Below are 227,104 nucleotides of genomic sequence, written 5' to 3' on the forward strand. Positions count from 1 at the left end.
ACAGCCCGGACTCCCGTGACTGGCGGGATCTGGAAGAGGTCTGCTGACTCCTGGCCGTAGGCTGTACCGGCACTATCTCTTGTGGGTTCCCAGGAAGGCGTACGTCGGACAATGGCGCAGGACACTGAGCAGCAGGCCTCGGGCGGGGTCCTCCCCGTAGACGACGAGGGCTTCGTCATCGACACGGAGGACTGCGACGAGCGGGAGACGGCCCACCGCGAGCGCGGCACGTCCCGGCCCATCACGGTCGTCGGCAACCCTGTGCTGCACAAGGAGTGCAAGGACGTCACCGCCTTCGACGACGAGCTCGCGCAGCTCGTCGCCGACATGTTCGCCAGCCAGCGGACCGCCGAGGGCGTGGGCCTGGCCGCCAACCAGATCGGCGTCGACCTGAAGGTCTTCGTCTACGACTGCATGGACGACGAGGGCCGCCGCCACGTCGGCGCGGTCTGCAACCCCGTGCTGCGCGAGGTCCCCGCCGCCCGCCGCCAGCTGGACGAGTCGAACGAGGGCTGCCTCTCCGTGCCCACGGCCTACGCCGAGCTGGCCCGCCCGGACTACGCCGAGGTGACCGGCCAGGACGAGAAGGGCAACCCCATCAAGGTGCGGGGCACCGGCTACTTCTCGCGCTGCCTGCAGCACGAGACGGACCACCTGTACGGCTACCTCTACATCGACCGCCTGTCCAAGCGTGACCGCAAGGACGCGCTGCGGCAGATGGAAGAGGGCACACCGCGCTACCCCGTCGTGCCGAACGACTGAGTCGACTCCAGGCACGCGCGCACCGCGAGCCACCTGCGGCCCCTGGCCGGGAACTCCTTCCCGGCCAGGGGCCGTTCGCATGAACCGGTCAGCTGTGCGAGCAGAACAGGCTTCTGATGATCCAGATTCGGTCACGTAAGTGGATTTTCTCGGCACCGGGGGGTAGTGAATGGCGCAAATCTGTTCCCTGAACGGTCAGTTGTGGTGCTGAATGGAAAGCGCGGGGATACGCAACGGCGCGCGCCTGGTACGGCGGGAGGGGCGCGCGTCCCCAGGCGGCTGAGAGGGGCTTGTTCGTGCCTGCATATTCATATGGCACTTCACCGACGCAGCCACAGACACCGGCGGTATCCGTACCACCGGCTCTGGCGCTCCCGGTGATCGAGGCAGATTTTCCACGACGACTGCATCCGTATTGGCCGGAGCTTCAGGAGAAGTCCAGGACATGGCTGCGTGAAATGCGCCTGATGCCCCCGGACAAGGTCGAGCGGTACGCCGACAGCCTGTGCTACACCGACCTGGTCGCCGGCTACTACATTGGCGCCCCCGATGAGTTGCTCAGCGCGATAGCCGACCTCAGCAGTTGGTTCTTCGCCTGGGACGACCGGCACGACCGCGACTCGGTGCACGGCAGGGCGGCGCAGTGGCGCCGGCTGTGCCGCGGTCTCCACGAGACGCTCCGGGCGCCCCGGCAGCAGCTGCACCACCGCGACCCCCTGGTCGCGGGGTTCGCGGACTGCGTCCTGCGGCTGTACTCGCACCTCGGGGCCAGCTGGAACGCCCGGTTCGCCCGGCACTTCCACAGCGTGATCGAGGCGTACGACCTCGAGTTCAGGAACCGCAGGACCGGGACGGTCCCGACGGTCGAGGCCTACATTGAGTTGCGAAGGCTGACCTTCGCCCACTGGGCGTGGATCGACCTGCTCGAACCCACGGCGCGCCACGAACTGCCGCGGGAGGTGCGGAAGCATCCGGCGTATCGGCGGGCGGCGCTCGCCACGCAGGATTTCTCCGCCTGGTACAACGACCTGTGCTCACTCCCCAAGGAACTCGCGGGAGATGAATTGCACAATCTCGGAATCAGTCTGATCCAGCACGAGGGACTGTCCCTCGAAGAAGCCGTGGCGGAAGTCCACCGGCGGGTCTCCGGTTGCATATCTGATTTCCTCGTGGCGGAGGAAGAAGTACTGCGCCTCGCCAGGAAATTGGACGACGGAAGTGCGCGCGGACGGAAGCTCTCGGACGCGGTGGAATCCTGCGTCTTCAACATGCGGAACTGGTTCTCATCGGTGTACTGGTTCCACCATGAATCCGGCCGCTATCGGGTGGACAGCTGGGACGACAGGTCCATTCCCCCGTATGTGAGCGACGCAGGAATGAGCGACTTGGCCGAAACTGAATTGGTTGGTGAGGAATGAGCGTCGAATCCGCGATACCCGCGACACCCGCGACAACCCCACCGCTCGTCGGCGGCGGCGCCCCGCTCATCGGGCACGCCTGGAACCTGGTGCGCGACCCGCTCGGCTTCCTCGCCGCGCTGCGCGACCATGGTGATCTCGTACGCATCAGGCTGGGACCCAAGACGGCGTACGCGGTCTGCGACCCGGAGCTGGTCGGACGGCTCCTGCGGAGCCCCGACTACATCGTCGGCGGGCCGCTCTGGGACACCCTGGAAATCCTCCTCGGCAAGGGCGTGGCGACCAGCAACGGCAAGCTGCACCGGCGGCAGAGGCGCATGATGCAGCCCGCCTTCCGGCCCGAGCGCATCGCCGACTACGCCAAGGTGATGGAGGAGGAGGCGCGCGCCACGGCCGCGCGCTGGCGGCCGGGCGACACGGTCGACGTCGGTGCGGAGATGTTCCGCGCGGCCGTGCGCATCGTGTCCCGCTCGCTCCTGGAGGTCGACGCGATCGGCGAGAAGGCGGACCGCATCGCCGAGGCGCTGCACACCGTCTTCGAGGGCCTCTACCGCAGGATGGTCCTCTCGGTCGGGCCGCTGTACCGCGTGCCGACCCAGGGAAACCGCCGCTTCCAGAGCGCGCTCGCCGATCTGCACGCGGTGGTCGACGAGATTGTCGCCGCGGGCAGGAAGGCGGATGCGAGCAAGGACGACCTGCTGGCCGAAATGCTGCGGGCGCGCGATGAGTCGGGGCAGCCGCTCAGCGACCAGGAGATCCATGACCACGTGATCTCGCTAGTCGTGGCGGGCGCCGAGAATATCGCGTCGACCCTGGCGTGGACGTTCCATCTGCTGGCCGAACACCCCGAGCAGGAAAGGCGATTGGTTGAAGAGGTAAATTCCGTCGCGCAGGGCCGGGAGATCACATTCGCCGACCTCAAGGACCTGTCGCACACCCGGAATGTGGTCACCGAGGCCATGCGTATACAACCGGCCGCCTGGATATTCACCCGCCGGTCGGTGGGAGAAACCAACCTGGGTGGCTACCGCATTCCGGCCAACGCCGACATCGTCTACAGCGTGTACGCGATGCAGCGAGATCCGCGTTCCTTCGAGCAGCACCTGCGGTTCGACCCGGACCGCTGGAATCCGGAACGTGCTTCGGACGTACCGGAGTTCGCGATGATGCCGTTCGGCACCGGTAACCGCAAGTGTCCGGGCGACCACTTCAGTCTGGCCGAACTCGCCATCATCCTGGCGACGGTGGCCCCGAAGTGGCACCTGGCGCCGGTCCCGGAGACCGACGCCGACACGAAGATCGGCATCACGCTGCAGCCGAAGAAGCTCGTCCTTCGGGTCGAGAGGCGCTGACGGCGGGGCCGCGGAACGTGCGGCGGTAGGCGTTCGGCGTGGTGCCGAGCGCCCGCAGGAACTGGTGACGCATCGCCGCGGCGTTGCCGAAACCGGCACGCCCGGCGATGGCGTCCACCGTCTCGTCCGACCCTTCCAGCAACTCCTGCGCCAGAAGCACCCGTTGGCGCAGGAGCCAGCGGTAGGGCGTGGTGCCGGTCTCCTGCTGGAAGCGGCGCGCGAAGGTGCGCGGCGACATGTGTGCGCGCTCGGCGAGCTTCTCGACGGTGATGTCGGTGTCCAGATGGCGCTCCATCCAGGCGAGCACCCCGCCCACGGTGTCGCACGCCGTGCGCGGCAGCGGGCGCGCGACGAACTGGGCCTGGCCGCCGTCGCGATGGGGCGGTACGACCATGCGCCGGGCGATGGCGTTGGCGACCTCGGTGCCGTGTGCCTGGCGCACGATGTGCAGACAGGCGTCTATGCCGGCGGCGGTGCCCGCCGATGTGATCACCGGGCTCTCGTCCACGTACAGGACGTCGGGCTCGACGCGGGCGCGTGGATAGCGCACCGCGAGCTCCGTGGCGTGCTGCCAGTGCACGGCGCAGCGGCGGCCGTCGAGCAGTCCCGCGGCGCCGAGCACGAAGACACCGGAGCAGACGGACAGGACGCGGGCCCCGCGGTCCACCGCGCGGCGCAGGGCGGCGAGCAGATCCTCGGGGTAGTCGCGGTCCACGAACGACTGGCCCGCGGGCACGGCGATGAGATCGGCCTCTTCGAGCCGGTCGATGCCGTACGGAGTGGTGATGGAGAACCCCGCGTGATTGCTCAGGGGGCCGCTCTCACCGGCGACCACCGCGAAGTCGTACACGGGAAGGCCCTCGTCGCTCCGGTCGAGGCCGAACACCTCGCAGACGACGCCGAGTTCGAAGGGATTCACGCCGTCGAGCAGCACGGCGGCCACGTTCTTCAGAGTGTCTGCCTTCAGCATGTCCGCCAGTGTGCCGCAGGACTGGCAGTAAGTCGATGGTGTGTGGCAGTCCTGCCACTGACGCCACCGTCCTGCGCGCAGGACAGTGAGGACATGAACGCATTCCTGGATTACGCGACCGTCCTGACCGTCCTCCTCCTGCTGGCCGCACCCTCGCTCGTCGGGTACGTCCACGACCGCAGGATCGACCGCGAGCTGCGCGAGGCGGCGGACGCCTCCTCGCGCAGCTCCGACGGACCGGCAGGGCTAGAACTCGTCGTCGAAGGAGACCGAACCCTCGACCGCGACCTGGTAGGCCGAAGGACGCCGCTCGAAGAAGTTGGTCAGCTCCTGGACACCCTGGAGCTCCATGAACGAGAACGGGTTTGACGAGCCGTAGACCGGCGCGAAGCCCAGTCGCTGGAGCCGCTGGTCGGCGACGCACTGCAGGTACTCGCGCATGGAGTCGGTGTTCATGCCGGGCAGGCCCTCACCGCACAGGTCGCGCGCGAACTGCAGCTCGGCCTCGACGGCCTCCTTGAGCATGTCCGTGACCTGCGTCTGCAGCGCGTCGTCGAAGAGCTCGGGCTCCTCCTTGCGGACGGTGTCGACGACGTCGAAGGCGAAGCTCATGTGCATCGTCTCGTCGCGGAAGACCCAGTTCGTGCCGGTGGCGAGGCCGTGCAGCAGACCGCGCGAGCGGAACCAGTAGACGTACGCGAAGGCACCGTAGAAGAAGAGCCCCTCGATGCACGCGGCGAAGCAGATCAGGTTCAGCAGGAAGCGGCGCCGGTCGGCCTTGCTCTCCAGGCGGTCCATCTTCTCGACCGAGTCCATCCACCGGAAGCAGAACTCGGCCTTCTCGCGGATGGAGGGGATCTCCTCGACCGCGTCGAAGGCCGCCGCGCGGTCCTCCGGGTCGGGCAGATAGGTGTCGAGCAGCGTCAGATAGAACTGGACGTGCACGGCCTCCTCGAAGAGCTGGCGGCTCAAGTAGAGCCGCGCCTCGGGGGAGTTGATGTGCTTGTAGAGCGTGAGCACGAGGTTGTTGGAGACGATCGAGTCGCCGGTCGCGAAGAACGCGACCAGACGGCCGATCATGTGCTGCTCGCCGGGCGAGAGCTTGGCGAGGTCGGCGACGTCCGAGTGGAGGTCGACCTCCTCGACGGTCCAGGTGTTCTTGATCGCGTCCCGGTAGCGCTCGTAGAAGTCCGGGTAGCGCATGGGACGCAGGGTCAGCTCGAAGCCCGGGTCGAGGAGGTTCTTCTCGGCGTTGGTGGTGCTGGACATTACTGGCAGGCCTCGCAGGACTCGGGGTTTTCCAGGGAGCAGGCGACGGCGTCTTCGGCCGAGACCTGCGCGGGGACGGGGGCGGGGGTGGGCTCGGCGGCCTCGGTGCGGCCGGCCGCGGCGCGGGCGATCCGGGTCGCGGGGCGCGAGCGCAGGTAGTACGTGGTTTTCAGGCCCTGCTGCCAGGCGTACGCGTACATCGAGGAGAGCTTGCCGATGGTCGGCGTCTCCAGGAACAGGTTCAGGGACTGCGCCTGGTCCAGGAACGGCGTGCGCGCGGCGGCCATGTCGATCAGGCCGCGCTGCGGGATCTCCCACGCGGTGCGGTAGAGGTCGCGCACCTCGGCGGGGATCCAGCTGAAGCCCTGCACCGAGCCGTTGGCCTCGCGCAGCGCCTCACGGGTCTGCGCGTCCCAGACGCCGAGCCGCTTGAGCTCCTGCACCAAGTAGGCGTTGACCTGGAGGAATTCACCGCTCAGCGTCTCGCGCTTGAAGAGGTTGGAGACCTGCGGCTCGATGCACTCGTACACACCCGCGATGGACGCGATCGTGGCGGTCGGCGCGATGGCGAGAAGCAGCGAGTTGCGCATGCCGGTCACGGCGATACGTTCCCGCAGCGAGGCCCAGCGCTCCGGCCAGGTCAGCTCGACGCCGTAGTGGTCGGGGTGCAGGACGCCGCGCGCGGTGCGGGTCTTCTCCCAGGCGGGAAGCGGGCCGTTGCGCTCGGCGAGGTCGGCGGACGCCTCGTACGCGGCGAGCATGATCCGCTCGGCGATGCGCGTCGAGAGGGCGCGCGCCGCGGGCGAGTCGAAGGGCAGCTTCAGCTGGAAGAAGACGTCCTGCAGACCCATCGCGCCCAGGCCCACCGGACGCCACCTGGCGTTGGAGCGCCCGGCCTGCTCGGTCGGGTAGAAGTTGATGTCGACGACGCGGTCGAGGAACGTGACGGCGGTGCGGACGGTCTCGTCGAGCCGCTCCCAGTCGATGTCACCGGCGGCCGTGTCCACGAAGGCGCCGAGGTTCACCGAACCGAGGTTGCAGACGGCCGTCTCCCCGTCGTCCGTCACCTCCAGGATCTCCGTGCAGAGGTTGGAGGAGTGGACCGTGTGGCCGGGCTCCGCCGTCTGGTTGGCGGTGCGGTTGGCGGCGTCCTTGAACGTCATCCAGCCGTTGCCGGTCTGCGCGAGGGTGCGCATCATGCGGCCGTAGAGGTCACGGGCGGGGATGGTCTTGCGGGCGAGCCCGGCGGCCTCGGCCTTGCGGTAGGCGGCGTCGAACTCGTCGCCCCACAGGTCGACGAGCTCGGGCACGTCGGCCGGCGAGAACAGCGACCAGTCCTGGCTCGCGGCGACCCGGCGCATGAACTCGTCCGGGATCCAGTGCGCGAGGTTGAGGTTGTGCGTGCGCCGCTGGTCCTCACCCGTGTTGTCGCGCAGCTCCAGGAACTCCTCGATGTCGGAGTGCCAGGTCTCCAGGTAGACCGCGGCCGCGCCCTTGCGCCGGCCGCCCTGGTTCACGGCGGCGACGGAGGCGTCCAGGGTCTTCAGGAACGGCACGATGCCGTTGGAGTGGCCGTTCGTGCCGCGGATCAGCGAACCGCGGGCGCGGATGCGGGAGTACGAGAGGCCGATGCCGCCCGCGTGCTTGGAGAGGCGCGCCACCTGGTGGTAGCGGTCGTAGATGGAGTCCAGCTCGTCCAGCGGGGAGTCGAGGAGGTAGCAGGAGGACATCTGCGGGTGGCGGGTGCCGGAGTTGAAGAGCGTCGGCGAGGACGGCAGGTAGTCCAGGCGGCTCATCAGGCGGTACAGGGAGGCGACTTCGTCCACCGAGCGCGCGCTGTTGTCCTCGGCCAGGCCGCTCGCGACGCGCAGCATGAAGTGCTGCGGGGTCTCGACGACGTGCCGGGTGATCGGGTGGCGAAGGAGGTACCGGCTGTGCAGGGTGCGCAGGCCGAAGTAGCCGAAGCGGAAGTCGGCGCCGTCCTGAAGGGCCGCCTCCACGAGACCGTCGAGGTGCTCCGCGTGGTCGACGACGAACGCGGCGGTGCGGTCCGCGATCAGGCCCTCGCGGTGCCCCACGGCGACCGAGTCGGAGAAGGAGTGCACGCCCTGCGAAGCGGCCTCGTCACGGATGCTGAGGCTGAGCAGCCTGGCCGCGAGCTGCGAGTACGTCGGGTCCTCGGAGATGAGACCGGCGGCGGCCTCGGTCGCGAGCTCCCGCAGCTCCGCGAGGTCCGCCCTGGCCGAACGCCCGCGCAGCGCAGCGGCGGCGACGCGGCCGGGGTCGGCGTCGGGCAGGTCGGCGGTGAGTTCGGTCAGGGTACGCAGCAGCGCGGTTCCTGGGCCGTCGGCGGTCTGCTGACCGTCGGTGGTCTGCGCTGACGCAGGTTCGGCTGGCGCGATGGTCACGTGGAGCACTCCCTCGCTCGGCTCAGAGCCTTGGGGAGGGGAGGGTGACGCACGGGCGCGCCCAGGGCAGGGCTGTGCTCCGCGTCCACCAGCCCATTCCACGAGGCCCGGACGTCGTTGGCACCCGGACCGGTCGGAACGGGCGCACTGTCGACAGGTCTTCGGACTCGTGAGCACGACAAATGCGTACTCATACACCGTTGCGGGACAGTTCCGGACTTGCACCGGATTCCCCTGCGGCGACAGCGAGCACGAGCATACATCTTGTGCTGGCTCTGAGAAGCAGCCCCACATCTTGTGTCGGCGCCGCGTACCACACACACAAGCGCGGGCCGCCGGATTCCTCCGGCGGCCCGCCTGGGGTACTGATCGGTGTGGGGGAGAGGCTCAGTGCCCGCTCGGCGCCCCGGCCGTGGCCGGCGGCAGCTCCTCCACGACGCCCGGGTCGCCCGCGTCCGCGGTGTAGTCCCCGGGAGAGGTCTCGTCGATGCCGTCAGGGGCCTTCATGGCGCGCAGGACGAAGGTCATGACCACGGTGACCACCACGTTCAGGACGAACGCCGTGAGGCCGATGTAGCCGATCTCGCCGATGCCCGGAATCTCGTCGGACGAGCCGCCGAAGTGCTTCTGCGTCGGCGACGCGACGCCGTACGCGGCGACCGTGCCGTAGACCATGCCGACCGCCCAGCCCGCGAGCAGCGCCCAGCGGTGGAACCACCGCGTGAACAGGCCGCCGACGAGCGCGGGCATGGTCTGCAGGATCCAGATGCCGCCCAGGAGCTGGAAGTTGATCGCGACCGTCTTGTCCATGGTGAGGACGAAGGCGAGCGCGCCGACCTTCACGAGCAGCGAGACCAGCTTGGAGACCTTGGTCTCCTGGGCCGGTGTCGCGTCCGGCCTGATGAAGTCCTTGTAGATGTTCCTGGTGAAGAGGTTCGCGGCCGCGATGGACATGATGGCGGCCGGCACGAGCGCGCCGATGCCGATCGCCGCGAACGCGACGCCGGTGAACCAGTCCGGGAACATCGTCTCGAACAGCTGCGGGATCGCCAGCTGGCCGTTCTCCACCTTGACCCCGGCCGCGATCGCCATGAAGCCGAGCAGCGCGAGCAGGCCCAGCATCAGCGAGTAGAGCGGCAGGATCGTGGTGTTGCGGCGGATCACGTTGCGGCTCTTGGAGGAGAGCGTCGCCGTGATCGAGTGCGGGTACATGAACAGCGCGAGCGCGGAGCCGAGCGCGAGCGTGGCGTAGGTCCACTGCCCGGCATGGCCCGGCGCGAGGCCCGCGACGGGCTTGCCCGCCGCCTCGTTCGCCGACGAGAACTTGTCGTTCGCCGCCTGGAAGATCTCGTCGAAGCCGCCGAGCTTGATCGGGATGTAGATGATCGCGACGGCGATGACGAGGTAGATCAGGCCGTCCTTCACGAACGCGATCAGCGCGGGGGCGCGCAGACCCGACGAGTACGTGTACGCGGCGAGCACCGCGAACGCGATCAGGAGCGGCAGGTCCTTGATGAACCAGTTCGTGTCGGGGCCGCCGCCGACGCCCATGACGTCGAGCACGGCCTGGATGCCGACGAGCTGGAGCGCGATGTACGGCATCGTGGCGAGGATGCCGGTGACCGCGACGGCCAGCGAGAGCCCCTTGGAGCCGAAGCGGCCGCGCACGAAGTCCGAGGTGGTCACGTATCCGTGCTTGTGCGAGACGGACCACAGGCGCGGCAGGAAGGTGAAGATCAGCGGGTAGACGAGGATCGTGTACGGCACCGCGAAGAAGCCGGCCGCGCCCGCCGCGTAGATCGCCGCGGGGACGGCCACGAAGGTGTACGCCGTGTAGAGGTCGCCGCCGAGCAGGAACCACGTGACCCAGGTGCCGAACGAGCGGCCTCCCAGGCCCCATTCGTCCAGGCTCTCGGTCTCGGCCTTGCGCCAGCGCGCGGCCAGGAAGCCCATCGCCGTGACGGCGGCGAAGAAGAAGATGAAGACGGCGAGGGCTATGCCGTTGACGCCGCCCGTGTCCGCTGCGAGCTCGTTCATCGGGTCGCACCCCCCTGGGCCTGCTCGGCCTTGCGGGCGCGCTGGTCACGCTGCCACAGTTTGTACGCGATCATGGTGAGAGCGGTGGATATGAGCACCCACAGCATCTGGTACCAGTAGAAGAACGGGATGCCGATGAAGGTCGGTTCGACCTTCGCGTAGGAGCTCACCCAGAGCATCGCCACGAACGGCGCGACGAGACAGAGGGCAACGACCACGCGGACCGGCGTGATCACCGGTCTGCTCACTTCAGGCGCATCTGACACTTCGCGGCTCCGCTCCCTCGCTTATCCCACCTTTAACGTGCGGGAAATCTAAGCGAGAGGATTGATCTATGGAACCCCCGTCCGGATACCGGACGGGCTCGAAGCGCCTCTCAGCAGCAGCGGAACCCCTGCCTGGGGTCGGACTCCTGTTGATCCGTCCGCATTCGCTCGAACTCCCTCCGGGAGGGGACGGATGCCCCGGGATGCGTCTTCCGCGTGTGCACGACATAACGGTCGTACGCGGACTCGTCGGTCAACTCCCGTGCGTACCACCGCACCCAGCGCAGCCCCCGCAGCACCCACGTCATGACGGTGCCTTCGCGTCGCTGGTGACCTTCGCTTCGGCCGCGGCCAGTTCCGCCTTCTCCTCCTGGGTCGGGATGAGCCCGGCAGGCGCGGTCAGCTTCGACTCGACGTACTCCGCCTCGCTCAGCTTGGACGACTGCGGGTTGCGGACGTGCTTCACGCAGATCCGGGCCGCGTCCGCGATCACGATGACGATGAGCACGGCGAGCGCCGCCGAAAGGACGCCGTCCACCGTGGAGTTGGTGACGACGGTGTGCATGTCGTCCATGGACTTGGCGGGCGGCAGGATCTTCCCGTCGTCGATCGCGTCCTGGTAGATCGAGCGCTGCTTGAAGAAGCCGACGCGCGGATCGCTGGAGAAGACCTTCTGCCAGCTCGCGGTGAGCGTGACCGTGGCGTCCCAGGCGAGCGGGACGCCGGTGATCCAGGCCCACTTGAGGCGTCCGGACTTCACCAGGAGCGTCGTGCAGACGGCGAGCGCGACGGCGGCCAGGAGCTGGTTGGAGATGCCGAAGATCGGGAAGAGCTGGTTGATCCCGCCGAGCGGCTCGTGCACGCCCACCCACAGGAAGTAGCCCCACAGGCCGGTGACGACCGCGCTGGTGATGATGAGTCCGGGCTTCCAGCTGACCCTCTTGAAGGGCTTGTAGACGTTCCCGAGCATGTCCTGCAGCATGAAGCGGCCCACGCGCGTGCCCGCGTCGAGCGCGGTCAGGATGAACAGCGCCTCAAACATGATCGCGAAGTGGTACCAGAACGCCTTCATGGAGCCGCCGGTGACCTTCGAGAAGATCTCGGAGACACCGACCGCGAGCGTGGGCGCGCCGCCGGTGCGCGAGAGCAGCGAGGACTCCTCGACGTTCTTGGCGGCCTGCGCCAGGTCCTCGGGGGAGATGGAGTACCCGAAGCCGGCGACGGCCTGGGACGCGGCCTGGACGTTGTCCCCGATGACACCGGCGGGCGCGTTCATCGCGAAGTACAGCCCCGGATCGATGACGCTCGCCGCGACCAGCGCCATGACCGCGACCGCCGACTCCATCAGCATGGAGCCGTAGCCGATCATCCGGATCTGCGTCTCCTTCTGGACCATCTTCGGCGTCGTGCCCGAGGAGATCAGCGCGTGGAAGCCGGACAGGGCCCCGCAGGCGATGGTGATGAAGACGAACGGGAAGAGCGATCCCGCGAAGACCGGCCCGTCGCCGCGCGAGGCGAAGTCGGTCACCGGATCCATCTTCAGCGTCGGCAGCGTGACGACGACGCCGATCGCGAGCAGCAGGATCGTGCCGATCTTCATGAACGTGGAGAGGTAGTCGCGCGGCGCGAGCAGCATCCACACCGGCAGGATCGAGGCGATGAATCCGTACGCCACCAGCCAGATGACCAGCGTCGAGGGCGCGAGCGTGAAGGTCTCCGCGAGGGACGACTCGGCGACCCAGCGCCCGGCGACGAGCGCGATCAGGAGCAGCGTGATCCCGATGAGGGAGACCTCGCTGACCCGTCCTGGCCGCAGGATCCGCAGATAGAAGCCCATGAACAGCGCGATCGGAATGGTCATCGCGATGGAGAAGGTGCCCCACGGCGAGTCCGCCAGCGCGTTGACGATGACGAGCGCGAGCACCCCGAGCAGGATGATCATGATGGCGAAGGCGGCGAGCAGCGCCGCGGCCCCGCCGAAGGGGCCGATCTCCTCGCGCGCCATCTGGCCGAGCGACTTGCCGTCACGCCGTGTGGAGAAGAAGAGGACGACCATGTCCTGCACGGCGCCCGCGAAGATCACGCCGACGATGATCCAGATCGTGCCCGGCAAGTACCCCATCTGCGCGGCCAGCACGGGCCCCACCAGCGGCCCCGCGCCCGCGATCGCCGCGAAGTGGTGGCCGAGCAGGACACGGCGGTCGGTCGGGTGGAAGTCGATGCCGTTGTCCAGGCGCTCCGCGGGAGTGGCCCGGTTCTTGTCGACCTTCAGGACGCGGTTGACGATGAACTTCGAGTAGAAGCGATAGGCGATCGCGTACGAGCCGAGGGCCGCGGCCACCATCCAGGCGGCCGACACCTCCTCGTCGCGCGAGAGCGCGAGCACGGTCCAGCCCGCGGCGCCCACCAGCGCGACGAGGGTCCAGATGACGATGGATCGGGGATTCGCTGAGCGCACCGGGTCGTCCTCCCGTTCATCATGCGATGACGGGAGGAACGTAGAGCAGCACGGTGATCTGCGCCAGACCCCGGTAGGGGATCAGTGTCAGGAGTGGCGGGTCACTCCGTGGGGCGCTTGAGGCGCGCCACGAACTTGTAGCGGTCGCCGCGGTAGACCGAGCGGACCCATTCCACCGGCTGCCCGCCGCCGTCCAGCGAGTGCCGGGACAGGAGCAGCATCGGCAGGCCGACGTCCGTGCCGAGCAGGCCCGCCTCGCGCGGGGTCGCGAGCGAGGTCTCGATCGTCTCCTCGGCCTCCGCGAGATGGACGTCGTACACCTCGGCGAGTGCCGTGTAGAGCGAGGTGTACTTGACCAGTGAGCGGCGCAGCGCGGGGAAGCGCTTGGCCGAGAGATGCGTGGTCTCGATGGCCATCGCCTCGCCGTTGGCCAGGCGCAGCCGCTCGATCCTGAGCACCCGGCCGCCCGTGGAGATGTCGAGCAGTCCGGCGAGGGTGTCGTCGGCGGTGATGTACCCGATGTCCAGGAGCTGTGAGGTGGGTTCGAGACCCTGGGCCCTCATGTCCTCGGTGTACGAGGTGAGTTGGAGGGCCTGGGAGACCTTGGGCTTGGCCACGAAGGTGCCCTTGCCCTGGATCCGCTCCAGGCGGCCCTCGACGACCAGCTCCTGAAGGGCCTGGCGCACCGTCGTGCGTGAGGTGTCGAACTCGGCGGCCAGGGTGCGCTCCGGGGGGACCGGGGTGCCGGGCGGCAGCGTCTCCGTCATGTCGAGCAAGTGGCGCTTCAGGCGGTAGTACTTGGGCACGCGCGCGGTGCGGCCGACTCCCGTGGCCGCCCCGGTGTCCGTGGCCGAGGACGCGCCCGCGTCGGTTCCCGTACTGCCCGCGTCTGTGCCCATGCTCTGCCTTCCCGGCTCCTGTGCTGCTGCCGTCACCGGCTCCTCCGTCTGTCGCGGCTCACATCGTGGCACGTACCGGGCTGAGCGGACCGTGCCCGCTCAGGTGTCGGTCCGATAACGGACCTGACAGCCCTTCTTATACACCCTTGACACCCCTAAAGGTCTAGGCCAAGCTCCCCGTACTGGTCTACACCATTAAAGACCAGGTTCCAGTCCCACGGGCAGATCTCGGTCCTATTGGTCGCTGCGGGTGGGGGGTTGACTGGCATCCCTTGAGGAGGGTGACGTGAAGCGCAAGCTCATAGCGGCCATCGGTGTCGCGGGCATGTTGGTCTCGATCGCGGCCTGTGGCAGCGACGACAGCGACGACAAGAAGGCCGGGGCGGACGGCTTCAAGGGGGAGACCCTGACGCTCTGGGCGATGGACGGCTCCACGCCCGAGGGCTGGACCAAGGACGTCAAGGCCGCCTTCGAGAAGAAGACCGGCGCCAAGCTGAATCTCGAGATCCAGCAGTGGAACGGCATCCAGCAGAAGCTGACCACCGCCCTCTCCGAGGAGAACCCGCCGGACGTCTTCGAGATCGGCAACACCCAGACCGCCGCGTACGCCAAGACCGGTGGCCTCGCCGACCTCAGCGATCTCAAGGAAGGGCTCGGCGCCGACTGGACCGAGTCGATCAACAAGTCCTCGGTCGTGGACGGCAAGCAGTACGCCGCCCCGTGGTTCGTCCTCAACCGCGTCGTGATCTACAACAAGAAGGTCTGGGCCGACGCCGGCATCAAGGAGACCCCCAAGACCCGCGCCGAGTTCCTCAAGGACCTCAAGACGATCGAGTCCAAGACGGACGCCGAGCCGATCTACCTGCCGGGCCAGAACTGGTACCACTTCGTCGGCCTGACCATCGGTGAGGGCGCCGAACTGGTCAAGAAGGACGGCGACAAGTACGTCTCCAACCTGACCGACCCCAAGGTCGCCAAGGCCATGAAGACGTACAAGGAGTTCGCGGACCTCTCCAAGGCCCCCAAGAACAAGGACGAGGCCACCCCGCAGCAGGCCGAGGTCTTCGCCAAGGGCAAGACCGGCGCCTTCATCGGCATGAGCTGGGAGGCCGCGACCGCGATCGAGGCCAGCAAGGACAAGAAGTTCAAGGACAACATCGGCTACTTCACCATCCCCGGTGCCACGGCCGACAAGCCCGAGGGCGTCTTCCTCGGCGGCTCGAACCTCGCCGTCGCCGCGACCAGCAAGAAGCAGGAGCTCGCCAAGGAGTTCCTGAAGATCGCGCTGAACGACAAGTTCGAAGGTGCGCTCGCCAAGGAAGGCGGCGTCATCCCGAACAAGCAGGCCCTGGAGGCCCAGCTCAAGGGCAACCCGGCCGCCGAAGCCATGGCCCCCGCCACTGCCGGTGGTGGCACGACCCCGCTGATCCCGGAGTGGGCCGCGGTGGAGAACCCGCCGAACCCGATCAAGAACTACATGACCGCGGTGCTGAACGGTAAGTCGAACGACGCGGCCGCCAAGCAGGTCGAGGGCGAGCTCAACAAGCGCCTGTCGCAGAAGCAGTAAGGACGCGCTCCCGCCGGGGACTTCGGGCCCGGGGTGTCACCCACCCCCGGGCCCGCTGCCCCGGCACAGCGCTGCGTTCCGCGATGCCCACGAAAGAGATGGCGAGCATGACCGTGCAGACCGAACGGCCGCCCACCGGCCCGCCGGACGTCGTGAAAACGGACGGACGGCCGGGAGATCCGGGCAAGCCCCGCGAGCGTGCCCGGTCGCTCGCCCCTTATCTGCTCCTGCTTCCCGCGATCGCGGCCACGCTCGTGTTCCTCGGCTGGCCCCTGGTCAACAACGGGATGCTGTCGTTCCAGAACCTCAACATGAGGCAGTTCATCCTCCACCTCACGGAGTGGAACGGGATCGACAACTTCAAGGAAGTCCTCACCGGAGAGGACTTCTGGCGCGTCACCGGCCGCTCGATCGCGTTCACCGCGGTCAACGTCGCGCTGATCATGCTGATCGGCACCCTGGTGGGCCTGCTGCTCGCACGGCTCGGCAAGCGGATGCGGACGTTCCTCCTGGTCGGGCTCGTGCTCGCCTGGGCGATGCCGGTCATCGCGGCGACGACCGTCTACCAGTGGCTGTTCGCCCAGCGCTTCGGTGTAGTGAACTGGGTCCTGGACAAGGCCGGCTGGCACTCGATGGCCGACTTCGACTGGATGGGCAGCCAGCTCTCCACGTTCTTCGTGGTCATCTTCCTGATCGTCTGGATGTCGGTCCCCTTCGTGGCGATCAACCTGTACGCCGCGACGACGGTGATCCCCAAGGAGCTCTACGAGGCCGCGTCGCTGGACGGCGCAGGCGCCTGGAAGCGCTTCACGAACGTCACGCTGCCCTACCTGCGGCCCTTCCTCTACGCGACGACGTTCCTGGAGATCATCTGGGTCTTCAAGGCGTTCGCGCAGGTCATGGCGCTCAACGAGGGCGGCCCTGACCGGCTCACCGAGATCCTGCCCGTCTACGCCTACATCGAGGGCATGGGCAACCAGCACTTCGGCATGGGTGCCGCGATCGCGCTGCTCACCATCGTCATCCTGTTGGCCCTGACCGCCTTCTACCTGCGGATCGTGCTCAAGCAAGAGGAGGACGAGCTGTGACGCGCACTGCTTCGTCGAGGTTCCGGCGGATCTGGCCCAACGCGGTGGCCGTCGTACTCTTCATCGGCTTCGTCTTCCCGGTCTACTGGATGTTCGCCACGGCCTTCAAGCCGACCGGCGACATCATCAGCGAGAACCCGGTGTGGATCCCGACCGACGTGACGTTCGAGCACTTCAAGACGGCCGTGGACGCCGACCACTTCTGGACGATGGTCGGCAACTCCCTCACCGTCACGCTGCTCGCCGTGGTCTTCTCGCTGATCATCGGCCTCGCGTCGGCGTTCGCGCTCGCCCGGATGCGGTTCAAGGGCCGCAAGGGCTTCATCATCGGCTTCATGCTGGCCCAGATGGCGCCCTGGGAAGTCATGGTCATCGCGATCTACATGATCGTGCGTGACGCCGACATGCTGAACAGCCTGGTCCCGCTCACCCTCTTCTACATGGTGATGATCCTGCCCTTCACGCTCCTGACGCTGCGCGGCTTCGTCGCCGCGGTGCCGCGCGAGCTCGAGGAGTCGGCGATGGTGGACGGCTGTTCACGGATGCAGGCCTTCCGCCGGGTGATCCTTCCGCTGCTCGCGCCGGGCCTGATGTCAACCTCGCTCTTCGGCTTCATCACCGCCTGGAACGAATTCCCGCTCGTCCTTGTCCTCAACAAGGAGGCGGAAGCCAAGACCCTGCCGGTGTGGCTGTCCGGATTCCAGACCGCCTTCGGTGACGACTGGGGTGCCACCATGGCCGCCGCCTCGCTCTTCGCCATCCCGATCCTGGTCCTCTTCGTCTTCCTGCAGCGCAGGGCCGTCAGCGGTCTGACCGACGGCGCCGTGAAGGGATAACACGCCATATGACGACACTCACCCGCCCCACCGACACCCTGACCCGCGACGCCCTGACCGTCCTGCAGCCCGGCTTCGTCGGGACCAGCGCACCGGACTGGCTGCTCCGCAGGATCGGTGAAGGCCTCGCGTCGGTCGGCCTGTTCGGCCGCAACATCGCCTCGCCCGAACAACTGGCCGCACTGACGGCACAGTTGCGCGCGGAGCGTGACGACGTCCTGGTCGCCATCGACGAGGAGGGCGGTGACGTGACCCGCCTCGAGGTCCGCTCCGGCTCCTCCTTCCCCGGCAACCACGCGCTCGGCGCGGTCGACGACACGGCGCTGACCCGTGACGTGGCCGCCGAGCTCGGCCGCCGGCTCGCCGCGTGCGGCGTCAACCTCAACTGGGCGCCGTCCGCCGACGTCAACTCCAACCCGGACAATCCCGTCATCGGCGTACGTTCCTTCGGCGCGGATCCGCTCCTGGTGGCCCGGCACACCGCCGCGTACGTCGAGGGGCTGCAGTCCGCGGGCGTCGCCGCCTGCACCAAGCACTTCCCGGGGCACGGCGACACCGCGGTCGACTCGCACCACGACGTGCCGCGCATCGGGGTCGACCCCGAGGTCCTGCGCGCCCGCGACCTCGCGCCGTTCCGGGCCGCGATCGCCGCGGGCACGCGCGCCGTGATGAGCGCGCACATCCTCGTGCCGTCCCTGGACGCGGAGTACCCGGCGACGCTCTCGCGCCGCATCCTGACGGGCATCCTGCGCGAGGAACTGAACTTCGACGGCCTCATCGTCACGGACGGCATGGAGATGCAGGCCATCTCCGCCACGTACGGGATCGAGCGCGGCAGCGTCCTGGCCATCGCCGCGGGCGCCGACGCGATCTGCGTGGGCGGCGGCCTCGCGGACGACGAGACGGTCCTGCGCCTGCGGGACGCGCTGGTCGCCGCCGTCCGCACGGGCGAGCTCTCCGAGGAGCGCCTCGCCGACGCGGCCACGCGCGTACGGGCGCTGGCCCACTGGACCTCGGTGCCGGGCGCGGCCGACCGTTCGGGGGGCGCGCCCGGCACCGAGATCGGCCTGGTCGCGGCCCGCCGCGCCCTGACGGTCACCCGGGGCGAGTCCTACGCCGCCCCGCTCACCGAAGCCCCGTTCGTCGCCGCCTTCACCCCGATGGCCAACATCGCGGTGGGCGACGAGACCCCGTGGGGCGTGGCCGCGGAGCTGGAACGCCTGCTCCCCGGCACACAGACGGGCAGTTTCACCGGCGCGGACGCGGGCGCGCTCGCGCTGGCCGAGGCGGGGGAGCGGCGGATCGTCGCCGTCGTCCGCGACGCCCACCGCCACGCGTGGATGGCGGAGTCCCTGAACACACTCCTGTCCGCCCGCCCCGACACGATCGTGGTCGAGATGGGCGTCCCTCAGTCACCCCCGACGGGCTCCCTGCACATCGCCACACACGGCGCGGCAAGGGTCTGCGGCCTGGCGGCGGCAGAGGTCATCACGGGCGCCTAGGAGCGCCCCGTAGGGGGCGCGGGGAACTGCGCGCCAAGCCCCCACGCACCCGCAGGTGCGGCCGCGAACAAAAGGTGCCGGGGCGCCCCCGACAGGGGTCGGCCCGGCACCTTCGCCCTAGGCCCAGGGGCCCGCTTAAAGCCCCTGCCAGGCAGGCTTCGCCGCGTACGTGGCCCGGAAGTACTCCCCAAGCTTCAGCTTGGAGGCAGCCGCTTCGTCCACGACGACCGTCGCATGCCGGTGCAACTGCAGAGCCGAAGCCGGAACAACCGCGGCGACAGGCCCCTCCACCGTCGCGGCGACCGCGTCCGCCTTGCCCTCACCCGTGGCCAGCAGCACCAGATGCCGGGCCTCCAGGATCGTCCCGATCCCCTGGGTGATCACGTGGTGCGGCACCTGCTCGATGTCCCCGTCGAAGAACCGCGCGTTGTCCACCCGCGTCTGCTCCGTCAGCGTCTTGATCCGTGTACGCGAGGCGAGCGAGGAGCACGGTTCGTTGAACCCGATGTGCCCGTCCGTGCCGATCCCGAGCAGCTGGAGGTCTACACCCCCGGCCGCCGCGAGCTCCTGGTCGTACGCCTCGCAGGCCGCCTGCACGTCCTGCGCGCTGCCGTCGGGCCCCATGAAGGACTTCTCGCTGAGCCCCAGCGGCTCGACGACCTCGCGCAGCACCACGGAGCGGTAGGACTCGGGGTGCCCGGCGGGCAGCCCCACGTACTCGTCGAGCTGGCAGATCCGCGCCCGCGAGGCATCCACGGCACCGGAGCCGACCTTGGCGGCCAGGGCTTCGTAGATGGGCAGCGGGGTGGATCCGGTGGCGACACCGAGCAGGGCGTCAGGCTTACGGCGCACCAAGGCGGCCATGGCCTCCGCGATGAGCTCGCCGCCTGCCTTGGCGTCCGGGACGATGACAACTTCCACGCTGGGCCTGCCGATCTGGAGAGGGGACTCACGGGGGACAATGTGGTATAGACCAATCTAGCAGAGCTGGCCCGCCCGGACCCCAGGTTCCCGGGCTTCGGTTCACTTCGGTTCGCTTCGGTTCCGGCTTGGCTCGCTTCGGTTCCCGCGTTCCATGCTCGGCTCTCCGGCCCGCCCCCGCCCGTCGAGCAAGCCACGCCCCGAGCGGGGAAAGTGGGAGGAGGGGGCCAGGCCCTTCAGCCCGTCCTCGACCGGCTGTGCGGACGCGGCGCAGACCTCGTGGTCGTCGGCCCGAAGGCGCAGGCCAGGACCCGGACGCCCCGCGCGCCCTGGCGAAGGTGACGGAGACCCGCTGACGCGGGGCGTCACACCCCGAGCACCGAACCGCCCGTCGCGTCGATGTACTGACCGGTGATCCACCGTGCGTCGTCCGAGGCGACGAAGCTGACGATGTCCGCCACGTCCGCGGGCTGGCCTATGCGGTCGAAGGTCGAGTACCCGGCCATCTGGGAGCGCTGCGCCTCGGGAATCCCTTCCATCATCTCCGTCTCGATGATCCCCGGCGCCACCGCGTTGACCGTGATCCCGCGCGGGCCCAGGTCCTGCGCCAGGGTGTGCGTCAGGACATTCAGCGCGCCCTTCGTCATCGAGTACCCGATCGTGATCGGGAAGGCGATGCGGGTGACGCCCGAGGAGATGTTGATGATCCGGCCGCCGTCGCGCAGCCGGCCGAGGCCCTTTTGGATGACGAAGAACGGCGCCTTCACATTGACCGCGAACACCCGGTCGTAATCCGCCTCCTGGACCTCTCCCACCTGGCTGTAGAGCCCGATCCCCGCGTTGTTCACCAGGATGTCCAGGCCGTCGGCATGCCGGTCGAACTCGGCCCAGAGGGCATCGGCGTCGCCGGGGACGCCCAGCTCCGTGCCGAAGGCGAAGGCGGAGCCTCCCGCGGCCTCGATCGCCGTCACCGTCTCCTTCGCCGCCGTCTCATTGCTGCCGTAATGCACGGCGACCCGTGCGCCGTCCCGCCCGAGCCGCTCGGCGATGCCCCGCCCGATGCCGCGGCTTCCGCCCGTGACCAGTGCCGTCTTCCCCGCAAGCGTGCCCATGAGAGCCGCCCCCTATTTCTCTAGTGGTCGTTACAGAAAGAACCGTAGCCGACCCCGGGCCGTTTTTCTAGCGCCCGCTATACAATTCACTCCATGGCGACGAAACAGCGCGGGCGTCCCCGCTCCTTCGACCGGGAGACCGCACTGGAGCAGGCCCTGAGCACCTTCTGGGAGCACGGGTACGAGGCGACATCGGTCACGGACCTCACCCGGGCCATGGGCATCGGCGCCCCCAGCATGTACGCGGCCTTCGGTGACAAGCAGTCACTGTTCGAGGAGGTCGTGGTGCTGTACGGGCAGACGCACGGCTCCATCAGCGAGCGCGCCTTCGCGCAGGAGCCGACCGTCCGCGGCGGAGTCGCGCGGATGCTGCGCGAGGCCGCGGACAAGTACACGGAAGCCGGGCACCCCCGCGGCTGCCTCGTCATCTACGCCGCGACGAACTGCACGACGCCGGAGGTCGAAACCGCCCTGCGCGACCGGCGCAACGCCAACATCAGCTCCATCGAGAGCCGCATCAGGGCCGCCACCGCCACGGGCGAGCTCCCCCCGCACACGGACGCCCCCGCCCTGGCCCGCTACACCGGAGCCGTGCTCCAGGGCATGTCCCAGCAGTCCCGCGACGGCGCGAGCCGGCAGGAGCTGGAGGCGGTCGCCGAGCTGGCCATGCGGGTCTGGCCCGAGGTATAAGTCCGCAGGGGGCGGCGGGCGTCCGCCGGGCGACAAGTGAGAGAAAGAGACAACAACAAACATCTGCCGACGCGTAGACACAGGTGAATGGTCTAGTCCACAATGCGTTGGTAAAGCATCCGTCCTTCCCGCACAGGAGGACGGACCGAGGAGCCGGCACTCTCTGCCCTGACCGTGTCGGATCCTCCGATCGGCCGTCCGGTACCGCACATTCCGGTGGTCGGTGTTCCTGAAGGGCTGCGGTGCCGTGGGTGGGTTGAGGGTCCCGCCCTGGCGCCGCGGCTCGTCGGGAATCGCCCCGGGCGGACCCGCCGGACGTGCCAGGTACGCTCGCACACGTGCCCTCCATGAACGACCTCGTACGCCAGCACACCGCTCTCGGTGACTCCGATCTCGAGTGGCTGCATCTGCTGGTCTCGGAGTGGCAGCTGCTCTCCGACCTCTCCTTCGCCGACCTCGTGCTGTGGGTCCCCACTCGCGACGGCACCCGCTATGTCTCCGTGGCGCAGATGCGGCCCAACACCGGCCCCACCTCGTACCAGGACGACATGGTCGGCCACCTCGTCCCGCGCGGCCGCCGCCCGCTGCTCGACGCCGCCCTGGACGAGGGCCGCATCGTGCGCGAGGGCGACCCCGAGTGGCGTGAAGAGGTGCCGGTGCGGGTCGAGTCCATTCCCGTACGCAGGGAAGGACGCGTCCTGGGTGTCATCGCCCGCAACACGAACCTGCTCACGGTGCGTACCCCCTCGCGCCTGGAGCTGACCTACCTTCAGTCGGCGTCCGACCTGGCGCAGATGATCGCCGCCGGGTCCTTCCCGTTCCCCGGCCAGCAGGTCGACATGGACGCGTCGCCGCGCGTGGGCGACGGTCTGCTCCGCCTCGACGCCGACGGCATCGTCCAGTACGCGTCGCCGAACGCGCTCTCCGCGTACCACCGCCTCGGCCTCGCCGCCGACCTGGTCGGTCACCACCTCGGCACGGCGACCGCCGAACTCGCCCCGTCCCGCGGCCCGGTGGACGAGGCGCTCGCCAAGGTCGCCAGCGGCTGGGCGCCCCGCGAGTTCGAGATCGAGGGCGGCGACGGCGTGATCCAGCTCCGCGCGATCCCGCTCAAGCCCAAGGGCCCGCGCATCGGTTCGCTCGTACTGCTGCGCGACGTCACGGAACTGCGCCGCCGCGAGCGGGAGTTGATCACCAAGGACGCGACCATCCGGGAGATCCACCACCGGGTGAAGAACAACCTCCAGACGGTTGCCGCGCTCCTTCGCCTGCAGGCACGCCGCATCGACTCCGCCACCGGCCGCGAGGCGCTCGAAGAGGCCGTACGCCGCGTGGGGTCCATCGCCATCGTGCACGAGACGCTGTCCCAGAACCTGGACGAGCGCGTGGAGTTCGACGAGATCGCCGACCGCGTCCTCGCGATGGTGGCGGAGATCTCACCCGGCAAGGTCACCGGCCGGCGCACCGGACGCTTCGGCATCCTGGACGCCGAGGTCGCGACCCCGCTGTCGATGGTGCTCACGGAGGTGCTGCAGAACGCCCTGGAGCACGGCTTCCAGGAAGGCGACACCGGCACGGTCGAGGTCTCCGCCGTCCGCGGCGGCACCAGCAAGGACGGCCGTCTGCTCATCACCGTCCAGGACGACGGCGTCGGCCTGCCCGACGGCTTCGATCCGCACCGCTCCGGCAACCTCGGCCTGCAGATCGTCCGCACCCTGGTCGAGGGCGAGATGGGCGGCACGTTCGACATGGTGCGGGCCCCGGAGCGCGGCACGCAGGTCGTCCTCGACATCCCGGTGCGCGGCGACAAGTAGCGCGGGGGAGGGGGAAGACCACCCCTCCGGCACCGCACATGCAAAGCAGTGAGCCCCGGACCGAAGTGGTCCGGGGCTCACTGCTCACGTTGCGTTGCGCATCGGGGGTACTGCGCGGCTGCGGCTCGGGGGCGGGAGATGCGTACTCGCTGTACGCGCCGCCGGGCTCAGGCTCGTAGGGGGCGTGAGCGTCAGGCGCTTGCCTGGCGTGCACGGTTGCGAGCGGCGCGACGCTTCATTGCGCGGCGCTCGTCCTCGCTGAGGCCACCCCAGACGCCGGAGTCCTGGCCGGACTCGAGCGCCCACTGCAGGCACTGCTCCATGACGGGGCAGCGGCGGCAGACGGCCTTGGCTTCCTCGATCTGCAGCAGCGCAGGACCGGTGTTGCCGATGGGGAAGAAGAGCTCGGGGTCTTCCTCGCGGCAAACGGCGTTGTGACGCCAGTCCATGGCTGCTACCTCTCCTTGGTATTACATGCAGGTTGCTTGTGAATGTGAACGCTTTCACGAATCCCCCGACAACGGAAGGGACTTTCGTCACATACGCGACGATGTCCTATGAGTTGAGGAGGGGGTTCTGGCTCTCTGTGGGGCCGATGTTGCGGGCCGTCCCGATCGCCATGTAGAGATTCGCAAACCTCGGCGGCGGATACAACCCCTTCCGGCAAGTTTTTTTTGATTCCTCAGTGTCGGCTGGGTCACAGCCGTACTTCTATGGGGTGGACCCTGGCCTAAACGTTCGAGTGAAAGGACTTTGGGCCCTTCTACTCACACAATCACACGCAGTGCACGGCGTACGCCTGTGAACGTCACGCTCGTGCGCAGCCCCAGGTGGTCACCGTCCATCTGAAGGGGGAGCGGCACCTTCGAATGCAAGGTGAAGTCGGTGAGGTCATGGAGCGTAACCGCGTGCTTGCCGTGTGGTCCGCGATCGGGCGTCGACGTCAGGAGCTGCGTCCCGTACCGGGCCACCGCGGTGGTGGAGAGCTTCTTCAGACCGAGCACGTCAAGGCCCGTGTCGAAGGAGGCCTGCGGGGACGCGTACATCGGGCGATTGCCCAGGTAGGTGTAGGGAGAGGTGTTGCAGACTATGGAGAGCACGAGGTCGGTGACCGGGTCCTCGCCGGCCCGTTCCAGCGTGATCATTCCGTGCCTGCGGTGCGGCTCGTCGAGGAACTGACGGAACACCTGGCGCAGATACAGCGCATGGGTGGACCGCTTCCCGCGCTCCCTCTGCTGTTCGACCCGGCCCACCACTCCGGCGTCGAAGCCGAATCCGGCGGCGAAAGTGAACCAGTGCCCGGGGACGGCCTCGTCCTCCGTGCCGGGGGTGCCCGACAGGTGGCCCAGGCTCACTGTCCGTTCGCTTCCCTCACGCAACGCGTCGAGCAGGGCGCCGGTCGCCTCCACGGCGTCGTTGGGCAGACCGAGGGCGCGCGCGAAGACATTGGTGGACCCGCCGGGGACGACGGCCAGGCGGGGCAGACGGTCCGGGGCGGGGCCGTCGTGCAGCAGTCCGTTGACGACCTCGTTGACCGTGCCGTCCCCGCCGAGGGCGACGACCAGCTCGATGTCCTTGCTCTCCGCGGCCTGTCTGCCGAGGTCCCGGGCATGGCCGCGGTACTCGGTGGTGACCGCCTCGAGTTTCATCTCGCTCGCCAGCGCGTGGATCAGTACGTCACGCGTGCGCGCGCTGGTGGTGGTTGCCGCTGGGTTGACCACAAGGAGTGCACGCATGCGAAGCAGAGTACCTAGCGGTCTTTACCTGGCCTAGACCGAGGGTGCGGACCGGGGCCCGGAGCGCGGACACGCACAGCTACGCTGCAAGGGTGAGTACTGAGCGGAACCCCACCCCCGAAGCCCCGGAATCAGGCCCGCGTCCCGGACGTCTGACGGCCGCCGCGGCCCTCGCCGCACTGGAGGGCGTCGCACTCATCGCCGCCGGTGTCTACATGCTCGTGATGGGCCTCGCGGGTGACCCCGACAACCCGGAACAGGCCACGACGGGCGGCATCACGCTGATCGTCCTCGCGCTCCTGCCCCTGCTCGCGGCCCGCGGCCTCCTGCTCCGCCGCAGCTGGAGCCGGGGGCCCGCCATCATCACGCAGATCATGGCTCTTCCGGTGGCCTGGCAGCTGCTGCAGGCCGACAGCATGGCCATCCCGGCCGGCATCGCGCTCGCCGCCGTCGCGGTGGCCGCGCTCGTCCTGCTGGTCAACCCCGCCACGACCGAGGCGCTCGGCATCCGGGGCCCGGGGAACGTACAGGACGACGTGAAGTAGCCGTCCCGCACGAGACGTCCCGAAGGAGCAGGCCAGGAGGGGCGGCCTGCTCCTTCGTCACTCCTCGACGAGGAGCTTCTCGCGCAGCTGCGCGAGTGTGCGGGCGAGAAGCCGGGAGACGTGCATCTGGGAGATGCCGACTTCCTGTGCGATCTGCGACTGCGTCATGTTGCCGAAGAACCGCAGCAGCAGGATGCGCTTCTCGCGCGGTGGAAGGTCTTCCAGGAGCGGTTTGAGGGACTCCCTGTACTCGACGCCCTCCAGGGCCTCGTCCTCCGCGCCCAGGGTGTCCGCGACCGCCGGGGACTCGTCGTCCGTGTCCGGGACGTCCAGGGACAGCGTGGAGTACGCGTTGGCGGACTCCAGGCCCTCCAGGACCTCCTCCTCCGAGATGCCCAGCTTCTCGGCGAGCTCGTGCACCGTGGGGGAGCGGCCGTGCAGCTGGGACAGCTCGGCGGTCGCCGTGGTCAGGGCGAGCCGCAGCTCCTGCAGGCGCCGCGGGACCCGGACCGCCCAGCCCTTGTCGCGGAAGTGGCGCTTGATCTCGCCGACGACCGTGGGCGTCGCGTACGTGGAGAACTCCACGCCGCGCTCCGGGTCGAAGCGGTCGACGGACTTGATCAGGCCGATGGTGGCGACCTGCGTCAGGTCGTCAAGGGGCTCGCCGCGGTTGCGGAAGCGGCGGGCCAGGTGCTCGACGAGCGGCAGGTGCATGCGGACCAGCCGGTTGCGCAGCTCCGCGTACTCGGGGCTGCCGTCCTTCAGCTCGCGCAGCTCGATGAACATCGCGCGTGCACCGCTGCGGTCCTGCGGATTATGCCGGGTGTGCTGCTGCTCACCGTGTTCGCTCATGTATCCCGCCCGTTGCGCGCCGCCCCGGGCGGAGGGCTTTGCGCGCTCCTCCTGGGCGGTCGGCTCTGCCTGCTCCGACGCATCAGCCACAGTCGACGGACCCGGCTGCTCCGGGTCCTGAGGGTGCGGCCTGGCCTGCTGCTCGGGGATGCCCGTGAACGCGGGCTCCGACGGAGCCTCGCGCCCCTTCGTCGGTGTCCCTCCCCGACGACCGGACAGACCACGTGTGCCGCGCTCTTCGTCCCGCACCGGCCCCTCCCCGTCCCTCACGCCGGCCCGGGTCCCGCGCCGCGCTTCTTGTAGAGGCTGATCGAGACGGTGTTGTCCTCGGCCACGGTGGAGTCGACCTGACCCGCGAGGGCGGACAGCACAGTCCAGGCGAAGGTGTCCCGCTCCGGGGCCCGGCCATCGGTGGTCGGTGCGGAGACGGTCACCTCAAGGGAGTCGTCGACGAGCCGGAAGACGCAGCTGAGCACCGAACCGGGCACGGCCTGTTGAAGCAGGATCGCGCAGGCCTCGTCGACCGCGATGCGCAGGTCCTCGATCTCGTCGAGAGTGAAGTCCAAACGCGCCGCGAGACCGGCCGTGGCCGTACGCAGCACCGACAGGTAGGCACCCGCAGCCGGAAGGCGGACCTCGACGAAGTCCTGATTCCCGGGCTCGCCTGCGATCTGGGACACCCTCACCTCCAAGGTGGTACAAGCACTTTCGGGGCTCCAGGTCCGCCGTCCAGCGGCGGTCCGGACTGCGTCACACGGGTAACGCACCACGTAGTTCTGCGGTGACGCTACCGCGCTCCCCAATTCCGTGTCCCGGGGACCCCGCTCCGTTGCTGTCACTCATAGTAAGCCTAAGGGTACGGAGAGTGGCTAGGGGTCTCACGGTCCCAATTGGAGAGTACGGGCGTCGGGTTGACGTACCCAGGCCTCAGACGATCGAACCGTCCACGAAGCACCAACGCCAGCTCTCACCCGGTTCGAAGGTCCTCATCACCGCGTGTCCGGTGTCCTTGAAGTGTCCCGTCGCGTGCTGGAAGGGCGAGGAGTCGCAGCAGCCCACATGCCCGCAGTCCAGGCAGAGGCGCAGTTGCACCGGGTGACTGCCGACCGCCAGGCACTCGGGGCAGGTCTCGCTCAGCGGCGCCGGCTCGGGGTGAGGCAGCGCTGCGACATGCGGGCACTCGTTCATGATTGCCAGGTTACGACGGGAACGGGTATCTCGGAGGGCCGGACCGATGGACGTATTGCCCTTGGTGGCGCTGATCGCGGCGAGTGCCGCGGTGGCCGGAGCCGCGCGCTGGACGCCGGTGCCCGCACCGCTGCTGCTCGTCGCGGTCGGACTCGTCGCCGCCTACGTGCCGGGGGTCCCGGACTACCACCTGGACCCGCACATCGTGCTGCCGCTCATCCTGCCGCCCTTGCTGCACACCGCGGCCCTGGAGAGCTCGTACCTGGATCTGCGCGCCAACATCAGACCCGTGGCGCTGCTCTCGGTCGGGTACACGCTCTTCGCGACCCTCGCCGTCGGCTGGCTCGCGTATCTGCTGATCCCCGATCTGCCGCTGACCGCCGCGCTGGTCCTCGGCGCGGTGATCGCGCCGCCGGACGCGGTGGCGGCCACGGCCATCGCGCGGAAGGTGGGGCTGCCTTCGCGGATCACCACGATCCTGCAGGGCGAGTCGCTGGTGAACGACGCGACCGCGATCACCGCCTTCAAGGTCGCCCTGGCGGCGGCGGTCGGCGAGGGCGCCAGCTGGGCGGGCGGGATCAGGGAGTTCCTGATGGCCGCGGTCGGCGGGGTCGGTGTCGGGCTGATCCTCATGGTGCCGATCCACTGGCTGCGCCGGCACATGAAGGAGGCGATGCTGCAGAACACCCTCTCCTTGCTGATCCCCTTCGTCGCGTACGCCGCCGCCGAGCAGGTCGGCGCCTCCGGAGTGCTCGCCGTGGTCGTCGTCGCCCTGTTCCTGGGGCACCGCTCCTGGGAGGTCGACTTCGAGACGCGGCTGCAGGAGGCCGCTGTCTGGAAGGTGGTCGCGTTCATCCTGGAGTCGGCGGTCTTCGCGCTCATCGGCCTGCAGCTGCCGCTCGTGATCGAGGGGCTCGGTGAGTACAGCGGCGTACAGGCGGCCTGGTACGCGCTGGGGGTCTTCTTCTTCGTCGTGCTCGTGCGCTTCGTGTGGTCGTATCCGGCGACCTATCTGCCGCGGATCCTGTCGACGCGCATCAAGGAGCGGGAGAGCGACATGGACTGGCGGCGGCCGCTGATCGTCAGCTGGGCCGGGATGCGCGGTGTGGTGTCGCTGGCGATCGCCTTCTCGATCCCGCTCGTCATGGACGACGGGGAGCCGTTTCCGGCGCGCAACCTCGTGCTGTTCCTGACCTTCACCACGGTGATCGGCACGTTGGTCGTGCAGGGTCTCTCGCTGCCGTGGCTGATCCGGGTCCTGAAGCTGCCGGGGCGGGACGCGCAGGCGGAGACGCTCGCGGAGGCGCAGGCGCAGAACGCCGCCTCGCAGGCCGCGGAGCAGCGGGTGGACGAACTCATGGAGGACGAGCGCAACTGCCTCCCACAGCCCCTCCAGGACCGTCTGCGGACCGTCCTGGAGCGACGGCGCAACTCCGTGTGGGAACGGCTCGGTCAGCCCAACCCGGTGACGGGGGAGTCCGCGGACGACACCTACCGCCGGCTCGCCCGCGAGGCGATCGCCGCCGAGCGGGAGGTGTTCGTGAAGATGCGGGACGAGCGGCGCATCGACGACGAGATGATGCGGACGCTGCTGCGGAAGCTGGACCTGGAGGAGGCGGCCGCCTACCGGGAGGTCGAGGACTGAGCCGCGGGTGGCGCGGGCTCCGTGGCCGTGATCACCGCGGTGACCTCGGTGCCTGGGGGAAACGCGCCCTCTTCGGAGAGGGCTGTCAGCGCGTACAGGAGCTTGGCCACGTAGACGCGCTCCACGGGGAGGCCGTGCCGGTCCTCGAAGTCGTTTGCGAACGCGGTGAGTTCGGGTGACGTGCGGGCGTAGCCGCCGAAGTGGAAGCGTTCGTCCAGGTGCCAGTTGGTGGTGGGTGCGCCGAAGGTCCGCTGTTGCAGCGCCCGTATCTCGGGGCCGAGGAAGCCGCCCTTGAGCACCGGTATGCCGAGGGCGCGCTGGTCCGGGGCGAGGCCCGCGGCCATTCCGGCGAGGGTGCCGCCGGTGCCGCAGGCCACGGCCGCCGTGCGGGCGTGGCCGCGCAGTTCCTCGCCCAGGGCCGTGCAGCCCTGTACGGCAAGGGAGTTGCTGCCCCCTTCGGGGATGACGTAGGGATCGCCTGCGCCTGTCGCGCGCAGGAGGGCGGCCAGGACCTCCGGGTCGGTCTTCCTGCGGTACGTCGATCGGTCGATGAAGTGCAGGCGCATTCCGTCGGCGGCGCATTGCGCCAGTGACGGGTTCAGGGGGCGCTCGGCGAGTTCGTCGCCGCGGACCACGCCGATCGTGTCCATGCCGAGGAGGCGGCCCGCCGCGGCGGTCGCCCTGAGGTGGTTGGAGTAGGCGCCGCCGAAGGTCAGCAGGACCTCGTGTCCCGCTGCGACGGCGGCGTCCAGATTCGGGGAGAGCTTGCGGTATTTGTTGCCCGGCAGATCCGGGTGGATCAGGTCGTCCCGCTTGAGTACGAGGGTGAGGCCGTGCCGCGTGAACCGGTCGTCCCGGAGCTCTTGGAGCGGGGACGGGAGCCTGGGGCGCGGGCTGGTCGGCGGGGTGGTGCTCACCCCGCCATTCTGCCCGGCACCGTGCCGGCGGGCACGGCCACGGTCTGCTACTTGAGGCGTTCCTCGATGCGCTCCCGCATCGTCTTCATGGTGAAGCCCCGGGGGTCCACCTTGCCCGGCTGCCATTCGAGGTGGCCGATCACCGAGCGCTGATTCCAGCCGTGGACGCGGCAGATGGCTGCCGAGACCTTCTCGATCGCCTCCAGCTGCTCGTCGGGCCAGGGGTCCTCGCCGTCGCCGAGGTTCTCGCACTCGAAACCGTAGAAGTGGCGGTTTCCGTCGGTGTTCGCCTCGTTGTCCGGCGGGAGGGCCTTCTCGGCGATGACCGCGCGCAGGACGTCGTCGTCGCCGAGGCCCGCGTGGTTGGCGCGGCCGTACCCGACGAGGTGGACGCGGCCGTCCTTGGTGATGACGCCGTGACAGAGCGGGCCGGGCAGCGAGGCGTGACCGTCGCGGCAGATCTCCACCGTCCGCTGGCTGCCCGATGTGACCGTGTGGTGGATCATCACGCCGTGCACGGGCCCCCACGGCCCCGTGTGGTTGCGGTTGTGATGCTCCCAGTCGCCGACTTCGACGACGGTCACCCCTTCGTCCCTGAGGATGTCGAGGAACCTGCCCGCAGACATGGGTGGGGCCATGGCCGACTCCTTTGCGGAGCACGACGGCCGCCGACCGCGGACCGTCTTGTAAGCCCGCTTTTACCCGGAACCACGGTGCCCGGACCAGTCGTTCGGAACTATTCCGTCGCTGTTCGGGCACCGTGCGAGCCGATCTGGTCAGCCGCGGTGGTGGTCACCGCTGTGCAGGAACGCGTCGCCGTTCGTCGCGATGTGTGCCTCGAGCGCCTGCAGGGCCTGCTGGGTGGCCTGGGGGGTGCCCGTGCCGTGCTGCTGCGCGTAATACGCCGCGCCCAGCTTCTTCAGGAGATCGCCGCCCGTGCGCTGTGCCTGCACCTCGTCGATCTTCTGTTTGCCCTGGTTGAGTCCGCGCTGCGCCTGTTCTTTGGCGCGATCCAGGAAGCCTGCCATTGCCGTCTCCTACGGATTGGTGCGGATTGGTACATATCAGTACAGAGCGTATCCGTCGTTGTGTCCTGTTCAACGGCTGCACGGATCTTGGAGTTCCCCGCCGCCGGAGCCCCGGTTCCTGGTACGCGGGTGAGTGCCCCGTCTCGCGTGATCCATTCCCGCTCGTTTGTGTAATGGCGCCGACACGCACCGTGCTGGAAGGGTTGACGGCGCAGATCAGCGCTTGATCGGGAGGGCATTGCCAATGTCGGTAGGCGAAGAGATCCGTACGGACGAGTCCAAGCCGCAGCAGAGCTTGGGCACGTCGGCCGCACGGAACCTGGCCACCACCACCAAGTCCGCGCCGCAGATGCAGGAGATCAGCTCCCGCTGGCTCCTGCGGACGCTGCCGTGGGTGCAGGTGCAGGGCGGTACGTATCGAGTGAACCGGAGGTTGAGTTACTCGGTCGGCGACGGCCGGGTGACGTTCGTGAAGACCGGGGACCGGGTGCAGGTGATCCCCGCGGAGCTCGGCGAGCTGCCGGTCCTGCGGGATTACCAGGACCTCGAGGTCCTGGGGGAGCTGGCCCAGCGCTGCCAGCAGCGGGAGTTCGCCGCGGGCGCGGTCATCACCTCCTTCGGCAGCCAGGCCGACGAGGTGTTCCTGCTCGCGCACGGCAGGGTCGAGAAGATCGGCACCGGTCCTTACGGGGACGACACGGTCCTCGCGTCGCTCGCCGACGGCGCCTATTTCGGCGAGCAGGCCCTGCTCGACCCGGAGGCCATCTGGGAGTTCACGACGCGCGCGGTGACCGCGTGCACCGTGCTCACGCTGCCCCGCCAGGACCTGGAGCAGGTCGCGGAGCGCGCGGACTCGCTGCGCGAGCATCTGCAGCGGCTGCGGTCCATCCCGGCCCAGCGGACGAACCAGTTCGGCGAGGCGCCCATCGACCTCTCCGCGGGACACGTCGGCGAAGCCGTGCTGCCGGGCACCTATGTGGACTACGAGTCGGCACCGCGTGAGTACGAACTGAGCGTCGCCCAGACCGTTCTGCGCATCCACACGCGCGTGGCCGACCTCTACAACCAGCCGATGAACCAGACCGAGCAGCAGTTGCGGCTGACGGTCGAGGCGCTCAAGGAGCGCCAGGAGCACGAGCTGATCAACAACCGCGAGTTCGGGCTGCTCAACAACTGCGAGTACGAACAGCGGCTGCAGCCGCACGACGGCGTGCCGAGCCCGGACGACATGGACGAACTGCTCAGCCGCAGGCGCGGATCGAAGCTCTTCCTGGCCCACCCGCGCGCGATCTCCGCGTTCGGCCGCGAGCTCAACAAGCGCGGGCTCGTCCCGGAGACCATCGACATGGGGGGCAACCGCATCCCCACCTGGCGCGGCGTGCCGATCTTCCCGTGCAACAAGATCCCGGTCACCGAGGCCCGCACCACCTCGATCATCTGCATGCGTACGGGCGAGGAGGAGCAGGGTGTCGTGGGCCTGCACCAGACCGGCATCCCGGACGAGATCGAGCCGAGCCTGTCCGTGCGCTTCATGGGCATCAGCGAGCAGGCGATCATCTCGTACCTGGTGTCGACGTACTACTCGGCGGCGGTGCTCGTGCCGGACGCGCTGGGCGTCCTGGAGAACGTCGAGATCGGCCGCTGGCAGTGAGGCCGTGTCTGCGGACGCAGCTGCGGGTACACCCCTTCCGTACGCGCCCGCAGGCCCAGGAAACGCCACCGTCCGCATCCTCCCCGGGGTGAGTCCATGACGGACACGACGACGGACATGACGGATACGGCCCAGGGCCCCGCCGAACAGGGGCCCGTCGAGGAGAACGAGGGGCACGAGGCGTACGAGACGTCCGAAGCGGCGGAGATCCTGACATCGGCGCGGCTGAGCGTCGACCCGGAGCTGCGCAGGGCGATCGACTCGCTGCCCGGAGCGATGCGCCGCATCGCGCTCTACCACTTCGGCTGGGAACACGCGGACGGCTCACCGGCGGCCGGGCACGCGGGCAAGGCGATCAGGCCCGCGCTCGTGCTCGCCGCGGTGCGGGCCCTCGGCGGGGACCAGGCCATGGCCGTCCGGGCCGCCGCGGCAGTGGAGTTGACCCACAACTTCACCCTGCTGCACGACGACGTCATCGACCGCGACACCACCCGCAGGCACCGGCCCACCGCGTGGACCGTGTTCGGTGAACCCGACGCGATCCTGGCCGGTGACGCGATCCAGGCGCTGGCGCAGCGGCTGCTCGCCGAGGACCCGCACCCCGGGGCCTCGGCGGCGGCCGCCCGGCTCGCCTCCTGCGTGGTGGAGCTCTGCGAGGGGCAGCAAGCGGACTGCGCCCTCGAACAGCGCGGCCCGGACGAGGTCACGCTCGACGAGTGCCTCGCCATGGCCGAGGCCAAGACGGGGGCGCTGCTCGGCTGCGCCTGTGCGATCGGGGCGCTGTACGCGGGGGCGGGGCGCAGCGAGGTGGAGGCGCTCGACGGGTTCGGCCGTGAGGCGGGGCTCGCCTTCCAGCTCATCGACGACCTGATCGGCATCTGGGGCGATCCGGGGCACACGGGCAAGCCGGCCCGTGCCGACCTCGCGGCCCGCAAGAAGTCCCTGCCGGTGGTCGCGGCGCTGGCCTCCGGCACCCCGGCAGCCGCTGAACTGGCCGAGCTGTACGGACGCCCGTCGGGCCCGGGCGAGGACGGCGACCTGGAGCGCATGGCGCACGCCGTCGAGGCGGCGGGCGGCAGGGACTGGGCGCTCATGCACGCGGCCGACCGAATGTCCCGCGCGATCAACCAGCTGGCCCGCGCGGTGCCGGTCCCGGAGTCGGCGGGCGGCCTGCTGACGCTCGCGGAGTTCGTGACGCGGCGTACGCACTGAACATACGGAGGCGCACGGAGACGTACGGAGGCGTATGGGGCGTACGGAAATCTACGTACCGAGCGTACGGAGGCGTACGGGGATGTACGTACCGGGCATTGGAGAACTGAGCGTACGCAGGGAGGGTCTGCCGACAAGACGGCCCTGAACAGGGCGGTCGGACGAGACCGATGAGCTCCGCACTCCGCCGAGATCCGGCCGGGGTGCGGGGCTCGCCCGTGTGCCGGGACCCGATCACCTAGGCTGCCTCCGAGGCAATCGGTGGAGTGCTACACGTAGTTGAGCGTGGGCGAGGGGCAAAGGGGCGGGGCTGTGGGCGTAGTGATCCGGAGGGCCGGGGAGAGCGACAGAGCGGACGTGGTCCGGTTGCTCGACGAGGCGTTCCGGGACGATCCGGTGAGCAGCTGGGTCTTCCCCGTCGAGGAGCACCGCCGTCGCAGGCACGGTGCCCTGATGGAAGCTTTCCTCGACCTCTCGCTGAGCCAGGGCTTCGTCGACATCACGGAGGACGGCACGGCCGTCGCGCTGTGGTGGTCCGTCCCCGCGGGCGAGCAGGAGGGCGGCGAGGAGGGGCCCGCGCAGCTCCAGGCGGCCGTCGACCCGGACAACGCGCGCATAGAGGAGATCGGGCGGCTGACAGGTGAGGCGCACCCGACCGACCGGCCCCACCAGTATCTGCACATGATCGGCGTGAGCCCCGAGCGGCAGGGCGAGGGACTCGGCTCGGAGCTGATCGGCGCCGTGCTCGACCGGTGCGACCGCGAGGGGCTGCACGCCTATCTGGAGGCGAGCAGCAGCCGCAGCCGTGCGCTGTACACACGGCTCGGATTCGAGTTCACCGGACATGCCATCGCGCTGCCGGACGGCCCGCACCTCTGGCCGATGTGGCGGGAGCCGCGGTCTTCCGCCATGAACGGTGGCGACCCGGGCCGCTTCGCTTAAAGTCGTTGCTGCACCGCTGTGTTGTCCTTGGACACAACGAAGGGGGACGATCCGTATGTCCCACGAACTGACCCGTCCGGTGTCCGGTGACACGTCCCGCGAACGACTTCTGGCGGAGGCGTTCGTGGAGGTGGCTGACTCCTTGACCGACGATTTCGACGTCGTCACCTTCCTGCAGAGCCTGGCCGTGCGCTGCGTGGAACTGATCGGAGTATCGGCGGCGGGCATCCTGCTGGCGGAGCCCCAGGGCGGGTTGCGGCTCGTCGCCGCGTCCGGCGAGCACACCTGGGTGCTCGATCTGTTCACCCAGCAGCAGGCAGAGGGGCCGTGCCTGGACTGCTACCGCTCCGGCACGGCGCACACGAACATCGCCCTCGGGGGCCTGGAAGCGATCGGCGCCTGGCCGCAGTTCACGACGCGTGCGCTGGAGGCCGGCTACGAGATGGCGCAGGCGCTGCCCCTGCGAAGGGGCGACCAGGTCCTCGGCACGCTGAGTCTGCTCCAGGCGAAGCCGGTGGTCCTCGGCCCGGACGAGATCGCGCTCGCACAGGCCCTCGCGGATGTCGCGATGATCGCGATCCTTCAGCGGCGTTCCCTGGAGCAGAGCGAGTCCGAGCGCGGCCAGTTGCAGGATGCCCTCACCAGCCGGATCGCCATCGAGCAGGCGAAGGGCGTACTCGCCGAGCGCTGGCAGTGCACGGTCGACGAGGCGTTCGTGGAGCTGCGGCAGCATGCGCGGGCGAACCGGCTGCGGCTCGCGGAGTGCGCGCGGCGGGTGGTGGAGGGGGAGCTCGACACGGAGGGAATTCGCCGCGTGTGAAGCAGCGGTTTCGCCCTCCCTTCCTCCTCTGTGCTCCCCTTTCTCCCCGAGGGCGACATGTTCTCCCCGAGAACGACATACGGAAGCAATCCAAAGCAATCGGAAGCAATCCGAAGCAATCCAGGTCTGGAGACGCCTTGCGAAAGCTCATCTACTTCGTCGCCGTGTCGATCGACGGCTTCATCGGTGACCGGAGTGGCGACGGGGAATCCTTCATGCGCTTCGTGGACGAGGAGTTCCTGGAGTTCCTCAAGACGGAATATCCGGAGACGATTCCCGTCGAGGGCCGCCGTCTCCTCGGCCTCGAAGGCCTGGAGAACAAGCGCTTCGACACGGTCGTCCAGGGCAGGGGAAGCTATCGCCTCGCCCTGGACACCGACGTCACGAGCCCGTACGGGCATCTGCGCGAGTACGTGGCGTCCCGCACCCTCGACAAGTCGCCCGACCCGAACGTCGAGATCATCTCCGGCGACGTGGTCGGCAAGATCCGCGAACTCAAGCAGGAGGACAGCGAGTTCGACATCTGGCTGTGCGGTGGCTCGAAGATCGCGGGGGAGCTGCGGGACGAGGTCGACGAGCTGATCGTCAAGACCTACCCCGTGCTTCTGGGGACCGGCATGCCGATGTTCGACGGGGGCGCGGGTGCGGAGAGCGTGGTCAGTGAGTTCGCGCTCGACGCGTCCCGGGTCTTCGGGAACGGCGTAGTCGTGCGTACGTACCGCAGGACGAGCTGACGACTGGCGGCGGCCGGGCGGCGCCTGGGCTTTCCGGTCCGCGCCGCCAGCCATATTCTGGACGTATGGGCAGCGATGGGAGCCGGTCCGGCCCCCGCCCGCAGAGCGAGCCGGTGTGCGCGAGCTGCGGACGGCCTGTCGGTACGGCCATCAAGCGGCGCAAGGTGCTCGGGGTGTTCGTCCCTGTGTGGGGCCCCGGCCCGTGCCACAACCCGCAGTGCACAGCGTGCGTCGACGAACGCGAAGAGCGCGAGGAGCGCGAAGAGCCCGGCGAACCTGAACCGGTCCCAGGCCAGGTCCAGGTCGAGGTCGAGCCCGCGCCCGCGCGCTCCGGCGACGACTGAGGCACGGGGATCGGAACAGGGACCGTAACAGGGATCGGTACGGGGATCGGCACGGGGATCGGCACAAGGGTCGAGTCGGCGCGCTTCCGTACGCCTTCATTGTTCTACTAGGATGCGAATAATGGAGGTTTTCATGACCCGTACATCCGGTGGTTCCCGCGTCGCGCTGCTCGCCGCGCTCCCCTTCGCGCTAGGTCTGGTCGCGGATCTGGCGGTGTACGCGACCGTCCGTGATCAACTGCCCGACCGGCTGGCCCGGCACTTCGGTGCCGACGGGGAAGCGGACGGCTATGTCGGGCACGGCGGTTTCCTCGCCATGCTCGTCGCGGTGTTCGCCGTGCTCGGCGCGGTCGGCGTCCTCCTCGTGCTCCGGAGCGACTTCGCCACCTACCGGCGCGGGCTCCGGGGGGTGCTCGCCGTCGTGTACGCGACGTCCGCGCTCCTGGCCTGGCCGATGGGCGCGAGCCTCGTGGCCAACCGCGGCACCGCCGACGGCGCGGCGGCGGTGCTCCCCCTGTGGCACCTCGCCGTCGCGGTAGGTGTCGCCGTGCTCGCGGCGGGCGCCGGGGCGGGGCTCGCGCGGTGTGTGCCGCTGCCCGAGGCGCGCTCGTCCCTCGGTGCGGAGGCTCAAGGCGCCGCGGACCGGATCGACTTGGGGCACGACGAGATCGCCGGCTGGGTGCGGCGGACGGGCTCCTGGATGCTGAGCGGGACGGGCGTCGCGCTGGCGGTCGCGGGCATCGTCACCGTGTGGCTGGCGGACGGCGGCTGGCTGACGCCGCTGTCCCTGCTCGTCCCCGGGCTCCTGATCGCAGCCTTCGCGCGGGCCTGCGTCACCGTGGACCGGCGCGGGCTCACGGTGTCGCCGGGGCTTGTGCCGTGGCCGCGCATCCGGCTGCCGCTCGACCGCATCGAGAGCGCGGGCACCCGCCGGATCAACGCCTTCGCGGACTACGGGGGTTGGGGCTACCGCATCGTCCCTGGACGCTCCGGCGTCATCATGCGGTCGGGCGAGGCGCTGGTCGTCCGGCGGTCGAACGGCAAGGACTTCGCCGTCACCGTCGAGGACTCCGCGACGGCCGCCGCGCTCCTCAACACGCTGGTGGACCGGGTGGGCCAGGTAGGTCAGGTGGACCGGGTGGGCCAGGCGGATGAGGCGGCCCGTGGCACCGCACCCCAGGACGGGCGGCGCTGACGGCATGCTGTTCCGGATCGATACGACGTCGTCGGTGCCGCTCGCCGACCAGATCGCCGCATGCGCGCGCCGCGCGGTCGCCGACGGCTCGGTGCGGCCGGGCGAGCGGCTGCCCGCAGCGCGGATGCTCGCCGACTCCCTCGGGGTCAACGTCCATACGGTGCTGCGTGGTTACCAGCGGCTGCGCGAGGAGGGCCTGATCGAGCTCAGGCGGGGACGCGGTGCGACCGTCGTGGACGGCGCCGTGGCGCAGGCGCGGGCCCAGCTGGGTGAGCGGGTCAGGGCATTCGTCGCCGACGCGCTGCGGCTCGGCCTCTCCGAGGACGAGGTGCGGTCCCTGGTGGACACGGAACTGAGGGCGTGAACGCGATGCGTACGGAGACCCCGTGGGGGCCCTGGGAACCGGCCACACCCGCCGAAGTCGCCGCCCTGTTAGCGCAGTTGCGCGTCCCGTGGTGGATCGCCGGTGGCTACGCGGTGGAGCTGGCCGTCGGTCACGCCTTCCGGGGGCACGTGGACATCGACGTATCTCTGCTGCGCCGCGACCAGCTCACCGTGCAGGAGGCGCTGCCGTCGTGGGAGTGGTGGGCCGCCGATCCGCCGGGGACGCTGCGGCCGTGGCTGCCGGGGGAGGTGCTTCCGTCCGGCGTGCACGACATCTGGTGCAGGCCCGGCGAGGGGGAGCCATGGCGCATTCAGTTCATGCTGGAGGAGTCCGAGGGCCCTGTCTGGGTGTCGGGCCGTGACCGGCGGGTGCGCCGGCCTGTCGAGGAGATCGGCCTGGTCGGCCCGGACGGCATCCCCCGCCTGGCGCCGGAGATCCAGCTCCTCTACAAGGCGAAGTCGCCCCGCCCGAAGGACGAACGGGACTTCGACGCGCTCCTGCCTGTGCTGTCCGCGCCCCAACGGGACTGGCTGGCATGGGCTGTTGAGATCGCGTACGGTCCGCACCCCTGGGTCACCCGGCTGCGGGGGTGATGGGGGCGGGCGGGATGGTCCGACGGTTCCGGTACGTGAGCCGCCCGGGGAGGGGACGGACTGAGAGGGGACGGACTGAGAGGGGACGGACTGATGGGACTGCGGGGCATGGCCCGGTCGGCCGTCGCGGGTCTTGTGGCGGTGGGGCTCGCGGGGTGCGGGTCGCCGTCGTCCGGGGGAGACTCGGGCGACCCCGGTGTGCCCTCCGTGAAGGCGGAGAAGGACCTCCCTGAACTGCCGCTCGACCGCTACGAGTTCACTTCGCGTGACAGCCGACGCCAGGCGGAGGCACAGGCCCGCATGACCCGGAGCTGCATGCGCAAGCTCGGCTTCGAGGACTTTCCCCTCCATCCGAAGCAGCCGACGAGCATGAAGTCGAGGGCGCTGATCGCGGTGTCGATGACGTCGTCCCCGTACGGGCCGCTCGACCTCGACAGCGCCCGCCGCTGGGGCTACGGCTGGGACCCGGACCGGTCCCCGGCCGATGCCGCGCGGCGCGACGGGCGCGCCATGACACAGGCCGAGTACGACGCGATGTACGGCCTGCACCGCGAGCCCGCCGGGTCGTCGGCCAAGCCCGCCGAGCGCGGCGGCTGCGCGAGCAGCGGCGCCGAGCGCCTCGTCGAAGGTGTGCGGGACAAGACGCGCATGTGGACGTACATCCCCCGGCGGAGCCAGCGCCTGGACGAGGCGGTCGCCAGGGACAAGCGGGTGCGCAAGGCCCTCGGCACCTGGTCCGACTGCGTGGTGAGCAAGGGCGTCAAGCGCTACAAGACCCCGAGCGACGCCTTCCAGGACAAGGCGTGGGGCCGCGGGAACGACCACGGCGGCAACACCGACCGGACGCACGAGGAGCTGGCCACGGCGACCGCCGACGTCGAGTGCAAGCGGGAGCACAACACGGCCGGTGTCTGGTGGGCGGTGCGCGAGGAGAAGCAGCGCGCCGATGTGGCCCGCCACAAGGACACGTACGAGGCGGTGCGCGCGGACCAGAGCCGGGTGCGGGCCAATGTGCGGCGGGTGCTCGACGAGAACCACAGGACGTACGAGAAGTAGCGGCATCCACGGCGCGAGCGTTGGGGCACCTCGGCATCACCCGCAGCACCGGCCATCTGCATCATGGGCCCATGGACATGACCGAGCTTGATGGATCGCGCGCGCAGCAGAGCGAAGGGCCCGGCGATGCGCCCCGCGTCCGCCACGCCCGCCCCGCCGACCTCCCCCGCATCGTGGAGCTCGTCGCCGAGCACGCGGCCTACGAGAAGGGCACGCCGCCCGCCCCCGGCCTGGAGCAGCGCCTGGACGCCCTCCTCTTCGGGGTGCCGGACCCGCGCCTGCGCTGCCTGGTGGCCGAGCTGCCCGGCGGCGATGTCGTCGGCTACGCGACGTGCGCGCCGGAGATCTCCACGTGGGACGGCACCGAGTACCTCCACATGGACTGCCTCTTCCTGCGTGACGGACACCGGGGGCTCGGCATCGGCGAGCTCCTGACGGACGCGGTGGCGGCCCAGGCTCGTGCGCTCGGTCTCACCGAGGTCCAGTGGCAGACCCCCGCGTGGAACGAGGGCGCGATCCGCTTCTACGGTCGGATCGGCGCCGACGCCAAGGAGAAGCTGCGCTTCGCCTGGCAGGTGCCGCCGCGGGCGTTCGACGCCGTGCTCTGCGACCTGGACGGCGTGATCCGCTTCTACGACATGTCGGGGATCGAGGAGATGGAGCGTGCCGCCGGTCTGCCCCACGGCAGCACCGCCGAGATCGCCTTCGCGCCCGAGACCGATCTGCCGCTGATGCTCGGGCGCACCGGCAGGGCGGAGTGGGTGGAGGCGATCGCACGCGGCCTCGCGGACCGGGTGCCGTACGAGCGCGGGCAAGCCCTGGGCGCCGCGCTCGCCGACGCCGGGTTCTCCGCCGACGCCACCGTGGTCGACCTGCTCAGGCGGGCCCGCGCGCACCTGCACGTGGCGCTGGTGACGAACGCGACCCCCTGGCTCGACGACGACCTGGCCGAGCTCGGCATCGCCGACCTCGCGCACACCGTGGTCAGCAGCGCAGGCGTCGGCATCGTCAAGCCCGACCGCCGGATCTACGAGATCGCCGTGGAGCGGGCCGGGGTCCCGGCCGAGCGCTGCCTGTTCGTGGACGACCGCAAGGAGAACGTGGACGCCGCGGTCGCGCTCGGCATGGTGGGGCTCCACTACACCGGCCCCGACGACCTGCGCGAGGCGCTGGCACCGGTGCTCGGCCACAGCTGACCACCGGCCCCACCGCCCGCGCCCGCCCGGCTCACCGCACCGTCCACCGCCCGCCCAGCATCAGCTCCCGGCCCTCCAGCTCGTCGGCCTCGCGCCAGGCCTGGACGCGCTGGGGGGTGATGCGGAAGTAGGTGTAGGCGGTCTTGAGCCCGCTCGGGTCGAAGCCCGTCTTCGTGGCGAAGGCCTCACACAGCTCGGCGGTCAACTCGGCCCCGTCGAGGGCGCGTACGGCACCTTCGACGAGGACGAGGTCGCGGGTCGGCCCGATGCCGACCCGCGCCTTGCCGGTCGCCCGGAGATTGCGGCCGGTGACGCTGGCTTCCGGAGTGGCCACCAGCAGGCTCTCGCCGTCCCAGAGGAAGGACAGCGGGATGAGATACGGGGTCCCGCTCTCCGCGTCCGCCGTCGCCACCCACGCGTCGATGTCGTGGTCGAGGCGGTGCAGGGCGTCCCGCTTGCGCTGCTCGGGCGCGCGGGGTGCGGTCGTCCCGGTGCTCATGCGCCCTGTCCCGACGGCCGGCGCGAGATGCGGGTGGCCGGTATGGCGTACGCGTTCATTACTGTTCTCCTCCAAGTGCGCTGGAACGGTGGTCACTTCTATGACGGATCACGACGGGGGAATGTGACAGATGGACCATGACGAAGCATCGGCGGCCCGGAGCGCAGCATCCGCGGACCGGAGCGAAGCGCTGGCGGCCCGCTTCGAGGAGCACCGGCCGCATCTGAAGGCGGTCGCCTATCGCATGCTCGGTTCGCTCAGCGAGTCCGAGGACGCGGTCCAGGAGTCCTGGATCCGGCTCAGCCGCTCCGACACCGGCGATGTGGCGAACCTGGGCGGCTGGCTGACGACCGTCGTCGGCCGGATCTGCCTCGACATGCTGCGTACGCGGCAGTCGCGACGCGAGGACTCCCTGTCGCTCTCGATGGACACGCACGTGCCCGACCCGGTCGTGAGCTGGGGTGATGTCGTCGACCCCGAGCAGGAGGTGCTGCTCGCCGACTCGGTCGGCCTCGCGCTGCTCGTCGTCCTGGAGACGCTCGCGCCCGCCGAGCGCCTCGCCTTCGTGCTGCACGACATGTTCGCCGTGCCTTTCGACGAGGTCGCCCCCATCGTGGAGCGCACCCCGGCCGCGACCCGGCAGCTCGCGAGCCGGGCCCGTCGCCGGGTGCAGGGTTCGGCGCCCAGGCCCGACAACGACCCCGTGCGTCAGCGCGAGGTCGTCGGCGCCTTCCTCGCCGCCGCGCGGGGTGGCGAGTTCGACGCGCTGCTCGAACTGCTCGACCCGGATGTGGTGTTGCGCGCCGACACGGGTGAACTCGCTTCCGGGCTCTCGAAGTTGGTGCGGGGTGCGACCGTGGTGGCCGGGCAGGCCGCGATGTTCTCGAAGGCGGCGCCGAGCACCGAGCTGGCCTTCGTCAACGGCCGTGTCGGTGTGGTCGGGGTGCCGCAGGGCGAGGTCGTCTCGGTCATGGAGTTCACGATCACGAACGGCAGGATCGTGGAACTCAACCTCCTCGTCGACCCCGCCCGCGTACGAGGACTCGGCCTCCCGCGGTTCCGCGCCTGACCCGGTCCCGGTCCCGGAACCGACCCTGGGCCCGGTCCCGGACTCAGCGCCGGACACCCGCCACCTCCCGCAGATACTCCTTGCGGCACAGCGGATTGCGGTCGGTGCGCGGCCGGTCAGGGGCCTCGCCCCGGACCGGCTGGTACCGCTCGAAGGCGGACTCCAGCTCGCCCTCGCCGCGCGTCAGCGAGGGCAGCAGCTGCTCCAGCTCGTGCACGCGGGCGGCGGGGATCTCTCCCTCGACCACGTACGCGGCTCCGCGCGCCGTCTGGGTGTGCGGGACCGCACGCAGCCGGGAGAGCGCGGGCAGGAGCGTCCCGAACACGTCGTCCGGGACGCTGAGCCGGAAGTGGTGCAGCGGCTCGTGCACCGCGGTGCCGGCCCGCCGCAGCGCGCTCAGCAGGACCAGTGGGGTCAGCTGCCGGAAGTCCCCGGCCGTGCTCGACATGCTCTTGTCGAAGGTGCCGTGCGCGTGGCTCTGGCGGGGCCAGTAGCCGGAGTGCGTCATGGTGACGACGCAGTCGTCGACCTGCCACCCGTGGACCCCCTGGAGCAGCGTCTCCCGCACGGTCTCCTCGACGGCGCGGAAGAACGCGTACGGCATCGAACCGAGCTCGATCCCCAGGCGGAACTCCACGCCGGAATCCGGCGGACCGGGTTCGACGCGCAGTCCGACGGTGGCCAGGAAGGGGTTGGATTCCGTGTCGATGATCTCGTACGCGGACCCGCTTCCGGTCACGCGCTCCACGCAGATGGTCGTGGTCTCGCGGAACGCGACGTCGATTTCGTACTCGTCGAGGAGAGTCGCCTGGATGACTTCCTTCTGGACCTCGCCGTACAGCGACACGTACACCTCCTGGCGGAGATCGTCCTGCCGGAGGTTGATCAGCGGGTCCTGCTCGGCGAGCTGGGCGAGTGCGAGATGCAGGGCGCCTCTGTCGCCGGGGCGGGCGGGGACGACGACGGTTTCCAGGGTGGGCGGCGAGAAGTGGTGCCGCCCGGCTCCGCCCGTCCTCCCGCCGGCGCGCGGCACGCCGACGGCATCGCCGATCCGGATGTCGCCGAGCCCCCACAACTTCCCGATCTGCCCTGCGGAGACGCCCTCACGCGGGTCCGCGGACCCGCGGTCGAAGACGCTGACCGCGGTGACCTTGCCCTCGCGCCCGTCGCCGAACGGCAGCCGGTCGCGCGTGCGCACCGTCCCCGCGAACATCCGCACGTACGCGACCTTCTCCCCGGCGTCCCCGCGCTCGACCTTGAAGACGGTGCCGGACACGGGGTCGTCGGCGCGCGGGCCGCCGTCCTCGGAGGGCAGCAACTCCCGGATGCCCGCGATGAGTTCGCCGACGCCCGCGCCGGTGGCGGCCGAGCCAAAGAACACCGGGTGCACCAGCGCCCGCTCGGTCTGCGCGGCGAGTTCGGCGCGCAGCCGCCGGTGGGAGAGCCCCGCCTCGTCGTCGACGTACGCGGAGAGCAGGGCGTCGTCGTGCGCGGCGAGCACGTCGACGAGGCGGCCGGTGAAGGCGGGGTCGTTCGCGCCGAAGGGAACGTACGAGGCGTCACGGCCGCCGAGGCCGCGGACCGTCCCCATGGGCACGACGTCCGGGACGAGCCGCTCCGCGATGCTGCGCAGCAGATCCTCCTCGCGCGCCCCGCGCCGGTCGATCTTGTTCACGAAGACGAGCGTGGGGATGCGGAGCCGCCGCAGCGTCCGCATGAGCACGCGGGTCTGCGCCTGGACGCCTTCGACGGCGGAGACGACGAGCACGGCGCCGTCGAGCACGCTCAGGACCCGTTCCACCTCGGCGATGAAGTCCGGGTGGCCGGGGGTGTCGATGAGATTGACGGTGACGTCGTCGACCGCGAACGAGACGACGGCGGATTTGATCGTGATGCCGCGCTGCCGCTCCAGGGCCAGCGAATCGGTCTGGGTGCTGCCCGCATCGACGCGACCGATCTCGTCGATGACACCGGCGGCGTGCAGAAGCCGCTCGGTCAGGCTGGTCTTCCCGGCGTCAACATGCGCCAGGATCCCCAGGTTCAGGGTGTTGGACGTGCTGGACGTATGCACGGAGTGTCATGTCCTCTGGGTCGATGGCGATTCCCTTCTGGCTGGACATGAACAAACGGCGCATTGCGTCTCCTTGACGGGTCGGGGCGTACGGCAAGTGCAGCAGGGGCGGTGCGGGGCGGCAACCGATTTATGGGGCGGCGCGGCGACGGGATGCGGATCCGGGTGGGGCGCGGGACCCTTGGAAGGAGGAGTGAGTGCCATGAGGGTCATGTTGAGAGCGCGTCTGGACACCCAGATCTCGAACGAGGCGATCAAGAACGGCACACTGCCGAAGCTGATGCAGGCGGTGTCGGAACAGATCAAGCCGGAGGCCGCGTACTTCGGGCCCAGTGGCGGCGGGCGGGCCGCCACCTTCGTCTTCGACATGCAGGACAGCTCGCAGATGCCGTCCATCGCCGAGCCGTTCTTCCTGGAGCTCGGTGCGGAGATCGAGATCTACCCGGTGATGAACGCGGAGGATCTGCGGAAGGGCCTTTCCTCGCTTCAGGGCTGACCGCTGCAGAGCAGGAATGCCGAAAGCACCCGGCTCCGCGCGGATGCCGGGTGCTTTCGTGTGACCAGATGGCCTGGTGACCTTGTGGGGTCAGGCCTTCTTGGTCTCCCAGAAGATCTTGTCGATCTGGGCGATGTAGTCCAGCGCCTTCTGGCCCGTGGCCGGGTCCGACGAGCCCTTGGCGGCCGAGAGGGCCTTGAGGGTGTCGTTGACCAGCTGGTGCAGCTCCGGGTACTTCTCGAAGTGCGGGGGCTTGAAGTAGTCGCTCCAGAGCACCGACACGTGGTGCTTCGCGAGCTCCGCGCGCTGCTCCTTGATGCCGATGGCGCGCGTCTGGAACTGCGCGTCGTCGTTGGCGGCCATCTTCTCCTGCACGGCCTTGACCGACTCCGCCTCGATGCGGGCCTGGGCCGGGTCGTACACGCCGCAGGGCAGGTCGCAGTGGGCGCTGACCTTTACCTTGGGGGCAAACAGGCGGGAAAGCATGCAGCTGTCCTTCCTCGTGATCGTCTTCTCAGGTGGGACATTACTCCGTGAGAGACGGGTTTTCGCGAGTGCCCCCTTGGGCTTAGGACAAAAGTCCAGGGTGAGACTGGGACTCGTGGAGGATAGGACCGGGGAGGTGCGGTGATGCCGGAGCTGTCGCAGGAGAGCGAACGGAGAAGGGCCATCCTGCCGTTGGGTGCGGCCGAGGTGACGGGCCCTTCGATGGTGCCCACGCTTTACCACGGGGACCGCCTGGTGGTGCAGTGGGGCGCACGGGTCCGAGCGGGTGACGTGGTGGTGCTCCGTCATCCGTTCCAGCAGGACCTGTTGGTCGTCAAGCGTGCCGCCGAGCGGCGCGAGGGCGGCTGGTGGGTGCGCGGGGACAACGTGTACGCGGGAGGGGACAGCACGGACTACGGCACGGTGCCCGAGGAACTCGTCCTGGGGAAGGTGTGGTTCCGCTACCGCCCGCCCCAGTTCAGGTCCGGTCAGCGCTCGCCGTTCGCGCTGGTGCGCTGGGCCGTCTCGGCGGCGCGCCCCGTGCTCGCCGACCGGTCCGTCTCCAGGCGTTTGCGGGCGCGGTAGGCGGCGACATTGGCGCGGGTCGCGCAGCGGTCCGAGCAGTAGCGTCGGGAACGGTTTGTCGACGTGTCGAGATAGGCGTTGCGGCAGGGCGCTGCCTCGCACAGGCCGAGGCGGTCCACGCCGTGCTCGGTGAGATGGAAGGCGAGGCCCATCGCGGCGATCGCCGCGTACCCGGACGTGGCGTTCGACGGGTGGTCCGCCAAGTGCATGTGCCACAGCGGGTTGCCCTCGTCGTCACGGTCGTCGTGGCCCGAGATCTGCGGGCTGACCGGGAACTCCATGAGCAGTGAGTTCAGCAGGTCGACCGCGAGGGTCTCGTCGCCGCCGTCGGCCGCCTCGAAGACCGCCCTGAGCCTGGCCCGCACGGAGCGGAAGCGGGTGACATCGGAGTCCGTGGCACGACGTGCCGCCTGCGAGCTGCCTCCGAACAGCTCGCGGATCGCCTCGACCGACGTCAGCGTGTCCTTGTTGCGACCCGGCTCCTCGCTGTTGACCAGACGTACGGCGTAGTCCGAGTAATAGGCCAGTTCCACTTGTAGTCCTTACCGGGGCGGGCTATCTTCATCACGTGCGTGAGTAACGGTTGCGCGTGCTTCGAGGGTATTACGAGAGCGTATTACGTACAGGAGGACCTCCGATGACGGAAACGGTGTCGGGAACAGACTGGCGCGCCTGGCAGGACAGCTGGGACCGGCAGCAGGAGTGGTATCTGCCCGACCGCGAGGAGCGGTTCCGGGTCATGCTCGACATGGTCGAAGCCGTCGTCGGCACCGAGCCGCGCGTCCTCGACCTCGCGTGCGGTACGGGGAGTATTACGGACCGGCTGCTCAAGAGGTTCCCGGACGCGGTCAGCACGGGCGTCGACCTCGACCCCGCGCTCCTGGCCATCGCCGAGGGCACCTTCGCCGGGGACGACCGGGTCACCTTCGTGACCGCGGACCTCAAGGACCCCCAGTGGACGGCGCAGCTGCCCTACGACGCGTACGACGCGGTCCTCACCGCCACCGCCCTGCACTGGCTGCACAGCGAACCCCTGACCACCCTCTACGGCCAGCTCGCGGGTCTCGTCCGGGACGGCGGCGTCTTCCTGAACGCCGACCACATGCCCGACCCCGCGACGCCCCGCCTGAACGACGCCGACCGGGCCCAGCGGCACGCCCGCATGGAGCAGGCGAAGGCGGCCGGCGCCGTGGACTGGAGGGACTGGTGGCAGCTCGCCGCCAAGGACCCGGTCCTCGCCGGGCCCACCGCCAAGCGCTTCGAGATCTACGGCGAGCACGCGGACGGCGACACCCCCTCGCCCGAGTGGCACGCGCGGACGCTGCGTGAGGCGGGCTTCGGCGAGGCGCGGACGGTGTGGTCATCGCCCTCGGACGCGATGGTCCTGGGGCTCAAGTAGCGCAGCACGAAGGGGCGGTACGGATCGTGGATCCGTACCGCCCCTTCTCTGTGTACGCGTTACAGGACCTTCGACAGGAACGACTGCGTCCGCTCGTGCTGCGGGTTGGTCAGGACGTCGCGCGGGTGGCCGGACTCGACCACCACGCCCTCGTCCATGAAGACGAGGCTGTCGCCGACCTCACGCGCGAAGCCCATCTCGTGCGTGACGACGATCATCGTCATGCCGGACTGGGCGAGGTCGCGCATGACGTCGAGCACGTCACCGACCAGCTCCGGGTCGAGCGCGGACGTCGGCTCGTCGAAGAGCATCAGCTTCGGCTCCATCGCGAGCGCGCGGGCGATGGCCACACGCTGCTGCTGGCCGCCCGAGAGCTGCGAGGGGTAGCTCTTGGCCTTGTCGGCCAGGCCGACCCGCTCCAGAAGCTGCTCGGCACGCGCCTTCGCCGCCGTCTTCGTCTCACCCTTGACCTGGACCGGCGCCTCCATGACGTTCTCGAGGGCCGTCATGTGCGGGAAGAGGTTGAAGCGCTGGAAGACCATGCCGATGTCCCGGCGCTTCAGGGCGACTTCGCTGTCCTTGAGCTCGTACAGCTTGTCTCCCTTCTGCCGGTAGCCCACCAGCTCGCCGTCGACGTAGAGCCGCCCGGCGTTGATCTTCTCCAGGTGGTTGATGCAGCGCAGGAACGTCGACTTGCCGGAGCCGGACGGGCCGATGAGGCAGAAGACCTCGCCCGACTTGACCTCCAGGTCGATGCCCTTGAGGACCTCGACGTGGCCGAAGGACTTGTGGACGCCTTCGGACTTCACCATGGCGGTCGTCATCAGTGACCAACTCCCGAGCGGTTGCCCAGCGACAACATATTGGCCTTGATCTTCTGGAACGGCGTGTCCGGCAGGGAGCGCGACGAACCGCGCGCGTAGTAGCGCTCCAGGTAGTACTGACCGACGCTGAGGATCGACGTCATGATCAGGTACCAGCACGCGGCGAGCAGCAGGGTCTCCACCGTCGCGCCCGACGAGGTGCCGATGTCCTGGGCGTACCGCAGGAGCTCGTAGTACTGGACGGCGGCGACCAGCGAGGTCGTCTTCAGCATGTTGATGACTTCGTTGCCCGTCGGCGGCACGACCACGCGCATCGCCTGCGGGAGCACGACACGGCGCAGCGTCTTGCCGTGGCTCATGCCCAGCGCGTGCGAGGCCTCGGTCTGGCCCTCGTCGACCGAGAGCAGGCCGGCGCGGCAGATCTCCGCCATGTACGCGGCCTCGTTGAGACCCAGGCCGAGCAGCGCCGTCAGGAACGGCGTCATGAAGTCCGACCACTCGTCCTTGTAGACAGGGCCGAGGTTCACGTAGTCGAAGACGAAGCCGAGGTTGAACCAGACGAAGAGCTGGACCAGGACCGGCGTACCCCGGAAGAACCAGATGTAGAACCAGGCGATCGACGAGGTGACCGGGTTCCTCGACATCCGCATCACGGAGAGCAGGACGCCGCCGACCACGCCGATGAGCATCGAGAGGACGGTCAGGATCAGGGTCTCGCGGACGCCCTTGAGGATGCGCTCGTCGAAGAAGTTGTCAGGAATCGCGTTCCAGTTGATGTCGCCCTGGGAGAACGCGTAGACGATCGCTGCGAGCGCGCCGATGGCGACGATCGCGGCGACGTACCGGCCGTAGTGCCGGACCGGGATGGCCTTGATGGCCTCGGGACGGGAGGACGGGGGTGTGTCCTCCGGTCCCTTCTTGGTGATGTCGGTAGTCACGGGAGTGGCCTTTCAGCGGCGAGACGGGTGCGGGGTCACTTGCCGCCGTTGATCTTGGCTTCCTTGACCGCGCCGTCCTCGACGCCCCACTTCGAGATGATCTTGTCGTAGTCGCCGTTCTTGATGATCGCGTCGAGCGCGGCCTTGATCGCGTCGCGCAGCTCGGGGTTCTTCTTGGAGATCGCGATGCCGTACGGAGCGGCCTCGACCTGCTCGCCGACCAGCTCGAAGTCCTTGCCGCCGCCCGAGGTCTTCACCGCGTACGCGGCGACCGGGAAGTCGGACGAGCCCGCGTCCGCGCCGCCGGAGCGCAGTCGGGTCTGGGCCTGCTGGTCGTTGTCGAAGGACTCGATGGCGATCTTCTTGCCGCCCTTGCACTTCTTCGACTCGGCCTTGGCGAGGTCGTGCGAGACGGTGCCGCGCTGGACGACGATCTTCTTGCCGCAGAGGTCGGCCCAGGTCTTGATGCCCTGGTCGTCGCCCTTCTTGGTGTAGATCGAGACGCCCGCCGTGAAGTAGTCGACGAAGTCGACGCCGTCGCCGATCTTCTTGCCGGTCTCCTCGTCGACGCCTTCCTGGCGGTTCTTGGTGTCGGTCATGGCCGACATCGCGAGGTCGTAGCGCTTGGAGCGCAGGCCGCCGAGCAGGGTGTCGAAGGTGCCGTTGTCGAACTGGAACTCCACGCCGAGCTGCTTGCCGAGCGCTTCGCCGAGGTCGGGGTCGATGCCGACCGTCTTGCCGGACTTGTCCTTGAACTCGACGGGCGGGTACGCGATGTCCGAACCGACCTTGATGACTCCGGCGTCACGGATGTCCTTGGGGAGCTTGTCGGCGAGCGGTGCGTTGCTCACCTTCTCGCCGCCCTCGTCCTTGCTCTTGGTCTGGTCGCCGCAGCCGGACAGCAGCAGCGCGCCGGCGACCGCGATCGCGCCGACCGTGGCCATCCGGGACTTCGCGGACTTACCGGCGGTGGTACGACAGATGAAGCGTGCGGTCATGAGGGTCCTCCGGCGGATGAGGGAGTTGCCGAGCGGTCGTGCACACACCTTCGGGTGTCGCGACCTCGTGTGATGACGGCATCTTGCCATTCGGACCGTCCGATTCTGGGTGCCAGAGATGTCAAAATCGGATAACGGGTGATCGCGGTACCCAGACAGGCCGGGACAACCGGGCCGTACCGGCCTGGAACGAAGTACCGCCATTTGAGATCTTCGGTGGATCTCGGGTGAATCTCGCGATGTGGACCGGCGGCGTGCGCTCCTCGGAAAATCCGGGCATGGGCCCGTCGTCCGTTCTTGTTGGACCACTACAAGGACCAGGGGCACCTCAGGTAACCAATCCCACTCGCCCGTGCCCCGCGCCGTCAGGTAGAAAGGTGCGTTACACCCCTCATCCGGGGCCCAGAGCGCGTGTGCGGCGCGCTCGCGTGTCTGTACCTCCCTCCGTCGACAGGCGGAGAACAGACGCGGTGCCCGCCCACTTCTCAACCAGGAGTGGACACCCTCAACTGATGATTTAAGACTTAAGGGGTAAGACAAGTGGCAGCGGAGATCGTCAATCCTCGCAGCGACAGCAATACGGGTCACGAAGGCGCTGAAGAGCCCTTCGATCCGGCGTTCGCGCTGCACCGTGGCGGCAAGATGGCCGTGCAGGCCACTGTGCCGGTGCGGGACAAGGACGACCTGTCCCTGGCGTACACGCCTGGCGTCGCGAAAGTGTGCACCGCGATCGCCGAGCAGCCGGAGCTGGTGAACGACTACACATGGAAGTCGAACGTCGTGGCCGTGGTCACCGACGGCACGGCCGTGCTCGGTCTCGGTGACATCGGTCCCGAGGCCTCCCTCCCCGTGATGGAGGGCAAGGCCATTCTGTTCAAGCAGTTCGGCGGCGTGGACGCGGTTCCGATCGCGCTCGCGACGACGGACGCGGACGAGATCGTCGAGACCGTGGTGCGTATGGCGCCGTCCTTCGGCGGCGTGAACCTCGAAGACATCTCGGCGCCGCGCTGCTTCGAGATCGAGCGCAAGCTCCAGGAGCGGCTCGACATTCCGGTCTTCCACGACGACCAGCACGGCACGGCGGTCGTGACGCTCGCCGCGCTGCGGAACGCGGCGCGGCTGACCGGGCGCACGCTCGGTGAGCTGCGTGCCGTGATCTCCGGCGCGGGTGCGGCCGGTGTCGCCATCGCCAAGTTCCTGCTCGAGGCGGGCCTCGGCGATGTGGCGGTCGCGGACCGCAAGGGCGTGGTGAGCCGGGACCGGGACGACCTCACCCCGGTCAAGCGTGAACTCGCGGAGATCACCAACAAGGCCGGGCTCAGTGGTTCGCTGGAGAGTGCGCTGGCGGGTGCCGATGTGTTCATCGGCGTCTCGGGCGGCACCGTCCCCGAGCCCGCGGTCGCCTCCATGGCGCCGAACTCGTTCGTGTTCGCCATGGCCAACCCGAACCCCGAGGTGCACCCGGACATCGCCCACAAGTACGCGGCGGTTGTCGCGACGGGGCGTTCGGACTACCCGAACCAGATCAACAACGTGCTCGCCTTCCCCGGCATCTTCGCGGGCGCGCTGCAGGTCCGTGCCTCGCGCATCACCGAGACGATGAAGATCGCCGCGGCCGAGGCGCTGGCCGGTGTGGTGGGCGAGGAGCTGTCCGCCGACTACGTGATCCCCTCGCCGTTCGACGAGAGGGTCGCCCCGGCGGTCACCGCGGCTGTCGCGGCGGCCGCCCGTGCGGAGGGTGTCGCCCGCCGCTGAGCGGAACACTCCATGGCGTGACCGCGCCCCTGTCTCGTACGCACACGTCGTGCACGAGGCGGGGGCGCGGTGCGTCCGGGGGTGGGGCGTCCGGGGTGGGACGGGTGCGTCCAGGGTGCGTACGAGGTGGGGGCGCGGTGGGGGCGCGGCGCGCGTCACAGTCGTGCGAGGTTACGTCCGGGTAGGCCCGCGGCCTATCGTCGCCTCATGTTCGCCGCCTACGCCGCCCGCATCGACCGTGACCAGCCGCTCAGTGGCCTTGAGTTGGGGGAGCGTCCCGCCCCCGAGGCCAGGGCCGGCTGGTCGACCGTGAACGTCCGGGCCGCCTCCCTCAACCATCACGACCTGTGGTCCCTGCGCGGGGTCGGCCTCCCCGAGGGGAGGCTGCCGATGATCCTCGGCTGTGACGCCGCGGGCATCGACGAGCACGGCAACGAGGTCGTCCTGCACTCCGTCATCGGCCAGACCGGGTACGGGGTCGGCCCCGACGAGGGCCGTTCGATCCTCACCGAGAAGTACCAGGGGACGTTCGCCGAGCAGGTCTCCGTGCCCACGTGGAATCTGCTGCCGAAGCCGAAGGAGCTTCCGTTCGCCGAGGCGGCCTGTCTGCCGACCGCGTGGCTCACCGCGTACCGCATGCTCTTCACCAACGCCGGTGTGCGTCCCGGGGATTCGGTCCTCGTCCAGGGCGCCGGTGGCGGCGTCGCCACGGCCGCGATCGTCCTCGGCAAGGCGGCCGGACTCCGGGTCTTCGCCACGAGCCGCGACGAGGCCAAGCGGAAGCGGGCCCTGGAGCTGGGCGCGGTGGAGGCCGTGGAGTCCGGCGCCCGCCTTCCGCAGCGGGTGGACGCCGTCATCGAGACGGTGGGGGCGGCGACGTGGTCGCACTCCATCAAGTCGCTCAAGCCGGGCGGCACTGTGGTGATCTCGGGCGCGACCAGTGGTGACAGGCCCTCGCACGCGGAGCTGACGCGGGTCTTCTTCCTGGAGCTGAAGATCGTCGGCTCGACGATGGGGTCCAAGGACGAGCTGGAGGACCTGCTCTCCTTCTGCGCCGCCACGGGCGTGCGCCCCGTCATCGACGAGGTGCTGCCGCTGGACCGGGCGCGTGAGGGCTTCGAGCGCATGGAGTCCGGCGAGCAGTTCGGGAAGATCGTGCTGGAGGTCTGACGCCGAAGCTGCCTCCCCCTTCACATCACCCCACCCCTCACATCACCCCACCCTTCACTTCACCCGTGTCAACTGTGGTTGACACGGCCTTCCTGTCAACGTAGGTTGACATGCATGACCGAAGCTACGGATCTCGCCGAGCGTGCGGGTGACCGTGACCCACGAGTCGGACTGCGGGCCGTCTCCGCGCTGCGGAGGCTGGTGGAGCAGTTGGAGGCCGTGCAGGTGCGCAGTGCGCGCCTGCAGGGCTGGTCGTGGCAGGGGATCGCCGCGGAGCTCGGAGTGAGCAGGCAGGCCGTGCACAAGAAGTACGGGAGGCAGTGATGTTCGAGCGGTTCACGAAGGACGCCCGCGCCGTGGTCAAGGGTGCGGTCGAGCATGCCGAGGGCGAGGGTGCGGACTCCGTCGACGACGGGCACATGCTGCTCGCGCTGCTCGACCGCGAGGCGAGCCGGGCGTCCTTCGCCCTGGCCTCGCTCGGGGCCACGCGCCGCCGGGAGTCGATCGAGGCCGCGCTGGCCGAGGCGCGGCGCCGCGGGGGCCTCTCGCAGGCCGACACCCAGGCGCTCGCCGAGCTCGGTATCGACGTGTCCGAGATCGTCTCCCGGGTCGAGGAGGCCCATGGCGTGGGCGCGTTGGCGGGCGGACGCAAGGCCGGGCGGTCCGGACGGTCCGGCCGTGGCTGGACCGGGCACCGCCCGTTCACCCGCGAGGCCAAGGACACCCTGGAGAAGTCCCTGCGCATCGCCACCGCCCGCCGGGACCGGCACATCGGCGACGAACACATCCTGTTCGCCCTGACGGTCCGCCCCGGCCCGGTCGGCGAGGTGCTCGCGGATCATGGCGTGACCCATGAGGCGGTGGAGAGGGTGCTGTACGGCGAGGGCGCCGCTTAAGCGGAGGGGTTGGCAGGGGGGGGTGGCCGTGGCGGCCTGCCCTGGCCGTGGAGGCCCGTCCTGGCCGTGGCGGCCTGCCCGGCTACTTCGGTCACTCCGGCGGGACGGTCTGCCCGGCTATCCCGGTCACCCCGGCGGGATGGCCTGCCCGGTCACTTCGGCTACTCCGGCGGGATGGCCTGCCCGGCTGCTCCGGTCACTCCGGCGGGATGGCCTGCCCGGCTACCACGGACATCCCGGCCGGGACAGCTGCCCGGCCCGCCCGGCCATCCCGGCCGGACGGCCCGCCCGGCCATCCCGGCCATCCCGGCCGGGCGGCCTCCCCGGCCGGACAGCCCGCCCGGAGGTCACGGCTTCGGCGTACGCAGTGTCGCGGCGATGTGTGCTGCCGCCGATGACAAGTGGCGTCGGGCGTCGCGGAGTTGGTCCTCTGTCACGCCCTGGTCCCGGGCCGCGTCGCGGATGTCGTCGCGGAAGCGGTCCAGGAGCCGGTCCAGGTCGCGAGCCGGATGGCCGGTGGTGTCCTCCTGGGCCCAGTCCGGGACGTACTCCGTGGGGACCTCGTCCTCGCGGGCGTCCGTGAACTTGGGCTCCTCGGCGGTGGGCCGCGCGCCCTTGCTGCCGAAGTCCTTGCCTGCGCCGCCTGTGCTGCCTGCGTTCTTGCCGAACTCGCTGAACTCCTTGGCCAGTTCCGTCAGGCCCTCGCGGACCCCCGTCGGCCAGTCGCCCCGCGTGAAGTGGTCCTGCACCTGGTCCTGGACGCGCCGTGCGATGCGCTGCACCTCCTCCTGCGCCTGGGCGCGGGCGGTCGCCTGCGCGTCCTGCGCCTGGCGGCGGGCGCGCTGGGCGTCCTCGCGGGCCCTGCGGGTCTCGTCCTTCGCCCGCCGCGCCTGCTCCTTCCACTCCTGCTTGGCGCGCTTGAACTCCTCCTTGGCCTGGCGCCAGCCCTCCTTGTCGCCCCAGGAGCCGTCGAAGAAGTCCGAGGGGTCGGGGAAGGCCTTGCCGGAGCCGGAGCCGGAGCCGTTCTTGTCCTCGGGCCGGCCGCCGGACGCGCGTGCCTCCTTGGCCGCCTCCCGCATCTCACGGCGGAGCTCACCGGCCGCGCCCCGCACGCCGTCCCGGATCTCGGCGGCGAGCTCGGCGACGGAGTCACGGATCTCCAGCTCCAGATCGGCCAGCTCACCGCTGCGGTCGGCCAGTTCGGCGCGGCCCGCGTCCGTGATGGCGTACACCTTGCGGCCGCCCTCCGTGGTGTGCGTGACCAGGCCCTCGGCCTCCAGCTTCGCCAGGCGCGGGTAGACCGTGCCGGCCGAAGGTGCGTACAGCCCTTGGAAGCGCTCCTCCAGGAGGCGGATCACCTCATAGCCGTGGCGTGGGGCCTCGTCGAGGAGCTTGAGCAGATACAGGCGCAGTCGGCCGTGGGCGAACACGGGGGCCATCTCAGAGCACCTTCTTGTCGGTCGGGGCGGTGTCGTCGGTCGGGGGAGTGTCCGTCGGGGGCGCGGCCGGTGGCACGGCCTCGTCGTACGGATCTTCCTCCGTCGGCGGCCTGCGCAGCAGGGCGATGGAGCCGGAGACCGTCGTCGCCCTGAGCTTTCCGCTGCCCGAGCCCAGGCGGCCGGTGATCTTCTTCGCGCCCCACTGGCCGCTGACCCGCAGGTCCTCGAACGCGTTGGACACCGACCCGCTCGCGGTGTTCGCCTCCACGTCCGCGTCCGTCGGGTGGGGCAGCCGGATCGCTATCTCACCGGAGACGCTCGTCAGGCCGATGTCGGCCGGGGCGCCCGTCGGGTCGATGTCCACGATCATCGAGCCGCTCACCGAATCTGCCCGAACGGAGGAGCCCGCGCCCTCGAAGACGGTCAGGTCGCCGGAGACCGAGTTGAACCGCAGGTCGCCGGTGATGCCCTGGGCCTCCACGTTGCCCGAGACCGTGTCGGCGCGGACCTGGCCCGAGAGGCCGACCAGGGTGGTGTCGCCGGTGACGCCCTTGACCTCCGTGCGGCCCTCGATCCCCGAGACCACGGCACCGGCCCCGACGACGCCGACCTCGACACGGGTGCCCGCCGGGACGGCCAGGGAGACCACGGCGCTGCGGCGCCAGCCCTTGCGGTCGAGCCACTTGAGGAAGCCCTTCCAGGGCAGGTCGTCATAGGCGACGGACAGCGTGCCGTCCGACTGCGTGACGGTCAGCGGCGGGCCCTCGATCTCGGAGACCTCGAGCCGGGCGGAAACTTCGTCGGTGCCCACGACGTTCACTGTTCCGTTGACGACGCGCACATGGAGTGTCCTCACGGGGGCGTCGAACGTGAGCTTCTGGGGCTCGGCGACGGACCACTCTGACATCGGGCTGACCTCCTCGGGCGTGCTGGACAACGGTGGGCGGGAGGGCCAGGAAGCCCGGATCACAACGCGCCATATCGCGTCTCTGAGATACACGATATATCGCGGTGACGGAAAGTCAAGACACCCTCGCTTCTCTGCGCTAAATATGGTGATTTGACCTAGCGTGGGGCCATGTCGTCCGAAGCTTTCGAGCACGCCGCCGCCGGTGCACTGCTGCTCTGCCGGGCCGAACCCGACGTGGTCGAGCCCGCCGCCCGCCTGTTGCGCGAACGGATGCTGCTCGCCGACGCGGGCCACGAGTGGAGCGTGCTCGTGCCCGAGGGCAAGCCCTGGGTGCACGGCGACGAACCGGTGGACCGGGTCCTCACGGGGTGGGCCACCGCGCTCGCCGTCGGGTCGACCTGGCCGGTGCTCGCGCTGTGGTGGGACTCCGACCGGTCCGGCTGCACCCTCGCGGCGGGCTTCCGGCGCACCGTCGAATACGTGTGGCTGGCGAACGGGACACCCGTCGGTGAGGACGAGGCGCTGCGCACCTTCGCCGCGCGGCTCGGGCTCGACCCCGTCCTGGACATGCAGTCCCTGGAGGTGCTGGGGCGCCCCGACCCTGAGGCCGACGCCCGCGCACGGCTCCTGGGCCTGCTCGCCGTTCTCGCGCGGGCGGGGGTGGCGCTGCCGACCGGCCTCGGCCCGGGTGAGCCCGCGGACCGGCTGCGCGCGGTGGCACGGGTCGTGCCGGGTGTGCGGGAGGTCGAGTGGTCGGGATGGCGGGACGCGGTGCGGGCCGAGCTCGACGTCGTCGAGCGGGGGCGCTTCGGGCCGTGGCTGCGGGGACCGCGGGCTCGCGCGCTGGCCGTGGCACAGATGGCCGCCGGTCTGCCGCTCGCCGCGTGGGCCGTGCGGCGGCGCAGCGGGGGATGGGCCGTGGCGGGGATGCTCCTGATGGTGCACGGCTCTTTGGGGTTCGCGTACGACAGGGTGCGGGCGGCTGACGCGGGGCCCGGCCGGAGCTGACGGGCTCTGGCCACGTGCGTGGATCAGCCGCCGGGCTCTGGCCGCGTGCGTGGATCGCGTCGAGGGTGAGGGTGAGCAGGCGGGGCGGCTGGTCGGGGTCCGACGTGCTGTGCGGGGTGGAGGACATCGCGGGCGGGCCGAGCCGCCGTCTGGGTCTGGTGGACGCGCTCGTCGTCTACGGAGACGTCGACGCCCTCCACGCGCGCGTGCAGGAGCACTTCGCGGCAGGCGCCGACCACGTCTGCGTACAGGTGCTGACCGATGGGCGAGCCGGGAGCGCTGCCGCTGCCACAGTGGCGTGAGCCGGCCCCGGCGCTCGTCGGGTGACGCGGACCAGGTGACCCGGACCCGGGTCGGCGAAGCGGACTACTCGTCCTCGTCCCCGTCCTCGTCGTCCAGGCGGGCCAGCCAGGTGGCGAGACGTTCCACCGGGACCTCGAAGTCCGGGTTGAGGTCCACGAAGGTCCGGAGCTGCTCGGCGAGCCACTCGAAAGTGACCTCCTCCTCGCCGCGCCGCTTCTCCAGCTCCTCGATGCCACGGTCGGTGAAGTACATGGGGCTCGTCTCCTGCGTGCGTACATGGTCGTAATGGTTCACCAAGCGTACGGAATGGCGGATCGGCCTCGGGACAACGGTTTCACAGGGCATGGTGTGCACCACACCCATCGCGGGTAACTCCCTTTTTCCGGAGGGGTGTTCGCACACCGCGTGTCCATGCGCAGGGCCCGGTCGCCGCGCATGACGCGGGAAGGAGAACCGACTTGTCCGAACTGCTCACGTCCGCCGATGCCATCGCCGCGTTCCTCAGCTCGGCCGCGCTGTCCATGGGGGCCGCCGTCGCGACCACCGCCCGTGACGAGGTGGCCCAGAGCGTCGTGGCGCGGGGCCGGACGTTCCTCGACGTCGTGCTGCGCAGGCCGCGCGGGGACGAGGACACCGCCGCCGCGGGTGCGATAGCCGGTCTGCCCGACGAGGCGCGGGGCGCCCTGGAGACCGCGGTGGGGCAGTGGCTCGCCGGCGGTGAGCTCGGCGCCGACGCCTTGCGCGGGCACATCGAGCGGGCCGCGGCCGGGGCACGGCAAGGCGGCGGCGCACACGCGTACGGCAAGCACGCGGTCGCAGTGGAGACGGTGCAGGGCGACTTCACCATCAGCTTCGACGGCGACCCGCAGAGCGGCAGATGAGCCCCCGCACGGCCCGGACCCAGCGGCCGAGCCGGTCCGAGACCCGCGCGGAGGGGAACAAGGCGGTCGCGGTCGGCCGCGTGCTCGGCGACTTCGTCATCAGTCTCGTCCTCGGCGACGGCCTGAAGAACGCCATGGGCGACGCGTCGACCTGGCGGGTGTGGAACTGGCCGCCCTTCGTCACCGTCCTCGGCCTGGGCACGACGGCCCTGGTCATCGCGCCCGAGGGGCCACAGAGCCAGTACGCGGGCGTCTATGTGCTGCTGGGGCTCGCCCTCCTGCTCGCGGGCGCCCGCATCGTCGGGATCGTCGCCCCGTCCGCGACGAAGGCCCTCGTCTCCGCGCTCTCCGTGCTCCTCGCCGTCAGTGCCCTGCTCTGGGTGGACCGGCTGACGGAGCACGGCGAGGTGGACGTGACCGGCCGGGCCGAGATCGGCCGGGGTCCTGTGGAGAACGGGGACCTGCTGTCCGTCGTGGTGGACGACGCCCCCTCGCGCACGCATCTGCGCATCGCCCTGATGGTCCGCGACGCCGTGCCCGACGCCCAGTCCTGCACTCCGGAGACCCGCCTCACCGTCGCGCTGCGGGGCGCCGGCGCGAACAGCTCGCACACCGACGTGCGCGCGGAACAGGCCGTCGACCTGCCGCTCGGCGGGGCCAGTGGAGCGCTGCGGGTCGACGTGACCGTCCACACGGACCCGGGCTGCCGGATGACCGTGTCCGTAGACGACGCCGTGCTGCACGGCTGAGGGGAGGTGATCCGGATGAGCGTGAGACCGCGCGGGACCACGGCCCTGCTGGCGTTCCTCCTCGCCTGCACGATGGTGGGCGCGAGTTCCTGCGGAGAGGAGTCGGAGCCGACCTTCCTCGGCAAGTCCCAGATCAGCGTGGAGATGCACGGGGACCTGCCCGGCGTCTCGTACGAGGACAACTACCGCCGCTCGGGCTTCGACCATCTGCTGCTCGGACAGCTGAAGGACGACCTGAAGATCAAGACGTCCAAGCCGGCGAACGTGTCCTCCGCGGACCGCGTCCCCGACCTGGTCAACGGCGACACCGACATGGTCATCGCCGCCTTCTCCATCACACCGCCCCGCATGGAGCAGATCGACTTCGTCGGCCCCTACGCCACCACCCGGCAGGGATTCCTCGTCGGCAAGGAGGGCAAGGGCGCCACGAAACGGGAGGACTTCAAGGGCAGGACGGTCTGCACCTGGGAGGGCACGACCTCCGTGGAGGCGCTCAAGGAGCTCAAGCGGGTGGGCGCCGACCTGATCACGCTCGACGACGCCTCCGACTGCGTCGACCAGCTCGTCGCCGGAGAGGCGTACGCGGTCTCCACCGACCAGATGATCCTGTACGGCTTCGCCCGGCAGCATGCCGCCGAGGGCCTGCGGGTGGTCCCCGGCCTGACCATCGGGGCGCCGCAGCACTACGGAATCGGCCTGGCCAAGGGGCACCGCGCGGACTGCGTCAGGCTGCGGGAGTTCGTGAAGGACTACGTCGACAGCAGCGCCTGGATCAAGGACTTCGAGGCATCGGTCCCGAACCTCGCCGACGAGGAACCCAACTGGATCAGCCACTACAAGCCGAGCGCGGGCTCCATCGACGCCCGCTCCTGCCGCGACAAGCCGAGCACCTGACGTACGACGAACGGGCCCGCCCCGCGGTTCACACCGCGGGGCGGGCCCGTTCACATGCCGCTGACGTGCCGACGTGCCGACGTGCTGACGTCAGCGAACGGCGCTCACGCCTCGAAGACCTCCGTGAGGAGCTGCTCCTGCTCCTGCTCGTGGCGCTTCTTCGAACCCACCGCGGGGGACGAGCCGTGCGGCCGCGAGATGCGGCGCAGGCGCTCGCCGTGCGGGATGTCCGCGCCGACCGCCAGGTCCAGGTGGTCGATGAGGTTGAGGGCGATGAAGGGCCACGCGCCCTGGTTCGCCGGCTCCTCCTGCGCCCACAGGTACTTCTCGGCGTTCGGGTACTTCGCGATCTCCGCCTGGAGCTCGGCACCCGGCAGCGGGTACAGACGCTCGATGCGGATGATCGCGGTGTCCGTGACCTCGCGCTTCTTCCGCTCGGCCTCCAGGTCGTAGTACAGCTTGCCGGAGCAGAAGACGACCTTGCGGACCGCCGACGCCTCGACCGAGTCGTCGCCGATGACCGGGCGGAAGCCACCCGTCGTGAACTCCTCCGTCTTCGAGGCCGCGGCCTTGAGGCGCAGCATCGACTTCGGCGTGAAGACCACCAGCGGCTTGTGGTGCGGGTTGTGCACCTGCCACCGCAGGAGGTGGAAGTAGTTCGACGGAAGGGTCGGCATCGCGACCGTCATGTTGTTCTGCGCGCACAGCTGGAGGAAGCGCTCGATACGGGCGGACGAGTGGTCCGGTCCCTGGCCCTCATAGCCGTGCGGAAGCAGCAGCGTGACGCCGGAGTGCTGGTTCCACTTCTGCTCGGCGGCCGAGATGTACTCGTCCACCACCGTCTGCGCGCCGTTGACGAAGTCACCGAACTGCGCTTCCCACATGACGAGGGACTCGGGACGGGCCAGCGAGTAGCCGTACTCGAAGCCCATCACCGCGTACTCGGAGAGCAGCGAGTCGTAGACGTTGTAGCGCGCCTGGTCGTCGGAGAGGTACAGGAGCGGCGTGAAGTCCTCGCCCGTCTCACGGTCGATGAGGACCGCGTGACGCTGACCGAACGTGCCACGGCGCGAGTCCTGGCCCGACAGACGGACCGGCGTGCCCTCCAGGAGCAGCGAACCGATGGCGAGGGTCTCGCCCATGCCCCAGTCGATCGTGCCTTCCTCGACCATCGACATGCGGCGCTGCAGCTGCGGCAGCAGACGCGGGTGGACGGTGACCCGGTCGGGGATGTTGACCTGGGACTCGGCGATCCGCTTGACGACCTCCTGGGAGATCGACGTGTCGACGTTCACCGGGAACTCGGCCTCGGGGGCCGGGACCTCGGCCTCGGCGGGCTGCGAGATGGCCTCGCGGACCTCCGTGAAGACCTTCTCCAGCTGCCCCTGGAAGTCCTGCAGGGCCTGCTCGGCCTCTTCCAGGGTGATGTCGCCGCGACCGATGAGGGACTCGGTGTAGAGCTTGCGCACCGAGCGCTTCTTGTCGATCAGGTCGTACATCAGCGGCTGCGTGAACGCCGGGTTGTCCGACTCGTTGTGCCCGCGGCGGCGGTAGCAGATGAGGTCGATGACCACGTCCTTGTTGAACGCCTGGCGGAACTCGAAGGCGAGGCGCGCGATGCGCACGACGGCCTCGGGGTCGTCGCCGTTCACGTGGAAGATCGGCGCCTCGATCATGCGGGCCACGTCCGTGGCGTACATGGAGGAGCGCGACGACTCCGGGGCGGCGGTGAAGCCGACCTGGTTGTTGATGACGATGTGGACCGTGCCGCCGGTGCGGTAGCCCCGCAGCTGCGACATGTTCAGCGTCTCGGCGACCACACCCTGGCCCGCGAAGGCCGCGTCACCGTGCAGGGCGACGGGCAGGACCGTGAAGTCCGTGCCGCCCTTGTTGATGATGTCCTGCTTGGCGCGGACGATGCCCTCGATGATCGGGTCGACCGTCTCCAGGTGGGACGGGTTCGCCGCGAGCGAGACCTTGATCTGCTCGCCGTCGAGGCCGGTGAAGGTGCCCTCGGCGCCCAGGTGGTACTTCACGTCGCCGGAGCCGTGCATGGACTTGGGGTCCATGTTGCCCTCGAACTCGCGGAAGATCTGGGCGTACGACTTGCCCACGATGTTCGCGAGGACGTTCAGGCGGCCGCGGTGGGCCATGCCGATGACGACCTCGTCCAGACGCGACTCGGCGGCGCTGTCGATGACGGCGTCGAGCAGCGGGATGACGGACTCGCCGCCCTCCAGGGAGAAGCGCTTCTGGCCGACGTACTTCGTCTGCAGGAACGTCTCGAAGGCCTCGGCGGCGTTCAGCCTGCGCAGGATGCGCAGCTGCTCCTCGCGCTCGGGCTTCGTGGCGTGGGTCCGCTCGATGCGGTCCTGCAGCCACTTGCGCTGCTTCGGGTCCTGGATGTGCATGAACTCGATGCCGGTGGTGCGGCAGTACGAGTCGCGCAGGACGCCGAGGACGTCGCGCAGCTTCATCATCGACTTGCCGGCGAAGCCGCCGACCGCGAACTCACGCTCCAGGTCCCACAGGGTGAGGCCGTGCTCGGTGATGTCCAGGTCGGGGTGCTTGCGCTGCTTGTACTCCAGCGGGTCCGTGTCGGCCATGACGTGGCCGCGGACGCGGTAGGAGTGGATCAGCTCGAAGACGCGGGCGGCCTTCGTGACGTCGTCGTCGTGCGAGGCGTCGATGTCCTTGAGCCAGCGGACCGGCTCGTAAGGAATGCGCAGGGCCTTGAAGATCTCGTCGTAGAACTCGTTCTCGCCGAGCAGCAGGTTCGCGACGACGCGCAGGAACTCGCCGGAGGCGGCGCCCTGGATCACCCGGTGGTCGTAGGTCGACGTGAGCGTCATGACCTTCGAGATGCCGAGCTTGTTCAGGGTGTCCTGCGACGTGCCCTGGAACTCCGCGGGGTAGTCCATCGAGCCGACGCCCATGATGACCGACTGTCCGGGCATCAGGCGGGGGACCGAGTGGACCGTGCCGAGGCCGCCGGGGTTGGTCAGCGAGACCGTGACGCCGGTGAAGTCGTCCATGCCGAGCTTGCCGTCGCGCGCACGGCGGACGATGTCCTCGTAGGCCTGCCAGAACTCGAAGAAGTTCAGGGTCTCGGCCTTCTTGATGCCCGCGACCACGAGCTGGCGGTCGCCGTTGGGCTTCACCAGGTCGATGGCGAGGCCGAAGTTGATGTGCTCCGGCTTGACCAGCGTCGGCTTGCCGTCCTTCTGCACGAAGGAGTGGTTCATCGACGGCATGGCCTTGATGGCCTGCACCATCGCGTACCCGATGAGGTGCGTGAAGGAGATCTTCCCGCCGCGGGCGCGCTTGAGGTGGTTGTTGATGACGATGCGGTTGTCGAAGAGCAGCTTCACCGGAACGGCGCGGACCGACGTGGCCGTCGGGACCTCCACCGAGGCGTTCATGTTCTTCGCAACGGCGGCGGCGGGGCCGCGCAGCGTCACGTACTCGGGTCCTGCCGGGGCCTCAGTCGCGGGCTCCGCCTTGGCGGCGGGCTTCGCGGCTGCGGGCTTCGCGGCGGGGGCCGGGGCCGCGGCGGCCGCGGGCTTCGCCGCAGGAGCGGCGGGCGCGGCCGGGGCGGCGGCGGGTGCGGCAGGAGCTGCGGGGGACGTGGTGGCCGCAGCCCCCGCGGCTGCGTCACCCGCCGGCTTGGCCGGGGCAGCGGCAGGTGACGCGCCCGCTCCCGGCTTGTAGTCGGCGAAGAAGTCCCACCAGGCTCGGTCGACCGAATTCGGGTCCTGGAGGTACTGCTGATAGATCTCGTCGACGAGCCACTCATTGGGACCGAAGGCAGCAGCAGGGCTCTTGCCTTGCCCGTCTTGGTCGGTCGAGATGCTCGAGCTACTGGGGGACTGTGACGACACGGCGGTAACCGCCCTCTTCCGCTTCACAAGGTGATGGACAGCGGAAATAAAGGCTACGCCTCCATCGCCGCCAGGTGCAGACCGGCCCCGTCATCCGTCGCGTAAGTCACACTGGATCGCTGGTTTCGGGGCTGTAAATGGCGGGAAACAAGCGAGGTTCCGGAACGCCAGATGGCCGCGCGGGCCGTGCCCAGCGCGGCGGCGTCACCCGGGCGCGCTTCCGATGCGCCCGCGAATCGCTTCCGTTTCGAACCCTACGTCAACTTCGCACTTCGGGCAGGCCCGGAAGGGTGACCTGGATGCGGCAGCCGCGAGGGGATTCGGCCACACCGATGTGCCCGCCGTGCATGTCGACCGCCCAGCGCGCGATGGCGAGGCCGAGACCGGTGCCGCCGTCGCTGCCGGGCCCGTGAGGGGTGGCGTTGGCGTGGCTGCCGCGGTTGAAGCGCTCGAAGACCCGGTGCCACTCCGACTCCGGGATGCCGGGGCCCTCGTCGAGGACCTCCAGGTCGAGGGACTCGGGGTAGAGGCCGCGCCGGGCGCGCACGGTGACGCGGCCGTGCGGCGGGCTGTGCTTGACCGCGTTGTCGATGAGGTTGGCCACGACCTGGTGCAGCCGCTCGGCGTCCGCGTGCGCGGTCAGCTCGGGCGGCGTGACGTCCAGGTGCAGATGCACGTCCGTGCGGGTGTGGCTGCCGGAGCCCGACGCGATGCCCGCGCGCGCGGAGGCCACCATGTTGGCCTCCTTCAGGACGCCCGACAGGTAGGGCCACACCTCGAAGCGGCGGGCCCGCAGCGGTACGACGCCGTTGTCCAGGCGGGAGAGGTCGAGCAGGGTCTCCACGAGACGCCCGAGCCGCTCCGTCTGCTTCAGGGCCGTGCGCATGGTCTCCGGGTCGGCGGCGGAGACTCCGTCGACGACGTTCTCCAGGACGGCGCGAAGGGCGGCGATGGGGGTGCGCAGCTCGTGCGAGACGTTGGCGACCAGCTCCTTGCGCTGCTGGTCCTGGGCCTCCAGGTCGTCCGCCATGCGGTTGATCGTGGTGGCCACGTCGCCCAGCTCGTCACGGCGGTCGGCGCCGCGCACCCGGCGCGTGTAGTCGCCGTGCGAGACGGCGCGCGCCACGGAGTTCATCTCGTCCAGGGGCGCGGTGAGGCTGTGCGCCACGAACTGCGTGATCAGCAGCGTGGCGATCACCGAGAAGACGGTGATGAAGCGCAGCTCCGTCTCCGTCTTCATCGCCACCATCAGCAGGCCTGTGGTGATGAAGACCGAGACGACCACCAGCATGCCGAGCTTGGTCTTGATGGAGAACGGCCGCAGCCCGCCGAAGGGACCGGTCATCGGACGGCTCACCTCACGGGGTCGGGGTCTCCAGGGCGTACCCGACGCCGTGCACCGTACGGATGCGCTCGGCGCCGATCTTCCGGCGCAGCGCCTTGATGTGGCTGTCGACGGTCCGGGTGCCCGACGCGTCGGCCCAGTCCCACACCTCGGCGAGCAGCTGCTCGCGCGAGAGCACCGCACGCGGGGTGTTGGCCAGGCAGACGAGCAGGTCGAACTCCGTCGGCGTCAGATGTACGTCCTCGCTGCGGACCCTGACCCGCCGCTGGGCGTGGTCGATCTCCAGCTCGCCGAGCCGCAGGATCCCGCTGCGCGGCGTGGTCGCGGCGAGCGCGGCCCGCTCGACCCTGCGCAGCAGGACGTGCACGCGGGCCGCGAGCTCCCGCATGGAGAACGGCTTGGTCATGTAGTCGTCGGCGCCGACGCCGAGCCCGACCAGCATGTCCGTCTCGTCGTCGCGCGCCGTCAGCATGAGGACGGGAACCGGCCGCTGGGCCTGCACCCGACGGCACACTTCGAGCCCGTCGAAGCCCGGCAGCATGATGTCCAGGATCAGCAGATCCGGCTGCCAGGCCTGTGCGGTGTCGACCGCCGAAGGACCGTCTCCCGCCGTTTGCACTACGAAACCCTCGGCACGTAGCCGGGCGGCGATGGCGTCGACGATCGTCGGGTCGTCCTCGACCACCAGAACCCGGCGCTGGGCGCCCGGCATCGCCGCCGTCGCACCGTTCTGGGAGGTGTGTGTCTGCTCCATCGCCCGCCCCTGACACTGATCGCTTGTGTTCGACCAGCAGGGTACGGGTCGCGAAGGCACCTCGGCTACGCAGCGCTTACGCCGAGATGAACCACGTCGGGTACGCCTCGGGCAACGGCGACCTCTTCCGTCCGTACCGACTGGAACCCGGCATTCCGTAGAGCGTCGTCGAAAGCGGACGAGGGCTGGGCGGACCACACGGCGAGCACTCCGCCGGGGTTGAGGCGAGCCTGACAGGCCGCCAGACCGGCGGGAGAGTAGAGGGAGTTGTTGCCCTCGGTCACCGTCCAGTCCGGTCCGTTGTCGATGTCCAGACAGAGCGCGTCGTACGTTTTCGGGGCGCCGTGAGACGCGTCGGTGCCGCACAGGTGCGCCACGAGGTCTGTGTGCAGGATCTCCGTGCGCGGATCGGCGAGCGCGGCCCCGGAGAGGCCGGCCAGCGGTGCATCCGCTCCCGAGCGGTGCCAGTCGATGATGGCCCGCTCGCGCTCCACGACGGTGATGGGGCCCCAGCGCGGGTCCGCTGCCGCGTGGGCGAGGGAGAAGCCGACGCCCAGGCCGCCGATGAGGAGGCTGGGCCCCGGGCGGCCGTCCAGCGCGCCGTACGCCGCGTCGACGAGCAGCCGCTCCGAGCGGCCGTCCGAAGTGTCCATGAGGAAACAGCCATTGGCGATGATCTGCAGAAGCGCACCGTGGCGCCGCAGTACGACTTCGCCGTACGGCCCCTCACGCCGGTCGATGACGACGGGGGTGGTGGTGTGGGTGTGCATGGCCGCCAGCGTATGGCGGCGGAACCGGGGCAGACTCGGGAAGCGCGGAACGGTGCGGACGCGCATTCGGCCCGCGAGGTTGATGTGATTCGTGTCTCACGTGGCGCCGGTCATAGACAGCGCCCGAAATAACGGCAAAGGGTGGACGGAACGGAAGGAGCGCCTCACCGTGAACCGGAGTGCGTCGGCTGCCCCCATGGCACCCGAGGAGACCGCCACGCCCGGCCTTGACGGCATCCCGCGGCAGCGGGAGCACGGGCCCGAGGCGTCAGTCCCCGAAACTCCGGAAACCCATGAGGCGCGTACGGCATCCCCGGCCGAGGGCGCCGAGTCCGGCCTGAACCGCCCGAGCCGCCTGAACCGTCTGAGCCGCCTGCGCCCCTGGCGCCTGCTGCCGACCCCCACGGGTACGCCCTTCACGTTCGGCTACGCCGCGGTCCTCACCCTGACGTCGCTCCTGGCGCAGTACGCGGACCCGTCCCTGATCTCGGCCCTGCACCGGCACTCCAGCACGGACGTGGCGCACCTGAGCCAGGAGCCGCTCCTCGTCCTGGTGGCCAGCGCCCTGTGGATCGCGGGCGGCATCGCGTCGCCGTACGCGATCGGCTTCCTGCTGGTCCTGACCGCCCTGGAGCGCCGCATCGGCGCGCTGCGCACGGCGGGCGTCTTCCTGCTCGGCCATGTCGTGGCCACCCTCGCGACCGAGGTCCCGGTCGGCCTCTCGGTCCTCGCGGGCCATCTGCCGGACACCTCCTTGCACCGGCTCGACTACGGCATCAGCTTCGGCGTCGCGGCGAGCGTCGGCGCCCTCGCCGGTCTGTTCAGGCCGTGGCTGCGGTGGCTGGTGCTCGCCGGGTTCGGCGGCATGCTCGTCGACGACCTGATCGCGTTCACGGACCCGATGACGAACTGGGGCCATCTCCTCGCGCTGTCGATCGGCGTCGCGACGTGGCCGCTGGTGCGGCTCTGGCGCCGACCCGCCTGACCTGTCCGACCCCGCCTGACCAGGCCACACCCCTCGCGCATCTGCGCGTATCGAAGTGATCGCTCACAGCGAACATCCCCTGGGGAACATTCATGGACTCACGAGCATTGAGTCCACATAGCTCAACTTGAATGCCGAAGGGGAGATCATGACTACTGAGTCTGCCGAGTCGAAGCCGTCCACACCGCTTACCCTGCCCGTGCTGCCGCTCGACGACGAGGTTGTCCTGCCCGGCATGGTGGTTCCGTTCGACCTGTCCGACACCGACGTGCGGGCCGCGGTGGAGGCCGCCCAGGCGGCCGCACGCTCCAGTGGGACCAGCAAGCCGCAGGTCCTTCTTGTTCCGCGCATCGACGGGACGTACGCCGCGACCGGCGTCCTCGGCACCGTCGAGCAGGTCGGCCGCCTCTCCGACGGCGACCCCGGCGCCCTCATCCGCGGCCGTGGCCGCGTGCGGATCGGTGCCGGCACGACCGGGCCGGGTGCCGCGCTCTGGGTGGAGGGGCTCAAGGTCGACGAGACCGTGCCCGACCCGCTGCCCGGCGCCCTCGCCGAGCTGGTCAAGGAGTACAAGGCGCTCGCCACCAGCTGGCTGAAGAAGCGCGGGGCCTGGCAGGTGGTCGACCGTGTCCAGGCGATCGAGGACGTCTCCGCCCTCGCCGACAACTCCGGCTACTCACCCTTCCTCTCCACCCAGCAGAAGATCCAGCTCCTGGAGACCGACGACCCGGCCGCCCGCCTGAAGCTCGCCACCGAGCAGCTGAGCGAGCACCTCGCCGAGCAGGACGTCGCCGAGTCGATCGCCAAGGACGTACAGGAAGGCGTCGACAAGCAGCAGCGCGAATTCCTGCTGCGGCGCCAGCTCGACGCCGTGCGCAAGGAACTGCGCGAGATCAACGGCGAGCAGGACGGCGAGGAGTCCGACGACTACCGCACCCGTGTCGAAGCTGCCGACCTCCCCGAGAACGTCCGCGAGGCCGCCCTCAAGGAAGTCGACAAGCTGGAGCGCTCAAGCGACCAGTCGCCCGAGGGCTCCTGGATCAGGACCTGGCTCGACACCGTCCTCGAACTCCCCTGGAACGAACGGACCGAGGACGAGTACGACATCAAGGGCGCCCAGAACATCCTCGACGCCGAGCACGCGGGCCTTCAGGACGTGAAGGAGCGCATCACCGAGTACCTCGCGGTGCGCAAGCGACGTGCCGACCGCGGCCTCGGGGTCGTCGGCGGCCGCCGTGGCGGCGCGGTGCTCGCCCTGGTCGGTCCGCCCGGCGTGGGCAAGACCTCGCTCGGCGAGTCCGTCGCGCACGCCATGGGGCGCAAGTTCGTGCGGGTCGCGCTCGGCGGCGTACGCGACGAGGCCGAGATCCGCGGACACCGTCGTACGTACGTGGGGGCGCTGCCCGGACGGATCGTGCGGGCCATCAAGGAGGCCGGGTCCATGAACCCGGTCGTGCTCCTCGACGAGATCGACAAGGTGGGCTCCGACTTCCGGGGCGACCCGGCCGCCGCCCTCCTCGAAGTCCTCGACCCGGCGCAGAACCACACCTTCCGCGACCACTACCTGGAGGTCGAGCTCGACCTGAGCGACGTCGTGTTCCTCGCGACGGCGAACGTCATCGAGGCGATCCCCGAGGCGCTGCTCGACCGCATGGAGCTGGTCAGGCTCGACGGGTACACCGAGGACGAGAAGGTCGTCATCGCCCGCGACCACCTGCTCCCGCGCCAGCTGGAGCGGGCGGGGCTGCAGACCGACGAGGTCACCCTGGACGAGAGCGCGCTGCGCAAGCTCGCGGGGGAGTACACCCGGGAAGCGGGCGTACGGAACCTGGAGCGGTCCGTCGCGCGGCTGCTCCGCAAGGTCGCCGCACAGCACGAACTGGGCGAGCAGGAGCTGCCGTTCACCGTCGGCGAGGACGATCTGCGCGCGCTCATCGGGCGCCCGCACCACGTGCCCGAGTCGGCGCAGGACCCGGCCGAGCGGCGCACGGCGGTGCCGGGCGTGGCGACCGGGCTCGCGGTCACCGGCGCGGGAGGTGACGTCCTGTTCGTCGAGGCGTCGCTCGCCGATCCGGAGACCGGCGCCGCGGGACTGACCCTGACCGGTCAGCTCGGCGACGTGATGAAGGAGTCCGCGCAGATCGCGCTCTCCTTCCTGCGCTCGCGCGGCGCCGAACTGGAGCTGCCCGTCGCCGATCTGAAGGAACGCGGCGTGCACATCCACTTCCCGGCGGGCGCGGTCCCCAAGGACGGGCCGAGCGCGGGCGTCACCATGACGACCGCCCTGGCGTCGCTGCTCAGCGGCCGTCTCGTCCGTACGGACGTGGCCATGACCGGTGAGGTCTCGCTGACCGGACGTGTCCTGCCGATCGGCGGCGTCAAGCAGAAGCTGCTGGCCGCGCACCGTGCCGGGATCACCACGGTGATCATCCCGAAGCGGAACGAGGCCGATCTGGACGACGTCCCGGCGGAGATCCTGGAAAAGCTGGACGTGCACCCGGTGACGGACGTCCGTCAGGTGCTCGAACTGGCGCTGACCGAGGCCGAGGTGAGGATTCCGGCCGCCGCGTGACGGAGGTGGCCGGTGAGTGAGGGCCCGGGACCCCGAGGGGTTCCGGGCCCTCGCGCGCGGGGCGCGCGCTCAGCCGTTGGCGAGCGCCTGGACCCGGTCCAGGGCGCCGTTGAACTTGTTGTGGTCCCCGACCGTCGGGCCGGTCGACGTGTACTGCCACATCGTCTGCACGCCCCATCCGGCAGGCAGCTCACCCGGCGAGGTGTTGTAGCGGGCGATCCAGAGCGGGTTGTTGACGGCGAAGCCGCCGTAGTTGCCGGTGCACTGCTTCCACCAGCTGGTGGCCGTGTAGATCACCGCGTGGCGCCCGGTGCGCGCCTTGTACTGGTTCAGGAAGTCACGGATCCACGTGACCATCGCGGACTGCGACTTGCCAAAGCAGGCCGCCCCGTACGGATTCCACTCGATGTCGAGCGCGCCCGGCAGCGTCTTGCCGTCGCGCGACCAGCCGCCGCCGTTGTCCACGAAGTAGTTGGCCTGGGTGGCGCCGCTCGTCGTGTCGGGCGTCGCGAAGTGGTAGGCGCCGCGGATCATGCCCACGTTGTACGAACCGTTGTACTGCTGGGCGAAGTAGGGGTTCTTGTAGTACGTCCCCTCGGTGGCCTTCACGTAGGACCACTTCACGCCGCTGTTCCAGAGCGTGGCCCAGGCGATGTTGCCCTGGTGACTGCTGACGTCGACGCCTTCGGTCTGTACGGCGTCGCCGGAGGGCGGCAGACTGCCCTGCCCGTCGTGCTCGACGACGCCCTGGCCCATGCGGGCGGAACCGCGGGCAGGGGTGTCGTCGCCGCCGACGGCCTGTGCGGCGCCCGGCAGGGTGACCAGGAGGGAGAGGGCGGAGAGGACTGAGAGCAGGATTCCGGCCGCCGACCAGCGGGAGCGGCGGGGCGTTCCGGGTCTGTGCACGGGCATGTGCGTGCCTCCGTAGGCCTCGATTGAGCTCGATGGAGCTCGTGGGGGGACCTGTCGACAGGTTCGTGGTGTGAACATGTCATGCACGACGCTACGCACGTAGACCCGTGGCTGGGAAGGGGGTCCGGTGTCTGCCGTTGGTCTACTCCAGCGGCGGTGTCCTCGGCGTGGCCTGGCGTGACGTTACGAAATACTGGTCCAGCTGCGGCGATGGGCCGACGCGGATGTCTGCCGCCGTGCGGGGCGGAAAACTGATCCGATCCGGAAAGAAAGCGTGCCATGGGTGCTGAAGTGCACGAGGGCGAGAACAAGGGCGGAGCCGACGTGAACAGAGGAGTCGGCTTGAGCAGGGGGGTCGACGTGAGCAGGGGGGTCGACCGTGAGTTCCTCTCCCTGGAGCGGGAGTTGAGCCTGCTCCTGCGCCGGGCGCGTGCCTCGTCCGGGGAGATGGCGCGCCAGGTCCACCCCGATCTGGAGCCCGCCGCGTACGGACTCCTGGTCTGCCTCGACGACTCGGGCCCGCAGCGGGCCACGGATCTCGCCGCGTACATCGGCGTCGGCAAGGCGACGATGAGCCGTCAGCTGCGCGCCCTGGAGGAGCTCGGGCTCGTCGCCCGCGAGCCCGACCCCGCCGACGGGCGGGCCTGGCTCGTCCACCTGACGGAGGAGGGCGGGACGCGGTTCCGTACGGTGCGGGCGGCCCGGCGGGAGCGGTACGTGCGGAAGCTGGCCGCGTGGGACCGTACGGAGGTGGCGGAGCTGGCCCGCCTGCTGCGCCAGCTGAACGAGTCCCCGGAGTCCTGAGGGGGCCGCGGCCGCCCGCCTGGGCCGGGACGCGGCATGTCTCCGTCTCCGTCTGCGGCTGGGGCGTGGCTGGTCGCGCGGTTCCCCGCGCCCCTACGGGGCGCACCCCCGGTCACGTCACAACTCCGCGTACACCACCGCCGCGTCGTCGTGACGCTTGCCTCGGGGGAACGCCGTGCCCTCCGGGTCCGCCCGCTCCAGCTCCCGCACCCGGTCCACCAGACGCTGCGGACCGTCCTTCCGCAGCAGCGCGAAGCAGTCGGCCCAGTCGCCCGCGCGGAACGTCTCGACCCAGCGGCCGACCCCGTCCGTCAGGGCCGCCAGCGCCGTCACCTCGGCGCGCGGCCAGGTTCCGGTGACCGCCCGCGTGGCCGCCGACGGGTCGGCGGCCGCCGTGAAGAAGCCGTCCTCCGCGTTCCGCAGGGCCTCGACCGCGGCGCCGTACGCGCGGCCCGCGACCTCGCGTTCGGCGGAGCCGCGCGGCAGCGCGCGGACCGCGTCGCGCATCGCGCGGATCCGCGGCGGCAGTTCCGTGAGGCGCTCGTCGAGCACCGGGGTGACCTGGCCGTCGGGGCCCGCCACCAGGAGTGCGGAGTCGGACAGGACGAGGTGCTCGACCCGCTCGTCGTCCCAACGCACCAGAACCACGGTGGCCTGAGGAGTGCGCGGGTGAGAAAGGTCACAGGTTTGACAATGGGCGTCCGCGGTGCGCACGATCGCCGCCGCGAGGATCTCAGTGAGCGTCATATCCCGTCGCGAAACGGACAGTTCTCCCAGTGCGCCCCCGAGTCGCGCCGTGAACCAAGGGACGGAATGCAGACAGCCGTCATCTCCGGCAGGCGGAGTCACCCCGTCCAGAAGGACGAGCGATCCGCCTTGTCCGGCCGCGGGAAGCGTCACCGCGGCATAGTCCTCGTTGGGGCGAGCGGGGTCTCCGGGCTCGGTGGCGAGTTCGATACGCATTCGGCCAGTCTGCACGAGGCCTTCACAAGGTCATCCGGAGGCCGCATTTGGGCGGGGGCTGGCCCGGACCAGCAGGTCAGACGCCGGATTTCGGTCGGAATGATCGCTTCCGGCGGCGTGTGGCGGCGCATCCTGCCAAAGCCTGCGGTCGACGTCCAACCGGCGCACCGTGGCCGAGACTTTCGGCTCCCGAGGGGACTTGCTCGCCAACTCTCCGCCGATGTTCACTCCTTCGGGTGGCCAGGCATGTGATGCACGACTGCCACCCATCGGCACTGGAAGGGTCAGGAGCCGTACCGGGGGGCGCGTGTGTTGACGGATCGTCACCCGGGCCCATGGGCAGACGAAAAACAAGAATGCGAGCACCGGTGCAGAAGATGCGGCCTGGGCGCAAGGGCAAGCAGACGGCTCCCGAAGGGGCCACGCCGGGCGCGACCACCCCTACAGAGCGCTCGTCCGAGCCCACAGCGGGAGAGAACACCGAGCACACGGCGGGAGAGCGGACGGCCCCCGGTGTGACGGCCCCCGGACCCTCGAAGCCCGTGAAGTCCGTCAACTCCAAGCCCACCAAGCGCGTGCGCAATCGGCTGATCGTCGCCGTCGCCGTCGTGGCCGCCGCGATCGCCGGGGCCGGAGCGCCCGCCATCGTCGCCGCCTCCGGTCAACTGAGCGACGCGCAGAGTCTGGTGACCCTCGCCGAGCGCACCCAGGACGCCGTCTCCCTCGGACACTCACTGGCCGACGAGCGCGACGAGGTCACCTCCTTCATCGCGGCGGGCCGTCCGCAGGGCAAGGGGCTCTCCGAGAGCCGCAGCGCCCGCGTCGACCGCCAGATCGAGGAGCTGCGCACGGCCGACGCGCCGGCCGGTCTGCGGGCGGACCTCGCCGACATCGGCGCCGTCCGCAGAGCGGCGCTCACCGGCAAGAGCACCGCTCTGGAAGCCCACACGGCGTACTCGGACGTCATCACCGAACTGCACGGCCTCACCCGCGAACTCGCCGAGCAGACCCCGCCCCGCGCGGGCTCCGGCGCCTACGCCCTCGCCGACCTCGACCACGCCGTCGAACAGGCGGCGAGCGCCCGCGGCCTCCTCCTCGCCGCTCTCGCCGTCCCGAGCTCCACCGAGACGAGCACCACCGTCGACCCCGTCACCGGCCTGCCCACCACCGTGGTCGACGAGTCCTCCGCCGACAGCAGGCGCCGCGACGGCCTCAGCGCCGCGGGCCAGCAGGCCCACCTCCGCGAGCAGGCCGCCATCGCCGACTTCCGGGACGCGACCACGGACGGCGCCCGCACGACGTACGACTCGACGGTCACCGGCCACGAGGTGACGACGGCGGAGAAGTACCTCACCCGTCTCACCGACCAGCCCACGCTTTCCACCGCCGAGCGCGGATACGACAGCAAGAAGCTCGACGCCGCGCTCTCCGCCCGCATCGAGATGATGCGCGGCGCCGAGTCCGCGCTCACGGTGCAGCGCACCAAGGACCTCGCCAAGCTCCGCGACGACGACGTGACGGCCCTTGAGATCCGCGTCGCGCTCATCGGCGTCACGCTGCTCGTCGCGGTCGGCGTCTCCATGGGCATGGCCCGCAGCCTGACCCGTCCGCTCGCCGTCCTGCGCATCGGCTCGGCCCGCCTGGCCACCGAGCCCGCGCCACAGGAGCCGATCCGCTTCACCGGCCGCGACGACGAGTTCGCCCAGGTCGTACGGTCCGTCAACGCGCTGCACGAGCACGCGGCCGCCCTCACCGAGCGCCTGACCACGCTCGAAGCCGACCGCAAGCACCTCATCGGGCAGCGCCAGTCCATGGCCGACGAGCGCGAGACGCTGCGCGCCGAACTGACCGAGGCCTCCGCCCACCTGGAGCGCGTGCGGCAGTCCATCCACGGCACCTTCGTCAATCTGGCCCTGCGCACCCTCGGCCTCGTCGAGCGGCAGCTCGCCGTCATCGAGAACCTCGAGGACCGCGAGCAGGACCCCGACCGCCTCGCCACGCTCTTCAAGCTCGACCACTTCGCCACGGTCATGCGCCGCCACAGCGAGAACCTGCTGGTCCTGGCGGGCGCCGAACACGGCCACCAGCACCCCGGCCCGGTCCCCCTGGTCGACGTCGTACGTGCCGCCGTCTCCGAGATCGAGCGGTACGAGCGCGTGCGCATCGCCACGCTGCCGCCGCACGCGCACGTCGCGGGCTTCGCCGCGGACGACATCAGCCATCTGGTCGCCGAGCTCCTGGAGAACGCGACCTCGTTCTCGCCGCCGGACGCCTCCGTCGAGGTCTCCGGCTGGCTCCTGGAGAGCGGCGAGGTCATGCTCTCCGTGCAGGACGAGGGCATAGGGGTCACACCGGACCGCATGGACGAGCTCAACTCCCGGCTCGCGGACTTCCGTCCGGACGACGCGTACGACCAGGAGAGCGGGGACGGGCTCGGGCTCGGCCTCTATGTCGTGGCCCGGCTCGCCGCGCGGCACGGGGCCCGGGTCCGCCTGCGCGAGCAGAAGCAGGGCGGGGTCGCGGCGGTCGTGGTCCTGCCGAAGTCGATCCTCGCCGCGGCGCCCGCGGTGGGGGCGCCGCCGGTCGGCGTGCCTGTTCCCGGCGGGGCGCCTGCCCTGCACCTGCCGGGCTCGGAGGCCGAGGCCAACTCCAATGTGCTGCCGGGGCGCGCGGCGTCGTCCGCTGCAGTGCCGCCCGCTGCCGCGGGGGCAGCTGCCGCGGGGGCGGCTGACGAGGATCCGCTGATCGCGGCTGCGGAGCACGCGGTGCGGGAGGCCGGCGCCGAGCCCGAGCCTGAGTCCGAGTCCGAGTCCGAGCCTGAGCCCGAAGCTTCGCCCGAGACGACCATGGAGCTGACCCCTCCGCCGGTCATCGAGGAGCCGGAAGCCGACCCGGCGCCCGCGACCGAAGCCGACCCGGCACCCGCCACCGAAGCCGACTCGGCGCCCGCCACCGAAGCCGCCCCCGCCCCCAAGTGGGAGCGCGTCACGGACAAGGGGCTTCCGAAGCGCACGCCCAAGATCAGCGCGCCCGAGCCCACCGTGCCCAAGGCGCGCAGCGGCTCCGTCGACGCCGAAGCACTGCGCAAGCGTCTGGGGGGTTTCCACCAGGGAGCCATCAGCGGACGTCGCGACGTGGAGGCCGAGCTGAACGAACGTACCGAAGAGACCGAAAACATGGGGGACACAGTCGAGGAGGCAAGTAGTTGACTGCGCCCATGCGCTCGCCCAGTTCTTCCACCGGCAGTACTTCCACCGGCAGCTCCACCGCCGGTGGCTCCGCCGCGGCGTTCGGACTGAGCAGCGAAGCACGCAACCTGCACTGGCTGCTGACGAACCTCGTCGAGGAGGTGCCGGGTCTCCTGTCGGTGGCGGTGGTCTCCTCCGACGGACTGCTCCTGCTCTCCTCGGACCCCGCGCGGAACAACGCACCCGCGGTGGACAACAGCTCGGGCCCCAAGGGGTCGAGCGGGGACCTCGCCACCATCGTCTCGGGCCTCGGCTCGCTGTGCATCGGCGCCTCCAAGCTGATGGACGCGGGACCGGTCAAGCAGACCGTCGTCGCCATGGAGGAGGGCAGCCTCTTCGTGATGTCGATCAGCGACGGCTCGCTGCTCGGCGTGCACGCCACCCCGGACTGCGACATGAGCGTCGTCGCGTACCACATGGCGCTCTTCGTCGGCCGCGCCGGGCATGTCCTCACCCCCGAACTCCGCAGTGAGCTGCGCCAGTCGATGGAGAGCGTCCGATGAGCAGTAAGCCCGGCAAGCTGCCCCAGCGCGGTGGCGACCGCAAACCCTCCCGCGTACGCCCTTACTCGCTCACCGGCGGGCGTACCCGCTTCGGCCACGTCCTGCTCGTGGAGACGTTCGTCGCCGCACTCGAAGCCCCCGAGGAGCGCCTAGAACTGCCGCAGGGCAACGCCACCGCGCGTGTCATGCCGGAGATGCGGGCCATCGTCGAGATCTGCCGCCGTATGCGTACGGTCGCCGAGATCGCCGCGCTTCTGAAGATGCCGCTCGGCGTGGTCCGCGTCCTGCTGAGCGACCTCGCAGACCAGGGAAAGATCCGCGTGTACGGAACGGGCCACGGCCCGGGACAGCCGGACCGCGCACTGCTGGAAAGGGTGCTGAGTGGCCTCCGCCGTCTCTGAACTCCACCACCCGGGCCCCGACCCGGACGAGAACCTCCAAGCCTGGCAGACGGACCGCACCCGGGCCCCGATCGCGACGAAGATCGTGGTGGCGGGCGGCTTCGGCGTGGGCAAGACGACCCTGGTCACCGCCGTCTCCGAGATCACGCCCCTCCAGACGGAGGCGCTGATGACGCAGGCGAGCGAGGACACGGACGACCTCACGTCGACCCCGGACAAGACCACGACCACGGTCGCCATGGACTTCGGCCGGATCACGCTCGACGACGACCTCGTGCTGTACCTCTTCGGTACGCCGGGGCAGCAGCGCTTCTGGTTCATGTGGGACGACCTGGTGCGCGGCGCGATCGGCGCCGTGGTCCTCGCCGACACCCGCAGGCTCTCGGACTGCTTCCCCGCGCTCGACTACTTCGAGAGCTGCGGGCTGCCGTACATCGTGGCCGTCAACCACTTCGACGGCACCGAGGAGTTCGAGCCCGCGGATGTCCGTGAGGCGCTGACGATCTCGCCGCACATACCGGTGCTGATCATGGACGCGCGGCAGCGGATCTCGGTGATCGAGTCGCTCCTCTCGCTGGTGGGCCACGCCCTGGCAGCAACCCCCGAATAACTCTTTTCAGTACCCCGTAGGAGAAGCAGCCGCATGCGGAAGATACTCGTCGTCGGAGCCGGTCAGGCCGGGCTCCAGATCGCTCTCGGACTCCAGTCGCAGGGGTACGAGGTCACCCTGATGTCCAACCGCACGGCGGACGAGGTCCGGTCCGGCCGTGTGATGTCCACACAGTGCATGTTCCACACGGCGCTGCAGCACGAGCGGGACCTGAAGGTGAACTTCTGGGAGTCCCAGGCCCCGAAGATCGAGGGCGTCGGCGTCTCGGTCGCCGGGCCCGACTCTTCCCGCGTCATCGACTGGGTCGGCAAGCTGGACGGTTACGCCCAGTCCGTCGACCAGCGCGTGAAGATGGCGGGCTGGATGGAGACGTTCGCGCAGCGGGGCGGCCAGCTGGTCATCCACGGCGCGGCGGTCTCGGACCTCGACTACTTCTCCCGTACGTACGACCTGGTCCTCGTCTCCGCGGGCAAGGGCGAGCTGGTCTCGATGTTCGAGCGCGACGCCGCTCGCTCTCCGTACGACACCCCGCAGCGCGCGCTGGCCGTCGCCTACGTCCACGGGATGGGCCCGCGGCCCGAGCACCCCGAGTTCGACGCGGTGCGGTGCAACCTGGTGCCGGGCGTGGGTGAACTCTTCGTCATGCCGACCTTCACCACGTCCGGGCGTGCGGACATCCTGTTCTGGGAGGGCGTGCCGGGCGGCCCGCTGGACGCGTTCCAGGGCATCAAGGACCCCTCGGAGCACCTGGCGCTGACCCTCGAACTCCTCGAGAAGTTCACTCCGTGGGAGTACGCGCGGGCGACCAAGGTCGAACTGACGGACGCGGGCGGCACGTTGTCCGGCCGCTACGCGCCGACGGTGCGCAAGCCGATCGGGCAGCTGCCGGGCGGCGGCCTCGTCCTGGGCGTGGCTGACGTGGTCGTCGCGAACGACCCGATCACGGGCCAGGGGTCCAACTCGGCCTCGAAGTGCGCGGCTTCGTACCTCGACTCGATCATCACGCACGGCGACAAGCCGTTCGACGCGGACTGGATGCAGTCGACGTTCGACCGGTACTGGGAGACGGCTCAGCACGTCACCAAGTGGACGAACGCGATGCTGTCGCCGCCGCCGGAGCACGTCCTGAACCTGATCGGCGCGGCGGGCCAACTCCAGCCGGCGGCAGACCGCTTCGCGAACGGCTTCAACGACCCGTCGGACTTCGAGAACTTCTTCTATGAGCCGGAGAAGACGGGCGCGTACCTGACGGGTCTGACGGGTTAGTCCACTCCCGGCGGCCTCGGGCGCCCCACCGATGCGGGGCAACCGGACCTGACCCGCCCGCCGGATCTTTCCCGCCCGCCCACCGTTCACCCCGCAGTGCCCCGCCGCACCGAACAAGCTCCTCCCACCCGCGCCCGTTGACCTGCGGGTGACCTGCGGGGCAATCGGCTGGGTGGGCGGGAAAGCCCGTTCGGTGCGGCCGAGGCTGCGGGGTGAACGGGCGGGTGGGCGGGAGAGGCCCGCGCCGAGCGACGGACACCCTGTCGCAGGGGCAGGCCCGGTTCAGGCTCCGTGCCGAGCGACCTGCGGGGGCCCGGACCGAGCGGCCTGGGGGAGAAGCCCCGGTTCAGGCCCCGCGCCCAGCGGCCGGCGCGGCAGCCCTGCCGTATCCCTTGTCCCCGCCCTTCATCGCCCCGCGAGGCAGCTTCGGCGGGACGTAGCCCTTCATGGAATCCGCCTTGGGGTCCGGGCGTACCGCTCCCAGGAGGGGGTTCGCCGCGATGGGGGAGACCTTGATCCGGGTCCCGGGGCGCGGGGCCTGGATGACCATGCCGTCGCCCAGGTACAGCGCCACATGCGTGGCCTTGGGGAAGTAGACGACCAGGTCACCCGGCCGCAGCTTGCGCAGCGAGACCCGCTTCAGCTGCGCCCACTGCTCCTGCGAGGTGCGCGGGATCTCCTTCCCCGCCGCCGCCCACGCCTGTTGGGTGAGCCCCGAGCAGTCGAAGGAGGCGGGGCCCTCCGCGCCCCACTTGTACGGCTTGCCGATCTGCCGCACGGCGTAGTCCAGCGCCTCGTCCCCTCGCCGGGACGGCGGCCGGGACGGCGCGGAGCCCGCGGAGCCCGCAGCTTTGCTCAGTGCGCCCGACGCCAGGAACTTGCGCTGCGCCGCGGCCATCCCCTCCTCCTCGGCCCGCGCCAGCTCCGCAAGCTGCTCCGTGCTCAGCGAGGCGAGCAGCTCCTCGACCTCCTTCAGCTGCCCCTTGACCGTGTCGCGAGCTTCCTTCTGCCGTGCGGCGAGGGCGACTTGGCTCTCCAGGGCGCTCCTGGCGCCGGCCGCGAGCGTGGACGCCGTCTTCTCGCCGCCGACCAGACGCTCCACGGTCGCGGCCCGCTCCGCCGCCACCCGCCCGATCACATGTCCCTGGTCGAGCGCCTGCTGCGGGTTGCGGGCGAGCAGGAGGTGCACGTAGGGGGAGATGTTCGTCCTGCCCTGGTACTGCTGGCGCGCGAAGCGGCCCGCGGCGCCCCGGCTGTCCCGCACCGAGGTCCTGGCCCGGTCCAGGCTGCCGTTCAGGCGGGTGACCTCGGCGCGCCGTTCCTTCAGCTTCTCCTCGGTCGCGTTGTACGTCTCCGTCGACTCCTCGGCCTTCCGGTACAGCTCCTGAAGGTCCGTCAGCAGTTCGGAGACCGGGCGCTCCCCGGGCCCTGACGGCTCCGGCACGGCGTACGCCGGTGAGGCCGTCGCCAGCAATGCCCCGACCGCCGCTCCCGTACCGACCCACCGCAGCAGCCTGCCTGACATGCCATCACCTCCGGCGCGCGGCGGCCCCTCCGCCCCGCACCGCGAGCATCAGCCGCCCCGGCGCGGCCCGCCTCCTGAGGGTGCGCGGGTTGGCGCAATGCGGTCACTCGTCCAGGGGCCCACGGCGCGCCGCCCTTGCCCCGGCGGCGACCGGGCGGGAGCGCGCGGAGCTCAGCCCGCTGTCCCGCCCGGCTTCGACCACGGCCACTTCAGGCCGGACCCGGCCTTGTCGCCCTCGGGGTCGTACGCGTACGTCCAGCCCTGGTGCAGCCCGAGCCGCTTCCCCGCCTTGGCCACCCTGCGGTACACGAGCACGGTCGGCGGGCCGCCCGCATCGTCCGGCACCGGGACCCGGTACACCTTCGGGGGGTGGCCGGTCGGGCCCAGCAGGACGGGCAGGACGCGGCCGTCCAGGGGGCCACCCTCGAAGGGGGTGTCTTCGCTCTTCACCCGGTCAGTGTCACAGCAGGCGGCCGACGCGCGTCACAGCAGGTGCGCCGCGTCGCTCACCACGGGCAGCACACGCCGGGCGAGCGAGCCCGCGGGGCCCTCGGCCGTCTCCATGGCCAGCGCGCCCCGTACCGCCTCCGCGGTCTGCGGGTCGCGGCCCGCGGAGGCCACCAGGACCGCCATGAACTGCTCGACCAGCCAGTCCCGCAGCTCGTCGAGCGGCGGCTGCTTCTCCTCGTCCAGCCAGATCAGGGACGCCGCCTCGACGGAGGTGATCCACATCCGCACGGTCATCCGCAGCCGCGGGCCCCTGGCCCCCACGACCTCCAGGTGGGCGAGTATGTGCTCGGCGGCCGTCCTGCGGACCTCGTCGACTATGGCTGTCGTGCGCGAGGTCTCCACGACGCTGCCGCCCTGCAGCAGCGCGCTGAACCCCGCGTCGTGCTGGTCGACGAAGGCGAGGTAGCGGTCTAGCGCGTTCGCCAGGCGCTGGGTGAGCGGGCCCTCGGGCGGCTCGGCGAAACACTGCTCCAGCTCGTCGGCGGCGGACCGCAGCGCGGCCTCGTACAACTGCTGCTTGCCGCCGGGGAAGTAGCGGTAGACGAGCGGCCGCGACACCCCGGCCGCCTCCGCCACGTCGTCGAGGGACACCTCGTCGGGTGCGCGCACGGCGAAGAGGGACAGGGCGGCCTCCTTGAGCTGCCGCTGCCGCTCTTCGACACTGAGCCGCCGGTACGCGCGGGTGGGAGCAGGCGAGGTCATGCCTCGCAGCGTAACCGCCCTTTCGAACAAGCGCCCCGGAACCCCGCGCACCCTCTTTCCTACGCAAGCAGTCCCGAGCTCTTCCACAGCCGCCGCCCGGCGCCCCTCAGTACACCGATGTCGTCCAGGAAGTCCGTCAAGCGCTTGGCTCCCGTCTGCATGATCTCGCGGCGGTGGGCGCTCGCCTTGACCTGGGCCATGGCCTCGCGCCTGTCCAGGCCGACGTTCGTGTAGACGTCGGGGTTGATGAAGGCGATGGAGAAGACGCGGGCGAACTCGCCGGAGGTGAGGCGGGTGAACTCCTGGGACCAGCGCGGCGCGGTCACCATCTGGCGGCGCAGCTCCTCACGGGCGTACCGCACATGGCGCGCCTCCTCCACGACGTGGATCCGCGTGACGCCGCGCACCAGGGTCTGGACGCGCTCGTCCGGGAACGTGAGGCGCTGCATCCAGTCGAGGATCTCCTCGCCGAGCAGCGTCGCCGTGAACGAACCCGGCGTCGTCGAGATCGTCTTGAAGAGGCGGCCGAGGTTCCGGTGCACGGCGCTGACCGGGTAGTACGGCGTGTCCCCGCGCGTGATCAGGCGCGCGAACATCTTCGAGTGCCGGCACTCGTCCTCGATCTCCGTCAGGGCGTACCGCACGTGCGCGCTCGTCGCCGGCTTGTCGTAGATGTGCCGTACGAGCAGCTGCATCAGGATCAGTTCGAACCAGATGCCGAGGGACGCGAGCGCGGCGGCCTCGTGCTGGGAGAGCGCGATGCGCTGCTCCTCGCTCATCCGCTGCCACATGGGCGTGCCGTACAGGGAGACGAGCTCCGGGGGCCAGAACCACTTGCCCTCCTCGAAGGGCGCATCCCAGTCCAGCTCCTTGTCGGGGTCGAAGGAGTGCTTGGCGGAGGAGTCGAGCAGCCGCTCGGCCACCTGCTCCCGGTCCTTGAGCAGTCCCAGCGCGTCCCGCAGCCCTTCGATCGCCGCGTCCTCCGTGATGGTCGTCATGACTCTGCCCCTGCCTCGTGGTCACAGTTACCGGCGGTCACGACTTATGAGACTGCCTGTCAGCAAGGCAGTCAATCCCTTGCGCACGACTTGTTGACCCGGCATCTACGAACGTGTGAGCCTGCCAACTACCGACTGGTACAAGGCAGTCGAAGGCCGACGACAGCAGCACGAGGCGATTACGGAGAAGCTCAAGGCCAATTCTTAGGAGCCGTCAGTGTCCACGCACGAGCTGTACACGCACGCCCCCGACGAGACCATCTGGCAGATACCGGCGAACGGCGCGGCCCGCTTCAGCTGGGAGTACGACGAGGGCCGCGCCCGGCTGCTCGCCCTCTACCAGAAGGGCAAGGACAAGCAGTGGGACGGAGCCAAGCGCATCGCCTGGGACCTTGAGGTCGACCCGTACGACCCGCTGGGCACCCCCGACGAGTCCATGTCGCTCTACGGCACCCGTCACTGGGACAAGATGACCGACCGCGACAAGGGCGAGCTGCGCAAGCACTACGCCTCCTGGCAGTTCAGCCAGTTCCTGCACGGCGAGCAGGGCGCGATGGTGTGCGCGGCGCGCATCGTGGAGTCGGTCCCCGACCTGGACGCGAAGTTCTATTCGGCGACCCAGACCATGGACGAGGCGCGGCACGCGGAGGTCTACGGCCGCTTCCTGCACGACAAGATCGGCATGCTCTACCCGATCAACGACAACCTCCAGTCGCTGCTCGGCGACACCCTGCGCGACTCCCGCTGGGACATGCCCTACCTCGGCATGCAGGTCCTGATCGAGGGCCTCGCGCTCGCCGCCTTCGGCATGATCCGCGACACGACGGACAAGCCGCTGCCGAAACAGATCCTCGCGTACGTCATGCAGGACGAGGCCCGGCACGTGGCCTTCGGGCGCATGGCCCTGCGCGACTACTACAAACAGCTCTCCGACGCGGAACTGCGCGAGCGCGAGGAATTCGTCATCGAGGGCTGCTACTTGATGCGCGACCGCCTGCGCGGCGTCGAGGTCCTGGAGAACTTCGGCATCCCGAAGGCGGAGGCCGAGGAGGCCAGCGAGAACTCCGAGTTCCTCGCCCTCTTCCGGCAGTTGCTCTTCAGCCGCATCGTGCCGTGCGTCAAGGACATCGGCCTGTGGGGCAAGCGCCTGCAGGAGGCGTACGTCGACATGGGCGTCTTCGAGATGGGCAACACCAACCTCGACCAGCTGATGGCCCAGGACGAGGAGATCGCCGAGAAGCTGGACGCGGAGCGGTTCGCGGCGGAGGAGGGCGAGCGGGTTGCCGAGGTCGAGGACATGATCGCCTCGGGCGGCGCACCGAACCCCTGACCCCTGACCCCTGACCCCAGGCCACGTGATGGAGACGGCTGTTTGCGCCCTACGATCCGTTCGCGCCCGGTCCGTCGAGCACCGCCTCCATCACCGCCTTCGCGACCGGCGCCGCGCTCCCGCCGCCGCTGATGTCACCACGGTCCGCCGCCGCGTCCTCGACCACCACCGCCACCGCCACCGACGGCTGCGCCTCACCGGACTTCTGGGCCCAGGAGATGAACCAGGCATAGGGCGTACCGGAGTTGTCGATGCCGTGCTGGGCCGTGCCCGTCTTGCCGCCCACCGTCACGTCCGGGATCGCCGCGTTCGAGCCGGTGCCCTCCTCGACCACGCCGGTCATCAGCTCCCGCAACTGCATCGCCGTCGCCGGGTTCATCGCCTGGTGGAGGGAGTGGTTGCCGGTGTTCTCCACCACGTCCCCGTCCTCCGTCGTGGTCTCGTCCACCAGGTGCGGTGACTCGACCTGGCCGCCGTTGGCCACCGCCGCCGAGACCATCGCCATCTGCAGCGGAGTCGCCCGTGTGTTGAACTGGCCGATCGAGGAGAGCGCCAGTTGCGCGTCGTCCATCGACGTGTCGAAGTTGCTCGCCGCCACCGACGACGGGATCTTCAGGCCGCTGTCGTTGAAGCCGAAGTTCCGTGCCGTGCCCAGCATGTCGCTCAGGCCGGTGTCCGCGCCCAGTTTGGCGAAGACCGTGTTGCAGGACCACTCGAAGGCATAGCGCAGGGTCGCGTTCGTACAGCCGTCGACCTCGTTCGTCAGCTGCGTACTGGTGCCGGGCAGCGTGTACGGGTTGGGTGACTTGGTGGCGGCGTCCAGGTCCGTGACCGTGCCCGCGTCCAGAGCGGCCGCCGCCGTCACCACCTTGAACGTCGAACCGGGCGGATACGTCTGGCGGATCGCGCGGTTCAGCATCGGCTTGTCGGGGCTGCCGTTCAGCGCCGCCCAGGACCGCGCCACCGACCCGCTGGTGCCCGAGAGCCGCTCGGGATCGTACGAAGGGGTGCTGACCAGGGCGAGGATCTTCCCGGTCGACGGCTCGATCGCGGCCACCGCCCCCTTCTTGCCGCCGAGCCCGGCGTACGCGGCCTGCTGCGCCGCCGCCCTGATCGTGGTCCGCACCTTGCCGCCGGGGTTCTGGGCGCGGCTGATGTCGTTCCACAGGGGGAGCGGGGCGAGCATCGGATCGGTGCCGGAGAGGATGTCGTCCTCGGCGTTCTCCACGAAGGTCGTGCCGTAGACCTGCGATGCGTAGCCGGTCACCGGGGCGTACAACGGGCCGTTCTTGTACGTCCGTTCATAGCGGAGCTGCTCCCCGGTGTCCTGGGAGCCGGTGACCGCGCGGCCGTCGACCATGATGTCGCCGCGCGGCTGGCCGAAGCGGGCGATGGCCTGGCGGCGGTTGGCGGGGTTGTCGTCGAAGTGCCCGGACTGCACGACCTGGACGCGGGTCGCGTTCACGAGCAGGGCGATGAGGAGCAGCGCGCAGAACGCGGCGGCATGGCGGATGGTGGGGGTACCCCCTGGTCGAGCGTAGCCGAGAGCTTGGGGGAGGGTCACGCGTCCTCCTTCGGTGGGCCGAGCGGCTGGCCGCGCGCCGAGTCGCTGAGCCGGATGAGCAGCGCCACGATGATCCAGTTGGTGACGACCGACGAGCCGCCCTGCGCGAGGAACGGCATCGCCATGCCGGTCAGCGGGATCAGCCCGGACACGCCGCCCGCGATCACGAACACCTGGAGCGCGACGATCGAGGCGAGCCCGACCGCGAGCAGCCGCCCGAAGGCGTCCCGCAGCGCGAGCCCCGCGCGGTAGCCGCGCTCCACCAGGAGTGCGTAGAGAAGGAAGATCGCCGTCAGGCCCGCGAGGCCCAGCTCCTCGCCCGCCGTCGCCAGGATGAAGTCGGACTTGGCGGCGAAGCCGATGAGGATGGAGTGCCCGAGGCCGAGCCCGGTGCCGAGCATCCCGCCGGCCGCGAACGCGAAGAGGGACTGGGCCAGTTGGTTGGGTCCCTCGCCCGCGTCGATGGAGGCGAAGGGGTGCAGCCAGTCCTCGACGCGGCTGTGTACGTGAGGTTCGAGCGAGCCCACGGTGTACGCCCCGACCCCGGCGAGCACCAGGCCGACCGCGATCCAGCCGGTGCGCCCGGTGGCGACGTACAGCAGGATCACGAAGAGCCCGAAGAAGAGCAGCGAGGTGCCGAGGTCCCGTTCGAGGACGAGGACCCCGACGCTCAGGAGCCAGATCGCGACGATCGGCCCGAGCACGCGGCCGGTCGGCAGCTGGAGCTTCGTCAGCTTCCAGACGGTACGGCCGGTGTAGGCCAGCGCGTTGCGGTTGGCGGACAGATAGCTGGCGAAGAAGATCGCGAGCAGGATCTTCGCGAACTCGCCCGGCTGGATGGAGAATCCGCCGATCCTGATCCAGATCCGGGCGCCGTTCACGGCGGGGAAGAAGATCGGCACGATCATCAGGACCAGCGCGGCGACGACGCAGATGTACGCGTACCGCTGGAGCACCCGGTGGTCGCGCAGGAGGACCACGACGCCGATGAAGAGCGTCACGCCGACGGTGGACCAGACGAGTTGCGTGGGCGCCGCCTCGTCCCCGGGGGTCTCCAGGTCGAGCCGGTAGATCAGGACGAGCCCCAGGCCGTTGAGGAGCACGGCGATCGGCAGGAGCAGCGGATCGGCGTACGGCGCGCGGAAGCGGACCGCGAGATGGGCCAGGAGCGCGAGCACGCCGAGCCCGGCGCCGTAACCTGCGGCGCCGGGCGGGACGGTGCCGTTCTTGGCGAGGCCGACGTCGCAGTAGCCGTAGACCGAGAGAAGGACGGCCACGACGATCAGGGCGACTTCGGTGCCACGGCGCCGGGGTACGCGAACAGCGGGGACGGACGGGGGCGCCGCTGCTGTTCGGGTCATGCCCGGAACGTAGCAAGCGATAGGCCCCAATGTCCGTTTATGTCACCGTGTACTGGTGGTGCGTCAGCACCAGCGCGGTGCGGGCCCGATGTTGGCGATGTAGTGCGCGGCGCCCCATGCCCAGGTGCCGTTGGTGAGCAGGTACCAGCGGTTGTTGCCCTGCACGTGGTCGCCGGTCGTCTTGCAGTAGATCGAGACGATCTTGCCGTACGGAACGCTGCGGATCACGTGGCTGCCCCGGGTGGGGGCGGTGCGCAGCAGCAGACCGCTCTTGGCCGTGACACGGCCCTTGTAGATGTGCGGGTGGCTGCCCGCGCCCGCGTCGTCGGCCGCGAAGGCGGGGCCGGTGACGGTGAGGGCTGCGAGTGCGCCGCCGGCGGCCAGTATGCCGAGCCGGGTCCTGGTCGCGGTGGGCCGAAGGGACATGGGGCCTCCTCTGGAGAAGGGCGGGTGTGGTGCGACCCGCCGTCCCTGAAACATGGGGCGTAGGCCGCAATTCACACTAAAATCGGCACGCTGTGCGCGCAAAAGCTCACGCGGCGTCAAACCGCCCGTCAAGCCGCCCCGTCGGAGCCTTTCGCGCCGCTCCCGGGGGACTCCTCGTAGGGCAGCGTCAGTGTCGCCACCGCACCGCCGTCCGGCGCGTTCGTGAACGTGAGCCGTGCGCCGAGCACCGCCGTCTGGCCCAGCGCGATGGTCAGACCGAGCCCGTGCCCCCGGGTCGTCCCCTCCGTGCGGAACCGCTGCGGCCCGTGTTCCACCAGGTAATCCGGGTATCCGTCGCCGTGGTCGCGCACCGAGACCACGGGCCCGTCGACGGTCAGCACGATGGGCAGCCGCCCGTGCTTGTCCGCGTTGGCGATGAGATTCCCGAGCACCCGCTCGAGGCGCCGCCGGTCGGTCACCACACAGACATCGCGTACGACGACGAGCTCGGCACCGACTCCCGAACCCCGCACCGCACGCTCGGCCAGTGGGGCGAGATGGTGGTCGTCCAGGTCGACGCGTTCGCTCTTCGCGTCGAGCCGGGAGATCTCCAGGAGGTCCTCGGTGAGGGTGCGAAGGGCGGCGACCCGGTCGCGCACCAGCTCCGTGGGGCGGCCCGGCTCAAGGAGCTCGGCCGCCGCGTGCAGACCGGTCAGCGGCGTGCGCAGCTCGTGCGCCACGTCCGCGGTGAACCGCTGCTCGCTCTGGAGCTTGCCCTGCAGCGATGACGCCATCGTGTCGAGCGCGCCCGCCACCGCCGCCACCTCGTCCTGGCGGCGCGAGGGATCGCTGGTGCGCGGGTCCCTCACGCGGGCGTCGAGGTCACCCGCGCTGATCCGGCGTGCCACCGTCGCCGTCTGGTGCAGGCGCCGCGTCACGCGTGTCACGGCGAACGCCCCGACCAGGAGCGTCGCCCCGATCGCCAGCACGGACGAGCCGAGGATCGCCCGGTCGAGTCCGTCGATGGTGCGGGCGCCCTGGGCGTAGTCGACCCGAACGGCGATGGCGCGCCCGTCCGTGGCGGGCCCCGCGGCCCACATCGTCGGCCCGGAGTCGTGCGTGTCGACCATCGTCCCGCGCTCACCGCCCACCGCGAGCGTCCGCAGCCGCTCGGGGAGGCCCTCTGGGTCGACGCCCGCGCCGGGGCCGAGTTCGTCGCCCGCCTCGAACGCCTCGGTGGCGTCGTCGAGCCGGGTGAGGGCGTGGTCGCGGGCCTGGCCCACGGTCTGGTTGGTCACCGAGACATGGACGAGCGCGCCGAGCAGCGCGGCGAGCGCGCAGCACATGACGGTGATGAAGACCGCTGCCTTCCAGGTCAGCGTCGCCGTCCAGGCGGGGAGCCGCGGCCCGCGCGGCAGCCGGTGGCTCATCGGCTCTCGTCCGGAGACGGAGACGGCGACGGCGACAACGGCGACGACGGCGGCGTGGCGCGGGCGCTCGCCGCGGGCTCGGGCTTGCGCTCGGGCTTCCTCGACGGGGCGTTCGGGGAGCGCACGATCTCGTCGGTCGTCGGCAGCATGGTCTTCTGGTGGGAGTCCCAGGACCACACGGTGCGGTACTCGTATCCCGGCATGCCGGAGACGGCGCGGACGATCACCTCGTGGCCGGCGAGCTCGACGCCGAGCACCGCGTCCCCCATCTCCATGATCTGCGTCAGGTGCTGCTTCTCCACGGCGTAGGCGCGGATGTCGAGGTTCTCGGCGTGCCCCCGTGGCAGCCGGATGCCGACGATGAGGTCGTCCTTGCCGTCGCCGGTGAGATCGCGGTAGTAGGCCTGGAGGACGGGGCACTTGTCGTCGCCCGCGTGGCTGGTGTCGCAGGTGGCCAGCTCCTGGAGGGTCTCCTTGTAGACCTCGTCCGACCGGCTGTACATCCCCGGGTTCTCGTCGAAATCGGCCTTGGCGACGCTGACCGGATTCACCTTGCGCAGGTTGCCGTCCGGTACGTCCACGCCCTTGACCGGCACGCTCTCTATCGTTCCGTAGTCCTCGGCGGGCGCGGACGGAGGCGGCAGCTTCGGCCACAGGCGCGTGGGTGCCTCGGCGGTGGGTGTCGATCCCGCGCCGCGCAGGTCGCCCGGGTCGCCGCAGCCGCCGGCCAGCAGGCCTGCGGACAGGACGAGGCCCGCGGCGAGCGCGAGACGGGTGCGGTGCACTGCACTCCTGCCTGCCGGGGGGAGCGGCCCGGGGGCTGCTCGACTGCGGCGCGAGGTTCGGTTGCGGCGCCGCAGGGTCCGGGTCCCGTTGCCCGGGTCCGGCTACGGCGCGAGGTCGGCGTAGAGAATGATGTTGTCGGTGCGGTGGCCGTCCTTGATGGGCCCGCCACAGGTCAGCAGGCGCAGCTCGGGCCGGTCGGTCGCCCCATACACCTTATGGGTGGGGAAGTTCTTTTTGTCCACCTGCTCGATCTCGCGCACCTTGAACGTCGCGGTACTCCCGTCCGCTCGCGGCACCTCGATCTCGTCCCCCATTCTCACCTTCGCCACGTTCTTCATCAGCGCGGGCCCCTTCGCGGTGTCGTAGTGCGCCACCAGAACGGCCGCCCCCTTCTCGCCCGGGGTGACACCTCCGGTCCACCAGCCGGGCTCCTCCGCCTTGTCCACGGGCGGCACCTCGAGCGCGTCGTCCGCGCCCACGCCCAGGTCGAGCATCGACGTGGCGTCGACGCCGGCCGCCGGGATCCGCAGGCCGGTGGGCCGGGACTTCTCCAGCGGGGCGTGGGGCTCGGCGGCCGGTGCGGCGGCGGCATTCCTGACCTTGACGTCGGGTGCCGGGTCGCCGGAGCCCTGGCCGCAGGCGATCAGGCCGACGCCGAGGGCGGCGGTCAGCGTGGCGGCGGCCGCGATGCGGGTGGTGTGGCGGCGCTTGGCGGGTGCGGGTGCGGGCTCGGGTACGGGGGTGGGGGCTTCTTCGGTGGGGGTGCTCACGGCGACTCCTGCGTTGCGGGTGCGTGGGGGCGGGGGCTCAGGCGTCGGTGCGGCCGCGGCGCAGCATCGCGTACCCGAGACCGGCCGCGCCGGCCGCCGCCATGGCCCCACCCGCGGCGATGAAGAGGGGGTCCCCGCCGTGGAACCCCTCGGTGCCCGCCTTGACGCCGCCCTTGGGCGCGACGGGGGCGACGGTCCGCGTGCCTTCCCGTGCGTCTACGGAGTGCGCGGGTGAGTCCGCGACCGCGGCGACGGCCGGCGTGAGGAGCGCGCCGCCGGCGACGGCGGTCACGGCGACGGTGCGGAGGAGGGAGCGGCGGCGACGGGTGCTCACGGGCGGTCCTTACGGCTGGCGGCTGATCGCTTCGGGGGAGCGAAAGAACACCTCTCAACCTAGATGTCCGCCATTGCGGCCATTCGTCGACTATGTAACAGCGGGCCATAACTGCGGAGGCGGCGCCGTTACGAGCGGCCCAACTTCCTTCGGCGTCGCCCAGGTTCTTGCCGTAGGCATGTCCTTGCTGCTCCCATGGTCGGTGGGGTGATGGTGCATGACCGGACTGCGCGTCATACCGGCCTGGCGGCACGGGCAGGAGCGGCTGTACGTCTGTCTCACGGACGGCAGGAACGTGGCGTGGTACGAGAGGGATTCGTCCCGCGTGAACCTGCTCAGCGAGGATCACAGGGAAGCCGTCCTGCGCGCCCTCGCACCCTTCCTGACCGGCGGTTTCTCGGTCGGCCCACCGCCCGTCCCCACCCCCGCAGAGCTGGCGCGCCTCGCACTCCACCCGGACGACGACCTCGCGCCGAACCGTCCAGGCGAGGCCCTCCTGATCGCCCTGGACCGCGACCCGGCGCCCGCCCGCAGGCTGCGCGCCGACCCCAGGCAACGGGCGCTCGCCGCCGAGCAGGCCATCGGCGGGGTGCTCGACGGACTCGAAGGCGCGGGCTGGCACACCCTGCACTCGGTGCCGCTGCCGGGCGGCACCCGCATTCACCACCTCCTGATCGGCCCCGGAGGTCTCTTCAGCGTCCACACGCTCACCGCCCGCAAGCAGCGGGTCCGCGTCGCCGACCCGATGGTCACGGTCGGCCGCGCGGACCCGCGTCCACTCCTGAGGGAGATCCGCGCCGACGCCGACCGGGCGTCCTTCGCGCTGACGGCCGAGATCCGCCCGGTGCTCGCCCTCTGCGGATCGACGGACCTCGACGTGAGCGCCCCGCCGCGCGAGGTGCGGATCGTGCGCGACGGGGAGGTGTCGGCCCTCGCGGGCATCGGCGGCGTACTGAAACCGGCCGATGTGGAGGCGCTGCACGCGATGGCGCGCGACCGGCGCACGTGGCTGCGGGTGTAGCTCTTCGCGGGCCTGGTGCGGCGTCGGTCAGAGGTTGTCGCCCCAGCCGCCCTGGATCATGGTCTGGAACGCCCAGGACCCGCCGCGCTTGAGCAGGATGTCGGCGTACCGCAGCTGCTGGGTCTCGCCGTTCGTGGTCATCACCGAGTCGGTGAAGACCACGGCCATGGCGGGGGAGAGGAAGACGGGCGTGCGCGTGGACTCGAAGGTGATGTCCTCGCCGCCCTCCCCCATCACGTGCGTCATGGTCGCGACGAACTGTTCCCGGTCCCACTGCGCGGAGCGTCCGTCGCCCGCGGAGTCGTCGCTGACCAGGTTGAGCGGGAACACGGCCAGATCGGCCATGCGCTCCACATCGCGCTTCGCGCTGTGCGCGTCGTACTCGGCGAACCAGGCGGCCAGGCTCGCGCGGTCCTCGTCGGTCGGGACGTATCCGGTCGCGGGCAGTACGGTCACGTCGGCCACGTGGGCTCCTAATCAAGTTTGACTATCGGGTGTGCGTAGAGAAGGTATGCTCGATCCGCTCGCTAGTCAAACTTGATTAGATGTGATGCCGGTCACGCTGTCCATGCGGGGGGGGGTCGGCCAGGGCTCAGCGGAAGCGGACGACCACCGCGGTCGCGTGCCGGGTCGTGTTCTGCCGCACCTCCACCGTGACGGGCGGCACGGACGGCAGGGCGGCATAGGTGACCTCGCCGATCCCGATGGCGATCGCGGTCCCTTCCCCCTTGGCCTCGGGCAGCGCGGCCCCGGCCGCCGTGCGCAGCGCCGGGGTGAGCGGCGACGACACCACGGGCGTGCCGTCCCCCGGCAGGACGAGCACGAGCGCCTGCGGGCGGGCCCTGCCCCCGGTGAACCCGACGACCACCGCGTCCCGGGTGTCGCTGTGCCGCAGCTTCAGCCACGCGCGCGTGCCGCCCCGGTAGGCCCCGTCGAGCCGCTTGATCACCAGGCCTTCGATGCCGGTGGCGGGCAGGGTCTCGTACCAGGTCAGGGCCAGTTCGCGGTCGGTCGTCATCGGCACGGCCTGGAGCGGCGGACCGAGCGGTTCGAGGATGCGTACGAGGCGTGCGCGCCGTTCCTCGTAGGGCAGGGCGCGGCAGTCCTCGCCCCGGTCGGCGAGCAGATCGAAGGCCGCGTACGAAGCGGGGAGCGTGCGCGCGAGGTGCGTGGCGTGGTCGCGGGTGGCGGCGGCGCGCTGCTGGACCGCGCTGAAGTCGATCCGGCCGTCGGCCCAGACGACGACCTCGCCGTCGAGCACGGTCCCGTCGGGCAGCTGCCGCGCGGCCTCGGCGAGATCGGGGAAGGCGGTGGTGACGAGGCGGCCGGAGCGGGCCTGCAGCCTCACGCGGTGGCCGTCGGCGAAGAGGATCAGGCGGTGTCCGTCGAACTTCGGCTCGTAGGCCCAGCCGGTGCCCTGCGGCAGTGCGGTGACGGATTCGGCGAGGGCGACCCGGAGGGGCGGGCTGATCATGGGCGGCGGCCTTTGCGCTCGTCCTTGCGCCCGCGCTTGGGCTCGTCCTTGGGCTCGCCCTTGGGCTTGTCCGTGCGAGGAAGGAGGGGGCGGGCGTGGGTCCGGTCGGTGAGCGGGGCCAGGAGGTCGCCGTACCGCTGGAGGCGGGGGGCGATGTCGGAGGCGAGGAAGACGAGCTGTGACGGCTCGCTGCACGCTTCGACCTCCTCCCAGGTCACGGGAGTGGAGGCCGTCGGTTCCCGGCGGGCGCGGAGGGTGTAGGGGGTGGCGGTCGTCTTGGCCGCGGCGTTCTGGCTGAAGTCGACGAAGACCTTGCCGGGGCGCAGGCTGCGCGTCATCCGGTGGACGACCAGGGCGGGCAGCTCGGCCTCGGCCTCCTGGGCGAGCTCCTTCGCGTACGCGGTGACCTGCTCGGAGGGCGTCGGTTCCAGGGGGCAGAGCAGGTGCAGGCCCTTGGAGCCCGAGGTCTTCGCGTAGGCGTGCAGGCCGTCCGCCCGGAGGCGCTCACGCAGCCAGAGGCCCGCCCGGCAGCACTCGACGATGGTGGCGGGGTCGCCGGGGTCCAGGTCGAGCACGAGCTGGTCGGCCATGGCGGGGGCGTCGGCCTGCCACTGGGGGGTGTGGAACTCGGTCACGAGGTTGGCCGCCCACATCAGGCTGGCCAGGTCGTCCACGACGATCTGCCGGGCGCTGCCGTCGGAGTGGGGCACGTCGGTGATGTGCACCCAGTCGGGGGTGCCCGGGGGCACGTTCTTGGCGAAGAAGCGCTGGCCGTCGGGTCCGTCCGGGAAGCGGAGGAAGGAGAGGGGCCGGTTGCGGAGATGGGGGAGGAGGGCCTCGGCCGTACTGGCGTAGTAGTGCAGCATCTCGCCTTTGGTGAAGCCGGGTGCGGAGGCGGATGCGGTGTAGAGGACCTTGTCGAGGTTACTGAGGGTCAGCCGCCGCCCCTCCACCTCGGTGATCGGCGTCATACGATGAGAATCCCACGAATGCGGATGAACCACCTGAAACGGGGTTGGACCGGTAGCGGTCGCCCCGAGGTGTGGCTGCTGAGAGGTGCCTGACGTGCGATCCATATGGAACGGTGCGATCTCCTTCGGCTTGGTCAGCATCCCGATCAAGCTCATGAACGCCACCGAGAACCACTCGGTCTCCTTCCGGCAGATCCATACGGAGGACGGGGGCCGGGTCCGCTATCGCAAGGTGTGCGAGCTGGAGGAGCGGGAGGTGACGTCCGCCGAGATCGGCAAGGGGTACGAGGACGCGGACGGCTCGACGATCCCGATCACGGACGAGGATCTGGCGGCCCTGCCGCTTCCGACGGCCAAGACGATCGAGATCGTCGCCTTCGTGCCGGCGGACGGGATCGACCCGATGCAGATGGACACGGCGTACTACTTGTCGGCCAACGGAGTGCCCGCGGCCAAGCCGTACACGCTGCTGCGGGAGGCACTGAAGCGGAGCGAGAAGGTGGCGATCGCCAGGTTCGCGCTGCGGGGGCGGGAGCGGCTGGGGATGCTGCGGGTGGTGGACGACGTGATCGCGATGCACGGGTTGCTCTGGCCGGACGAGATCCGTACGTCGGAAGGGGTGGCCCCGGATTCCCAGGTCAAGGTGCGGGAGGCGGAGCTCGACCTCGCGGACGCGCTGATGGACACGCTGGGGGAGGTCGACATCACCTCCCTCCACGACGACTACCGCAAGGCGGTGGAGGAACTCATCGCGGCCAAGGCCGAGGGCAAGGGCCCGGCGGAGCCTGCGGCGGAGGCGGATTCGGGTGGGGGCAAGGTGATTGACCTGATGGCGGCGTTGGAGAGCAGTGTGCGGGCGGCGAAGTCGGCGCGGGGCGGGGGCGGTGGTGGGGGCAAGGTGGCGGAGGTGACGCCGCTGGCGCGGGGCGGTGGCCGGAAGCGGGCTGCGGCGAAGACGACTTCGAAGACGACTTCGAAGACGGCTTCGAAGACGACGCCGAAGGAAGTGGGGGGCAAGAAGTCGACGGCGAAGAAGGCGACAACAAAGAAGGCCCCGACAAAGAAGAAGACGACGGCCAAGAAGCGAACGTCGGCTTAGTCCGCGGGCCCAGGCGGGTCTTGGGGGCGGGGCCGCGCCGGTATGTCCGTCCTCGCTATCGTCCGGTGGCCGCGGGGCTGCTTCGCTGCTGGAGCGCCGCGAACCGTGCTCCGGGCGGACATACCGGCACGTCCCCTCGCGTCTCGCTGCCGACTGCGGCGAATCGCCGATCGCTGCGGGGCAATCGGGTGGGTGGGCGGGAAAGCTTGTTCGGCACGGGGCGGATGCGGGGTGATCGGGTGGGCGGGCGGGAGAACCCCGTCCAAGGGCCAGACCCCCCGCCTGGCGCCTCCAGGCTCGCCGGAGCCCACCTCTCCGGTGAACCTGGGGAAATGACCCAGGACAAGAACAAGGACAGCAACTACCGCCCCGTGGTCTTCCGGGACCGCTCGGCGGGCTACGCCTTCCTCACCCGCTCCACCGCCGAGAGCGACCAGACCATCGAGTGGGACGACGGCGAGACGTACCCCCTGGTCGAAGTGGAGATCTCCTCCGAGAGCCACCCCTTCTACACGGGCCGCGCCCGCGTCGTGGACTCCGAGGGCCAGGTGGCCAAGTTCGAGCGCCGCTACGGAGATCAGGAGCCCCCGGCCACACCGGAGTGACCGCGCCACGCCGCGTAGGCGGCAGGAGTGGCAGGAGGGCCACGGCGGCCCGACGATGTCCGTAGAACCTTGATCACGAACAACGAACAACGAACAACGCACAACGCACGAGAACAACGCACAACGCACGGCGAACGACGATCGACGAACGAGCTTGATCACGAGAAGGCGGCGGGCATGACCGACGGCACGACCGATCTCCAGGCGCTGGCGGCCGAGGCGTACATCTACGGCTACCCGATGGTGTTCAACCTCGACGAAGTCGACCGCTTCTCCCGCAAGGGCATGGGCTCCCTGGCCCCCGCCCCGTTCAACGAGTTCAGCCACGCGAGCAAGCTGGCGGGCCCCGACGACCCCTTCGTCAGCGTCAACAACGACACCATCTACTCGGTGGCGCAGCTGGACCTCTCCGGCGGCGCCCTGCTCCTGACGGTGCCGGACACGGACGGCCGCTACTACGTCCTGCAGTTCGTGGACGCGTGGACCAACAACTTCGCGTACGTGGGCCGCCGAGCCACCGGCACAGGCGCCGCCAGCTACCTGCTGACGCCCCCCGGCTGGGACGAGGAGGTCCCGCTGGGCGCCACCCGGATCGCCGTGCCGACGGACGTGGCGTCGATCGTCGGCCGCTGGGCCTGCGCGGGACCGGACGACGTGGAGGCGGTGCGCGCCCTCCAGGAGGACACGCACCTGGAGCCCTACTGGACGGCATCCGGCGAGCCCCGCGGGCTGCCGACCCACACGTACATCCCCGACGGCGAACCGGAGCTCCTCTTCTACGAGAAGCTGCGGGCGAGGATGGCCGCCTTCCCGCCCGCGTCGGCCGACCTGACGTACCAACAGCAGTTCGCCCCCTTGGGGCTGTTGGACCTCCAGACTCCCTACGCGCAGCCGGAGCCCGACCTCGCCGAAGCCCTGCGCGCGGGCTTCGCCGCGGGCAAGGAGAAGGTCGAGCACGAGTCGACCCACGGCGAGAGCGCGGAGCAGAACGGCTGGAAGCTGACGTACCACGCCTTCGACTACAACGCCGACCACTTCGAGGTCGGCACGCTCAAGGATCCCCAATGGATCTACACGGACCGGGAGTTGGGCCGCATGGTCCGCGCCACATCGGCCCGCACCGCGCTCTGGGGGAACCACGCCTATGAAGCGGCGTACGCGATGGCGTGGAACGACGGCGACGGACAGCCCCTGGAGGGCGAGCAGTCGTACACCCTGCGCTTCGAGAAGCCGCCGCCGGTGGACGCGTTCTGGTCGATCACGATGTACGACCTGCCGGACTACTACCTCGTCGCCAACCCCATCGACCGCTACTCCATCGGCGACCGCACCCCGGGCCTGAGCTACGACGACGACGGCTCCCTCACCCTGTGCCTCCAGCCGCAGCGCCCCGCCGACGACAAGACGGCAGCGAACTGGCTGCCCACCCCCAGTGGCCGCTTCCGCCCGATCCTGCGGATGTACACGCCCCACGCCGCGGTCTTCGACGGGACGTACGAGCTGCCGCCGATCCGCCGGAGCTAGTCAGGGAGAGGTGGACCACCGAGGGGCGGTACGGGCCCAGGCCGCGCCCCATTGGGCGAGGTTGTGCCGCTCGATCCTGCGGTGGGCGCAGGCGTATGCGGCGGCGCCCGCGAGGGGAACGGCGATGGCGGCCAGGACGGCGTAGCCCCTGGTGTGATCGCGGACCTCCTCCTTGGTGAGGGGCGCACCGGTGAGCTCTCCCTCGTCGCTGACCCATACGGGGATGGTGTTTCCGGCGGTCAGCGCGGGTTCGAGGTCCGCTTCCGCGGTGCGGGTGTGTCCGTGGCGGTCGGTGAAGCGGACGACGACCGGGTACAGGGACTTCTTCGCCTCGGTCGACCCGGGCTCGGGGTGGCGTGGGGCGTCGTGGACGAGGACCGCGGTGGTGCGGTGCCGGGTGTCGGCCTGGTGCCGGGCGCTCTGTTCGAAGTGGCGGCGCGCCGCGTCACCGACCAGGACGACGGCGGCCGGGGTGGCGGTGAGGACGGCCAGGAACAGACCGACGGCGATCCATGCCTGTACGAGGTCGGTGCGGCGGCGCAGGGGACTGCGACGCCAGCGCCACAGCAGGGTCTGCGGAACGCGCGGCGGCTCGTCGGGCGGCCGGGGGTAGGGCGGGGGCGGCTGTGCCGGAGGGATGGGGCCGGCCACGGGGGCTCTCCTTGGGTGTGGTGGCGAGGGTGGGCCTAGTGGGGGTGTGCGGTGGCGGAGGGGTGGCCGTGGGCGGCCCGCAGGAGCTTCGCGGCGCCTCGGACCGCCGCGGTGTGCGGGGCGGCCACGGGCTGGACGGGTGCGTGCAGCTGCTCGGCGAGGCCGTGGCTGATGTCGGGGAACAGTGCACCGCCACCGGCCAGGAGTGCGCCCCGCCGGAGGGCTTGGAGGGTCCTGGGGCTGCGGTCCTGTTCGAGCATCGCGGTCACCATCGAGACGACGCAGTCGGTGATTCGGGCAGACGGGGACGGGGGTGAGAACGGCGACGGGGGCAGGGGGCGACGGTCCAGGTCGCTCGTCCCCAGGGCGGTGTGGCGGGCGTCGACCACCGCGCCGTCGGTGAGGAGGGCGACCTCGGTGAGGTGGGCCCCGATGTCGACGACGAGCAGCGGCCGGGCCAGGTCGGCGTCCGCGGCCGAGGCCACGGCCCGCGCGGTGGGGACGGTCAGCACGGCGCGCGGGCGCAGGACCTCGACGGCGACGCGGGCCTCGGCCCGGTAGGCGACTCCGCCCAGTACGGGCGCGGTCAGGATGAGCAGGGGACGGCCGAAGCGGGGCAGACGGTGGCCGAGCAGCCGGTCGAGCATCCGGGCCGTTCCGGGGGTGTCGACGATCGCCCCGCGCCGGATGGGGTACACGGTGCCGCCCCCGTGGAAGGTCACCGTGGGGACGTCGAGGATCATGCGGCGCCCGGACGTCCAGGCACGGCTCCGGGCGCTGCCCAGGTCGAGTGCGATGCCCGCGAAGAACCGGCGAGGCGGTGGCGGTGTCCGTGTGGGAGTCATCGGTCGGCCCCCTGGACCTGCTGGCAGCGGCGGCAGTAGCGGGCCTGCGGCACGATCATCAGGCGCTCGCGGTCGATGCGCCGCCGGCACAGGTGGCAGGCACCGTAGCCGCCGAGGTCCATGCGCCTCAGCGCGGCCTCGACGTCGGCCAGGACCATGCGGGCCGAGGCGGCGAGCTTGACGCGGACCTCGGTCCGGGCGGCGCTCTGCCGGTCGAGGAGCGCGTCGGCGCGGGTCATCGCGGGGGCGGAGAGCTGCTGCAGCTGTTCCCGGCGGAAGAGGAACTGCTCGTGCAGGTTCGCGCGCAGGGCGGCGAGGTCCTCGGAGGACAGACGCGGGCCGCCGGTCGTGCGGCGATCGTCGACGATCTGTTGCTGGTTCACCACTTCACCCCTAGGGCAGGGCGGGATACGCGGGATACGCGGGATACGCGGGATACGGAGGAGGGTGGGCGTGCGGCGATCAGTCGGCCTTGCGCTGGCAGGGAACGCAGAACTGCGTATAGGGCAGGATCTCCAGGCGCTCGACCGGGATGGGCCGTGAGCAGCCGGGACAGGTTCCGTAACTGCCGTCCCGGACGCGGTCGAGGGCGGCCCCGATCTCTTTGAGGACCCGTTCAAGGGTGTCTTTCTGCGCCGCCATCACCAGCTCGTCCGCCTCATGCCCGGCCTCACCGATGGCCTGCAACTGCGTCAGCCGGGAGCCACGTTCGTGCTCCAGACGCCGACGGGCCTCGCGCGGGGTCAGACGTCCGGGGCGGGCTTCGGCCGGGGGAGTGTGGGTGGGGAGCGACATGGCGGGTCCTTCTTCAGACGGCGGGGATTCGGTCTCGTACGACACCCCCACCGTGGCCGGTGGGCCGCGCGAAACCCATCGGGCGCGATACCCATCTATGCCGGGGCAAGGACCCCATCGCGGAAATGGGCATTGGACCCCATAGACGGACGGAAGGGGAGAGGGCAGGCTGGCCGGGAGGCCGATCAAGCCGATCAAGCTTCGGCAAGTGGCCGACCAGGCCCAGCAACAAGAGGAAGGCATCACCCCGTTGTCCCTGTTCTGGCGGATCTTCGCGCTCAACGCGGTGGTGCTGGGGAGTGCCACCGCCCTGCTGCTGTGGGCGCCGGTGACCGTCTCCGTGCCGGTGGTGCTGACCGAGGCGGTCATCCTGGTGGCAGGACTGGCCGTGATGCTGGTCGCCAACGCGGCGCTGCTGCGGATCGGCCTGGCCCCGCTCGACCGCCTCACCCGCCTGATGACGACGGTGGACCTGCTGCGCCCGGGACACCGCCTGCCGGAACAGGGCTACGGCGAGACCGCCGAGCTGATCCGCACCTTCAACGCGATGCTCGAACGGCTGGAGCAGGAACGGGCCGCGAGCACCGCCCGAGTCCTGCTCGCCCAGGAATCCGAACGGCGCCGCATCGCCCAGGAACTCCACGACGAGGTCGGCCAGACCATGACCGCGGTCCTGCTGTCCCTGAAGCGGGCGTCGGACGAGGCGGACGAACCCCTGCGCGGCGAGCTGCAACAGGCGCAGGAGATCACCAGGGGGAGTCTGGACGAAGTACGCCGCCTGGTGCGCAGGCTGCGCCCGGGAGTCCTGGACGACCTGGGCCTGATCAGCGCGCTCACCTCCCTGACCACGGAGTTCGCGACGCACGCGGGACTGCGCGTGGTACGCGGCTTCGACCCCGACCTGCCACCGCTGGACCCACAGGCGGAGTTGGTCCTGTACCGGGTGGCCCAGGAGGCCCTGACCAACGCGGCCCGCCATGCCGAGGCCGACCGGGTCGAACTGAGCCTGCGCCGTTCCGAAGGCGCGGTGGTGCTGTCGGTCGTGGACGACGGTCGCGGTACGGGGGTGGCCCACGAGGGCGCGGGAATCCGCGGAATGCGCGAACGGGCCCTGTTCATAGGGGCAACGCTCGACGTCACCTCAAGCCCACGGACAGGCACACAGATCAGCCTCCAGCTACCTCCGCCCCCCACCCCGGAATTCACATAGATGATTACGACCACAACGATCAGCGAGAAGCCAACGCCCAGGATCCGCATACTCCTGGCGGACGACCACGCACTGGTGCGTCGCGGGGTGAGGCTGATCCTCGACGGCGAACAGGACCTGGAGGTCGTGGCCGAGGCGGGCGACGGCGCGGAGGCGATAGCCCTGGCCCGCACGCACGAGGTCGACCTGGCGGTCCTGGACATAGCGATGCCCCGCATGACGGGCTTGCAGGCCGCACGCGAACTGGCAGCACTGAAGCCAGGCGTACGCGTACTGATGCTGACGATGCACGACAACGAGCAGTACTTCTTCCAGGCACTGAAGGCAGGCGCCAGCGGCTACGTACTGAAGTCAGTGGCAGACCGCGACCTGGTAGCAGCCTGCAGAGCGGCAATGCGGGACGAGCCCTTCCTCTACCCCGGCGCGGTGACGGCCCTGATCCGCAACTACTTGGACCGGGTCCACCACGGCGAGGAACCACCCGACCAGGTACTGACAGCACGCGAGGAGGAGGTCCTCAAACTGGTGGCGGAGGCCCACTCGTCAAAGGAAATAGCCGAGATGCTCTTCATCAGCATAAAAACGGTCCACAGACACCGAGCAAACCTCTTGCACAAACTGGGCCTACGCAACCGCCTGGAACTGACGCGCTACGCAATCAGAGCGGGCCTGATCGAACCCTGACGGCATCCGGGCCCGCTGCAGCTGAACGGCATCGGATCTAGAACACGTCGCGCAGGGTCTCCAGGAGGCGGGCGATGTTCGTCTCGTCGCGGCGGTAGTAGGTCCACTTGCCCCGCCGGGTGGCGACCACCAGCCCTGCTTGCCGCAGCATGGCGAGGTACTGCGAGGTGGTTGACTGCCCCAGACCTGCGCGCTGCTGGATGTCGGTCACGCAGACACCGATCTCGACGTCGCCGGGCTCCTGGCCGGGGAAACTCATCGGTTCCTTGAGCCACACCAGCATCTGACGGCGGGCCGGGTTGGACAGGGCCCGGAACACAGCCAGCAACTCCGCCTCCGAAAACACGCCGTGATCGTAACGCATGTACATATTGACGATTCGCGATATCTCGATCTAAGTTCGTCGCATGTCGACTTCGATGCGTGTGATGGAACTCGTCCGCTTCGGTGACGCGGACACCGCGTTCGCCGCCCGAGAGCTCCCAAGACCCACTCCCGGACCCGGGCAGTTGCTGGTGCGCGTGCTGGCCACGTCCGTGAACCCTCTCGACCTGCAAACCCGGCGCGGCGACTACCGCGACCAGGTGGCGCTGCCCACGGTGATCGGCAACGACGTGTCCGGCGTGGTGGTCGAGACCGGCCCGGGGGCAGGCGACTTCCAGCCGGGCGACGAGGTCTGGTACCTGGCGCCGATGTTCGCCGGGCAGGGCACCTACGCCGAGTTCCATGTGGTCGACCAGGCCCTGGTCACCCGCAAGCCCGCACGGTTGTCGCACGTCGAGGCCGCCGGTCTCGCGCTCGTGGGCGTGACGGTGTGGGAGGCGCTGGTCGAACGCGCCGGGGTGCGGGCCGGGGAACGGGTCCTGGTGCACGGCGGAGCGGGCGGGGTCGGCTCGGCCGCGATCCAGCTCGCCGGCGCGCTGGGAGCCGAGGTGGTGACCACCGCGCGGGAGAGGGATCACGAGTTCGTCACCGCACTGGGGGCCGACATCGCGATCGACTTCTCGGCCGGTGACTACGTGCCGCAGGTCCGCGCGCTGGGCGGGGTGGACGTCGTCCTTGACACGGTGGGTGGGGACACCCTCGCCCGCAGCCCGGAGGTCCTCGCCGACCGAGGCCGCGTGGTGTCCATCGTGGACATCCCCGAACCTCAGAACCTGCTCGCCGCGTGGGGCGTGAACGCGACCTACCACTTCCTCTTCGTCAGCCCCGGCCGGGCGAAGCTCGCGGCCCTCGGCCGGCTGGTCGACCAGGGCAGACTCCGGCCGGTGATCGGCGCCGTGCTGCCGCTGGCCGACATCGCACAGGCGCACACACTGTTGGAAGGCGGCTCCGCCACCGAGGGCCGCGGCCGCCCACGCGGCAAGATCGCCATCGCTGTGCACCCCATGGACGAGCCACCGCGCCGGACAACGCCTTTGTCCTGAGCGACTCAGTCGTCCTGGGCGACAACGACCCCGGCGAGCGGAGTCGATCACTGACCTGACGCAGTCAATCGGCAACGACAAAGAGCCGGACCCAGTGGGACTGGGTCCGGCTCTCGATGTCTGGCACTTCTAGCCCAGTGGTGTGATCACCCTGGTTGCTGCGAAGTGCCCCCGGCAGGATTCGAACCTGCGCACCCGGCTCCGGAGGCCGATGCTCTATCCCCTGAGCTACGGGGGCGTGTCAGCGCGGTGTTCGCGACGACAAGTAGAACCCTACCAGCTCCTAACGGCTCCCCATGAACAGGTATTTCCCCACCTCCGTGCCGTACTCCGTGGCCGTAGCGCCGCCGCATCCGCACCCTGCGTCCCAGGGGCCACCCTTGGTCCGCCGAACGCTCCACCGGCCGCCCGCCGCACAGTCCCCCGCACGGGGCGGAAGTGGGGAAAACCCGGACGCGGCGGTGGGCGCGGACCTACTCTCGAGTTGTGTCAGGCGTGTCCGGCCGCGTGCTTGTTGTGGACGACAACAAGGTCATCCGGCAACTGATCAGGGTCAACCTCGAGCTGGAGGGCTTCGAGGTCGTGACCGCGGCCGATGGTGCCGAGTGCCTGGATGTGGTGAACCAGGTCAGGCCCGATGTCATCACGCTCGACGTGGTGATGCCCCGCCTCGACGGGCTGCGTACCGCCGCCCGGCTGCGTTCCGATCCGCGGACCCGGGATCTGCCCGTCGTCATTGTCAGCGCCTGCACTCAGTACGAGGTGGAGAGCGGGCTTGAGGTGGGGGTGGACGCCTTCCTCGCCAAGCCCTTCGAACCCGCCGAACTGCTGGGGATCGTACGGCAGTTGATGGAGCACGGCAGCGAGCGTCGCGGGCGTGGTGCCCTCGGCAATGAGTGCGGGGCCGCCGGGGAGGCCTCCCGCGCCGGCCGTTCCGGCGGCTGACCCAGCGGCAGCCCTCGCGGCTGACCCGGCGCAGCTGCCGATCCGCTCGCCAGCCGCGTCGGGGGGGGCCACATAGCCCCCTCCCCGTCCACATCCCGGACCATCCGGGAAACCGGGTCGCGTCCCCACCCCCCTCCTCCCATACGCTTGTCCCGTGACCCCCGTCGAGCTCTCCCGCACCGTGCTGCGCGCCATGCGCCGTGCCGTCGACGACGGGGAGCTCAGCGGCCTGGACGACCTCGATGACGTGGGCACGGCCGGGAGGGTCCTCGTCGAGCGGCCCCGGCCCGGCGGCTGCGGGGATTACGCCACCAACGTCGCCCTACAGGTCGCCCGCGCCGCGGGGCGCTCGCCGCTCCAGGTGGCCGAAGTGTTGTCCCCGCGCCTCGCCCGGGAGCCCGGCATCGCGGCCATCGACATCACCGGGCCCGGTTTCCTCAACATCACTCTCGACCAGAGCGGTGACAAGAGCGGCAGGAGTGGCAGCGCCTCCGCCGGTTTCGTAAGGGACGTACTCACCCGCGGCGTCTCCTACGGGCACGTCGAGGCCACCGGCGAAGCCCGACAGCTCCGCTTCCCCCGCGAAGTCCGCGCCGCCGTGCTCGCCGACTCGCTGCGCCGGATCCTCGTATCCCAGGGCGTTCTCGCACGCCTCACCTGCGACGAAGCGCCCGACCCCGGCTGGGGCTCCCTGGGTGTCCACCTCGACGCCCAGGAAGAGCCGACCGCGCAGACGGAAACCCTCCGCCCCGTCCCCGCCCCGCAGGACCCCACCCCCCTCGGCCGCGACGCCGCCCGGTGGGCCCTCCTGTACCCCGCCGCCCACGACCGGCCCCGCATCGGTGACGAGGACGGGCATCTGGTCCAGCGCGCGAGCAACCCCCTCTTCCGCGTGCGGTACGCCCACTCCCGCACCCGCGCCCTCACCCGCAACGCCGCCGCCCTCGGCTTCGACAGCGCCCCCGGGGACATAGCCGGACCGGAGGACCAGGCCCTCCTCGACGCCCTCGCCGACCACCCCCGCGTCCTCGCCGCAGCCGCCCGCCACCGTGCCCCCGACCGCCTCGCCCGGCATCTCGTCACCACCGCCGATGCCTTCCTCGCCTTCCAGCCCGCCGTTCTGCCGCTTGGTGACGAGAAACCCTTGGCCGCTCACCGCGCCCGGCTCGCGCTCGCCGAAGCCGCCGGGACGGTGCTCGCAGGCGGCCTGTCCCTGCTCGGCATCAGTGCCCCCGAGTACTTGTGACACGTGAAGACAGACGTGAATGAAGTGAGAGAGACGACCGCGACATGAGCCGTTCCGCACACCCCGCCGGGCCCCGCCACGCCGACGTACTGCCCGAAGGGCACTACACCGCCCCGGCCGCCGATCTGAACTCCCTCGACCCCAAGGTCTGGTCGCAGACCGTCGGACGGAGCGCCGACGGCGTCGTCACCGTCGGCGGGATCGAAGTGACCCGGCTCGCCGAGGAGTTCGGCACGCCCGCCTACTTCCTCGACGAGGCCGACTTCCGTGCCCGCTGCCACGCCTGGCGCGGTGCCTTCGGCTCCGATGCCGACGTCTTCTACGCCGGGAAGGCCTTCCTCTCGCGTGCCATCGTGCGGTGGCTGCACGAGGAGGGGCTCAATCTCGACGTCTGCAGCGGCGGTGAGCTCGCCACCGCGCTCGCCGCCGGCATGCCCGCCGACCGCATCGCCTTCCACGGCAACAACAAGACCGAGGACGAGATCGAGCGGGCCATCGAAGCCGGTGTGGGACGCATCGTGCTCGACTCCTTCCAGGAGATCGCGCGTGTCGCGCACGTCGCCGACCGGCTCGGTGTCCGTCAGCGCGTGCAGATCCGCGTGACCGTCGGCGTCGAGGCCCACACGCACGAGTTCATCGCCACCGCCCACGAGGACCAGAAGTTCGGCATCGCCCTCGCCGGGGGACAGGCCGCCGAGGCCGTGCGGCGGGCGCTGCAGCTCGACGGGCTCGAGCTCATCGGCGTGCACAGCCACATCGGGTCGCAGATCTTCGACATGGCCGGGTTCGAGGTCTCCGCGCGGCGCGTGGTGCAGCTGCTCGCCGAGATCCGCGACGAGCACGGCGTCGAGCTTCCCGAGATCGACCTCGGCGGCGGGCTCGGCATCGCCTACACCTCCGAGGACGACCCCCGCGAGCCGCACGAGATCGCCAAGGCGCTCGGCGAGATCGTCACGCGTGAGTGCGAGGCCGCCGATCTGCGGACCCCTCGTATCTCCGTCGAGCCGGGACGCGCCATCGTCGGGCCCACCGCCTTCACCCTCTACGAGGTCGGCACCGTCAAGCCGCTCGAAGGACTGCGTACGTACGTCTCCGTGGACGGCGGCATGTCCGACAACATCCGTACCGCTCTCTACGACGCCGAGTACAGCGTCGCGCTCGTCTCGCGCGAGTCCGACGCCGAGCCCATGCTCGTCCGCGTCGTCGGCAAGCACTGCGAGAGTGGGGACATCGTGGTGAAGGACGCGTTCCTGCCCGCCGACCTCGCTCCCGGCGACCTGATCGCCGTGCCCGCGACCGGCGCGTACTGCCGTTCCATGGCGAGCAACTACAACCACGCCCTCCGTCCGCCGGTCGTCGCCGTGCGGGATGGTGAGGCGCGGGTCATCGTCCGGCGCGAGACGGAGGAAGATCTCCTGCGTCTGGATGTCGGCTGAGGAAAAATCGGCCGGGAAACAAGGGCCGGCAAGGTATCGGCCAGTGAAATAGATGTCTCACGATCCGGACCGTGGATAGAAACTGCGATCCGGTGGGTGAGACTGGTCCCACTGTAGATGTATGAGAAGTGAGGTCGGATGATGCGTACGCGTCCGCTGAAGGTGGCGCTGCTGGGCTGTGGGGTTGTCGGCTCAGAGGTGGCGCGCATCATGACGACGCATGCCGACGACCTCACGGCCCGGATCGGTGCCCCGGTGGAGCTCGCCGGGGTCGCCGTCCGCCGCCCGTCGAAGGTGCGGGACGGGATCGACCCCTCGCTGGTCACCACGGACGCGACCGCGCTGGTCAAACGGGGTGACATTGATGTGGTCGTCGAGGTCATCGGGGGCATCGAGCCTGCCAGGACCCTCATCACCACCGCTTTCGAGCACGGCGCGTCCGTCGTCTCCGCGAACAAGGCGCTCATCGCCCAGGACGGCGCCGCGCTGCACGCCGCCGCCCAGGAGCACGGGCGGGATCTGTACTACGAGGCCGCCGTCGCCGGTGCCATTCCGCTGATCCGGCCGCTGCGCGAGTCCCTCGTCGGTGACAAGGTCAACCGCGTCCTGGGGATCGTGAACGGGACCACCAACTTCATCCTCGATGCCATGGACACCACCGGTGCCGGCTACCAGGAAGCCCTCGACGAGGCCACCGCTCTCGGCTATGCCGAGGCCGACCCGACCGCCGACGTCGAAGGCTTCGACGCCGCCGCCAAGGCCGCGATCCTCGCCGGCATCGCCTTCCACACGCGCGTGCGTCTCGACGACGTCTACCGCGAGGGCATGACCGAGGTGACCGCCGCCGACTTCGCGTCCGCGAAGCGCATGGGCTGCACCATCAAGCTGCTCGCCATCTGTGAGCGGGCCGCCGACGGCGGCTCCGTCACCGCGCGCGTGCACCCCGCGATGATTCCGCTCAGCCATCCGCTGGCGTCGGTCCGCGAGGCGTACAACGCGGTCTTCGTGGAAGCGGAGGCCGCGGGTCAGCTCATGTTCTACGGGCCCGGCGCGGGCGGCGCGCCCACCGCGTCGGCCGTGCTCGGCGACCTCGTCGCCGTCTGCCGGAACAAGCTCGGCGAAGCCACCGGGCCCGGCGAATCCGCGTACACCCAGCTGCCCGTGAGCTCCATGGGCGAGGTCGTCACGCGCTACCACATCAGCCTCGACGTAGCCGACAAGCCGGGTGTACTCGCCCAGGTCGCGACGGTCTTCGCCGAGCACGGCGTATCGATCGATACGGTCCGTCAGACGGGCAAGGACGGCGAGGCCTCCCTCGTCGTCGTCACCCACCGCGCGCCCGACGCAGCCCTCACCGGCACCGTCGAGGCGCTGCGGAATCTCGACACCGTGCGTGGTGTCGCCAGCATCATGCGGGTTGAAGGGGAGTAAGCAGCAATGACCCACCAATGGCGCGGAATCATCGAGGAGTACCGGGACCGTCTTCCCGTCTCCGACACGACGCCGGTCGTGACGCTCCGCGAGGGCGGCACGCCGCTCGTACCCGCGCAGGTGCTCTCCGAGCGCACGGGCTGCGAGGTGCATCTCAAGGTCGAGGGCGCCAACCCGACCGGGTCCTTCAAGGACCGCGGTATGACGATGGCGATCACGAAGGCCAAGGAGGAGGGCGCGAAGGCCGTCATCTGCGCCTCCACCGGCAACACGTCGGCCTCGGCCGCCGCCTATGCCGTACGCGCGGGAATGGTCTGCGCGGTCCTCGTGCCGCAGGGCAAGATCGCGCTCGGCAAGATGGGCCAGGCGCTCGTCTACGGCTCGAAGATCCTCCAGGTCGACGGAAACTTCGACGACTGCCTGAACCTCGCCCGCGCGCTCTCCGAGAACTACCCGGTGGCGCTGGTCAATTCGGTCAACCCGTTCCGCATCGAGGGCCAGAAGACCGCGTCCTTCGAGATCGTGGACGCGCTCGGGGACGCCCCCGACATCCACGTACTGCCGGTCGGCAACGCGGGCAACATCACGGCCTACTGGAAGGGCTACAAGGAGTACGCCGCCGACTCGATCTCGACGCGCACTCCCCGCATGTGGGGCTTCCAGGCTTCCGGTTCCGCGCCCATCGTGCGCGGCGAGATCGTCAAGGACCCGTCGACGATCGCCACCGCGATTCGCATCGGCAACCCCGCGTCGTGGCAGTTCGCCCTCGACGCGCGCGACGAGTCGGACGGCTTCATCGACGAGGTGACGGACCGTGAGATCCTGCGCGCCTACAAGCTGTTGGCGTCCCAGGAGGGTGTCTTCGTCGAGCCGGCGTCGGCCGCTTCGGTCGCCGGTCTGCTGAAGGCCGCCGAGCAGGGCAAGGTCGACAAGGGGCAGCGCATCGTCTGCACCGTCACCGGAAACGGCCTCAAGGACCCGGACTGGGCCGTCGCAGGCGCGCCGCAGCCGGTCACGGTCCCGGTCGACTCGGCCGCCGCGGCCGAGCGACTCGGTCTGGCCTGATCACGCCGGTCGGCGTTATCGCAGGCGGCAGGGCGGGCATACCCGTCCGGAAAACCCGCAACTCCGCATAGGGGGTGCACAGGGGGCTTACGACACGCATCGTGCGCCTCCTGTGCGCCCTATGTCGCCACAGAACCTTCCTTCGATAGGCTGTACCTAACCCGCCCCGCCGCATATGCCGCGGTGCTGCCGCAGAGCGGCCTTCGGGTAGTGCCTCATCACGTGGCAAGTCCTCAAAAGATCGCAGCTCAAGGAGAGTCATCGAGCGATGGCCGGTCCCGCGTTCCGCGCCGCCGCCGTCCGGGTGCGCGTCCCCGCCACCAGCGCCAACCTCGGCCCGGGCTTCGACGCCCTCGGCCTGTCGCTGGGTCTGTACGACGACGTCGTCGTGCGGGTGGCCGACACCGGACTGAACATCGACATCGCAGGTGAGGGCAGCGAGACGCTCCCGCGCGACGAGTCGCATCTGCTTGTACGTTCCCTGCGTACCGCCTTCGACCTGCTCGGCGGACAGCCGCGCGGGCTCGAAATCGTCTGCGCCAACCGCATTCCGCACGGCCGGGGCCTCGGCTCCTCGTCCGCCGCCATCTGCGCGGGCATCGTCGCCGCGCGCGCCGTGACGATAGGCGGGGACGCCCGTCTCGACGACAACGCCCTGCTCGAGCTCGCCACCGAGATCGAGGGCCACCCGGACAACGTAGCCGCCTGTCTGCTCGGCGGTTTCACGCTCTCCTGGATGGACGGCGGATCGGCGCGGGCGATCAGGATGGAGCCCGCCGATTCCATCGTTCCGGTGGTTTTCGTACCGGGAAAGCCCGTCCTCACCGAGACCGCGCGCGGACTGCTCCCGCGCACCGTCCCGCACGTCGACGCGGCCGCCAACGCGGGCCGGGCCGCACTGCTCGTCGAGGCCCTGACCAGGCGCCCCGAGCTGCTGCTTCCCGCAACCGAGGACCGGCTCCACCAGGAGTACCGCGCCCCCGCCATGCCGGAGAGCGCCGCCCTGGTGGAACGCCTGCGCGCGGACGGTGTCCCGGCAATGATCTCCGGCGCGGGACCCACGGTCCTCGCGCTGGCCGATGAGAGTGCGGCGGACAAGGTCGCACGCCTTGCAGGAGAGGGCTGGGCGGCCAATCGTCTGGCGCTCGACGCGACCGGTGCGAGCGTGCTGCCGCTTGCGCCGTGACGGCTGGTAGCCGGATGAGAAGAGGGGGAATGTTTGTTGGATCCGGTAGTGTTAACCTCAAGTCTGCACCCGACCCCACCATGGCGAGGTGCTTTGTGTCCCCGTCCGGGACATCCATCCTTCCGGGAGCCTCCCAAACTGCTCTGTGCCTCGCATTGAGCAGCGCCGAGCACGCTCCGGAACCGGCGTGACCGAGCCGAGTGACACCGCACCTCAGTGGCACCTCACCGGGACTCGCCATCACCAGTGAATTCTTCCGCCGCGCGTTGGCGGACCACCGCCCCGGCACGGTCCACACACCAGAGGACCTCCGGACAGCACAACCGGTCGCCGAGCCAGACAGGCCGACGTCCGCTCCAGGGAAGGACCCTTCGTGAGCGACACCACCGATCTGATGGGCGTGACTGCCGACACGCCCGCCACGGACGCCTCTGCGGCGCCTGCCACCGGTGCTTCGGCCGGGTCCCGGCGGCGCCGCGGCACCGGCCTCGATGGCATGGTGCTGGCGGAACTGCAGCAGGTCGCATCCGGCCTCGGTATCAAGGGCACCGCGCGGATGCGCAAGAGCCAGCTGATCGAGGTCATCAAGGAGGCGCAGGCCGGCGGGGGAGCCCCCGCGAAGAGTGCCGCGCCGTCCGCGTCCGCCACGGACGCCGAGACCAAGCCCAAGCGACGCGCAACCTCGAAGGCCCGGACGGGCGAGGACACCGCGGAGAAGGCCCCCAGGGCGAGCAAGGCCGACAAGGCCGAGCAGACCGCGGGCGCCAAGGCCGAAGAGGCCACCGCCCAGCAGCAGATCGACATCCCGGGCCAGCCCGCGGGTGCCGACAAGGGCGAGCGTCGCGGCCGTCGCCGCGCGACCGCCGACGCGGGCAGCCCCGAGACGGTCACCGCCGAGGCGAAGAGCGAGCCGAAGAACGACGCCAAGAACGAGGCCAGGACGGACGCTTCGTCCGAGGCCAAGGGCGACGGCTCGGGTGATGGCGCCGACGGCCGCCGTGAGCGCCGTGACCGCGACCGTCAGGGCCGTGGCCGCGACCGCGACCGCCGTGGCAACAAGGGCGACGACCAGCAGCAGGGCGGCAACCGCCAGCAGGGCGGCGGCCGTCAGGACCGCCAGGACCGTGGCGACCGCCAGGACCGTCAGCAGCGCGACCAGCGGGACAACGGCCCGCAGGACGACTTCGACGACGAGGCGGGTGGCCGTCGTGGCCGCCGTGGCCGTTACCGCGACCGCCGTGGCCGTCGTGGCCGCGACGAGTTCGGCGGCGCCAACGAGCCGCAGGTCGCCGACGACGACGTACTGATCCCCGTCGCGGGCATCCTGGACATCCTCGACAACTACGCGTTCATCCGGACCTCGGGTTACCTCCCGGGCCCGAACGACGTGTACGTGTCGCTCGCCCAGGTCCGCAAGAACGGTCTGCGCAAGGGTGACCACGTCACCGGCGCCGTCCGTCAGCCCAAGGACGGCGAGCGCCGCGAGAAGTTCAACGCGCTCGTCCGCCTCGACTCGGCGAACGGCATGGCGGCCGAATCCGGGCGCGGGCGACCGGAGTTCAACAAGCTGACGCCCCTTTACCCGCAGGACCGGCTCCGTCTGGAGACCGACCCGGGCGTGCTCACCACCCGCATCATCGACCTCGTGTCGCCGATCGGTAAGGGCCAGCGCGGTCTGATCGTGGCCCCGCCGAAGACCGGCAAGACCATGATCATGCAGGCGGTCGCGAACGCGATCACCACGAACAGCCCCGAGTGCCACCTGATGGTCGTCCTGGTCGACGAGCGTCCGGAAGAGGTCACCGACATGCAGCGGTCGGTGAAGGGCGAGGTCATCTCCTCGACCTTCGACCGTCCCGCCGAGGACCACACCACGGTCGCCGAGCTGGCCATCGAGCGCGCCAAGCGTCTCGTGGAGCTGGGTCACGACGTGGTCGTGCTCCTCGACTCGATCACCCGTCTGGGCCGTGCGTACAACCTGGCGGCCCCGGCCTCCGGCCGCATCCTGTCCGGTGGTGTCGACTCGACCGCGCTCTACCCGCCGAAGCGCTTCTTCGGTGCGGCGCGCAACATCGAGGACGGCGGCTCGCTGACCATCCTCGCCACCGCGCTCGTCGACACCGGATCGCGCATGGACGAGGTGATCTTCGAGGAGTTCAAGGGCACCGGCAACATGGAGCTCAAGCTCGACCGGAAGCTCTCCGACAAGCGCATCTTCCCGGCGGTGGACGTCGACGCGTCCTCCACCCGCAAGGAAGAGATCCTCCTGAACGCGGAGGAGCTCGCGATCGTCTGGAAGCTGCGCCGGGTGCTGCACGCCCTCGACTCGCAGCAGGCCATCGAGCTGCTTCTCGACAAGATGAAGCAGACGAAGTCGAACGCCGAGTTCCTCATGCAGATCGCGAAGACGACCCCGACGCCGGGCAACGGCAACGACTAGTCCTCGTGTAGTCCTCGCGCGACTCGCGCACGCAAAGGGCCGCCCCCGTCATCCGACGGGGGCGGCCCTTTGCGCTGAATGACCTTGGCCACACACCTAAGAGATTCTTACGGTCACGGGCAGTAGCCCCATGACGGAAAAAACCGCAGGTGAGAAGCTGGAAGGGTGGGAAGGGAGTGCACGATGCGTCACGAGCGCGCGCCGGGGCGCCCACAAAGTGCTGTGCAACCCTTCTTTCGGTTTCCACGTCTGACTAGTGACTACAAAACGCTGACTACTGACGACAAACCGCGCCTGACCCTGAAAGCAGGGGGTAACCGACCCGACGAGGACTGAGGAGCACATGACCGACGAGAGCGCACCCGCGGATACGGCACCGAAGCGCCCCAAGGGCGGTGGCGGTCGGCGTCGCAAGCCGCGCGACAAGCGCCGGAAGGTCCTCGTCGTCACCGCGTGGACCGCGGCATCGGTGGTCGTCCTCGGCGGTGCGGGCCTCGGCTTCGTGTACTTCAAGCTCAACGGCAACATCAAGGGCGTCGACATCAACGCGGCGCTCGGCACGGACCGCCCCGAGAACGTCGACAACGGCTCGCAGGACATCCTCGTCCTCGGCTCCGACTCCCGCTCCGGCGACAACGCCAAGTACGGCAAGGACGAGGGCGCCGCCCGCTCGGACACGGCGATGGTCGTGCACGTGAACAAGGGCCACAAGACGGCCAGCGTCGTCTCGATACCCCGCGACACCCTCATATCCCGTCCCGAGTGCAAGACGGACGACGGCGAGACGGACCCGGGTGGCCAGCGGCAGATGTTCAACACGGCGTACGAGGTCGGCGGCCCCGCCTGTGCCGTCAAGACCGTGGAGAAAATGTCCGGCATCCGGATGGATCACTATGTGGAAGTCGACTTCACGGGCTTCAAGAAGCTGATCAACACCCTCGGTGGCGTCGAGATCACCACCAAGAAGGCCATCAACGACAAAGACAGCCATCTGAATCTCAAGGCCGGCAAGCACCAGCTCACCGGCGAGCAGGCCCTCGGCCTGGTCCGCACCCGGCACGGCGTCGGCGACGGCAGCGACCTCGGCCGCATCCAGCTGCAGCAGGCCTTCATCAAGGCCCTGATCAACCAGGTCAAGGACGTCGGCGTCTTCAGCAACCCGAAGAAGCTCTACGACCTGGCGAACGACGCGACCAGCGCCATCACCACCGACTCGGACCTGAACGACGTCAAGAGCCTGGCGGGCTTCGCCGGCGGCCTCAAGGGCATCGGCGCGGGCGACATGAAGATGGTGACCCTGCCCATCCAGTACGACCCCGCGGACCCCAACCGCGTCCTTCCCCTGGAGAAGGCCGACCGGCAGGTCTGGGCGGCGCTCAAGGCCGACAAGCCGATCCCCAAGTCCGCCACCGAGAAGTCCGCGGGCGACAAGGGCGACGCGAGCGATGTCGTGACGAGCGACTGACCCTTCCGCACACCCGCGGGTGACCCTTCCGGACACCCGCGGGGAATAGAACGGAACCCACCCCGGTTTGGGCAGATGCGACCGGTCCTGGCAGACTGGTACGTCGGCCCCGGTTCACGTACGAGCAATCCGCGCGTACGACCCGGCGCCCTCCCGAAACTAGGAGAAACCCTTGAAGCGCGAAATCCACCCCGAGTACGTCGAGACCCAGGTCAGCTGCACCTGTGGCGCCGAATTCACCACCCGCAGCACGATCTCCAGCGGCACCGTCCGCGCCGAGGTCTGCTCCGAGTGCCACCCGTTCTACACGGGCAAGCAGAAGATCCTCGACACCGGTGGCCGCGTGGCCCGCTTCGAGGCCCGCTTCGGCAAGGCTGCCGCCGCCAACAAGTAGCGAGCCACTGCGCCGGTCTTCGGCCGCCCCCGGGAGGGGGCGGTTGGGACCGGCGCTTTGCCGTCTGATCGCAGCAGCCATGCCGCGTCGCCATGTCGCGCAGAACCTTCGCGCAGAACCTTCGCGTAGAAAACTCAGGAGACCCCGATGTTCGAGGCGGTCGAGGAACTGATCGGCGAGCACGCCGATCTGGAGACAAAGCTCGCGGACCCCTCGGTCCACGCCGACCAGGCCAACGCGCGCAAGCTCAACAAGCGCTACGCCGAGCTGACCCCGATCGTCTCGACGTACCGCGCCTGGAAGCAGACCGGCGAGGACATCGCGACGGCCCGTGAACTGGCCGCGGAGGAACCGGAGTTCGCCGCCGAGGTCAAGGACATGGAGAAGCAGCGCGAGGAGATCACCGAGAAGCTGCGGCTTCTCCTGGTGCCCCGGGACCCCAACGACGACAAGGACGTCATCCTTGAGGTCAAGGCGGGCGCGGGCGGCGACGAGTCGGCGCTCTTCGCCGGCGACCTCCTTCGCATGTACCTGCGGTACGCGGAGCGCGTCGGCTGGAAGACCGAGATCATCGACGCCACCGAGTCCGAGCTGGGCGGCTACAAGGACGTCCAGGTCGCCGTGAAGACCAAGGGCGGCAACGGCGCGACCGAGCCCGGCCAGGGTGTCTGGGCGCGGCTGAAGTACGAGGGCGGCGTGCACCGCGTGCAGCGCGTGCCCTCGACCGAGTCGCAGGGCCGGATCCACACCTCCGCGGCCGGCGTCCTGGTGACGCCCGAGGCCGAGGAGGTCGACGTGGAGATCCACGCCAACGACCTGCGCATCGACGTGTACCGCTCGTCGGGCCCCGGCGGCCAGTCGGTCAACACCACCGACTCCGCGGTGCGCATCACGCACCTGCCCACCGGTGTCGTGGCGTCCTGCCAGAACGAGAAGAGCCAGCTGCAGAACAAGGAGCAGGCGATGCGTATCCTGCGCTCCAGGCTCCTTGCCGCGGCTCAGGAGGAAGCGGAGAAGGAGGCGGCGGACGCCCGTCGCAGCCAGGTCCGCACCGTCGACCGCTCCGAGAAGATCCGGACGTACAACTTCCCGGAAAACCGGATCTCGGACCACCGCGTCGGCTTCAAGGCGTACAACTTGGACCAGGTGCTCGACGGAGACCTCGACGCGGTCATCCAGGCCTGCGTCGACGCGGACTCCGCAGCCAAGCTCGCGGCAGCCTGAGCCACGACCGCACCCGCCCATCGCATCGCTCAGCCCCGGAGGACCAGCGTGAACCTGCTGCTCGCGGAAGTGGCCCAGGCCACCCAGCGGCTGGCCGACGCCGGCGTGCCCTCGCCGCGCAACGACGCGGAGGAGCTCGCCGCCTTCGTGCACGGCGTGAAGCGGGGCGAGCTGCACTCCGTCAAGGACTCGGACTTCGACGCCCGCTACTGGGAGACGATCGCGCGCCGTGAGGCCCGCGAGCCGCTCCAGCACATCACCGGGCGTGCCTTCTTCCGCTATCTCGAACTGCAGGTGGGCCCCGGTGTCTTCGTGCCGCGCCCCGAGACCGAGTCGGTCGTCGGCTGGGCCATAGACGCCGTGCGCGCGATGGACGTCGTCGAGCCGCTCATCGTCGATCTCTGTACGGGCTCCGGGGCCATCGCCCTGGCCATGGCGCAGGAGGTCCCGCGCTCGCGGGTGCACGCCGTGGAGCTGTCCGAGGACGCCCTGAAGTGGACGCGCAAGAACGTCGAGGGGTCCAGGGTCAAGCTCTCCCAGGGCGACGCGCGCGACGCCCTGCCGGAGCTCGACGGGCAGGTCGACCTCCTCATCTCGAACCCGCCGTACATCCCGCTCACCGAGTGGGAGTACGTCGCTCCGGAAGCCCGGGACTACGACCCGGAACTGTCGCTCTTCTCCGGCGAGGACGGCCTCGACCTGATTCGCGGCATCGAGCGCACCGCACACCGCCTCCTGCGGCCCGGTGGCGTCGTTGTCATCGAGCACGCCGACACCCAGGGCGGCCAGGTGCCGTGGATCTTCACCGAGGAGCGGGGCTGGGCCGACGCGGCCGACCACCCCGACCTCAACAACCGGCCGAGGTTCGCGACCGCCCGCAAGGCGATGCCGTGAGCACACCCACTTCAAGCCAGCAGTACGTGTACGAGGAGGCCAGCTAGATGGCACGGCGATACGACACCAATGACGCGACCGACCGTACGACCGGTCTGCGCGAGGCCGCGTCGGCCGTCCGCCGTGGCGAGCTGGTCGTCCTGCCCACCGACACCGTCTACGGCATCGGTGCCGACGCCTTCACGCCGGAGGCATGCGCCGACCTGCTCGACGCCAAGGGCCGTGGCCGCAATATGCCCACCCCTGTCCTCATCGGCTCCCCGAACACGCTGCACGGCCTGGTCACCGACTTCTCCGAGTCGGCCTGGGAGCTCGTCGACGCCTTCTGGCCCGGCGCGCTGACCCTGGTCGCCAAGCAGCAGCCCTCGCTCCAGTGGGACCTCGGGGACACCCGTGGGACCGTCGCGATCCGGATGCCGCTGCACCCCGTCGCCATCGAACTGCTCACCGAGGTCGGCCCCATGGCGGTCTCGTCGGCGAACCTCACCGGCCACCCCGCCCCGGAGGACTGTGACGCCGCGCAGGAGATGCTCGGCGACTCCGTCTCCGTGTACCTGGACGGCGGCCCGACGCCGGGCATCGTCCCCTCCTCGATCGTGGACGTCACCGGGAAGGTGCCGGTACTGCTGCGCGCGGGTGCCCTGGACGCGGAGGAGCTCCGCAAGGTGGTACCCGACCTCGAGGTGGCGAATTGACAGCCCCTGAGACGGGGCGTGGCATAGCGGCTTATTCCGGTTCGTTCCGCATCCTCCACGTCAGCACCGGCAATGTGTGCCGCTCGCCCATCACCGAGCGGCTGACCAGGCATGCCCTGGCCGACCGCCTGGGTGATCCCTTCACCGGCGGCCTGATCGTGGAGAGCGCGGGCACGTGGGGGCACGAGGGCGCCCCCATGGAGACCAACGCCGAGGCGGTGCTCGCGGACTTCGGCGCGGACGCGTCCGGCTTCAAAGGACGCGAGCTTCTCGACGAGCACGTCATCCGTGCGGACCTCGTCCTGACGGCGACCCGGGACCACCGGGCGCAGGTCATCTCGATGGGCCACTCGGCGGGCCTTCGCACGTTCACGCTCAAGGAGTTCACGCGGCTCGTGCGGGCCATAGACCCGGCGACGCTGCCCGACGTCGACGGAGGTGTCGTCGAGCGGGCCAGGGCCCTGGTACGGGCCGCAGCGGCGCTGCGTGGCTGGCTCCTGGCGCCCACGGCCGAGGCGGACGAGGTGTACGACCCCTACGGGGCGCCGCTGCCCTTCTTCCGCTCGGTGGGCGACGAGATCAACGAGGCGCTGGATCCGGTGGTGACGGCGCTGACGGGCGTGCGGGCCAAGGCGTAAACCTTTCTCTTCGCATCCCTTGGCATCTCCTCGAAAGATCGGGCGGCCGACGCCGCGCGGGCACCGTGTGGCAGGCCTACATTGGAGGGACCCTCACCCCTCGCGAGGCCCGGAGCCCAAGATGCCGGTCAGCACCGCACCCATCGCCGCCGCGACGGCGCCCGCTGACTTCGCCGCGCTCCGCGACGCGGACCCCCAGATGGCGGAGATCCTCCTGGCCGAGCAGGACCGCCAGGCTTCGTCGCTCCAGCTGATCGCCGCCGAGAACTTCACCTCACCGGCCGTCCTCGCGGCCCTGGGCTCGCCGCTGGCCAACAAATACGCAGAGGGCTACCCCGGCGCCCGTCACCACGGCGGCTGCGAGCTGGTGGACGTCGCCGAGCGCGTCGCCATCGACCGCGCCAAGGCCCTCTTCGGCGCCGAGCACGCCAATGTGCAGCCGCACTCCGGATCCTCCGCGGTCCTGGCCGCGTACGCCGCCCTGCTGCGCCCCGGAGACACCGTCCTGGCGATGGGCCTGCCGTACGGAGGCCACCTCACGCACGGCTCGCCCGCGAACTTCTCGGGGCGCTGGTTCGACTTCGTGGGCTACGGCGTCGACCCGGAGAGCGGCCTCATCGACTACGACCAGGTGCGCGTCCTGGCCCGCTCGCACCGGCCGAAGGCGATCGTCTGCGGCTCCATCGCCTACCCCCGGCACATCGACTACGCGGCCTTCCGCGACATCGCCGACGACGTAGGGGCCTACCTCATCGCCGACGCGGCCCACCCGATCGGCCTGGTCGCCGGGGGAGCGGCCCCCAACCCCGTGCCGTACGCCGACGTGGTCTGCGCCACGACCCACAAGGTGCTCCGCGGCCCGCGCGGCGGCCTGATCCTGTGCGGTGCCGAGCTCGCCTCCCGCATCGACCGGGCCGTGTTCCCCTTCACGCAGGGCGGCGCGCAGATGCACACGATCGCCGCCAAGGCCGTCGCGTTCGGCGAGGCGGAGACCCCGGCCTTCACCGCGTACGCCCATCAGGTCGTCGCCAACGCCCGCATCCTCGCCCAGGCCCTGGCCGCCGCGGGCTGCGCGATCACCACCGGCGGCACCGACACGCACCTGATCCTGGCCGACACCACGCCCCTGGGCCTCGACGCGCACACCGCCCGCGGCAGGCTCGCCGCCCGCGGCCTGGTCCTCGACACGTGCGCCCTGCCCTACGCCGATGGGCGCGGACTGCGGCTGGGCACCGCGGCCGTGACCACGCAGGGCATGGGGGACGCGGAGATGGTGCGGATCGCGGGGCTCTTCGCCGACGCCGTGCGTGAGCAGTCCCAAGAGGCGAACGACTCGAAAGTACGAGAGGAAGTGCGTGAACTGGTGGGCAGATTTCCGCCGTATACGGCCTAGGTCGGGGTAGAGGCGTCAGGGGAAGGCGCGTACTCGTGCAACCATCGTCGCTACCCGGAAGTCCCCAACCGTATGCACGCAGAGCTAGGGTGTGGGGCTGAGATGGCCAGCGATACCTGTGGGGAAGCCCGTGCGTGAATACCTGCTGACGCTCTGCATCACGGCCGCGGTGACTTACTTGCTGACCGGCCCGGTGCGGAAGTTCGCGATCGTGGCCGGCGCCATGCCGGAGATCCGCGCCCGCGACGTGCACCGGGAGCCAACGCCCCGGCTCGGCGGTATCGCGATGTTCTTCGGGCTGTGCGCCGGTCTCCTTGTCGCCGACCACCTGCCGAACCTGAACGACGTATTCGAGCGGTCCAACGAACCGCGCGCCCTGCTCTCAGGTGCCGCGCTGATCTGGCTGATCGGCGTCCTTGACGACAAGTTCGAGATCGACGCCCTGATCAAGCTGGGCGGCCAGATGATCGCCGCCGGCGTCATGGTCCTGCAGGGCCTGACGATCCTGTGGATCCCGGTCCCGGGCTACGGCATGGTCCTCCTGGACCAGGGCCAGGGCACGCTCCTGACGGTCGCGCTCGTCGTGATCACCATCAACGCGGTGAACTTCGTGGACGGCCTGGACGGCCTCGCGGCGGGCATGGTGTGCATCGCGGCGACGGCGTTCTTCCTGTACGCCTACCGCCTCTGGTACGGCTACGGCATCGAGGCCGCGGCCCCCGCGACGCTCTTCGCCGCGATCCTGATCGGCATGTGCCTGGGCTTCCTGCCGCACAACATCCATCCCGCCCGGATCTTCATGGGGGACTCGGGCTCGATGCTGATCGGCCTGGTCCTCGCCGCGGGTGCGATCTCCGCCACAGGGCAGATCGACGGCGACGCCCTGAAGCTGAACTTCGGAGGCACCCGCGATGCCACGCACGCGATGCTCCCGGTCTTCATCCCGCTCCTGATGCCGCTGACGATCATCGCGATCCCGTTCGCCGACCTGGTCCTCGCGATCGTGAGGCGTACGTGGAACGGCAAGTCGCCGTTCGCGGCCGACCGCGGACACCTTCACCACCGCCTCCTGGAGATCGGCCACTCGCACAGCCGCGCGGTGCTGATCATGTACTTCTGGTCCGCGCTGATCGGCTTCGGGACGGTGGCCTACTCGGTCCACTCGGCCAGCATGTGGATCTTGTTCGCGATCGTCGCCCTGAGCGCGGTGGGCCTCGTGCTGCTCCTGCTGCCGCGGTTCACCCCGCACATCCCGCGCTGGGCCGAGTCCTTCGTGCCGCCGCGCTACCGGCGGCGCAAGACGGCGGCCTCGACCACGCAGGCGGCCGACGAGGTGGATGCGACGGACGAGACGGATGCGGAAGCAGAGGACCGTCCTCCGGTCGGGTCAGGCGTCAACGGGGCGACGGCCGTTGGCACCCGCTCGCGCTTCGAGGATCGGCACAAGGCCGAGTCGTCGAGCTGACGGCCACCGTCAAACGTGCCCAATACCAGACAAGTTGCCTCGCTGCGTGCACAGACGCGCGGGTTAACTCTCATGTGTGACAGCGAGCACACCTAGCAGGTAAAGACCTCATCAAATAGTTTGTGATACCGTTCACGAAACCAGGGGATAGAGCCGAAGGACCGTAGTGCGACGGTCCATTGGCCCGAGGGACACTCTCGACCCCGGACTACGCTCGTCCATGACGACACCCTGCCCCCATCAGTAAGCGGAGCGCCGCCATGCCGTCTCAAGACACCCGAACTCTCCTTCAGTCCGCCGTACCCACTGCTGCCGCCGGTGCGATCGTCGCCGTCGTCAGTGGAGTGGTCGCGGGCGGCAAGGGAGCGCTCGGGGCGGTCGTCGGCACATTGGTGGTCATCGCTTTCATGGGGCTCGGGATGTTCGTACTCCAACGCACGGCGAAATCGCTTCCGCAGTTGTTCCAGGCGATGGGGCTGATGCTCTACGTCGCCCAACTCCTGCTGCTTCTTGTCTTCGTGGCTCTCTTCAAGGACACCACGTTGTTCAACCCCAAGGCATTCGCCGTGGGTCTTGTGGTCGCGACCGTCGTGTGGATGGCGTCGCAGGCCCGCGCGTTCATGAAGGCCAAGATCCTTTACGTTGAACCCGACTCCGAGCAGAAGGACAAGCCGGAGAAGTCGGGGTCCTCGACGTGAAGGGTAGGGCCGGGATAAATGCGCGTTCGAGATGCTGCTATCGTCCGGTGCCAACTGCGGCACTGCTGGCGCGGGCATCTGAGCTGACGCCTGCACGATCGCGAGGCTCGATGCCTGAACGCCGCGCCCACATCCGAAACACCAGTCTGGTGCCGAACCGCGGCTGCGCGCCGCGCCGACACGACAACGAGGTTGCCGTACCTATGCGTCACGCCGAAGGAGCCCGCGGTGAGTGCTGACCAAACTGAGCTCGCCTTTGACTGGAGCTGTCGGATCATGTCCGACAACGGCTGTGGCTTCCCGGCTCCGGGCCTGCACTCGTTCCTCTTCAAGCCGATCTTCGAGGTCGGCGGGTTCGAGTTCAACAAGGTCATGCTGCTCGCCCTGCTGACGACCCTCGTCGTGGTCAGCTTCTTCTACGCGGCGTTCGGCAAGGCCAAGGTCGTCCCGGGCAAGCTGCAGATGATCGGTGAGGCCGGCTACGACTTCGTACGCCGCGGCATCGTCTACGAGACGATGGGCAAGAAGGAGGGCGAGAAGTACGTCCCCCTGATGGTCTCGATGTTCTTCTTCATCTGGATCATGAACATCTGGTCCGTGATCCCGCTGACCCAGTTCCCGGTCTCGTCGGTCATCGCTTACCCGATCGTGCTTGCGGCCGTCGTCTACTTCATCTGGGTGCCTCTCACCTTTAAGCGCCACGGATTCGTCGGCGGCTGGAAGAACATCACCGGTTACGACAACTCGCTCGGCCCGATCAAGTGGCTCGTGTCGTTCATCGAGTTCTTCTCGAACCTGCTTGTGCGGCCGTTCACGCACGCCGTGCGACTCTTCGCCAACATGTTCGCCGGTCACCTGATGCTGGTGATGTTCACCGTCGCCTCCTGGTACCTGCTGAACAGCTGGATGATCCCCGCCGCCGGTGTCTCGTTCGTGATGACCGTCGTCATGATCCTCTTCGAACTTTTCGTGCAGGCGGTCCAGGCGTACGTCTTCGTGCTCCTCTCGGCCACCTACATTCAGGGCGCTCTCGCCGAGCACCACTGAGTAAAACCCGGCTTTCCAGCCCCCAGATCGCCCGGTGGCCAACCCCCACCGGTCCATGAAAGAGAAGGAAGTAACGGCATGTCCGCGACCCTCGAACTCGCCGCAGGCGTCTCCGGCTCCCTCGGCTCCATCGGCTACGGTCTCGCCGCGATCGGCCCCGGCATCGGCGTCGGCATCGTCTTCGGTAACGGCACCCAGGCCCTGGCCCGTCAGCCCGAGGCCGCCGGTCTGATCCGCGCCAACCAGATCCTCGGCTTCGCCTTCTGTGAGGCGCTCGCCCTCATCGGCATCGTTATGCCGTTCGTGTTCGGTAAGTAGTCACTGCTTACTGACACTTTTCGACGAAAGGCATTGATGTGATCGCCAACCTGGTTCAGCTGGCGGCCGAGGAAGAGCAGAGCCCGCTCGTCCCGCCGGGTCCTGAGCTGCTCGTCGGCGCCATCGCCTTCGCCATCGTCTTCTTCTTCTTCTGGAAGAAGCTCCTCCCGAACATCAACAAGGTTCTGGAAGAGCGCCGGGAGTCGATCGAAGGCGGTATCGAGAAGGCCGAGGCCGCTCAGACCGAGGCCCAGAGCGTTCTTGAGCAGTACAAGGCTCAGCTCGCCGAGGCCCGGCACGAGGCCGCGCGTCTGCGCCAGGAGGCGCAGGAGCAGGGCGCCCAGCTCATCGCTGAGATGCGCGCCGAAGGCCAGCGGCAGCGCGAGGAGATCGTCGCCGCCGGTCACACGCAGCTCGCTGCCGACCGCAAGGCCGCCGCGCAGTCGCTGCGCCAGGACGTGGGCCAGCTGGCCACCGACCTGGCCGGCAAGCTCGTCGGTGAGTCCCTCGAGGACTCCGCACGGCAGAGCCGCACCATCGACCGTTTCCTCGACGAGCTCGAGGAGAAGGCCGAGGCGGCTCGATGACAGCGCACGGAGCTAGCCGCGAGGCCCTGGCCGCCGCGCGCGAGCGTCTTGACGCGCTGACCGACAACACGTCGGTCGACGCCAAGCAGCTCGCGGACGAGCTGGCCCAGGTCACCGCGCTGTTCAACCGCGAGGTCTCGCTGCGCCGGGTCCTGACCGACCCGTCGCAGTCCGGTGAGGCCAAGGCCGAGCTCGCCGGGCGGCTGCTCGGCGGGCAGGTGGGCGGCGAGACCGCCGACCTGGTGGCCGGCCTGGTCCGCTCGCGCTGGTCGCAGTCGCGTGACCTGGTGGACGCCCTCGAGGAGCTCACCAACCTCGCCGAGCTGACCGGTGCGCAGAAGGCCGGCGCGCTGGACGACGTCGAGGACGAGCTGTTCCGGTTCGGCCGGATCGTCGCCTCGAACACCGGGCTCCGGTCCGCGCTGACCGACCGCGCCGCCTCCGGCGGGGCCAAGAGTGAGCTGCTGCGCAGCCTGCTCGGTGGCCGTGCCAACGAGGTGACGGAGCGGCTCGTCGAGCGCCTTGTGACCGCGCCCCGTGGACGTAGCCTGGAATCGGGACTCGAGTCCCTGTCCAAGCTGGCCGCGGACCGCCGTAACCGGATGGTCGCCGTCGTCACTTCGGCTGTGCCCCTCTCGGACCAGCAGAAGCAGCGCCTCGGTGCCGTGCTCGCGAAGGTCTACGGCCGCCAGATGCACCTGAACCTCGACGTGGACCCCGAGGTCCTCGGCGGGATCACGGTGCAGGTCGGCGACGAGATCATCAACGGCAGCATCGCGGACCGTCTCGAGGACGCGCACCGCCGCATGGCGCGCTAGCAGTAACGCAAAACGTTGTAATTACGGCCCTAGTTGGGCCGTGCAGAGGATTCACCTCTTACTTGGGGGGAGTCCCCAGACCCCCAAAGTGAAACTTCGGGCCCAACAAGGAGAGCAGGGAACCCAGATGGCGGAGCTCACGATCCGGCCGGAGGAGATCCGGGACGCACTGGAGAACTTTGTCCAGGCGTACAAGCCGGACGCGGCCTCGCGCGAGGAGGTCGGTTCGGTCACCGTTGCCGGTGACGGCATCGCGAAGGTCGAGGGCCTCCCCTCGGCCATGGCCAACGAGCTGCTGAAGTTCGAGGACGGCACCCTCGGTCTCGCCCTCAACCTTGAGGAGCGCGAGATCGGCGCCGTCGTCCTCGGCGAGTTCAGCGGCATCGAAGAGGGCCAGCCGGTCACCCGTACCGGCGAGGTCCTGTCCGTCGCGGTGGGCGAGGGCTACCTCGGCCGCGTCGTCGACCCGCTCGGCGCCCCGATCGACGGCCTCGGCGAGATCGAGACGTCCGGACGCCGCGCCCTCGAGCTGCAGGCCCCCACGGTCATGGACCGCAAGTCGGTCCACGAGCCGATGGAGACCGGCTACAAGGCCGTCGACGCGATGACCCCGATCGGCCGTGGCCAGCGTCAGCTGATCATCGGCGACCGCCAGACGGGCAAGACCGCCCTGGCCGTCGACACGATCATCAACCAGCGCGACAACTGGCGCTCGGGCGACGTGAACAAGCAGGTGCGCTGCATCTACGTCGCCGTCGGTCAGAAGGGCTCCACCATCGCCTCCGTGCGCGGTGCGCTCGAAGAGGCCGGTGCGCTCGAGTACACGACCATCGTCGCCGCCCCGGCGTCCGACCCGGCGGGCTTCAAGTACCTGGCGCCCTACACCGGTTCGGCCATCGGCCAGCAGTGGATGTACGAGGGCAAGCACGTCCTCATCATCTTCGACGACCTCTCGAAGCAGGCCGACGCCTACCGCGCCGTGTCCCTGCTGCTCCGCCGCCCGCCGGGGCGCGAGGCCTACCCGGGTGACGTCTTCTACCTGCACTCGCGTCTGCTCGAGCGCTGCGCGAAGCTCTCGGACGAGATGGGCAAGGGCTCGATGACGGGTCTGCCGATCGTCGAGACCAAGGCGAACGACGTGTCGGCGTTCATCCCGACCAACGTCATCTCCATCACCGACGGTCAGTGCTTCCTGGAGTCCGACCTGTTCAACGCCGGTCAGCGTCCGGCCCTGAACGTCGGTATCTCGGTCTCCCGTGTCGGTGGCTCCGCCCAGCACAAGGCGATCCGCCAGGTCTCCGGCCGTCTGCGCGTGGACCTCGCCCAGTACCGCGAGCTGGAGGCGTTCGCCGCCTTCGGTTCCGACCTGGACGCCGCGTCGAAGGCCTCCCTCGAGCGCGGTCAGCGGATGGTCGAGCTGCTCAAGCAGGCTCAGTACCAGCCGATGGCCACCGAGGACCAGGTCATCTCCATCTGGGCCGGCACCACGGGCCGCATGGACGAGGTACCGGTCGCCGACATCCGGCGCTTCGAGCGCGAGCTGCTCGACTACCTGCACCGCAAGGAGCAGGGCCTGATGACCTCCATCAAGGAGGGCGGCAAGATGTCCGACGACACGATCACGGCCATCACCGACGCCGTCGCCGAGTTCAAGAAGCAGTTCGAGACCTCGGACGGCAAGCTGCTCGGCGAGGACGCTCCGGCTGCCGTCGACGCGTCCAAGTGACGACGGAAGGGACCTGACTCATGGGAGCCCAGCTCCGGGTCTACAAGCGTCGCATCAAATCCGTCACCGCGACCAAGAAGATCACCAAGGCGATGGAGATGATCGCCGCCTCGCGTGTCGTCAAGGCACAGCGCAAGGTGACCGCCTCCACTCCGTACGCGACCGAGCTGACCCGCGCGGTCACCGCGGTGGCCACGGGTGCCAACGACAAGCACCCGCTGACCACCGAGGCCGAGGCTCCGACCCGGGCCGCTGTCCTGCTCCTCTCGAGCGACCGCGGCCTGGCCGGCGCCTTCAACTCCAACGCCATCAAGGGTGCGGAGAAGCTCACCAAGAAGTTGCAGGACGAGGGCAAGGAGGTCGACACGTACATCGTCGGCCGCCGTGGCATCGCGCACTACAACTTCCGTGAGCGGAAGATCTCCGGGCAGTGGACGGGCTTCACCGATGCCCCTTCCTACGCGGACGCCAAGACGATCGCGGCACCCCTGATCGAGGCCATCGAGACGGACACGGCCGAGGGCGGCGTGGATGAACTCCACATCGTCTACACCGAGTTCATCTCGATGATGACGCAGGAAGCAACCGGTGACCGGCTGCTCCCGCTCAGCCTCGACAAGGTCGCGGAGGAGGCGGGCACGACGGACGAGGCCCGCCCGCTGTACGACTTCGAGCCGTCGGCGGAGGACGTCCTGGACGCCCTTCTGCCGCGCTACGTCGAGAGCCGTATCTACAACGCGCTGCTCCAGTCGGCTGCTTCCAAGCACGCCGCCACGCGCCGCGCGATGAAGTCGGCGACCGACAACGCGGGTGACCTGATCAACGCTCTCACCCGTTCTGCCAACGCGGCCCGCCAGGCCGAAATCACCCAGGAAATCAGCGAGATCGTCGGTGGCTCCAGTGCCCTGGCCGACGCTTCTGCGGGGAGTGACAAGTAATGACGACCACTGTTGATACGGCCGTTGCCACGGGCCGCGTCGCCCGGGTGATCGGCCCGGTCGTCGACGTGGAGTTCCCCGTCGACGCGATGCCGGAGATCTACAACGCCCTGCACGTCGAGGTGGCCGACCCGGCCAAGGACGGCGAGAAGAAGACGCTGACGCTCGAGGTTGCCCAGCACCTCGGCGACGGCATCATCCGCGCCATCTCGATGCAGCCCACCGACGGTCTGGTCCGCCAGGCCGCGGTGACCGACACGGGCTCGGGCATCACCGTGCCCGTCGGTGACATCACCAAGGGCAAGGTGTTCAACACCCTCGGTGCGATCCTGAACCACCCCGAGGCCGAGGCCGACGTCACCGAGCGCTGGCCCATCCACCGCAAGGCCCCGGCCTTCGACCAGCTCGAGTCCAAGACCGAGATGTTCGAGACCGGCCTGAAGGTCGTCGACCTTCTCACCCCGTACGTCAAGGGTGGAAAGATCGGTCTGTTCGGTGGAGCGGGCGTCGGCAAGACCGTCCTCATCCAGGAAATGATCATGCGTGTGGCCAAGCTGCACGAGGGCGTTTCCGTGTTCGCCGGTGTCGGCGAGCGCACCCGTGAGGGCAACGACCTCATCGACGAGATGGAAGAGTCGGGCGTTCTGGACAAGACCGCCCTGGTCTTCGGCCAGATGGACGAGCCGCCGGGCACGCGTCTGCGTGTCGCCCTCGCCGGTCTGACCATGGCGGAGTACTTCCGCGATGTGCAGAAGCAGGACGTGCTGTTCTTCATCGACAACATCTTCCGCTTCACGCAGGCCGGTTCCGAGGTCTCGACGCTGCTCGGCCGTATGCCCTCCGCGGTGGGCTACCAGCCGAACCTCGCCGACGAGATGGGCCTCCTCCAGGAGCGCATCACCTCGACGCGTGGTCACTCGATCACCTCGATGCAGGCGATCTACGTCCCCGCGGACGACCTCACCGACCCGGCCCCGGCCACGACCTTCGCGCACCTCGACGCGACGACCGTGCTGTCGCGTCCGATCTCGGAGAAGGGCATCTACCCGGCGGTGGACCCGCTGGACTCGACGTCCCGCATCCTGGACCCGCGCTACATCGCGCAGGACCACTACGACGCCGCCATGCGCGTCAAGGGAATCCTGCAGAAGTACAAGGACCTCCAGGACATCATCGCGATCCTCGGCATCGACGAGCTCAGCGAAGAGGACAAGCTGGTCGTTCAGCGCGCCCGTCGCGTCGAGCGCTTCCTGTCGCAGAACACCCACGCCGCCAAGCAGTTCACCGGCCTGGACGGTTCGGACGTGCCGCTCGACGAGTCGATCGCCGCGTTCAACTCGATCATCGACGGTGAGTACGACCACTTCCCCGAGCAGGCGTTCTTCATGTGCGGTGGCATCGAGGACCTCAAGGCGAAGGCCAAGGAGCTCGGCGTCTCCTGAGTCCGTGACTCACGGGAGGGGTGGGCGAGTCCCGCCCCTCCCGATACGCCCACTAGAATTTGACCCAACACCCGGCGAAGCCGCCGGGTGGTGACCCGAGGAGCCACCCTTGGCTGCTGAGCTGCATGTCGAGCTGGTCGCCGCGGACCGCAGTGTCTGGTCCGGCGAGGCCACCCTGGTCGTCGCGCGCACCACGTCCGGCGACATCGGCGTCATGCCCGGTCACCAGCCGCTTCTCGGTGTGCTGGAGTCGGGCCCTGTGACCATTCGTACGAGCGACGGCAACACTGTCGTCGCCGCCGTCCACGGAGGATTCATCTCCTTCGCGGACAACAAGCTGTCACTGCTTGCCGAGATCGTCGAGCTGTCGGACGAGATCGATGTCCAGCGTGCGGAGCGGGCGCTCGAGCGCGCGAAGTCGGAGGCCGACGCCTCCGCCGAGCGTCGTGCGGACGTCCGACTGCGGGCGGTGTCGTCGCGCTGAAACCAGCGTGTCGGCGTTGACGTGACTCAGCCGCGGCCAGGTCCGGAGCAATCCGGACCGGGTCGCGGCTGAGGCAATGCGGGTGCAATTCTGTTGGTCCGTTTCGAACAGGCGAGGAGGTCGGTGCCGATGATCCTCACTCTGCTCGTGTGCGGACTCGTATTGGTCGCGCTGGTGTTGGTGGGGCTCTTCGTCTTCGGACTGCGGCGCCGGCTCATCCAGCGGTCCGGCGGCACCTTCGACTGCAGCCTGCGCTGGAACGCCCCGGAGAAGGGCGACACCTCCGGCAAGGGCTGGGGGTACGGCGTCGCCCGCTACAACGGCGACCGGATCGAGTGGTATCGAGTCTTCTCGTACGCTCCCCGCCCCCGCCGGGTCCTTGAACGCTCGGCCATCGAGGTCGTCGACCGGCGCGCTCCGGACGGCGAGGAGGAGCTCGCGCTGCTCTCCGATGCGATCGTGCTCGGCTGTCTGCACCGCGGCGTCCGCCTTGAGCTGGCGATGGGCGAGGACGCGCTCACGGGATTCCTGGCCTGGCTGGAGGCGGCGCCGCCGGGGCAACGAGTCAACGTGGCCTAGCCCCGTAAGGGGCGCGGGGAGCTGCGCGACCAGCCACATACGGCCCGCACGTGAGAAGCCGGGGTAGACAAGGGGCGTACTTGTCTACCCCGGCTTCGACTTTGGGGCGAGCTACTTCAGACCGTCATTGATGGCAGACACCAACTCACCGTTGGTGGTGTCCCCGCTGAACTCCCAGAAGAACGCGCCTCCCAGGCCCTGCTGCTTCGACCAGGCCATCTTGCTCTTGACCGTGGCCGGGGTGTCGTACGACCACCAGTTGTTGCCGCAGTGGGCGTAGGCCGTACCGGCGATGGTGCCGTTGGACGGGCAGCTGTTCTTCAGGACCTTGTAGTCCTCGATGCCCGCTTCGTACGTGCCCTGCGCCGCCCCGGTGGCCGTGCCGCCGGGCTCCTTCTGTGTGACGCCCGTCCAGCCGCGGCCGTAGAAGCCGATGCCGAGCAGGAGTTTCGCGGCGGGTACGCCCTTCGCCTTCAGCTTGGTGATCGCGTCGGCGGAGTTGAAGCCGTCCTGCGGGATGCCGGGGTAGGAGGTGAGGGGCGAGTGCGGAGCCGTCGGGCCCTTGGCCGCCCAGGCGCCGAAGAAGTCGTACGTCATCACGTTGTACCAGTCGGCGTACTGCGAGGCGCCGCCGTAGTCGGCCGCGTCGATCTTGCCGCCGCTGGAGCCGTCGGCGGTGATCGCGGCGGTGACCAGGGCGTCCTTGCCGAACTCGGTGCGGAACGCCTGCATCATGTTCTTCATGGACGCGGGACCGCTGGTGTCGCAGGTCAGACCGCAGGCGTTGGGGTACTCCCAGTCCAGGTCGATGCCGTCGAAGACGTCGGCCCAGCGCGGGTCCTCCACGAGGTCGTGGCAGGACTTGGCGAAGGCGGCCGGGTTCTTCATCGCGTCGGTGAAGCCGCCGGACCAGGTCCAGCCGCCGAAGGACCACAGGACCTTCAGGTTCGGGTGCTTGGCCTTGAGCTTGCGCAGCTGGTTGAAGTTGCCGCGCAGGGGCTGGTCCCAGGTGTCGGCCTTGCCGTCGACGGACTGGTCGGCGGTGTAGGCCTTGTCGTAGTCGGCGTAGGCGTCGCCGATGGTGCACTTGCCGCCCTGGACGTTGCCGAAGGCGTAGTTGATGTGCGTGATCTTGGAGGCGGAGGCCGAGGTGTCGATGTTCTTCACGTGGTAGTTGCGGCCGTAGACGCCCCACTGGGTGAAGTAGCCGAGCTTGACCTTGTCACCGGGTCCTGGCCCCGGGTCGCCGCCGCCCGTCGTGTGCACCTTGACGGCGCCGGACGCCGGTCCTGTCTGGTCCGCGGTGTCGCGGGCCTGGACCGTGTACGAGTAGTCGGTGCCCGCGGTCAGGCCGCTGTCGGCGTACGAGGTCCCGGTGACCGTCGCGACCTTGGAGCCGTCGCGCAGGACGTCGTAGTTCTTGACGCCCTTGTCGTCGGTGGCCGCGCTCCAGGCGATCTTCACCGAGGTGTTGGTGATGTCGGACGCGGTGGGGGTGCCCGGCGCCGAGGGAGGGTTGTCGCCCGGGACGCTGCCGCCGTCACAACTGCCGCCGTTGAGCTTGCAGTTGGAGGGCGAGCCGGGGCCCGAGCCGTTGAAGCCGAAGGAGACCGAGGCGCCGGGGGCGAGCGTCCCGTTCCAGCCGAGGTTCTTGGCGGTCCAGTGGTTGCCGGAGTTGGTGACGGTGGCGTCCCAGGCGGAGGTCACCTTGGTGCCGGTGGGGAAGTCCCACTCGACGTTCCAGGAGCTGATGGAGGTGGTGCCGGTGTTCTTGACGGTCCACTTGCCCTCGAAGCCGCTGCCCCAGTCCTGGGTCTTGGCGTACGTGGCGGTGGCCGCGGGGGCGGCTTCCGGTGCGGCTTCGGCGGGGCCGCCGAGCGCGACCAGGGTGGCGAGCGGGAGCAGCAGGGTGGTGAGGCCTGCCACGGCTCTGTGTCTGAAGCGCAAGGTGCGCAAGGTGTGCTCCTCGGGTGAGATCCGGGGGGTCATAGGGGTGGATCCCTGCGCCGCCCGTGAGCACGTGGAACACGTGGGGGAGTGCTCACCGCAGTGCGGTGAGAATAGAAAGGTCTGGACCAGCGGTCAAGAGGTCTGAACCATTGGCCGGATTGCGTCGGTCCGGCCCGCGATCTCGCGACTTACACGCCCAACTCCTGCGCCAGGACGGCGGCTTGCACCCTGCTGCGCAGCTCCAGCTTGCCGAGCAACCGGCTGACGTGGGTCTTCACCGTCGCCTCCGCCATGTCCAGACGGCTCGCGATCTCCGCGTTCGAGAGTCCTTCGCCGAGGCACGCGAGCACCTCGCGCTCGCGGCGGGTGAGGGAGTCGAGGATGGCGGGATCGGGTCCGTTCTCGCGGCGCGCGGGCCGCATGGTCTTCGGGGCCGCGAACTCGGCGATCAGCCGCCGTGTGACGGCGGGGGCGATCAGGCCCTCGCCGCGGCCGACCGCACGGACCGCCTCCAGGAGGTCCTTGGCCTCGGTGTTCTTCAGGAGGAAGCCGGAGGCGCCCGCGCGCAGCGCCCCGAAGACGTACTCGTCGAGGTCGAAGGTGGTCAGGACGAGCACGTCCGAGAGCTCCTCGGCGACGACCTGACGGGTCGCCGACACCCCGTCGAGGCGCGGCATCTGGATGTCCATGAGCACCAGATCGGGCCGCAGTTCACGGGCGAGGGCGACCGCCTCCTCGCCGTCCGACGCCTCGCCGACCACCTCTATGTCGGGCGCGCTGCGCAGGATCAGGACAAGTCCCGCCCGTACGGCGGACTGGTCCTCGGCGACGAGCACTCGGATCATTCGGTCACTCCTTCGTCTGCGGGATCGAGGTCTGAGGGGTCGACGGGCAGGGTCGCGTACACGCTCCACACCTTTTCGTCGCTGGGGGCGGCGCCGCTCTCGGGCCCCGACTCGAAGGTGCCGTCCAGGAGTTCGGTGCGCTCCCGCATGCCGACGAGGCCGGCTCCCGAGCCCGGGGCGCGAGGGCCGGAGGGGGAGCCGTAAGGGCTGGTCACGCGGATTTCGAGGGCGCGCCTTCGCTGGGTGAGCGTCACCGTCACCAGGCCGGGCGAGGCATGCTTCAGGGCGTTGGTCAGGGACTCCTGGATGATGCGGTACGCCGCGAGCTCGACCGGGGCGGGGAGCTTGGAGTCGTCAGGGCCGCGGGTGTCGTCGAGGATGACGTCCAGACCATTGGTACGAGCGCCCGCGATCAGGGCGCCGAGGCCGTCCAGGGTGGGTGCGGCCGTCGGCTCCCGGTCGTCGCTCGAATCCCGGAGGATCCCGATGAGGCGGCGCATCTCGGCCAGCCCCTCGACGCTGTTCTCGCGGATGACGGCGAGCGCGTCGCGGGTGGTCTTCGGGTCGTCGAGCGAGAGCGCGGCCGTGGAGTGGATGGCGATGGCCGAGAGGTGGTTGGCGACCATGTCGTGCAGCTCGCGGGCCATCCGGGCGCGCTCGGCGGTGATGGCCTGCACCCGGTCCATCTCGGCGAGCAGCGCGGTCTGTTCGGCCCGCAGACGGGCGGCGACGGCCGCCTCGCGGTGGGTGCGCACCAGGACACCGGTGGTCGCGGGGCCGAAGGAGACCAGGCCGGTGACGACGCCGATGAGGATCGCCTCCGGCTCCCTGAGCCAGGCCAGGAAGCCGATCGTCACCGCCACCGTGATCAGCCCCGTGGTGACCGGGATCCGCCGGGCGGCGGCCGGAGTCCCGTACACCACGGCCGCGTACATGAGGTCGGTGAACATGATGACCGAGACCAGATTCCCCGCCGTGAACTGATCGGCGATCAGCGCGAGCGTGCCGACGACCAGGGCGAACTGCGGTCTGCTCCTGCGCAGCAGCTCGAGACCGGCGAGGACGAAGAGCGGGATCAGCGCCCAGGTGCCGCCGAGCAGCCGGTCCGTCTGCATGTGGAGCCCGAGCCCCCACCACGCGAGCCCGGCGAGCACGCTGCCCACGGCGATCCGTACGTCGACGCGGTGCGGGCGGGGAAGGGACAAGGCCATGCGTCCATCCAACACGGCGCGCCGGTGCCACGCCTGATCCTGAGGGAGGAACCGCGCGCTACATCGAACGATGCAGTGCCACTTCGTCACTGGTGACGATGATCCGCGGCCGGTCCGGCGGGAGCCTGGAAAGGTGACCGAGAGGAGCGAACCGTGATCGTCACACTGATCATCATCTGCGAGGTCGGCTTCTGGCTGCTGCTGGCCGGCGGCCTGGCCCTGCGGTACTGGGCGAAGATGCCGCGAGCGAGCGTCGCCGTACTGCTGTGCGAGCCGATCCTGGAGGTCGTCCTCTTCGTCGTCACCGCGATCGACCTGAAGAACGGCGCGGAGCCCGACTGGAAGCACGGCCTGGCCGCCGTCTACATCGGCTACTCCATCGCGCTCGGCCACTACACGATCAAGTGGGTGGACGTCCGCGTCGCCCACCGCTTCGCGGGCGGCCCGCCGCCTTCGACCCCCAAGTACGGCGTGGCCCGCGCGATCCACGAGTGGAAGATCGCCGCCCGCTGGATCCTGGCGGGGCTGATCGCGATGGCGCTGCTGCAGGGCGCGGTCTGGTACGTGGGCGGCGCGGGGGACATCGGGTCGCTGCGGGCGTGGCAGCAGAGGATGCTGTGGCTGATCGGCATCAACGTGATCATCGCGGCGACGTACACGGTCTTCCCGAAGAAGGCGCCGGCCGGCGAGACCGAGCAGGACCGGCCGCGCTTCCTGAGCAAGCTCTAGCGGACCCCGCCCAACGCCGGAATACGCAAGGTGGGCCATTGGCAGGTACCCCGGCCGGCCCCACCATGCGCCTATGGCCATGGACAGCACCCTGCTCGCCGCGCTCATCGGCACGGCGGGCGCCGTCCTTGCCACGGCGGGCGGGGCGTGGCTGCGGGCGCGGACCAATGTGCGGACCGCCGCGCGGCTGATCTACGCGGAGCTCACCGCGGACAGCGTCGCCGTCGCCCACTTCCGGCTGACCGGGCACTGGGCGGTGCCGACGCTCTCCCGGGCGGCGTGGGACAGCCACGGCGAGACCATCGCGCGCCACCGCAGCAGCAAGTCCTTCGAAGTGGTCCACAACGGATACCGGGCCCTGGAGATCGTGTCGTTCATCGCCGGGGGAAGCCTCACGTCGGCCGACCGCGACCAGTGGCTGCGCAGCGAATCCGGGCAGCTCATCAAGGCGATCAAAGAGATCGGGGACATCGCGAAGGTCCCCAGGGAACGGGTGGCCGCGCGGACCAGGCTCCTCGATCTGGACGCCGAGCCGGTGCGCAGGCCCCACAGCCCGCTGCTCACCGGCATCGCCGCGCTCCCGGTCCTGGAACGGTTGGTGGACGGCTCGGCCCCGCCGCTGACGTACGACGGACCCGGCTTCGTCCTCAAGGACGGGGCCGTCGAACTGCTGCCCGGGGTGGAGGGCGCGGACCTCGTCGAGCACATCGTCTTCGACGCGCGCGGCGCGGAGGAGCTCGACGGTCTGCCGGTGGCCCGCTGGACCGGGCGGCCCGCGACGGGCGACGCCGCCGTGGACGAGACGTACGACGGCATCGAGGCGGTGTCCCGGTTCGTGCGCGAGGTCCTGGGGCGCGACACGGTGACGTACGTGGGCCGCCCGATCGGGGCGGTCGTGCACTTCGGCACGTCGTACAAGAACGCCTTCTGGAACGGCACCCTCATGGTCCTCGGGGACGGCGACAACGTCCTCTTCGGGCGGTTCAGCCGGTGCCTTGACGTCCTTGGGGCCGAGGTGTGGCGCGGGCTGCCCGAGATCTCGGACCTCTCCTACCAGGGGGAGAACGGCGCCCTTGGCACCTCGCTCTGCGATGTGTTCGGCACGCTGATCAAGCAGTACACGCTCGGCCAGACCGTCGAGGAGGCCGACTGGATCCTCGGGAGCGGTCTGCTCGCCCCCGGGGTCAGGGGCGTCGGGCTGCGATCGTTGAAGGCACCGGGCACCGCCTACGACGACGACGCCCTCGGCCGGGACCCCCAGCCCGCCCACATGGACGGCTTCGTGAGGACCGGCCGGGACAACGGCGGCATCCACATCAACGGCGGTATCCCCGGCCACGCCTTCTACCGCCTCGCGACCGCGCTCGGCGGTCGCGCGTGGGAGCGGGCCGGCCTGATCTGGTGGGACGCCCTCACCGGCGGCGAAGTCGGCGACGAGACGCTCTTCGCCGACTTCGCGCGGCTCACACTGCGGGCGGCCGAGGACCGGTACGGCGACGGGAGCGAGGAGCACCGCGCCGTCAGGGACGCCTGGTCGGCAGTGGGGCTCTAGCGCTCCCCGCCCGGCACCCACAGCACGTCGCCGACGGCCTTGTTCGCCGTGCGCGCGAGGATGAAGAGCAGGTCGGAGAGCCGGTTGAGGTACGTGGCCGTCAACGGGTTCATGACCTCTCCGTGCACCTCGAACGCCGCCCACGTGGACCGCTCCGCCCGCCGCACCACCGTGCACGCCTGGTGCAGCAGCGCCGCGCCCGGTGTGCCGCCCGGCAGGATGAAGCTGCGGAGCTTCTCCAGCTCGTCGAGGAAGCGGTCGCAGTCCTGCTCCAGCTTGTCGATGTACGACTGCTCGACGCGCAGCGGCGGGAACTTGGGCTCCGCCACGACCGGCGTGGACAGGTCGGCGCCCACGTCGAAGAGGTCGTTCTGGACCCGGACCAGGACCTTCACGACCTCTTCGTCGAGCCCGCCGAGCGCGATCGCCGTGCCGATCGCGGCGTTGGCCTCGTTGGCGTCGGCGTACGCCGAGATCCGCAGATCGGTCTTGGCGGTCCTGCTCATGTCGCCGAGGGCCGTCGTGCCCTGGTCGCCGGTCCTGGTGTAGATGCGCGTCAGATTGACCATGGGGTCAGCCTAGTTACGCGCCCGCCTTCCGGAAGACACGTGTGCCCACCGTCACGGACCCGAGCGTGAGCGCGGCCGCCATCAGGACGCCGTACAGCATCGCCGTACTCGCGTACTCGCCCACGTAGGCGGCCCGCACCGCGTCCACGAGATAGCGGAACGGCATGAAGTGCGAGAGCACGTCCAGCCAGCCAGGCGCGAGCGCCATCGGCAGCATCAGGCCGGAGAGCAGCATCGAGGGCATGCTCACCGCGTTGATGACGGGGCCGAACTCGTGCGGCTTGGAGACGAGCAGGGCGAGCGCGTACGAGAGGGAGGCGAGGACGACCGTGAGGACTCCCACGAACGCGAAGCCGATGAGGATGCCGGCCAGCGGTGCCCGCAGCCCCAGCACCACGGCCGCCAGGACCAGCAGGACCGCCTGGAAGACGAAGAGCGCGGCATCGCGGAGCACCCGCCCGAGCAGCAGCGCGAGCCGGCTGACCGGAGTCACCCGCATCCGCTCCACCACGCCGAACTGCTTCTCGATGATGATCGCGAATCCGCTGTACGAGGCGCCGAACAGGCCGAGTTGGAGCAGCAGGCCCGGCACGAGCACCTGCCAGGAGTCACCGCGCGAGCCGAGCGGCAGATCGGTCAGGAGCGGACCGAAGAAGAGCAGGTAGAGCAGGGGCATGAGGACGCCGAAGAGGATCTGGAACTTGGAGCGCAGGGTCTGACGGGCGTACCGCCCGAAGATCAGCGCGGTGTCGGAGAGAAACGCAGACATGAGTGGGGTCCTGGGGTCCGAGGGGGGGGATCGTGGGGGTTCAGACGGCGACCGGCGCCGTGTCCTTGGGAGTGAGGTCGCGCCCGGTGACAGCCAGGAACGTGTCCTGGAGCGAGGCGTCGATCGAGCCGCCGTACCGGAGCTTGAGCGCGCTCGGCGTGCCCTCGGCGACCACGACGCCCTGGTCGATGACGACCAGGCGGTCGCAGAGCGCGTCGGCCTCGTCGAGGTAGTGCGTGGTCAGGACGACGGTGGTGCCGTGGTCGTCGCGCAGCCGCCGCACGAGCGCCCACAGGTCGGCCCTGCTGCCGGGGTCGAGGCCCGTGGTCGGTTCGTCGAGGAAGAGCACCTCGGGCCGGTGCATCAGGCCCATGGCGATGTCGAGCCGTCGCCGCTGGCCGCCGGAGAGGGTCGCGCACTTGCGGTCGAGGAGGTCACTGAGGCCCAGGTCTGCGGCCAACTCCTCTGCTCGGGAGGCTGCTTGAGGTTTCGTCAGGCGATAGAGGCGGCCCTGGGTGACCAGTTCCTCGCGCACCGAGATGTTGAGGTCCACGCCACCGGACTGGGCGACGTACCCGATCCTGCGCCGCACGGCGGCCGGGTCGCCTGCCAGGTCGCAGCCCGCGACGGTGGCGGCGCCGCCGGTGGGCGCGAGGAGCGTGGTGAGCATGCGCAGGGTCGTCGTCTTGCCCGCGCCGTTCGGTCCGAGGAAGCCGAGGATCTCGCCGGGGGCGACGGTCAGGTCGATGCCGCGCACGGCTTCGACGGTGCCGCGCTTGGTCCGGAAGGTCTGGGTGAGCCCGGCCGTGCTGATGATTGCCATGGCGACCACAAAAACAGAGTCTCTTAAATTTTGCAATGACTCCAAGTTTTCAGTCGCCCTAGCCAGTGGCCGTAGGGTGGACCCATGGCTGAAGGACTCAGGGAGCGCAAGAAGCGGCAGACCAAGCAGCGGATCTCGGACATCGCGACGGGGCTCTTCCTGGAGCACGGCTTCGTCACGGTGACCGTCGCGGAGGTCGCGGAGGCCGCGGACGTCTCCGTGAACACGGTCTACAACTACTTCCCGGTCAAGGAGGACCTCTTCCTCGACCGGGGCGAGGCCGTCGTCGACCGCCTCTCCGGCTACGTACGCGGCCGTCGCGCGGGGGAGTCCGCCGCCGCCGCGGTGCTGCGGGCGCTGCGCCAGGACGTGGAGGGCGTGTCGCCCCACGTCGGCCTCTTCGCGGGCTGGGCCGACTTCATGAAGGTCATCACCGAGGCCCACCCCCTGCGCTCGCGGCTCTGGGAGATCCAGCAGCAGGCGCTCGGCCACCTCACGAAGACCCTCGCCGAGGAGGCCGGGGCCGCCGACGGCGACCCCATGCCCGGACTGATCGCGGGTCAGCTCTCGTGGGTCCACAGCACGCTCATGGCCTGGATCGGCGACGAGATGGCCAAGTGCCGCAAGCCCGCGGAGGTGTCCCGCGACGCCCTCGTCCTGCTCGACGAGATGGAGGACCTGCTGGGCGAAAAGGTCCTCAACTACGCGGTGCGCGACGCCGAATGAGGCGTACCAGTGTGATGTCCGTCATCTGAGACGTGACGCGCATCTCTTCACCGCCACAGGCGCGCTCACGACCGCTAATGTCCGCCGGAAGGGCAAACGTAAACAGCGTGTAAGCCAGGCGTGATAAGCGGTAGGGGAGTCGGAACAGTGGCACGGAAGCTCGCCGTCATCGGAGCCGGACTCATGGGGTCCGGCATCGCACAGGTCTCCGCCCAGGCGGGCTGGGACGTCGTCCTGCGCGACGTCACCGATGAGGCCCTGACCCGTGGCACCGACGGGATCAAGGCGTCGTACGACAAGTTCGTGAGCAAGGGCAAGCTCGCCGCCGAGGATGCCGAGGCGGCGCTCGGGCGCATCACGACGAGCACCGACATGGACGCCGTCGCCGACGCGGACATCGTCGTCGAGGCCGTCTTCGAGAAGCTCGAGGTCAAGCACGAGATCTTCCGTACGCTCGACAAGATCGTGCGCGAGGACGCCGTGCTCGCGTCGAACACCTCCGCCATCCCGATCACGAAGATCGCGGCCGTGACGGAGCGTCCGGAGCGTGTCGTGGGCGCGCACTTCTTCTCGCCGGTGCCGATGATGCAGCTCTGCGAACTGGTGCGCGGCTACAAGACCAGCGACGAAACCCTCGCCCGCACGCGTGAGTTCGCCGAGTCCGTCGGCAAGACCTGCATCGTCGTGAACCGCGACGTCGCCGGCTTCGTGACGACCCGTCTGATCTCGGCGCTCGTCGTCGAGGCCGCGAAGCTCTACGAGTCGGGCGTCGCCACCGCCGAGGACATCGACATCGCCTGCAAGCTCGGCTTCGGGCACGCCATGGGACCGCTCGCGACCGCCGATCTGACGGGCGTCGACATCCTGCTGCACGCCACGAGCAACATCTACACGGAGTCCCAGGACGAGAAGTTCGCACCGCCCGAGCTGATGCGCCGGATGGTTGACGCCGGTGACATCGGCCGCAAGAGCGGGCAGGGGTTCTACAAGCACTGACGTCTGCTCCCTCCCTCGCGGGGTCACCCCTCGGAGTGAATTCGGTATCGGTTCGCTTACAGACGGCAACTTCCTTGCCCATGCGGCAGTCAGTTGCAGTGACATACGCAGACGCCTTACGGAACAGACGTCACAGGAAACTCAGCACTCTCGGGGAGCGCATATGCACATCAGGGGCGACCAGGCCCAGCTGGTCGTCGGGGGACGCCTCGACGTACGCAGCGCGGCGGACGCCCGAACGGTCCTGCACTCGGCCGTCGACGACGGAGCCGGAGACCTGGTGCTCGACCTGTCCGAACTCGACTCGTGGGACGCCACGGGACTCGGCGTCATCATGGGCGCGCACCGGCGCGCGGGACGGTGCGGACGCCGCCTCGTGCTGCGCAGTGTGCCGCCCCAGATGCAGCGCCTGCTCGTGGCCACCCGGCTGCACCGGATCCTTGCCATCGAGGGCGGCATCGGAGTGGAATCGCTGCCCCGCGTGTGAGACGCATCTCGCGCACAATCCTCACGAGACTGTGACGTCTCGGACGGAGCGGTACCCCGCCCGTTCGGAGATACTGAGCGAAGGTCTAGGGTTCGGTCGCCCACCGTCATGACGAAGACAGACGCCCGAGCGGGGGCACCGGACCAGAAGCGACAGCGCAGTGTGCACAAGGCCGGAGGGGGCTGTGTACACGACGCATCTGGGGGGCTTTGACCATGGACCCGATGAACCGGGGACCGGAAGAGTACGGCCATGACGGCATCAACGACGACGATTCGGCGCGCCCCGTGCGACCACCGCGCGACCCGCTGACACCAGACTTCGGCCAGCCCGCGCCCACACTCGCCCGCACCGTCCAGCTCGTGTCGGGCGACTTCCTGCTCACCGTGAACCCCGTCGACGGCAGCGAGATCGAACCCTGCCCGCCGGGCGAGCGGCCCGCACGACCCGTCAAGCGCACCGCCGCCGAGCGGGCCGAGCTGCGCCGCGCCGCGGCCCCGCCCGTCCCGCCCGGCCCCGCGCTGCCCCGGATGCCGCTCATCGAGCGGCAGGAGGATCGCGAGCGGCTCGTGCGCCTGCTCGCACGAGGGCGCTCGGTGCGGCTCACCGGACCCGCGGGCTCGGGGCGCACGGCGCTCCTGAACGCCGTCGCCGAGGACTGCGCGGACCTCGCACCGGACGGCGTCGTCCGGCTCTCCGGGTACCACAAGACGCCCGGCGACCTGCTCCAGGACCTCTTCGGAACGGTCTACAACGCTCCGCTGAACCGCCCCGACCGCGCCCTGCTGCTCGAACTCGTCCACGACATCGGCGCGGTCGTCGTCCTGGACGACCTGGAGTTCGGCGCGGCCGCCCTGGAGGAGCTGCTCGAGGCCACGCCCGAGTGCGCCTTCCTGATCGCCGCCACGCCCGACGTCGCGGCTCCGTCACCCGATTCGCACCTCGAAGAGGTCTTCCTCGGCGGCCTCGGCCGCAGCGGCGGCCTCGAACTCCTGGAGCGCGCCGTCGGCCGTGTCCTCAACGACGACGAGGCGAGCTGGGCCGGCGACCTGTGGTTCGAGTCGGAGGGGCTCCCCCTGCGCTTCGTCCAGGCGGGCGCCCTGCTGCGCCAGCGCGACCAGCTGCGCGCCGACCCGAACGCCTTCGACGAGTACGGCTACTACACCGAAGCCCCGGTCGACGCGCCCTTCGGCGCCGAGGGCCACGACGTGCCGCTGCCCTCGCTCGCCGACGGAGCGGCGCCCGCGGTGCTGCTCGCGTCGCGGCTGAGCCCGTCGGCGCGCACCACGCTGCGGTTCGCCGTCGCGCTCGGCGGCGAGCTGCCGCACCAGGCGCATCTGCCCGCCCTCGTGGGGGACACCCACGCGGACGCGGCTCTCGCCGAGCTCGTCTCCACCGCGCTCGTCACGGCGGTCGGCTCGCACTACCGCCTCGCCGCCGGGGTGCGTACCCAGCTGGAGGCGTCCGGGTACGCGGACGACTCCGCCGAGCGCGCCCAGGGCGCCGCCCAGCACTACGCCTGGTGGGCAGGGCACCCCTCGGTCGGCCCGGAGCGGGTCGTGGCCGAGGCGGACGCGGTGCTCGCGGCGCTGGGCGTCCTGGTCGCCGGGCAGTCCGCGTCGGGGGCGTCCGTCGCCGGTGAGGAGAGCGCCGCGGTGCTGCTCGCCCGCACCGTCGCGCCCGCCTTCGCGGGAGGGCTCGACTGGGGCGCGTGGGAGCGTGCCCTGCGGTCGGGCCAGGAGGCGGCACGGATCGCGGGAGAGGTCGCCGAAGAGGCGTACTTCCACCACGAGCTCGGCATCCTCGCGCTCTGCGGCGGATCGCTCGACCGGGCCCGCGTCGAGCTGGAGGCCTCCATCGGCCTGCGTGGCGCGCTCGCCGACAAGCGGGGCATGATCGCGGGCCGCAGGGCCCTCGCCCTGGTCGCCGACCGCTCGGGCGGCGTGCTGCCCGGCACCAGCACGGCCGCGGGCGAAGAGGTGCCCGACGCGCGCTACGAGGAGTCGGCATCGCCCCCCGGCGGCGTACCGGCGGCGTTCGCGCTGCCCACACCGCCCCCGGAGCCCGAGACGCTGGTCACCCGCAAGGCCTCGCCCGCCGCGGGCGCGGGCGGCCCCGCGCCGACCCGCCGCTCCATCGTGAACGGCACCCGGCGCAATCTCGTGGCGGCGGGCGCGGGCGCCCTCCTGGCCGCCGTGCTCGGCACGGTGGTCACGCTCGGCGCGACGTCCGACGGCAACGACGACCCGCCGGACAAGGTCAAGACGGAACAGTCGGCGAGCGAGGACCAGGGCGACGACGGTCTGACCGCCGACAAGCCGGCGAAGGACTCGACGAGCCGCCCGGACAGCGACGGCCCGGACAACGTCCCCGGCACCGAGGACGACGGCACGCCGAGCGAGAGCGGTGAACCGTCGGACGAGCCGAGCGACAGCGGCAAGCCGTCCGACAAGCCCACGGACAAGCCGACGACGAAGCCGCCGACGACGAAACCGCCGACGACCAAGCCGCCGACCACGAAGCCGCCGACGACCAAGCCGCCCACGACGAAGCCGCCGACGACCCCGCCTCCGACCACTCCGCCGCCGAGCACGGACCCGACGCCGGACCCGCCGTCGTCCCCGGACACGTCGGACTCGGCGAGCGGCCCCGCGAGCAGCCCGGACACGAGCGACAGCGTGTCCGGCTCGGCGTCGACGATCTGACGTACGGGGCGGTCCGAGGCACGTACGCACGTACACGAAAGAGGGCCGGGTCCACAGGACCCGGCCCTCACGTACGTACAGAAACCTCTGGAGGCAAGAACCTCTGGAAGCAAGAACCTCTGGAGGCAAGAACCTCTAGAACAGCCGCAGCTTGTCGTCCTCGATGCCGCGCATCGCGTTGTAGTCCAGGACGGCGCAGCCGATGCCGCGGTCCGTGGCCAGCACGCGGGCCTGCGGCTTGATCTCCTGGGCGGCGAAGATGCCCTTGACGGGGGCCAGGTGCGGGTCGCGGTTCAACAGCTCGAGATAGCGGGTGAGTTGCTCGACACCGTCGATCTCGCCGCGCCGCTTGATCTCGACGGCGACGGTCTGTCCGTCGGCGTCGCGGCAGAGGATGTCCACCGGGCCGATCGCCGTCATGTACTCGCGCCGGATCAGTGAGTAGCCCTCCCCGAGCGTCTCGATCCGGTCGGCGAGCAGCTCCTGAAGGTGTGCTTCCACGCCGTCCTTGATGAGGCCGGGATCGACGCCCAATTCGTGCGAGGAGTCGTGCAGGATCTCCTCCATCGTGATGATGAGTTTCTCGCCCGCCTTGTTCACGACGGTCCAGACACCTGAGTCGTCCCCCGTCCCCTCCTTCAAGGTGCAGGGCGGGGACATCCAGTTGAGGGGTTTGTAGGCCCGGTCGTCGGCGTGGATCGAGACACTGCCGTCCGCCTTCACAAGGATCAGGCGGGGGGCCGACGGGAGATGGGCGGTGAGCCTGCCCGCGTAATCCACGGAGCATCGGGCAATGACGAGACGCATGGGGCGCAACGCTACTCGACCCCAGGTGGTGCGCGCGATTCCTCCGGCGATGAACCTGTTCGATCCTGGCCGGTTATGTTCCCAATCTCCTGGTGCAGCGCGGGTCCGGTGCTTACCGTATAAGCAGGAGGTCGTCATGCGTGCACGCTGCGTGTGCGGGCTTCTTCCCTGTCCGTAAGCCCCCGCTCCCCGGGGGCGCGAGAGGAGAACCCATGTCGCTCGACGTCTCACCGGCACTGTTGGAACAGGCCGAGCGAGGCGAGGTCGATGAAGCGGAATTCGTCGACTGCGTCCGGACCTCCCTGCCTTACGCATGGGAGATGATCAGCTCCCTGGTGGCCCAGCTGAAGGTTGACGGCGGCGAGTTCGCCGACAACCAGACGCCGCCGCCAAGCGAGCAGGCGCGCGGCCAGCTCCTGCGGGCGCTCGCGAGTGACGCGATTCGCGGCGCTCTGCAGCGCCACTTCGGAGTGCGTCTCGCATTCCAGAACTGCCACCGTGTGGCGGTGTTCCCGCTCGATGCGTCCGTGGACGACAGGCTCGCCCGGTTCACCTCGATCCGGGGGCAGCTGCTCAACCAGTCGCCCGAACTGCGGGACTGCTGACGCCTTTTGCTGCCGCTCCGTACGCGGGAGGTGTTCTAGTACCGGAGCGGCAGCTCCCCGCCCCAGCGGCTCAGCCGAGCTGGGGCAGCACTTCGGCACCCAGCCTTCGGACGTTCTCCTCCGTCGTCGCCAGGTCGCCCGAGCCCTCGACGAGCAGCGCGAAGCGTGTGATCCCGGTGCGCTCCGACGTTGCCGCGATCCGGTCCGCGCACAGTTGCGGGGTACCCACCGGATGCAGTCCGCAGAGCAGTTCGGTGTACGCGAGCGGGTCCCGCATGGACCGCGCGCGGCCGTCGACCGTGACATGAGCGTCAAGTCCCTGCTTGAGCCACCCCGGCATCGCCTTCTGCAGTGTCTCCGCCGCGTCCAGGCGCCGGTCCGCGATCTGCGCGACCCCGGCGGAGACGTGCGGCGCCCGGTGGACTTCTTCCGGCGTACGCCCCACGGCGCGCGCGTGCCTGCGCCACAACGCCACCATTTCGGCCTTCTCCTCGTCGCCGACGTGCATGCCGAGCAGCATCGGCAGACCGCGTTCCGCCGCGAGCCGCACGCTGGACGGCGAGGTGCAGGCAACGATCACCTCCGGGCCGGCGGCCGGCTCCTCGTCGTCCGTGCCCGAGCCGGTCAGCGCCTCCTGCGGCCGTGGCACCACGGCGACCTCGCGGAAGGAGAAGCGGCCCGCGTCGCTCGCGACCCGGGGCTCGCTCAGCCACCGCAGCAGCAGGTCGAGAGATTCCGGGAAGTCCTTCTCGTACGCGTCGAGACCGGACCCGAAGACCTCCAGGTCCACCCACGGACCACCGCGCCCCACGCCCAGCGAGAAGCGTCCGCCGGACGTCAGGTGCAGCAGTGCCGCCTGCTCGCCCAGGGCGACCGGATGAACGGTCGGCAGGACGCTCACGGCGGTGCCGACACGGATGTGCCGCGTACGCCCGAGAAGGAGCGCGGCGAGAGTCACGGCGGACGGACAGGTGCCGTACGGCACGAAGTGGTGCTCGGCGAGCCAGACCGAGTCCAGGCCCGCCTCCTCGGCCACCTCGGCGGACCGCACCGCTCGGTGCAGCGCCTCCCCCTGACCCTGTCCCGGGAACTGGGCGGCCAGAACAAAACTACCTACACGCATCGCTCTCCTGCCTCCTTGGCGCCGACGCAGGCACTCCCCCTACGGGCAACAACGCATGACACGTGCCAAAGGCACGGCTTGGCATGAGGATTGACGGATTTTCTGCGGAATGCAGGGGGGATCTGTGGGGGTTGGTGAAGTACGCCTACCCCTGCGCGTGCCGCGTAGGCTGGAGACACCCCTGGCCCCCGTACATCCCGTGAGGTGTCTCGTGTCCCCGCGTCGTAACCGCCCGAAGGGCGCCGGAGAAGACAGTCCGCGCCCGGACGGCGAACCGGCGGGCCGCTACGGCGGCTTCCAGTCCACCGAGAGCTGGCAGGGCGAGCAGTGGAGCCTGCGCCACGTCGCGGGCGCCAGTTCGGTCGGCAAGACCTACCGCTGCCCCGGCTGCGACCAGGAGATCCCCTCCGGCGTCGCGCACGTGGTGGCCTGGCCCGAGCACTCGGGCGTGGACGAGCGCAGGCACTGGCACAAGGCCTGCTGGAACGCGAAGGACCGCCGCACCACGCGGGTGCAGCGGTCCCGTAACGCGCCGAGGTACTGACGGCTACACGTCGCGCTTCTCCAGGAGGGCGAAGGCGCCGACGATCGCGGCCGCCGTCACGCCGACGAGCAGCAGCAGCTGCGAGGTGCCGCCGCCCGTGCCGTCCATCTCGAAGATCTTGGCGAGCGAGTTGATGGCGTTGTAGTCCAGCATCTTCTCGCCGAGCGGACGCGTGCCCTCGGAGATCATCAGGAACACCGGCAGGATCGCGGGCACCAGGACCACGCCGAGCATCGCGGTGATCGCGCCGGCGGAGTGGCGCAGCATCGATCCCGCGGCGAGCGCGAGGACGCCGAGGAGCGAGACGTAGAGCCCGCCCTTGAGGACCGTGCCCGACCAGTCGACGTCGCCCGCCTCGGGGCCGCTGTGCATCCCCGACGTCATGAGGCCCACGAGCAGGATGGAGCCCGCCGCGACGACGAAGGCGATCACGAAGAAGATCAGGATCTTGGCGGCCAGTACGCGATAGCGCTGGGGCGAGGCCGTGAACGTCGTACGGATCATGCCCGTGCCGTACTCGGACGACGTCACCAGGACGCCCAGCGTGATCAGGCAGATCTGGCCGAGCACGAGACCGAAGAAGGCCGGGATCGTGAACGGCACGTCCGCGTAGTCCCGGTCCTGCGTCTGGCCGGCCACCAGCAGGCCGATGCCGACGACCAGGAGGAAGAAGACGCCGAGGGTCCACATCGTCGAGCGGACCGACTTGATCTTCGTCCACTCGGACGCGAGGGCGTTGCCGAGGTGGGTCTTCTTGACCGGGATCGGCGAGGTGTAGGCGTTGTTCATCGCCTGCTGCCACGCGGAGGGCGGCGCGGGGGCGGCCGGCGGGGGAGCCATCGGGGCGCCCTGCGGCATCGGAGCGCCCTGCGGAACGGGAGCGCCTTGGGGCACGGGGGCACCGGCCTGTGCGTAGGCCTGCTGGGGCTGCGCCTGCGGCTGCGGAGTCGGAGGCGTGGTCATCGCTGGTCCTCGCTGTCGCGCTTGGTCATCTCGGGAGCGGGGGCGGAGGCGGGCGCCTGCGGGGCGGCGGCCGCGTACGGGTTGGGGGTGGCGCCCTGCGGTGCGCCAGGGGCCACAGGGCTTGCCTGGGGCGCGCCCTGCGGCATCGCGAACGGCTGGCCGCCCTGCTGGGGCGGCGGCGGTGCGTACCACCCGGGCTGGTCCTGACCCGGCACCGGCATCGGCTGCTGCGGCATCGCACCCGGCGGCATCTGCTGGACGGGCTGCTGCAGGCCCGCGCGCTGGTCGACCGTCGAGCGGTAGTCGACTGCGCCCTGCGTCATCCGCATGTACGCCTCTTCCAGCGAGGCCTGGTGCGGGGAGAGCTCCCACACGCGGACGTCGGCGCCGTGCGCGAGGTCGCTGATGCGGGGGAGCGGAAGGCCGGTCACGCGCAGCGCGCCGTCCTGCTCGGGCATGACCTGGCCGCCCGCCTCGGTCAGCGCGGCCGAGAGCTTCTCGCGCTGCTGCGGGTCGGTGTCCGGCGTACGCACCCGGGCGAAGTCGGCGGAGTTGTGCGAGATGAAGTCCTTGACGCTCATGTCCGCGAGCAGCTGCCCGCGGCCGATCACGATCAGGTGCTCGGCGGTGAGAGCCATCTCGCTCATCAGGTGCGAGGAGACGAAGACCGTGCGCCCCTCGGCCGCGAGCGACTTCATCAGGTTCCTGACCCAGAGGATGCCCTCGGGGTCGAGGCCGTTGACCGGCTCGTCGAAGAGCAGCACCTGCGGGTCGCCGAGCAGGGCGGCGGCGATGCCCAGGCGCTGGCCCATGCCGAGCGAGAAGCCCTTGGAGCGCTTCTTCGCGACCTCCTGGAGGCCCACGACGCCGAGCACCTCGTCCACCCGGCGGGCCGGGATGCCGGAGAGCTGGGCGAGGCACAGGAGGTGGTTGCGGGCGTGCCTGCCGCCGTGCACCGCCTTGGCGTCGAGCAGCGCGCCGACCTGGCGGGGGGCGTTGGGGAGCTTGCGGTACGGGTAGCCGCCGATCGTCACCTGGCCCGTGGTGGGTTGGTCGAGCCCGAGGATCATGCGCATGGTCGTCGACTTGCCGGAGCCGTTCGGGCCCAGGAAGCCGGTGACCGTGCCGGGTCGCACCTGAAAGGAAAGGTTGTACACGGCTGTCTTGGCGCCGTAGCGCTTCGTCAGGCCGACTGCCTCGATCATTCTCCGCACCCATCGAATGGTTCAGGACGTCGGGGCACACGCCCCCGTAAGGGTTAGGAGGATATCGGGGAGCTGACGGTTCCAGCCAAGAGCGGGTAAAAGTCTCCCCGTCAAGGGAAGCCCGGCTGCGGCAGCGCCCAGCCCGCGTCGGCGAGGGCGCGCGTCCCCAGCTCGCGCAGCGTACGGTCCCCGGCGGCCCTGCGCACCCATTCGGCGGGACCGGGCCCGAGCAGGCGCCGCAGCGCGGGCGAACCCGCCAGGAGCGAGGCGAGCAGCGCCGCCTGGTCGCCCCCGCCGGGGCGGGGTAGGCCGGTGTCAGGATCGACGAGGACGCCGTACGAACTGACGTAGATCCAGGCGCCGTCGAGCTTCTCGCCGGACGGCATGGCGAGCGCGAAGTCATCGCCCGGGATCAGCGCCCGCCGGTAGTTGGGGAACTCCGTCGCGTCGACCGCCCGGAACTGGTCCTCATCGAGCCAGCTCACGACGAGGGAGGTTTCGGCCACCGGGTCGACATACGGGGCCGCCGCCACATAACCGGCCCGCCCGATGTGCGCCGAGCAGCCGACGGCGATGCCGCGCACCCGCACCGGCACCATCGGCACGGCGGCGGAGATGCCGCGCCGCACGAGCTTGTACGAGACCTGCGCGGGCGAGGCGTTCGACCCGACGGCGATGACGGCGTGGCGGCGGCCGACGGGGGCCACGCATTGCTCGCCGAGCACCTCGTCGAGCGCCCGCCCCGCCACGTGCCACTGACCGAGCGGCAGCGGACGTACACCGAGGGGGAGGAGTTCGTCGCCGGTCAGGAGGGAGGGGTCACGGACGGGCCGCCCCGGGTAGGCCAGCGGCTGCAGGGCGGGCACGACATCGAGCCCGAGCGCGGCCAGGCTCCGGTCCTCCGCCATCACGCTCCCCCGCGGCGGGCCTAGGCATCCCGCTTCTTCAGCAGCGTATAGCCACCGATCAGTGCCACCACGACCCACACCACCATGATCGCGAGCCCGCCCCAGGGGCCGTACGGGGTGTCGTCGTCCAGCGGCGTCTTCACCTGCATGATCTTGCTTCCGGCCTGGTCGGGCAGGAAGCGGCCGATCTTCTTCGTCGCCGAGACGTTGCCCAGGATGCTGGAGATCAGGAAGAAGAACGGCATCAGGATGCCCAGCGACAGCATCGGGCTGCGCAGCATCGTCGCGACGCCCATCGAGAACATCGCGATGAGCGTCATGTAGAGCCCGCCGCCGATCACCGCGCGCAGCACGCCCGGATCGCCGATCACGGCCTTGTGCTCGCCGAGCATCGCCTGCCCCACGAAGAACGCGATGAAGCTCGTGACCAGGCCCACCACCAGACAGAGCAGGGTGGCGACCGCGACCTTGCTCGCCATGAAGGTGGCGCGCTGCGGTACCGCGGAGAGCGAGGTGCGGATCATGCCGGTGCTGTACTCGTTCGAGACGACGAGCACCCCGAAGACGATCATCGCGAGCTGGCCGAGGCTCATGCCGGCGAAGCTGGTGAAGGTCGGGTCGAAGACCCTGCGGTCCTGGGCGTTGAGGCTGTCGTAGTCGTTCTTCGCCAGAATGCTGATCAGCAGGCCGAGCCCGACCGTGACGACCACGGCGAGACCCAGCGTCCACACGGTCGACGAGACCGAGCGGATCTTGGTCCACTCCGACTTCAGTACCTGCGTCGCGGCCATCGCTCAGGACCCCTTCCTCTGCTGCTGCCAGCTCTCGCCCCAGCCCTCGACCTGCGTGGGGGGTGGCGGGGCGGCGCCGGGGGCCGCGTGGTCGGCGTGCGCGTGATACTCGACCGACTCCGCGGTGAGCTGCATGAAGGCCTCTTCGAGCGAGGCCCGCTGAGGGCTCAGTTCATGGAGTACGAGCTGATGGCGGGCGGCGAGTTCACCGAGGTCCTCGGCGGTGGTGCCGTCGACCTCAAGGGTGCCGTTGCCCGCCTCGACGGCGGTGACGCCCTCCTGGTGCAGCACGTCGAGGAGGCGCTCGCGCTGCGGGGAGCGCAGGCGTACGTAACTGCGCGAGTTCTGGTGGATGAAGTCCGCCATGGAGGTGTCGGCGAGGAGCCGTCCCTGCCCGATGACGACGAGGTGGTCGGCGGTCAGCGCCATCTCGCTCATCAGGTGGGAGGAGACGAAGACCGTACGGCCCTGCGAGGCGAGGGACTTCATCAGATTCCGGATCCAGTGGATGCCCTCGGGGTCGAGTCCGTTGACCGGCTCGTCGAACATCAGGATCTCGGGGTCGCCGAGCAGCGCGCCCGCGATGCCGAGCCGCTGGCCCATGCCGAGCGAGAAGCCCTTGGCCTTCTTCTTGGCGACCTGCGTCAGGCCCACGGTGTCGAGGACCTCGTGGACACGGGCGCGCGGGATGCCGTTGCTCTGCGCGAGGCACAGAAGGTGATTGAAGGCGCTGCGCCCGCCGTGCATGGCCTTGGCGTCGAGCAGGGCGCCGATGTACGTGAGGGGGTCCTTCAGCTGGGCGTAGCGCTTGCCGTCGATCCGCGCGGCCCCCGCCGTGGGGTTGTCGAGCCCGAGCATCATCCGCATCGTCGTGGACTTGCCCGCGCCGTTGGGCCCGAGGAAGCCGGTGACGATGCCCGGACGCACGGTGAAGGTGAGGTTGTTGACGGCAAGTTTCTCGCCGTACCGCTTGGTCAGCCCCTCGAGCTCGATCATGCGGCCACGCTAAAACGGGACAGAGCCCCCTGCCACTTGGGCAGAGGGCTCTGAAAGCGTCCCGAAGGTCAGCGGGTCTGCTGAGCCGGAACCCCACGGGAGACGGGCTCGTCCTCGGCGGGCGAACCGGCGGCAGCCACCGCCGCACCCGTGAGGGTGGCCAACATCTCGCGCACGTTGGTGAGCTGAGCGTTGATCGAGTCCCGGCGGTTGGTGAGCGCCGCGAGCTCGCGCTCGGATTCCGAACGGATCCGGTCGGCCTTGGCGTTCGCATCGGCGACGATGTCCTCGGCCTGGCGCTGAGCGGTCTCCACCGTCTGACGGGCGCGACGCTCGGCGTCCGTACGCAGCTTCTCCGCCTCGAGGCGCAGCTGCTCCGCACGGTGCTCGATCTCCGCGAGACGCTTCTCGGCCTTGGCCTGACGCGAGGCCAGGTCACGCTCCGACTGCTCGCGGCGCTTGGCGAGGTTCGTCTCGAAGTCGGCCGCGGCCTGGGCGGCCTTGGCGCGGGTCTCCTCGAAGAGGGCGTCCGCCTCCTCGCGCTTCTGCTGGGCGTCCTTCTGCGCCTCGCTGCGCAGCGTGCCCGCCTCGCCCTTGGCCTTCTCGACGATCCGGACGCCCTCGTCCTCCGCCTTGGCCTTGCGCTCGGCCGCGAACGACTCGGCGTCGTTGCGCACCTGCTGGGCCGCCGACTCGGCGAGCTCGCGGTGCTGCTCGGCTGCGCGACGGGCCTCCTCGCGCAGGTCCTTCGCCTCCTCCTCGGCGAGGCGGAGGATCTTCTCGACACGCGCGCCGAGACCCGCGTACGACGGTTCGGCGTCGGCTACCTGCGCCTGCGCGTTCTGCGTCTCGAGGTGCAGCTCTTCAATGCGCTTTTCCAGAGCAGTGATACGAGCAAGAGCGCTGTCACGGTCGGAGACGAGCTTGGAGATACGTTCGTCCACCTGAGCGCGGTCGTACCCACGCCGCACAAGCTCGAAGCCGTAGGGGGAAGTGTCGCTCATGGGGTTCCTGTCGAATGAGACCGGTGAGGTGATAGAGGGAATCCTAGGGGTCCAAGCGGCGTGTCATCGAGCAGATGCCCGTTTGATCTGGAGAATGACACCCCTTTTGAGTGGCTAACCGCCAGAGCACTTGCCAGCGACAGTGCCGAAGGTCCTTACAAAGCACGCGAGATGTTCTTTGGCTAGCCCTCAGACTGCTTGCCACCCGATCGAGTTGACCCGGCCGCCGCACCAGCCTTGACGCCACCGTCCTTCGCGCCGGGGATCGGTGGGGCCTCAAAAGACTCCAACGCCTCCAGCACGTCCTGGACACGGGAAATCTCGGCGTTGATGTCCTCACGGCGCCGGACGAGGACTTCGAGCTCGCGTTTGCCCTCGTCAACCGTACGCTTGGCTTCCGCCTCTGCCTCCGCCTTGACGCGCTCGGCGTCGCGCACCAGCTCGGCCACCTTCGTCTCGGCCTCCTTGAGCAGTGCCTCGGCCCGCTTCACGGCGGAGATCCGCACCTTGCCGGCCTCGGAACTCGCGTCCGAAACCAGCTCCTTGGCCTTCGCCTCTGCCTCGGCGAGCTGCTCCTCCGCGGCCTTCACCAGGGCGTCACAGCGCTCACCGGCGGTCTTCATCGCCTCGGCGGACTCACGGCGCGCACGCTCGTGCAGCTCCTCGATCTCGGCGGTGAGACGGTCACGCTGCTCCTCGGAGCGCTCCCTTATGGCCGTGGCGTCCCTGCGGGCACCGACGAGCAGTTCGTCCGCGTCCGTACGGGCCTTCTCCACCAGGGAGTTGCCCTCGACCGTCGCCTCGGAGACCAGGCGGTCGGCCTCCGTGCGGGCGGCGCCGACCATCGTGTCGGCCTGCGCCTCCGCCTCCGTGGTGGCCTTGAGGGCCTTCTCCTGGGCGTCCTTCGTCAGCTTGTCGGCCTCGGCGGCCGTCTCCGAGATGAGCGTGTCGACCTGCTCGGCCGCCTCGGAGCGGCGCTTGTTGGCGGCCTGGCGTGCCTCGTCCTGGGTCCGCTCGGCCTCCTCACGCGCCTGCGAGGTGAGCCGCTCGGCCTCGGCCGCCGCCTCCGCCTTGACGCGCTCGGCGTCGGAGCGGATCCGCTCGGCGTGCTGCTGGGCGGAGCCGACCGTCTCGGCGGCGTCCGCGCGAAGCCGCTCGGCGTCGCCCGTCGCGTCCGAGATGAGCTTCTCGGCCTTGGCCACCGACTCCGCGCGCACCCGCTCGGCCTCGGCGGCCGTCTCGGTCCGCAGCCGCTCGGCCTCCGCCGCCGTGTCGCTCTTGAGCCGCTCGGCCTCCGCGACCGTCTCGGTCTGCAGCCGCTCCGCCTCGCTGCGCGCCTCGCCGATCAACTGGTCGGCCTGGCTCGCCGCGTCGCTGCGGATGCGGTTGGCGTCCTCGCGGGCGTCGGCACGGGTGCGGGACGCGTCCTGCTCGGCCGAAGCGATCGCGTCCGAGGCTTCGGTGCGCGAACGCTGGGCGTGCTCGGAAGCGTCCGAACGCAGCCGCTCGGCCTCCGCGATCGCCTCCGAAACGGTGCGCTCGGCAAGCGACTTGGCGGCCTCGGCCTCTTCGTTCGCCTCGCGCCGGGTGCGGCCCGCGTCCTCGGTCGCACGCTCCCGCTCGGCATACGCGTCGGCGCGGACGCGGTCCGCCTCTTCCTGTGCCTCGGTCCGCGTGCGCTCCGCCGCGTGCTCGGCGGCGCTGCGCAGACCCGCGATCTCCTCCTGCGCGGCCTCCTGCAGGCCCGACACGGAATCCCGTACGGACTGCGCGGTCTGCTCGGCGCTGGAGACCATCTCGGTCGCCCTGCGGTCGGCCTCCTCGACGAGGCGGACGGCCTCGGCCTGGGCCTCGTCCACGCGCTTGCGGGCGGAGGCGAGGAGCTCCTCGCTCTGCTCGCGGGCCCGCTCGCGCTCCTGGTCGGCCTCACCGCGCGCGGAGCTGAGGGTCTCCTCGGCCTCCCGGCGGCGCCGCGCGGCCTCCTCCTGGGCGGCGGACAGGGCCTCGGCGGCCTCCGTGCCCACGCGCTCGGCGGCTGCCGCCGCCTCCGAGCGGAGACGGTCGGCCGACTCCTGGGCCTCGGTCTTGAGCCGCTCGGCCTCGGCGGCGGCGTCCGAACGCAGCCGCACGGCCACGTTCTCGCCCTCGGCGCGTGCCTGCGAGGCGTCGGCCGCGGCCTCGGTGCGCAGCCGCTCGGCCTCGGTCTCGGCCTGCGACTGCAGGGTGCGGATCCGCTCGGCGGACTCCGCACGCAGCCGGTCCGTCTCGTCCGACGCCTCCTTGCGCAGCCGCTCGGCCTCCGCGCGGGCGTCGGTCAGCGCCTGCTCGGCGGCGGCGACACGCTCCTCGGCCTCCGTGCGCAGGCGCGTCAGCTCGTCGGCCGCCTCGGCCTGACGCGCCGCTATGGCCCGCTCGGTCTCCTCGTGCAGGGCGCGCGCGGCGTCCTCGGCCTCGGACTTCGTGGTCTCGGCCTGCTCCGCGGCCTCCTCGCGGTGCCGCTCGGCCTCCGCGCGGGTGCGCTCCAGGGTCTCCTCGGCCTGCTTGCGCAGGCTCGTGGCGCGCTCGATCGCTTCGGTGCGGACCCGCTCGCTCTCGGCGGTCGCCGCCGTCTTCAGCTCGTCGCCGTCGGCCTTCGCCTTGGCGAGGAGCTCCTCGGCGGACTTGGCCGCCTCCTCGATCTGCTGGACGGCCTCGCGCCGGGCCTCGCTGCGGATCCGCTCGCCCTCGGAGACCGCGTCGGCCCGCAGCTGCTCGGCCTCGCCGCGCAGGCGGCGCGCCTCCTCCTGCAGCTCGACGGTCTTGGCGCGGTACTCCTTGGTGTCGTCCTTCGCCGTGCCCTTGAGCTCCTCGGCGATGTCGTGCGCCTCGGCCCGCAGCCGGTCGGCCTCGGACTCGGCCTCGGTGCGGATCCGCTCGGCCTCCTCCGTGGCGGCCTTCGTCGTCTCCTTGGCGTCCTTGGACGCCTTGTCGAGTACGTCCTCGGCGGTGCGCGCGGCCTTGGCGAGCTGGCCCGCGGTCTCCTCGGCGGTGATCGTGCGCGCCTTCTCGGCGGCTTCCTTGATCAGCTGCTCGGCCTCGGCGCGGGCGTCGGCGACGAGCTGCTCGGCCTCGGCCTTGGTGGCCTCGGCCTCCTTCGTGGCCTCGCCGACCAGGCGGGCGACCTGCTCCTTGGCGGTGCGCGTGCGCTGTTCGTTGGCGCCCTCGGCGGCCGAGAGCTGTTTGGACGCGGTGTCCTTGGCCTCGGAGAGGACCTTCTCCGCCTCCGCACGCGCCTCGCGCAGAGCCGTTTCGGCCTCCGCCATGCGCTGCTCGGCAGCCCGGCTCGCCTCGGTGGCCTGGCGGCGGGCCTGCTCGGACTCGGTGGCCGTGGTGGAGCGCAGCTGCTCCGCGTGGTCGGTGGCCTCCTGCGCCTGCGTGGAGGCGGCATTCAGGAGGCGCTCGGCGTCCGTGCGGGCCCGGCGCAGGGTCGCCTCGGCGTCGGCTCGGGCGGCCTCGGCGTCGCTCGCCAGGCGCTGGCGGGCCTCTTCGGCCACGCGCTCGGCCTCGGCGCGGGCGGCGGCCAGGGCCTGGTCGGCCTCGGCGCGCGACTCGTCGAGCAGGCGGCGCGCCTGCTGTTCCGTGCGCGCCCGCAGCTGCTCGGCCCACGCCACGTTCTCGTTGACGTGCGACTCGACGGTCTGGCGGCGCTCGGACAGCTCCTGGTCGAGCTGCTGACGGCGTGACACCGCCTCGGAGTGCAGCTCGGACTGGAGCCTGGCCTGCTGCTCGGCGTGCTCCTGGAGGATGCGCTGGGTCTGCGCACGGGCGTCGCGCAGCTCCCGCTCGGCGTCCTGGCGCAGCTGATCGGCCTGGATCTGGGCATTACGGAGCAACTGCTCGGCCTGGTAGCCGATGTCCGCGCCGTCGTAGGCAGGGCGGGACGCGAGGTTGCGGCGCGCCTCGTGAAGCTTGGCGCGCAACACCTCGACCTGGTAGCCGAGGTCTTCGGCGTGCTGAACAGCCTTCTCTCGCTCGGTCTTCAGCCGGTCCATCTCGGCCTCGAACCGCGAAAGATGGTCCGTCTCAGCCCGCGAGCTCTCTTGGCGTTCGTAGCCCCGCACTGCGCGGTCCCATCCGTCCCCTGGTCGCAAGTCTCTTCGTACGAGCCCTGTCCATCCGCCGAACGGGGCCCACGGGGAATGGTGTCAGATCAACAGCAGAGCATGGGCTGCTGCCCTGACGCTCGTCCCCCGAAACCCGGACCCCGGCAAGCGGCCGCCCAGCGTACGGACGACCGGCCGCCCAATACTTCGGACGGCCGACCCCAACCCTACCGGCCCAAGTATGCGGAGGTCAGTGCTCCGGTGACTCCTGAGCTGCCGAGGTGACGAGTTCGGTCAGTACGCCGTGGCAGTCCTTGGGGTGCAGGAAGGTGATGCGGGAGCCCATGGAGCCGATTCGGGGCTCCTGATAGAGGACGCGGACGCCCTTGTCCTTGATGGCGGCGGCGTCGCCATCCACGTCCGCGGTGCCGAAAGCGATGTGGTGCACGCCCTCGCCGTTCTTGGCCAGCCACTTGCCCACGGCGGAGTCGTCGCGCGTGGGTTCGAGGAGCTGCAGGTAGGAAGCGCCGCCGTCGCTCGTCTCGTTGATCTTGAGCATGGCCTCGCGCACCCCCTGCTCTTCATTGACTTCGGTGTGGAACACCGTGAAGCCGTACGTCTCCCGGTAGAACTCGACGGTCTTGTCGAGGTCGAAACAGGCGATCCCGATGTGATCGATTCGCGTCAGCATGTTTTAAGTCCAGCCCTTCCGGCGCTGATTACGCAACGTGCGCGCGATCACACCGAACTCCCGATGACGCCCGGCGTACCGCTCAGTACATTCAAGTAAACCCTCATTAACTTCTCCTCCCAAGGGGCCGTGGCACATGTCTGGAACGACCGGTACCACCTCAGTGATCGTCGCGGGCGCCCGAACGCCCATGGGCCGCCTGCTGGGCTCCCTCAAGTCCTTCTCCGGCGCCGACCTGGGCGGTTTCGCGATCAAGGCCGCGCTGGAGCGGGCCGGGATCGGCGGCGACCAGGTGCAGTACGTGATCATGGGGCAGGTCCTCACGGCCGGGGCAGGGCAGATCCCGGCACGTCAGGCCGCCGTCAAGGCGGGCATCCCCATGAACGTCCCCGCGCTCACCGTCAACAAGGTGTGCCTCTCCGGGCTCGACGCGATCGCGCTGGCCGACCAGCTGATCCGCGCGGGCGAGTTCGACGTCGTCGTCGCCGGCGGCCAGGAGTCGATGACCAACGCGCCGCACCTCCTCCCGAAGTCGCGCGAAGGCTTCAAGTACGGCGCCATCGAGATGCTCGACTCCATGGCGTACGACGGTCTGACCGACTCCTTCGAGAACATCGCCATGGGCGAGTCCACGGAGAAGCACAACACCCGCCTCGGCATCGCACGCCCCGAGCAGGACGCGATCGCCGCCGCCTCCCACCAGCGGGCCGCCGCGGCGCAGAAGAACGGCATCTTCGAGGCCGAGATCACCCCGGTCGAGATCCCGCAACGCAAGGGCGACCCGGTCCTGTTCTCCAAGGACGAGGGCATCCGCGCCGAGACGACCGCCGAGTCCCTCGGCAAGCTGCGCCCCGCCTTCACCAAGGACGGCACGATCACGGCGGGCACGTCCTCGCAGATCTCCGACGGTGCCGCGGCGGTCGTGGTGATGTCGAAGGCCAAGGCCGAGGAGCTCGGCCTCGACTGGATCGCGGAGATCGGGGCCCACGGCAACGTGGCGGGCCCGGACAACTCGCTCCAGTCGCAGCCGTCGAACGCGATCCAGCACGCCCTGAAGAAGGAGGGCCTCGACGTCGCGGACCTCGACCTGATCGAGATCAACGAGGCCTTCGCCGCGGTCGCGGTGCAGTCAATGAAGGACCTCGGGGTGTCCTCGGAAAAGGTGAACGTCAACGGCGGTGCCATTGCCCTGGGTCACCCGATCGGGATGTCCGGCGCGCGCGTCGTCCTGCACCTCGCCCTTGAGCTGAAGCGGCGCGGCGGCGGCGTGGGCGCGGCCGCGCTGTGCGGTGGCGGCGGGCAGGGCGACGCGCTGATCGTGAAGGTGGCGAAGGCCTGACGCGTTTCGTGCGTGCGAGTCTTCCCTACGTCTTGGAACGGAGCTGTCTGACATGCAGGACGTCCCCTCCCTGGTGGCACAGGCCCGCGAGGGCAGGCCACGGGCCGTGGCCCGGCTGATCTCACTGGTCGAGGGGGCGTCACCGCAGCTCCGCGAGGTCATGGCGGCGCTGGCTCCGCTGGCGGGCCATGCGTACGTGGTGGGCCTCACGGGATCTCCCGGTGTCGGCAAGTCGACTTCGACGTCGGCGCTGGTGTCCGCGTACCGCAGGGCGGGCAAGCGGGTCGGCGTCCTGGCCGTCGACCCTTCGTCCCCCTTCTCCGGGGGCGCGCTGCTCGGCGACCGGGTCCGGATGTCGGAGCACGCGTCCGACCCCGGGGTCTACATCCGCTCCATGGCGACGCGGGGCCACCTCGGCGGCCTCGCGTGGTCGGCCCCGCAGGCGATCCGCGTGCTCGACGCGGCGGGTTGCGACGTCATCCTGGTCGAGACGGTGGGCGTGGGCCAGTCCGAGGTGGAGATCGCCTCGCAGGCGGACACGTCGGTGGTGCTTCTCGCCCCCGGGATGGGGGACGGGATCCAGGCGGCGAAGGCCGGGATCCTGGAGATCGGCGATGTGTACGTCGTGAACAAGGCGGACCGGGACGGCGCGGACGCGACCGCGCGCGAGCTGAACCACATGCTGGGGCTCGGGGAGTCGCGCGGCGCCGGTGACTGGCGCCCGCCCATCGTGAAGACGGTGGCCGCACGGGGCGAGGGGATCGACGAGGTCGTCGAGGCCCTGGAGAAGCACCGGGCGTGGATGGAGGAGCGGGGCGTCCTCGGGGAGCGGCGCGCGGCGCGGGCGGCCCGCGAGGTGGAGACCATCGCGGTCACGGCCCTGCGGGAACGGATCGCGGACCTCCACGGGGACGCGCGGCTCTCGGCGCTGGCGGAGCGGATCGTCGCCGGGGAGCTGGACCCTTACGCGGCGGCGGACGAACTGGTGGCCAGCCTGACCTCGGGGTGAGGGCCTGGACCGGCTCGGTGATCCGGTGGGTTCACGGATCCCCCGCTTCTGGTGGCCCGCAGCCGAATGAGCCGCCGCTTCGCGGCGAATCTCTCCCGCCCACCCACCCGATTACCCCGGAGTAACGGGTGGGTGGGCGGGAAACACTCGCCGCGAAGCGGCGGCTCAGGCAGTGACGAGCCGCGCACCGGCGGTTCAGGCACACGCACGACGCGAGCCGGCCCCGCAGGATAATCCTGCGGGGCCGGCTCTCCGGGGGGACGGGGCCAATTAGTCGTCGGAGCCGTCAGCGTCGTCGTCCGAGTCGTTGTCGTCCGAGTCATGGTCGGAGTCGTCGTGGCTGTCCGACTTGTCGGCCGTGACCTTGCCCGACTGCAGGTCGACCTTCCAGTCGGACTCCGCACCCTTGGAGTTGGACGTCTCCGCGTCCCAGGCACCGGCCGTGCCGTCGTCGTCCAGGTCCACGGACGTGACCGTGCCCTTGGCCGCGGCGGCCTCAGCCGCGTCCTGCGCCGAGGTGGACGCACCGTTCAGGGCGGCGGCCACGCGCTTGGCGTCGCCGTCCTCGTCCTGCTCGGTGTGCGAGCCCAGGACCTTGCCCGTGCCGGGGTCGACCTGCACGCTGTGCCACGTGCCGCCCTTGCCGAGCACGTCGACGTCCCAGACCAGGCCGCCGTTGTCCTCGTCGTCCAGCTCGGCGGAGACCGCCGTACCCGACTGGTTCGCGAGGGCCGCCTTGATCGCGTCGGCCGCGGTCACCTTGGCGGCCTTCACCTCGGTGGTGTTCTCCTTGGCGTCGTCGCGGTCGTCGTACCGGTCGTCCCGGTCGTCGTCGCGGTCGTTGTCCCGGTCGTGGTCCTTCAGCTGGACGCTGGACTTCTTGGCCGCGGCCGACGACTCGTCGTCGCCGGTGGCGGCGAGCGCTGTCGCCGTGCCGCCCCCGATCAGGGCGATGGCCGCGACAGTGGCGATGACGATGTTGCGCTTCATAAGGGGTTCCTCCCGAGACGGTGGCTGTGCGGCCCGGGGGCCGCTGCCGTTCGCTTTCGACAAGAACCAATCTGGCTGAGCGATGCTGAAGCCAGCCTGAAGCCGCCTGAAGAACTCTTCAGGTTCGCTCTGTCACCCTGAACGCATGCGCCTGTTGATCGTGGAAGACGAAAAGCGCCTCGCGTTGTCCCTGGCCAAGGGCCTGACGGCCGAGGGCTATGCCGTGGACGTCGTCCATGACGGCGTCGACGGACTGCACCGGGCGAGCGAGGGAACGTACGACCTGGTCATCCTCGACATCATGCTGCCCGGCATGAACGGCTACCGGGTCTGCTCCACCCTGCGGGCCGCGGGACACGACGTACCGATCCTGATGCTCACGGCCAAGGACGGCGAGTACGACGAGGCGGAGGGGCTCGACACGGGCGCCGACGACTACCTCACCAAGCCGTTCTCGTACGTCGTGCTCGTTGCCCGTGTGAAGGCGCTCCTGCGCCGCCGCGGCAACGCGGGGCCGTCCCCGGTCCACACACTCGGCGACCTCAAGGTCGACACCGCGGCGCGCCGCGTCTTCCGCGGCAAGGACGGCGAGGACGGTGAGGGGAGCGAAGTGACCCTCACGGCCAAGGAGTTCGCGGTCCTGGAACAGCTCGTCCTGCGGGCGGGCGAGGTCGTCTCCAAGGGCGACATCCTCGAACACGTCTGGGACTTCGCCTACGAGGGGGATCCCAACATCGTCGAGGTGTACATCAGCGCCCTGCGGCGCAAGCTCGGAGCGCCGCTCATCAAGACCGTGCGCGGCGCCGGATACCGCCTGGAGGCCCCCCGATGAGGCGCTTCTTCAGTTCCGTACGGGCCAGGGCGACCATCGGCGCCTCCCTGGTCGTCGCCGTCGCGCTGGTCGCCGCCGGAGCCGCCGTGCTGCTCTCGCTGCGCGCCAATCTGACGGACCAGGCGAGCGGCCAGGCCGAGTCATCCGCTCGCGGGGTGGCCTCGCAGCTCGCCGCGAACACGGCGTACGGCGAGCTGGACCTGGACGACGAGGACACCCCGGTCCAGGTCGTCGACGCCGACGGGCGACTCGTCGCCGCCAGCGAGGAGCTGGAGGCCATCAGCGGCACGGGGACCGACGCCGTCAAGCCGCGGCCCGCGTCCACCACGCCGCCCGCCAAGGGCGACGACGATGACGACGGGAGCGAGGGCGACGCGCTCGAAGGCGGGGAGATCTCCGATGACCGGGCGCCCGTCACCACCGGCTCCGCCACCGTCGACGGCGAGACGGAGGACTACCGCTTCGCCGCCGTCAAGGTGGACGTCGAGAACAAGGGCGACCTCACCGTCTACGCCGGCGCCTCGCTCGCCGCCCAGCAGAGCGCGGTGTCCACGGCGCTGACGTCCATGCTCCTCGGTTTCCCGCTGCTCCTGGCCGTCATCGCCGGGGTGACCTGGCTGGTGACGCGGCGCGCACTGCGCCCGGTGGACGCGATCCGCTCCGAGATGGCGGCCATCACCGCATCCGAGGACCTCGCGCGCCGCGTGCCCGAGCCGGACACGCACGACGAGATCGCCCGCCTGGCCACGACCACGAACGAGACGCTCGCCGCCCTGCAGAGTTCGGTGGAGCGCCAGCGCCGCTTCGTGGCCGACGCCTCGCACGAACTGCGCAGCCCCATCGCCTCCTTGCGCACCCAGCTCGAAGTGGGCGCGGCCCACCCGGAGTTGCTGGATGTGGACGGTGCGGTCGAAGACACCGTACGACTTCAGGAACTGGCCGCCGACCTGCTTCTGCTGGCCCGTCTTGACGCGGGCGAGAAGCCGGGCGGGGGGCATGTGGATCTGGCGGCCCTGGCCCGTGAGGAGCTCTCGCAGCGCACACGGGACCGTGCCGATGTCCGCATGGATCTGAAGAACGTCGAAGTCACCGGCTCCCGGAGCCAGTTGGCGCGCGTGCTCGGCAACCTCGTGAACAACGCGCAGCGTCACGCGCGCTCGCACGTCACGGTCGCCACCCGCGCCGAGGGCACATGGGCGGTCCTTGAGGTCTCCGACGACGGGGACGGCGTACCGGAGAGCGAGCGCGACCGGATCTTCGAGCGCTTCGTCCGCCTCGACGACGCCCGCACCCGGGACGACGGCGGGGCGGGTCTGGGCCTCGCCATCGCGCGCGATGTCGCCGCACGCCACGGCGGGACCCTCACGGTCCAAGAGGCCCCCGGTGGGGGAGCGCTCTTCGAGCTCAGGATCCCTGCCGCTTCCCGGTGAGGGTCAGGGCTTGCCCCGCTGGGCGCGGAGGTGTTCGGCGATCGGGGTCAGGGCCTTGTGGAGTTCGCCGAGCGCCTCGGGCGAGATCAGGTCGACGAAGTGCTGGCGGACCGAGGCCACGTGGTGCGGGGCGACCCGCTGCATGGTCTCCATGCCCTCGTCCGTGAGGACGGTGTAGAGCCCGCGCCGGTCGGACTCGCAGTTCTCCCGGCGGACCAGGCCCGCGTTCTCCATGCGGGTGATCTGATGGGACAGGCGGCTCTTGGACTGCAGTGTGGCGGCCGCGAGATCGCTCATACGCATCCGCTTCTCCTCCGATTCGGAGAGATGCACGAGGATGTCGTAGTCGTTCATGGTCAGGTTGAACGGCTGGAGGTCTTTCTCGAGCTGATATGTCAGCATCCTGTTGACCTCCACGTGGGTGCGCCAGGCGCACTGTTCCTCGTTGGTCAGCCACTGCGGGGCCGTATCGGTCTCCATGGAATCGATTCTACCTAAGAAGTTGAAAGGTGAACGAATGTCGGTGTGTGACACGCGCCTCTCACCCCCCAGGTGACAGAGGGGCACAGGCGTTCGCCGTCACACTCCGCAGACTACCGCTCACAGGCCGAAGCGACGCTGGAGGTCCCCCAGTTGTCCGGGAAGGCGTGGTTGTCCCGGCTGCTGTCCGTGTTGACCCGGTGCGCCCTGGCCCCCCGGCACGCCCGCCTGCTGCGGCACCGCGCCCGTCGCCTGCTCGGCCATGAGTGCCTCCGAGGACTGCAGGAGCACCGTGCCCGCGCCCACGAACTCGAACTGGTGCTCCTCGCCCGAGGTGCCACCGATCCCGGTCAGCGCCCGTAGGCCCCCGATGACTCCGGTCAGATATCCGTGGTCGTAGTGATGGCAGGGCGAGGGGCAGTCGGCCCAGCCCACCAGGGCCTGCGGATCGACCCGGATCGGCGGCTCCATGAACACCACGGGGCCGTTCGAAGCGGCCACGAACTTTCCGGTCCCGATCAGGGTCAGAAAGCCCGGAACGATGGATTGCTTCAGCGCGAGAGTTGGCTGAAAAGCGAGGAGGTTGCCCGAGCGAATGGTGAGGTTGCCGTCTTCGAGGTCGTAAGAATTCACGTCGAAGGCCCGGTCGGCGAGGAGCATCTTGCCCTGGCCGTCGGCCACGACCCAGTCGCTCGCGTGCAGGGGCGAATGAAAACTCGTGCGCACCAGGCGGTCCAGGCGGCCGTGCCCGATGCCGTTGAACTCGATCGACCCGTAATAGGCGATCATCTTCCCCTTCTGCAGGAACCACTGGCTCCCCTTGAGCTCCACGCAGAAGGTGTACGCGTTCACGCTGTCGTCGCTCGGCAGCGTCATCGGGTCGAGGGCCGCGGGCGCTCCCACGGGCATCGAGGGGTTCCCAGCGGGGTTCACAGCTTCTCCTCCGACGCCTGGACGTACACCGCACCGCTTCCGGACAGCTCCAGCTGGAAGGCCTCGCCCGAGCCCCGCCCCACCATGTCGCGCCAGCCGAGCGCCGTGGAGAGCTTGTTGCGCACGTCGCCGTGGTGCGCCACATACGCCTGCGGGTCGACATGGACCGGGCGCTGCGGGGTGATCGGCACCTCGATGACCCCGCCGTGCGCCATGACGGCGACCGCGCCCTGGCCCTTGAGGGTGGTCGTGAAGAGGCCCTGTCCTGTGACCTGGCCGCGCACCATGCCCATGACGCCGCCCTGTGAGCCCATGAACATCGTGCCCTGCTGGAGTGTGCCGTCGAAGGCGAGCAGCCGGTCCGCCTCCACATAGAGGGTGTCCCCGGAGAGGTTGATCACCTGGATGTGGTGGCCGCCGTGCCCGAAGAGGACGGTGCCGCTGGGGGTACCTCCCTGGTCATCAAGACCTTGGGGGACTTCGACGGTCATCAGGGGAGTCGCCTCATTGGCGACCCGGCGCCCGAGCATGGAGGCCAGGCCGCCCTGCCCGCCCTGGACGTTGGGGGTGAACACGACGTCTCCCTTGTAGGCGAGCATGGCGCCGCGCTGGCTGAAGAGCCGCTGGCCCGGAAGGATGGTCGCCTCGACCATCTTCGAGTTGATCTCTCGGAAGGGCATGTCAGACGTCCCCCGCGATCGTGGTCCGCTCGCTGGGCTGGACATAGACGAGTCCCTCGCCCTCGAAGCGGATCTGGAAGGCCTCGCCGCCGCCCTCTCCGAGCAACGTACGGAAAGTGACCCCGGACTGGAGGTTCTGGCGGAGGTCTCCTTGGTGCGCGACATACGCACCCGGGTCCACCGTGAGGGGATACTGCCGGCTCACGCGAAGGACCACCGCGGGACCGTCGGACATGATCGCCGCCTGGCCCGAGCCCTCGACGGTCGTGGTGAACAGGCCGTTGCCCTGCGAGGCGCCGCGCACGCCCGTGAAGTGGGTGCCGGTGCGCAGGCCCGCGTCCGTGCACAGAAGATTGCCGGCCTCGACGAAGAGCTTCTCGCCGCGCAGCTCCACGAGGTTGATCTCCGTGGCGCGGTCGGCGAACCAGCAGGTGCCGTGCCCCTTCACCTCCATCACCGTCATCTGCTCGCCGGTGAGGCGGCGGGTCACCATGCCCCGCACGCCCTCGCCGCCGCCGGTCATCTTTTTGAAGGCCATCTGGCCGTCGTACGCGACCATCGAGCCGTTCTTCGCTTTGACGGCGTCGCCGGACATGTCCACGGCGAGCACCCTGCTGCCTTGCAGTCGGAACGTTGCCACGTATCGACGGTAGCCGTCGGATATGGGGTCGGAACAGGGCATCGGCCCCTGAGCGAACCCGGAGAACACCCCGATGTCACAATGGGGGTCGCTTGTGCGCGCATTCACAAGATCAATGCCGTCGAGCGGCCCTGCCCCTCGCTCCCGCCTCCCACCGAAGGTGATCCGTGGACATCAAGACCGCTTCCGCACTCCGCCGCCTCCGTCTGGTCTCGGCCCCCGAGGCCGTCTCCTTCCTGCTCCTGATCATCTGCTCGGTGCTCAAGCGGACCACGGACTTCAACGCCGTGCCGGTGATGGGCATGGTCCACGGCGTGCTCTTCATCCTGTACGTGCTGTTCTGGCTCGACGCCTGGAACCGCACGAAGTGGAACGTGAAGACGGCCGCGCTCTACTTCATCCTCTCCGTCCTGCCGACGGGCGGTTTCTTCGCCGAGCGGAAGCTGAAGCGTGAGGCCGAGGCCGCCGTGATCGCGTCGCGCGCCCGCCGCGAAGGTGTCGTGAGCGCATGATCGTCGCCTTCTCCGTGACGCCGCTGGGCGTCGGCGAGGACGTGGGCGAGTACGTCGCCGACGCGGTCCGCGTCGTCCGCGAATCGGGCCTGCCCAACCGGACCGACGCGATGTTCACCTCCGTCGAGGGCGAGTGGGACGAGGTGATGGACGTCGTCAAGCGCGCCGTCGCCGCGGTCGAGGCAAGGGCGCCGCGCGTCTCCGTCGTCATGAAGGCGGACATCCGTCCCGGGGTGACGGACGGGATGACGTCGAAGGTCGAGACGGTGGAGCGGCACCTCTCCGAGTAGTCGCGCGCACCAACCTCCCGTACTGCGAGAAGCCCCCGCCGGAAGCCGGCGGGGGCTTCTCCTTGTCCGCGGACTTGAGCGAGTGCTCAAAAATATCTACGATCCTCTTGAGCACTCGCTCAAAACCGCACTGACATGGGGGTATGTCGTGAGCCTGTACGTCGAAGCACGTATAGACGCCGACCTCGACGAGCTCTGGGCACGCACCCAGGAGCCGTCCCAGCACCAGCGCTGGGACCTCCGCTTCACCGAGATCGACTACCTGCCGCAGGTACCCGGCGAGCCGCAGCACTTCCGGTACGGCACGCGCGTCCTGCCCTTCCTCACCCTCGCGGGCACCGGGATCTCCGCGGGCGAGAAGCGCCGCGAGGACGGCACCAGGACGTCGGCGCTGCGTTTCTCCTCGCCGCACCCGCTCTCGCTCCTCCAGGAGGGCTCGGGTTACTGGCGTTACGTCCCCGCCCCGGACGGCGGCATCCGCTTCCTCACCGGCTACGACTACCGGCCGCGCTGGGGCCGCTTCGGCGTGCTCGCCGACCGGCTCGTCCTGCGCCCCCTGATGGGCTGGGCCACGGCCTGGTCCTTCGACCGGCTGCGCCTCTGGCTCGAACGGGGGATCACGCCCGAGCGCCAGCTGCTGCACGGTCTCGCCGAGGTGGCCGTGCGCGTCGGGTGCGTGGTCGCGGCCGTCGTCGCCGCCCCGATGACGGCACTCGCGACCCTGGCGCTCGCCTTCGTCCTGCCGCCCCTGCCGACGACACCGGCGGCGCGCCGCTGCCTGCGGAAGCCGCCGCCACGCGCGCGTGCACCGCGCGTCCTGGCGACCCTCCAGGAGCGCTGATGCAGCCGTCGATCTTCCGCACGGTGATGGGCCCCGACTTCGACCGCCTCCACCCCCAGCTGCAACGCCGCTTCTCCGTGGGCCTGGCGAGCGGCGAGGCGTGCACCGGCCGAGGCGTCATGGACCGGATCTGGCACGGCGCGGGCTTCGTGAAACCGTTCCTGGCGCTGGGCGGCACCCGCAACATCCTCGTCCCGCGCGCGGGACGCCAGGTCCCCTTCGTCATCGAGAACGTGCCGTACGCCGACACATTCGGCCGTGAGACGGTGAGCTTCGTGCGCACCTTCGATCTTCCCGGCCGCTCGCGCCGCTTCGACGCCCAGATGGTCCTCGGCCCCAAGGGGGACCGGATCCTCGACTACCTCGGCACCCACCAGCACCTCGCGAGCGACCTCCACCTCCGGGCCGAGCCGGACGGATCTCTGCTGATCCGCTCCGGGGAGCACCGGTTCCGGGAGGGGCCGGTGGATGTCAGGGTCCCCGAACTGATCGGCGGGGACGCCGAGGTGCGGGAGTCGTACGACGACTCGACGGGCCGCTTCCGTATCCGGGTCCGCGTGGTGAACCGGCACTTCGGACCGCTCTTCGGGTACGAGGGTTCCTTCACGGCGGAGTACACGGACGTCCGTGGCTGTGGCGTGCGCCCGGGGCTGCGGCCCGTCCGTGAGGAGGCGAGGGCGTGAGCGCCGATACGAAGCAGAAACTCCTCGAAGGGGCCCTGCGCACGCTGACGGAGCAGGGCATCGCGAAGACGTCCGCCCGGACGATCGCGGCTGCCGCCGGAGTCAATCAGGCGCTGGTCTTCTACCACTTCGGATCGGTCGACGAGCTCCTCGCGGCGGCCTGCCGCCACGGCTCGGAGCAGCGGGTCTCCCGCTATCGGGAGCGGCTCGACGCGGTGTCATCGCTGGCCGAACTCCTCGAATTCGGACGCGAGATGCACGAGGAGGAGCGGGCCGCGGGGCATGTGGCGGTGCTCGGCCAGCTCCTGGCCGGAGCGCAGACGCAGCCGCGCCTGGCCCCCGCGACGGCCGCGGGCCTCGCCCTGTGGATCGAGGAGATCGAGAAGGTCCTGGTCCGGGTCCTCTCGGCGACGCCGCTGGGGGAGTTCGCGGATCCCGTGGGGCTTGCGCGGGCGGTGGCGGCGTCGTTCGTGGGCATCGAGCTGTACGAGGGCGTGGACGCGCCTGGTGCGGGCAGGGCGCTGGATGCCCTGGAGCAACTGTCCGTCCTGGTGACGGCGGTTGAGGATCTGGGGCCGCTTGCGCAGCGGGCCATGCGGCATCGTCTGCGGCGGGCCAAGCACTCCTGAGCCTTCCCCTCGGGGTGCCCTCTCTCGGTGGTGCGCCCTCCGTAGGGACCTCTCCCGCCCACCTACCCGATTGCCCCGTGGTGCCAAGGGGAGGGTGCCGACGCATCCCGTGGCACGTCCCGCAACCGCAGCCAAACCGCTCACCCTAAAACCGCCCGCACGGACCACCCGGTTCGACACGCCGGAGAAACTCACCTTTTGTGTGGGTATCGGCTTGTTCGCACCTGAACCTGCCATTGCCAGATCACCCAAGACCTGGAGGGCGCTGTGCGGCCGGAGGGCTACGACTACGACACCCACAGCACACTCGCCGGACCGCTCACCGAGCCGGGCGGCGACGGCGGCAGTGATCGCTATCGGGTGCAGTACAGCAAGCTGCTCTCCCGTGAGCCCCACCGAATACGAGCCGTCATCCTCATGACGCTCGCGCCCGTCCTCACCGGCCTCCTCCTCGTCTACCTCGTCTGGCCCACCCACTGGACGGAACGCGAGGGCGCCGACCGCTGGCTCATCGGACTCGACGTCACGATGCTCGTCGCGATCGGGCTCATCGAGCTCTTCATGCTCGTCAACGTCATCTCGATCGCGCACGCGACGATGGTGGCGAGGGACCCGATACCGGTCACCCCCGAGCCCGGCACCCGCGTCGCGTTCCTCACGACGTACGTCCCCGGCAAGGAACCCCTCAGCATGGTCCGCGCCACCCTCGAAGGGGCCAAGCGGATACACCACACGGGACCCCTCGACGTCTGGCTCCTGGACGAAGGGGACAGCGAGGACGCCAAGGAACTCTGCGGCGAACTCGGCGTACTCCACTTCACCCGCAACGGCGTCCCCGAGTGGAACCGCAAGAAGGGTGTCCACAAGGCCCGCACCAAGCACGGCAACTACAACGCCTGGCTCGCGATGCACGGCGGCGACTACGACTTCTTCGCCTCGGTGGACACCGACCACGTCCCCCTCCCCAACTTCCTCGAGCGGATGATGGGTTACTTCCGGGACGAGGATGTGGCGTTCGTCGTCGGGCCCCAGGTCTACGGGAACTACGACTCACCCGTCACCAAGGCCGCCGAGTCCCAGCAGTTCCTCTTCCACGCCCTGATCCAGCGCGCAGGCAACCGCTACCGCGCGCCCATGTTCGTCGGCACCAACAACGTCGTACGCATCCAGGCGCTCCGCCAGGTCGGCGGCCTCTACGACTCCATCACCGAGGACATGGCGACCGGCTTCGAGCTGCACCGTCACAAGAACCCCCTCACCAGGAAGCACTGGCGGTCCGTCTACACCCCGGACGTGCTCGCCGTCGGTGAGGGTCCCGCCTCCTGGACGGACTTCTTCACCCAGCAGATGCGCTGGTCGCGAGGGACGTACGAGACGCTGTTCAAGCAGTACTGGAAGGCACCGTTCACGATGCCGCCCGGCCGTCTCTTCTCGTACACGATGATGCTCGTCTACTACCCCATGACGGCCGTCAACTGGCTGCTGGGTGTGCTGAGCTGCGTGCTCTTCCTGTGGTTCGGCGCGTCCGGGACCCAAGTCGCCGCCTCCGTCTGGCTGATGCTCTACAGCGACGCGGCTGCGCTCCAGGTGGGGCTCTACTTGTGGAACCGTCGCCACAACGTCTCCCCGCACGAACCGGAAGGCTCCGGAGGCCTCGCGGGCATGGCGATGTCCGCGCTCTCCGCGCCCATCTACGCCAAGTCGCTCGGCGCCGCCGTCCTGCGCCGCCCGAGCCGCTTCGTGGTCACGCCCAAGGGCGGCGACGCCAGCCCGGACAGGGTGCTCACCTTCCGGATCCATCTCTTCTGGGCGGCGGTCCTCGCCAGTTCGCTGGTCGCCTCGTTCGTGCTCGGCCACACCCACGTGGCGATGCGCACCTGGGCCGTGCTCGCGATGGTCATCTCGCTCGCCCCGATCGCGATCTGGAGCTTCACGCTGGTCAAGGAGCGCAAGGAACGCAAGGTGCACGGCGAGGCCCGTCAGAGGGCGCGGCAGCGCGGCAGGCAGGACGCGGAAGGCCTGGGCGCACCGGGCGGCGCGGACGGCGAGCCGGAGCCGGCGTTCGCCACCGGTACGACGACAGGAGGGAACTGACCCATGGCTTACCGGCCCTCTAAGCGGACCAAGAAGACGCTCCTCGGAGTCGGTGCGGGCGCGCTGCTCGTCGGACTCAACGCACCGGCGGCACTCTCCTTCGCCGAGGAGAGGTACTACGCGTACAAGATCGCCCAGCCCGGCTACAAGGCGAAGTACGGCTCCTGGAAGCAGATCGGCATCCCGGACGAGTACCGCACGAACGCCATCCACGCCGCGCTCCTGCACACCGGCAAGGTCCTGATCGTCGCGGGCTCCGGGAACGAGCAGAAGAAGTTCGACAAGGGGTCGTTCGACACGATCCTCTGGGACCCGAAGACGGACACCTTCAAGAAGGTCGCGACCCCGGAGGACTTCTTCTGCTCGGGGCACGCCCAACTCCCCGACGGGCGCCTGCTGGTGGCGGGCGGCACCGCGCGCTACGAACTTCTCGACGGCGAGATCAACCGCGCCGGCGGCGGCATGCGCGTCAAGAACGAGAGCCCCGACAAGGCCATCGTCCTCAAGAAGGGCACCCGTTTCCGCTCCCCGTCGGGCGTCGAGTACGTGAGCAAGTTCGACGTCAAGGTCCCCAAGGCCAAACGGGACTACAAGATCACGTACAACAAGGCCGGCGTGATGCAGCCCTGGAAGACGACGGTCAAGGCGAGCGAGGCCCGCGTCTTCGTCGAAGCCGCCCAGGAGGGCGAGGAGTTCGTCAACGAGAAGTCCGCGCAGTACGAGATCGAGGGCCTCACCGGCAAGGCGGCGGACAACACCTACGGGATCGCCGAGAAGATCACCATGGACAAGCAGGACTTCCAGGGGATCAAGGCGGCGTACGAGTTCGACCCGAAGGCCGAGAAGTACGTCCCCGTGGAGCCGATGGAGAAGGCCCGCTGGTACCCCACGCTCGTCGGTCTCGACGACGGCAAGGTGCTCGCCGTCTCCGGACTCGACGACGTGGGCATGATCGACCCGGGCGACAACGAGATCTACGACCCGAAGACGAAGAAGTGGACCAACGGCCCCAAGCGCTACTTCCCGACCTACCCCGCGCTCTTCCTCACCAAGGGCGGCAAGCTCTTCTACCCGGCGTCGAACGCGGGCTACGGGCCCGCCGACAAGGGGCGTGAGCCGGGCCTCTGGGACCTGAAGACCAACAAGTTCGAGAAGATCCCCGGCCTCGTCGACCTCGACCAGACCGAGACGTCCGCGTCCCTCCTGCTGCCCCCGGCGCAGGACCAGAAGGTGATGATCCTGGGCGGCGGAGGCGTCGGCGAGTCCGACAAGGCGACCCGGCGCACGGCCGTGGTGGACCTCAAGGAGGACAGCCCCGCCTTCCGGACCGGGCCCGAACTCCCGCAGGGCACCCGCTACTTGAACAGCGTGATCCTGCCGGACGACTCGGTGTTCACGTCCAACGGCTCCAAGGACTACCGGGGCCGTGGCGGCAGCAACATCCTCAAGGCCCAGTTCTACGACCCCAGGACGAACAGCTTCCGCGAGGCGGCGTCCCCCAAGGTGGGCCGCAACTACCACTCGGAGGCGCTGCTCCTGCCCGACGGACGGGTCGTCACCTTCGGCTCCGACCCGCTCTTCGACAACCAGGAGAACACCAAGCTCGGCCACTTCGAGCAGCGCATGGAGGTCTTCACGCCGCCCACGCTGCACAAGGCGGGCAACAACCGTCCGGTCCTCGGCGAGGGCCCCGAGCAGCTGGCGGCGGACGGCCGCGCGACGTTCCGCACGGAGAGCCCCGGCAAGATCGCCTCGGCCCGTCTGATGCGTCCCAGCGCGGTCACGCACACGACGGACGTCGAGCAGCGGTCGATCGCGCTCGGCCTCACCAAGGGCAAGGGCGAGGTGACGGTGGACGTGCCCAAGGGCGACACCGCTCTGGTGCCGCCCGGCTGGTACATGCTCTTCGTGACGGACCAGGACGGCACGTCGTCAGAGGCGAAGTGGATCCACGTCGGGCAGAAGTGAGCGCAGGTCAGGTGGCCTTGGCGTTGCGCGCGAGACCGAGCGCGTAGTCGGGCCACCACTGGCCGGCCGCCGGGCCGCCACGGCACGGTCCGTCCGAGTCGCCGGGCCGCTTGATCCACAGGACCGCGTCGAGCAGCGCGTCACCGGTCTTGTCCGTGGGCGGGGTGCCGAGGCCGCGGCCCGGCGGATTGCACCAGGCGTCCGCGCGGTCGCCGGCGAGCGGGCCCTTGCCGTTGCGGCTGGTGTCCATCACGAAGTGCTTGCCGCCGACGATCCCCGAGAGGCCGCGGCCGTACGCCTTGATGGTCTCGTCGCTCTGGAAGTTCGACACGTTCAGCGAGAAGCCGTCGGCCTGTGCGATCCCGGCCTGCTGGAGCGGCTGCGCGAGCTTGCCCGCCTGGCTGATCCAGCCCGGATTGCCCGCGTCCAGATAGACCTTCACCTTGGGCTGCTGCTTGAGCCGCTGGATGCCTTCGGAGAGCAGCTGATAGCGGTCGGCGTGGTACTCGGCGGGGGTGCAGCCGTCCACGATGTGCGGGATCGCGTCCGGCTCCAGGATGACGACGGCCGGGCTCTCACCGATGGCGCCCGCGAACTTGTCGATCCACTGCCGGTAGAAGTCCGAGCTGTGCGCGCCGCCCGCGGAGTGCTGGCCGCAGTCGCGGTGCGGGATGTTGTACGCGACGAGTACGGCGGTGCGGTCGGCCTGCGCGGCACCGTCGACGGCCGCCTTGATGTCCGGCACCGGGTCGTCGCCCGCGGGCCACACGGCCATGGGCTGCTCGGAGATCCGCTTCAGGGCATCGGCGTCCTGGGTGCGGCCTTCCTGCTCCCACTGCCTGACCTGCCGGGCGGCGGCGCTCTGCGGGTCGACCCAGAAGGCACTCTGCGTCTTCTTCGCGGCCTCGGTGGCGGGCCCTGCCTCGGAGGCCGCCCTCTCCCTGCCCTGGGAGCCGGAGTCGGACGAGCACCCTGCCGTGAGCCCGAGGGCCGTGAGGGCCGTGAGTGCGGTGAACGTACGGACCAGGCGGTGCATCCAGCCCCCTTGGGCGACGGTAACGACGGCAATCGTTACATAAGGGGCCAATCACCCTTGGTTACGACACCGGGCCGGACGCCGGGCGGTGTCAGATGCCGCCGCCGTTCGCCAGCGCGATGCCGAGCGGGGTGCGCTCGTAGAGCACCTGATGCCCGTACCGCCGCGAGACAAGGAGCCCGGCGCCGCGCAGGGCGCCGAGGTGCGCCGAGACGGACGAGGGGGCGAGCCCGAGGCGATGCGCGAGGGCCGAGGTGGTGGCCGGGTCGGTGAGCGCGGCCAGGACGGTCGCCCTGCCCCGCCCCAGGAGCCGTACGAGCGCCTCGGGCGTACGGTCGCTCGGCTCGGCCCAGAGGCCGCCGATCCCGCGGGCGGGATAGACCAGGGTCGGCTGCCAGGGCGGGTCGTGGCCGCCCACGACGTCGGGCCACGCGAAGACGCTGGGCATCAGGACGAGGCCCTGCCCCGCCAGCCGCCGCATGTGGTCGCCCCTGCGCGCGACCGTCAGGGTCTCCGCGTCCCAGGTGAACCTCGGGTCGAGCTCGGCGACGAGGGCGCCGAGGCCGACCTCCGCGAGCCGCCGCGAATGGAAGGCGACGTCCGCCTCAAGGAGCGCGCGGAGCCGGGGCCAGTCGGGCTCGACGAGGGTGTGCCAGGCGGCCTCCATGGCGTCGGCGAGATCCCGCACCGCGCGCGCCGGATCGGCGAGCAGTGCGCGCCCCTGCGGCGATCCGGCGGCTCCCGCGGTGCAGGCGAGCGCGCGCGTCAGCTCCTCGTGCGCGGCCTCGGGGTCGGCGGCGCGCACGGCCGCGATCTCCTCCTCGAAGGTGGCGGCGGGGCCGATGGGGGGAGGGCCGATGAAGTCGGGGGAGTAGCCGCGCTGTGGCATCAGGAGCCACAGCGCCCGGAGTTCGAGCCCGGCACTCGCGTCGCGGATCCGCCGGAGCCACTGCAGGTGGTAGCCGTGCCGGTCGGGCCGCTTGAGGGTGCGTACGGCTTCCTGGGTCTCCCACAGCGGCGAGACGGCGAACCGGCACCGCAAGAGATCGTCGGGCCCGAAGTGCAACCGGTCCGGCACGGCTCCCACCCCCTCCCGATTCGTCTGGAGCCGAAACTCTAGGGCGACCGGCGCGGGCGCGTGCAGGGTGCGGACATGTCCGACGAGCACACCTCAGACAACCGCACCTCAGACAACTGCACCTCAGACAAGCGCACGCCCTGCCGGAACACCTCAGACAAGTACACCTCAGACAAGTGCGGCTCCGAACCCCCGGGCTATCTCCACCTCTTCGGGATCCGCGAGTTCCGTGCCGTCTTCCTCGCCCACGCCCTCTCGCTGCTCGGCGTCGTCGTCAGCGAGGTCGCGCTCACCGTGCTCGTGTACGGGCTCACCGGGTCGCCGCTGCTCAGCGCGCTCACCTTCGCGTTGGGGATGCTGCCCTACCTCGTGGGCGGGACCCTGCTGTCCGGGATCGCCGACCGGTATCCGCCGCGGCGGGTGCTCGTGGTGTGCGACGTCGTGTGTGCCGCGTGCGCCGCCCTCATGGCCCTGCCCCTCACGCCCGTCTTCGGGCTGCTCGCGCTGCGGTGCGTCATCGCCGCCGTCTCGCCCGTGTTCAACGGGACGCGGATGGCGACCCTCGCCGACATCCTCGGCGACGGCGACCTGTTCGTCCTCGGGCGTTCCCTGCTGCGGATCGTCTCGCAGAGCTCCGTGCTCGTCGGCTTCGGGCTCGGCGGCGTCCTGCTCACCGTCGTGTCGCCGCGCGAGGCGCTCCTCATCACCGTGGGCACGTTCGCCGCGTCCGCGCTGCTCCTGCGGTGCGGGACGCAGCGCAGACCCGCGCGCGGGGGCGGCGGTTCCGCGCTGGTGAAGTACTCGCTGGGCGGCGCGCGGCAGGTGCTCGGCGACCGGCGGATCCGGGCGCTGCTGCTCCTCCTGTGGGCGCCGCCCATGTTCATGGTCGCCCCGGAGGCGCTCGCCGCTCCGTACGCCGACCAGATCGGCGTCGGCGTCGCGGGCGTCGGACTTCTGATGTGCGCGCTGCCGGTCGGCACGATCGCGGCGGAGCTGTACGCGGGATCCGCGCTCTCCGCGACCACGCGTGCCCGCATCGCCCTGCCGCTCGCCTCCTTCACGCTCCTGCCGCTCACGGTGTACGCCGTCACCCCGGGCCTCATGTGGGCGATGCTCGCGCTCGCGCTCGCCGGTGCGGGATCCGCGTACACGCTGGGCGTCGACCGGTGGTTCGTCGACGCCGTGCCCCAGGAGCTGCGCGGGCGGGCCATGACCGTGCACACGGCGGGGCTCATGACGATCCAGGGGGTCGGGATGGCGCTCGCCGGGCTCGCGGCGGAGTTCTTCGCGGTGAGCACCGTCGTCACGGCTTCGGGTGTGCTCGGCACGGTCTGCTGCCTCGTCCTGGCCGCCGAGGTCCGCGCCACGCACCGTACGGACGACGGAAGGGAAGAGGGTAAACCCGCCAACCTACGGGAACACGTGACCGAATCGCGAGACGGGGCTGACCACCATGTGACCGGCGGGTAAGGTCTTTGGCGTGCCGAAGCCGCTCAGCCTTCCCTTCGATCCCATCGCCCGCGCCGACGAACTCTGGAAGCAGCGCTGGGGATCCGTACCGGCCATGGGTGCGATCACCTCGATCATGCGGGCGCACCAGATCCTGCTCGCCGAGGTCGACGCCGTCGTCAAGCCGTACGGACTGACCTTCGCGCGGTACGAGGCGCTGGTCCTTCTCACGTTCTCGCAGGCGGGCGAGTTGCCGATGTCCAAGATCGGCGAGCGCCTCATGGTCCACCCCACGTCCGTCACCAACACCGTCGACCGCCTGGTCAAGTCCGGCCTCGTCGACAAGCGCCCCAACCCGAACGACGGGCGCGGCACCCTCGCCTCCATCACGGACAAGGGCCGCGAGGTCGTCGAAGCGGCCACCCGCGAGCTGATGGCCATGGACTTCGGGCTCGGGGTCTACGACGCCGAGGAGTGCGGGGAGATCTTCGCGATGCTGCGGCCGCTGCGGGTGGCGGCGGAGGACTTCGACGAGCAGTAGGCGAGCACTGGGGCGGCAGGAGCGGGCGCACGTAACCGGAAGCGGGGCCGCCGGAAGATCGCGCAAAACGGGCCGATACGCTCGTGGGCATGAAGCGAAGCGTGCTGACCCGTTACCGGGTGATGGCCTATGTCACCGCCGTCATGTTGCTCGTGCTGTGCACCTGCATGGTTTTCAAGTACGGCTTCGACAAGGGCGAGGGCCTGACGCTGGTCGTCTCCCAGGTCCACGGCGTCCTCTACATCATCTACCTGATCTTCGCCTTCGACCTGGGCTCCAAGGCGAAGTGGCCCTTCGGCAAGCTCCTGTGGGTGCTCGTCTCCGGCACCATCCCGACGGCCGCGTTCTTCGTCGAGCGCAAGGTCGTCCGCGAGGTCGAGCCGCTGATCGTCGACGGCTCACCCGCCACCGCGAAGGCCTAGCTCCACCACGGCAAACCCCGCCACGGACATACCCGTGGCGGTCAGCCATCGACATTTACTAGGACGTCCTAGTAAATTCGAGGGTATGGACGCTGACGCCATCGAGGAGGGCCGCCGTCGCTGGCAGGCCCGGTACGACACCGCGAAGAAGCGCGACGCGGATTTCACCACGCTCTCCGGCGACCCGGTCGAGCCCGTCTACGGGCCACGACCCGGGGACACCTATGAGGGATTCGAGCGGATCGGATGGCCCGGCGAGTACCCCTTCACCCGCGGACTCCACCCCACCGGCTACCGCGGCCGGACCTGGACCATCCGCCAGTTCGCAGGCTTCGGCAACGCCGAGCAGACGAACGAGCGCTACAAGATGATCCTGGCCGCCGGCGGCGGCGGCCTCTCCGTCGCCTTCGACATGCCGACCCTGATGGGCCGGGACTCCGACGAGCCCCAGTCCCTCGGCGAGGTCGGGCACTGCGGGGTCGCCATCGACTCGGCCGCCGACATGGAGGTCCTGTTCAAGGACATCCCGCTCGGTGACGTGACGACGTCGATGACGATCTCCGGACCCGCCGTCCCCGTCTTCTGCATGTATCTGGTCGCCGCCGAGCGGCAGGGCATCGACCCGGCCGTCCTGAACGGCACGCTCCAGACGGACATCTTCAAGGAGTACATCGCGCAGAAGGAGTGGCTCTTCCAGCCCGAGCCGCACCTGCGCCTCATCGGCGACCTGATGGAGCACTGCGCGCGCGACATCCCCGCGTACAAGCCCCTGTCCGTCTCCGGCTACCACATCCGCGAGGCCGGTGCGACGGCCGCGCAGGAGCTCGCGTACACGCTCGCGGACGGATTCGGGTACGTCGAGCTCGGCCTGAGCCGCGGCATGGACGTGGACGTCTTCGCGCCCGGACTCAGCTTCTTCTTCGACGCGCACCTGGACTTCTTCGAGGAGATCGCCAAGTTCCGCGCCGCGCGCCGGATCTGGGCCCGCTGGATGCGCGACGTGTACGGCGCGAAGACCGACAAGGCCCAGTGGCTGCGCTTCCACACGCAGACCGCGGGGGTCTCGCTGACGGCACAGCAGCCCTACAACAACGTCGTACGCACCGCTGTCGAGGCGCTCTCCGCGGTCCTCGGCGGCACGAACTCCCTGCACACGAACGCCCTCGACGAGACCCTCGCGCTGCCGAGCGAGCAGGCCGCCGAGATCGCGCTGCGCACGCAGCAGGTGCTCATGGAGGAGACGGGCGTCGCCAACGTGGCGGACCCGCTGGGCGGCTCCTGGTACGTCGAGCAGCTCACCGACCGCATCGAGGCCGACGCCGAGAAGATCTTCGAGCAGATCAAGGAGCGGGGGCGCCGCGCCCACCCGGACGGGCAGCACCCCATCGGGCCCATCACCTCCGGAATCCTGCGCGGCATCGAGGACGGCTGGTTCACCGGAGAGATCGCCGAGTCGGCGTTCCAGTACCAGCAGTCCCTGGAGAAGGGCGACAAGCGCGTCGTGGGCGTCAACGTCCACCACGGGTCCGTCACCGGCGACCTGGAGATCCTGCGGGTCTCTCACGAGGTCGAGCGGGAGCAGGTCAAGGTCCTCGGCGCGCGCCGCTCGGCGCGGGACGATGCGCGGGTACGGGCCTCGCTGGACGCCATGCTGGCGGCTGCGCGGGACGGGTCGAACATGATCGCCCCGATGCTGGAGGCGGTCCGCGCGGAGGCGACGCTGGGGGAGATCTGCAACGCCCTGCGGGACGAGTGGGGGATTTACACGGAGCCTCCGGGGTTCTAGTTCGGGTGCTTGGGGTGCTTGGGGTGCGTGGGGAGCTGCCGGTCCGTCGTGGCTGGTCGCGCGGTTCCCCGCGGCCCTTCGGGGCGCTCCCCGGGCGCCCGGGGAGCTCGGCCGAAAAAGGTGGGTGTCAGATGTGCGGGGCTGGGTAGGCGCGCCGCGTCGACCCGTCCTGCCCCCTGGAGTCACCCTGTGTCACCCGTGAGCCTGCCCGGCCCCACTCGTACCGCTGTGATCGCCATCGGAGCCGCCACGCTCACTCTGCTCGGTGCGCTGACGGTGTACGGCTCCGGTGAGGTGAGCGCGAGCCCGCCGGCCGAGCCGAAGGTCCAGGACACCTTCGACTCGCTGGGCCCGGAGGTGCACGCGACGAAGCTGTCGAACGGCCGGACGGCCCACTACTCCGACACCGGGAACAAGAAGGGCAAGCCCGTCCTCTTCATAGGCGGCACCGGCACGAGCGCCCGCGCGGCGCACATGACGGACTTCTTCCGCACGACCCGCGAGGACCTGGGCCTGCGCCTCATCTCCGTCGAGCGCAACGGCTTCGGCGACACGGAGTACGACGAGAAGCTCGGCAAGGCCGACTTCGCCGACGACACCCTCGAAGTCCTCGACAAGCTCGGCGTGGACGACGTGAGCGTGATCGCGATCTCCGGCGGCGGTCCGTACGCGGCGGAGCTCGCCGGACGCGCCCCCGAGCGGATCTCGGCCCTGCACCTCGCGGCGGCCCTGCCGCCCTACGGCGCGAAGCCCGCGTACTGCTCGATGTCCGACGACGAGCTCGCCGACACCGTGAAGGACTCCATCAGGGACCCGCGCAAGTGGTGGGCCTTCCCCGACGACAGCCCCGTGAAGTCGATACCGGGCTTCGCCGACACGGCGTACGAGGAAGGCGCGCGCACCTACAACCAGCGCGGCCAGCAGGCGGACCCCGCGCCGCAGGTGCACGAGCAGAAGCTGTACTGCGGACGGCCCGGCCCGGACCTGAAGAAGCTCGACGCACCCGTGTATCTCTACGGCGGCGAGAAGGACACGACGGTGCCCCCGGCGACGCTCAAGACCTGGCAGGACGCGCTGCCGGGCAAGGCGAAGGTGCGGACGTACGCGGACTCCGGGCACGACGTGCAGTACCGCCACTGGGACCAGATCCTGGTCGACCTGGCCGGACACGGTGACCGCACGGTCGTCTGCCGCGGCAAGCACAGCCGCGTCCTGCCCGCGCGGGAAGCGGACAGCCTCGTTGCCAAGGAGCGGGCCACTCTTGGCAGTTGCGCCTGGTCTCGCTAGCGGTCACCAATGTCCTCAATCGCCGGACGGGCTTAATTCTGGCCCAGCGTCAGTCTGAACAGTGCGCCCCCGCCCGGCGCCCTCTCCGCCGAGAGCTCCGCCCCGTGCGCGTGGGCGATCTGGCGGGCCATCGCGAGACCGAGGCCCGAGCCCGGCAGGGCGCGGGCCTTCTCGGCGCGGTAGAAGCGGTCGAAGACGTACGGCAGGTCCTCCTCCGCGATGCCGGGCCCGTGGTCGCGGACCGTCAGGGCGGTGGCGGTGAGGGAAGCCTCCACGGGGGTGCCCGGCGGGCTGAACTTGGCCGCGTTGTCCAGGAGGTTGGTGACGAGGCGCGAGAGGCGCGCGGGGACCCCGGGGATGCGCAGGTCCGCCGCCTCCGGCGTCACCTGGAGCGTGAAGGGCACCTGCGGCCAGTGGCCGCGCGCCGCGTCCACGACATGCGCGACCAGCGGAGCGAGCCGCACTTCCTCCAGGAGGGGCTGCGGCTCCTCGTCGCGGGCCAGCTCGATCAAGTCGTTGACCATGCCGGTGACTTCGCGCAGCTGGCGGGCGAGCGCGCCCGACGCCCGTTCGCGCTGGGTGTCGGTCAACCGGTCGGCGCGGGCGAGGAGTTCGGCGTTCGTCCGCAGTGCCGTCAGCGGAGTGCGCAGCTCGTGCGAGGCGTCGGCGACCAGGCGGCGCTGTGCGGTGACCGACTTCTCCAGCTCGGCCAGCATCGCGTTGAACGAGGCGGCCAGGCGCGTCACTTCGTCCTCGCGGCCCGGCGGCCCCGGCGGCAGCTCGATGCGGTGACGGGCGTCGCGGGTCGCCGCGATGCGCTCCGCCGTGGCGGTGAGACGGGCGACCGGGGCGAGGCCGGTGCGCGACACCCAGTAGCCGCCGAGCCCCGACAGGAGCACCCCGGCGCCGCCCACCGCGGCGAGCAGCCCGGCGGCCTGCCGCACGCCGCGCTCGGCGATGTCGGCGCGCAGGGCGACCTGGACGGCATCGCCCTTGCCGTAGTGGGTGGTGTACATCCGGGTCGGCCGCCCCTGCAGCGTGAGGCTCGTGTAGTACGGCGCCGCCTTGCCGCCCGCGACCAGCCGGGTGGAGTGGGTCACCGGCAGCAGATAGGGCTTCGACGGATCGTCGGCCGGGTCGGCCGGGACGATCTGCGAGCAGGCGGGGGCGCCGAGGAAGCGGCACTCGCCCGTCACGACGCCCGGCTCGGCGTCGTAGTTCCGCTGCTGGGCGATGAGGGTCGCCGACTGGGCGAGGTTCTGGTCGAGCTGCTGGTAGAGCTTGTAGCGGATGACGAGGAACGCGGCCACGCACACCCCGACCGCGACCAGCGCGACGGCCGCCGCCGCGGCGAGCGCGAGCCGGGTGCGCAGCGGACGCCTGCGCCGCCACCGGGCACCGAGCCTGCGCCGGGCGCTCATGGGCTGCCGAGCCGGTAGCCGACGCCGTGCACGGTGTGCACCAGGCGGGGCTCGCCGCCCGACTCCAGTTTGCGGCGCAGGTAACCGACGTACACGGCAAGGGAGTTGGAGTCGGGCCCGAAGTCGCGCCCCCAGACCGACTCCTGGATCAGCTCGCGCGGGAGCACCTGACCCGCGTTGCGCAGGAGCAGTTCGAGCAGGGCGAACTCGGTACGGCTGAACTCGACCGCGCGGTGGCCGCGGTGGCCGGTGCGGGTCGCCGGGTCCAGGACGAGATCGGCGTACGCGAGGTCGTCGCCGTCGGCGGGGGAGTGCTGCTCCGGTGCGGCGCGGCGCAGGAGGGCGCGGACACGGGCGACGAGCTCGTCGAGGGCGAAGGGCTTGACCAGATAGTCGTCGGCGCCCGCGTCGAGGCCGTCGACGCGTTCGCTGACGGAGCCGAGCGCGGTGAGGACGAGGACCGGGGTGCGGTCGCCGATGGCGCGCATCTGACGGCAGACGGCGAGGCCGTCCATCACCGGCATCATCACGTCCAGGACCACGAGGTCCGGCTCCCACCGGGCGATGGCGCCGAGCGCGCGGCTGCCGTCGGCGGCGCCCCGGACGAAGTGGCCCTCGATCGTGAGGGCGTCCTCCACCGCCGCGCGGACTTCCGGGTCGTCGTCGACCACGAGGATCTTGGGAGCGGGAGGTGTGGTCACGCCGGACCTGCCTGGGTGCGACGGGGGCGGCCTGGCTGCCCGCAGGGCGAGCTCCTCGGAGATCTCATGCTCCAAAGGTGCCAAACGCTGCTCTTAAAACCCTCTTAGACCTGCTCGTGATGCTCCATTGCCATGCGAACACCCGATATGCGATCTCCCGAGTCAGGGGCCCGTGCCCCTCTCTCCGTCGTCATCGGCGCGGGCGGCACCGGTGGACACATCTATCCCGGGCTCGCCCTCGCCGACGCCCTGCGGCGTGCCGTGCCGGGCGCGGTCGTCTCCTTCGTCGGTACGGAACGGGGGCTCGAGACCCGGCTCATACCCGACGCCGGGTACCGCCTCCACACCGTCGACATGATCCCCTTCGACCCCTCGCTCGGCGCCAAGCGGTACCTCCTTCCCGCCGCCCTGGTGAAGTCCGGCGCCCAGTGCCGGACGATCCTGCGGGCGCAGGGCGCGCAGGTCGCCGTCGGGATGGGCGGCTACCCCAGCGCTCCCGTCATCGTCGGCGCCCGCATGGCGGGGCTGCCCAGCCTGATCCACGAGTCCAACGCCGTGCCCGGCCGCGCCAACCGCTTCGCGGCCCGCCTCACCGCGAACATCGCGGTCGCCTTCGACCGCAGCCGGGAGCATCTGCCGGGCGGTGAGCGCGCGTACACCACCGGGATGCCCATCGCGGCGCCGCTCGCCGTGCTCGACCGGGGGGCGCTGCGGGCCGAGGCCCGCCGGGAGTACGGGGTGCCGGGCGGGGCCCGGATGCTGCTCTTCAACGGCGGCAGCCTCGGCGCGGCCCGGCTGACCGAGGCCGCGGTGGGGCTCGCGGCGAGCTGGCGGCACCGCTCCGACGTCCATCTGCTGATCAAGACGGGGCCCGCCGCGCTCGACGCGACGCGGCGGCGGCTCGTGGAGTCGGGCGGGGACGCGGTCGCCAAGGCCGTGCCGTATCTCGACCGGATGGACCTCGCGTACGCCGCGGCCGACCTGGTGGTCTGCCGCGCCGGTTCGGCGACCGTCGCCGAACTCGCCGCCACCGGCGTCCCGGCCGTGCTCGTCCCCTACCCGCACGCGCCCGGCGACCACCAGACCCACAACGCGCGGGTCCTCTCCGACGCGGGCGCGGGGCTCCTCCTGCCCGACGGCGAGACGACGGCTGCGCGGCTCGCTGAGCTCGTCGGGCCGCTCCTCGCCGATCCGGCGCGGCTCGCCGCGATGAGCGGGGCGGCCGATCCGGGTCCGCATGCGCGCGCCGCCGACCTGCTCGCCGAGCGGGTCATCCAACTCACCCACCACACCACGCACTTGGAGTACGCATGAGCACGAGCAGCAACGCCACCCTGGACGACGGCACCTTCGGCTGGGTAGGTCGCACCGTCCTCGTCACCGGGGCCGAGGGTTTCATCGGCTCGACGCTCGTCGATCTGCTCCTGGAGCAGGGTGCGAAGGTCCGCGCCTTCGTGCACTACAAGCCGTACGCGGAGAAGGGCCACCTCGCGCATCTCCTCGGGGACCCGCGGGTCGAGATGCTCGCGGGCGACGTCCGGGACGCGGGGCGTGTGATGGACGCGGTGGAGGGCTGTGACACGGTCTTCCACCTGGCCGCACTGATCGGGATCCCGTACTCGTACGACTCACCGGGGGCGTACGTCCAGACGAACGTCGTCGGCACGGAGAACGTGGCGGAGGCGTGCCGGCGGCATGCGGTGCGGCGGCTCGTCCACACGTCGACGAGCGAGGTGTACGGGACGGCGCTGACCGCCCCCATCTCGGAGGAGCACCCGCTCCAGCCCCAGTCCCCGTACTCCGCCTCGAAGATCGGCGCCGACATGATGGCGCTGTCGCACTGGCACGCCTTCGAGCTGCCGGTGACGGTGGTGCGCCCCTTCAACACGTACGGTCCGCGCCAGTCGGCCCGCGCGGTGATCCCCACGATCCTTGCCCAACTGCACTCCGGGGCACGGGAGATCAAGCTGGGCTCGCTCACGCCCACGCGTGACTTCACGTACGTGACGGACACCGCGCGGGGCTTCATGGCGTTGGCGGCGTGCGAGGCGGCCGTGGGGCACGCGGTGAACCTCGGGGTGGGCCAGGAGATCTCGATCGGTGATCTGGCGGAGGCGCTGATCGAGGCGTCGGGGCGGGCGGCGGAGGTGGTCGTGGACCCGGCGCGTCTGCGCCCCTCGGGCAGCGAGGTGCAGCGGCTCCTCTCGGACAACTCCCGGGCGCGGGAGTGGGCGGGGTGGACTCCGGAGGTCTCCTTGGCGGAGGGCCTGAAGCGGACGTCGGAGTGGGTCGCGGAGAACCTCCGCCTCTTTGCGGCGGATCGCTACCAGGTCTGAGGGTCACCTGCGGTGGGCTTGAGCAGTGTTTCCCTCTGCCCGGCGGCCGGATTGCACCGGGTCATCTGGGGTGGGGGGTGGGGGGTGGCTTGGCTGCTCACGTCGGCGTGTGATTCAGTTCGCCGCTGCGCGGCGGTCTTGCCCGCCCGCCCGCCCGATTGCCCGGGGTCTTGGGGGTGCGTTGCTTGGGTGGTGGTCTTGCGGTGCGGTTCTGTTCGCCGCTTCGCGGCGGTTTCCCCCGCCCGCCCGCCCGATTCCCGGTGGTGCCTGGTGCAGGTCCCGGGGAGGGCGGTGGTCGCCGTGCGTGCTGCGGGGTAATCGGGTGGGTGGGTGGGAGACATCCGCCGCGAAGCGGCGGCTCAGGGTCTGTTGGAGCCGCAGCCGCAGGCACGCCGCCCGGCAGGGTGAAGGGAAGCCGCGGCCAGGGATCAGCCGCCGGGTGAAGGGAAGCCGCGGCCAGGGTTCAGCCGCCGGGTGAGGGGAAGCCGCGGCCCGGGTTCAGCCGCAGCCGCAGCCGCAGGCGCCGCCCGGCAGGGTGAAGGGAAGCCGCAGCCCGGGGGCAGCCGCAGCCGCAGGGTGAGGGGAAGCCGTGGACCGGGGGTGGCCGTAGCCGCAGGCTTGCTGTCCCGTGGAGGGGTGGCGTCAGGGGGCGGTGGAGGCCCCGGGGCCAGCCCCTGCTGCGGCCGCCAATCCGCCCAGCAGCAGCAACGTAAAACGCGTGGCCCAGTCCTCGTCGACCGGCTCCGCGCTGACCAGGGCGCGGTGGACCACCGCTCCGGCGATCACGTCGAAGATGAGGTCGGCCGTCCGCCCGGCGGCGGCAGGGTCCGGCTCCGGAGGGAGTTCGCCCCGCTCCTGCGCCCGCTTCCGCCCCGCGAGGACAAGCCGCTTCTGGCGGTCCACGATCGACGTACGGATCCGCTCCCGCAGCGGCTCGTCCGACGTCGACTCGGCCACCACCGCCATCAGCGCCGTCTTCGTCTCGGGACGGCCGAGCAGCGCCGCGAATTGGAGCACCACACCCTCGATGTCCGCCGCGAGGCTGCCGCGGTCCGGCAGCTCAAGCTCGTCGAACAGCTCCGCGACCGCGTCCACGACCAGCTCGCTCTTGCCCGCCCAGCGGCGGTACAGAGTCGTCTTGGCGACCCCCGCGCGCGTGGCGACGTCGCCGAGCGTCAGCTTGGACCAGCCGAGTTCGACCAGGGCCCGGCGGGTCGACTCCAGGATCGCGGTGTCCGCCGCGGCGTTGCGGGGGCGGCCGCCGGTGCGGGCGTGAGGGGGGATGCGGCTCTGCATCCCGTGACCATACCGGCGAGTACGGAAGAGGCCGGAGCGGCGGCCGAGTGAGGCAGATCACCGAAGTTCGGGCAGGCCCGCCTCCCACGCGGCAGCGCACGGCAGTTACGCTACGACTCGTAGCGAAAGAGATGTGGGCGGGACGAACGGCAATTCCTCCTCGGCGCCCACGCTCCTTCGCCGAGCGGCAACCAGCGACACAGCACAGCGACACAGCACAGTGACAACCACAGCAGCAGGCATCGGCACGGGGTGGGGACCCCGCGCCACAACCATCGGTCCTCCTCGGGACCTTGGCGCCACGGCCGTCCGCGGCCCCGCAATCCGGCGGGGGGCTCCGGACGGGCGCGGTTCCCGCACGGCTTGGGGGAGGATGTACTCATGCAGCCACGGAACATGTCCATGAGCGGAGTCGTCGACCTCGCCGCCGTGAAGGCGGCCCAGGAGGCCAAGGCGAAGGCGGAGCAGGCGCGCGCCGAAGCGGCCAGGCAGGGCGGGGGCGCGGTCCCCGCGGTCTCCCCGTCGAGTCTCGTCATCGACGTCGACGAGGCGGGCTTCGAGCGCGAGGTCCTCCAGCGCTCCACCGAAGTGCCCGTCGTCATCGACTTCTGGGCCGAGTGGTGCGAGCCGTGCAAGCAGCTGAGCCCGCTGCTCGAAGGCCTGGCGCGGGAGTACAACGGCCGCTTCGTCCTCGCCAAGATCGACGTAGACGCCAATCAGATGCTGATGCAGCAGTTCGGGGTCCAGGGGATCCCGGCCGTCTTCGCGGTGGTGGCCGGACAGGCCCTGCCGCTCTTCCAGGGCGCGGCCCCGGTGGAGCAGATCCGCCAGACCCTGGACCAGCTGATCCAGGTCGGCGAGGAGCGCTTCGGTCTCACCGGCATCGTCGTCGACGCGGACGCCCAGGGCGGGGAGCAGCAGGAGGCCCCCGTCGCCGAGGTGCCCGCCGGTCCTTACGACGCTCTGCTCGAAGCCGCCGTCCAGGCGCTGGACGCGGGCGACTTGGCGGGCGCCGTGCAGGCCTACCGCAATGTGCTGAGCGACGACCCGGGCAACACGGAGGCCAAGCTCGGCCTCGCCCAGGCCGAACTGCTGCAGCGTGTCCAGGGCCTGGACGCGCAGCAGGTCCGCAAGGACGCCGCCGACCGTCCCGCCGATGTGGCCGCGCAGATCGCCGCCGCCGACCTGGACCTGGTGGGCGGTCATGTGGAGGACGCGTTCGGGCGGCTCATCGAGGCGGTCCGGCGTACGGCGGGCGAGGACCGGGACGCCGCGCGCGTGCGGCTGCTCGAACTCCTCGAGGTGGTCGGCTCGGACGACCCGCGGGTGACCGCGGCGCGCACGCAGCTCGCACGGGTGCTCTTCTGACACAGCCGTTCGGTCACTCGTGCGCCAGGCTGTTCGACCCCTCGCGAGTCGTTCGCTGACCAGTCCCTAAACGCTGGGGCTTGTGATGCCCGAGTGAAAAAATCGCTTCCAAGGCGTCACAGTGGCCGCGCTTTACCAAATCTTGGTAAACGCGGCCACTGTTACTTGGAGTAAGCCCAGGCCAGTCTTCTGTCCTGTTGTGCCCTTCAACATCCCGGTCTGTTCCTGGCTATGGGCACACCGTCTGTGGCCGACCGATACCGCGCGGTCGTGCTTCGGTTATCGCGCCGTTACTAGCCAGTAACGAACCCCCTTGTGCGGGGGCCGAGAATGCACCACGATCGGCGACGCTCGGTCCAATAACCCGCAGCCCGAAAGCCAGTCGGGAGCGGGGTTTCTGGGTCCCCACCGAGCAGGCCGGAGACACCCCGTCACCGGTCTTGGACAGGGGGGTCTCTGCCATCCGGCAGGGCCTGTCCGGCAGGTTGTGCGTGTCGCGTGCGACCAGTGGTTGTCGCTCGGGGGTGATCGCCGGTGCTGAGTGGCGCAGTTGCGCGCCTCCCATGCGGGCGCTCTCCTTCCCGAGGACGTAGCGCTTCTCCCATCCCTGCCCGACTGATCCGCCCGAACGGGAGCAGTCAGGGCCGGAGATGTACGTCCGAGAAGGAGGAAAGTCATGGAGTCCGTGGCTCGTGGCGGAACCAGATGGAAGCGGTTCGCCGTAGTCATGGTGCCGAGCGTCGCGGCGACTGCCGCGATAGGTGTGGCCCTCTCGCAGGGTGCACTTGCGGCATCGTTCAGTGTGTCCGGTCAGCAGTTCAAGGTGACTGCCGACCAGCTCGACGGTACGGGTTTCGTCCAGTACGGGGCGCTTGACAGCGGCAAGTCGGGTAACCACCCGGTCGCCGTCGTCGGCCTCAACTCGGCCAAGATCACCAACCTGTGTCAGTCCGTCGTCGTTCCGGTCCCCGTCTTCGGCGATGTGTCGATGACCCTCAAGGCCGGCGCCAAGGGCGGCCCGAGGGTAGAGGCGAAGAAGCTCTACATCGACGCCGATGACCTGAAGGCAGATGCGACGTTCACCAACGTCGACATCGGCGTCTCGGTCGACCGGACCACCAAGGGCCCCGGCCCGGCGAAGGACGACAAGTACGCCCCGGATTCGTTCGCGCAGCAGGCTGACAAGGTGCGGTTCACCGACGTCAAGCAGCGTGCGTGGGCGACCACCGCCGGCACCTTCAAGCTCTCTGGTCTGGCCATGTCGGTCAAGAAGGGCAAGCACGAGTGCTACTGAGGCAATTGATGCCTTGAGAGCGGTACTTGTTGCGCAGCACGGCCGGGCGCGGGGGCGCGACGGAATCATGACCTCACACCGTCCCCGTGCCCGAATCCGCAGCACACACAGAACCAACGCCATTCCCCGAGGAGCTGTACGACATGAGCGCCGAAGCGCAAGTGGGACTGGGCGACAAGCTCGGTCGGATGCGCCAATCGTTCCGAGGGTGGCGCGGTCAGCGCCCGTTCTGGGGTGGTCTGCTGACATTGCTCGGCGGCATCCCGATCATGTACTTCCCGTACGCGAACCTCACGCTCGGCACGATGACGATCCGGATGGCGACGACCGCCGGTGCCGGCTCGCTGATCATCGGCGTCCTGCTTGTCGTGCTCGGCCTGACCATGTGGTTCCAGCCGCATTCCCGGATCTTCGCGGGTGTCGCGGCGATTCTGCTCGCCCTGGTCTCTCTGGTGGTCTCCAACTTCGGCGGCTTCGTCATCGGCTTCCTGCTCGCCCTGCTCGGCGGTGCCCTCGGCATCTCCTGGGCGGCGGACAAGCCCGCGAAGGGATCCGCGAAGGGACGGGCCGACAGGTCCGACGACGGGGCGCCGGAGCCCGCGGCCGCGGGGGCCGCGAACGGGGTGAGCGGCACTACGGACGATCTGTCAGGAACGAGCCCGGACAACGGGACGAACGGGAGGCACCGTGCCGGCTGACGAGGTGCACCAACTGGACTCCGCGGGTGAGCCCCGCGCGAGATCCGGGCCGCGCCACGCGGCACCCAGAAAGCCGCTCCTCACCCGCCTGCACGTGCCGGCGGGCAAGGCGATAGCCATCGCGGCCATGCCGACCGCCGTCCTCATGGGCATGGGACTGACCCCCCAGCTCGCGCAGGCCAAGCCGCTGCCGAAGAACCCCTTCCAGGACGGCCCGTGCGTCACGGCGCCGGACGACGCCTCCAAGGACACCGAGAAGGAAGCCGACGAGGCTGCCGCTCAGAAGGCGGAGAAGGAGAAGGCCGAGCAGGCGGAGAAGGACGCCGCCGAGAAGGCCGACAAGAGCGGCAAGGACGACTCGGGCGAGGCCACCGCCGAGCCGACGCCCTCGCCCTCCGCAGGTGACGATGCGGGCTCGGACAGCGACAAGGCCGAGCCGGATTCGTCCGCTTCGAAGGACGGGGCCGACAAGGCCGAAGAGCCCGCTCCGGAGCCCTCCGAGACCAAGAACCCGCTGGACCCGCTGGGTGTCGGTCCCGCTCTCAAGGACCTTTTCACACCCGACGAGAAGGAATCCGCGAGCCCCACGCCGACCCCCTCCGCCTCGGAGGAGACCAAGGCCCCCGAGGACACGGCGAAGGACACGGTCGACGACGTCACCAAGCCCGTCAAGGACACCGTCGACGGAGTCACGGACGGCGTCAAGGATGGTGCCGACAAGGCCGAGGACACGGTCGACAAGGCCAAGGAAGAGGCCGAGAAGGCGGCTGAAGAAGCTGCCGACAAGGCCAAGGACAAGGCCGAGGCCGAGGACCCGATGGCACCGGACGAGAACGGCAAGAAGCCGTTCCCGTGCGTGGTCGAGAAGAAGGTCGACGGAAAGGCCGAGCAGACGCCCGCGCCGATCCCGAACCAGCCGTGGAACCTGGAAGCCAGCTCGCTGACCCTCAAGGGCGCGGACTACCAGGGCGTCGTGAACCTGACGATGCCCAACGGCCAGTCCAAGCAGGCACTGAAGTACGTCGTCCAGAACACGGACATCGGCGACCTGCACCAGATCGTCGAAGGACCGGCCGGCAAGAAGTACCACGTCCAGGCCGAGAAGGGCTCCACGTCCACGATCCGTGGCGGGGAGACGACGATGTACACCGAGTCGATCTCCGGCAAGCTCTTCGGCCTGATCCCGATCACGTTCGACCCGGAGCACCCGCCGCCCCTGAACATCCCGCTGATCTACTTCACGGATGTGAAGGTCAAGCAGGCGGGCCAGTTCGGCGGCAACCTGCACGTGCCCGGACTGAGCCAGACGATCACCGACTGACCGTCCTGCGGTCAGCGCGGCCGGTCCGCAAGGCCCGCAAGGTCCTCAAGACCCCACCGGGAGCCGCAACAAGCGCTGAGGGCGCCCCCTGAACCAGGGGGCGCCCTCAGTGTCGTACCAGGTCGTGCGGAGGACCTCAGTCGCGGTCTCCGCCGCCCAGGTGGTGCACCCGGACCATGTTGGTGGTGCCGGGGACGCCGGGGGGCGAACCGGCCGTGATGATGACGGTGTCGCCGTCGTTGAAGCGGTTGAGACGGACCAGCTCGGCGTCGACGAGCTCGACCATCGCGTCGGTGTTGTCGACGTGCGGCACGACGTACGAGTCCACGCCCCAGCTCAGGCTGAGCTGGTTGCGGGTGGCCTGGTCGGTGGTGAAGGCCAGGATCGGCTGGGCCGCGCGGTAGCGGGACAGACGGCGGGCCGTGTCACCGGACTGCGTGAAGGCGATCAGCGCCTCGCCGCCCAGGAAGTCCGCGATCTCGCACGCGGCACGGGCCACCGAACCACCCTGCGTACGCGGCTTCTTGCCGGGCACGAGCGGCTGCAGACCCTTGGAGAGCAGCTCCTCCTCGGCCGCGACGACGATCTTCGACATCGTCTTGACGGTCTCGATCGGGTAGGCACCCACGGACGACTCGGCGGACAGCATGACCGCGTCCGCGCCGTCCAGGATCGCGTTGGCGACATCCGACGCCTCGGCGCGCGTGGGGCGCGAGTTGGTGATCATCGACTCCATCATCTGGGTCGCGACGATCACCGGCTTGGCGTTGCGGCGGCACATCTCCACGAGGCGCTTCTGCACCATCGGGACCTTCTCGAGCGGGTACTCGACGGCCAGGTCACCACGGGCGACCATGACGGCGTCGAAGGCCGCGACGACGCCCTCCATGTTGTCGACGGCCTGCGGCTTCTCCACCTTGGCGATGACGGGGACCCGGCGGCCCTCCTCGTCCATCACCTTGTGGACGTCCTTGACGTCGCCGGCGTCGCGCACGAAGGAGAGGGCGACCATGTCGCAGCCCATCTTCAGGGCGAAGCGCAGGTCCTCGACGTCCTTCTCGGAGAGCGCGGGCACGTTCACGGCCGCGCCGGGCAGGTTGATGCCCTTGTGGTCGGAGATGACACCGCCCTCGACGACGATCGTCTTGACGCGCGGGCCGTCCACCTCGACGACGCGCAGCTCGACGTTGCCGTCGTTGATCAGGACCTGGTCGCCCTTGGAGACGTCCCCGGGCAGGCCCTTGTAGGTGGTGCCGCAGATGGACTTGTCACCGGGGACGTCCTCGGTGGTGATGGTGAACTCGTCACCGCGCACCAGCTCGACGGGTCCCTCGGCGAAGGTCTCCAGACGGATCTTCGGACCCTGCAGGTCGGCGAGGACGCCGACGGCACGGCCGGTCTTCTCGGCAGCGGCACGGACACGGTCGTACCGGCCCTGGTGCTCGGCGTGCGTGCCGTGGCTGAAGTTGAAGCGGGCCACATTCATGCCGGCCTCGATCAGCGAGACGAGCTGCTCTTCGGAGTCGACGGCGGGGCCCAGCGTGCAGACGATTTTGGAACGGCGCATGGGGGCGATCCTATCGGTTTGTTTCGCTTCGGAATATTCCGTCTGGTGGAATCTACAAATGGGCGGAAGTGCGCTCAGGCGTTGCGGTAATGAATTCCTGATGTATTGCGTTTATGACGGGTTTCCGACCAGTGCATAGGTCTGCCGCGCGATCTCCAGCTCCTCGTCCGTGGGGACGACGGCGACCGCGACCCGCGCGTACTCCGGCGAGATGAGCCTGGCCTCGTCGGAACGTACAGCGTTGAGCTCTCCGTCGACCGCGAGCCCCAGCTCCTCCAGACCCGCGACGGCAGCCTCCCGCACCGGCGCCGCGTTCTCACCGACCCCCGCCGTGAACGCGATGGCGTCCACCCGGCCGAGCACCGCGTAGTAGGCGCCGATGTACTTCTTCAGACGGTGGATGTAGATGTCGAAGGCGAGCGCGGCCGCCTCGTCGCCCCCGTCGATGCGGCGCCGGATCTCCCGCATGTCGTTGTCGCCGCAGAGACCGACCAGGCCGCTCTTCTTGTTGAGCAGGGTGTCGACCTCGTCGATCGACATCCCGCCGACGCGGGCCAGGTGGAAGACGACCGCGGGGTCCACGTCACCGGAACGGGTACCCATCACGAGCCCCTCGAGCGGCGTGAGCCCCATCGAGGTCTCCACGCACCTGCCGCCCCGCACGGCGCTCGCGGACGCGCCGTTGCCCAGGTGCAGCACGATGACGTTCACGTCCTCGGGCGCCTTGCCCAGCAGCCCGGCGGTCTCGCGGGACACGTACGCGTGCGACGTCCCGTGGAAGCCGTAGCGCCGCACGCGGTGCTGGTCGGCGGTGGCCACGTCGATCGCGTAGCGGGCCGCCGACTCCGGCATCGTCGTGTGGAACGCCGTGTCGAAGACGGCGACCTGGGGGAGGTCCGGGCGCAGCGCCTGGGCCGTGCGGATCCCGGTGATGTTCGCCGGGTTGTGCAGCGGAGCCACCGGGACGAGCCGCTGGATCTCCGCGAGCACCTCGTCCGTGATGACGGTCGGCGCGGTGAACTTCAGGCCGCCGTGCACCACGCGGTGGCCGATCGCGGCCAGCTCGGGGGAGTCGAGGCCGAGCCCGTCGGCGGTCAGTTCGGCGGAGACGGCCTTCAGGGCCGCCTCGTGGTCGGCGATCGGCTCCTCGCGCTCACGCTCCTGGCCGCCGCCCGTCAGCGGGGTGTGCTTGAGCCGTGAGGTCTCCTCGCCGATGCGCTCGACCAGGCCGACCGCGAGACGGGAGCTGTCGCGCATGTCGAGCAACTGGTACTTCACCGACGAGGAGCCGGAGTTGAGGACGAGGACGCGGGTGGCGGTCACAGGAGGAATGCTTTCTGTAGACGTCATACGGGAGTGCGGGACTGCTATGCGGAGGTGGCCGGGCCGCCCTGGGCCTGGATCGCGGTGATCACGACGGTGTTGACGATGTCCTGTACGAGAGCGCCGCGTGACAGGTCGTTCACCGGCTTGCGCAGGCCCTGGAGCACCGGCCCGACGGCGATCGCGCCGGCCGAGCGCTGCACGGCCTTGTACGTGTTGTTGCCGGTGTTCAGGTCCGGGAAGATCAGCACGCTGGCCTGGCCCGCGACCTCCGATTCCGGCAGCTTCGTCGCCGCGACCGAGGGCTCCACGGCGGCGTCGTACTGGATCGGCCCCTCGATCTTCAGGTCGCTGCGGCTCGCGCGCACCAGCTCGGTCGCCTCGCGCACCTTGTCGACGTCGGCGCCGGAACCGGACGTGCCCGTCGAGTACGACAGCATCGCGATCCGCGGCTCCACACCGAACTGCTCGGCGGTGGCCGCCGCCTGGACGGCGATGTCGGCGAGCTGCTCGGCGTTCGGGTCCGGGTTCACGGCGCAGTCGCCGTACACGAGCACCTTGTCGGCCAGGCACATGAAGAAGACGGAACTGACGATCGAGGCATCGGGCTTCGTCTTGATGATCTCGAAGGCGGGCCGGATGGTGGCGGCCGTGGAGTGGACGGAACCCGAGACCATGCCGTCGGCGAACCCTTCCTGCACCATCAGGGTGCCGAAGTAGTTCACGTCCGCGACGACGTCGTACGCGAGCTCGACGGTGACGCCCTTGTGGGCGCGCAGCTCGGCGTACTTGGTGGCGAACGCGTCCCGCAGCTCGGAGGTCTGCGGGTCGATGACCTGCGAGTCGGCGAGGTCGATGCCGAGGTCCGCGGCCTTCTTGCGGATCTGTTCGGCGGGTCCCAGCAGCGTCAGGTCGCAGACACCGCGGCGAAGGAGCACGTCGGCGGCGCGCAGGACGCGCTCCTCGGTGCCTTCGGGCAGGACGACGCGGCGCTTGTCGGAGCGTGCCTGCTCCAGGAGCTTGTGCTCGAACATCATCGGCGTGACGCGGTCGCTGCTGGGGGCCTGTACGCGGCTGCGCAGTCCGGCGGTGTCCACGTACCGCTCGAAGAGGCCGAGGGCCGTCTCCGCCTTGCGGGGCGTGGCGGCGTTCAACTTCCCCTCCAGGGCGAAGAGTTCGCCCGCCGTGGGGAAGGAGCCGCCGGAGACGGCGATGACCGGGGTACCGGGCGCGAGGCGGTCGGCGAGCTTCAGGATCGCCTCGCCGGGCTGTTCGTTGAGGGTGAGCAGGACGCCCGCGATGGGCGGCGTACCGGCGCTGTGTGCGGCCAGCGAGCCCACCACGAGGTCGGCGCGGTCGCCGGGGGTGACCACCAGGCAGCCCGGCGTCAGTGCGTTCAGGAAGTTCGGCAGCATCGCGCCGCCGAAGACGAAGTCGAGCGCGTCACGGGCCAGGCCCGCGTCGTCGCCGAGCACGACGCGGCCGCCGAGCGCATGGGTGATCTGCGCGACCGTGGGGGCGGCGAGGGCGGGCTCGTCGGGCAGGACGTAGCTCGGCACGGGCAGGCCGGACGCGAGTCCGTCGTGGATCTCGTCGCGGTCGGCGGGCGCCACGCGGTTGGTGACCATCGCGAGGACGTCGCAGCCCAGGGACTCGTACGCGCGGTAGGCGTTGCGCGTCTCGGCGCGGACGGACTCGGCGGTCTGGTTCTTGCCGCCGACGACGGGTATCACCGACGCCCCGAACTCGTTGGCGAGGCGGGCGTTGAGGGAGAGCTCGTCAGGGAGCTGGGTGTCGGCGAAGTCCGTGCCGAGCACGAGGACGACCTCGTAGTCCCTGGCCACCCGGTGAAAACGGTCGACGAGCTGGGAGACCAGCTCGTCGGTGCCCTGCTCGGCCTGGATCGCGGAGGCCTCGTGGTAATCCATCCCGTACCCGGAGGCGGCGTCCTGCGCGAGCCGGTAGCGGGCGCGGAGAAGATCGAAGAGGCGGTCCGGCCCGTCATGGACGAGTGGACGGAAGACCCCCACCCGGTCGACCTGACGGGTCAGGAGCTCCATGACTCCCAGCTCGATGACCTGGCGGCCGTCGCCCCGGTCGATCCCGGTCACGTACACGCTGCGCGTCACGCGTGCTCTCCCCTTCTTCGCTGCGGTGTCCCTGCGTTCCCGGGCGTTCCCGGTGGGACCGGGCGAGGTGCCTCAGGGCCGGACAAATACCCCGATATGGTTGCCGTGCCCTCTTGACAATACCTCTGCGGCTGGCTAGGTCGCCCGCCGGACGAAAGGCCTCGTGGAGCGGGCCCAAAGGCCTTCTCCCCAGGACCGGACGGAACAGCCGTGAGCGGTGTCGCTCGGTGCGACGCTTGATGTGTGAGCGGCGACCGGTTCGTGGCCATGGAACAATCAGACCGGCTCACAAGCATCAACAGCGAGCAGGAGACACAGCGCGATGCGTATCGGAATTCTCACCGCAGGCGGCGACTGCCCCGGCCTCAACGCAGTGATCCGGTCGGTCGTGCACCGCGCCGTGACGCACTACGGCGACGAGGTCATCGGCTTCGAGGACGGTTACGCCGGCCTGCTCGACGGCCGCTACCGCTCGCTAGGCCTGAACGAGGTCAGCGGCATCCTGGCCCGCGGCGGAACGATTCTCGGCTCATCCCGCCTGGAGCGCGACCGCTTCCGCGCGGCCTGCGAGGACGCTCCCGCGCTCGCCAAGGAGATCGGCTTCGACGTCCTGATCCCCATCGGCGGCGAGGGCACGCTCACGGCCGCGAAGATGCTGTCGGACGCGGGCCTGTCGGTGGTGGGCGTCCCGAAGACGATCGACAACGACATCTCGTCGACGGACCGCACCTTCGGCTTCGACACGGCGGTGGGCGTGGCCACCGAGGCGATGGACCGCCTCAAGACGACGGCCGAGTCCCACCAGCGCGTGATGGTGGTCGAGGTCATGGGCCGCCACGCGGGCTGGATCGCCCTGGAGTCCGGCATGGCGGGCGGAGCCCACGGCATCTGCCTCCCCGAGCGCCCCTTCGACCCCGCTGACCTGGTCAAACTGGTCGAGGAGCGGTTCTCGCGCGGCAAGAAGTTCGCGGTGATCTGCGTGGCCGAGGGCGCGCACCCGCAGGAGGGCACCATGAATTACGGTGTCGGCGCGATCGACCAGTTCGGCCACGAGCGCTTCCAGGGCATCGGCACGGCGCTCGCGTACGAACTGGAGACCCGCCTCGGCAAGGAGGCCAAGCCGGTCATCCTGGGCCACGTCCAGCGCGGCGGCACCCCGACGGCGTACGACCGCGTCCTGGCGACCCGCTTCGGCTGGCACGCGGTGGAGGCGGCGCACCGCGAGGACTTCGGCCGCATGACGGCGCTGCGGGGCACGGACATCACGATGGTGCCGCTTGCGGAGGCGGTCACCGAGCTGAAGACGGTGCCGAAGGACCGGATGGACGAAGCGGAGTCGGTGTTCTGACCGGGCCCGGCCAGGGACTGCGTCCGGCTGGGGACCGGGTCCGGCCAGGTACCGGGTCCGGCTAGGAGCGCCCCGTCCCCCGCACCTGGGCCCAGAAGTGCTCAAGGATCTTCTCCAGGAAGTCCTTGCCGGCACTCCCCGAGGCATCGGCCCCGGCACCGCCGCCCCAGCTGAGCGTGCGCACCATGCGGGCCTGATAGTCGGCGTGCAACTGCTGCAGCACGTCCTCAAGGTGCCGCTTCGGCACCGGCAGCATCTTGCTGACGGGCCGGACATACCCCTGCCAGCGCGAGTTCACGGCGCTGCGCAGCAGCTCGGCGAGGTCGTCGGCGCGCCCGGTGACGGTGATGAAGTCGGGGAGGGGGAGCTGCAGCACCTCGGCGAGGGCGGCGGACTGCCGCTCGTTGCCGCGCCAGGTGTTGGTCTCCTCCATGCGCAGATACGCCTGGATCTCGACCCCGGCCCCCCGGGCCACGTCGTCGGGAGCGAGCCCCCGGGCGATCCGATGCTCGCGCAGGGTGGTCGCGGCGCCCATGAGCTCCCCCGGCGAGCACCACAGCGTCCCGGCGAGGGCGGTGAGTTCGGCGGAAGTGGGCGCGGCGAGCCCGCGTTCCCAGGCGGCGATGGTCTCGGGGGTGATGTAGGAGAGCCCATAGCTCGCCCGCATCCCGTAGGCGACGTGCCCGTGCGCCATCCCAAGCGCCTCACGAAGGCGCCGGGCGGCGGGGAAGTTGAACGGGGGTGTGGGCTGGTTGGGCGGATTGGGCTGGTGCGGCGGTTGGCTCGGTTGCACGGGCACACGGTATGGGGGTGGGGGGCTGGCGACTACGGTGCGTTCATACGAGGTTGCGGATTGGTGTGAAGCTACGGGGGCTGTTGGGGGCACGGGCGGCCGACCTTCGCCCGATCGTCGCTCTATGACTGGGAATCAGTGCGAGACACCATGATTCGGCGCGTTGCGGTGTTCACGTAGTCCACTCGCACGGTGAGTGGGTCGCCGATTTCCATTTCCTTCCTCTGCGCTTCGAACTCCGAAGCGGGCAAGAGTCCCTCGATGTCTCCCTCAAGCTGGACAAAGATCCCGATGGGGGTAATTTTTGCGACAGTTCCGGCGATATTGCGGCTGAATCGCGTGCGTGCGAAATCAAGGAAAGGATCGGGCTGTAGCTCCTTGAGTGACAGCGACGCCTGCTCGCGATCCAAGTCGACGCTCAGTACACATACGGTCACCTCGTCGCCTACGCCGACAACCTCCGATGGGTGGCTGAAGTGCCGCCATGAGAGATTGGGAACAGTGATGATCCCCTTCGTGACGCCCAGGTCCACGAACACTCCGAAGTCCGTCACCGCGGAAACAGGGCCCCTGCACACCTGTCCCTGATGTAGCGATTCGAGGAATTCCCTGGCTGATTTGTCTTCACCGCTGCTCATTCAAGCCTCCCTGCCGGTGTGCATTAAATGTTGATTCCGGTCGATGGGTTTCAGTCGGGCCAGGCGTAGCCTTGGCGATAGTTCATCCACTGTACGTCTTGGATATAGGAATTGAACTTCGGAATATCTTCCTTTGGTATGACCCATTGGAATTCGTCCGGCTTGTTGTCGTGCGTTCGCCGGTAGGCAGGTTTTACGGATTCCGGGAACGCCTCCTTGAATCCTGGCTTCATTGTGAAAATGTGGTAGCCATCTTCATGCATTCCCTGTTCGGCGTATTTCTGTGCAACCCTATCCGTTTCGCCGAGATAAGCGGTTCCGGCTCCCCCCTCTGGTGTATCGGGGTGGAGAGCGGGGTCGAGCCCCTCGGCCTCTCTGGCGCGATTCCCCTTGCCCGGGGCTCGGTAAAGCTTGAACGGCTCGTCGTCCGGGCACGTCGGCGAGAGACCGAGGGGGTCAATCCAGGTATGAGGGTTGTGGACGTAGGCGCCTGAGTTGGGTGCCGGAGCGAGACCGAGTGGGTCAGGTGTGAGGTAGCGCGCGGTCTCTGGGTCGTAGTGGCGGAAGTGGTTGTAGTGGAGGCCGGTCTCGGGGTCGTGGTACTGGCCAGGGAAGCGCAGAGGGGTGTAGGCCGTGCTGGCTGTGGGCCAGGTCGTGGTGCCCCAGAGTGTGGTGCGGGCGCGCCAGGCGACTTCGCCTTGCTCATCGAGGAGCTCGGTGGGGGTCCCGACGAGGTCGGTGACGATGGCGAAGAAGCGGGAGTCGATTTCATGTTGGGGAGCGTCGGCCGCGGTGAGGCGCTCGGTCTGGGCAATGGGGTGCAGACCCTTGTGGTCCCAGGTCAGCGTGACCGGGTTCGGCAGTTCGTCGGAAGTGGTGGTCTGCTCGCAGAGCGTGTTGCCGTCCCAGGTGAAGTCGGTGCGCTCCCGTACGGTCTCTCCGTCGTCGGCCATGCGGAGTTTGGCGGTCCTTCGGCCCAACGGATCGTAGGTGTATCGCCACAGAGTGCCGTCCGGGGTGATGGTCGAGATGAGACGGTCCTCGACGTCCCAGCTGTATCGCCAGGTGTCCGGCTTCCGGGAAAGCCGGGCCTTCTGCCGCAGGATGATGCGTCCGAGATCGTCGTGCTCATAGCGGACGCTGCCGGCGCGCGTGATGCGTGTGCCTGAGTAAGCACGTGGGCCTGTCGCCTCGTTGCCGGGGTGGCTCTCAGGCCAGGTGGCATTGGTCTGATTACCTGCGGCGTCGTAGGCGTAACTTTCCGACCAATTCGATGCATGGACTGCGGTGACCCGGCCTGTGTCTTCCAGGTCGAAGCTGCGTGAGCCGGCGATCTGGTCTTCGATGCCGACGAGATGGCCATCCGCACGGTAGGTAAAGGTGCGGTGTTGGGCGGGCCGGTCCCCGTTGGTCGTGAGCGACTGGCTGACAAGGCGGCCGAGGGGGTCGAAGGTGTAGTCGAGGGTGGCGCTTGCGTCGATCTGGCGAGACAGCTCGTGGCCGGTCGAGCTGTAGGAGAAGTCGACGATGTGACCGGACGTGGTCAGCTGGGTACGGCGCCCGGCTTCGTTGTAGTTCCACGTGCTGGAGGCGCCGGTAGGGGTGATGCGTCCCGTGCGGCGGCCCAAGTGGTCATGGGTATGGGTAAGAGTCTGGCCGTTGACTGTCTCGGAGCGGAGCAGGCCGGAGTGATCCCGTGACAAGAGGAGTGAAGCATCGGGATTGGTGGCTTGAGCGAGCTGGCCGACCTGGTCGTACGTGAAGTCGGTAACGCGGCCGTCGGCATCCTTCCGGGACATCTGGCCGAGGTTGTTGTACTCGTAACGGACCGTCTGGCCGAGCGCGTTACTGCGGGAGATGAGACCGCCGGCTGCATCGTGGTCGTACGTCTGTGTCCGACCGTCGAAGTCCGTTTCGGATATCAGACGGCCTGCCGTGTCGTATGTGTAATCCCATGCGAGGCCGAGCGGGCTGGTGACCCGGGTCAGGCGCAGATCAAGGTCATGCGTGAAGTCGTAGCGTGCACCGTTGGGCTCGACACGGGCGGCCAGCAAGTCGAAATGGGTGTACTCGGAGCGGGTGACGTTTCCCATGGGGTCGGTGTGGCTGGTGCAGTTGCCTTCACCGTCGTATTCCCACGTCTCGATGGCACCGTCCGGGTTGGTGCGACGGGCCAGCTGACCCTCGACTGTCCAGATGAGGCGGGTGGTGTTCCCCTCCGGATCAGTGAAGGAGAGCGGTCGGCCAAATGCGTCCCGTTCCCAGCGGCTGGTAGCGCCCAGGGGATCGGTGACTTCCAGAGGGAGTCCTGCGGGATCGCACCGGACTGACGTTCTGTGCCCCAACGCGTTGGTGATGGAGGTGTTGTGTCCTGCCTCGCTGTAGCCGAACTCTGTGGTGGCCCCGGACCGATCGACGACGGTGGTGCGATTTCCGCGCTCATCAAATTCTTGCTGCCACGTGGTCCCGTCCTCCAGGTGAATGGAGGAAAGCAGGTTCAGGTCGTCATATGTGTAACTGATCCTCGAACCGTCTGGGCGCACCATTTCGATCGGCTGTCCCAGTGCGCTGTTCCTGAAGGTGGTGGTGTGACCGAGTGCGTCCGTCCGGGACACGACATGATGATTCGGGTCATAGCCAGTGCGCGTGAGGCTGCCCATTGGGTCGACTTCGGCGATCACTTGGCAGTCGCTGTTGATGACAAAGCGGGTGACGGCGCCGGTGGCCGTTGTGTATTCCGTGACCCGGCACCCTTGCCACTGGGGGCTGGCGATGTCATACGTGAAGCTGCCGCTCAGGTGGCCGGCCTCACCGCGTTGCGTGAGGCAACGGTCGTTCTCGTCGTAGGTGTAGGCGTAGCTGGTCTGGTTGGTGTCGGTCCACGAGGTGATGCGTCGGTGTTGGTCGTAGGCGAACCGCATAGGCGTACCTACGGAGTTACTGATGGACGTCAGGTTCCCATCGGTGTAGCCGTAGCGCTTGATGACGGTGTCTGAGCCGTCCGCATTCGAGGCCTTCAGAGCCAGTGCGCTCACACGCCCCTCGGACACTGTCAGCCGGAGGTGGTAGCCGCCAGAGTGCCGGATGGCTACTGGCGCGCCGGAGTCGTCATGGTCGAAGGTGATGGAATTGCCATTGCGGTCAGCGATGCGCTCCAGCAAGGACAAACCGTCGCTGGGCGGAGCGAACTGGTGGCTGTGCCCGGTAAACGGATTCCTGATGCGATAGCCCCCGTCGGCCAGGCTCTCCAGCGGCCAGCGGGGGCCGGCCTCGGGCAGGACGGGCGTCTCAGGATCTTCGGGATGCGCATAGGCAAGCAGCATGCCGTCTTCGGTGACGAAGACAACGCCTGCGGCATCGATCTCGAGACGTTGGTCGATCGTGGAGGCCCAAGAGGGGCCGAACCACCCACCAGTGCGGTAGCCGGAGGCGGCACGTCGGGCGAAGGAGAATGGCAGGGTTCCGGGCAGGGTGACATCGGTCTCGACCAAGAACATCTGCCCCGTGGCCACGTCGACCGGGTCACCGCAGCCCTTGATCTTGCTTTTGAGTCGGTTGTACGTGCCCTTGGCACCGTCCGTGATGGCGCTGCGGGCCGACTTCAGGCCACGGAGGCCCTTGCCCATGCCCTTGAGCCCGGCCTTGAGGCCCATCGCACCCTTGGCGAGGCCGCGGAGACTGGTCAGGCCCTTCATGCCGGGTATGCAGTCCAGGGCGGCGAAGGCGACGTCGAGCAGTCCTGCTTCCCCGTTGGCGTATTTATGGAGGGTGTCGGCGAGGACGACGAGGGCGGCGATGAGGACGATGGCGCCGAGGATCGGCCCGCCGATGATCATGGCGATGATGCCGAGTACGGCGACGACGACTTTGCAGACGGCGACGATGGTGTCCCAGTTGTCGGTGACCCAGTCGCCGACCTCCTCCCACCACTTGCGGTTCTGGATACCGGCGTCGGAGGCGTCTTCGAGTTTCTTCTTCGCCGTGCCTGCCGCGTCCTCGCGCATCTTGCGCGCGTCTTCCGCCATCTTCTTGGCGGCGTCGAGGTTGGACTTCGCGGCGGAGACATCCGACTTGGCCGCCGTCTGGGCCTTCTCGGCGGAGTTGGCGTTGCGGGTGGCGGCCTTGACCTTGTCGGGGTCGGGCTTGGGGACGTCTTTCCCGGAGTCCTTGTCGTCCTTGTACTTGTCGGCTTCCTTGCCCGCCTTGTCCATCCACGAGTCCGCCGAGGTCAGCCGGGTCTGGGCGCTGCTCAAGTCGCCTTGCGCTTCACGGCCCTTGACGAGGGCCTTGTCCGCGAGGGCCTGGGCGCGTTCGAGTTCGGGCCAGTAGGTGGAGAGGGCGTCGCCGGCCATCTCGTAGCTCTTCTTGAGCTTCTTCAGCTTGCCCGGCGCATCCTCGAACTCCGCCGTGAAGGACTCCGCCGTCTTACCGGCCCAGGTGAGGATCGCGTCCTCGCCCGCCATCCCCTTGATGTCGCGCAGCACCTTGGACACGTCGTCGGCGAAGTCATGCAGATTCTTCGCCAGATTCCGGACCCGGTCCGGATCACCCGGCGTCGGGTCCTTGTCCAGGTCCAGGACGTGCCAGTCTGCTGGGCGATTGCCCCCCACTTCGTAACCCCCGTCACGTTCAACACTTCAATCACCGTACGCGGGTGCGAATTTACCGGAAGCGGCCGACTGACGTCATGGGGATCCGATCTCGCTGCGCTTCCGGCGGACGGCTTCCACGACCACCGCTCTCCACCGGAGATGTTCCGAGTCAGGTGCGTCCCGTCTCTGCCTACGCGACGCTCAAGTCGAGCAGCAGGGACCAGGACTGTGGTGAGTGATCCCGGAACATCCCCGTCACGTTCGCACCACCGGCTATCGATTGATCGACTGGATCTCCTCGACCACCACGTCCTGATCCGCGCCGAACTCGCCGTCAGGGAGCGGCTTTTCGCCGTTGACTCCCGTGCCGGTCCAGTGGATCTTCCATGTGACCGTTGCCTTGAGCGGGTACGAGCCGTCGCCGGACGAGCGGAGGTACTTCACGCCGCACGAGGGGGTCTCCTTGGACTTGCCCTTGGCGTACGGTTCGCCGATCTTGCCGTTCTTGATGGGGCAGGCACCGGAGGCGGGGTAGGTCTCCGCGTCCTTCGTGCCCGGGTCGATCTTGAGGGAGATCGGCTCCGCGGTGGTCGTCGCCTCGATGCCGATGTCGGGGACGGACGCCGTCACCGACACCGGCTTGAACTCCGTCTCGTCCAGCCAGGCCCAGGTCGGCAGATTGACCTTCGTCTCGCCTTCAGGGGCGAGGGTCACCTTGGTGCCGGGCACGCGGATCTCGGCGTACGCGAGCTTGGAGAGCATCTCCGGAGTTATCGCTTCGGGGATGTCGGCCGGGGGCGGGTCGCCCTTGTCCACCCAGAAGGTGGGCTCGTCGCAGCCGTCCCAGCCGGGTGGGAAGCTCTTATTGGGGAAGGACGTCCACCAGAAGCCCTTGCCCGCCTTGTCCAGGTTGAAGTTCTTGTAGGGCTCGCCGTCCACGTACCGCTTCCTCTGCTCCAAGTCCCACTGGGAGCCGGTCGACTCGGCCTGCCAGATCGGCTCGACGTACTTCTTGAACTCCGCCGGCGAGTACGTGGGTGCGTACCAGCAGGCAGGCGGGGTCCAGTTCGTCGCGGGGGTCACGGCTCCGGTCTTGGGACCGGAGCCGTTCTTGGAGCGGTCGTAGACGATGCCGGATGCGGTGGCGGACAGCTCGTCGCCGTCCGCGTTGCCCGAGGCGTCGCTGTCAGATCCGGGATTCTGGGCGCCGCCGCCGATCTCGTTGTCAGCCGCCGCCGGGACGGCGCTGAGGAACATGCAGCTGAGGGCCGCGACGGTCAGTACTTTCAAGCGGATTTTCACGGTTGGCACTTGGCACTCCCCCGAGTGGAATTCAATTGTGTGGTGACCCAGACGCCCGCGTCATTCCTTTGCAGCTTGGCTGCGTAGAGAACGTAGCTGTTCTTCGTCGCGGGAGTCTTGTTGACCTTGTCCTTCTTGAGGTACTTGTCGTAGGCCTTGCTCTGGTCCTCGCAGTAGACGAGGGAGGCGAAGGCGCCATCGCCGGATACGGCCGGGTTGTAGTACCGATAGGCGCCGGTGGTGCGCGCCTTGGCGTCGACGTAGGCCTTGATGAACTTCTGCGTCTGAGCGGCGGCTTCCCCTTCGTAGTAGAAGCGGTACGCCTTGTTCGCCGGGTCCTGCTCGGCGATGGCCATGTCGACGGCCTTGATGGACTGCTCACTGTCGGCCAGGATCGCGTCATCGGCCTTCTTGCCCGTCTTCGGCCAGTCGAAGGTGTACGTCAGGTCCGCGGGCAGGTCGATCTTCGGGCGGTCTGCACTACCCGAGTCCGATGCGCTGGGCGAAGCCGATTTCTTCGCGCCGTCCTGCTCTGCCCCGGCGATCTTGTCGTTGTCCTTGGACTCGTCGCCGCTTCCGCAGGAAGTCAGCAGCAACGCTGCGGACGCGGTGAGGGCGACCGTCGCGAGACGGAGAGGGCGGTTCACTGAGCGACTCCTGGTGAGGGTGAGAGTTGGCGCGAGCTAAGCACGCTAGTGGGAGCTGATCGGTGGCACCAGAGAGATATCTGGTGAGTAATGGGGCGCGCGGGGCCTATCCCGGTGAATCCGGACGACGCTTTTCAATCCCGCGGCTCGCGAACCAGAGATGCTCGGTCTGCTCAATGCCATCGACGGCACCAACGTCGACTGCGGAGCGCCGGAGCGAGTGAGAAGTGGGGAAGGAGTGCTCATGGGGATCGGGCGGCGGAAAGGCATGGACCTTGAGGGGTATATGGAGCGGGCGCGGAACGGGCCCTGTTTCGTCTGTGCGTTCCTTGCCGGGGATCCCGGCTATCCGCATCACACCATCCATGAGGACGACGAACACGTCGCGTTCCTCGACCGGTGGCCCACTCTCCCCGGCAAGGTTCTCGTCGCGCCGAAAGCCCACGTCGAGCACGTCGTCCGTGATCTGGACGCGGCTGCGTACGGGAGGCTCATGCTCTTCTTGCGGGACGTGGCCCTCGGTGTCGAGCAGGTCTTCGACGTCGAGCGGACCTATCTCTACTCCCTCGGCAGTCAGCAGGGGAACAGTCATCTCCACTGGCACATCGCCGCCCTGCCGCCCGGAGTCCCCTACGAAGAGCAGCAGTTCCATGTCCTCATGACCGAGAACGGTGTACTGGACGTGGCGCCGGATGAGTTGGCCGATCTCGCCGTCCGGCTCCGGCGCGCCATCGTCTCGCCGTAGCCGTAGCCGTAGCCGTAGCCGTAGCCGTAGCCGTAGCCGTAGCCACTCCCCGACCCGGTACCGCTACTGCCGTGTGGGTTCGAACTTCTTGTCCACCTTGCCGATTTCGGTCCACGTGCCGTCCTCTCGGCGGTCGAACCACACCGGGCGCCCGCGAGCGGAACGGCGCTTCTCGAAGGAGACCTCGTCGAGTACTCCGTTCACGGAGACGCCCTGGATCTCGCGGTCCAGGGTGTGCCGCAGTGAGGTGGCCGAGTCCGCCGAGCCCTCGGCCGGGAGTTTCCTGAGCGCCGTCGCCAGAGCGAGGGCGCCGTCGTACAGCTCCTGGTTGCCGCGCGCCGGGAGGTTCTCGTCGGGTTCACCGGAGTAGTTGCGGGCGCGCACGACGCCGGCGGGGACGGTCTTGTCCCTCCGCTCTGCCGTGGACCGTTCCTCCGAGTCCTCGCAGACACCGTCGGGATCGCTCTGCGTCAGCACCGGTCCCTTGAAGCCGTCGGCCGTCAGCCTCTTCGCCCATACGTCGATGTCCGCCCCGGTGGGCACCACCACCGCGTCCGCCTGCGCCTTGGCCACCAACTCCGGGATCTGCGACGCCTTCACCTCGTCGGGCGACGTGTCCAGCGACTTGGTGGTCACGCCTGCCCTGCGCAGCGCGGTGCCGATGCCGTCCTCGCGGTCCGTCCAGATCTTGTCCTCGGCCACGAACACCCGGCGCGCCTTGGTCCGTGTCAGGAGGTACTCCGCCATCGCCTCGCCCTGCCGCGCCTCATCGGCCGGGATCGCGAACGCCCCTGCAGCGTGCGCGACTTCGGAGCACGTGCTGATCTCCGGCAGGAACGCCTCGTCCGTGTCGTGCACCCAGGAGAAGTCGACGGTGTCACCGATGACGGCCAGCATCTCCGGATGCTCGGCGAGGAGCTTGCGGGACGTCGTGTCCGGGTCGGCGGACACGGGGACGATGCGGAAGCGGCTGCCGCCCTTCGCGCCGAGCGTCTCGGAGAAGGCCGACTCGACGGTGCGTTTCTGCTGCGTCGTGAACTGCTTGTACTCCGACCTCTCATACTTGTCCCCGGCCCCGCCCGAGCGTTCGGCGCCGACGTGGGTGTAGCTGTGCGCGACACCGATCGTGTACACGGTCGGCGCGCCCTTGGCATCGGACGCGGACGCGGACTCCGTGTCGGGGGCGGTGAGAGAGCGTATGCCCAGGCCCGCCGGGATGCCGACCGCCAGGACGAGGGCCGTGGTCATCAATACGCGTTTGCGGGAGTGCCGTTGAGGGCCGGGCGCGGACGTGTCCGGGGGCGTGGGCTCTTTGCGTACAGCCGGAGAGTGAGGCGCGTCGGGGCGGGCGTCCTCGACGGCGGAGTCCGCCGCTGGGACGGAGTCCTGCACGTCCGGCGTCGAAGTGTCGTACGCGGCATCGGCCCTTGCCTCCTCCGTCTTCGCCCCCGCCCCTGCCCCCGCCGCCAAGATCCGCTCAAGCACCGTCGCCGCGTCCGCGGGCCGGTCGGCCGGGGCCTTGGCCAGGAGGTCGAGTACGAGGCGCTCCACCGGAGGCGTCACCTCGGCCCGTGCCCGCGAAGGCCGCAGCGGTGCGTCGTTGACGTGGTTGTACATGACGCCCGCCGCCGAGCCGGTGAACGGCGGTCTGCCGACGAGGAGTTCGTAGAGGACGCAGCCGAGCGCGTACAGGTCGGTGCGTCCGTCGCCCGCCTCCTGGCGGAACCGCTCCGGCGCCAGGTACGGCACGCTGCCGAACGGCAGTTGCCCGGTGTGTGTGAGGCGGGAGTCGTCCGCGGCGCGCTCCATGAACGTCGCGATGCCGAAGTCGACGACCTTGGCGGTGCCGTCCGGCGTGATCATGACGTTGCCGGGCTTGATGTCGCGGTGCACGATGCCCGCCGTGTGCGCCGCGTCCAGGGCGCGGCAGATGTCCGCCGCCCAGCGCAGCGCGTCCGCCACCGGCACGCGGACGCTCTCGCGCAGCACCTGGTCGAGCGAGCGGCCCTGCACGAGGGTCATCACCAGGTACGGGGTGCCGTCGTCCGTGCCGTGGTCGTGGACGGCGACGATGTACGGGCTGTCCAGCGAGGCCGCCGCGCGGGCCTCCTGCCGGAACCGGGCCAGGAGCTGCTCCTGCCCGTCCCCACCTGCTGATCCCGCCGAGCCCGTCGGCGCGAGGAGCTTCACCGCCACCTCGCGGCCCAGGCTCCGGTCGCGGGCCCGCCAGACCTGCCCCATGCCACCGGAACCGATCGGCGCCAGCAACTCGTACCGATCGTTCAGCAACCGCCCCTGCACGGCGTTCCCCCTTCGACGCCGATGATCCTAGCCATGGCCCTCCGGCGGCCTTCCGCCCCTGGGACGATTCCTCTCATGGACGAAATGGCCCTGCTCAAGCGCTCCGGCGGTCCTGTCACCCGTGGTCGGCTCACGCGTGAGCTCCTGGACCTCGGTCTGCGTGACGGTGACATCGTGATGTTCCATACCGAGATGTCGGCGATCGGGTTCGTGGCGGGCGGTCCGCCCACCCTCATCGGCGCCCTGCGCGATGTCGTCGGCGAGCACGGCACCCTCATGGTCACCTGCGGTTGGAACGACGCCCCGCCCTACGACCTCTCCGACTGGCCGCAGGCCTGGCAGGACGCCGTACGCGCGGAGCACCCCGCCTACGACCCCGTTCTCAGCGAGGCGGACCACAACTACGGGCGGCTCCCCGAGGCCCTTCGCCGCTGGCCGGGGGCCGTACGCAGCCGTCACCCCGATGCCGGCTTCGCGGCGCTCGGCCCGGCCGCGGGCGCGCTGATGGCCGATCACCCCTGGGACGACCCGCACGGCCCCGGCAGTCCGCTGGCGCACCTGGTCGCCATGGGCGGGCGGGTCCTCCTGCTGGGGGCTCCGCTGGACTCCCTCACGCTGCTGCACCACGCGGAGGCGCTCGCCGACGCGCCCGGCAAGCGGTTCGTGGGGTACGAGCAGCCGATCCTCGTGGAGGGGGAGCGGGTCTGGCGGCGCTTTCGCGACATCGACTCGTCGGACGGCGCCTTCGACTACTCCTCCGTGGTGCCGGAAGGCCAGTGGCCGTTCGAGGTCATCGCCCGGGACATGCTCGCGGCCGGGTTCGGCGGCGCAGGGGTGGTCGGGGCCGCCAACTGCCATCTCTTCGAGGCCCGGGACGTGGCGAGCTTCGGCGTCGCCTGGATCGAGGAGAAGCTGGGCGGCGGTCAGGGCGTCGAGCGGTAGTGCCCCGGACGCCCCGGACGCCCCGGACGCTCCCGGTCACCCCTTCACCGCACCCCCCAGCGCGAACCCGCCCCCCAGACGGCGCGAGATGAGGACGTACAAGAGGATCACCGGCGTCGAGTAGATGATCGAGAAGGCCGCCAACTGGCCATAGACGACCGTCCCCTTGTTGCCGAAGAAGTCGTTGATGCTGACCGACGCCGGCATCTGCTCCGGGGTCAGGAGCAGCATGAACGGGACGAAGAAGTTGCCCCACATCATGACGAACGAGAAGACCGTCACCACCGCCACCCCCGGGCCCATCAGCGGCAGCACGATACGGATCAGTGACTGGAAGGGCGACGCGCCGTCCGTCCACGCCGCCTCCTCCAGCTCCTTCGGGACTCCGTCCATGAAGTTCTTCATCAGCCAGATGGCGAAGGGGAGTTGGGACGCGGCGAAGAAGAAGATCGTGCCCTGCATCGTGTCGATCAGGTCGACCTGGACGAACAGCGCGTACACCGGGACCATGATCGCCGTGATCGGCAGGCTCGTCGCGAAGAGGATCGTCAGCATGAAGGGGCGGTTCAGGCGGGACTTGAAGCGGGACAGGGGGTACGCGGTGAGCGCCGCGCAGACCACCGTCAGGAGCGTGCCCCCGCCGCACAGCAGCAGGCTGTTGAGGAGAGGCGTGAAGGTGATCTCGGGGGTCAGGACCGCGTCGTAGTTGTCCAGGGTGATGCCGTCGGGGACCTTCACCTTGAGGTCGGCCTTGGTGTCGAGCGAGGACAGGATCACCCAGACCAGCGGCAGGACGAACGCGGCAGCGACCACGAGCAGCCCCGCGTCCGCCGCGAGACGGCGGCTGGTGCGGCGCGAACTCATGCTCCTGGCAGGCGACTTGATGGTGTTGGCGGACACTCAGACCTCCGTGCGGAGCAGGCGCATATAGACGAGGGAGAAGAGCGAGCCGACGACCAGGAGCAGAAGCGCCACCGCCGTGCCGTAGCCGATCATGCTCTTCTGGAAGGCCTGTTCGTACATGAACAGAGGGAGGGTCTGGCTGCGGTTTCCCGGGCCGCCTCGTGTCATCACCCAGATCAGGCCGAAGACGGAGAGGGTCTGGAGGGTGTTCAGCATCAGGTTCGTGCCGATGGACCTGCGGATCATCGGCAGCGTGATGTGCCACATGCGGCGCCAGCCGCCCGCGCCGTCCACCTCGGCCGCCTCGGTGATCTCCTTGGGGATCTCGTTCAGGGCCGCCGAGTAGACCAGCATCGAGAAGGCCGTCCCCCGCCAGACGTTGGCGAACGACACCGCCAGGATCGGCAGCGTGTACATCCAGTTCTGGGACGGGAGATGGAGGAAGTCGAGGACCGCGTTGAGCGTGCCCTCGCGGCGGAAGAACGCGTACAGGAGGAAGGCCGCCACCACCTCCGGAAGCACCCACGCCGTGATCACGATCGCGCCGGTGAGCGTGCGGATCGGCTTGGACGCCCGCTGCATCAGGGAGGCGAGGGCGAGGCCGATGGTGTTCTGCCCGATGAGCGAGGACACGACCGTGAAGACCAGGGTCAGCCATACCGCGTTGAGGAACGCCTCGTCGCCGAAGGCCTTACGGAAGTTGTCGAACCCGACGAAGCTCGACTCCGCCTGGCCGGTGAGCTGCAGGTCGGTGAAGGCGATGTACGCGCAGTAGCCGATCGGTCCTGCCAGGAAGAGCAGCAGCAGGATCACGGCGGGGGAGACGGGCAGTGCGCGGGACAGGGCCCGTCCCGTCGCCCTGCGGCGGGACGGTGGCCCAGCGGGGCGCGGGGCGCCGGGCCCCGGTGAGGTCTTCACGATGTCGCCGGGCCCGGCGGGGGGTGCGGTGGTCACCTCGGGGCACTCACTTCCCTTGCGTACGGACGACAACTACCGCGCGCCGGCGGTCACTTCTCGACGACCTCGCCGTCCGTCGCCGCCTTGACCTCGTCGTCGTACCCGCTCGCCGCGTCGGCCACGGAGGCGTCGCCCGTCGTGACCTTCTCCATGGCCTCCTGCACCGCGGTGGAGACCTTCGGGTACGCCGGGTACGCGGGGCGGTAGTGCGTCGAGGGCACCAGGTCGGTGAAGAACTTCAGGCCGGGCTGCGCCTTGAGGTAGGCGGGGTCGGCGGCGACGTCCTTGCGGACCGCGATGCCCGAGTTGGCCACGTACCACTTCTGGGCGTTGGCCTTGGTCTGCATCTGCTCGATGAACCTGAACGCCAGGTCCGGGTTGGACGCCTTGGTCGGGATCGCCCAGGTCCAGCCGCCGGACATGCTCACTTTGCCGGGAGCCTCGCCGTTCTGGGTGGGCATGTGGGCGAGGCCCAGCTTCTTCGACCACTCGGGCCACTCGTGACCCGCGCCCTTGCCCCAGTCCTGCGGCAGCCAGGAGCCGTCGAGGTTGATGCCGAGCTTGTCCTCGGGCAGGAGCTCGCCGCGGACCCGGGTGGCGAAGTTCGGGTCGAGGGCGTCGGTGACGTCAGGGCCGAGCTTCTCCTTGTAGACCGTCTCGACGAACTTCAGGGAGTCCTTGAAACCCTGGCTCCCGGTGACCCACTTCTTCGACTTCGGGTCGTACATCGGGTCCTGGCCCGTGCCGTACAGGAGCATCTCCATGCCCTGCATGGTGGCGGCCTCGCCCGCGGGCTTGCCCGTGTAGACGTTCAGGGGCGTGACGCCCGGGACCTTCTTCTTGATGGTCCGCGCGGTCTCGAGGATGTCGTCCCACGACTTGGGCTGCCAGTCCGCCGGCAGACCGGCCTTCTTGAAGATGCCCTTGCTGAACCAGAGACCGCGGGTGTCGGTGCCGTCGGGCACGCCGTACGTCTTGCCGTCCGCCGCCTTCGCCGCCGACTTGGACGTGCCGATGAACTGGTTCCAGTCCTCCCACTTGTCCAGATACGGATCGAGCGGCTTCAAGTACCCGCTGGTGATGTCCGAGTTGATGAGGAAGGTGTCCTCGTAGACCAGGTCGGGCGCCGTCTTCGGGGAGCGCATCATCTGCTGGAGCTTGGTGTAGTACTCGGAGTCCGGTGCCTTGATCGGCACCAGTTTCACCTTCTTGCCGGGGTTCGCCTTCTCGAACTGCTTCTTGATGTCCGCCAGATAGGTGTCCATGACCTTGACCTGGTTGTCCGTGGACTGTTTGAAGGAGACCTTCACGGTGTCCGGATCGTCGCCGGAGTCCCCGCCGCACGCGGTGAGGGTGCCGGCGGCGACCAGGGCGGTGGCGAGGAGCAGAGGGGTGGTGGGACGCACGGGCACGACCTCCTACTGGCCGACGCGGCTGGGTTACCACGCAGGGCTGCCCGGTGAACGTAAGGGCGGGCTCGGAGCAAGGTCAATGCTCGTGCATCGCCGCTCGTCATCAACGTGACAACGTTGTTATGGGAGGCCGCATCGGGCGTTAATCGGCGTACGCGGGTGGGGACTTGGGGCGTCAGGTGGCGGCAGGGGGCGCCAGGTCGTGTCAGGTGGCCGACGTCAGCCAGCGGTAGGCGTACTCGGGGCGGCCGACGTGGCCGTACTGCGGGGTGCGGGCGGCGCGGCCCGTGGTGACCAGGTGTTCCAGGTAGCGGCGCGCGGTGATGCGGGAGATCCCCACGGTCTCGGCGGCGACCGCGGCGGTGACGCCCTCGGGGGGTGCGTCGCGCAGGGTGCGGGTCACTCTCTCCAGGGTGGGGCCGCTGAGCCCTTTGGGCAGGGCGGCGGGGCTGGGCGCGCGCAGGGTGGCCAGGGCGCGGTCCACCTCGTCCTGGCCGGTGGCCTCGCCCGCTGCGGTGCGGAACTCGGCATAGCGGGTGAGGCGGTCGCGCAAGGTGGCGAAGGTGAAGGGCTTCAGTACGTACTGGACCACGCCGAGGGAGACGCCCTCGCGTACGACCGCGAGATCGCGGGCCGAGGTGACGGCGATGACGTCCGCGCGGTGGCCCGCGGCGCGCAGGGTGCGGGCCAGCTGGAGGCCGTGGCCGTCGGGGAGATGGAGGTCGAGGAGGAGCAGGTCCACCTCCGTGCGGTCCAGGGCGCGTTTCGCCTCGGCGGCGCTGTGTGCCTTGCCCACGGCGTGGAAGCCGGGGATGCGGTTCACGTACAGGACGTGGGCGTCCGCGGCGACGGGGTCGTCCTCGACGACCAGGACCCGGATCGGCTCTGTCACTTGGTGCCTCCGTCTGCTGCGTCCGGCGCACTGGACGCCTCGTGTTCGGCACCCGGCACCGGGGCCTTCGCCCGGCGGCCCGTGGCGACGGCGGCCGTGCGCAGGTGGACCTCGAACTCCGCGCCGCCCCCCGGCGCCTCCCGCACCCCGAGTGTCCCCTCGTGCTTCGTCACCGTCTGGTGGACCAGGGCCAGGCCGAGGCCACGGCCCGCCGTGGCCTTGGTCGACCAGCCGCGCTCGAAGACCGCCTCCGTGTGGGCCGGGTCGACCCCGGGGCCGGTGTCCGACACCCGCAGCGTAAGGCCCGCCTCGTCGGCCCGCGCCGTCACCGTCACGCGGGCCGCGGGTGAGCCCTGGGCCGCGTCCACCGCGTTGTCGATCAGGTTGCCGAGGACCGTCACGAGGTCGCGCGCGGGCAGATCCGCGGGCAGCATGCCGTCGTCGATGCTGCTGTCGGGGGAGACGACGAGCTCCACGCCGTGTTCGTTGGCCTGGGCCGCCTTGCCCAGGAGCAGGGCCGCGAGGACCGGTTCGCTCACCGCGGCGACCACCTGGTCCGTCAGCGTCTGTGCCAGTTCCAGCTCGGCCGTGGCGAAGTCGACCGCCTCGTCGGCGCGGCCGAGCTCGATGAGGGACACCACCGTGTGGAGCCGGTTCGCCGCCTCGTGGGCCTGCGAGCGCAGCGCCCGCGTGAAGCCGCGCTCCGAGTCAAGCTCGCCGGTCAGGGCCTGCAGCTCGGTGTGGTCGCGCAGGGTGACCACCGTGCCGCGGCGCTCACCGCTCGACACGGGGGACGTGTTGACGACGACCACGCGGTCCGCCGTCAGGTGCAGCTCGTCCACCCGCGGCTCGGCGGCGAGCAGCGCGCCCGTCAGCGGCACGGGCAGGCCCAGCTCGGCGACGTTCCGGCCGACCAGGTCGCCCGATACGCCGAGCAGCTCGCGCCCTCCGTCGTTGATGAGGGCGATCCTGCGCTGTCCGTCCAGCATCAGGAGTCCCTCACGCACCGCGTGCAGCGCCGCCTCGTGGTAGTCGTGCATGCGGCTCAGCTCGGCGGCGTTCATGCCGTGGGTGTGGCGGCGCAGGCGGGCGTTGATGACGTACGTACCGAGTCCGCCGAGGGCGAGCGCGCCGGCCGCGACCCCGAGCAGGGCGAGGAGCTGGCCGCGCGCCTTCTGGCTGATCTCCTCGATGGTGATGCCCGCGCTGACCAGGCCGGTGATGCGGCCTGTGCCGTCGTCGGCCCGGATCGGGGTGACCACGCGCACGGAGGGGCCGAGCGTTCCCGTGTACGTCTCGGTGAAGGTCTCGCCCCGCAGCGCGTCCGCCCGGTGGCCCAGGAAGCGTTCGCCGATCTGGTCCTTGTCGGGGTGCGTCCAGCGGATGCCGTCCGGGTTCATGATCGTCACGAAGTCGACCCCGGTGTGCAGCCGTACGTCGGTCGCGTACGGCTGGAGGGTCTTCGTCGGATTCTCGCCACGCGCGGCCTCACGCACCGAGGGAGAGTCCGCCACGGCCCGCGCCGCGGCCGTCGCCTGGCGGCGCGCGCCCTCCTCGGCCTGCTGCCGGTCGCTCAGGAACGTGAAGAGCGCGCATCCGGCCACCACGACGGTGACCAGCACGATCTGCATCGCGAAGAGCTGCCCGGCGAGGCTGCGCGGGCGGGGCGGACGGGCGAGGGACATGGTGCCAGTCTGCCTGGCCGTATAAGTGCGAACTAAATGAACGCAAGGGTGACCGCCCTCACAGGGCGAGAGATAGTCACCGGGATTCGCCTGCCCAGGACGTGAGCCGCACGAGACGCACGCACGGGCCGAACCAGGACGTGAGCCGCACGCACTGGCCGAAAAACGCCGACGTAGTCGTTCAAGGAGGGCCCTCGTGGCCGACACCGCCGACAGCCAGGTGGCAAAAGCACCCGCAGCCAAACGGGACCGCACCCACTATCTGTACATAGCCGTCATCATCGCCGTCGTCCTCGGTGTCGGTGTCGGCCTGCTCTTCCCCGACTTCGCCAAGGAGCTCAAGCCGGTCGGAACCGGCTTCGTGAACCTGATCAAGATGATGATCTCGCCCATCATCTTCTGCACGATCGTTCTGGGCGTCGGCTCGGTCCGCAAGGCCGCCAAGGTCGGCAAGGTCGGCGGTCTCGCGCTCGCCTACTTCGTCGCGATGTCGGTCGTCGCGCTCGCCATCGGCCTGCTCGTCGGCAACATCCTGCACCCGGGCTCGGGCATGGACATCTCCGATTCCGAGAAGGGCGCGGGCCACGACGCGGCCGAAGAGGCGGACAAGGGTCTCGTCGACTTCGCGCTCGGCATCATCCCCAAGACGCTCATCTCCGCCTTCACCGAGGGCGAGGTGCTGCAGACGCTGCTCGTCGCGCTGCTCGTGGGCTTCGCGCTGCAGGCCATGGGCCGCTCCGGTGAGCCGATCCTGCGTGGCATCGGGCACATCCAGCGGCTGGTATTCCGGGTCCTCGGCATGATCATGTGGGCCGCCCCGGTCGGCGCGTTCGGCGCGATGGCGGCGGTGGTCGGCGAGACCGGCACGGACGCCCTGAAGGCCCTCGCCACGATCATGATCGGGTTCTACGTCACCTGTGCGCTGTTCATCCTGATCGTGCTCGGCACGCTGCTGCGCCTGGTGACCGGCGTCAACCTCTTCAAGCTCCTGAAATACCTGGGCCGCGAGTTCCTGCTCATCCTCTCCACCTCCTCGTCCGAGTCCGCGCTGCCGCGGCTCATCGCGAAGATGGAGCACCTGGGCGTCAGCCGCCCGGTCGTCGGCATCACCGTCCCGACGGGCTACTCCTTCAACCTCGACGGCACGATGATCTACCTGACCATGTCGTCGCTCTTCATCGCCGAGGCGATGGACCAGCCGCTCGGCATCGGTGAGCAGATCTCCCTGCTCCTGTTCATGATGATCGCGTCCAAGGGCGCGGCCGGTGTCTCGGGCTCCGGCATCGCGGTCCTGGCCAGTGGCCTGCAGTCGCACAAGCCGGGCCTGGTGGACGGCGTCGGCCTGATCATCGGCGTCGACCGCTTCATGAGCGAGGCCCGCGCCCTGACCAACTTCGCGGGCAACGCGGTGGCGACGCTCCTGATCGGTACGTGGACCAAGGAGGTCGACCGGGAGCGGGTCGAGCTCGTGCTCGCCGGGAAGCTGCCGTTCGACGAGCGGACGCTGCTCGACGACAGCGCTCCCGATGAGGGCGACGCGGGCCAGGAGACGGTGGACGCCATCCCGCCGCAGCCGGAGGGCGCCGAGAAGGTCGGCGCCGAGAAGAAGTCCCTGACGGCTTAGCCGTCGGCGGTCGCGGCCCTTCGGCCGGCGACCCTGGTCACCAGCTCGGTGGCCTCGGAGGCGGGCAGGCCCGCCGCGGTCAGAAACGTGATCGCGGTGGACCTGCCCGCCTCTTCCGCTGGTACGACACCGTCGTTGACGGCCTCCATCACGGCGAACAGGATCCCTTCGAGCACATAGCCGAGCGCCCGCGTCGGCAGCGGCGACACGAACGTGCCCTCCTCCAGGCCACGGCGGAACATCTCCATGCCGGACTCGTGGACACGGCCGAGCCGTTCGCGGATGCCGCTCATCGTGACGCTGCGCTGGGCGAGGGAGAGCAGCAGGCGGTAGCGGTCGGCGACGTCCCACACGGCGAGCATCGAGCTCGCCACCGCCTCCGCGGGGTCCTCGACGCCCTCGCGGCCCGCCGCGTGCGCGCTCTCCACCGCCTCGACGGCCCGCTCCACGATCGCCTCGATCAGCGCGTCACGGCTGGGGAAGTGCCCGTACACCGTCCGGCGCACCACGCCCGCGGCGCGCGCGATCTGGTCCATGGACGCGTCGGGGTCGCGCAGCAGCTCGGCGACGGCGACGTCGAGGATGCGGCGGCGGTTGGCGTCGGCTCTGACGCTGCTCGCGGGGCGGGGATTCATGGCCCCATTCTGCCCACTCGCGCGCGCCCCCGGCTCACCCACTTGCACACGACTGTGCAACATCGGGTATCTTGCACATCAGTGTGTAGTTACACAAGCTTGTGCAATACGGGATGGGTGAATCCAGATGCCTCTGCTGATCAACGAACCGGTCGAACGGATGGACCGGCCGTACGCCCGCCGCTGGTGGGCCCTGGGTGTGCTCTGTCTGAGCCTCCTCATCGCCGTGATGGCGAACACCGCGCTGACCGTGGCCGCGCCCGACATGACCATGGACCTCGGCCTGTCCAGCTCCGACCTGCAGTGGGTCATCGACGCCTACACCGTCCCGTACGCCGCGCTGATGCTGCTGCTCGGCGCGATCGGCGACAAGTACAGCCGCAGGGGCGCGCTGGTGCTCGGCCTGGTGATCATGTCCGCCGGTGCCGGGGCGGGCGCGCTGGTGGACAGCTCGACGGCGGTCATCGTGGTCCGCGCCGTGATGGGCGTGGGCGCGGCGCTGATCATGCCCGCGACGCTCTCACTGCTCGCGGCGACCTTCCCGCGCGCGGAGCGGGCCAAGGCGATCACCATCTGGGCGGCCACGTCCGGCATCGCGATCGCGGCGGGACCGCTGATCGCGGGCGCGCTCCTGCGTGACAACGGCTGGCACTCGACGTTCCTGATCAACATCCCGGTGGCGGTGCTCGCGATCATCGGCGCGTTCGTCCTGGTGCCGCCCTCCAAGGCGGCGCAGCACGGCCGGATCGACTACGTGGGCGGCCTGCTCTCGGTCGTCTGGGTGGGCTCCCTGATCTTCATGATCATCGATGGCCCGCACTTCGGATGGGGCGTGCGCGCCATCTCCGCCGCCGTGGTGGCGGGCATCGGCCTGATCGCCTTCGTCGTCTGGGAGCTGAAGCACCCGCGCCCGGTCCTTGACGTACGCAAGTTCACGCAGCGTGGCTTCGCGGGCTCGAACCTGGCTGTGGCGCTCTTCTTCCTCGCGGTGTTCGGCGCCTTCTACTACCTGACGCAGCACCTCCAGTTCGTCCTCGAATACGACCCGTTGGAGACCGGCGTCCGCATGCTGCCGCTGGCCGGTGCGGTGTTCGTGGGCTCGGCGGTCACCGGGATCCTCGCGCCGCGCATCGGCGGCAAGATCATGGTGGTGGCCGGCATGGTCGGCGGCACCGTGGCGTTGGCCCTCCTGACACAGATCGAGGCGGGCTCCACGTACGGGGACTTCGTGGCACCGCTGATCATCCTCGGTCTGTCCCTGGGCTTCGCGGTCTCGCCGTGCACGGACGTCATCATGGGCGCCTTCCCCGAGTCGGAACTCGGCGTGGGCGGCGCGGTGAACGACACCTCGCTGGAGCTGGGCGGTTCGCTGGGGATCGCGGTCCTCGGCTCGGTCCTCGCGAGTTCGTACGGGTCGAAGCTGGCCGACGAGACCGCGGGCAGCAAGCTTCCCGCCTCCGCGCTCGACACGGCCCAGGACTCGGTGGGCGCGGGCAACGGCGTGGCGCAGGGCATCGCCGAGCAGGCACGCGAACTCACGGAGAAGGCCGCGGGGGCTTCATCGCCCCAGGAGGCGGCGCAGCTCAAGGCGCAGGCGCAGGAACTGGCCGGGGGTGCGCACCAGATGGCGGATGCGGTGGGCTCGGCGTTTTCTGGCGCGGTGGCCCATACCAGTCTTGTCGGTGCGGTGATTCTGGGCGTGGGGACTGTTGTGGTTGCTGTGATGCTGCCGGGGCGTCGGAAGGGGGCGGCCGTGGCGGGGGCCGAGGCTTTGGAGTCCTCGGATGCTCCGGAGGCCGTGGAGGCCGCGGAGGCCGCGGGGCGGCGGTAGCTGAGGGGGGCTCGTCCTCTTCGGGTGCGGCGCCGTTTCTGGCTGTGCCGCCGCTTCGCGGCGGATTTCTCCCGCCCACCCACCCGTTTACCCCGCAGGGCAATCGGGTGGGTGGGCGGGAAACTCTGCCGCGAAGCGGCGATGTGCCAGGGATAGCCTCTAGGCCAGGCAACAACAAACAACAGGACCACGGGCCAACGGGCCAACGGGGTAACGGGGTAACGGGGAAAGGGGGGCGGAGCTCATGGCGCCCAAGCCGATGCGAGCCGCGATCGGGGAGATGTGGATCAACTGCCAGGTCTGCAAGGGGGATCTGTTCCGTGACCGGGAGGTCAAGCTCAACAGCTCCGGCATGGAGCTCATGAACCTGGCGTGGGCGAACGAGTCCGCGACCGGACTCATCTGCTGGCGGTGCGGTTACGTCCACCTCTTCGTGAACCGCGAACTCCGCCTGTACCGGGCGGACAAGTGACGTCGGCGGGTACCGACGGCTGCTTCGCCTGCGGACTCATCGACGGCACCCGCCCGCTGCCCGGCGGCACCCTGCTGCGCACCGAGCACTGGACCGTCGAGCACTGCGTCGGCCCCCTCGGCATCGGCACCCTCGTCGTCAAGCCGCTGCGGCACATCACCGGCGTACACGAGATGAGTGCGGGCGAGGCTGTGGAGCTCGGGCCCCTGCTGAACCGGGTGTCCTCCGCCCTGCGCACGGCAGTTGGCGACGAGTGCGAGCAGGTCTACGTCTGCCTCTGGTCGCACGCCGGGCGCGTGCCCGGTCATCTTCACTTCGTCGTGCAGCCCGCCCGTACGTCCGACATCGACCGCCACGGCGGCGCGTACGGACCCGCCCTCCAGATGGCGATGTTCGCCGAGGGCGCGGAGTTGGAGCCGCGCGCCGTGGAGGAATTCTGCGCACTGATGCGCCGTGTGCTCGATGAGGGTTCCGCCATCCAGGTGGGCGTGTGCGCAAACTGTTGACTGTTATTCAAACCTGCCAGTAACTTCAGCGTTGTACCACCGAGACCCGCCAAAAGCCGCTGAAGCCTGCCCAAATCCCTTTCACAGCACGGCTGTTGGCGCCTGCGGCTTGCTTGCTCCTCTCCGGGACTGACCCCCCATCGGATTCAAAGGAGACTCCAGATGGCGATCCGCACCCGCACTCGCACCCGCACGCACACCCGCACCCACTCCCGCGCCCTGCGCCTGGCGGCCGCCCTCGCCGCCGCAGGCACCGCGACGCTCGGTCTGAGCGCACCCGCCCACGCGACCGGCGGTGACCCGCTCGACTACGTCGCCCTCGGCGACAGCTTCAGCGCCGGGTCCGGTGTCCTCCCCCTCGACCTGACCGCGCCGCTCCTCTGCGCGCGCTCGACGGCCAACTACCCGCACGTCGTGGCCCAGCGCACCGGCGCCAAGCTCACCGACGTGACCTGCGGCGGAGCCCAGACCAAGGACTTCGCCGGGTCGCAGTACCCCGGCGTCGCCCCGCAGCTCGACGCCGTCGACGCCGACACCGATGTCGTGACGCTGACCATCGGCGGCAACGACAACAACACCTTCATCGGCGCGATCGTCGCCTGCGGCTCCGCCGGGGTGCTCTCCGGCGGCAAGGGCAGCCCCTGCAAGGACGCCAACGGGGACAAGTTCACCAAGGAGATCGACGCCAGTACGTACCCGGCGCTGAAGAACGCCCTGCGAGCCGTCAAGGCCAAGGCCCCCAACGCCCGCGTCGGCATCCTCGGCTACCCGTGGATCGTCCCGGCCAAGGCCGACCCCAGCTGCTTCGCCAAGATGCCGATCGCCACCGGGGACGTCCCCTACCTGCGCGACCTGCAGGCCCACTTGAACAAGGCCGTGCAGCGCGCCGCCTCCGAGACGGGTGCCACGTTCGTCGACATGGCCGCCGCCTCGGAGGGGCACGACGCCTGCAAGCCGATGGGCACCCGCTGGATCGAGCCCGTGCTGTTCGGCACCAACTTCGTCCCGGTGCACCCGAACGCCCTCGGCGAGAAGGGGATGGCCGATCAGGCCATCGGCGTGCTCAAGTTCAACTGACCATCACAGGTCCCGTGGTGGCCGTGCGTCACGGCCGCTTGGTCCACACCGCCACGTAGTCCACCGCCATCGCCTTCCCCGGCTCGGTCTGCGCGACCGGAGTCGCCCTGCCCGCGACGCCGTCGGGGAAGGCGCCGCCCATCGCGACGTTCAGCAGGATGAAGTACCCCGCGTGGTCGGTCATGTCGGACCACGTGGCGGCGGAGAAGCGGTCCTGGGAGAGGGTGTGGAACTGCTCTCCGTCCACATACCAGCGCAGTTGGTTCGGGCTCGTCGAGCGGTCCCATTCGAAGCGGTACGTGTGGAACGCCGACTGGCAACTGGACCCAGGGCACGCTCGGTTGGCGCCCAGGCCCTGCGTCTCGTTGCAGTCGCCTCCCGGGTTCACGCCGCAGTGCAGCACGCCCCAGACCGAGTTGATGCCGTTGACGTTCTCCATCACGTCGAACTCGCCTATCGCGGGCCAGTTCTGGTAGTTGCCGCGGTAGGGCGCGCCGAGTGCCCAGAAGGCGGGCCAGTAGCCGAGCGCGCTCTCCCCGGTGATGTCCGGCATCTGGATGCGGCCCTCGATGGCGAGCGTGCCGCCGTCCGGGGCCTTGAAGTCGGAGCGCTTCGTCTCGATGCGGGCCGATGTCCAGTTTCCCGCGCCGTCCTTGCGCGGGGTGATCCGCAGGCTGCCGTTTCCGTCGAGGGCGAGGTTGTCGGGGGAGTCCGTGTACGACTGGATCTCGCCCGTTCCCCAATTGGCGGGCCCGCCCGGGTAGTTGTGGCCGAGGTCGATCTGCCAGTTGTCGGCGGAGGGGCGGGAGCCCGCGGCGCCGTTGAAGTCGTCGCTCCACTCCAGCGACCAGCCGGGCGCCGGTGGGACGTCGCCGCGAGCCGTGCCGGGCGTCATCAGGGCGCCGAGCAGACCGACGGCGGCCAGACCGGCCAGGACGGGGCCGGTGCGGGGGAATCTGGCGAAGCGGCCGATGCGAGTGCTGCGGGCAGGGTGAGTGCTGTGAGCAGCGTGAGTGGCGCGAGGAGTGTGAGTGGCGCTCATGGAACACCTCCGTGGGGGGAGTGTGCGTACCGGTGAGAGCGCTCTCAGAAGCGCTCTCCGGTTTTTGTAGTTGCAGACATGCCGGGCGTCAATGGCTCCGGAACGTCAACTTCCCGAACGCGTACGGTGGTTGGGTGACCGAGCCGCAGTACGCCGACTTCTGGTTCGACCCCGTGTGCCCGTACACCTGGCTCACCTCGCGCTGGATCCGCGAGGTCGAGCGGGTGCGGGACGTCTCCGTGCGGTGGCGGGTGATGAGCCTCTCGGTGCTGAACGAAGACCTCGACGTCGACCCCGAGGACCCGGAGGGCCAGTGGGGCGACTACATGCGCGGTCCCGGCCGCGTCTGCGCCGCCGTGGCCGGGAAGCACGGGAGCGATGCGCTGGGGAGGTACTTCGACGCACTCGGGGTGCGGCTGCACGAGCGGGGCGAGTGGGACGGTGCCGAGCGCGCCCTCGCCGACGCCGGACTGCCCGTGGAGCTCGCGGCGGTGGCCTGGACGGAGGAGTACGACGATGCCGTGCGGGCCGCGCACGAGCAGGGCGTCGCGCTGGTCGGCCCCGAGGTCGGGACGCCCGTGCTCTCCGTCCCGGGAGTCGGGGCCGTCTTCGGCCCGGTCGTGTCGCCCGCGCCGAAGGGAGAGGCGGCGGGGCGGCTGTGGGACGGGGTGGTACTGATGGCGGGGGTCCAGGACTTCTGCGAGCTGAAGCGGCCGTACGGCGAGCTCGACTTCGGCTGATCCCCGAGCCGATGTCGACGGGACGGGCGGGACTCACCCCCCTCAACTCCCCCCGCACGCTTACCTTTTCGTAAGTACCTGACTAATTAGTCGGTACTTGTGAGGCGGCGGGCGCTGGCCAAGCATGGTCATCATGACCACTCAGCAGCAGAACAAGACCTCTGTGACCGTCCTCGGCCTGGGCGCCATGGGCCAGGCCCTCGCCGGCTCCTTCCTCAAGGCCGGTCACCCCACCACCGTCTGGAACCGCACGCCCGGCAAGGGCGACGCCCTCGTGGCCGGAGGGGCCACGCGCACCACCACCGCGGCCGAGGCCGTCCGGGCGTCGGAGGTGGTGGTCGTCTGCCTCTACGACTACGACGCCTCGCAGTCCGTCCTCGACCCGATCGTCCCGGACCTGTCGGGCCGCACCCTGGTCAACCTCACGTCGGACACCCCGGAGCGTTCGCGCGAGGCCGCAGCCTGGGCCGCCGAGCACGGCATCGACTACCTGGACGGCGCCATCCTGGTGCCGGTGACCGTGATCGGCACCGCTGACGCGCTGCTCTTCCACAGCGGCCCGAGGGCTGTGTACGAGCGGCACGAGAGCACGCTCAAGGTGCTCGGCGGCAACACCGTGCACCTCGGCGATGACCACGGCCTCGCGGCCCTCTACGACAACGCCCTGCTCGACTTCTTCTGGACCACCATGTCCGGCCTCGTGCACGCCTTCGCGCTGGCCGGGGCGGACGGAGTGAAGGGCGCGGAGCTGGCCCCGTACCTGGGCGCCCTGCTGTCCATCCTCCCTCCGATCATCGAGGAGATGGGGGACGAGGTCGACTCCGGCCAGTACCCGGGCGAGGAGGCCCCGCTCGTCACGGAGGCGGTCAATGTCGATCACATCATCCACGCCTCCGCGCACCGGGGCCTGGACGTGGGCGCCCTGAGCGGCATCAAGGCCGTCCTGGACCGGGCCATCGCCAAGGGACACGGGGCGGACGGCTGGACGGCCACCATCGAGGCCGTACGCGGGGCGCGCTGAACCGGCGTACGGTGAAAGTGACCCCCGTCACAGAGCAGGAGCCGTGCGATGACTGGTGAACCGAGCTTCTTCGAGATCGGCGTCGAGGACCCGGAGCGGGGGCGCGCCTTCTACGGGGAGCTGCTCGGCTGGTCCTTCGAGCCGGGGCCGTCCGGGCAGGGGTATGTGATCTCGACCCCGGGTGTGCCCGGCGGCATGCACGGCGGCGACGCGGGGGCCGCGCCCTACCTCTTCTTCCAGGTGGACGACCTGGACACCGCGCTGGCCGCCGTCATCAAGCTGGGCGGCACGGTCGAGGCGCCCATCGGCGGCGAGAGCGAGGAGTCGGACGCCGCCTTCGGCCGGTTCCGGCTCTGCAAGGACGACCAGGGCTCCACCTTCGGCCTGCACCAGCCGCCGCCCGCCCGCTGAAGGCTGCCGATCGCCCGCTGATGCCGCAGGCCGCCCGCCGAGAAGAGGCGGGGCCGCACGCTGGCCTTGACGCCTGCGTCAAGGATTACCGTCGTACGCATGCGCATCGGCGAACTTGCGGAGCGGGCCGGCACCACCACGCGGACGCTTCGGTACTACGAGTCACGGGGGCTGCTGCCCGCCCGTCGCAGTGGCAACGGCTACCGCACCTACGACGAGGACGACGTACGGCTCCTCGAGCAGATCAGGACCCTGCAGGACTTCGGGTTCGATCTGGAGGAGACGAGGCCCTTCGTGGAGTGTCTGCGGTCGGGGCACCCGGCGGGCGACTCCTGCCCCGCGTCACTTGAGGTCTACCGCCGCAAGCTCGGTGAACTCGACGCCCTGATCAGTGAGTTGAGCGCGGTGCGCGAACAGGTCGGTGCGCAGCTCGTGCGTGCCGAGGCGGCGGTTCCGGGGGGTCCGGACCCGCAGTGCGAGCTGGCGGGCTGACGGAGAGGGAGTACAAGCATGGCGATGGTCAAGGCCGACGGTGTGGCCGAGGTGACGGACGCGGACTTCGAGGGGGAGGTGCTCAAGGCGGATCTGCCGGTGCTCGTGGAGTTCGGGGCCGAGTGGTGCGGCCCCTGCCGCCAGCTCGCGCCGGTGCTCGGCGAGATCTCGCGCGAGGAGGCGGAGCGGCTGAAGATCGTGCAGCTGGACGTGGACCACAATCCGCGGACGGCGATCGCGTACGGGATCCTCTCGGTGCCGTCCCTGCTGGTGTTCCGGGGCGGTGAGCCGGTGAAGTCCATGGTGGGCGCGCGCCCCAAGCGCAAGCTGCTCGCGGAGCTGGCCGAGGCCGAGGTGCTCTGACCTACGCGGGTGAAAAAGAAATACCCCGGACGAATTGACGTCCGGGGTATTTCTTCGCGTATATTGGATCCTTTCGCGACCCCTGGCCCATTTGGGCAGAACGGAATCGCGAGAATCTGTATAAGAGCACTGTAACTGGCGAGGGGCTGAATTGTCAACCGAGGAATTGCGGGAAGAGCAGCAATTCGTCTCCGGGCTGTACGCGCGCCTCGACGCGCTGCGCGAGGAGGCGGAAGCCGCCGTGCGGGCGTCGTTGACGCAGGTCGGCAACGGTCTGCAGGCCAGGCTTGAGCGTGACGTCCTGGTGGCGGAACGGTCCGGACTGCTGGCCGCCTTCAACGCGGGAGAGAACGGCCTCTGCTTCGGGAGGCTCGAATTCCGCGACGGCCGTGATCACCACATCGGGCGCATCGGAATCCGCGCGTCCGACATCGAACGCACCCCACTCGTGATCGATTGGCGTGCCGATGTCGCACGCCCCTTCTATCTCGCGACCGGTCATACGCCGATGGGGCTCAGGCGGCGCAGGCACATCACCACCGAGGGCCGCGACGTCACGGCCCTGCACGACGAGATCCTCGATCTCAGCGACACCACCCGCACCGGGTACGAGGGCGCGGACGCCGACGAGGTGCTGCTCGCCGCGCTCGACTCGGCCCGCACCGGCCGCATGCACGACATCGTGCAGACCATCCAGGCCGAGCAGGACCGCATCATCCGGGCCCCGCACCACGGCGTCCTCGTCGTCGAGGGCGGCCCCGGCACCGGCAAGACGGTCGTGGCGCTGCACCGTGCCGCGTTCCTCCTCTACGCCCACCGCCAGCTGCTCGCCAAGCGCGCGGTCCTGATCGTCGGCCCGAACCCCGCCTTCCTCGGCTACATCAGCGAGGTCCTGCCCGCGCTCGGCGAGACGGGCGTCCTGCTCTCGACGGTCGGCGAGCTGTTCCCCGGTGTGAGCGCCACCGGCACCGACACCCCCGAAGCCGCCGAGGTGAAGGGGCGCGCGGAGATGGCGGACGTGCTCGCCGCAGCCCTGCGCGACCGGCAGCGGACCCCCGAGCCCGGCGCCCCGGTGATCATCGAGCACGACGACGGCGACCTCGTCCTGGACTGGACGATCGCCCAGGAGGCGCGCGAGGCGGCCCGCGAGGCGGACGTCCCGCACAACCTCGGCCGGCCGCACTTCGCCTTCCGCGTCATCGACATGCTCACCGAGCAGCTCGCCGAGCGCCTGGGCGCCGACCCGTACGGCGGCCCGAACTTCCTCGGCCCCGACGACATCGCCCAGCTCGGCAAGGCGATCGCCGCGAGCCCCGAAGTGCACGCGGCCATCGAGGAGTTGTGGCCGCAGCTGACTCCGGAGGGCTTCCTCGCGGACTTCCTTCAGGAGCCGACGCCGCACCTGTCGGACGAGGAGGCCCGGATCGTCCGGCGCCCGCGCGGCGCCGCATGGACGGCCGCCGACGTCCCGCTGCTCGACGAGGCCGCCGAGCTGCTCGGCAGCGACGACAGCGCGGCACGGGCGATGGCGGAGGCCGAGCGGGCCAAGCAGATCGCTTACGCGCAGGGCGTGCTGGACGTCTCGTACGCATCCCGTACGTACGAGTTCGAGGACAAGGACGACGAGGAGTCCGAGGTCCTGCTCGCGCACGACATCATCGACGCGGAGCGCATGGCCGAGCGCCAGGAGGAGGCCGACCACCGCAGCGCCGCCGAGCGCGCGGCGGAGGACCGGACGTGGGCGTTCGGGCACATCATCGTCGACGAGGCGCAGGAACTCTCCGCCATGGCCTGGCGGTTGCTGATGCGGCGCTGCCCGACCCGCTCGATGACGCTGGTCGGCGACCCCGCGCAGACGGCG

Annotated in this window: 214 protein-coding genes, 1 tRNA gene, 3 pseudogenes and 1 riboswitch (2 of these 219 cut by a window edge); of the genes and pseudogenes, 122 read left to right on the plus strand and 96 right to left on the minus strand. The window is 69.7% G+C overall.

What is annotated here, in order from left to right; genetic code table 11:
- The 4 genes from AC07AG_RS13980 to AC07AG_RS13995 form a co-directional block, all read left to right on the plus strand.
- Window positions 1-47: the final stretch of a tetratricopeptide repeat protein gene (locus AC07AG_RS13980; RefSeq protein ID WP_344530122.1), read on the plus strand. The gene continues 934 nt to the left of window position 1, outside the view; 47 of the gene's 981 nt are visible here — the last part of the coding sequence; its start codon lies off the left edge, out of view; the stop codon is at window positions 45-47.
- Between the two features lie 64 nt (window positions 48-111).
- A complete protein-coding gene (def, locus tag AC07AG_RS13985; RefSeq protein WP_478754960.1) occupies window positions 112-762 on the plus strand; it encodes a peptide deformylase in 651 nt (216 codons plus the stop codon).
- A gap of 296 nt (window positions 763-1,058) precedes the next feature.
- Complete coding sequence (gene cyc1 / locus AC07AG_RS13990) at window positions 1,059-2,180, plus strand: epi-isozizaene synthase (RefSeq protein WP_478754962.1); 1,122 nt, start codon at window positions 1,059-1,061, stop codon at window positions 2,178-2,180.
- The gene (locus AC07AG_RS13995; RefSeq protein WP_478754964.1) at window positions 2,177-3,532 is read left to right on the plus strand and encodes a bifunctional albaflavenone monooxygenase/terpene synthase; all 1,356 of its coding nucleotides are present in this window, start codon (window positions 2,177-2,179) and stop codon (window positions 3,530-3,532) included. The genes cyc1 and AC07AG_RS13995 overlap by 4 nt, the downstream gene beginning before the upstream one ends.
- Here the strand turns inward: AC07AG_RS13995 and AC07AG_RS14000 are convergent.
- From AC07AG_RS14000 to AC07AG_RS14035, 8 genes are all read right to left on the minus strand, one after another.
- Complete coding sequence (locus AC07AG_RS14000) at window positions 3,486-4,502, minus strand: helix-turn-helix domain-containing protein (protein WP_478754966.1); 1,017 nt, start codon at window positions 4,500-4,502, stop codon at window positions 3,486-3,488. The genes AC07AG_RS13995 and AC07AG_RS14000 overlap by 47 nt on opposite strands.
- A gap of 246 nt (window positions 4,503-4,748) precedes the next feature.
- Window positions 4,749-5,771, minus strand: coding sequence for a ribonucleotide-diphosphate reductase subunit beta (locus AC07AG_RS14005; RefSeq protein WP_361833421.1), 1,023 nt, complete (start codon window positions 5,769-5,771; stop codon window positions 4,749-4,751).
- Window positions 5,771-8,179 carry a ribonucleoside-diphosphate reductase subunit alpha gene (locus tag AC07AG_RS14010; protein WP_478754968.1) on the minus strand — a complete coding sequence of 803 codons (2,409 nt, stop codon included), beginning with the start codon at window positions 8,177-8,179 and terminating at the stop codon, window positions 5,771-5,773. The genes AC07AG_RS14005 and AC07AG_RS14010 overlap by 1 nt, the downstream gene beginning before the upstream one ends.
- 135 nt (window positions 8,180-8,314) lie before the next feature.
- Window positions 8,315-8,438: riboswitch (cobalamin riboswitch) on the minus strand.
- 128 nt (window positions 8,439-8,566) lie between these two features.
- Window positions 8,567-10,216 carry a monocarboxylate uptake permease MctP gene (gene mctP / locus AC07AG_RS14015; RefSeq protein ID WP_478754970.1) on the minus strand — a complete coding sequence of 550 codons (1,650 nt, stop codon included), beginning with the start codon at window positions 10,214-10,216 and terminating at the stop codon, window positions 8,567-8,569.
- Entirely contained in the window at window positions 10,213-10,482 is a 270-nt protein-coding gene (locus AC07AG_RS14020; RefSeq protein WP_478754972.1) for a DUF3311 domain-containing protein, read from the minus strand. Before AC07AG_RS14020 ends, mctP begins: the two co-directional genes overlap by 4 nt.
- Window positions 10,483-10,592: 110 nt before the next feature.
- Entirely contained in the window at window positions 10,593-10,790 is a 198-nt protein-coding gene (locus AC07AG_RS14025) for a YbdD/YjiX family protein (protein WP_478754973.1), read from the minus strand.
- Window positions 10,787-12,940, minus strand: a complete 2,154-nt coding sequence (locus AC07AG_RS14030) for a carbon starvation CstA family protein (RefSeq protein WP_478754975.1) — start codon at window positions 12,938-12,940, stop codon at window positions 10,787-10,789. The genes AC07AG_RS14025 and AC07AG_RS14030 overlap by 4 nt, the downstream gene beginning before the upstream one ends.
- A 101-nt stretch (window positions 12,941-13,041) precedes the next feature.
- Window positions 13,042-13,839 (minus strand): GntR family transcriptional regulator, encoded by a 798-nt coding sequence (locus AC07AG_RS14035; protein ID WP_478754977.1) that lies wholly within the window; start codon window positions 13,837-13,839, stop codon window positions 13,042-13,044.
- A 286-nt stretch (window positions 13,840-14,125) separates the two neighbouring features.
- Here AC07AG_RS14035 and AC07AG_RS14040 point away from each other — a divergent pair, with 286 nt between their 5' ends.
- The 4 genes from AC07AG_RS14040 (at window position 14,126) to AC07AG_RS14055 (ending at window position 18,832) form a co-directional block, all read left to right on the plus strand.
- A complete protein-coding gene (locus AC07AG_RS14040; protein ID WP_478754979.1) occupies window positions 14,126-15,406 on the plus strand; it encodes an extracellular solute-binding protein in 1,281 nt (426 codons plus the stop codon).
- Window positions 15,407-15,513: 107 nt separating this feature from the next.
- On the plus strand, window positions 15,514-16,494 hold the full coding sequence (locus tag AC07AG_RS14045) for a carbohydrate ABC transporter permease (RefSeq protein WP_478754981.1): 981 nt from the start codon (window positions 15,514-15,516) through the stop codon (window positions 16,492-16,494).
- Window positions 16,495-16,523: 29 nt separating this feature from the next.
- On the plus strand, window positions 16,524-17,330 hold the full coding sequence (locus AC07AG_RS14050) for a carbohydrate ABC transporter permease (protein WP_478755555.1): 807 nt from the start codon (window positions 16,524-16,526) through the stop codon (window positions 17,328-17,330).
- A gap of 8 nt (window positions 17,331-17,338) precedes the next feature.
- Entirely contained in the window at window positions 17,339-18,832 is a 1,494-nt protein-coding gene (locus tag AC07AG_RS14055) for a glycoside hydrolase family 3 protein (protein ID WP_478754983.1), read from the plus strand.
- A gap of 135 nt (window positions 18,833-18,967) precedes the next feature.
- Here AC07AG_RS14055 and nagB read toward each other — a convergent pair whose 3' ends face one another.
- Window positions 18,968-19,753, minus strand: a complete 786-nt coding sequence (gene nagB, locus AC07AG_RS14060; RefSeq protein ID WP_249592844.1) for a glucosamine-6-phosphate deaminase — start codon at window positions 19,751-19,753, stop codon at window positions 18,968-18,970.
- 162 nt (window positions 19,754-19,915) lie between these two features.
- On the opposite strand from nagB, the pseudogene AC07AG_RS14065 reads away from it, so the two are divergent.
- A pseudogene (locus tag AC07AG_RS14065) lies at window positions 19,916-20,109 on the plus strand (SIS domain-containing protein); the annotation flags it as partial.
- Window positions 20,110-20,118: 9 nt separating this feature from the next.
- On the opposite strand, the gene AC07AG_RS14070 reads toward AC07AG_RS14065, so the two are convergent.
- Window positions 20,119-20,865: an SDR family oxidoreductase gene (locus AC07AG_RS14070; protein WP_478754985.1), complete on the minus strand. Its 747-nt coding sequence runs from the start codon at window positions 20,863-20,865 to the stop codon at window positions 20,119-20,121.
- A gap of 93 nt (window positions 20,866-20,958) precedes the next feature.
- On the opposite strand from AC07AG_RS14070, the gene AC07AG_RS14075 reads away from it, so the two are divergent.
- Window positions 20,959-21,555 carry a TetR/AcrR family transcriptional regulator gene (locus AC07AG_RS14075; protein ID WP_478754987.1) on the plus strand — a complete coding sequence of 199 codons (597 nt, stop codon included), beginning with the start codon at window positions 20,959-20,961 and terminating at the stop codon, window positions 21,553-21,555.
- A 347-nt stretch (window positions 21,556-21,902) separates the two neighbouring features.
- Window positions 21,903-23,369, plus strand: a complete 1,467-nt coding sequence (locus AC07AG_RS14080; protein ID WP_478755557.1) for a sensor histidine kinase — start codon at window positions 21,903-21,905, stop codon at window positions 23,367-23,369.
- A 191-nt stretch (window positions 23,370-23,560) separates the two neighbouring features.
- Here the strand turns inward: AC07AG_RS14080 and AC07AG_RS14085 are convergent, their stop codons facing one another.
- Entirely contained in the window at window positions 23,561-23,818 is a 258-nt protein-coding gene (locus tag AC07AG_RS14085; RefSeq protein WP_016639615.1) for a WhiB family transcriptional regulator, read from the minus strand.
- Window positions 23,819-24,136: 318 nt separating this feature from the next.
- Window positions 24,137-25,105: a diacylglycerol/lipid kinase family protein gene (locus tag AC07AG_RS14090; protein ID WP_478754989.1), complete on the minus strand. Its 969-nt coding sequence runs from the start codon at window positions 25,103-25,105 to the stop codon at window positions 24,137-24,139.
- 92 nt (window positions 25,106-25,197) lie between these two features.
- Between AC07AG_RS14090 and AC07AG_RS14095 the strand changes: the two genes are divergently transcribed.
- Window positions 25,198-25,650, plus strand: a complete 453-nt coding sequence (locus AC07AG_RS14095; protein WP_478754991.1) for a hypothetical protein — start codon at window positions 25,198-25,200, stop codon at window positions 25,648-25,650.
- A 57-nt stretch (window positions 25,651-25,707) separates the two neighbouring features.
- Here the strand turns inward: AC07AG_RS14095 and AC07AG_RS14100 are convergent, their stop codons facing one another.
- The 3 genes from AC07AG_RS14100 to AC07AG_RS14110 all read right to left on the minus strand — a co-directional run bounded on the left by AC07AG_RS14100 (window position 25,708) and on the right by AC07AG_RS14110 (window position 27,690).
- Window positions 25,708-26,772 carry an RNA polymerase sigma factor SigF gene (locus AC07AG_RS14100; protein ID WP_478754993.1) on the minus strand — a complete coding sequence of 355 codons (1,065 nt, stop codon included), beginning with the start codon at window positions 26,770-26,772 and terminating at the stop codon, window positions 25,708-25,710.
- Window positions 26,769-27,182, minus strand: coding sequence for an ATP-binding protein (locus tag AC07AG_RS14105; protein ID WP_030780840.1), 414 nt, complete (start codon window positions 27,180-27,182; stop codon window positions 26,769-26,771). The genes AC07AG_RS14100 and AC07AG_RS14105 overlap by 4 nt, the downstream gene beginning before the upstream one ends.
- 247 nt (window positions 27,183-27,429) lie before the next feature.
- Window positions 27,430-27,690, minus strand: coding sequence for a UBP-type zinc finger domain-containing protein (locus AC07AG_RS14110; protein ID WP_478754995.1), 261 nt, complete (start codon window positions 27,688-27,690; stop codon window positions 27,430-27,432).
- A gap of 46 nt (window positions 27,691-27,736) precedes the next feature.
- Here AC07AG_RS14110 and AC07AG_RS14115 point away from each other — a divergent pair, with 46 nt between their 5' ends.
- Entirely contained in the window at window positions 27,737-29,335 is a 1,599-nt protein-coding gene (locus AC07AG_RS14115; protein ID WP_478754997.1) for a Na+/H+ antiporter, read from the plus strand.
- On the opposite strand, the gene AC07AG_RS14120 is transcribed toward AC07AG_RS14115, so the two are convergent.
- The 3 genes from AC07AG_RS14120 to AC07AG_RS14130 all read right to left on the minus strand — a co-directional run bounded on the left by AC07AG_RS14120 (window position 29,314) and on the right by AC07AG_RS14130 (window position 31,280).
- A complete protein-coding gene (locus AC07AG_RS14120; RefSeq protein ID WP_478754998.1) occupies window positions 29,314-30,252 on the minus strand; it encodes a 1-aminocyclopropane-1-carboxylate deaminase/D-cysteine desulfhydrase in 939 nt (312 codons plus the stop codon). The genes AC07AG_RS14115 and AC07AG_RS14120 overlap by 22 nt on opposite strands.
- A 47-nt stretch (window positions 30,253-30,299) precedes the next feature.
- Entirely contained in the window at window positions 30,300-30,890 is a 591-nt protein-coding gene (locus tag AC07AG_RS14125) for an N-acetylmuramoyl-L-alanine amidase (RefSeq protein WP_478755000.1), read from the minus strand.
- 138 nt (window positions 30,891-31,028) lie between these two features.
- Window positions 31,029-31,280, minus strand: a complete 252-nt coding sequence (locus tag AC07AG_RS14130) for a hypothetical protein (protein ID WP_478755001.1) — start codon at window positions 31,278-31,280, stop codon at window positions 31,029-31,031.
- 244 nt (window positions 31,281-31,524) lie between these two features.
- Here AC07AG_RS14130 and AC07AG_RS14135 point away from each other — a divergent pair, with 244 nt between their 5' ends.
- From AC07AG_RS14135 to AC07AG_RS14185, 11 genes are all read left to right on the plus strand, one after another.
- Window positions 31,525-32,931 carry a family 2B encapsulin nanocompartment shell protein gene (locus tag AC07AG_RS14135; protein ID WP_478755003.1) on the plus strand — a complete coding sequence of 469 codons (1,407 nt, stop codon included), beginning with the start codon at window positions 31,525-31,527 and terminating at the stop codon, window positions 32,929-32,931.
- A gap of 96 nt (window positions 32,932-33,027) precedes the next feature.
- The gene (locus AC07AG_RS14140; protein ID WP_478755005.1) at window positions 33,028-34,143 is read left to right on the plus strand and encodes a family 2 encapsulin nanocompartment cargo protein polyprenyl transferase; all 1,116 of its coding nucleotides are present in this window, start codon (window positions 33,028-33,030) and stop codon (window positions 34,141-34,143) included.
- A gap of 312 nt (window positions 34,144-34,455) precedes the next feature.
- Entirely contained in the window at window positions 34,456-35,085 is a 630-nt protein-coding gene (locus AC07AG_RS14145; RefSeq protein ID WP_478755007.1) for a GNAT family N-acetyltransferase, read from the plus strand.
- A gap of 55 nt (window positions 35,086-35,140) precedes the next feature.
- A complete protein-coding gene (locus AC07AG_RS14150; RefSeq protein WP_478755009.1) occupies window positions 35,141-35,905 on the plus strand; it encodes an ANTAR domain-containing protein in 765 nt (254 codons plus the stop codon).
- Window positions 35,906-36,042: 137 nt separating this feature from the next.
- Complete coding sequence (locus AC07AG_RS14155; protein ID WP_478755011.1) at window positions 36,043-36,639, plus strand: dihydrofolate reductase family protein; 597 nt, start codon at window positions 36,043-36,045, stop codon at window positions 36,637-36,639.
- Between the two features lie 65 nt (window positions 36,640-36,704).
- Window positions 36,705-36,983, plus strand: coding sequence for a hypothetical protein (locus tag AC07AG_RS14160; RefSeq protein ID WP_478755013.1), 279 nt, complete (start codon window positions 36,705-36,707; stop codon window positions 36,981-36,983).
- 133 nt (window positions 36,984-37,116) lie between these two features.
- Window positions 37,117-38,178, plus strand: coding sequence for a DUF1648 domain-containing protein (locus AC07AG_RS14165; protein WP_478755015.1), 1,062 nt, complete (start codon window positions 37,117-37,119; stop codon window positions 38,176-38,178).
- A 4-nt stretch (window positions 38,179-38,182) separates the two neighbouring features.
- The gene (locus AC07AG_RS14170; RefSeq protein WP_478755559.1) at window positions 38,183-38,542 is read left to right on the plus strand and encodes a GntR family transcriptional regulator; all 360 of its coding nucleotides are present in this window, start codon (window positions 38,183-38,185) and stop codon (window positions 38,540-38,542) included.
- A gap of 5 nt (window positions 38,543-38,547) precedes the next feature.
- Window positions 38,548-39,156, plus strand: coding sequence for a nucleotidyltransferase domain-containing protein (locus AC07AG_RS14175; protein WP_478755561.1), 609 nt, complete (start codon window positions 38,548-38,550; stop codon window positions 39,154-39,156).
- A gap of 93 nt (window positions 39,157-39,249) precedes the next feature.
- The gene (locus AC07AG_RS14180; RefSeq protein ID WP_478755017.1) at window positions 39,250-40,212 is read left to right on the plus strand and encodes a hypothetical protein; all 963 of its coding nucleotides are present in this window, start codon (window positions 39,250-39,252) and stop codon (window positions 40,210-40,212) included.
- Between the two features lie 71 nt (window positions 40,213-40,283).
- The gene (locus AC07AG_RS14185) at window positions 40,284-41,408 is read left to right on the plus strand and encodes an HAD-IA family hydrolase (RefSeq protein ID WP_478755019.1); all 1,125 of its coding nucleotides are present in this window, start codon (window positions 40,284-40,286) and stop codon (window positions 41,406-41,408) included.
- Between the two features lie 31 nt (window positions 41,409-41,439).
- Here the strand turns inward: AC07AG_RS14185 and AC07AG_RS14190 are convergent, their stop codons facing one another.
- Entirely contained in the window at window positions 41,440-41,907 is a 468-nt protein-coding gene (locus AC07AG_RS14190; RefSeq protein WP_478755021.1) for a pyridoxamine 5'-phosphate oxidase family protein, read from the minus strand.
- Window positions 41,908-42,037: 130 nt separating this feature from the next.
- Between AC07AG_RS14190 and AC07AG_RS14195 the strand changes: the two genes are divergently transcribed.
- Complete coding sequence (locus AC07AG_RS14195) at window positions 42,038-42,976, plus strand: sigma-70 family RNA polymerase sigma factor (RefSeq protein ID WP_478755023.1); 939 nt, start codon at window positions 42,038-42,040, stop codon at window positions 42,974-42,976.
- Between the two features lie 43 nt (window positions 42,977-43,019).
- On the opposite strand, the gene AC07AG_RS14200 is transcribed toward AC07AG_RS14195, so the two are convergent.
- Window positions 43,020-45,047: a GTP-binding protein gene (locus AC07AG_RS14200; protein WP_478755025.1), complete on the minus strand. Its 2,028-nt coding sequence runs from the start codon at window positions 45,045-45,047 to the stop codon at window positions 43,020-43,022.
- A 202-nt stretch (window positions 45,048-45,249) separates the two neighbouring features.
- Here AC07AG_RS14200 and AC07AG_RS14205 point away from each other — a divergent pair, with 202 nt between their 5' ends.
- The gene (locus tag AC07AG_RS14205) at window positions 45,250-45,543 is read left to right on the plus strand and encodes a hypothetical protein (protein WP_478755026.1); all 294 of its coding nucleotides are present in this window, start codon (window positions 45,250-45,252) and stop codon (window positions 45,541-45,543) included.
- 90 nt (window positions 45,544-45,633) lie between these two features.
- Here AC07AG_RS14205 and sodN read toward each other — a convergent pair whose 3' ends face one another.
- Window positions 45,634-46,029 (minus strand): superoxide dismutase, Ni, encoded by a 396-nt coding sequence (gene sodN / locus AC07AG_RS14210; protein ID WP_160507177.1) that lies wholly within the window; start codon window positions 46,027-46,029, stop codon window positions 45,634-45,636.
- Window positions 46,030-46,173: 144 nt separating this feature from the next.
- Here sodN and sodX point away from each other — a divergent pair, with 144 nt between their 5' ends.
- The gene (sodX, locus tag AC07AG_RS14215; protein ID WP_361050209.1) at window positions 46,174-46,614 is read left to right on the plus strand and encodes a nickel-type superoxide dismutase maturation protease; all 441 of its coding nucleotides are present in this window, start codon (window positions 46,174-46,176) and stop codon (window positions 46,612-46,614) included.
- On the opposite strand, the gene AC07AG_RS14220 is transcribed toward sodX, so the two are convergent.
- Window positions 46,518-47,147: a CGNR zinc finger domain-containing protein gene (locus AC07AG_RS14220; protein WP_361050206.1), complete on the minus strand. Its 630-nt coding sequence runs from the start codon at window positions 47,145-47,147 to the stop codon at window positions 46,518-46,520. The two genes, sodX and AC07AG_RS14220, sit on opposite strands and share 97 nt — an antisense overlap.
- A gap of 104 nt (window positions 47,148-47,251) precedes the next feature.
- On the opposite strand from AC07AG_RS14220, the gene AC07AG_RS14225 reads away from it, so the two are divergent.
- Complete coding sequence (locus AC07AG_RS14225) at window positions 47,252-48,013, plus strand: class I SAM-dependent methyltransferase (protein WP_478755028.1); 762 nt, start codon at window positions 47,252-47,254, stop codon at window positions 48,011-48,013.
- A 59-nt stretch (window positions 48,014-48,072) separates the two neighbouring features.
- On the opposite strand, the gene AC07AG_RS14230 is transcribed toward AC07AG_RS14225, so the two are convergent.
- From AC07AG_RS14230 to AC07AG_RS14240, 3 genes are read right to left on the minus strand one after another with little or no spacing between them, the layout of a single operon-like run.
- Window positions 48,073-48,837 carry an amino acid ABC transporter ATP-binding protein gene (locus tag AC07AG_RS14230; protein WP_478755030.1) on the minus strand — a complete coding sequence of 255 codons (765 nt, stop codon included), beginning with the start codon at window positions 48,835-48,837 and terminating at the stop codon, window positions 48,073-48,075.
- A complete protein-coding gene (locus AC07AG_RS14235) occupies window positions 48,837-49,775 on the minus strand; it encodes an amino acid ABC transporter permease (RefSeq protein WP_478755032.1) in 939 nt (312 codons plus the stop codon). Before AC07AG_RS14235 ends, AC07AG_RS14230 begins: the two co-directional genes overlap by 1 nt.
- A gap of 35 nt (window positions 49,776-49,810) precedes the next feature.
- Window positions 49,811-50,773, minus strand: a complete 963-nt coding sequence (locus tag AC07AG_RS14240; protein ID WP_478755034.1) for an ABC transporter substrate-binding protein — start codon at window positions 50,771-50,773, stop codon at window positions 49,811-49,813.
- Between the two features lie 540 nt (window positions 50,774-51,313).
- Between AC07AG_RS14240 and AC07AG_RS14245 the strand changes: the two genes are divergently transcribed.
- The 4 genes from AC07AG_RS14245 to AC07AG_RS14260 all read left to right on the plus strand — a co-directional run bounded on the left by AC07AG_RS14245 (window position 51,314) and on the right by AC07AG_RS14260 (window position 54,594).
- Window positions 51,314-52,528 carry an NAD(P)-dependent malic enzyme gene (locus AC07AG_RS14245; RefSeq protein WP_478755035.1) on the plus strand — a complete coding sequence of 405 codons (1,215 nt, stop codon included), beginning with the start codon at window positions 51,314-51,316 and terminating at the stop codon, window positions 52,526-52,528.
- 207 nt (window positions 52,529-52,735) lie between these two features.
- Window positions 52,736-53,698, plus strand: a complete 963-nt coding sequence (locus AC07AG_RS14250) for a zinc-binding dehydrogenase (protein ID WP_478755036.1) — start codon at window positions 52,736-52,738, stop codon at window positions 53,696-53,698.
- Window positions 53,699-53,812: 114 nt separating this feature from the next.
- On the plus strand, window positions 53,813-54,022 hold the full coding sequence (locus AC07AG_RS14255) for a helix-turn-helix domain-containing protein (RefSeq protein WP_190081985.1): 210 nt from the start codon (window positions 53,813-53,815) through the stop codon (window positions 54,020-54,022).
- Window positions 54,022-54,594: a Clp protease N-terminal domain-containing protein gene (locus AC07AG_RS14260; RefSeq protein WP_478755038.1), complete on the plus strand. Its 573-nt coding sequence runs from the start codon at window positions 54,022-54,024 to the stop codon at window positions 54,592-54,594. Before AC07AG_RS14255 ends, AC07AG_RS14260 begins: the two co-directional genes overlap by 1 nt.
- A 347-nt stretch (window positions 54,595-54,941) precedes the next feature.
- Here the strand turns inward: AC07AG_RS14260 and AC07AG_RS14265 are convergent, their stop codons facing one another.
- The gene (locus AC07AG_RS14265) at window positions 54,942-56,033 is read right to left on the minus strand and encodes a PadR family transcriptional regulator (protein WP_478755040.1); all 1,092 of its coding nucleotides are present in this window, start codon (window positions 56,031-56,033) and stop codon (window positions 54,942-54,944) included.
- A gap of 1 nt (window position 56,034) precedes the next feature.
- Complete coding sequence (locus AC07AG_RS14270) at window positions 56,035-56,940, minus strand: DUF4097 family beta strand repeat-containing protein (RefSeq protein WP_478755041.1); 906 nt, start codon at window positions 56,938-56,940, stop codon at window positions 56,035-56,037.
- A 171-nt stretch (window positions 56,941-57,111) separates the two neighbouring features.
- On the opposite strand from AC07AG_RS14270, the gene AC07AG_RS14275 reads away from it, so the two are divergent.
- Window positions 57,112-57,951 carry a hypothetical protein gene (locus AC07AG_RS14275; RefSeq protein ID WP_478755043.1) on the plus strand — a complete coding sequence of 280 codons (840 nt, stop codon included), beginning with the start codon at window positions 57,112-57,114 and terminating at the stop codon, window positions 57,949-57,951.
- A gap of 71 nt (window positions 57,952-58,022) precedes the next feature.
- The gene (locus tag AC07AG_RS14280; RefSeq protein ID WP_478755045.1) at window positions 58,023-58,253 is read left to right on the plus strand and encodes a hypothetical protein; all 231 of its coding nucleotides are present in this window, start codon (window positions 58,023-58,025) and stop codon (window positions 58,251-58,253) included.
- Window positions 58,254-58,317: 64 nt separating this feature from the next.
- Here AC07AG_RS14280 and AC07AG_RS14285 read toward each other — a convergent pair whose 3' ends face one another.
- Window positions 58,318-58,506 (minus strand): DUF6104 family protein, encoded by a 189-nt coding sequence (locus AC07AG_RS14285; protein ID WP_478755047.1) that lies wholly within the window; start codon window positions 58,504-58,506, stop codon window positions 58,318-58,320.
- A 206-nt stretch (window positions 58,507-58,712) separates the two neighbouring features.
- On the opposite strand from AC07AG_RS14285, the gene AC07AG_RS14290 reads away from it, so the two are divergent.
- From AC07AG_RS14290 to AC07AG_RS14300, 3 genes are read left to right on the plus strand one after another with little or no spacing between them, the layout of a single operon-like run.
- Window positions 58,713-59,135: a hypothetical protein gene (locus AC07AG_RS14290; RefSeq protein WP_478755048.1), complete on the plus strand. Its 423-nt coding sequence runs from the start codon at window positions 58,713-58,715 to the stop codon at window positions 59,133-59,135.
- Window positions 59,132-59,884, plus strand: coding sequence for a hypothetical protein (locus tag AC07AG_RS14295; RefSeq protein WP_478755050.1), 753 nt, complete (start codon window positions 59,132-59,134; stop codon window positions 59,882-59,884). The genes AC07AG_RS14290 and AC07AG_RS14295 overlap by 4 nt, the downstream gene beginning before the upstream one ends.
- Window positions 59,885-59,899: 15 nt before the next feature.
- Window positions 59,900-60,778 carry a transporter substrate-binding domain-containing protein gene (locus AC07AG_RS14300; protein WP_478755052.1) on the plus strand — a complete coding sequence of 293 codons (879 nt, stop codon included), beginning with the start codon at window positions 59,900-59,902 and terminating at the stop codon, window positions 60,776-60,778.
- A 104-nt stretch (window positions 60,779-60,882) separates the two neighbouring features.
- Here AC07AG_RS14300 and AC07AG_RS14305 read toward each other — a convergent pair whose 3' ends face one another.
- The 4 genes from AC07AG_RS14305 to AC07AG_RS14320 form a co-directional block, all read right to left on the minus strand.
- Window positions 60,883-64,659 carry a multifunctional oxoglutarate decarboxylase/oxoglutarate dehydrogenase thiamine pyrophosphate-binding subunit/dihydrolipoyllysine-residue succinyltransferase subunit gene (locus tag AC07AG_RS14305; RefSeq protein WP_478755054.1) on the minus strand — a complete coding sequence of 1,259 codons (3,777 nt, stop codon included), beginning with the start codon at window positions 64,657-64,659 and terminating at the stop codon, window positions 60,883-60,885.
- A 259-nt stretch (window positions 64,660-64,918) separates the two neighbouring features.
- Complete coding sequence (locus AC07AG_RS14310) at window positions 64,919-66,004, minus strand: HAMP domain-containing sensor histidine kinase (RefSeq protein WP_478755056.1); 1,086 nt, start codon at window positions 66,002-66,004, stop codon at window positions 64,919-64,921.
- 13 nt (window positions 66,005-66,017) lie between these two features.
- The gene (locus AC07AG_RS14315) at window positions 66,018-66,758 is read right to left on the minus strand and encodes a response regulator transcription factor (RefSeq protein ID WP_249587795.1); all 741 of its coding nucleotides are present in this window, start codon (window positions 66,756-66,758) and stop codon (window positions 66,018-66,020) included.
- A 65-nt stretch (window positions 66,759-66,823) separates the two neighbouring features.
- Complete coding sequence (locus AC07AG_RS14320) at window positions 66,824-67,528, minus strand: spermidine synthase family protein (protein WP_478755058.1); 705 nt, start codon at window positions 67,526-67,528, stop codon at window positions 66,824-66,826.
- Between the two features lie 196 nt (window positions 67,529-67,724).
- Here AC07AG_RS14320 and AC07AG_RS14325 point away from each other — a divergent pair, with 196 nt between their 5' ends.
- Window positions 67,725-68,513 carry a rhomboid-like protein gene (locus AC07AG_RS14325; protein WP_478755059.1) on the plus strand — a complete coding sequence of 263 codons (789 nt, stop codon included), beginning with the start codon at window positions 67,725-67,727 and terminating at the stop codon, window positions 68,511-68,513.
- A 148-nt stretch (window positions 68,514-68,661) separates the two neighbouring features.
- Window positions 68,662-71,085 (plus strand): endopeptidase La, encoded by a 2,424-nt coding sequence (gene lon, locus AC07AG_RS14330; protein WP_478755061.1) that lies wholly within the window; start codon window positions 68,662-68,664, stop codon window positions 71,083-71,085.
- 69 nt (window positions 71,086-71,154) lie between these two features.
- On the opposite strand, the gene AC07AG_RS14335 is transcribed toward lon, so the two are convergent.
- On the minus strand, window positions 71,155-71,997 hold the full coding sequence (locus AC07AG_RS14335) for a lysozyme (RefSeq protein ID WP_478755063.1): 843 nt from the start codon (window positions 71,995-71,997) through the stop codon (window positions 71,155-71,157).
- Between the two features lie 291 nt (window positions 71,998-72,288).
- Between AC07AG_RS14335 and AC07AG_RS14340 the strand changes: the two genes are divergently transcribed.
- The gene (locus tag AC07AG_RS14340) at window positions 72,289-72,801 is read left to right on the plus strand and encodes a MarR family winged helix-turn-helix transcriptional regulator (RefSeq protein WP_478755563.1); all 513 of its coding nucleotides are present in this window, start codon (window positions 72,289-72,291) and stop codon (window positions 72,799-72,801) included.
- A 117-nt stretch (window positions 72,802-72,918) separates the two neighbouring features.
- Here the strand turns inward: AC07AG_RS14340 and AC07AG_RS14345 are convergent, their stop codons facing one another.
- Window positions 72,919-73,764, minus strand: coding sequence for a protein phosphatase 2C domain-containing protein (locus tag AC07AG_RS14345; protein ID WP_478755065.1), 846 nt, complete (start codon window positions 73,762-73,764; stop codon window positions 72,919-72,921).
- Between the two features lie 368 nt (window positions 73,765-74,132).
- On the opposite strand from AC07AG_RS14345, the gene AC07AG_RS14350 reads away from it, so the two are divergent.
- The 5 genes from AC07AG_RS14350 to AC07AG_RS14370 are packed head-to-tail and all read left to right on the plus strand — an operon-like array spanning window position 74,133 to window position 79,792.
- On the plus strand, window positions 74,133-76,973 hold the full coding sequence (locus tag AC07AG_RS14350) for a sensor histidine kinase (protein WP_478755067.1): 2,841 nt from the start codon (window positions 74,133-74,135) through the stop codon (window positions 76,971-76,973).
- 8 nt (window positions 76,974-76,981) lie between these two features.
- On the plus strand, window positions 76,982-77,515 hold the full coding sequence (locus AC07AG_RS14355) for a roadblock/LC7 domain-containing protein (RefSeq protein WP_478755069.1): 534 nt from the start codon (window positions 76,982-76,984) through the stop codon (window positions 77,513-77,515).
- Entirely contained in the window at window positions 77,512-77,916 is a 405-nt protein-coding gene (locus tag AC07AG_RS14360) for a DUF742 domain-containing protein (protein WP_453397900.1), read from the plus strand. Before AC07AG_RS14355 ends, AC07AG_RS14360 begins: the two co-directional genes overlap by 4 nt.
- Complete coding sequence (locus AC07AG_RS14365) at window positions 77,897-78,526, plus strand: GTP-binding protein (protein ID WP_478755072.1); 630 nt, start codon at window positions 77,897-77,899, stop codon at window positions 78,524-78,526. The genes AC07AG_RS14360 and AC07AG_RS14365 overlap by 20 nt, the downstream gene beginning before the upstream one ends.
- 33 nt (window positions 78,527-78,559) lie before the next feature.
- Window positions 78,560-79,792 carry a styrene monooxygenase/indole monooxygenase family protein gene (locus AC07AG_RS14370; RefSeq protein ID WP_478755073.1) on the plus strand — a complete coding sequence of 411 codons (1,233 nt, stop codon included), beginning with the start codon at window positions 78,560-78,562 and terminating at the stop codon, window positions 79,790-79,792.
- A gap of 346 nt (window positions 79,793-80,138) precedes the next feature.
- Here the strand turns inward: AC07AG_RS14370 and AC07AG_RS14375 are convergent, their stop codons facing one another.
- From AC07AG_RS14375 to AC07AG_RS14390, 4 genes are all read right to left on the minus strand, one after another.
- On the minus strand, window positions 80,139-81,317 hold the full coding sequence (locus AC07AG_RS14375) for a C40 family peptidase (RefSeq protein ID WP_478755075.1): 1,179 nt from the start codon (window positions 81,315-81,317) through the stop codon (window positions 80,139-80,141).
- 171 nt (window positions 81,318-81,488) lie between these two features.
- Entirely contained in the window at window positions 81,489-81,767 is a 279-nt protein-coding gene (locus AC07AG_RS14380) for a hypothetical protein (protein ID WP_478755077.1), read from the minus strand.
- Window positions 81,768-81,800: 33 nt separating this feature from the next.
- Window positions 81,801-82,529, minus strand: a complete 729-nt coding sequence (locus AC07AG_RS14385; protein ID WP_478755079.1) for a TetR/AcrR family transcriptional regulator — start codon at window positions 82,527-82,529, stop codon at window positions 81,801-81,803.
- Between the two features lie 59 nt (window positions 82,530-82,588).
- Window positions 82,589-83,527 carry an AurF N-oxygenase family protein gene (locus AC07AG_RS14390; RefSeq protein ID WP_478755081.1) on the minus strand — a complete coding sequence of 313 codons (939 nt, stop codon included), beginning with the start codon at window positions 83,525-83,527 and terminating at the stop codon, window positions 82,589-82,591.
- A gap of 217 nt (window positions 83,528-83,744) precedes the next feature.
- Here AC07AG_RS14390 and AC07AG_RS14395 point away from each other — a divergent pair, with 217 nt between their 5' ends.
- Window positions 83,745-84,857, plus strand: a complete 1,113-nt coding sequence (locus tag AC07AG_RS14395) for a ferritin-like domain-containing protein (protein WP_478755083.1) — start codon at window positions 83,745-83,747, stop codon at window positions 84,855-84,857.
- A gap of 49 nt (window positions 84,858-84,906) precedes the next feature.
- Here AC07AG_RS14395 and AC07AG_RS14400 read toward each other — a convergent pair whose 3' ends face one another.
- The 7 genes from AC07AG_RS14400 to AC07AG_RS14430 all read right to left on the minus strand — a co-directional run bounded on the left by AC07AG_RS14400 (window position 84,907) and on the right by AC07AG_RS14430 (window position 91,528).
- Window positions 84,907-86,421, minus strand: coding sequence for a penicillin-binding transpeptidase domain-containing protein (locus AC07AG_RS14400; protein WP_478755085.1), 1,515 nt, complete (start codon window positions 86,419-86,421; stop codon window positions 84,907-84,909).
- Window positions 86,418-87,782: an FtsW/RodA/SpoVE family cell cycle protein gene (locus AC07AG_RS14405; protein ID WP_478755087.1), complete on the minus strand. Its 1,365-nt coding sequence runs from the start codon at window positions 87,780-87,782 to the stop codon at window positions 86,418-86,420. Before AC07AG_RS14405 ends, AC07AG_RS14400 begins: the two co-directional genes overlap by 4 nt.
- A 63-nt stretch (window positions 87,783-87,845) precedes the next feature.
- Window positions 87,846-88,208 (minus strand): SH3 domain-containing protein, encoded by a 363-nt coding sequence (locus tag AC07AG_RS14410; protein ID WP_478755089.1) that lies wholly within the window; start codon window positions 88,206-88,208, stop codon window positions 87,846-87,848.
- A 128-nt stretch (window positions 88,209-88,336) separates the two neighbouring features.
- Window positions 88,337-89,638: an ATP-binding protein gene (locus AC07AG_RS14415; protein WP_478755091.1), complete on the minus strand. Its 1,302-nt coding sequence runs from the start codon at window positions 89,636-89,638 to the stop codon at window positions 88,337-88,339.
- Window positions 89,635-90,423, minus strand: coding sequence for a hypothetical protein (locus tag AC07AG_RS14420; protein ID WP_478755093.1), 789 nt, complete (start codon window positions 90,421-90,423; stop codon window positions 89,635-89,637). The genes AC07AG_RS14415 and AC07AG_RS14420 overlap by 4 nt, the downstream gene beginning before the upstream one ends.
- A gap of 102 nt (window positions 90,424-90,525) precedes the next feature.
- Window positions 90,526-91,194: a class F sortase gene (locus tag AC07AG_RS14425; RefSeq protein WP_478755095.1), complete on the minus strand. Its 669-nt coding sequence runs from the start codon at window positions 91,192-91,194 to the stop codon at window positions 90,526-90,528.
- Window positions 91,195-91,231: 37 nt separating this feature from the next.
- Window positions 91,232-91,528, minus strand: a complete 297-nt coding sequence (locus AC07AG_RS14430; RefSeq protein ID WP_478755097.1) for a hypothetical protein — start codon at window positions 91,526-91,528, stop codon at window positions 91,232-91,234.
- 217 nt (window positions 91,529-91,745) lie between these two features.
- Between AC07AG_RS14430 and AC07AG_RS14435 the strand changes: the two genes are divergently transcribed.
- Window positions 91,746-92,549, plus strand: coding sequence for a nuclease-related domain-containing protein (locus AC07AG_RS14435; protein ID WP_478755099.1), 804 nt, complete (start codon window positions 91,746-91,748; stop codon window positions 92,547-92,549).
- Window positions 92,550-92,576: 27 nt separating this feature from the next.
- Here the strand turns inward: AC07AG_RS14435 and AC07AG_RS14440 are convergent, their stop codons facing one another.
- The 3 genes from AC07AG_RS14440 to ligD form a co-directional block, all read right to left on the minus strand.
- Window positions 92,577-93,005, minus strand: a complete 429-nt coding sequence (locus AC07AG_RS14440) for a nuclear transport factor 2 family protein (protein WP_478755565.1) — start codon at window positions 93,003-93,005, stop codon at window positions 92,577-92,579.
- Between the two features lie 136 nt (window positions 93,006-93,141).
- On the minus strand, window positions 93,142-94,023 hold the full coding sequence (locus tag AC07AG_RS14445) for an ATP-dependent DNA ligase (protein ID WP_478755100.1): 882 nt from the start codon (window positions 94,021-94,023) through the stop codon (window positions 93,142-93,144).
- On the minus strand, window positions 94,020-94,994 hold the full coding sequence (gene ligD, locus AC07AG_RS14450; RefSeq protein WP_478755102.1) for a non-homologous end-joining DNA ligase: 975 nt from the start codon (window positions 94,992-94,994) through the stop codon (window positions 94,020-94,022). The genes AC07AG_RS14445 and ligD overlap by 4 nt, the downstream gene beginning before the upstream one ends.
- A 94-nt stretch (window positions 94,995-95,088) precedes the next feature.
- On the opposite strand from ligD, the gene ku reads away from it, so the two are divergent.
- From ku to AC07AG_RS14465, 3 genes are all read left to right on the plus strand, one after another.
- Window positions 95,089-96,093 (plus strand): non-homologous end joining protein Ku, encoded by a 1,005-nt coding sequence (ku, locus tag AC07AG_RS14455; RefSeq protein WP_478755104.1) that lies wholly within the window; start codon window positions 95,089-95,091, stop codon window positions 96,091-96,093.
- 332 nt (window positions 96,094-96,425) lie between these two features.
- Window positions 96,426-96,698, plus strand: a complete 273-nt coding sequence (locus tag AC07AG_RS14460; RefSeq protein ID WP_478755106.1) for a type B 50S ribosomal protein L31 — start codon at window positions 96,426-96,428, stop codon at window positions 96,696-96,698.
- A gap of 177 nt (window positions 96,699-96,875) precedes the next feature.
- The gene (locus tag AC07AG_RS14465; protein WP_478755108.1) at window positions 96,876-98,222 is read left to right on the plus strand and encodes a DUF1254 domain-containing protein; all 1,347 of its coding nucleotides are present in this window, start codon (window positions 96,876-96,878) and stop codon (window positions 98,220-98,222) included.
- On the opposite strand, the gene AC07AG_RS14470 is transcribed toward AC07AG_RS14465, so the two are convergent.
- The 4 genes from AC07AG_RS14470 to AC07AG_RS14485 form a co-directional block, all read right to left on the minus strand.
- Window positions 98,223-98,873, minus strand: a complete 651-nt coding sequence (locus AC07AG_RS14470) for an Rv1733c family protein (protein ID WP_478755109.1) — start codon at window positions 98,871-98,873, stop codon at window positions 98,223-98,225.
- Window positions 98,874-98,908: 35 nt separating this feature from the next.
- Complete coding sequence (locus AC07AG_RS14475) at window positions 98,909-99,718, minus strand: rod shape-determining protein (RefSeq protein ID WP_478755111.1); 810 nt, start codon at window positions 99,716-99,718, stop codon at window positions 98,909-98,911.
- Window positions 99,715-100,104, minus strand: a complete 390-nt coding sequence (locus AC07AG_RS14480) for a TraR/DksA family transcriptional regulator (RefSeq protein WP_478755112.1) — start codon at window positions 100,102-100,104, stop codon at window positions 99,715-99,717. Before AC07AG_RS14480 ends, AC07AG_RS14475 begins: the two co-directional genes overlap by 4 nt.
- A gap of 76 nt (window positions 100,105-100,180) precedes the next feature.
- On the minus strand, window positions 100,181-100,513 hold the full coding sequence (locus tag AC07AG_RS14485; RefSeq protein WP_478755114.1) for a TraR/DksA family transcriptional regulator: 333 nt from the start codon (window positions 100,511-100,513) through the stop codon (window positions 100,181-100,183).
- Window positions 100,514-100,763: 250 nt separating this feature from the next.
- On the opposite strand from AC07AG_RS14485, the gene AC07AG_RS14490 reads away from it, so the two are divergent.
- Window positions 100,764-101,723, plus strand: a complete 960-nt coding sequence (locus tag AC07AG_RS14490; RefSeq protein WP_478755567.1) for a HAMP domain-containing sensor histidine kinase — start codon at window positions 100,764-100,766, stop codon at window positions 101,721-101,723.
- On the plus strand, window positions 101,724-102,407 hold the full coding sequence (locus tag AC07AG_RS14495) for a response regulator transcription factor (RefSeq protein WP_478755116.1): 684 nt from the start codon (window positions 101,724-101,726) through the stop codon (window positions 102,405-102,407).
- A 37-nt stretch (window positions 102,408-102,444) separates the two neighbouring features.
- Here AC07AG_RS14495 and AC07AG_RS14500 read toward each other — a convergent pair whose 3' ends face one another.
- Entirely contained in the window at window positions 102,445-102,753 is a 309-nt protein-coding gene (locus AC07AG_RS14500; RefSeq protein ID WP_129771975.1) for an ArsR/SmtB family transcription factor, read from the minus strand.
- 61 nt (window positions 102,754-102,814) lie between these two features.
- Here AC07AG_RS14500 and AC07AG_RS14505 point away from each other — a divergent pair, with 61 nt between their 5' ends.
- On the plus strand, window positions 102,815-103,834 hold the full coding sequence (locus AC07AG_RS14505) for a zinc-binding dehydrogenase (RefSeq protein WP_478755118.1): 1,020 nt from the start codon (window positions 102,815-102,817) through the stop codon (window positions 103,832-103,834).
- 166 nt (window positions 103,835-104,000) lie between these two features.
- Here AC07AG_RS14505 and AC07AG_RS14510 read toward each other — a convergent pair.
- A tRNA-Arg gene (locus AC07AG_RS14510) sits at window positions 104,001-104,072 on the minus strand.
- A 200-nt stretch (window positions 104,073-104,272) separates the two neighbouring features.
- On the opposite strand from AC07AG_RS14510, the gene AC07AG_RS14515 reads away from it, so the two are divergent.
- From AC07AG_RS14515 to AC07AG_RS14635, 25 genes are all read left to right on the plus strand, one after another.
- Window positions 104,273-104,779 carry a response regulator gene (locus AC07AG_RS14515; RefSeq protein WP_478755120.1) on the plus strand — a complete coding sequence of 169 codons (507 nt, stop codon included), beginning with the start codon at window positions 104,273-104,275 and terminating at the stop codon, window positions 104,777-104,779.
- Window positions 104,780-104,933: 154 nt separating this feature from the next.
- Window positions 104,934-106,025: an ArgS-related anticodon-binding protein NrtL gene (nrtL, locus tag AC07AG_RS14520; protein ID WP_478755122.1), complete on the plus strand. Its 1,092-nt coding sequence runs from the start codon at window positions 104,934-104,936 to the stop codon at window positions 106,023-106,025.
- 44 nt (window positions 106,026-106,069) lie between these two features.
- A complete protein-coding gene (gene lysA / locus AC07AG_RS14525) occupies window positions 106,070-107,461 on the plus strand; it encodes a diaminopimelate decarboxylase (protein WP_478755124.1) in 1,392 nt (463 codons plus the stop codon).
- Between the two features lie 138 nt (window positions 107,462-107,599).
- Complete coding sequence (locus tag AC07AG_RS14530; RefSeq protein WP_361050030.1) at window positions 107,600-108,892, plus strand: homoserine dehydrogenase; 1,293 nt, start codon at window positions 107,600-107,602, stop codon at window positions 108,890-108,892.
- Window positions 108,893-108,898: 6 nt separating this feature from the next.
- A complete protein-coding gene (thrC, locus tag AC07AG_RS14535; protein ID WP_249587752.1) occupies window positions 108,899-109,957 on the plus strand; it encodes a threonine synthase in 1,059 nt (352 codons plus the stop codon).
- A gap of 268 nt (window positions 109,958-110,225) precedes the next feature.
- Window positions 110,226-111,143: a homoserine kinase gene (thrB, locus tag AC07AG_RS14540; protein ID WP_478755127.1), complete on the plus strand. Its 918-nt coding sequence runs from the start codon at window positions 110,226-110,228 to the stop codon at window positions 111,141-111,143.
- Between the two features lie 373 nt (window positions 111,144-111,516).
- Window positions 111,517-113,583, plus strand: a complete 2,067-nt coding sequence (rho, locus tag AC07AG_RS14545; protein ID WP_478755129.1) for a transcription termination factor Rho — start codon at window positions 111,517-111,519, stop codon at window positions 113,581-113,583.
- Between the two features lie 343 nt (window positions 113,584-113,926).
- Window positions 113,927-115,048 carry an LCP family protein gene (locus tag AC07AG_RS14550; RefSeq protein WP_478755131.1) on the plus strand — a complete coding sequence of 374 codons (1,122 nt, stop codon included), beginning with the start codon at window positions 113,927-113,929 and terminating at the stop codon, window positions 115,046-115,048.
- 172 nt (window positions 115,049-115,220) lie between these two features.
- Entirely contained in the window at window positions 115,221-115,442 is a 222-nt protein-coding gene (gene rpmE / locus AC07AG_RS14555) for a 50S ribosomal protein L31 (RefSeq protein ID WP_249587748.1), read from the plus strand.
- A gap of 147 nt (window positions 115,443-115,589) precedes the next feature.
- Window positions 115,590-116,666 carry a peptide chain release factor 1 gene (prfA, locus tag AC07AG_RS14560; RefSeq protein WP_478755132.1) on the plus strand — a complete coding sequence of 359 codons (1,077 nt, stop codon included), beginning with the start codon at window positions 115,590-115,592 and terminating at the stop codon, window positions 116,664-116,666.
- A 48-nt stretch (window positions 116,667-116,714) separates the two neighbouring features.
- Entirely contained in the window at window positions 116,715-117,560 is an 846-nt protein-coding gene (gene prmC / locus AC07AG_RS14565) for a peptide chain release factor N(5)-glutamine methyltransferase (protein WP_361050016.1), read from the plus strand.
- A gap of 47 nt (window positions 117,561-117,607) precedes the next feature.
- Window positions 117,608-118,255, plus strand: a complete 648-nt coding sequence (locus AC07AG_RS14570) for an L-threonylcarbamoyladenylate synthase (protein ID WP_249587745.1) — start codon at window positions 117,608-117,610, stop codon at window positions 118,253-118,255.
- Window positions 118,252-118,893 (plus strand): arsenate reductase/protein-tyrosine-phosphatase family protein, encoded by a 642-nt coding sequence (locus tag AC07AG_RS14575; protein WP_478755135.1) that lies wholly within the window; start codon window positions 118,252-118,254, stop codon window positions 118,891-118,893. Before AC07AG_RS14570 ends, AC07AG_RS14575 begins: the two co-directional genes overlap by 4 nt.
- Window positions 118,894-119,014: 121 nt before the next feature.
- Complete coding sequence (locus AC07AG_RS14580) at window positions 119,015-120,286, plus strand: serine hydroxymethyltransferase (RefSeq protein WP_478755137.1); 1,272 nt, start codon at window positions 119,015-119,017, stop codon at window positions 120,284-120,286.
- 130 nt (window positions 120,287-120,416) lie between these two features.
- Window positions 120,417-121,751 carry an MraY family glycosyltransferase gene (locus tag AC07AG_RS14585; RefSeq protein WP_478755138.1) on the plus strand — a complete coding sequence of 445 codons (1,335 nt, stop codon included), beginning with the start codon at window positions 120,417-120,419 and terminating at the stop codon, window positions 121,749-121,751.
- Window positions 121,752-122,011: 260 nt separating this feature from the next.
- Window positions 122,012-122,449: a hypothetical protein gene (locus AC07AG_RS14590; RefSeq protein WP_478755140.1), complete on the plus strand. Its 438-nt coding sequence runs from the start codon at window positions 122,012-122,014 to the stop codon at window positions 122,447-122,449.
- Between the two features lie 276 nt (window positions 122,450-122,725).
- The gene (gene atpB / locus AC07AG_RS14595; RefSeq protein WP_478755569.1) at window positions 122,726-123,496 is read left to right on the plus strand and encodes a F0F1 ATP synthase subunit A; all 771 of its coding nucleotides are present in this window, start codon (window positions 122,726-122,728) and stop codon (window positions 123,494-123,496) included.
- Window positions 123,497-123,574: 78 nt separating this feature from the next.
- The gene (gene atpE, locus AC07AG_RS14600) at window positions 123,575-123,814 is read left to right on the plus strand and encodes an ATP synthase F0 subunit C (RefSeq protein ID WP_055564408.1); all 240 of its coding nucleotides are present in this window, start codon (window positions 123,575-123,577) and stop codon (window positions 123,812-123,814) included.
- A gap of 38 nt (window positions 123,815-123,852) precedes the next feature.
- On the plus strand, window positions 123,853-124,401 hold the full coding sequence (locus tag AC07AG_RS14605; RefSeq protein WP_478755142.1) for a F0F1 ATP synthase subunit B: 549 nt from the start codon (window positions 123,853-123,855) through the stop codon (window positions 124,399-124,401).
- Complete coding sequence (locus tag AC07AG_RS14610; RefSeq protein WP_478755144.1) at window positions 124,398-125,219, plus strand: F0F1 ATP synthase subunit delta; 822 nt, start codon at window positions 124,398-124,400, stop codon at window positions 125,217-125,219. Before AC07AG_RS14605 ends, AC07AG_RS14610 begins: the two co-directional genes overlap by 4 nt.
- 127 nt (window positions 125,220-125,346) lie before the next feature.
- A complete protein-coding gene (gene atpA, locus AC07AG_RS14615) occupies window positions 125,347-126,945 on the plus strand; it encodes a F0F1 ATP synthase subunit alpha (protein WP_478755146.1) in 1,599 nt (532 codons plus the stop codon).
- A gap of 20 nt (window positions 126,946-126,965) precedes the next feature.
- Entirely contained in the window at window positions 126,966-127,883 is a 918-nt protein-coding gene (locus AC07AG_RS14620; RefSeq protein ID WP_478755148.1) for a F0F1 ATP synthase subunit gamma, read from the plus strand.
- Window positions 127,883-129,325, plus strand: coding sequence for a F0F1 ATP synthase subunit beta (atpD, locus tag AC07AG_RS14625; protein WP_344530668.1), 1,443 nt, complete (start codon window positions 127,883-127,885; stop codon window positions 129,323-129,325). Before AC07AG_RS14620 ends, atpD begins: the two co-directional genes overlap by 1 nt.
- A 109-nt stretch (window positions 129,326-129,434) precedes the next feature.
- Window positions 129,435-129,809 carry a F0F1 ATP synthase subunit epsilon gene (locus tag AC07AG_RS14630; protein ID WP_160507238.1) on the plus strand — a complete coding sequence of 125 codons (375 nt, stop codon included), beginning with the start codon at window positions 129,435-129,437 and terminating at the stop codon, window positions 129,807-129,809.
- 129 nt (window positions 129,810-129,938) lie between these two features.
- Window positions 129,939-130,388 carry a DUF2550 domain-containing protein gene (locus tag AC07AG_RS14635; protein WP_135331165.1) on the plus strand — a complete coding sequence of 150 codons (450 nt, stop codon included), beginning with the start codon at window positions 129,939-129,941 and terminating at the stop codon, window positions 130,386-130,388.
- A 111-nt stretch (window positions 130,389-130,499) separates the two neighbouring features.
- Here AC07AG_RS14635 and AC07AG_RS14640 read toward each other — a convergent pair whose 3' ends face one another.
- From AC07AG_RS14640 to AC07AG_RS14650, 3 genes are all read right to left on the minus strand, one after another.
- On the minus strand, window positions 130,500-132,335 hold the full coding sequence (locus AC07AG_RS14640; protein WP_478755571.1) for a glycosyl hydrolase family 18 protein: 1,836 nt from the start codon (window positions 132,333-132,335) through the stop codon (window positions 130,500-130,502).
- Window positions 132,336-132,526: 191 nt separating this feature from the next.
- Complete coding sequence (locus tag AC07AG_RS14645; RefSeq protein WP_478755151.1) at window positions 132,527-133,183, minus strand: response regulator; 657 nt, start codon at window positions 133,181-133,183, stop codon at window positions 132,527-132,529.
- Window positions 133,180-134,394, minus strand: coding sequence for a sensor histidine kinase (locus tag AC07AG_RS14650; RefSeq protein ID WP_478755153.1), 1,215 nt, complete (start codon window positions 134,392-134,394; stop codon window positions 133,180-133,182). Before AC07AG_RS14650 ends, AC07AG_RS14645 begins: the two co-directional genes overlap by 4 nt.
- Before the next feature lie 153 nt (window positions 134,395-134,547).
- Here AC07AG_RS14650 and AC07AG_RS14655 point away from each other — a divergent pair, with 153 nt between their 5' ends.
- Window positions 134,548-135,123: a hypothetical protein gene (locus AC07AG_RS14655; RefSeq protein ID WP_478755155.1), complete on the plus strand. Its 576-nt coding sequence runs from the start codon at window positions 134,548-134,550 to the stop codon at window positions 135,121-135,123.
- 73 nt (window positions 135,124-135,196) lie between these two features.
- Window positions 135,197-136,675 carry a M4 family metallopeptidase gene (locus tag AC07AG_RS14660; protein WP_478755157.1) on the plus strand — a complete coding sequence of 493 codons (1,479 nt, stop codon included), beginning with the start codon at window positions 135,197-135,199 and terminating at the stop codon, window positions 136,673-136,675.
- Here AC07AG_RS14660 and AC07AG_RS14665 read toward each other — a convergent pair.
- The 3 genes from AC07AG_RS14665 to AC07AG_RS14675 are packed head-to-tail and all read right to left on the minus strand — an operon-like array spanning window position 136,672 to window position 138,836.
- Complete coding sequence (locus tag AC07AG_RS14665; RefSeq protein ID WP_478755159.1) at window positions 136,672-137,244, minus strand: cob(I)yrinic acid a,c-diamide adenosyltransferase; 573 nt, start codon at window positions 137,242-137,244, stop codon at window positions 136,672-136,674. The genes AC07AG_RS14660 and AC07AG_RS14665 overlap by 4 nt on opposite strands.
- A gap of 13 nt (window positions 137,245-137,257) precedes the next feature.
- Entirely contained in the window at window positions 137,258-138,013 is a 756-nt protein-coding gene (locus AC07AG_RS14670) for an ABC transporter permease (protein WP_478755161.1), read from the minus strand.
- Window positions 138,014-138,053: 40 nt separating this feature from the next.
- On the minus strand, window positions 138,054-138,836 hold the full coding sequence (locus tag AC07AG_RS14675; protein WP_478755163.1) for an ABC transporter ATP-binding protein: 783 nt from the start codon (window positions 138,834-138,836) through the stop codon (window positions 138,054-138,056).
- Between the two features lie 84 nt (window positions 138,837-138,920).
- Between AC07AG_RS14675 and AC07AG_RS14680 the strand changes: the two genes are divergently transcribed.
- The 4 genes from AC07AG_RS14680 (at window position 138,921) to AC07AG_RS14695 (ending at window position 143,750) form a co-directional block, all read left to right on the plus strand.
- Window positions 138,921-139,562, plus strand: coding sequence for a TetR/AcrR family transcriptional regulator (locus AC07AG_RS14680; RefSeq protein WP_478755165.1), 642 nt, complete (start codon window positions 138,921-138,923; stop codon window positions 139,560-139,562).
- Between the two features lie 147 nt (window positions 139,563-139,709).
- A complete protein-coding gene (locus tag AC07AG_RS14685) occupies window positions 139,710-140,558 on the plus strand; it encodes a 3-hydroxyacyl-CoA dehydrogenase family protein (RefSeq protein WP_361049968.1) in 849 nt (282 codons plus the stop codon).
- Between the two features lie 163 nt (window positions 140,559-140,721).
- Window positions 140,722-141,045, plus strand: coding sequence for an STAS domain-containing protein (locus AC07AG_RS14690; RefSeq protein ID WP_160507247.1), 324 nt, complete (start codon window positions 140,722-140,724; stop codon window positions 141,043-141,045).
- Window positions 141,046-141,260: 215 nt separating this feature from the next.
- Window positions 141,261-143,750 (plus strand): ATP-binding protein, encoded by a 2,490-nt coding sequence (locus AC07AG_RS14695; protein ID WP_478755168.1) that lies wholly within the window; start codon window positions 141,261-141,263, stop codon window positions 143,748-143,750.
- Window positions 143,751-143,885: 135 nt separating this feature from the next.
- Here the strand turns inward: AC07AG_RS14695 and nucS are convergent, their stop codons facing one another.
- Entirely contained in the window at window positions 143,886-144,557 is a 672-nt protein-coding gene (gene nucS / locus AC07AG_RS14700) for an endonuclease NucS (protein ID WP_249587723.1), read from the minus strand.
- Between the two features lie 212 nt (window positions 144,558-144,769).
- Between nucS and AC07AG_RS14705 the strand changes: the two genes are divergently transcribed.
- Window positions 144,770-145,162, plus strand: a complete 393-nt coding sequence (locus AC07AG_RS14705; protein ID WP_361049961.1) for an SCO5389 family protein — start codon at window positions 144,770-144,772, stop codon at window positions 145,160-145,162.
- A 70-nt stretch (window positions 145,163-145,232) separates the two neighbouring features.
- On the opposite strand, the gene AC07AG_RS14710 is transcribed toward AC07AG_RS14705, so the two are convergent.
- Window positions 145,233-146,285, minus strand: a complete 1,053-nt coding sequence (locus AC07AG_RS14710; RefSeq protein WP_478755170.1) for an LLM class flavin-dependent oxidoreductase — start codon at window positions 146,283-146,285, stop codon at window positions 145,233-145,235.
- A gap of 211 nt (window positions 146,286-146,496) precedes the next feature.
- Here AC07AG_RS14710 and AC07AG_RS14715 point away from each other — a divergent pair, with 211 nt between their 5' ends.
- Window positions 146,497-146,829 carry an ATP/GTP-binding protein gene (locus AC07AG_RS14715; RefSeq protein WP_478755172.1) on the plus strand — a complete coding sequence of 111 codons (333 nt, stop codon included), beginning with the start codon at window positions 146,497-146,499 and terminating at the stop codon, window positions 146,827-146,829.
- 3 nt (window positions 146,830-146,832) lie between these two features.
- Here AC07AG_RS14715 and AC07AG_RS14720 read toward each other — a convergent pair whose 3' ends face one another.
- The 8 genes from AC07AG_RS14720 to mce form a co-directional block, all read right to left on the minus strand.
- Window positions 146,833-147,669 (minus strand): ABC transporter permease, encoded by an 837-nt coding sequence (locus AC07AG_RS14720; protein WP_478755573.1) that lies wholly within the window; start codon window positions 147,667-147,669, stop codon window positions 146,833-146,835.
- Window positions 147,670-147,788: 119 nt separating this feature from the next.
- The gene (locus tag AC07AG_RS14725; protein WP_478755173.1) at window positions 147,789-148,997 is read right to left on the minus strand and encodes an ABC transporter ATP-binding protein; all 1,209 of its coding nucleotides are present in this window, start codon (window positions 148,995-148,997) and stop codon (window positions 147,789-147,791) included.
- 110 nt (window positions 148,998-149,107) lie between these two features.
- Window positions 149,108-149,905: a hypothetical protein gene (locus AC07AG_RS14730; RefSeq protein WP_478755175.1), complete on the minus strand. Its 798-nt coding sequence runs from the start codon at window positions 149,903-149,905 to the stop codon at window positions 149,108-149,110.
- Between the two features lie 20 nt (window positions 149,906-149,925).
- Window positions 149,926-150,696 carry an ABC transporter permease gene (locus AC07AG_RS14735; RefSeq protein WP_478755176.1) on the minus strand — a complete coding sequence of 257 codons (771 nt, stop codon included), beginning with the start codon at window positions 150,694-150,696 and terminating at the stop codon, window positions 149,926-149,928.
- 3 nt (window positions 150,697-150,699) lie between these two features.
- On the minus strand, window positions 150,700-151,692 hold the full coding sequence (locus tag AC07AG_RS14740) for an ABC transporter ATP-binding protein (RefSeq protein WP_478755177.1): 993 nt from the start codon (window positions 151,690-151,692) through the stop codon (window positions 150,700-150,702).
- A 68-nt stretch (window positions 151,693-151,760) separates the two neighbouring features.
- A complete protein-coding gene (locus AC07AG_RS14745; protein WP_249587715.1) occupies window positions 151,761-152,696 on the minus strand; it encodes a coiled-coil domain-containing protein in 936 nt (311 codons plus the stop codon).
- 182 nt (window positions 152,697-152,878) lie between these two features.
- Window positions 152,879-156,796 (minus strand): polarized growth protein Scy, encoded by a 3,918-nt coding sequence (gene scy / locus AC07AG_RS14750; RefSeq protein ID WP_478755179.1) that lies wholly within the window; start codon window positions 156,794-156,796, stop codon window positions 152,879-152,881.
- A gap of 232 nt (window positions 156,797-157,028) precedes the next feature.
- On the minus strand, window positions 157,029-157,469 hold the full coding sequence (gene mce / locus AC07AG_RS14755; protein ID WP_249587713.1) for a methylmalonyl-CoA epimerase: 441 nt from the start codon (window positions 157,467-157,469) through the stop codon (window positions 157,029-157,031).
- Window positions 157,470-157,605: 136 nt separating this feature from the next.
- On the opposite strand from mce, the gene AC07AG_RS14760 reads away from it, so the two are divergent.
- Both AC07AG_RS14760 and meaB read left to right on the plus strand, forming a co-directional pair.
- A complete protein-coding gene (locus AC07AG_RS14760) occupies window positions 157,606-158,808 on the plus strand; it encodes an acetyl-CoA C-acetyltransferase (protein ID WP_478755181.1) in 1,203 nt (400 codons plus the stop codon).
- Window positions 158,809-158,860: 52 nt separating this feature from the next.
- A complete protein-coding gene (meaB, locus tag AC07AG_RS14765; protein ID WP_478755183.1) occupies window positions 158,861-159,817 on the plus strand; it encodes a methylmalonyl Co-A mutase-associated GTPase MeaB in 957 nt (318 codons plus the stop codon).
- Between the two features lie 270 nt (window positions 159,818-160,087).
- Here the strand turns inward: meaB and AC07AG_RS14770 are convergent, their stop codons facing one another.
- Complete coding sequence (locus AC07AG_RS14770) at window positions 160,088-160,807, minus strand: PepSY domain-containing protein (protein ID WP_478755185.1); 720 nt, start codon at window positions 160,805-160,807, stop codon at window positions 160,088-160,090.
- 145 nt (window positions 160,808-160,952) lie between these two features.
- Here AC07AG_RS14770 and AC07AG_RS14775 point away from each other — a divergent pair, with 145 nt between their 5' ends.
- The gene (locus tag AC07AG_RS14775) at window positions 160,953-161,639 is read left to right on the plus strand and encodes a response regulator transcription factor (protein WP_478755186.1); all 687 of its coding nucleotides are present in this window, start codon (window positions 160,953-160,955) and stop codon (window positions 161,637-161,639) included.
- Window positions 161,636-163,069, plus strand: coding sequence for a sensor histidine kinase (locus AC07AG_RS14780; RefSeq protein WP_478755188.1), 1,434 nt, complete (start codon window positions 161,636-161,638; stop codon window positions 163,067-163,069). Before AC07AG_RS14775 ends, AC07AG_RS14780 begins: the two co-directional genes overlap by 4 nt.
- 3 nt (window positions 163,070-163,072) lie before the next feature.
- Here the strand turns inward: AC07AG_RS14780 and AC07AG_RS14785 are convergent, their stop codons facing one another.
- The 4 genes from AC07AG_RS14785 to AC07AG_RS14800 all read right to left on the minus strand — a co-directional run bounded on the left by AC07AG_RS14785 (window position 163,073) and on the right by AC07AG_RS14800 (window position 165,802).
- The gene (locus AC07AG_RS14785; RefSeq protein WP_249587707.1) at window positions 163,073-163,549 is read right to left on the minus strand and encodes a MarR family winged helix-turn-helix transcriptional regulator; all 477 of its coding nucleotides are present in this window, start codon (window positions 163,547-163,549) and stop codon (window positions 163,073-163,075) included.
- Between the two features lie 120 nt (window positions 163,550-163,669).
- The gene (locus AC07AG_RS14790; RefSeq protein WP_478755575.1) at window positions 163,670-164,458 is read right to left on the minus strand and encodes an AIM24 family protein; all 789 of its coding nucleotides are present in this window, start codon (window positions 164,456-164,458) and stop codon (window positions 163,670-163,672) included.
- 20 nt (window positions 164,459-164,478) lie between these two features.
- Window positions 164,479-165,162 carry an AIM24 family protein gene (locus AC07AG_RS14795; RefSeq protein WP_478755190.1) on the minus strand — a complete coding sequence of 228 codons (684 nt, stop codon included), beginning with the start codon at window positions 165,160-165,162 and terminating at the stop codon, window positions 164,479-164,481.
- Window position 165,163: 1 nt separating this feature from the next.
- Window positions 165,164-165,802, minus strand: coding sequence for an AIM24 family protein (locus tag AC07AG_RS14800; RefSeq protein WP_361049931.1), 639 nt, complete (start codon window positions 165,800-165,802; stop codon window positions 165,164-165,166).
- A 167-nt stretch (window positions 165,803-165,969) separates the two neighbouring features.
- Here AC07AG_RS14800 and AC07AG_RS14805 point away from each other — a divergent pair, with 167 nt between their 5' ends.
- From AC07AG_RS14805 to glxA, 7 genes are all read left to right on the plus strand, one after another.
- A complete protein-coding gene (locus AC07AG_RS14805; RefSeq protein ID WP_344527665.1) occupies window positions 165,970-166,314 on the plus strand; it encodes a DUF3817 domain-containing protein in 345 nt (114 codons plus the stop codon).
- On the plus strand, window positions 166,311-166,604 hold the full coding sequence (locus tag AC07AG_RS14810) for an MTH1187 family thiamine-binding protein (RefSeq protein ID WP_249587703.1): 294 nt from the start codon (window positions 166,311-166,313) through the stop codon (window positions 166,602-166,604). Before AC07AG_RS14805 ends, AC07AG_RS14810 begins: the two co-directional genes overlap by 4 nt.
- Before the next feature lie 148 nt (window positions 166,605-166,752).
- A complete protein-coding gene (locus tag AC07AG_RS14815; RefSeq protein ID WP_478755193.1) occupies window positions 166,753-167,445 on the plus strand; it encodes a hypothetical protein in 693 nt (230 codons plus the stop codon).
- Window positions 167,445-168,128: a DUF4166 domain-containing protein gene (locus AC07AG_RS14820; protein WP_478755195.1), complete on the plus strand. Its 684-nt coding sequence runs from the start codon at window positions 167,445-167,447 to the stop codon at window positions 168,126-168,128. Before AC07AG_RS14815 ends, AC07AG_RS14820 begins: the two co-directional genes overlap by 1 nt.
- The gene (locus AC07AG_RS14825) at window positions 168,125-168,757 is read left to right on the plus strand and encodes a TetR/AcrR family transcriptional regulator (RefSeq protein WP_478755197.1); all 633 of its coding nucleotides are present in this window, start codon (window positions 168,125-168,127) and stop codon (window positions 168,755-168,757) included. Before AC07AG_RS14820 ends, AC07AG_RS14825 begins: the two co-directional genes overlap by 4 nt.
- A 267-nt stretch (window positions 168,758-169,024) precedes the next feature.
- Complete coding sequence (locus AC07AG_RS14830; RefSeq protein WP_478755198.1) at window positions 169,025-170,851, plus strand: glycosyltransferase family 2 protein; 1,827 nt, start codon at window positions 169,025-169,027, stop codon at window positions 170,849-170,851.
- Between the two features lie 3 nt (window positions 170,852-170,854).
- Entirely contained in the window at window positions 170,855-172,819 is a 1,965-nt protein-coding gene (glxA, locus tag AC07AG_RS14835) for a radical copper oxidase GlxA (RefSeq protein WP_478755200.1), read from the plus strand.
- Between the two features lie 7 nt (window positions 172,820-172,826).
- Here the strand turns inward: glxA and AC07AG_RS14840 are convergent, their stop codons facing one another.
- Both AC07AG_RS14840 and AC07AG_RS14845 read right to left on the minus strand, forming a co-directional pair.
- Window positions 172,827-173,855 (minus strand): glycoside hydrolase family 6 protein, encoded by a 1,029-nt coding sequence (locus AC07AG_RS14840; protein WP_478755202.1) that lies wholly within the window; start codon window positions 173,853-173,855, stop codon window positions 172,827-172,829.
- Window positions 173,856-173,946: 91 nt separating this feature from the next.
- A complete protein-coding gene (locus tag AC07AG_RS14845) occupies window positions 173,947-174,933 on the minus strand; it encodes an ArsR/SmtB family transcription factor (protein WP_478755205.1) in 987 nt (328 codons plus the stop codon).
- A gap of 67 nt (window positions 174,934-175,000) precedes the next feature.
- On the opposite strand from AC07AG_RS14845, the pseudogene AC07AG_RS14850 reads away from it, so the two are divergent.
- From AC07AG_RS14850 to AC07AG_RS14870, 5 genes and pseudogenes are all read left to right on the plus strand, one after another.
- A pseudogene (locus AC07AG_RS14850) lies at window positions 175,001-176,403 on the plus strand (MFS transporter).
- A 10-nt stretch (window positions 176,404-176,413) separates the two neighbouring features.
- Window positions 176,414-176,923, plus strand: a complete 510-nt coding sequence (locus AC07AG_RS14855) for a MarR family winged helix-turn-helix transcriptional regulator (RefSeq protein WP_478755207.1) — start codon at window positions 176,414-176,416, stop codon at window positions 176,921-176,923.
- A gap of 89 nt (window positions 176,924-177,012) precedes the next feature.
- Window positions 177,013-177,345 (plus strand): DUF3817 domain-containing protein, encoded by a 333-nt coding sequence (locus AC07AG_RS14860; protein WP_351163967.1) that lies wholly within the window; start codon window positions 177,013-177,015, stop codon window positions 177,343-177,345.
- 85 nt (window positions 177,346-177,430) lie between these two features.
- Window positions 177,431-179,131, plus strand: a complete 1,701-nt coding sequence (locus AC07AG_RS14865; RefSeq protein ID WP_478755209.1) for an acyl-CoA mutase large subunit family protein — start codon at window positions 177,431-177,433, stop codon at window positions 179,129-179,131.
- A 189-nt stretch (window positions 179,132-179,320) separates the two neighbouring features.
- Window positions 179,321-180,418, plus strand: a complete 1,098-nt coding sequence (locus AC07AG_RS14870; protein ID WP_478755211.1) for an alpha/beta fold hydrolase — start codon at window positions 179,321-179,323, stop codon at window positions 180,416-180,418.
- A gap of 32 nt (window positions 180,419-180,450) precedes the next feature.
- Here AC07AG_RS14870 and AC07AG_RS14875 read toward each other — a convergent pair whose 3' ends face one another.
- Window positions 180,451-181,839, minus strand: coding sequence for a sensor histidine kinase (locus AC07AG_RS14875; RefSeq protein ID WP_478755213.1), 1,389 nt, complete (start codon window positions 181,837-181,839; stop codon window positions 180,451-180,453).
- Window positions 181,836-182,540 carry a response regulator transcription factor gene (locus AC07AG_RS14880; protein WP_478755215.1) on the minus strand — a complete coding sequence of 235 codons (705 nt, stop codon included), beginning with the start codon at window positions 182,538-182,540 and terminating at the stop codon, window positions 181,836-181,838. Before AC07AG_RS14880 ends, AC07AG_RS14875 begins: the two co-directional genes overlap by 4 nt.
- Window positions 182,541-182,672: 132 nt before the next feature.
- Between AC07AG_RS14880 and AC07AG_RS14885 the strand changes: the two genes are divergently transcribed.
- A complete protein-coding gene (locus tag AC07AG_RS14885) occupies window positions 182,673-183,854 on the plus strand; it encodes a UDP-N-acetylglucosamine--N-acetylmuramyl-(pentapeptide) pyrophosphoryl-undecaprenol N-acetylglucosamine transferase (RefSeq protein ID WP_478755217.1) in 1,182 nt (393 codons plus the stop codon).
- The gene (locus AC07AG_RS14890) at window positions 183,851-184,876 is read left to right on the plus strand and encodes an SDR family NAD(P)-dependent oxidoreductase (RefSeq protein ID WP_478755219.1); all 1,026 of its coding nucleotides are present in this window, start codon (window positions 183,851-183,853) and stop codon (window positions 184,874-184,876) included. The genes AC07AG_RS14885 and AC07AG_RS14890 overlap by 4 nt, the downstream gene beginning before the upstream one ends.
- 642 nt (window positions 184,877-185,518) lie before the next feature.
- Here the strand turns inward: AC07AG_RS14890 and AC07AG_RS14895 are convergent.
- Window positions 185,519-186,172, minus strand: a complete 654-nt coding sequence (locus AC07AG_RS14895) for a TetR/AcrR family transcriptional regulator (RefSeq protein WP_478755221.1) — start codon at window positions 186,170-186,172, stop codon at window positions 185,519-185,521.
- A gap of 381 nt (window positions 186,173-186,553) precedes the next feature.
- Between AC07AG_RS14895 and AC07AG_RS14900 the strand changes: the two genes are divergently transcribed.
- The 4 genes from AC07AG_RS14900 (at window position 186,554) to AC07AG_RS14915 (ending at window position 190,853) form a co-directional block, all read left to right on the plus strand.
- Window positions 186,554-187,540, plus strand: coding sequence for a tetratricopeptide repeat protein (locus AC07AG_RS14900; RefSeq protein WP_478755223.1), 987 nt, complete (start codon window positions 186,554-186,556; stop codon window positions 187,538-187,540).
- 676 nt (window positions 187,541-188,216) lie between these two features.
- A complete protein-coding gene (locus AC07AG_RS14905) occupies window positions 188,217-188,834 on the plus strand; it encodes a DUF6230 family protein (RefSeq protein ID WP_478755225.1) in 618 nt (205 codons plus the stop codon).
- A 143-nt stretch (window positions 188,835-188,977) separates the two neighbouring features.
- Window positions 188,978-189,532: a DUF6114 domain-containing protein gene (locus tag AC07AG_RS14910; RefSeq protein ID WP_249587683.1), complete on the plus strand. Its 555-nt coding sequence runs from the start codon at window positions 188,978-188,980 to the stop codon at window positions 189,530-189,532.
- Window positions 189,522-190,853, plus strand: coding sequence for a hypothetical protein (locus AC07AG_RS14915; protein WP_478755227.1), 1,332 nt, complete (start codon window positions 189,522-189,524; stop codon window positions 190,851-190,853). The genes AC07AG_RS14910 and AC07AG_RS14915 overlap by 11 nt, the downstream gene beginning before the upstream one ends.
- Window positions 190,854-190,989: 136 nt before the next feature.
- Here the strand turns inward: AC07AG_RS14915 and pyk are convergent, their stop codons facing one another.
- From pyk to pta, 3 genes are all read right to left on the minus strand, one after another.
- On the minus strand, window positions 190,990-192,420 hold the full coding sequence (gene pyk, locus AC07AG_RS14920; protein WP_478755229.1) for a pyruvate kinase: 1,431 nt from the start codon (window positions 192,418-192,420) through the stop codon (window positions 190,990-190,992).
- A 111-nt stretch (window positions 192,421-192,531) separates the two neighbouring features.
- Window positions 192,532-193,743 carry an acetate kinase gene (locus AC07AG_RS14925; protein WP_478755231.1) on the minus strand — a complete coding sequence of 404 codons (1,212 nt, stop codon included), beginning with the start codon at window positions 193,741-193,743 and terminating at the stop codon, window positions 192,532-192,534.
- Window positions 193,744-193,787: 44 nt separating this feature from the next.
- Entirely contained in the window at window positions 193,788-195,872 is a 2,085-nt protein-coding gene (gene pta, locus AC07AG_RS14930; RefSeq protein ID WP_478755233.1) for a phosphate acetyltransferase, read from the minus strand.
- Between the two features lie 322 nt (window positions 195,873-196,194).
- Between pta and AC07AG_RS14935 the strand changes: the two genes are divergently transcribed.
- Complete coding sequence (locus tag AC07AG_RS14935; protein WP_478755235.1) at window positions 196,195-197,220, plus strand: 6-phosphofructokinase; 1,026 nt, start codon at window positions 196,195-196,197, stop codon at window positions 197,218-197,220.
- 61 nt (window positions 197,221-197,281) lie between these two features.
- Here the strand turns inward: AC07AG_RS14935 and AC07AG_RS14940 are convergent, their stop codons facing one another.
- The 5 genes from AC07AG_RS14940 to AC07AG_RS14960 all read right to left on the minus strand — a co-directional run bounded on the left by AC07AG_RS14940 (window position 197,282) and on the right by AC07AG_RS14960 (window position 205,192).
- Window positions 197,282-198,019 (minus strand): helix-turn-helix domain-containing protein, encoded by a 738-nt coding sequence (locus tag AC07AG_RS14940; RefSeq protein ID WP_478755237.1) that lies wholly within the window; start codon window positions 198,017-198,019, stop codon window positions 197,282-197,284.
- Window positions 198,020-198,135: 116 nt separating this feature from the next.
- Complete coding sequence (locus AC07AG_RS14945; protein WP_478755239.1) at window positions 198,136-198,651, minus strand: S1 RNA-binding domain-containing protein; 516 nt, start codon at window positions 198,649-198,651, stop codon at window positions 198,136-198,138.
- A 50-nt stretch (window positions 198,652-198,701) separates the two neighbouring features.
- Window positions 198,702-203,261 carry a DUF6531 domain-containing protein gene (locus AC07AG_RS14950; RefSeq protein ID WP_478755241.1) on the minus strand — a complete coding sequence of 1,520 codons (4,560 nt, stop codon included), beginning with the start codon at window positions 203,259-203,261 and terminating at the stop codon, window positions 198,702-198,704.
- Window positions 203,262-203,516: 255 nt separating this feature from the next.
- The gene (locus tag AC07AG_RS14955) at window positions 203,517-204,500 is read right to left on the minus strand and encodes a hypothetical protein (RefSeq protein WP_478755577.1); all 984 of its coding nucleotides are present in this window, start codon (window positions 204,498-204,500) and stop codon (window positions 203,517-203,519) included.
- 41 nt (window positions 204,501-204,541) lie between these two features.
- Window positions 204,542-205,192, minus strand: coding sequence for a hypothetical protein (locus AC07AG_RS14960; protein WP_361049883.1), 651 nt, complete (start codon window positions 205,190-205,192; stop codon window positions 204,542-204,544).
- A 160-nt stretch (window positions 205,193-205,352) separates the two neighbouring features.
- Here AC07AG_RS14960 and AC07AG_RS14965 point away from each other — a divergent pair, with 160 nt between their 5' ends.
- Window positions 205,353-205,937 carry an HIT family protein gene (locus tag AC07AG_RS14965; RefSeq protein WP_478755244.1) on the plus strand — a complete coding sequence of 195 codons (585 nt, stop codon included), beginning with the start codon at window positions 205,353-205,355 and terminating at the stop codon, window positions 205,935-205,937.
- A 63-nt stretch (window positions 205,938-206,000) separates the two neighbouring features.
- On the opposite strand, the gene AC07AG_RS14970 is transcribed toward AC07AG_RS14965, so the two are convergent.
- Window positions 206,001-208,238, minus strand: coding sequence for a protein kinase domain-containing protein (locus AC07AG_RS14970; protein ID WP_478755246.1), 2,238 nt, complete (start codon window positions 208,236-208,238; stop codon window positions 206,001-206,003).
- 75 nt (window positions 208,239-208,313) lie between these two features.
- Between AC07AG_RS14970 and aac(3) the strand changes: the two genes are divergently transcribed.
- Complete coding sequence (aac(3), locus tag AC07AG_RS14975; RefSeq protein WP_478755248.1) at window positions 208,314-209,180, plus strand: aminoglycoside 3-N-acetyltransferase; 867 nt, start codon at window positions 208,314-208,316, stop codon at window positions 209,178-209,180.
- A 36-nt stretch (window positions 209,181-209,216) separates the two neighbouring features.
- Here the strand turns inward: aac(3) and AC07AG_RS14980 are convergent, their stop codons facing one another.
- The 5 genes from AC07AG_RS14980 to AC07AG_RS15000 all read right to left on the minus strand — a co-directional run bounded on the left by AC07AG_RS14980 (window position 209,217) and on the right by AC07AG_RS15000 (window position 215,029).
- Window positions 209,217-210,044: a carbohydrate ABC transporter permease gene (locus tag AC07AG_RS14980; RefSeq protein ID WP_478755579.1), complete on the minus strand. Its 828-nt coding sequence runs from the start codon at window positions 210,042-210,044 to the stop codon at window positions 209,217-209,219.
- Between the two features lie 36 nt (window positions 210,045-210,080).
- Window positions 210,081-211,037 (minus strand): carbohydrate ABC transporter permease, encoded by a 957-nt coding sequence (locus tag AC07AG_RS14985; RefSeq protein WP_478755250.1) that lies wholly within the window; start codon window positions 211,035-211,037, stop codon window positions 210,081-210,083.
- 53 nt (window positions 211,038-211,090) lie between these two features.
- Complete coding sequence (locus tag AC07AG_RS14990) at window positions 211,091-212,452, minus strand: extracellular solute-binding protein (protein ID WP_478755252.1); 1,362 nt, start codon at window positions 212,450-212,452, stop codon at window positions 211,091-211,093.
- A gap of 205 nt (window positions 212,453-212,657) precedes the next feature.
- Entirely contained in the window at window positions 212,658-213,344 is a 687-nt protein-coding gene (locus AC07AG_RS14995) for a response regulator (RefSeq protein WP_478755254.1), read from the minus strand.
- Window positions 213,341-215,029, minus strand: a complete 1,689-nt coding sequence (locus AC07AG_RS15000) for a sensor histidine kinase (RefSeq protein WP_478755256.1) — start codon at window positions 215,027-215,029, stop codon at window positions 213,341-213,343. Before AC07AG_RS15000 ends, AC07AG_RS14995 begins: the two co-directional genes overlap by 4 nt.
- A 196-nt stretch (window positions 215,030-215,225) precedes the next feature.
- On the opposite strand from AC07AG_RS15000, the gene AC07AG_RS15005 reads away from it, so the two are divergent.
- The gene (locus tag AC07AG_RS15005) at window positions 215,226-216,653 is read left to right on the plus strand and encodes a cation:dicarboxylate symporter family transporter (protein WP_478755258.1); all 1,428 of its coding nucleotides are present in this window, start codon (window positions 215,226-215,228) and stop codon (window positions 216,651-216,653) included.
- On the opposite strand, the gene AC07AG_RS15010 is transcribed toward AC07AG_RS15005, so the two are convergent.
- Window positions 216,650-217,288, minus strand: coding sequence for a TetR/AcrR family transcriptional regulator (locus AC07AG_RS15010; protein WP_478755260.1), 639 nt, complete (start codon window positions 217,286-217,288; stop codon window positions 216,650-216,652). The genes AC07AG_RS15005 and AC07AG_RS15010 overlap by 4 nt on opposite strands.
- Window positions 217,289-217,415: 127 nt before the next feature.
- Between AC07AG_RS15010 and AC07AG_RS15015 the strand changes: the two genes are divergently transcribed.
- From AC07AG_RS15015 to AC07AG_RS15030, 4 genes are all read left to right on the plus strand, one after another.
- Window positions 217,416-219,119, plus strand: a complete 1,704-nt coding sequence (locus tag AC07AG_RS15015; protein ID WP_478755262.1) for an MFS transporter — start codon at window positions 217,416-217,418, stop codon at window positions 219,117-219,119.
- Between the two features lie 244 nt (window positions 219,120-219,363).
- Entirely contained in the window at window positions 219,364-219,591 is a 228-nt protein-coding gene (locus AC07AG_RS15020) for a hypothetical protein (RefSeq protein WP_478755264.1), read from the plus strand.
- Window positions 219,588-220,097 carry an HIT family protein gene (locus tag AC07AG_RS15025; RefSeq protein WP_478755266.1) on the plus strand — a complete coding sequence of 170 codons (510 nt, stop codon included), beginning with the start codon at window positions 219,588-219,590 and terminating at the stop codon, window positions 220,095-220,097. Before AC07AG_RS15020 ends, AC07AG_RS15025 begins: the two co-directional genes overlap by 4 nt.
- Before the next feature lie 162 nt (window positions 220,098-220,259).
- Window positions 220,260-221,174 (plus strand): SGNH/GDSL hydrolase family protein, encoded by a 915-nt coding sequence (locus AC07AG_RS15030; protein WP_478755268.1) that lies wholly within the window; start codon window positions 220,260-220,262, stop codon window positions 221,172-221,174.
- A 37-nt stretch (window positions 221,175-221,211) separates the two neighbouring features.
- On the opposite strand, the pseudogene AC07AG_RS15035 reads toward AC07AG_RS15030, so the two are convergent.
- Window positions 221,212-222,069 (minus strand): annotated as a pseudogene (locus tag AC07AG_RS15035) (glycoside hydrolase family 16 protein); the annotation flags it as partial.
- A 281-nt stretch (window positions 222,070-222,350) separates the two neighbouring features.
- Between AC07AG_RS15035 and AC07AG_RS15040 the strand changes: the two are divergent.
- The 6 genes from AC07AG_RS15040 to AC07AG_RS15065 form a co-directional block, all read left to right on the plus strand.
- A complete protein-coding gene (locus AC07AG_RS15040) occupies window positions 222,351-222,956 on the plus strand; it encodes a mycothiol-dependent nitroreductase Rv2466c family protein (RefSeq protein ID WP_478755270.1) in 606 nt (201 codons plus the stop codon).
- 133 nt (window positions 222,957-223,089) lie between these two features.
- A complete protein-coding gene (locus AC07AG_RS15045) occupies window positions 223,090-223,977 on the plus strand; it encodes an NAD(P)-dependent oxidoreductase (protein WP_478755272.1) in 888 nt (295 codons plus the stop codon).
- Between the two features lie 48 nt (window positions 223,978-224,025).
- Window positions 224,026-224,388, plus strand: coding sequence for a VOC family protein (locus AC07AG_RS15050; RefSeq protein WP_478755274.1), 363 nt, complete (start codon window positions 224,026-224,028; stop codon window positions 224,386-224,388).
- 99 nt (window positions 224,389-224,487) lie between these two features.
- The gene (locus tag AC07AG_RS15055; RefSeq protein WP_478755276.1) at window positions 224,488-224,880 is read left to right on the plus strand and encodes a MerR family transcriptional regulator; all 393 of its coding nucleotides are present in this window, start codon (window positions 224,488-224,490) and stop codon (window positions 224,878-224,880) included.
- A 24-nt stretch (window positions 224,881-224,904) separates the two neighbouring features.
- Window positions 224,905-225,243 (plus strand): thioredoxin, encoded by a 339-nt coding sequence (trxA, locus tag AC07AG_RS15060; protein WP_478755581.1) that lies wholly within the window; start codon window positions 224,905-224,907, stop codon window positions 225,241-225,243.
- A gap of 151 nt (window positions 225,244-225,394) precedes the next feature.
- On the plus strand, window positions 225,395-227,104 hold the 5' portion of the coding sequence (locus AC07AG_RS15065; RefSeq protein WP_478755278.1) for a HelD family protein. It continues 540 nt past the right edge of the window; only the first 1,710 of its 2,250 coding nucleotides appear in the window; its start codon is at window positions 225,395-225,397; its stop codon lies beyond the right edge, outside the window.

The sequence above is a fragment of the Streptomyces sp. NPDC044044 genome, from assembly GCF_056434405.1.

Coding starts and splice junctions, on each gene's coding strand:
- def (WP_478754960.1), top strand. CDS start 112: ATGGCGCAGGACACTGAGCAGCAGGCCTCGGGCGGGGTCCTCCCCGTA.
- AC07AG_RS13995 (WP_478754964.1), top strand. CDS start 2,177: ATGAGCGTCGAATCCGCGATACCCGCGACACCCGCGACAACCCCACCG.
- AC07AG_RS14000 (WP_478754966.1), bottom strand. CDS start 4,502: ATGCTGAAGGCAGACACTCTGAAGAACGTGGCCGCCGTGCTGCTCGAC.
- AC07AG_RS14005 (WP_361833421.1), bottom strand. CDS start 5,771: ATGTCCAGCACCACCAACGCCGAGAAGAACCTCCTCGACCCGGGCTTC.
- mctP (WP_478754970.1), bottom strand. CDS start 10,216: ATGAACGAGCTCGCAGCGGACACGGGCGGCGTCAACGGCATAGCCCTC.
- AC07AG_RS14025 (WP_478754973.1), bottom strand. CDS start 10,790: ATGACGTGGGTGCTGCGGGGGCTGCGCTGGGTGCGGTGGTACGCACGG.
- AC07AG_RS14035 (WP_478754977.1), bottom strand. CDS start 13,839: ATGGGCACAGACGCGGGCAGTACGGGAACCGACGCGGGCGCGTCCTCG.
- AC07AG_RS14045 (WP_478754981.1), top strand. CDS start 15,514: ATGACCGTGCAGACCGAACGGCCGCCCACCGGCCCGCCGGACGTCGTG.
- AC07AG_RS14055 (WP_478754983.1), top strand. CDS start 17,339: ATGACGACACTCACCCGCCCCACCGACACCCTGACCCGCGACGCCCTG.
- AC07AG_RS14070 (WP_478754985.1), bottom strand. CDS start 20,865: ATGGGCACGCTTGCGGGGAAGACGGCACTGGTCACGGGCGGAAGCCGC.
- AC07AG_RS14075 (WP_478754987.1), top strand. CDS start 20,959: ATGGCGACGAAACAGCGCGGGCGTCCCCGCTCCTTCGACCGGGAGACC.
- AC07AG_RS14080 (WP_478755557.1), top strand. CDS start 21,903: ATGAACGACCTCGTACGCCAGCACACCGCTCTCGGTGACTCCGATCTC.
- AC07AG_RS14085 (WP_016639615.1), bottom strand. CDS start 23,818: ATGGACTGGCGTCACAACGCCGTTTGCCGCGAGGAAGACCCCGAGCTC.
- AC07AG_RS14090 (WP_478754989.1), bottom strand. CDS start 25,105: ATGCGTGCACTCCTTGTGGTCAACCCAGCGGCAACCACCACCAGCGCG.
- AC07AG_RS14110 (WP_478754995.1), bottom strand. CDS start 27,690: ATGAACGAGTGCCCGCATGTCGCAGCGCTGCCTCACCCCGAGCCGGCG.
- AC07AG_RS14115 (WP_478754997.1), top strand. CDS start 27,737: ATGGACGTATTGCCCTTGGTGGCGCTGATCGCGGCGAGTGCCGCGGTG.
- AC07AG_RS14125 (WP_478755000.1), bottom strand. CDS start 30,890: ATGGCCCCACCCATGTCTGCGGGCAGGTTCCTCGACATCCTCAGGGAC.
- AC07AG_RS14130 (WP_478755001.1), bottom strand. CDS start 31,280: ATGGCAGGCTTCCTGGATCGCGCCAAAGAACAGGCGCAGCGCGGACTC.
- AC07AG_RS14135 (WP_478755003.1), top strand. CDS start 31,525: ATGTCGGTAGGCGAAGAGATCCGTACGGACGAGTCCAAGCCGCAGCAG.
- AC07AG_RS14140 (WP_478755005.1), top strand. CDS start 33,028: ATGACGGACACGACGACGGACATGACGGATACGGCCCAGGGCCCCGCC.
- AC07AG_RS14150 (WP_478755009.1), top strand. CDS start 35,141: ATGTCCCACGAACTGACCCGTCCGGTGTCCGGTGACACGTCCCGCGAA.
- AC07AG_RS14160 (WP_478755013.1), top strand. CDS start 36,705: ATGGGCAGCGATGGGAGCCGGTCCGGCCCCCGCCCGCAGAGCGAGCCG.
- AC07AG_RS14165 (WP_478755015.1), top strand. CDS start 37,117: ATGACCCGTACATCCGGTGGTTCCCGCGTCGCGCTGCTCGCCGCGCTC.
- AC07AG_RS14170 (WP_478755559.1), top strand. CDS start 38,183: ATGCTGTTCCGGATCGATACGACGTCGTCGGTGCCGCTCGCCGACCAG.
- AC07AG_RS14175 (WP_478755561.1), top strand. CDS start 38,548: ATGCGTACGGAGACCCCGTGGGGGCCCTGGGAACCGGCCACACCCGCC.
- AC07AG_RS14180 (WP_478755017.1), top strand. CDS start 39,250: ATGGGACTGCGGGGCATGGCCCGGTCGGCCGTCGCGGGTCTTGTGGCG.
- AC07AG_RS14185 (WP_478755019.1), top strand. CDS start 40,284: ATGGACATGACCGAGCTTGATGGATCGCGCGCGCAGCAGAGCGAAGGG.
- AC07AG_RS14190 (WP_478755021.1), bottom strand. CDS start 41,907: ATGAGCACCGGGACGACCGCACCCCGCGCGCCCGAGCAGCGCAAGCGG.
- AC07AG_RS14195 (WP_478755023.1), top strand. CDS start 42,038: ATGGACCATGACGAAGCATCGGCGGCCCGGAGCGCAGCATCCGCGGAC.
- AC07AG_RS14205 (WP_478755026.1), top strand. CDS start 45,250: ATGAGGGTCATGTTGAGAGCGCGTCTGGACACCCAGATCTCGAACGAG.
- sodN (WP_160507177.1), bottom strand. CDS start 46,029: ATGCTTTCCCGCCTGTTTGCCCCCAAGGTAAAGGTCAGCGCCCACTGC.
- sodX (WP_361050209.1), top strand. CDS start 46,174: ATGCCGGAGCTGTCGCAGGAGAGCGAACGGAGAAGGGCCATCCTGCCG.
- AC07AG_RS14225 (WP_478755028.1), top strand. CDS start 47,252: ATGACGGAAACGGTGTCGGGAACAGACTGGCGCGCCTGGCAGGACAGC.
- AC07AG_RS14230 (WP_478755030.1), bottom strand. CDS start 48,837: ATGACGACCGCCATGGTGAAGTCCGAAGGCGTCCACAAGTCCTTCGGC.
- AC07AG_RS14240 (WP_478755034.1), bottom strand. CDS start 50,773: ATGACCGCACGCTTCATCTGTCGTACCACCGCCGGTAAGTCCGCGAAG.
- AC07AG_RS14250 (WP_478755036.1), top strand. CDS start 52,736: ATGTTCGCCGCCTACGCCGCCCGCATCGACCGTGACCAGCCGCTCAGT.
- AC07AG_RS14255 (WP_190081985.1), top strand. CDS start 53,813: ATGACCGAAGCTACGGATCTCGCCGAGCGTGCGGGTGACCGTGACCCA.
- AC07AG_RS14260 (WP_478755038.1), top strand. CDS start 54,022: ATGTTCGAGCGGTTCACGAAGGACGCCCGCGCCGTGGTCAAGGGTGCG.
- AC07AG_RS14265 (WP_478755040.1), bottom strand. CDS start 56,033: ATGGCCCCCGTGTTCGCCCACGGCCGACTGCGCCTGTATCTGCTCAAG.
- AC07AG_RS14270 (WP_478755041.1), bottom strand. CDS start 56,940: ATGTCAGAGTGGTCCGTCGCCGAGCCCCAGAAGCTCACGTTCGACGCC.
- AC07AG_RS14275 (WP_478755043.1), top strand. CDS start 57,112: ATGTCGTCCGAAGCTTTCGAGCACGCCGCCGCCGGTGCACTGCTGCTC.
- AC07AG_RS14285 (WP_478755047.1), bottom strand. CDS start 58,506: ATGTACTTCACCGACCGTGGCATCGAGGAGCTGGAGAAGCGGCGCGGC.
- AC07AG_RS14295 (WP_478755050.1), top strand. CDS start 59,132: ATGAGCCCCCGCACGGCCCGGACCCAGCGGCCGAGCCGGTCCGAGACC.
- AC07AG_RS14300 (WP_478755052.1), top strand. CDS start 59,900: ATGAGCGTGAGACCGCGCGGGACCACGGCCCTGCTGGCGTTCCTCCTC.
- AC07AG_RS14310 (WP_478755056.1), bottom strand. CDS start 66,004: ATGACCGGTCCCTTCGGCGGGCTGCGGCCGTTCTCCATCAAGACCAAG.
- AC07AG_RS14315 (WP_249587795.1), bottom strand. CDS start 66,758: ATGGAGCAGACACACACCTCCCAGAACGGTGCGACGGCGGCGATGCCG.
- AC07AG_RS14320 (WP_478755058.1), bottom strand. CDS start 67,528: ATGCACACCCACACCACCACCCCCGTCGTCATCGACCGGCGTGAGGGG.
- AC07AG_RS14325 (WP_478755059.1), top strand. CDS start 67,725: ATGGCACCCGAGGAGACCGCCACGCCCGGCCTTGACGGCATCCCGCGG.
- lon (WP_478755061.1), top strand. CDS start 68,662: ATGACTACTGAGTCTGCCGAGTCGAAGCCGTCCACACCGCTTACCCTG.
- AC07AG_RS14335 (WP_478755063.1), bottom strand. CDS start 71,997: ATGCCCGTGCACAGACCCGGAACGCCCCGCCGCTCCCGCTGGTCGGCG.
- AC07AG_RS14345 (WP_478755065.1), bottom strand. CDS start 73,764: ATGCGTATCGAACTCGCCACCGAGCCCGGAGACCCCGCTCGCCCCAAC.
- AC07AG_RS14355 (WP_478755069.1), top strand. CDS start 76,982: ATGCGCTCGCCCAGTTCTTCCACCGGCAGTACTTCCACCGGCAGCTCC.
- AC07AG_RS14360 (WP_453397900.1), top strand. CDS start 77,512: ATGAGCAGTAAGCCCGGCAAGCTGCCCCAGCGCGGTGGCGACCGCAAA.
- AC07AG_RS14370 (WP_478755073.1), top strand. CDS start 78,560: ATGCGGAAGATACTCGTCGTCGGAGCCGGTCAGGCCGGGCTCCAGATC.
- AC07AG_RS14375 (WP_478755075.1), bottom strand. CDS start 81,317: ATGTCAGGCAGGCTGCTGCGGTGGGTCGGTACGGGAGCGGCGGTCGGG.
- AC07AG_RS14385 (WP_478755079.1), bottom strand. CDS start 82,529: ATGACCTCGCCTGCTCCCACCCGCGCGTACCGGCGGCTCAGTGTCGAA.
- AC07AG_RS14390 (WP_478755081.1), bottom strand. CDS start 83,527: ATGACGACCATCACGGAGGACGCGGCGATCGAAGGGCTGCGGGACGCG.
- AC07AG_RS14405 (WP_478755087.1), bottom strand. CDS start 87,782: ATGACCCGAACAGCAGCGGCGCCCCCGTCCGTCCCCGCTGTTCGCGTA.
- AC07AG_RS14410 (WP_478755089.1), bottom strand. CDS start 88,208: ATGTCCCTTCGGCCCACCGCGACCAGGACCCGGCTCGGCATACTGGCC.
- AC07AG_RS14415 (WP_478755091.1), bottom strand. CDS start 89,638: ATGAGCCACCGGCTGCCGCGCGGGCCGCGGCTCCCCGCCTGGACGGCG.
- AC07AG_RS14435 (WP_478755099.1), top strand. CDS start 91,746: ATGACCGGACTGCGCGTCATACCGGCCTGGCGGCACGGGCAGGAGCGG.
- AC07AG_RS14445 (WP_478755100.1), bottom strand. CDS start 94,023: ATGATCAGCCCGCCCCTCCGGGTCGCCCTCGCCGAATCCGTCACCGCA.
- ligD (WP_478755102.1), bottom strand. CDS start 94,994: ATGACGCCGATCACCGAGGTGGAGGGGCGGCGGCTGACCCTCAGTAAC.
- AC07AG_RS14460 (WP_478755106.1), top strand. CDS start 96,426: ATGACCCAGGACAAGAACAAGGACAGCAACTACCGCCCCGTGGTCTTC.
- AC07AG_RS14465 (WP_478755108.1), top strand. CDS start 96,876: ATGACCGACGGCACGACCGATCTCCAGGCGCTGGCGGCCGAGGCGTAC.
- AC07AG_RS14475 (WP_478755111.1), bottom strand. CDS start 99,718: ATGACTCCCACACGGACACCGCCACCGCCTCGCCGGTTCTTCGCGGGC.
- AC07AG_RS14485 (WP_478755114.1), bottom strand. CDS start 100,513: ATGTCGCTCCCCACCCACACTCCCCCGGCCGAAGCCCGCCCCGGACGT.
- AC07AG_RS14495 (WP_478755116.1), top strand. CDS start 101,724: ATGATTACGACCACAACGATCAGCGAGAAGCCAACGCCCAGGATCCGC.
- AC07AG_RS14505 (WP_478755118.1), top strand. CDS start 102,815: ATGTCGACTTCGATGCGTGTGATGGAACTCGTCCGCTTCGGTGACGCG.
- lysA (WP_478755124.1), top strand. CDS start 106,070: ATGAGCCGTTCCGCACACCCCGCCGGGCCCCGCCACGCCGACGTACTG.
- AC07AG_RS14530 (WP_361050030.1), top strand. CDS start 107,600: ATGATGCGTACGCGTCCGCTGAAGGTGGCGCTGCTGGGCTGTGGGGTT.
- thrC (WP_249587752.1), top strand. CDS start 108,899: ATGACCCACCAATGGCGCGGAATCATCGAGGAGTACCGGGACCGTCTT.
- thrB (WP_478755127.1), top strand. CDS start 110,226: ATGGCCGGTCCCGCGTTCCGCGCCGCCGCCGTCCGGGTGCGCGTCCCC.
- AC07AG_RS14550 (WP_478755131.1), top strand. CDS start 113,927: ATGACCGACGAGAGCGCACCCGCGGATACGGCACCGAAGCGCCCCAAG.
- prfA (WP_478755132.1), top strand. CDS start 115,590: ATGTTCGAGGCGGTCGAGGAACTGATCGGCGAGCACGCCGATCTGGAG.
- AC07AG_RS14570 (WP_249587745.1), top strand. CDS start 117,608: ATGGCACGGCGATACGACACCAATGACGCGACCGACCGTACGACCGGT.
- AC07AG_RS14580 (WP_478755137.1), top strand. CDS start 119,015: ATGCCGGTCAGCACCGCACCCATCGCCGCCGCGACGGCGCCCGCTGAC.
- AC07AG_RS14590 (WP_478755140.1), top strand. CDS start 122,012: ATGCCGTCTCAAGACACCCGAACTCTCCTTCAGTCCGCCGTACCCACT.
- atpB (WP_478755569.1), top strand. CDS start 122,726: ATGTCCGACAACGGCTGTGGCTTCCCGGCTCCGGGCCTGCACTCGTTC.
- atpE (WP_055564408.1), top strand. CDS start 123,575: ATGTCCGCGACCCTCGAACTCGCCGCAGGCGTCTCCGGCTCCCTCGGC.
- AC07AG_RS14610 (WP_478755144.1), top strand. CDS start 124,398: ATGACAGCGCACGGAGCTAGCCGCGAGGCCCTGGCCGCCGCGCGCGAG.
- atpA (WP_478755146.1), top strand. CDS start 125,347: ATGGCGGAGCTCACGATCCGGCCGGAGGAGATCCGGGACGCACTGGAG.
- AC07AG_RS14620 (WP_478755148.1), top strand. CDS start 126,966: ATGGGAGCCCAGCTCCGGGTCTACAAGCGTCGCATCAAATCCGTCACC.
- atpD (WP_344530668.1), top strand. CDS start 127,883: ATGACGACCACTGTTGATACGGCCGTTGCCACGGGCCGCGTCGCCCGG.
- AC07AG_RS14635 (WP_135331165.1), top strand. CDS start 129,939: ATGATCCTCACTCTGCTCGTGTGCGGACTCGTATTGGTCGCGCTGGTG.
- AC07AG_RS14645 (WP_478755151.1), bottom strand. CDS start 133,183: ATGATCCGAGTGCTCGTCGCCGAGGACCAGTCCGCCGTACGGGCGGGA.
- AC07AG_RS14650 (WP_478755153.1), bottom strand. CDS start 134,394: ATGGCCTTGTCCCTTCCCCGCCCGCACCGCGTCGACGTACGGATCGCC.
- AC07AG_RS14660 (WP_478755157.1), top strand. CDS start 135,197: ATGGCCATGGACAGCACCCTGCTCGCCGCGCTCATCGGCACGGCGGGC.
- AC07AG_RS14665 (WP_478755159.1), bottom strand. CDS start 137,244: ATGGTCAATCTGACGCGCATCTACACCAGGACCGGCGACCAGGGCACG.
- AC07AG_RS14670 (WP_478755161.1), bottom strand. CDS start 138,013: ATGTCTGCGTTTCTCTCCGACACCGCGCTGATCTTCGGGCGGTACGCC.
- AC07AG_RS14675 (WP_478755163.1), bottom strand. CDS start 138,836: ATGGCAATCATCAGCACGGCCGGGCTCACCCAGACCTTCCGGACCAAG.
- AC07AG_RS14680 (WP_478755165.1), top strand. CDS start 138,921: ATGGCTGAAGGACTCAGGGAGCGCAAGAAGCGGCAGACCAAGCAGCGG.
- AC07AG_RS14690 (WP_160507247.1), top strand. CDS start 140,722: ATGCACATCAGGGGCGACCAGGCCCAGCTGGTCGTCGGGGGACGCCTC.
- AC07AG_RS14695 (WP_478755168.1), top strand. CDS start 141,261: ATGGACCCGATGAACCGGGGACCGGAAGAGTACGGCCATGACGGCATC.
- nucS (WP_249587723.1), bottom strand. CDS start 144,557: ATGCGTCTCGTCATTGCCCGATGCTCCGTGGATTACGCGGGCAGGCTC.
- AC07AG_RS14705 (WP_361049961.1), top strand. CDS start 144,770: ATGTCGCTCGACGTCTCACCGGCACTGTTGGAACAGGCCGAGCGAGGC.
- AC07AG_RS14710 (WP_478755170.1), bottom strand. CDS start 146,285: ATGCGTGTAGGTAGTTTTGTTCTGGCCGCCCAGTTCCCGGGACAGGGT.
- AC07AG_RS14720 (WP_478755573.1), bottom strand. CDS start 147,669: ATGGCTCCCCCGCCGGCCGCCCCCGCGCCGCCCTCCGCGTGGCAGCAG.
- AC07AG_RS14725 (WP_478755173.1), bottom strand. CDS start 148,997: ATGATCGAGGCAGTCGGCCTGACGAAGCGCTACGGCGCCAAGACAGCC.
- AC07AG_RS14730 (WP_478755175.1), bottom strand. CDS start 149,905: ATGGCGGAGGACCGGAGCCTGGCCGCGCTCGGGCTCGATGTCGTGCCC.
- AC07AG_RS14735 (WP_478755176.1), bottom strand. CDS start 150,696: ATGGCCGCGACGCAGGTACTGAAGTCGGAGTGGACCAAGATCCGCTCG.
- AC07AG_RS14740 (WP_478755177.1), bottom strand. CDS start 151,692: ATGATCGAGCTCGAGGGGCTGACCAAGCGGTACGGCGAGAAACTTGCC.
- AC07AG_RS14745 (WP_249587715.1), bottom strand. CDS start 152,696: ATGAGCGACACTTCCCCCTACGGCTTCGAGCTTGTGCGGCGTGGGTAC.
- mce (WP_249587713.1), bottom strand. CDS start 157,469: ATGCTGACGCGAATCGATCACATCGGGATCGCCTGTTTCGACCTCGAC.
- AC07AG_RS14760 (WP_478755181.1), top strand. CDS start 157,606: ATGTCTGGAACGACCGGTACCACCTCAGTGATCGTCGCGGGCGCCCGA.
- meaB (WP_478755183.1), top strand. CDS start 158,861: ATGCAGGACGTCCCCTCCCTGGTGGCACAGGCCCGCGAGGGCAGGCCA.
- AC07AG_RS14770 (WP_478755185.1), bottom strand. CDS start 160,807: ATGAAGCGCAACATCGTCATCGCCACTGTCGCGGCCATCGCCCTGATC.
- AC07AG_RS14775 (WP_478755186.1), top strand. CDS start 160,953: ATGCGCCTGTTGATCGTGGAAGACGAAAAGCGCCTCGCGTTGTCCCTG.
- AC07AG_RS14780 (WP_478755188.1), top strand. CDS start 161,636: ATGAGGCGCTTCTTCAGTTCCGTACGGGCCAGGGCGACCATCGGCGCC.
- AC07AG_RS14785 (WP_249587707.1), bottom strand. CDS start 163,549: ATGGAGACCGATACGGCCCCGCAGTGGCTGACCAACGAGGAACAGTGC.
- AC07AG_RS14790 (WP_478755575.1), bottom strand. CDS start 164,458: ATGCCCGTGGGAGCGCCCGCGGCCCTCGACCCGATGACGCTGCCGAGC.
- AC07AG_RS14795 (WP_478755190.1), bottom strand. CDS start 165,162: ATGCCCTTCCGAGAGATCAACTCGAAGATGGTCGAGGCGACCATCCTT.
- AC07AG_RS14810 (WP_249587703.1), top strand. CDS start 166,311: ATGATCGTCGCCTTCTCCGTGACGCCGCTGGGCGTCGGCGAGGACGTG.
- AC07AG_RS14820 (WP_478755195.1), top strand. CDS start 167,445: ATGCAGCCGTCGATCTTCCGCACGGTGATGGGCCCCGACTTCGACCGC.
- glxA (WP_478755200.1), top strand. CDS start 170,855: ATGGCTTACCGGCCCTCTAAGCGGACCAAGAAGACGCTCCTCGGAGTC.
- AC07AG_RS14840 (WP_478755202.1), bottom strand. CDS start 173,855: ATGCACCGCCTGGTCCGTACGTTCACCGCACTCACGGCCCTCACGGCC.
- AC07AG_RS14860 (WP_351163967.1), top strand. CDS start 177,013: ATGAAGCGAAGCGTGCTGACCCGTTACCGGGTGATGGCCTATGTCACC.
- AC07AG_RS14865 (WP_478755209.1), top strand. CDS start 177,431: ATGGACGCTGACGCCATCGAGGAGGGCCGCCGTCGCTGGCAGGCCCGG.
- AC07AG_RS14875 (WP_478755213.1), bottom strand. CDS start 181,839: ATGAGCGCCCGGCGCAGGCTCGGTGCCCGGTGGCGGCGCAGGCGTCCG.
- AC07AG_RS14885 (WP_478755217.1), top strand. CDS start 182,673: ATGCGAACACCCGATATGCGATCTCCCGAGTCAGGGGCCCGTGCCCCT.
- AC07AG_RS14890 (WP_478755219.1), top strand. CDS start 183,851: ATGAGCACGAGCAGCAACGCCACCCTGGACGACGGCACCTTCGGCTGG.
- AC07AG_RS14895 (WP_478755221.1), bottom strand. CDS start 186,172: ATGCAGAGCCGCATCCCCCCTCACGCCCGCACCGGCGGCCGCCCCCGC.
- AC07AG_RS14900 (WP_478755223.1), top strand. CDS start 186,554: ATGCAGCCACGGAACATGTCCATGAGCGGAGTCGTCGACCTCGCCGCC.
- AC07AG_RS14905 (WP_478755225.1), top strand. CDS start 188,217: ATGGAGTCCGTGGCTCGTGGCGGAACCAGATGGAAGCGGTTCGCCGTA.
- AC07AG_RS14910 (WP_249587683.1), top strand. CDS start 188,978: ATGAGCGCCGAAGCGCAAGTGGGACTGGGCGACAAGCTCGGTCGGATG.
- pyk (WP_478755229.1), bottom strand. CDS start 192,420: ATGCGCCGTTCCAAAATCGTCTGCACGCTGGGCCCCGCCGTCGACTCC.
- AC07AG_RS14935 (WP_478755235.1), top strand. CDS start 196,195: ATGCGTATCGGAATTCTCACCGCAGGCGGCGACTGCCCCGGCCTCAAC.
- AC07AG_RS14945 (WP_478755239.1), bottom strand. CDS start 198,651: ATGAGCAGCGGTGAAGACAAATCAGCCAGGGAATTCCTCGAATCGCTA.
- AC07AG_RS14955 (WP_478755577.1), bottom strand. CDS start 204,500: ATGTTCCTCAGCGCCGTCCCGGCGGCGGCTGACAACGAGATCGGCGGC.
- AC07AG_RS14965 (WP_478755244.1), top strand. CDS start 205,353: ATGCTCGGTCTGCTCAATGCCATCGACGGCACCAACGTCGACTGCGGA.
- AC07AG_RS14980 (WP_478755579.1), bottom strand. CDS start 210,044: ATGAGTTCGCGCCGCACCAGCCGCCGTCTCGCGGCGGACGCGGGGCTG.
- AC07AG_RS15000 (WP_478755256.1), bottom strand. CDS start 215,029: ATGTCCCTCGCCCGTCCGCCCCGCCCGCGCAGCCTCGCCGGGCAGCTC.
- AC07AG_RS15010 (WP_478755260.1), bottom strand. CDS start 217,288: ATGAATCCCCGCCCCGCGAGCAGCGTCAGAGCCGACGCCAACCGCCGC.
- AC07AG_RS15015 (WP_478755262.1), top strand. CDS start 217,416: ATGCCTCTGCTGATCAACGAACCGGTCGAACGGATGGACCGGCCGTAC.
- AC07AG_RS15020 (WP_478755264.1), top strand. CDS start 219,364: ATGGCGCCCAAGCCGATGCGAGCCGCGATCGGGGAGATGTGGATCAAC.
- AC07AG_RS15030 (WP_478755268.1), top strand. CDS start 220,260: ATGGCGATCCGCACCCGCACTCGCACCCGCACGCACACCCGCACCCAC.
- AC07AG_RS15045 (WP_478755272.1), top strand. CDS start 223,090: ATGACCACTCAGCAGCAGAACAAGACCTCTGTGACCGTCCTCGGCCTG.
- AC07AG_RS15050 (WP_478755274.1), top strand. CDS start 224,026: ATGACTGGTGAACCGAGCTTCTTCGAGATCGGCGTCGAGGACCCGGAG.
- AC07AG_RS15055 (WP_478755276.1), top strand. CDS start 224,488: ATGCGCATCGGCGAACTTGCGGAGCGGGCCGGCACCACCACGCGGACG.
- trxA (WP_478755581.1), top strand. CDS start 224,905: ATGGTCAAGGCCGACGGTGTGGCCGAGGTGACGGACGCGGACTTCGAG.